This is a genomic window from Flavobacterium sp. 38, assembly GCF_057799715.1.
In genome coordinates, this window is sequence record NZ_JBYNWZ010000001.1 from 519,043 (window position 1) to 749,728 (window position 230,686).

Annotated in this window: 205 protein-coding genes and 4 tRNA genes (2 of these 209 running past the window's edge); 112 read left to right on the plus strand and 97 right to left on the minus strand. The window is 33.7% G+C overall.

Annotated features, from left to right (window positions below):
* The 6 genes from AC3E9W_RS02205 to AC3E9W_RS02230 form a co-directional block, all read right to left on the minus strand.
* Window positions 1-6,593, minus strand: partial view of a T9SS type B sorting domain-containing protein gene (locus AC3E9W_RS02205; protein ID WP_488766600.1) — the 5' portion only. It extends 9,649 nt beyond the left edge of the window; only the first 6,593 of its 16,242 coding nucleotides appear in the window; its start codon is at window positions 6,591-6,593; its stop codon lies beyond the left edge, outside the window.
* A 116-nt stretch (window positions 6,594-6,709) separates the two neighbouring features.
* The gene (locus AC3E9W_RS02210) at window positions 6,710-11,158 is read right to left on the minus strand and encodes a PorP/SprF family type IX secretion system membrane protein (protein ID WP_488766602.1); all 4,449 of its coding nucleotides are present in this window, start codon (window positions 11,156-11,158) and stop codon (window positions 6,710-6,712) included.
* 1 nt (window position 11,159) lies between these two features.
* Window positions 11,160-12,506, minus strand: coding sequence for a gliding motility protein SprC (sprC, locus tag AC3E9W_RS02215; RefSeq protein WP_488766604.1), 1,347 nt, complete (start codon window positions 12,504-12,506; stop codon window positions 11,160-11,162).
* A gap of 89 nt (window positions 12,507-12,595) precedes the next feature.
* Window positions 12,596-13,000 (minus strand): hypothetical protein, encoded by a 405-nt coding sequence (locus AC3E9W_RS02220; RefSeq protein ID WP_488766605.1) that lies wholly within the window; start codon window positions 12,998-13,000, stop codon window positions 12,596-12,598.
* Between the two features lie 102 nt (window positions 13,001-13,102).
* Window positions 13,103-14,392, minus strand: a complete 1,290-nt coding sequence (locus AC3E9W_RS02225; protein WP_306153957.1) for a hypothetical protein — start codon at window positions 14,390-14,392, stop codon at window positions 13,103-13,105.
* Window positions 14,393-14,583: 191 nt separating this feature from the next.
* Entirely contained in the window at window positions 14,584-15,036 is a 453-nt protein-coding gene (locus AC3E9W_RS02230) for a hypothetical protein (RefSeq protein ID WP_306153959.1), read from the minus strand.
* 413 nt (window positions 15,037-15,449) lie between these two features.
* Here AC3E9W_RS02230 and AC3E9W_RS02235 point away from each other — a divergent pair, with 413 nt between their 5' ends.
* From AC3E9W_RS02235 to recA, 4 genes are all read left to right on the plus strand, one after another.
* On the plus strand, window positions 15,450-16,598 hold the full coding sequence (locus AC3E9W_RS02235; protein WP_456891632.1) for a DNA polymerase III subunit: 1,149 nt from the start codon (window positions 15,450-15,452) through the stop codon (window positions 16,596-16,598).
* A 7-nt stretch (window positions 16,599-16,605) separates the two neighbouring features.
* A complete protein-coding gene (locus tag AC3E9W_RS02240; protein WP_095930182.1) occupies window positions 16,606-16,989 on the plus strand; it encodes a DoxX family protein in 384 nt (127 codons plus the stop codon).
* A gap of 115 nt (window positions 16,990-17,104) precedes the next feature.
* A complete protein-coding gene (locus AC3E9W_RS02245) occupies window positions 17,105-17,614 on the plus strand; it encodes an acyl-CoA thioesterase (RefSeq protein ID WP_111284243.1) in 510 nt (169 codons plus the stop codon).
* 143 nt (window positions 17,615-17,757) lie between these two features.
* Entirely contained in the window at window positions 17,758-18,765 is a 1,008-nt protein-coding gene (gene recA / locus AC3E9W_RS02250; RefSeq protein WP_125718440.1) for a recombinase RecA, read from the plus strand.
* A 555-nt stretch (window positions 18,766-19,320) separates the two neighbouring features.
* Here the strand turns inward: recA and AC3E9W_RS02255 are convergent.
* Both AC3E9W_RS02255 and AC3E9W_RS02260 read right to left on the minus strand, forming a co-directional pair.
* Window positions 19,321-20,061 carry a lysophospholipid acyltransferase family protein gene (locus AC3E9W_RS02255; RefSeq protein ID WP_488766609.1) on the minus strand — a complete coding sequence of 247 codons (741 nt, stop codon included), beginning with the start codon at window positions 20,059-20,061 and terminating at the stop codon, window positions 19,321-19,323.
* 147 nt (window positions 20,062-20,208) lie between these two features.
* Window positions 20,209-20,592: a GxxExxY protein gene (locus AC3E9W_RS02260; RefSeq protein WP_306153968.1), complete on the minus strand. Its 384-nt coding sequence runs from the start codon at window positions 20,590-20,592 to the stop codon at window positions 20,209-20,211.
* Window positions 20,593-20,883: 291 nt separating this feature from the next.
* On the opposite strand from AC3E9W_RS02260, the gene trpS reads away from it, so the two are divergent.
* Entirely contained in the window at window positions 20,884-21,858 is a 975-nt protein-coding gene (gene trpS / locus AC3E9W_RS02265; protein WP_488766610.1) for a tryptophan--tRNA ligase, read from the plus strand.
* A gap of 130 nt (window positions 21,859-21,988) precedes the next feature.
* A complete protein-coding gene (locus AC3E9W_RS02270; protein ID WP_306153972.1) occupies window positions 21,989-22,111 on the plus strand; it encodes a hypothetical protein in 123 nt (40 codons plus the stop codon).
* Between the two features lie 16 nt (window positions 22,112-22,127).
* Here the strand turns inward: AC3E9W_RS02270 and dprA are convergent, their stop codons facing one another.
* Window positions 22,128-23,228: a DNA-processing protein DprA gene (gene dprA / locus AC3E9W_RS02275; RefSeq protein ID WP_488766611.1), complete on the minus strand. Its 1,101-nt coding sequence runs from the start codon at window positions 23,226-23,228 to the stop codon at window positions 22,128-22,130.
* Window positions 23,229-23,466: 238 nt separating this feature from the next.
* Between dprA and AC3E9W_RS02280 the strand changes: the two genes are divergently transcribed.
* Window positions 23,467-24,438 carry an HU domain-containing protein gene (locus AC3E9W_RS02280; RefSeq protein WP_488766612.1) on the plus strand — a complete coding sequence of 324 codons (972 nt, stop codon included), beginning with the start codon at window positions 23,467-23,469 and terminating at the stop codon, window positions 24,436-24,438.
* Window positions 24,439-24,557: 119 nt separating this feature from the next.
* Window positions 24,558-25,001: a hypothetical protein gene (locus AC3E9W_RS02285; RefSeq protein ID WP_488766613.1), complete on the plus strand. Its 444-nt coding sequence runs from the start codon at window positions 24,558-24,560 to the stop codon at window positions 24,999-25,001.
* A gap of 42 nt (window positions 25,002-25,043) precedes the next feature.
* Here AC3E9W_RS02285 and AC3E9W_RS02290 read toward each other — a convergent pair whose 3' ends face one another.
* From AC3E9W_RS02290 to AC3E9W_RS02320, 7 genes are all read right to left on the minus strand, one after another.
* A complete protein-coding gene (locus AC3E9W_RS02290) occupies window positions 25,044-25,805 on the minus strand; it encodes a hypothetical protein (protein ID WP_488766615.1) in 762 nt (253 codons plus the stop codon).
* A gap of 136 nt (window positions 25,806-25,941) precedes the next feature.
* Entirely contained in the window at window positions 25,942-28,221 is a 2,280-nt protein-coding gene (locus AC3E9W_RS02295; RefSeq protein WP_488766616.1) for a helix-turn-helix domain-containing protein, read from the minus strand.
* 102 nt (window positions 28,222-28,323) lie between these two features.
* Window positions 28,324-28,908 (minus strand): OmpH/Skp family outer membrane protein, encoded by a 585-nt coding sequence (locus tag AC3E9W_RS02300; protein ID WP_306153980.1) that lies wholly within the window; start codon window positions 28,906-28,908, stop codon window positions 28,324-28,326.
* Between the two features lie 236 nt (window positions 28,909-29,144).
* Window positions 29,145-29,993: a class I SAM-dependent methyltransferase gene (locus tag AC3E9W_RS02305; RefSeq protein ID WP_488766618.1), complete on the minus strand. Its 849-nt coding sequence runs from the start codon at window positions 29,991-29,993 to the stop codon at window positions 29,145-29,147.
* A gap of 364 nt (window positions 29,994-30,357) precedes the next feature.
* Entirely contained in the window at window positions 30,358-32,229 is a 1,872-nt protein-coding gene (gene mnmG / locus AC3E9W_RS02310; protein ID WP_488766619.1) for a tRNA uridine-5-carboxymethylaminomethyl(34) synthesis enzyme MnmG, read from the minus strand.
* Between the two features lie 738 nt (window positions 32,230-32,967).
* Window positions 32,968-33,387, minus strand: a complete 420-nt coding sequence (gene ybeY, locus AC3E9W_RS02315; RefSeq protein ID WP_456891612.1) for an rRNA maturation RNase YbeY — start codon at window positions 33,385-33,387, stop codon at window positions 32,968-32,970.
* Window positions 33,384-36,773: a hypothetical protein gene (locus AC3E9W_RS02320; RefSeq protein WP_488766621.1), complete on the minus strand. Its 3,390-nt coding sequence runs from the start codon at window positions 36,771-36,773 to the stop codon at window positions 33,384-33,386. The genes ybeY and AC3E9W_RS02320 overlap by 4 nt, the downstream gene beginning before the upstream one ends.
* 163 nt (window positions 36,774-36,936) lie before the next feature.
* Here AC3E9W_RS02320 and gltX point away from each other — a divergent pair, with 163 nt between their 5' ends.
* Entirely contained in the window at window positions 36,937-38,442 is a 1,506-nt protein-coding gene (gene gltX / locus AC3E9W_RS02325) for a glutamate--tRNA ligase (protein WP_488766623.1), read from the plus strand.
* A 33-nt stretch (window positions 38,443-38,475) separates the two neighbouring features.
* On the opposite strand, the gene AC3E9W_RS02330 is transcribed toward gltX, so the two are convergent.
* Window positions 38,476-39,507: a hypothetical protein gene (locus AC3E9W_RS02330; protein WP_488766624.1), complete on the minus strand. Its 1,032-nt coding sequence runs from the start codon at window positions 39,505-39,507 to the stop codon at window positions 38,476-38,478.
* Window positions 39,508-39,597: 90 nt separating this feature from the next.
* On the opposite strand from AC3E9W_RS02330, the gene AC3E9W_RS02335 reads away from it, so the two are divergent.
* Window positions 39,598-40,584, plus strand: coding sequence for an SPFH domain-containing protein (locus tag AC3E9W_RS02335; RefSeq protein WP_488766625.1), 987 nt, complete (start codon window positions 39,598-39,600; stop codon window positions 40,582-40,584).
* Window positions 40,585-40,603: 19 nt separating this feature from the next.
* Here the strand turns inward: AC3E9W_RS02335 and AC3E9W_RS02340 are convergent, their stop codons facing one another.
* The 5 genes from AC3E9W_RS02340 to AC3E9W_RS02360 form a co-directional block, all read right to left on the minus strand.
* Window positions 40,604-40,858, minus strand: coding sequence for a DUF6327 family protein (locus AC3E9W_RS02340; RefSeq protein ID WP_488766626.1), 255 nt, complete (start codon window positions 40,856-40,858; stop codon window positions 40,604-40,606).
* A gap of 3 nt (window positions 40,859-40,861) precedes the next feature.
* Complete coding sequence (locus tag AC3E9W_RS02345; protein ID WP_306153993.1) at window positions 40,862-41,212, minus strand: competence protein; 351 nt, start codon at window positions 41,210-41,212, stop codon at window positions 40,862-40,864.
* Window positions 41,213-41,285: 73 nt separating this feature from the next.
* On the minus strand, window positions 41,286-41,612 hold the full coding sequence (locus tag AC3E9W_RS02350; RefSeq protein WP_306153994.1) for a YtxH domain-containing protein: 327 nt from the start codon (window positions 41,610-41,612) through the stop codon (window positions 41,286-41,288).
* A 93-nt stretch (window positions 41,613-41,705) separates the two neighbouring features.
* On the minus strand, window positions 41,706-42,185 hold the full coding sequence (locus AC3E9W_RS02355) for a hypothetical protein (protein ID WP_488766627.1): 480 nt from the start codon (window positions 42,183-42,185) through the stop codon (window positions 41,706-41,708).
* A gap of 1,091 nt (window positions 42,186-43,276) precedes the next feature.
* Entirely contained in the window at window positions 43,277-45,394 is a 2,118-nt protein-coding gene (locus AC3E9W_RS02360) for a glutamine--tRNA ligase/YqeY domain fusion protein (protein WP_488766628.1), read from the minus strand.
* A gap of 107 nt (window positions 45,395-45,501) precedes the next feature.
* Here AC3E9W_RS02360 and folB point away from each other — a divergent pair, with 107 nt between their 5' ends.
* Together folB and AC3E9W_RS02370 are read left to right on the plus strand one after the other, a co-directional pair.
* Window positions 45,502-45,861 (plus strand): dihydroneopterin aldolase, encoded by a 360-nt coding sequence (folB, locus tag AC3E9W_RS02365; RefSeq protein ID WP_488766629.1) that lies wholly within the window; start codon window positions 45,502-45,504, stop codon window positions 45,859-45,861.
* 94 nt (window positions 45,862-45,955) lie between these two features.
* Window positions 45,956-46,026, plus strand: a tRNA-Cys gene (locus AC3E9W_RS02370).
* Between the two features lie 275 nt (window positions 46,027-46,301).
* On the opposite strand, the gene AC3E9W_RS02375 is transcribed toward AC3E9W_RS02370, so the two are convergent.
* From AC3E9W_RS02375 to rnr, 3 genes are read right to left on the minus strand one after another with little or no spacing between them, the layout of a single operon-like run.
* Complete coding sequence (locus tag AC3E9W_RS02375; RefSeq protein ID WP_306153999.1) at window positions 46,302-46,982, minus strand: LysE family translocator; 681 nt, start codon at window positions 46,980-46,982, stop codon at window positions 46,302-46,304.
* Between the two features lie 14 nt (window positions 46,983-46,996).
* Window positions 46,997-47,665: a head GIN domain-containing protein gene (locus AC3E9W_RS02380; RefSeq protein WP_456891595.1), complete on the minus strand. Its 669-nt coding sequence runs from the start codon at window positions 47,663-47,665 to the stop codon at window positions 46,997-46,999.
* Window positions 47,666-47,687: 22 nt separating this feature from the next.
* Window positions 47,688-49,871: a ribonuclease R gene (gene rnr, locus AC3E9W_RS02385; protein ID WP_456891593.1), complete on the minus strand. Its 2,184-nt coding sequence runs from the start codon at window positions 49,869-49,871 to the stop codon at window positions 47,688-47,690.
* Between the two features lie 110 nt (window positions 49,872-49,981).
* On the opposite strand from rnr, the gene AC3E9W_RS02390 reads away from it, so the two are divergent.
* Entirely contained in the window at window positions 49,982-50,215 is a 234-nt protein-coding gene (locus tag AC3E9W_RS02390) for a putative signal transducing protein (RefSeq protein WP_306154004.1), read from the plus strand.
* Window positions 50,216-51,027: 812 nt separating this feature from the next.
* Window positions 51,028-51,459 carry a ribose 5-phosphate isomerase B gene (gene rpiB, locus AC3E9W_RS02395; protein ID WP_306154006.1) on the plus strand — a complete coding sequence of 144 codons (432 nt, stop codon included), beginning with the start codon at window positions 51,028-51,030 and terminating at the stop codon, window positions 51,457-51,459.
* A gap of 144 nt (window positions 51,460-51,603) precedes the next feature.
* On the opposite strand, the gene AC3E9W_RS02400 is transcribed toward rpiB, so the two are convergent.
* On the minus strand, window positions 51,604-51,873 hold the full coding sequence (locus AC3E9W_RS02400; protein WP_488766630.1) for a DUF1294 domain-containing protein: 270 nt from the start codon (window positions 51,871-51,873) through the stop codon (window positions 51,604-51,606).
* Window positions 51,874-51,987: 114 nt separating this feature from the next.
* Here AC3E9W_RS02400 and AC3E9W_RS02405 point away from each other — a divergent pair, with 114 nt between their 5' ends.
* Window positions 51,988-54,111, plus strand: coding sequence for a Tex family protein (locus tag AC3E9W_RS02405; protein ID WP_488766631.1), 2,124 nt, complete (start codon window positions 51,988-51,990; stop codon window positions 54,109-54,111).
* 161 nt (window positions 54,112-54,272) lie between these two features.
* Here AC3E9W_RS02405 and AC3E9W_RS02410 read toward each other — a convergent pair whose 3' ends face one another.
* On the minus strand, window positions 54,273-54,452 hold the full coding sequence (locus tag AC3E9W_RS02410) for a Sec-independent protein translocase subunit TatA/TatB (protein WP_008465789.1): 180 nt from the start codon (window positions 54,450-54,452) through the stop codon (window positions 54,273-54,275).
* 213 nt (window positions 54,453-54,665) lie between these two features.
* Here AC3E9W_RS02410 and AC3E9W_RS02415 point away from each other — a divergent pair, with 213 nt between their 5' ends.
* From AC3E9W_RS02415 to AC3E9W_RS02475, 13 genes are all read left to right on the plus strand, one after another.
* On the plus strand, window positions 54,666-55,172 hold the full coding sequence (locus AC3E9W_RS02415) for a peptidase (RefSeq protein ID WP_306154013.1): 507 nt from the start codon (window positions 54,666-54,668) through the stop codon (window positions 55,170-55,172).
* A gap of 11 nt (window positions 55,173-55,183) precedes the next feature.
* On the plus strand, window positions 55,184-56,671 hold the full coding sequence (locus AC3E9W_RS02420) for a GH3 auxin-responsive promoter family protein (RefSeq protein ID WP_488766633.1): 1,488 nt from the start codon (window positions 55,184-55,186) through the stop codon (window positions 56,669-56,671).
* A 68-nt stretch (window positions 56,672-56,739) separates the two neighbouring features.
* Complete coding sequence (locus AC3E9W_RS02425; RefSeq protein WP_488766634.1) at window positions 56,740-57,366, plus strand: transposase; 627 nt, start codon at window positions 56,740-56,742, stop codon at window positions 57,364-57,366.
* Between the two features lie 80 nt (window positions 57,367-57,446).
* Window positions 57,447-59,126, plus strand: coding sequence for a DUF6909 family protein (locus AC3E9W_RS02430; protein WP_488766635.1), 1,680 nt, complete (start codon window positions 57,447-57,449; stop codon window positions 59,124-59,126).
* Window positions 59,127-59,133: 7 nt separating this feature from the next.
* Window positions 59,134-60,108 (plus strand): hypothetical protein, encoded by a 975-nt coding sequence (locus AC3E9W_RS02435; protein WP_488766636.1) that lies wholly within the window; start codon window positions 59,134-59,136, stop codon window positions 60,106-60,108.
* A 9-nt stretch (window positions 60,109-60,117) separates the two neighbouring features.
* Window positions 60,118-60,633, plus strand: coding sequence for a hypothetical protein (locus AC3E9W_RS02440; RefSeq protein ID WP_488766637.1), 516 nt, complete (start codon window positions 60,118-60,120; stop codon window positions 60,631-60,633).
* Between the two features lie 58 nt (window positions 60,634-60,691).
* Complete coding sequence (locus AC3E9W_RS02445) at window positions 60,692-61,963, plus strand: oligosaccharide flippase family protein (protein ID WP_488766639.1); 1,272 nt, start codon at window positions 60,692-60,694, stop codon at window positions 61,961-61,963.
* Between the two features lie 9 nt (window positions 61,964-61,972).
* A complete protein-coding gene (locus tag AC3E9W_RS02450) occupies window positions 61,973-62,770 on the plus strand; it encodes a glycosyltransferase family 2 protein (protein ID WP_488766640.1) in 798 nt (265 codons plus the stop codon).
* Window positions 62,770-63,990 carry an O-antigen ligase family protein gene (locus AC3E9W_RS02455; protein ID WP_488766642.1) on the plus strand — a complete coding sequence of 407 codons (1,221 nt, stop codon included), beginning with the start codon at window positions 62,770-62,772 and terminating at the stop codon, window positions 63,988-63,990. Before AC3E9W_RS02450 ends, AC3E9W_RS02455 begins: the two co-directional genes overlap by 1 nt.
* On the plus strand, window positions 63,987-65,087 hold the full coding sequence (locus AC3E9W_RS02460) for a glycosyltransferase family 4 protein (RefSeq protein ID WP_488766643.1): 1,101 nt from the start codon (window positions 63,987-63,989) through the stop codon (window positions 65,085-65,087). Before AC3E9W_RS02455 ends, AC3E9W_RS02460 begins: the two co-directional genes overlap by 4 nt.
* On the plus strand, window positions 65,084-66,172 hold the full coding sequence (locus AC3E9W_RS02465; RefSeq protein WP_488766645.1) for a DUF1972 domain-containing protein: 1,089 nt from the start codon (window positions 65,084-65,086) through the stop codon (window positions 66,170-66,172). Before AC3E9W_RS02460 ends, AC3E9W_RS02465 begins: the two co-directional genes overlap by 4 nt.
* Complete coding sequence (locus tag AC3E9W_RS02470; protein WP_488766647.1) at window positions 66,132-67,436, plus strand: O-antigen ligase family protein; 1,305 nt, start codon at window positions 66,132-66,134, stop codon at window positions 67,434-67,436. Before AC3E9W_RS02465 ends, AC3E9W_RS02470 begins: the two co-directional genes overlap by 41 nt.
* Complete coding sequence (locus AC3E9W_RS02475; RefSeq protein WP_488766648.1) at window positions 67,433-68,416, plus strand: UDP-glucuronic acid decarboxylase family protein; 984 nt, start codon at window positions 67,433-67,435, stop codon at window positions 68,414-68,416. Before AC3E9W_RS02470 ends, AC3E9W_RS02475 begins: the two co-directional genes overlap by 4 nt.
* A 55-nt stretch (window positions 68,417-68,471) precedes the next feature.
* On the opposite strand, the gene AC3E9W_RS02480 is transcribed toward AC3E9W_RS02475, so the two are convergent.
* The 6 genes from AC3E9W_RS02480 to AC3E9W_RS02505 all read right to left on the minus strand — a co-directional run bounded on the left by AC3E9W_RS02480 (window position 68,472) and on the right by AC3E9W_RS02505 (window position 73,403).
* The gene (locus tag AC3E9W_RS02480) at window positions 68,472-69,659 is read right to left on the minus strand and encodes a glycosyltransferase family 4 protein (RefSeq protein WP_488766650.1); all 1,188 of its coding nucleotides are present in this window, start codon (window positions 69,657-69,659) and stop codon (window positions 68,472-68,474) included.
* Complete coding sequence (wecB, locus tag AC3E9W_RS02485; RefSeq protein ID WP_488766652.1) at window positions 69,659-70,747, minus strand: non-hydrolyzing UDP-N-acetylglucosamine 2-epimerase; 1,089 nt, start codon at window positions 70,745-70,747, stop codon at window positions 69,659-69,661. The genes AC3E9W_RS02480 and wecB overlap by 1 nt, the downstream gene beginning before the upstream one ends.
* 184 nt (window positions 70,748-70,931) lie before the next feature.
* Window positions 70,932-71,453 (minus strand): ORF6N domain-containing protein, encoded by a 522-nt coding sequence (locus AC3E9W_RS02490; RefSeq protein ID WP_488766654.1) that lies wholly within the window; start codon window positions 71,451-71,453, stop codon window positions 70,932-70,934.
* 31 nt (window positions 71,454-71,484) lie between these two features.
* Window positions 71,485-72,804, minus strand: a complete 1,320-nt coding sequence (locus AC3E9W_RS02495) for a phenylacetate--CoA ligase family protein (protein ID WP_488766656.1) — start codon at window positions 72,802-72,804, stop codon at window positions 71,485-71,487.
* Complete coding sequence (locus AC3E9W_RS02500) at window positions 72,804-73,109, minus strand: HigA family addiction module antitoxin (protein WP_306154039.1); 306 nt, start codon at window positions 73,107-73,109, stop codon at window positions 72,804-72,806. The genes AC3E9W_RS02495 and AC3E9W_RS02500 overlap by 1 nt, the downstream gene beginning before the upstream one ends.
* Window positions 73,110-73,121: 12 nt before the next feature.
* Window positions 73,122-73,403 carry a type II toxin-antitoxin system RelE/ParE family toxin gene (locus AC3E9W_RS02505; RefSeq protein ID WP_306154040.1) on the minus strand — a complete coding sequence of 94 codons (282 nt, stop codon included), beginning with the start codon at window positions 73,401-73,403 and terminating at the stop codon, window positions 73,122-73,124.
* A gap of 96 nt (window positions 73,404-73,499) precedes the next feature.
* Between AC3E9W_RS02505 and purD the strand changes: the two genes are divergently transcribed.
* Window positions 73,500-74,774, plus strand: coding sequence for a phosphoribosylamine--glycine ligase (gene purD / locus AC3E9W_RS02510; RefSeq protein WP_488766658.1), 1,275 nt, complete (start codon window positions 73,500-73,502; stop codon window positions 74,772-74,774).
* Window positions 74,775-74,814: 40 nt separating this feature from the next.
* On the opposite strand, the gene AC3E9W_RS02515 is transcribed toward purD, so the two are convergent.
* Window positions 74,815-75,045 carry a DUF6341 family protein gene (locus AC3E9W_RS02515; RefSeq protein ID WP_110308163.1) on the minus strand — a complete coding sequence of 77 codons (231 nt, stop codon included), beginning with the start codon at window positions 75,043-75,045 and terminating at the stop codon, window positions 74,815-74,817.
* Window positions 75,046-75,186: 141 nt separating this feature from the next.
* Here AC3E9W_RS02515 and AC3E9W_RS02520 point away from each other — a divergent pair, with 141 nt between their 5' ends.
* Window positions 75,187-76,116: a DUF6427 family protein gene (locus tag AC3E9W_RS02520; RefSeq protein WP_488766660.1), complete on the plus strand. Its 930-nt coding sequence runs from the start codon at window positions 75,187-75,189 to the stop codon at window positions 76,114-76,116.
* Here the strand turns inward: AC3E9W_RS02520 and upp are convergent.
* On the minus strand, window positions 76,111-76,764 hold the full coding sequence (gene upp / locus AC3E9W_RS02525) for a uracil phosphoribosyltransferase (RefSeq protein ID WP_306154046.1): 654 nt from the start codon (window positions 76,762-76,764) through the stop codon (window positions 76,111-76,113). The two genes, AC3E9W_RS02520 and upp, sit on opposite strands and share 6 nt — an antisense overlap.
* A 111-nt stretch (window positions 76,765-76,875) precedes the next feature.
* Between upp and AC3E9W_RS02530 the strand changes: the two genes are divergently transcribed.
* Window positions 76,876-77,481, plus strand: coding sequence for a DUF4254 domain-containing protein (locus AC3E9W_RS02530; protein WP_125718547.1), 606 nt, complete (start codon window positions 76,876-76,878; stop codon window positions 77,479-77,481).
* A gap of 40 nt (window positions 77,482-77,521) precedes the next feature.
* Entirely contained in the window at window positions 77,522-78,550 is a 1,029-nt protein-coding gene (locus tag AC3E9W_RS02535) for a glycosyltransferase family 9 protein (RefSeq protein ID WP_488766662.1), read from the plus strand.
* 110 nt (window positions 78,551-78,660) lie between these two features.
* On the opposite strand, the gene AC3E9W_RS02540 is transcribed toward AC3E9W_RS02535, so the two are convergent.
* Both AC3E9W_RS02540 and AC3E9W_RS02545 read right to left on the minus strand, forming a co-directional pair.
* Window positions 78,661-78,969 carry a hypothetical protein gene (locus AC3E9W_RS02540; RefSeq protein WP_488766663.1) on the minus strand — a complete coding sequence of 103 codons (309 nt, stop codon included), beginning with the start codon at window positions 78,967-78,969 and terminating at the stop codon, window positions 78,661-78,663.
* A gap of 151 nt (window positions 78,970-79,120) precedes the next feature.
* The gene (locus AC3E9W_RS02545) at window positions 79,121-80,173 is read right to left on the minus strand and encodes a 2Fe-2S iron-sulfur cluster-binding protein (RefSeq protein ID WP_488766664.1); all 1,053 of its coding nucleotides are present in this window, start codon (window positions 80,171-80,173) and stop codon (window positions 79,121-79,123) included.
* Between the two features lie 128 nt (window positions 80,174-80,301).
* Here AC3E9W_RS02545 and AC3E9W_RS02550 point away from each other — a divergent pair, with 128 nt between their 5' ends.
* The 19 genes from AC3E9W_RS02550 (at window position 80,302) to AC3E9W_RS02640 (ending at window position 99,270) form a co-directional block, all read left to right on the plus strand.
* The gene (locus AC3E9W_RS02550) at window positions 80,302-81,762 is read left to right on the plus strand and encodes a DUF5687 family protein (protein WP_488766666.1); all 1,461 of its coding nucleotides are present in this window, start codon (window positions 80,302-80,304) and stop codon (window positions 81,760-81,762) included.
* A 77-nt stretch (window positions 81,763-81,839) separates the two neighbouring features.
* A complete protein-coding gene (locus tag AC3E9W_RS02555) occupies window positions 81,840-82,535 on the plus strand; it encodes an ABC transporter ATP-binding protein (protein WP_488766668.1) in 696 nt (231 codons plus the stop codon).
* A 90-nt stretch (window positions 82,536-82,625) separates the two neighbouring features.
* On the plus strand, window positions 82,626-85,238 hold the full coding sequence (porW, locus tag AC3E9W_RS02560; protein ID WP_488766670.1) for a type IX secretion system periplasmic lipoprotein PorW/SprE: 2,613 nt from the start codon (window positions 82,626-82,628) through the stop codon (window positions 85,236-85,238).
* A 13-nt stretch (window positions 85,239-85,251) separates the two neighbouring features.
* Window positions 85,252-85,653: a bactofilin family protein gene (locus AC3E9W_RS02565; protein WP_456891541.1), complete on the plus strand. Its 402-nt coding sequence runs from the start codon at window positions 85,252-85,254 to the stop codon at window positions 85,651-85,653.
* Complete coding sequence (locus AC3E9W_RS02570) at window positions 85,631-85,858, plus strand: AtpZ/AtpI family protein (RefSeq protein ID WP_095930601.1); 228 nt, start codon at window positions 85,631-85,633, stop codon at window positions 85,856-85,858. Before AC3E9W_RS02565 ends, AC3E9W_RS02570 begins: the two co-directional genes overlap by 23 nt.
* A gap of 57 nt (window positions 85,859-85,915) precedes the next feature.
* On the plus strand, window positions 85,916-86,308 hold the full coding sequence (locus AC3E9W_RS02575) for a hypothetical protein (protein WP_306154063.1): 393 nt from the start codon (window positions 85,916-85,918) through the stop codon (window positions 86,306-86,308).
* Window positions 86,309-86,426: 118 nt separating this feature from the next.
* Window positions 86,427-87,611 (plus strand): F0F1 ATP synthase subunit A, encoded by a 1,185-nt coding sequence (gene atpB / locus AC3E9W_RS02580; RefSeq protein WP_306154065.1) that lies wholly within the window; start codon window positions 86,427-86,429, stop codon window positions 87,609-87,611.
* Window positions 87,612-87,643: 32 nt separating this feature from the next.
* The gene (atpE, locus tag AC3E9W_RS02585; protein ID WP_026727281.1) at window positions 87,644-87,844 is read left to right on the plus strand and encodes an ATP synthase F0 subunit C; all 201 of its coding nucleotides are present in this window, start codon (window positions 87,644-87,646) and stop codon (window positions 87,842-87,844) included.
* Window positions 87,845-87,933: 89 nt separating this feature from the next.
* On the plus strand, window positions 87,934-88,434 hold the full coding sequence (locus AC3E9W_RS02590) for a F0F1 ATP synthase subunit B (protein WP_012023142.1): 501 nt from the start codon (window positions 87,934-87,936) through the stop codon (window positions 88,432-88,434).
* A gap of 4 nt (window positions 88,435-88,438) precedes the next feature.
* On the plus strand, window positions 88,439-88,972 hold the full coding sequence (atpH, locus tag AC3E9W_RS02595; RefSeq protein WP_488766674.1) for an ATP synthase F1 subunit delta: 534 nt from the start codon (window positions 88,439-88,441) through the stop codon (window positions 88,970-88,972).
* Between the two features lie 37 nt (window positions 88,973-89,009).
* On the plus strand, window positions 89,010-90,587 hold the full coding sequence (gene atpA / locus AC3E9W_RS02600; protein WP_306154073.1) for a F0F1 ATP synthase subunit alpha: 1,578 nt from the start codon (window positions 89,010-89,012) through the stop codon (window positions 90,585-90,587).
* Between the two features lie 90 nt (window positions 90,588-90,677).
* A complete protein-coding gene (gene atpG, locus AC3E9W_RS02605; protein WP_306154075.1) occupies window positions 90,678-91,538 on the plus strand; it encodes an ATP synthase F1 subunit gamma in 861 nt (286 codons plus the stop codon).
* A gap of 729 nt (window positions 91,539-92,267) precedes the next feature.
* A complete protein-coding gene (locus tag AC3E9W_RS02610) occupies window positions 92,268-92,708 on the plus strand; it encodes a GNAT family N-acetyltransferase (RefSeq protein ID WP_488766676.1) in 441 nt (146 codons plus the stop codon).
* 95 nt (window positions 92,709-92,803) lie between these two features.
* Window positions 92,804-94,264 carry a lipopolysaccharide biosynthesis protein gene (locus AC3E9W_RS02615; protein WP_306154079.1) on the plus strand — a complete coding sequence of 487 codons (1,461 nt, stop codon included), beginning with the start codon at window positions 92,804-92,806 and terminating at the stop codon, window positions 94,262-94,264.
* 27 nt (window positions 94,265-94,291) lie between these two features.
* Window positions 94,292-94,726 (plus strand): dUTP diphosphatase, encoded by a 435-nt coding sequence (gene dut / locus AC3E9W_RS02620; RefSeq protein ID WP_008465845.1) that lies wholly within the window; start codon window positions 94,292-94,294, stop codon window positions 94,724-94,726.
* 60 nt (window positions 94,727-94,786) lie between these two features.
* Window positions 94,787-95,803, plus strand: a complete 1,017-nt coding sequence (locus AC3E9W_RS02625) for a sugar phosphate nucleotidyltransferase (protein WP_306154081.1) — start codon at window positions 94,787-94,789, stop codon at window positions 95,801-95,803.
* A gap of 49 nt (window positions 95,804-95,852) precedes the next feature.
* Entirely contained in the window at window positions 95,853-97,202 is a 1,350-nt protein-coding gene (locus AC3E9W_RS02630; protein ID WP_488766679.1) for a tetratricopeptide repeat protein, read from the plus strand.
* A gap of 14 nt (window positions 97,203-97,216) precedes the next feature.
* Window positions 97,217-97,996: a lipoprotein insertase outer membrane protein LolB1 gene (gene lolB1 / locus AC3E9W_RS02635; RefSeq protein ID WP_488766680.1), complete on the plus strand. Its 780-nt coding sequence runs from the start codon at window positions 97,217-97,219 to the stop codon at window positions 97,994-97,996.
* 23 nt (window positions 97,997-98,019) lie between these two features.
* Window positions 98,020-99,270 (plus strand): murein hydrolase activator EnvC family protein, encoded by a 1,251-nt coding sequence (locus AC3E9W_RS02640; RefSeq protein ID WP_456891525.1) that lies wholly within the window; start codon window positions 98,020-98,022, stop codon window positions 99,268-99,270.
* A 36-nt stretch (window positions 99,271-99,306) separates the two neighbouring features.
* Here AC3E9W_RS02640 and AC3E9W_RS02645 read toward each other — a convergent pair whose 3' ends face one another.
* Window positions 99,307-99,726, minus strand: a complete 420-nt coding sequence (locus AC3E9W_RS02645; protein WP_306154089.1) for a CBS domain-containing protein — start codon at window positions 99,724-99,726, stop codon at window positions 99,307-99,309.
* Window positions 99,727-99,956: 230 nt separating this feature from the next.
* Between AC3E9W_RS02645 and rbfA the strand changes: the two genes are divergently transcribed.
* The 3 genes from rbfA to AC3E9W_RS02660 all read left to right on the plus strand — a co-directional run bounded on the left by rbfA (window position 99,957) and on the right by AC3E9W_RS02660 (window position 103,145).
* Window positions 99,957-100,349 carry a 30S ribosome-binding factor RbfA gene (gene rbfA / locus AC3E9W_RS02650; protein WP_095930618.1) on the plus strand — a complete coding sequence of 131 codons (393 nt, stop codon included), beginning with the start codon at window positions 99,957-99,959 and terminating at the stop codon, window positions 100,347-100,349.
* A gap of 1 nt (window position 100,350) precedes the next feature.
* The gene (locus AC3E9W_RS02655) at window positions 100,351-101,550 is read left to right on the plus strand and encodes an ABC transporter permease (RefSeq protein WP_488766683.1); all 1,200 of its coding nucleotides are present in this window, start codon (window positions 100,351-100,353) and stop codon (window positions 101,548-101,550) included.
* 167 nt (window positions 101,551-101,717) lie between these two features.
* On the plus strand, window positions 101,718-103,145 hold the full coding sequence (locus tag AC3E9W_RS02660; protein ID WP_488766685.1) for an MATE family efflux transporter: 1,428 nt from the start codon (window positions 101,718-101,720) through the stop codon (window positions 103,143-103,145).
* 98 nt (window positions 103,146-103,243) lie between these two features.
* On the opposite strand, the gene dusB is transcribed toward AC3E9W_RS02660, so the two are convergent.
* The 18 genes from dusB to AC3E9W_RS02750 form a co-directional block, all read right to left on the minus strand.
* The gene (gene dusB / locus AC3E9W_RS02665) at window positions 103,244-104,236 is read right to left on the minus strand and encodes a tRNA dihydrouridine synthase DusB (protein WP_306154850.1); all 993 of its coding nucleotides are present in this window, start codon (window positions 104,234-104,236) and stop codon (window positions 103,244-103,246) included.
* 238 nt (window positions 104,237-104,474) lie between these two features.
* Window positions 104,475-105,761: a flexirubin biosynthesis putative acyl-CoA ligase FlxY gene (flxY, locus tag AC3E9W_RS02670; RefSeq protein ID WP_488766687.1), complete on the minus strand. Its 1,287-nt coding sequence runs from the start codon at window positions 105,759-105,761 to the stop codon at window positions 104,475-104,477.
* Window positions 105,758-107,422, minus strand: coding sequence for a C45 family autoproteolytic acyltransferase/hydrolase (locus AC3E9W_RS02675; RefSeq protein ID WP_488766689.1), 1,665 nt, complete (start codon window positions 107,420-107,422; stop codon window positions 105,758-105,760). The genes flxY and AC3E9W_RS02675 overlap by 4 nt, the downstream gene beginning before the upstream one ends.
* 57 nt (window positions 107,423-107,479) lie before the next feature.
* Window positions 107,480-108,997 (minus strand): phytoene desaturase family protein, encoded by a 1,518-nt coding sequence (locus AC3E9W_RS02680; protein ID WP_488766691.1) that lies wholly within the window; start codon window positions 108,995-108,997, stop codon window positions 107,480-107,482.
* Complete coding sequence (locus tag AC3E9W_RS02685) at window positions 108,994-112,671, minus strand: MMPL family transporter (RefSeq protein WP_488766693.1); 3,678 nt, start codon at window positions 112,669-112,671, stop codon at window positions 108,994-108,996. The genes AC3E9W_RS02680 and AC3E9W_RS02685 overlap by 4 nt, the downstream gene beginning before the upstream one ends.
* Window positions 112,672-112,847: 176 nt before the next feature.
* Window positions 112,848-114,011, minus strand: a complete 1,164-nt coding sequence (locus tag AC3E9W_RS02690) for a DUF2062 domain-containing protein (protein ID WP_488766695.1) — start codon at window positions 114,009-114,011, stop codon at window positions 112,848-112,850.
* Between the two features lie 16 nt (window positions 114,012-114,027).
* Window positions 114,028-114,513 (minus strand): hypothetical protein, encoded by a 486-nt coding sequence (locus tag AC3E9W_RS02695; RefSeq protein ID WP_456891506.1) that lies wholly within the window; start codon window positions 114,511-114,513, stop codon window positions 114,028-114,030.
* 2 nt (window positions 114,514-114,515) lie between these two features.
* On the minus strand, window positions 114,516-114,887 hold the full coding sequence (locus tag AC3E9W_RS02700) for an ApeI family dehydratase (protein ID WP_306154107.1): 372 nt from the start codon (window positions 114,885-114,887) through the stop codon (window positions 114,516-114,518).
* A gap of 5 nt (window positions 114,888-114,892) precedes the next feature.
* A complete protein-coding gene (locus AC3E9W_RS02705) occupies window positions 114,893-115,531 on the minus strand; it encodes an outer membrane beta-barrel protein (protein WP_488766697.1) in 639 nt (212 codons plus the stop codon).
* Window positions 115,532-115,548: 17 nt separating this feature from the next.
* Window positions 115,549-116,136 carry a porin family protein gene (locus AC3E9W_RS02710; protein WP_488766699.1) on the minus strand — a complete coding sequence of 196 codons (588 nt, stop codon included), beginning with the start codon at window positions 116,134-116,136 and terminating at the stop codon, window positions 115,549-115,551.
* 37 nt (window positions 116,137-116,173) lie between these two features.
* A complete protein-coding gene (gene lolB2, locus AC3E9W_RS02715) occupies window positions 116,174-116,809 on the minus strand; it encodes a flexirubin biosynthesis protein LolB2 (RefSeq protein ID WP_488766701.1) in 636 nt (211 codons plus the stop codon).
* Window positions 116,775-117,401 carry a flexirubin biosynthesis/transport protein LolA2 gene (gene lolA2 / locus AC3E9W_RS02720; protein ID WP_488766702.1) on the minus strand — a complete coding sequence of 209 codons (627 nt, stop codon included), beginning with the start codon at window positions 117,399-117,401 and terminating at the stop codon, window positions 116,775-116,777. Before lolA2 ends, lolB2 begins: the two co-directional genes overlap by 35 nt.
* Before the next feature lie 143 nt (window positions 117,402-117,544).
* Window positions 117,545-118,321: a polysaccharide deacetylase family protein gene (locus AC3E9W_RS02725; RefSeq protein WP_488766705.1), complete on the minus strand. Its 777-nt coding sequence runs from the start codon at window positions 118,319-118,321 to the stop codon at window positions 117,545-117,547.
* Entirely contained in the window at window positions 118,318-119,382 is a 1,065-nt protein-coding gene (locus AC3E9W_RS02730; protein WP_488766706.1) for a beta-ketoacyl synthase N-terminal-like domain-containing protein, read from the minus strand. Before AC3E9W_RS02730 ends, AC3E9W_RS02725 begins: the two co-directional genes overlap by 4 nt.
* A complete protein-coding gene (locus AC3E9W_RS02735) occupies window positions 119,382-120,581 on the minus strand; it encodes a beta-ketoacyl-[acyl-carrier-protein] synthase family protein (RefSeq protein ID WP_488766707.1) in 1,200 nt (399 codons plus the stop codon). Before AC3E9W_RS02735 ends, AC3E9W_RS02730 begins: the two co-directional genes overlap by 1 nt.
* A gap of 140 nt (window positions 120,582-120,721) precedes the next feature.
* Window positions 120,722-120,979 carry a phosphopantetheine-binding protein gene (locus tag AC3E9W_RS02740; protein WP_306154122.1) on the minus strand — a complete coding sequence of 86 codons (258 nt, stop codon included), beginning with the start codon at window positions 120,977-120,979 and terminating at the stop codon, window positions 120,722-120,724.
* Window positions 120,980-120,981: 2 nt separating this feature from the next.
* Window positions 120,982-121,596, minus strand: a complete 615-nt coding sequence (locus AC3E9W_RS02745; protein WP_488766709.1) for a 3-oxoacyl-ACP synthase — start codon at window positions 121,594-121,596, stop codon at window positions 120,982-120,984.
* A gap of 20 nt (window positions 121,597-121,616) precedes the next feature.
* Window positions 121,617-122,300, minus strand: coding sequence for a hypothetical protein (locus AC3E9W_RS02750; protein WP_488766710.1), 684 nt, complete (start codon window positions 122,298-122,300; stop codon window positions 121,617-121,619).
* Window positions 122,301-122,358: 58 nt separating this feature from the next.
* Between AC3E9W_RS02750 and AC3E9W_RS02755 the strand changes: the two genes are divergently transcribed.
* Complete coding sequence (locus AC3E9W_RS02755; RefSeq protein WP_488766711.1) at window positions 122,359-122,544, plus strand: hypothetical protein; 186 nt, start codon at window positions 122,359-122,361, stop codon at window positions 122,542-122,544.
* On the opposite strand, the gene AC3E9W_RS02760 is transcribed toward AC3E9W_RS02755, so the two are convergent.
* From AC3E9W_RS02760 to flxA, 17 genes are all read right to left on the minus strand, one after another.
* The gene (locus tag AC3E9W_RS02760; RefSeq protein ID WP_488766713.1) at window positions 122,515-123,096 is read right to left on the minus strand and encodes a Fic/DOC family protein; all 582 of its coding nucleotides are present in this window, start codon (window positions 123,094-123,096) and stop codon (window positions 122,515-122,517) included. The two genes, AC3E9W_RS02755 and AC3E9W_RS02760, sit on opposite strands and share 30 nt — an antisense overlap.
* 1 nt (window position 123,097) lies before the next feature.
* Entirely contained in the window at window positions 123,098-124,237 is a 1,140-nt protein-coding gene (locus AC3E9W_RS02765; RefSeq protein WP_488766714.1) for a beta-ketoacyl synthase N-terminal-like domain-containing protein, read from the minus strand.
* Between the two features lie 256 nt (window positions 124,238-124,493).
* Complete coding sequence (locus AC3E9W_RS02770) at window positions 124,494-124,943, minus strand: acyl-CoA thioesterase (RefSeq protein ID WP_488766716.1); 450 nt, start codon at window positions 124,941-124,943, stop codon at window positions 124,494-124,496.
* Window positions 124,918-126,201, minus strand: a complete 1,284-nt coding sequence (locus tag AC3E9W_RS02775; protein ID WP_488766718.1) for an ABC transporter permease — start codon at window positions 126,199-126,201, stop codon at window positions 124,918-124,920. Before AC3E9W_RS02775 ends, AC3E9W_RS02770 begins: the two co-directional genes overlap by 26 nt.
* Window positions 126,191-126,889: an ABC transporter ATP-binding protein gene (locus AC3E9W_RS02780; RefSeq protein WP_488766720.1), complete on the minus strand. Its 699-nt coding sequence runs from the start codon at window positions 126,887-126,889 to the stop codon at window positions 126,191-126,193. Before AC3E9W_RS02780 ends, AC3E9W_RS02775 begins: the two co-directional genes overlap by 11 nt.
* Window positions 126,890-126,949: 60 nt before the next feature.
* Window positions 126,950-127,948 carry a BtrH-related acyltransferase DarH gene (darH, locus tag AC3E9W_RS02785; protein WP_488766722.1) on the minus strand — a complete coding sequence of 333 codons (999 nt, stop codon included), beginning with the start codon at window positions 127,946-127,948 and terminating at the stop codon, window positions 126,950-126,952.
* The gene (gene DarG, locus AC3E9W_RS02790) at window positions 127,948-128,352 is read right to left on the minus strand and encodes a flexirubin biosynthesis protein DarG (RefSeq protein ID WP_306154138.1); all 405 of its coding nucleotides are present in this window, start codon (window positions 128,350-128,352) and stop codon (window positions 127,948-127,950) included. The genes darH and DarG overlap by 1 nt, the downstream gene beginning before the upstream one ends.
* A 29-nt stretch (window positions 128,353-128,381) precedes the next feature.
* Window positions 128,382-128,849, minus strand: a complete 468-nt coding sequence (locus AC3E9W_RS02795) for a hotdog family protein (protein ID WP_488766724.1) — start codon at window positions 128,847-128,849, stop codon at window positions 128,382-128,384.
* A gap of 8 nt (window positions 128,850-128,857) precedes the next feature.
* Window positions 128,858-129,289, minus strand: a complete 432-nt coding sequence (locus tag AC3E9W_RS02800) for a hotdog family protein (protein WP_488766726.1) — start codon at window positions 129,287-129,289, stop codon at window positions 128,858-128,860.
* Window positions 129,289-130,422 (minus strand): dialkylresorcinol biosynthesis protein DarB, encoded by a 1,134-nt coding sequence (darB, locus tag AC3E9W_RS02805; protein WP_488766728.1) that lies wholly within the window; start codon window positions 130,420-130,422, stop codon window positions 129,289-129,291. Before darB ends, AC3E9W_RS02800 begins: the two co-directional genes overlap by 1 nt.
* 17 nt (window positions 130,423-130,439) lie before the next feature.
* Window positions 130,440-131,342 carry an NADPH-dependent FMN reductase family protein gene (locus tag AC3E9W_RS02810; protein WP_488766730.1) on the minus strand — a complete coding sequence of 301 codons (903 nt, stop codon included), beginning with the start codon at window positions 131,340-131,342 and terminating at the stop codon, window positions 130,440-130,442.
* 379 nt (window positions 131,343-131,721) lie between these two features.
* Window positions 131,722-132,600, minus strand: coding sequence for a lysophospholipid acyltransferase family protein (locus AC3E9W_RS02815; protein WP_488766732.1), 879 nt, complete (start codon window positions 132,598-132,600; stop codon window positions 131,722-131,724).
* A complete protein-coding gene (locus AC3E9W_RS02820) occupies window positions 132,601-132,855 on the minus strand; it encodes an acyl carrier protein (protein WP_306154150.1) in 255 nt (84 codons plus the stop codon). It lies immediately after the preceding gene.
* Window positions 132,848-134,083 carry a beta-ketoacyl-[acyl-carrier-protein] synthase family protein gene (locus AC3E9W_RS02825; RefSeq protein ID WP_488766734.1) on the minus strand — a complete coding sequence of 412 codons (1,236 nt, stop codon included), beginning with the start codon at window positions 134,081-134,083 and terminating at the stop codon, window positions 132,848-132,850. Before AC3E9W_RS02825 ends, AC3E9W_RS02820 begins: the two co-directional genes overlap by 8 nt.
* 149 nt (window positions 134,084-134,232) lie before the next feature.
* Window positions 134,233-134,964: a flexirubin biosynthesis SDR family reductase FlxB gene (gene flxB, locus AC3E9W_RS02830; RefSeq protein WP_488766736.1), complete on the minus strand. Its 732-nt coding sequence runs from the start codon at window positions 134,962-134,964 to the stop codon at window positions 134,233-134,235.
* Between the two features lie 87 nt (window positions 134,965-135,051).
* Window positions 135,052-136,275 (minus strand): WG repeat-containing protein, encoded by a 1,224-nt coding sequence (locus AC3E9W_RS02835; protein WP_488766738.1) that lies wholly within the window; start codon window positions 136,273-136,275, stop codon window positions 135,052-135,054.
* Window positions 136,276-136,357: 82 nt separating this feature from the next.
* A complete protein-coding gene (gene flxA / locus AC3E9W_RS02840) occupies window positions 136,358-137,878 on the minus strand; it encodes a flexirubin biosynthesis tyrosine ammonia-lyase FlxA (protein ID WP_488766740.1) in 1,521 nt (506 codons plus the stop codon).
* Between the two features lie 101 nt (window positions 137,879-137,979).
* On the opposite strand from flxA, the gene AC3E9W_RS02845 reads away from it, so the two are divergent.
* Entirely contained in the window at window positions 137,980-139,230 is a 1,251-nt protein-coding gene (locus AC3E9W_RS02845) for an NAD(P)/FAD-dependent oxidoreductase (protein WP_488766742.1), read from the plus strand.
* Between the two features lie 200 nt (window positions 139,231-139,430).
* Here the strand turns inward: AC3E9W_RS02845 and AC3E9W_RS02850 are convergent, their stop codons facing one another.
* The 4 genes from AC3E9W_RS02850 to AC3E9W_RS02865 form a co-directional block, all read right to left on the minus strand.
* On the minus strand, window positions 139,431-139,766 hold the full coding sequence (locus AC3E9W_RS02850; RefSeq protein WP_306154162.1) for an L-rhamnose mutarotase: 336 nt from the start codon (window positions 139,764-139,766) through the stop codon (window positions 139,431-139,433).
* A 12-nt stretch (window positions 139,767-139,778) separates the two neighbouring features.
* The gene (locus AC3E9W_RS02855; protein ID WP_488766745.1) at window positions 139,779-140,633 is read right to left on the minus strand and encodes a fumarylacetoacetate hydrolase family protein; all 855 of its coding nucleotides are present in this window, start codon (window positions 140,631-140,633) and stop codon (window positions 139,779-139,781) included.
* A gap of 338 nt (window positions 140,634-140,971) precedes the next feature.
* A complete protein-coding gene (locus AC3E9W_RS02860; RefSeq protein WP_306154164.1) occupies window positions 140,972-141,736 on the minus strand; it encodes an SDR family NAD(P)-dependent oxidoreductase in 765 nt (254 codons plus the stop codon).
* 212 nt (window positions 141,737-141,948) lie between these two features.
* Window positions 141,949-143,637, minus strand: a complete 1,689-nt coding sequence (locus AC3E9W_RS02865; RefSeq protein WP_488766747.1) for a UxaA family hydrolase — start codon at window positions 143,635-143,637, stop codon at window positions 141,949-141,951.
* A 139-nt stretch (window positions 143,638-143,776) separates the two neighbouring features.
* Between AC3E9W_RS02865 and AC3E9W_RS02870 the strand changes: the two genes are divergently transcribed.
* Window positions 143,777-144,643: an AraC family transcriptional regulator gene (locus AC3E9W_RS02870; RefSeq protein ID WP_488766749.1), complete on the plus strand. Its 867-nt coding sequence runs from the start codon at window positions 143,777-143,779 to the stop codon at window positions 144,641-144,643.
* A 280-nt stretch (window positions 144,644-144,923) separates the two neighbouring features.
* Here AC3E9W_RS02870 and AC3E9W_RS02875 read toward each other — a convergent pair whose 3' ends face one another.
* The 5 genes from AC3E9W_RS02875 to AC3E9W_RS02895 form a co-directional block, all read right to left on the minus strand.
* A complete protein-coding gene (locus AC3E9W_RS02875; RefSeq protein ID WP_184158626.1) occupies window positions 144,924-145,703 on the minus strand; it encodes an L-fucose dehydrogenase in 780 nt (259 codons plus the stop codon).
* Between the two features lie 439 nt (window positions 145,704-146,142).
* A complete protein-coding gene (locus AC3E9W_RS02880; protein WP_306154172.1) occupies window positions 146,143-147,828 on the minus strand; it encodes a sodium/sugar symporter in 1,686 nt (561 codons plus the stop codon).
* 250 nt (window positions 147,829-148,078) lie between these two features.
* Entirely contained in the window at window positions 148,079-149,137 is a 1,059-nt protein-coding gene (locus tag AC3E9W_RS02885) for a UDP-glucose--hexose-1-phosphate uridylyltransferase (protein ID WP_456891445.1), read from the minus strand.
* 18 nt (window positions 149,138-149,155) lie between these two features.
* Window positions 149,156-150,316, minus strand: a complete 1,161-nt coding sequence (galK, locus tag AC3E9W_RS02890) for a galactokinase (protein ID WP_488766753.1) — start codon at window positions 150,314-150,316, stop codon at window positions 149,156-149,158.
* A gap of 225 nt (window positions 150,317-150,541) precedes the next feature.
* On the minus strand, window positions 150,542-151,594 hold the full coding sequence (locus tag AC3E9W_RS02895; RefSeq protein ID WP_488766755.1) for an aldose epimerase family protein: 1,053 nt from the start codon (window positions 151,592-151,594) through the stop codon (window positions 150,542-150,544).
* Window positions 151,595-151,695: 101 nt separating this feature from the next.
* Here AC3E9W_RS02895 and AC3E9W_RS02900 point away from each other — a divergent pair, with 101 nt between their 5' ends.
* On the plus strand, window positions 151,696-152,694 hold the full coding sequence (locus tag AC3E9W_RS02900; protein ID WP_488766757.1) for a GntR family transcriptional regulator: 999 nt from the start codon (window positions 151,696-151,698) through the stop codon (window positions 152,692-152,694).
* A 276-nt stretch (window positions 152,695-152,970) separates the two neighbouring features.
* On the opposite strand, the gene AC3E9W_RS02905 is transcribed toward AC3E9W_RS02900, so the two are convergent.
* Entirely contained in the window at window positions 152,971-153,660 is a 690-nt protein-coding gene (locus AC3E9W_RS02905; protein WP_306154181.1) for an NUDIX hydrolase, read from the minus strand.
* A gap of 573 nt (window positions 153,661-154,233) precedes the next feature.
* Between AC3E9W_RS02905 and AC3E9W_RS02910 the strand changes: the two genes are divergently transcribed.
* From AC3E9W_RS02910 to AC3E9W_RS02995, 18 genes are all read left to right on the plus strand, one after another.
* A complete protein-coding gene (locus AC3E9W_RS02910) occupies window positions 154,234-157,290 on the plus strand; it encodes a SusC/RagA family TonB-linked outer membrane protein (protein ID WP_488766760.1) in 3,057 nt (1,018 codons plus the stop codon).
* A 29-nt stretch (window positions 157,291-157,319) separates the two neighbouring features.
* Window positions 157,320-158,882 (plus strand): RagB/SusD family nutrient uptake outer membrane protein, encoded by a 1,563-nt coding sequence (locus tag AC3E9W_RS02915; RefSeq protein ID WP_488766762.1) that lies wholly within the window; start codon window positions 157,320-157,322, stop codon window positions 158,880-158,882.
* A 121-nt stretch (window positions 158,883-159,003) separates the two neighbouring features.
* Window positions 159,004-160,008: an arabinan endo-1,5-alpha-L-arabinosidase gene (locus AC3E9W_RS02920; RefSeq protein WP_488766763.1), complete on the plus strand. Its 1,005-nt coding sequence runs from the start codon at window positions 159,004-159,006 to the stop codon at window positions 160,006-160,008.
* A gap of 54 nt (window positions 160,009-160,062) precedes the next feature.
* Window positions 160,063-161,601 (plus strand): alpha-N-arabinofuranosidase, encoded by a 1,539-nt coding sequence (locus tag AC3E9W_RS02925; RefSeq protein ID WP_488766765.1) that lies wholly within the window; start codon window positions 160,063-160,065, stop codon window positions 161,599-161,601.
* Between the two features lie 10 nt (window positions 161,602-161,611).
* On the plus strand, window positions 161,612-163,234 hold the full coding sequence (locus tag AC3E9W_RS02930; protein WP_488766767.1) for an arabinan endo-1,5-alpha-L-arabinosidase: 1,623 nt from the start codon (window positions 161,612-161,614) through the stop codon (window positions 163,232-163,234).
* A 267-nt stretch (window positions 163,235-163,501) separates the two neighbouring features.
* Complete coding sequence (locus AC3E9W_RS02935) at window positions 163,502-164,443, plus strand: glycoside hydrolase family 43 protein (RefSeq protein WP_488766769.1); 942 nt, start codon at window positions 163,502-163,504, stop codon at window positions 164,441-164,443.
* Between the two features lie 263 nt (window positions 164,444-164,706).
* On the plus strand, window positions 164,707-165,687 hold the full coding sequence (locus tag AC3E9W_RS02940) for an arabinan endo-1,5-alpha-L-arabinosidase (protein ID WP_488766771.1): 981 nt from the start codon (window positions 164,707-164,709) through the stop codon (window positions 165,685-165,687).
* Window positions 165,688-165,910: 223 nt separating this feature from the next.
* Entirely contained in the window at window positions 165,911-167,893 is a 1,983-nt protein-coding gene (locus tag AC3E9W_RS02945) for a glycoside hydrolase family 127 protein (protein WP_488766773.1), read from the plus strand.
* Between the two features lie 40 nt (window positions 167,894-167,933).
* Window positions 167,934-169,046, plus strand: coding sequence for a glycoside hydrolase family 43 protein (locus tag AC3E9W_RS02950; RefSeq protein WP_488766775.1), 1,113 nt, complete (start codon window positions 167,934-167,936; stop codon window positions 169,044-169,046).
* Window positions 169,047-169,287: 241 nt separating this feature from the next.
* Window positions 169,288-170,979, plus strand: coding sequence for a ribulokinase (locus AC3E9W_RS02955; protein ID WP_488766777.1), 1,692 nt, complete (start codon window positions 169,288-169,290; stop codon window positions 170,977-170,979).
* On the plus strand, window positions 170,963-171,664 hold the full coding sequence (locus AC3E9W_RS02960; protein ID WP_111284502.1) for an L-ribulose-5-phosphate 4-epimerase: 702 nt from the start codon (window positions 170,963-170,965) through the stop codon (window positions 171,662-171,664). Before AC3E9W_RS02955 ends, AC3E9W_RS02960 begins: the two co-directional genes overlap by 17 nt.
* A gap of 152 nt (window positions 171,665-171,816) precedes the next feature.
* Entirely contained in the window at window positions 171,817-173,325 is a 1,509-nt protein-coding gene (gene araA, locus AC3E9W_RS02965; RefSeq protein ID WP_488766779.1) for an L-arabinose isomerase, read from the plus strand.
* Window positions 173,326-173,430: 105 nt separating this feature from the next.
* Window positions 173,431-174,618 (plus strand): aldose epimerase family protein, encoded by a 1,188-nt coding sequence (locus AC3E9W_RS02970; protein ID WP_488766781.1) that lies wholly within the window; start codon window positions 173,431-173,433, stop codon window positions 174,616-174,618.
* Between the two features lie 119 nt (window positions 174,619-174,737).
* Window positions 174,738-175,763, plus strand: a complete 1,026-nt coding sequence (locus AC3E9W_RS02975; RefSeq protein ID WP_488766783.1) for an AlbA family DNA-binding domain-containing protein — start codon at window positions 174,738-174,740, stop codon at window positions 175,761-175,763.
* A 189-nt stretch (window positions 175,764-175,952) separates the two neighbouring features.
* Window positions 175,953-176,825, plus strand: a complete 873-nt coding sequence (locus tag AC3E9W_RS02980) for an alpha/beta fold hydrolase (RefSeq protein ID WP_488766785.1) — start codon at window positions 175,953-175,955, stop codon at window positions 176,823-176,825.
* Window positions 176,826-177,025: 200 nt separating this feature from the next.
* Entirely contained in the window at window positions 177,026-177,496 is a 471-nt protein-coding gene (locus AC3E9W_RS02985; protein ID WP_488766787.1) for an OsmC family protein, read from the plus strand.
* 43 nt (window positions 177,497-177,539) lie between these two features.
* On the plus strand, window positions 177,540-177,809 hold the full coding sequence (locus tag AC3E9W_RS02990; RefSeq protein WP_488766789.1) for a type II toxin-antitoxin system Phd/YefM family antitoxin: 270 nt from the start codon (window positions 177,540-177,542) through the stop codon (window positions 177,807-177,809).
* Between the two features lie 3 nt (window positions 177,810-177,812).
* On the plus strand, window positions 177,813-178,106 hold the full coding sequence (locus AC3E9W_RS02995; protein WP_488766791.1) for a type II toxin-antitoxin system RelE/ParE family toxin: 294 nt from the start codon (window positions 177,813-177,815) through the stop codon (window positions 178,104-178,106).
* Window positions 178,107-178,153: 47 nt separating this feature from the next.
* On the opposite strand, the gene AC3E9W_RS03000 is transcribed toward AC3E9W_RS02995, so the two are convergent.
* Window positions 178,154-178,233, minus strand: a tRNA-Leu gene (locus tag AC3E9W_RS03000).
* A 286-nt stretch (window positions 178,234-178,519) separates the two neighbouring features.
* Between AC3E9W_RS03000 and AC3E9W_RS03005 the strand changes: the two genes are divergently transcribed.
* The 4 genes from AC3E9W_RS03005 (at window position 178,520) to AC3E9W_RS03020 (ending at window position 182,187) form a co-directional block, all read left to right on the plus strand.
* The gene (locus AC3E9W_RS03005) at window positions 178,520-179,461 is read left to right on the plus strand and encodes a ribose-phosphate pyrophosphokinase (RefSeq protein WP_008465976.1); all 942 of its coding nucleotides are present in this window, start codon (window positions 178,520-178,522) and stop codon (window positions 179,459-179,461) included.
* Between the two features lie 121 nt (window positions 179,462-179,582).
* The gene (locus AC3E9W_RS03010) at window positions 179,583-180,194 is read left to right on the plus strand and encodes a 50S ribosomal protein L25/general stress protein Ctc (RefSeq protein WP_306154212.1); all 612 of its coding nucleotides are present in this window, start codon (window positions 179,583-179,585) and stop codon (window positions 180,192-180,194) included.
* Window positions 180,195-180,810: 616 nt separating this feature from the next.
* Window positions 180,811-181,437, plus strand: coding sequence for an aminoacyl-tRNA hydrolase (gene pth, locus AC3E9W_RS03015; protein WP_488766794.1), 627 nt, complete (start codon window positions 180,811-180,813; stop codon window positions 181,435-181,437).
* Window positions 181,438-181,575: 138 nt separating this feature from the next.
* Window positions 181,576-182,187 (plus strand): superoxide dismutase, encoded by a 612-nt coding sequence (locus AC3E9W_RS03020; RefSeq protein ID WP_095930681.1) that lies wholly within the window; start codon window positions 181,576-181,578, stop codon window positions 182,185-182,187.
* 849 nt (window positions 182,188-183,036) lie between these two features.
* On the opposite strand, the gene AC3E9W_RS03025 is transcribed toward AC3E9W_RS03020, so the two are convergent.
* Window positions 183,037-184,935: an amidophosphoribosyltransferase gene (locus AC3E9W_RS03025; RefSeq protein ID WP_488766797.1), complete on the minus strand. Its 1,899-nt coding sequence runs from the start codon at window positions 184,933-184,935 to the stop codon at window positions 183,037-183,039.
* A gap of 83 nt (window positions 184,936-185,018) precedes the next feature.
* Window positions 185,019-185,942: a PfkB family carbohydrate kinase gene (locus tag AC3E9W_RS03030; protein ID WP_223706767.1), complete on the minus strand. Its 924-nt coding sequence runs from the start codon at window positions 185,940-185,942 to the stop codon at window positions 185,019-185,021.
* 234 nt (window positions 185,943-186,176) lie between these two features.
* Between AC3E9W_RS03030 and AC3E9W_RS03035 the strand changes: the two genes are divergently transcribed.
* Window positions 186,177-186,758, plus strand: coding sequence for a hypothetical protein (locus AC3E9W_RS03035; RefSeq protein ID WP_488766799.1), 582 nt, complete (start codon window positions 186,177-186,179; stop codon window positions 186,756-186,758).
* Here AC3E9W_RS03035 and AC3E9W_RS03040 read toward each other — a convergent pair.
* Genes AC3E9W_RS03040 through AC3E9W_RS03050 form a run of 3 tightly spaced genes read right to left on the minus strand, consistent with a single transcriptional unit; the run spans window position 186,744 to window position 187,958 of the window.
* Window positions 186,744-186,899 carry a hypothetical protein gene (locus tag AC3E9W_RS03040; RefSeq protein WP_488766800.1) on the minus strand — a complete coding sequence of 52 codons (156 nt, stop codon included), beginning with the start codon at window positions 186,897-186,899 and terminating at the stop codon, window positions 186,744-186,746. The genes AC3E9W_RS03035 and AC3E9W_RS03040 overlap by 15 nt on opposite strands.
* Complete coding sequence (locus AC3E9W_RS03045; protein WP_488766802.1) at window positions 186,899-187,354, minus strand: hypothetical protein; 456 nt, start codon at window positions 187,352-187,354, stop codon at window positions 186,899-186,901. Before AC3E9W_RS03045 ends, AC3E9W_RS03040 begins: the two co-directional genes overlap by 1 nt.
* Window positions 187,338-187,958 carry an RNA polymerase sigma factor gene (locus AC3E9W_RS03050; protein WP_488766804.1) on the minus strand — a complete coding sequence of 207 codons (621 nt, stop codon included), beginning with the start codon at window positions 187,956-187,958 and terminating at the stop codon, window positions 187,338-187,340. Before AC3E9W_RS03050 ends, AC3E9W_RS03045 begins: the two co-directional genes overlap by 17 nt.
* Window positions 187,959-188,249: 291 nt before the next feature.
* On the opposite strand from AC3E9W_RS03050, the gene AC3E9W_RS03055 reads away from it, so the two are divergent.
* A complete protein-coding gene (locus tag AC3E9W_RS03055; protein WP_488766805.1) occupies window positions 188,250-188,597 on the plus strand; it encodes a DUF6249 domain-containing protein in 348 nt (115 codons plus the stop codon).
* Window positions 188,598-188,653: 56 nt separating this feature from the next.
* Here AC3E9W_RS03055 and rnhA read toward each other — a convergent pair whose 3' ends face one another.
* Together rnhA and purN are read right to left on the minus strand one after the other, a co-directional pair.
* Window positions 188,654-189,130, minus strand: coding sequence for a ribonuclease HI (gene rnhA / locus AC3E9W_RS03060; protein WP_306154225.1), 477 nt, complete (start codon window positions 189,128-189,130; stop codon window positions 188,654-188,656).
* A gap of 500 nt (window positions 189,131-189,630) precedes the next feature.
* Entirely contained in the window at window positions 189,631-190,194 is a 564-nt protein-coding gene (gene purN, locus AC3E9W_RS03065) for a phosphoribosylglycinamide formyltransferase (RefSeq protein WP_488766807.1), read from the minus strand.
* A gap of 175 nt (window positions 190,195-190,369) precedes the next feature.
* Here purN and AC3E9W_RS03070 point away from each other — a divergent pair, with 175 nt between their 5' ends.
* The 15 genes from AC3E9W_RS03070 to AC3E9W_RS03140 all read left to right on the plus strand — a co-directional run bounded on the left by AC3E9W_RS03070 (window position 190,370) and on the right by AC3E9W_RS03140 (window position 207,941).
* Window positions 190,370-190,606 carry an acyl carrier protein gene (locus AC3E9W_RS03070; protein WP_007137004.1) on the plus strand — a complete coding sequence of 79 codons (237 nt, stop codon included), beginning with the start codon at window positions 190,370-190,372 and terminating at the stop codon, window positions 190,604-190,606.
* Window positions 190,607-190,842: 236 nt separating this feature from the next.
* On the plus strand, window positions 190,843-192,096 hold the full coding sequence (gene fabF, locus AC3E9W_RS03075) for a beta-ketoacyl-ACP synthase II (protein ID WP_488766809.1): 1,254 nt from the start codon (window positions 190,843-190,845) through the stop codon (window positions 192,094-192,096).
* A gap of 9 nt (window positions 192,097-192,105) precedes the next feature.
* Window positions 192,106-192,846: a ribonuclease III gene (gene rnc, locus AC3E9W_RS03080; RefSeq protein ID WP_306154426.1), complete on the plus strand. Its 741-nt coding sequence runs from the start codon at window positions 192,106-192,108 to the stop codon at window positions 192,844-192,846.
* Window positions 192,847-192,971: 125 nt separating this feature from the next.
* The gene (locus AC3E9W_RS03085) at window positions 192,972-193,460 is read left to right on the plus strand and encodes an IPExxxVDY family protein (RefSeq protein WP_198854955.1); all 489 of its coding nucleotides are present in this window, start codon (window positions 192,972-192,974) and stop codon (window positions 193,458-193,460) included.
* A gap of 5 nt (window positions 193,461-193,465) precedes the next feature.
* Window positions 193,466-194,899: a pyruvate kinase gene (gene pyk, locus AC3E9W_RS03090; RefSeq protein WP_306154428.1), complete on the plus strand. Its 1,434-nt coding sequence runs from the start codon at window positions 193,466-193,468 to the stop codon at window positions 194,897-194,899.
* 577 nt (window positions 194,900-195,476) lie between these two features.
* Window positions 195,477-197,159, plus strand: coding sequence for an arylsulfatase (locus AC3E9W_RS03095; protein ID WP_488766812.1), 1,683 nt, complete (start codon window positions 195,477-195,479; stop codon window positions 197,157-197,159).
* Between the two features lie 68 nt (window positions 197,160-197,227).
* Window positions 197,228-198,250: an HAD family hydrolase gene (locus AC3E9W_RS03100; protein ID WP_488766814.1), complete on the plus strand. Its 1,023-nt coding sequence runs from the start codon at window positions 197,228-197,230 to the stop codon at window positions 198,248-198,250.
* Between the two features lie 108 nt (window positions 198,251-198,358).
* Window positions 198,359-199,177, plus strand: a complete 819-nt coding sequence (locus AC3E9W_RS03105; protein ID WP_306154434.1) for a hypothetical protein — start codon at window positions 198,359-198,361, stop codon at window positions 199,175-199,177.
* 42 nt (window positions 199,178-199,219) lie between these two features.
* On the plus strand, window positions 199,220-200,692 hold the full coding sequence (locus AC3E9W_RS03110; protein ID WP_488766816.1) for a DUF1254 domain-containing protein: 1,473 nt from the start codon (window positions 199,220-199,222) through the stop codon (window positions 200,690-200,692).
* Window positions 200,693-200,709: 17 nt separating this feature from the next.
* Window positions 200,710-202,110 carry a DUF2252 domain-containing protein gene (locus AC3E9W_RS03115; RefSeq protein ID WP_488766818.1) on the plus strand — a complete coding sequence of 467 codons (1,401 nt, stop codon included), beginning with the start codon at window positions 200,710-200,712 and terminating at the stop codon, window positions 202,108-202,110.
* A gap of 290 nt (window positions 202,111-202,400) precedes the next feature.
* Window positions 202,401-202,979, plus strand: a complete 579-nt coding sequence (locus tag AC3E9W_RS03120) for a DUF4136 domain-containing protein (RefSeq protein WP_306154440.1) — start codon at window positions 202,401-202,403, stop codon at window positions 202,977-202,979.
* 114 nt (window positions 202,980-203,093) lie between these two features.
* Window positions 203,094-204,269: a helix-turn-helix domain-containing protein gene (locus AC3E9W_RS03125; protein WP_306154442.1), complete on the plus strand. Its 1,176-nt coding sequence runs from the start codon at window positions 203,094-203,096 to the stop codon at window positions 204,267-204,269.
* A 58-nt stretch (window positions 204,270-204,327) separates the two neighbouring features.
* Window positions 204,328-205,296 carry a SphA family protein gene (locus AC3E9W_RS03130; RefSeq protein ID WP_488766819.1) on the plus strand — a complete coding sequence of 323 codons (969 nt, stop codon included), beginning with the start codon at window positions 204,328-204,330 and terminating at the stop codon, window positions 205,294-205,296.
* Between the two features lie 66 nt (window positions 205,297-205,362).
* Window positions 205,363-206,523 carry a BamA/TamA family outer membrane protein gene (locus AC3E9W_RS03135; RefSeq protein ID WP_488766821.1) on the plus strand — a complete coding sequence of 387 codons (1,161 nt, stop codon included), beginning with the start codon at window positions 205,363-205,365 and terminating at the stop codon, window positions 206,521-206,523.
* Between the two features lie 221 nt (window positions 206,524-206,744).
* A complete protein-coding gene (locus AC3E9W_RS03140; protein WP_488766822.1) occupies window positions 206,745-207,941 on the plus strand; it encodes a C1 family peptidase in 1,197 nt (398 codons plus the stop codon).
* Between the two features lie 105 nt (window positions 207,942-208,046).
* On the opposite strand, the gene AC3E9W_RS03145 is transcribed toward AC3E9W_RS03140, so the two are convergent.
* Together AC3E9W_RS03145 and AC3E9W_RS03150 are read right to left on the minus strand one after the other, a co-directional pair.
* On the minus strand, window positions 208,047-209,027 hold the full coding sequence (locus tag AC3E9W_RS03145) for a hypothetical protein (protein WP_488766823.1): 981 nt from the start codon (window positions 209,025-209,027) through the stop codon (window positions 208,047-208,049).
* Window positions 209,024-209,617, minus strand: a complete 594-nt coding sequence (locus tag AC3E9W_RS03150) for a hypothetical protein (protein WP_488766824.1) — start codon at window positions 209,615-209,617, stop codon at window positions 209,024-209,026. Before AC3E9W_RS03150 ends, AC3E9W_RS03145 begins: the two co-directional genes overlap by 4 nt.
* Window positions 209,618-209,672: 55 nt before the next feature.
* Between AC3E9W_RS03150 and AC3E9W_RS03155 the strand changes: the two genes are divergently transcribed.
* A complete protein-coding gene (locus AC3E9W_RS03155) occupies window positions 209,673-210,212 on the plus strand; it encodes an alpha-ketoglutarate-dependent dioxygenase AlkB (protein WP_488766826.1) in 540 nt (179 codons plus the stop codon).
* A gap of 67 nt (window positions 210,213-210,279) precedes the next feature.
* On the opposite strand, the gene AC3E9W_RS03160 is transcribed toward AC3E9W_RS03155, so the two are convergent.
* The gene (locus AC3E9W_RS03160; RefSeq protein ID WP_488766828.1) at window positions 210,280-210,687 is read right to left on the minus strand and encodes a helix-turn-helix domain-containing protein; all 408 of its coding nucleotides are present in this window, start codon (window positions 210,685-210,687) and stop codon (window positions 210,280-210,282) included.
* A 160-nt stretch (window positions 210,688-210,847) separates the two neighbouring features.
* On the opposite strand from AC3E9W_RS03160, the gene AC3E9W_RS03165 reads away from it, so the two are divergent.
* Window positions 210,848-211,126 carry a hypothetical protein gene (locus AC3E9W_RS03165; protein ID WP_488766831.1) on the plus strand — a complete coding sequence of 93 codons (279 nt, stop codon included), beginning with the start codon at window positions 210,848-210,850 and terminating at the stop codon, window positions 211,124-211,126.
* A 116-nt stretch (window positions 211,127-211,242) separates the two neighbouring features.
* Window positions 211,243-211,926, plus strand: coding sequence for a hypothetical protein (locus tag AC3E9W_RS03170; protein WP_488766832.1), 684 nt, complete (start codon window positions 211,243-211,245; stop codon window positions 211,924-211,926).
* A 546-nt stretch (window positions 211,927-212,472) separates the two neighbouring features.
* On the opposite strand, the gene AC3E9W_RS03175 is transcribed toward AC3E9W_RS03170, so the two are convergent.
* From AC3E9W_RS03175 to rseP, 3 genes are all read right to left on the minus strand, one after another.
* Window positions 212,473-212,546: transfer RNA gene (locus AC3E9W_RS03175), tRNA-Asn, on the minus strand.
* Window positions 212,547-212,584: 38 nt separating this feature from the next.
* Window positions 212,585-212,658, minus strand: a tRNA-Asn gene (locus AC3E9W_RS03180).
* 83 nt (window positions 212,659-212,741) lie between these two features.
* Window positions 212,742-214,085 (minus strand): RIP metalloprotease RseP, encoded by a 1,344-nt coding sequence (rseP, locus tag AC3E9W_RS03185; RefSeq protein WP_488766833.1) that lies wholly within the window; start codon window positions 214,083-214,085, stop codon window positions 212,742-212,744.
* Window positions 214,086-214,285: 200 nt separating this feature from the next.
* Between rseP and AC3E9W_RS03190 the strand changes: the two genes are divergently transcribed.
* The 12 genes from AC3E9W_RS03190 to AC3E9W_RS03245 all read left to right on the plus strand — a co-directional run.
* Complete coding sequence (locus AC3E9W_RS03190; protein WP_488766834.1) at window positions 214,286-215,356, plus strand: NADH:flavin oxidoreductase/NADH oxidase; 1,071 nt, start codon at window positions 214,286-214,288, stop codon at window positions 215,354-215,356.
* 77 nt (window positions 215,357-215,433) lie between these two features.
* Entirely contained in the window at window positions 215,434-216,477 is a 1,044-nt protein-coding gene (locus tag AC3E9W_RS03195) for a Gfo/Idh/MocA family oxidoreductase (protein ID WP_488766835.1), read from the plus strand.
* A gap of 345 nt (window positions 216,478-216,822) precedes the next feature.
* A complete protein-coding gene (locus AC3E9W_RS03200; RefSeq protein WP_488766836.1) occupies window positions 216,823-218,037 on the plus strand; it encodes an MFS transporter in 1,215 nt (404 codons plus the stop codon).
* Between the two features lie 178 nt (window positions 218,038-218,215).
* Window positions 218,216-221,035: a carboxypeptidase-like regulatory domain-containing protein gene (locus AC3E9W_RS03205; RefSeq protein WP_488766837.1), complete on the plus strand. Its 2,820-nt coding sequence runs from the start codon at window positions 218,216-218,218 to the stop codon at window positions 221,033-221,035.
* A gap of 17 nt (window positions 221,036-221,052) precedes the next feature.
* Window positions 221,053-222,390, plus strand: a complete 1,338-nt coding sequence (locus AC3E9W_RS03210) for a DUF5689 domain-containing protein (RefSeq protein ID WP_488766839.1) — start codon at window positions 221,053-221,055, stop codon at window positions 222,388-222,390.
* A gap of 54 nt (window positions 222,391-222,444) precedes the next feature.
* On the plus strand, window positions 222,445-223,683 hold the full coding sequence (locus AC3E9W_RS03215) for a hypothetical protein (protein ID WP_488766841.1): 1,239 nt from the start codon (window positions 222,445-222,447) through the stop codon (window positions 223,681-223,683).
* A gap of 7 nt (window positions 223,684-223,690) precedes the next feature.
* Window positions 223,691-224,185 (plus strand): DUF4280 domain-containing protein, encoded by a 495-nt coding sequence (locus tag AC3E9W_RS03220; RefSeq protein ID WP_488766843.1) that lies wholly within the window; start codon window positions 223,691-223,693, stop codon window positions 224,183-224,185.
* Between the two features lie 2 nt (window positions 224,186-224,187).
* A complete protein-coding gene (locus AC3E9W_RS03225) occupies window positions 224,188-227,016 on the plus strand; it encodes an OmpA family protein (RefSeq protein ID WP_488766845.1) in 2,829 nt (942 codons plus the stop codon).
* Between the two features lie 6 nt (window positions 227,017-227,022).
* Complete coding sequence (locus tag AC3E9W_RS03230; protein ID WP_488766847.1) at window positions 227,023-228,015, plus strand: hypothetical protein; 993 nt, start codon at window positions 227,023-227,025, stop codon at window positions 228,013-228,015.
* Window positions 228,016-228,044: 29 nt separating this feature from the next.
* The gene (locus AC3E9W_RS03235; RefSeq protein ID WP_488766848.1) at window positions 228,045-229,070 is read left to right on the plus strand and encodes a hypothetical protein; all 1,026 of its coding nucleotides are present in this window, start codon (window positions 228,045-228,047) and stop codon (window positions 229,068-229,070) included.
* Window positions 229,071-229,093: 23 nt separating this feature from the next.
* Window positions 229,094-230,134, plus strand: a complete 1,041-nt coding sequence (locus tag AC3E9W_RS03240) for a hypothetical protein (RefSeq protein WP_488766849.1) — start codon at window positions 229,094-229,096, stop codon at window positions 230,132-230,134.
* A 13-nt stretch (window positions 230,135-230,147) separates the two neighbouring features.
* Window positions 230,148-230,686, plus strand: the start of a protein-coding gene (locus tag AC3E9W_RS03245; RefSeq protein ID WP_488766850.1) for an SPFH domain-containing protein. It continues 553 nt past the right edge of the window; 539 of the gene's 1,092 nt are visible here — the first part of the coding sequence; its start codon is at window positions 230,148-230,150; the stop codon falls past the right edge of the window.

Here is a 230,686-nt window from a genome sequence, read left to right on the forward strand (position 1 = left end):
ATCTTATAATTTCCATCCGCTAAATTAGGTATAGTGATTGTTGACGCGGATACACCTAATGTCTCTACACCATTAACACTGTATTTATAAGTAGTATTAAATTTAGTAACTTCTAATAGAATTACCGCGCTATTATCATCTTTACAATATACTTGTTTAGAGATAGAAGCATTAAGGTCAATTTTTACAGCTGGCTTAACTTCGTAAGTACCTACTGCAAAACATCCGTTATTATCTGTTACTTTAAATTTATATGTTCCTACTGGTAAATCTTTAAATTCTCCAGTCGTTAGACCTGTAGTATTTCCTATGTGAGCAGCAGGCTCAATAATAGCATAAGTAACAGGATCTACACCTGTATTAGTAACTTTTGTAACGGTAACTGTACTTAATAATCTTGTACTAGGCTCACAGAAAATAGGAGTTCCTTTAATTTCAAGAATTTTAGGCGCATTCAATGCTTTTAAAACTCCACTACCAGAAACAGAACATCCGTTTGCATCTGTAACAGTATAAGTATAAGACTGATCTACTCCTGTGTCATTTAAAGTTAATATGTTAGCTCCAAGAGATGAACTTAAACCTCCGCCATTAAAGCTATATTTATATGGTGCAGTTCCACCAGAAGTAACATCTAGTGTAACTGTTCCTTTTACTTTGTCGTTATTTGTATCACAAGAAAATGGTACTTCATCAACTGAAACTATTAATTCATTTGGTGCAGTTAAAGTAATAGATCCGCTGTGTTTACATCCTTTTCCATCAATAACTTCGTATGAATAAGTTCCAGCACCTAAATTTGAGTAATACGTTGTATCAGTAAATCCGCTTCCGTCAAAACTAAATTGATATCCACTTCCTGAACCACCTGTAGCTTGTAATTCTACAGCACCATCAGAATAGCCATCACAAGATGGATTAGCAGAAGATTTTACAGAAACCACAGGATCTGTGATTGTTAAAACTGTAGCGTCTACTATTACATTACATCCGTTAGCGTCTGTAATATCAAACACGTAAATATCAGCATTAGCTTTTGTCACTGGCAGAACTATTGGTCCTGCATTAATTGTATTTACAGATCCAGCTGCTGCTGTTCCTTTTTTGATCGTGTAATTGTATGGTCCTTTACCGCCTTCAATCTCAACAGTAATTTCAGCATCTGGTGTAGTACTACAATCTAGTCCTTTAGTTACACTTGCTAAAGCTTTCAATTCTTTACTTATCTCTACATCTGCAGGAGCAGTAGCTCTACAGCCATTTTTGTCTTCTACAGTTACTGTATATTTACCTGCTGGAACATTAAATGTATTACCTGTTTTAAATGTTGTTCCATCGATACTATATTTTAATGGAGCTAAACCGTTACCCGTAGCAGTAATAGTAAAAATATTACCTGTACCTGTTGGAGTACATTGGCTATCTAAAGAAGCTGTTACTGTAGGCGTTTCTTCGCTTTCAATATCAACCGTAAAACTTCCTTCGCAACCATTAGCATCTTTTACATAAACAGTCCATTTTACATTTGCTCCCAAATTAGTATCAACTGTAAGAACTGCATTTGTACCAAATGCTGTCGGCTTAGGATCTGTGCTTCTAGCTACAGCATATGAATAATTTTTAGTTCCACCAGTAACTGTTACTGTAATATCAGATTTTCCGTTTTTACAAGTAATCTTAGTTGCAGTCGCACTTACATTTAATGCTGCAGCTGGTTGAGATATTGTAACAGAATAAGTAGCTTCACACTTCGTTTTTCTATCTGTTGCTTTAATCGTATAAACTCCTGCTGGTAATGCAGAAGTAACAGTTATGGTTGTTGTTGTTTCTGATACATTATTCGCTTGTTGGATAATAGTACCTAATCCGTTTGTGATTACATAATCATACCCTCTGTCTTTTGCACCATTTACAGTAAATTCAATATTTCCTGTTCCTCCAAAGCAATTGATAGAGGTAACAACAGATCCACCTGCTTTAATGTCTGGAATTCCTTTTACAGTGTATTGTTTATCAAAAGAACAGCCTGTTTTAGTATCAGTAGCTCTGAAAGTGTATTCACCTGGCACTAATCCTTTAAATTCACCATCAGAGTTTTGTGCCGTGTCATATCCGACAGGACCCGAAACAATTTGGTAACGAATAGGTGCTGAAACACCCGCTTTTACCGCAGCGATATTTACATGTCCACCTGCTGGTGTTGTAGAACAATCGTATCCATTATCAGTTATTGTAATGTCTGTGATTCGGTTCAAAGTTGCAATAGTAACTTTAAGCGGTCCGATTTCACAACCATTTTCATCTTTAATATAGGCTGTTACATCTCCAGCAATAGATGTGCTATAAGTGTTTTTGTCTGAATAACTTGTGTTGTTATTAAAACTATATTGATATTTAGGGCCTGTACCATTACTTGCTGTAACCGTAACTACTGCATCTACAGTATTACTGCCATTACATCCTAGCTCAGTTGCCTTAATTTCACCTTTTAATTCGGTTGGCTGTGATAAAGTGAATGTTTTTACATCAGATACACATCCGTTATCATCTCTAACTTGGTAGCTATAGATTACATTAGCACTTAAGCCTGTATATGTTGATTTTGTTTTAAATCCTTCATTATTAAAATTATATTCATAACCGCTTCCCGATCCTAAAGAGCCTGAAAGTACAACAGATCCTGTTGCTGCATCGTAACACTTAGGATTTGTAGGATCAGCTGATGCTACTGGTTTTGTAGGAGCTTTAATTTCTGCTTCTACCGTTGTTTTACAAACAAACTTTTGTGAATCTGAAATTTCAAAAGTGTAAATACCTGGTACCGTTGCTGTAAATGTAAATGTATCAGAAGTTGGGTAATTGAATGTTCCTGTACCAGGACCTGAAACAAGCGTTACACCAAATGGTGATTTACCTCCTTTAATTTCACCTGTAATAACCGCAGAAGCAGTTGCTGGAGGTGTTACACATTTTAAAGTCTGAGTTACAGATGCCTCTACAGTAAGTTCTTCTTCAATTACAATTGCCTCTGTATCATCTGTACAACCATTTCCATCTGTTACCGTGATTACATAAGAACCTGGTATCAAATCTTTAAAAGTGTTAGAGTTTACAGCTGCTGCTCCGTTTAAACTATAGGTAAAAGGAGCCGTACCTCCTTTAATCGTAACAACAATAGTAGCTTTTTTACTATCAGTATAACAAAGATCTGAGCTAGTTGCTAAAACTGCCTCAATTGGATCCGGTGTATTAACAGTGATTGTTACATCAACATTATTTTTACAGCCATTTTTATCATATGCTTTTACTTTGTATGTTCCTTTACCAACATTCGTAAAGTCTGAAGTCATAGCAACATCATCTGTAACTGGCTGTCTTGGTTTTACAATAGCGCCAGTTACTGCATCAATAAGTTCAAACTCGTAAGCTGGTGTACCTCCTTCTGCTTTAGCAGTAATTGTAGCTCCTTCTGTACATGTTGCTTGTTTAGTAATACTTGCTTTTACAGTTAAAATAGCCGGTGCTTTAATATCTTGAGTAAGTGGTACTAAACAACTTCCTGCCTTATCTTCATAACGCACTTGAATTTGATAATTTTTACCTTCCAAGTTTTTAATCGTAACACTTCCTGTAGATGCCGCTGGAACAGGTTTTACTGTTGTCCAGTTTGTACCATCCAAAGAATATTGAAACCCTTTGTTAGGATCAAAATTTACTGCGCTTATAGTAAGTTCTCCATTTTTATCTCCAAAACAAAGTACATCTTTTACACCTGTTACAGATGCAGTGAAAACTTTTGATGGATCAATGTTGATATCAAAATCCTGAACAGTACCACACGCTCTTGGTATCTGACGAACCCAGATATCATCCATAACCAAGTCATTTCCTCCGTATTCAATACTTCCTGAACGAATCTTGAATGTTAGTTTTGTGTTATTACCAGGATTTAATGCTAGTGATTTTAGCAACCACTTGTTTCTTTCTGAACCATTTTTATCTTCGGCAATTTTACCAATTCTATCTGTAGCAACAACATTACCAGCCTCATCTACTAATTCGAAGATAAGACTTGGTGAATCTCCATCTTTACCTAGTTTAAGCAAGTTACCAACATACAAGTCAATTAAAACGGGCTGATCAGGAATTACATCAACAATTGGCTTACTATATAAAACTCCATAGTCTCCCGCTGCCTTACCAATATTAATCAATAAATATCTTCCTTCTGCATCTGGTGTAGCATTACCAGCTGTTGTATGGTCTTTAAAGTGATACCATGCTCCGTTTCCTGTAAAAGTACCATTTCTGTAATCATCACTTCTCCAAAAGAAATTCGTAACAGAATATTGGTTATCCTCAACCGAACGGGTCGGCGTTCCATTTAGAGAACAAGTATAAGGAGCATCTTCTCTTTGGTCGTTAAAACAATATGTACCCGCAATACCTGGTGTAGTAGTAGTTCCTCCACTACCAAAATTTTCAACCAATAAGTTACTATAAGTTGTTACACTTGTTACAGTGTATTCTACCGTAATAGTATGAAGACCTTGAGGAACATTTAAAAATACATTTGATGGAGTATTTGGATTAAGGAAACCATCAATATAATATTTATAACTGTATTTTGCATCTGGCACGCCACCATTTACTTGAACCGTACTGGTAGCCGAACCATCACAATTGAATACAGGGTCTAAAATTTTTATAGTTGGCGGTGCTGGCTTTGGATCTAAATAAATACCTGTCATATCGAATTTACATCCTGCCGCATCCATCACACTAAATGTATATGGTCCTCCTGGATTAATATACATTTCGTTTGAATCCTGCCAAGGAGATCCCATAAAACTATATTTATAAGGATTTGCACCAGGGAATGGAATACCTCCTTGCGGGTTAACAATACGAGCAAGACCTTTCAATTCTTCACCTGCAGGACCACAACCCGACAAAGCAGCGATACCTGCAGAAGCCGTTAATGGGTTTGCTGCTCCAACTGTAATCATTACAGGTGCATCAACGCAATAAGAGCCCCTGTTTCCAGTAATTCCATTTTTTCTATATCGTACTACTACATAATAAATTCCAGATGGTAGATTAGTAAATGTATTTGAAGTTACAAAACTATTACTAGCACCATTTTTAATACTATATTCTATATCTGTAAACCCCTTTGCATCTACTATATTTACCGTAATGCTTCCTTTTTTTCCTGTACAATTTCCATCTTCCTTTTGAACCATGTAAGAAGGTTTTTCAACAGCCCCAATGGTAATTGTTTTATCTGCTGTACAGCCATTACCATCTTCCACACGTACTACATAAGTTCCTGATTGGGCTACAGTAATCTCACCATCAACATTTGCAACATTTACAAATCCAGCGTTATTAATGTTAACAGAATAACGGTATGGTGTTTTTCCTCCACTTGCCGAACCCGTAATGATTCCTGTTTCACAAGGGCTTAAATTTCTTGTTCTACTTGATGTATTCGTTAAGGTACTTGGACTTGCTACTATAATAAGATCTCTTTTGGTATCTTTCATACAAGCTGGCGCACCAACAATAGTCGTTTCTAACGTATATGTACCAGATGCTAAACCATCAAAAATCTTATTAGGTACAGTTGAAGCAGGAGTTTCAATGTTAGTAGGACCAGTAAGTTTGTATATGTATTGCAAATTGACATCTGTATTAGATACTCTAATACTTCCTAATCCTCCACTACACTTAGGCGAATTTATTTGAGTTGAAACTGAAAAATCTTTTGGCTCAATTACAATATTTGGAACTTTAAAATCACAAGAACCTGATACTCCTTTTAATCGGATAAATACGTTATAACTTCCAGCTGTAGTAACGGTAAAAATGTTACTCTCCTGCCATGTTGATGGTGGAGAGGTATTGGTAGTTAATCCATACTCGTAACCGCTACCAAAACCATTAACTGTAATTTTTCCATCAATTCTACAATTAGTACCATATCTGATGATGTCGTTTTTAGCAATAGCACCTGGATCAAGCGTGTTTTGGTACACATTAAAATAAAATGTATAGGGTACACCTGCATTGTCTACTATTCGAACTCTAAATTGTCCTGCTTGGTTTGCTATATAGTCAACTGTAGTTCCAACAGATGTCCAGCATGACGCTGCTGCCGTTTCATTAGCACAATTGGTATTTAAAACGTTTAAACAAGAACCTCCTGCATTAAATTTTTCCCAAACAATTGATTGCGGATTTATTAATCCTGTTTCAATTTTTCTGGTTTCGTTGCTTCCGCAAAGAAATAATTTTGGGAGCTCTTTACCATCATTTGGACAGATGGAAACTGTTCCCAAATAAGGAGATTGAGCATACTTAATTGCTGGATTGACCATTGCAAAAACAGGTTTCCCTGGTTCACTAACAGAATTGGTCTCAAGACCAAATTGACCGTTAAACTGATTATTTGCTTTTAAGAATAAGTTCTCATTCGAGCTTGAATTAAGCTTTGAATTAAACGCAACCCAATTTTGCGAGTAGGAGGCAAAATTGAATAGCAGAGCTAAAACAAAAATCAGCGTTCTTAAAGTAGTAGGTTTTTTCATAATCATTTTTTGTTACTTCTGTTTATCCTCTAAGGGGCATTAGTTGATAAAAATTTGTTTTTGATAACATTTATTTCAATGTCTCTCTTAGCTTTTAAGAGAGACGACTGTTTTTACTAATTCTCCACTTTTACAATGGCCATTCTTCCGTTGTATGGTTTATTTCCTTTAGCTTCTAAAGCTTTTGTTGCCTCTTGTAAACCATCAAACTTCTCGTAATAGATGTAATATTTACTTGTTGTCACATTGTAAAAGAAATTGATGTCTGAGCGTCCCGCAGCAACTGCTTTTGTAAGGAACTCATCGCGTTTCTCTACGCTGTTATGAACTGCAACAATTAAATAATAGCCGCTATCAGAGTTTTTAATATTCTTAATAATCTGCATATTCGACTGCTCTTCACCAAAATCAAAATCACTTGATGTTAATGGTGTGCTGCTCAATTTTGTCGTCTCTTTTATTCGTTTAAGAGCGGCAACGTCCTGCGCATATCTTCCTTCATCATTCTCATAAGCGGCACGTTTAATTCTACGTTTACGCTCGATTTCAGTCTCTGTTTTAATACGCTCTAAATCGGCAATTAAAGCAGCGCCTTCTGCTTGCATTTTTAACTGAGCTGCTTTCAATTCGTTTATCTTTTCAAGATAAGCTTTATTCAAAGGATCATCTTTAGGGAACTTTTTACTCCTTTCGTTATAAAGATTAGTCAATTTTGCAATCTCATTTTTCATGCTATTATTGGCATCCGCAATCTGAACTTTCAATGATTCAATCAGACTGTTTTCTGCCGCTACACTCTTAAATGGTTTTGGCTCTTTATAAATACCTTTTTCACTTAAATCATTCTCCTCTTTTAAATCATTCAAGTCTTTTTGCTTGTTCGCAACAGTTGCTTTAAACTGATCTAATAAATCATTCTGTAGTTTACGTGTGCTTTCAACAGACTGAGTCAAGTTTTCAATCGCTTTTCCTGTATCATCTTGCGCTTTTGCCGCTAGAGCTGCTGCTTCAGCATCTGCCTTAGCTTTTTCTGCTGCTAATCTTGCTTGGCGCTCTTCCTCTTCTTTTAATCTTCTAGTCTCTTCTTCAGCTTTTAATTTCTCCGTAGCTTCTGCATCTGCTTTCGCTTTAGCATCTGCTAAAAGTTTAGCTTGAAGGGCAACCATATCTGCTTTGGCTTTTGCATCTGCTGCAAGTTTTGCTTCAAGCGCTTCAGCATCGGCTTTAGCTTTTGCATCGGCCGCTAATTTTGCCTGACGAGCTTCTTCATCCAATCTCGCTTTTTCGTCAGCCGCTTGTTTTGCTTTTAATGCCTCTGCGTCTGCTTTTGCTTTGGCATCTGCCGCTAATTTAGCTTGGCGGGCTTCTTCTTCCACTCTAGCCTTTTCTTCAGCAGCCTGCTTCGCTTGTAATGCTTCTGCATCGGCTTTTGCTTTAGCTTCCGCTGCTAATCTTGCTTTTTCTGCTTCCGCATCGGCTTTCGCTTTTGCATCTGCTGCTAATTTCGCTTGACGAGCATCTTCCTCTTCTTGTAATTTTTTAGCTTCTGCTTCTGCCTTCGCTTTGGCTGTTGCTTCTGCATCCGCTTTTACTTTTGCATCAGCTAGTAATTTTGCTTGTAAAGCTTCCATATCTGCTTTTGCTTTAGCATCTGCCGCAAGTTTCGCTTGAAGTGCCTCTGCGTCCGCTTTTGCTTTAGCATCAGCTGCCAATTTCGCTTGACGAGCTTCTTCTTCTACTCTAGCTTTTTCTTCAGCAGCCTGTTTCGCTTGTAAGGCTTCTGCATCTGCTTTGGCTTTAGCATCTGCCGCAAGTTTCGCTTGAAGTGCTTCAGCGTCGGCTTTTGCTTTAGCATCTGCTGCTAATTTCGCTTGGCGAGCTTCTTCTTCAACTCTTGCTTTTTCTTCAGCAGCCTGTTTTGCTTGTAAAGCTTCTGCATCGGCTTTGGCTTTTGCTTCAGCTGCTAATCTTGCTGTTTCTGCTTCTGCATCTGCTTTGGCTTTCGCATCTGCTGCCAATTTCGCTTGACGAGCATCCTCTGCTTCTTGTAATTTTTTAGCTTCTGCTTCTGCTTTCGCTTTTGCCGTAGCTTCAGCATCTGCTTTCACTCTTGCATCAGCAATTAGTTTAGCCTGTAATGCTTCCATATCTGCTTTGGCTTTGGCTTCAGCAGCTAATCTTGCTGTTTCTGCTTCTGCATCTGCCTTCGCTTTTGCTTCTGCTGCTAATCTTATTTTCTCTGCTTCAGCATCAGCTTTTGCTTTTGCATCGGCTTCTAGTTTTGCTTTAGCTGCAGCTTCTGCGTCGGCTTTCGCTTTAGCATCTGCTACCAATTTAGCTTGAAGTGCTTCCGCATCTGCTTTGGCTTTTGCTTCAGCTGCTAATTGTGCCTGACGTGCTTCTTCTGCTTGTCTTATTTTTAATGCTTCTGCATCTGCTTTGGCTTTGGCTTCTGCAGCGATAAGCGCTTGCCTTGCTTCTTCATCTGCTTTTGCTTTAGCTTCTGCCGCTGCTTTTTCTTTAAGTGCTGCTTCTTCTGCTGCTTTTGCTTTTAAGTCTGCAGCCACTTTTGCTTTGTTAGCCGCATCTATAGAAGCTTTTGTTTTCGCTTCTGCGGCTGCTTTTGCTTTTGCTTCTGCAGCTAATCTTGCCTGCAATGCATCTGAATCAGCTTTTGCTTTAGCATCTGCTGCTAATATGGACTGCATATCTGCAGCTTCAGCTTTTGCTTTTGCATCTGCTTTGCGTTTTGCTTCTGCTGCATCTGCTTTTGCTTTATTGTCAGCAATTAATTTTAATCTTGCTGCCTCTGCATCTGCTTTTGCTTTTTCTGCAGCCGCCAATCTAGCTTGTCTTGCTGCTTCCGCATCGGCTTTTACTTTTTCTGCTGCCGCTAATCTAGCTTTTGCTGCAGCTTCAGCGTCTGCCTTAGCTTTGTCAGCTGCTAATTGTGCAGCCGTTTTCTGTGGAGCCGGAGCTGGAGCTGCTGGTTTATTTGCCGCTTCTGCTTTTGCTTTAGCCGCTGCTTCTGCATCCGCTTTTGCTTTTGCATCCGCAGCTAGTTTCAATTTCATTGCTTCCGCATCGGCTTTTGCCTTATCGGCTGCCAATTGCGCTTGTGTTTTCTGCGGAGCTGGAGTAGCCGCTGTTTTGTTTGCTGCTGCTTGTGCTCTCGCCGCCGCCGCTGCATCTACTCTAGCTTTATTGTCAGCCGCTAATTTTATTCTGCGCTCTTCTGCATCTGCTCTTGCTTTGTCAGCTGCCAATTGCGCTTGTGTTTTTTGTGTCGCTGCAACAGCTCTGTTTGCTGTTGCTGTTTGTGCTCTCGCAGCCGCTGCGGCATCTGCTTTTGCTTTTGCATCCGCAGCTAATCTTATCTTAACAGCTTCAGCATCTGCTTTAGCTTTATTATCTGCTTCTAATTTTGCTTTGGCTGCAGCCTCAGCGTCAGCTCTAACTTTTTCTGCCGCTGCCAATCTAGCTTGTTTCGCTTCCGCGTCGGCTTTTGCTTTTGCTTCTGCAGCTAACCTATTCTTTTCAGTAATTTCAGTTCTGTTAACTTGAGTTGCTTGCGATTTTGGCTTAGCAGGTACTGGTTTTGGTTTTGACGGATCAATTAAAGATCCTTCCTCATCATCTCCGTAATAGTAATTTCTATTTTTGAATTTATAGGCAATAGCAAATTCGTGAGAACCGCCCAAATTAGAGAAATTGCCCATTCCTCTTTCGTAATTGTATTCAATAGCAATACTTGGAGAAATATTAACTCCAAGTCCTGCAGAAACACCATATAATGTGTTATAACCTGCTTGCGCCCAAACTCCTTGCTGAAGTGCAAGCATTCCAAGACCCGAAATAACGGTTTTATCTTTTTTAATTTCTGTTCTAACAATTCCAGAAAATTTACTTCTGTCAAAAAAGCCATAACTGTCAATGTATCCTGTGTACATTGCATGCAGTTGAATCGCTCTTTCTGGATCTTCTTTTACCATTCCTGACCCTAAATTATAAAGTACTAGATTGTTAATAGACAATCCGAAATCTAAGAAAGCAGTTCCATAATTAATACCAGGATTAATTGTGAGAAGCGTGCTTTTTGGAAAATCTCCATTCAAAATAGTGGTATCATCCGATATAATTTTTCCAGTGTTTATACCACTTTGATAAAAGCCTGCATTTAAACCAAATGTCAAATTACTGTCTTCTTCAAGAACAATATTGTGAGCAAAATTGGCTACTCCACCAAAAACGGTCATTAAACCATAATTCTGTTGAAACAAACTAACTGCAAAAGCTTCGTTTTCTCTAAAACGTCCAGAATAACCAAAAACATAGGTATTAGGAGCATTTTCAAACTGTGTCCATTGTCTTTTGTTATAAAAACTGATATATGGATTTGATTCACGAACAAAACTAAATGTCGGGTTAATTAAATATCTATTGAATTTCAAAGAATTTCTTATGGGTAACGAAAACGAAACAACTCCATCCTCAGAAGCTTCTTGAGAATAGAGTACATTAGATAAACCGTAAAATAACGTGATGAATAGTAAAAGTTTCTTCATATTATTTAATCACGGTTATTGATCCTTTTTTTTCACCTGCATCGCCTTGAATAACATAGTAATAAACTGGATTTACATTCTTAAAATCTATATTGTTTTGAGGCCAATCGCCTTGGTAATTCACCACGTCCAAAACCATATCTCCGTTTGAACTAATGATCATTACTTTTGTATTTGCATTCTTATATTCATCTGGAATATTCCAATATGGATTCATCCCGCTTAATTTAATAATGTTCGGAATAACACTCGATGGACCAGATTCTCCGTTTATTCTAAATGAAAATTCTCTGGTAGCAATACATCCAGATGCTTGAGAAACTTTTGCTTTATAATTACCTTTTACAGCTACTACATAAGAGTTTGAAGTTTCGTTAGGAATTAAGTTGTCATTCAAATACCACTCATAAGTAGGATCTACAGCATCTGTTGTTATGCTAACCGTTACAGTTTCTCCTTCACTTAATTTGTATCCGTCCTCAGCATCTATACTTGCATTGAAACCATTGCTTTGAAGATTAATGCTTCCTATAGCGGTACATCCTCCAAAATCGACTTCTACAGAATAAACTCCTGATTCATTCGTTGAATAGGTTCTATTAGTAGCGCCATTGATATTATTACCGTCTTTTTTCCATTGATACTTGTTTCCTGATGTTGCAGTTAAAACAGTTCCTGTACCGCTTGCACAAAATGGATTTCCTAGACTAGAAGTAATAGTAACAGCAGATCCTGAAGATGTAGTTGCAACACTCACATGATTTGAACTAAAATTGACATCTGTACAAGAGCCATAGTCAATAACCACATAATAATCTCCAACTGCATTTACTGTTAACGTTTTACCGCTTTGTCCCGCAATAGCTACGTTATCTTTATACCACGTATATTTAAGGTTTGGATAATTTACAGGAGACGAAGTTGGTACAGCTGGCGTTGCATTGTCTATTGAAAGCGTTAAGCTTCCTCCAGCACAAATGGTTGCATTTGTATCCTTATTATTAATAGAAAATGTAGCTTCATAATCTTTAAAATAAGCTGGAAAAGAAGTGTTGCCTAGAGAATTTCTAAATCTTGGACTATTTGTAGAGGTAGAACTTTTAACTCTTAAGCCGTATGTTTCAGAACCAACTAAAGTTGTCGGCACAGCAAACTTTATAGTTTTTTGCGTAGCAGAAACATCTATTGTTTGTAATAATGTTGTAGCAATCGGATTGTTTGAACTATCTAAAAGTTCAACGGCAAATGTTGTTCCCTCAGGAAAATTAACATAACTAAAAGTTGCATAGAATTCATTGAACGAATTCCCAGCACAAAGCTTTTCTAGTCCATCTAATTGTAGAGGCACTATAGTTTGAGCATAGGAATTCGATCTAGCAAACAGTAGTATGCTAAAGAATATTAAAACTTTAAAAAAAGATAAAGTAATTTTTTGAATCATATAGTGCGTGTTCTTGCTAGATCTATACGCTCAAAAAACAGAATATCTATAAATGTTTCTGAGAAATCATACTTGTAGTTTTCAATTACTTCTTTTGCAATAATTGAAGTTGCAGCAAATGATGAATTCTCTTCGCAATTATTAGATACAGTATTTGACTCAGCCGCTATAGTAAGGCCATCCTTGGGGGTGGACATCCCTACTATAGACTGATTTAAATTACTTGTTTTGCTGTTTTCAATAACAGCAATATTGTTGTTTTGGTTATTGCAAGCCGTTAAACCACACTCAGAAACAGCAGCCTTAGTAGGATTTTCTGCTGTATTCTGTGCATATAGAGTTAACGATATAGGCGAAACCAAAAATATTATATATAAAAAATATTTTTTCGTAGATACCATTATGTCTTGATCTTTATTTGGGCCCGTAAGACGATACATAAATTGTGTCTGGGGACTTAATTAATAAAATTTACGCGAGGGAAATAAAAATCGAAACTATGTCTATTTGCCGCTAGAAGCTGTGATTTTTCCTAATTGTAATCTGAAATCAGGTTTCTTAGGATTGAAGATGTCAATGAATGTTTCTTTGTTATCACTTTGAGAGTAAACATTAAAGAAAACACTGTTTCCATACCAGCTTTCTAAATCTTCATTGTTAGAATTGTACTCTGTAAAGATGTTTCCATTACATAGGTTAAAGTACATTTCTTCAAATTTGATTTTTTTAAGGTTGGCATCATTGATCTCAGTTTTGCTGTCCAATAAAACTGCAGGGTTAAATCCAGAGATTACACTTCTTTTCATTTCAAGAGAAGCGCCTTCTGCAACATATACAGCTTCTTTTACTAAACCTGCTTGAATATCAGCTTTAATATTTTCACTGTCGTTAACCATAGTAATATTGCTAGCAACAACTAGCGTTTGTTTTTTAGTAAAGTCTGTTTCACTTTTCTTCTCAAAAGATCTTACCTCCATACAACGAGATCCATCTTTAGTACTTGAGAAGTAAGAAGATCTAACTGCTAGAGAGTTGAAGAAACGGCATTGCGCGCCTTGAGAAAATTTAAAGTCATCGTTAACTGATTTATAAGAAACGAATTTTGTAGCATTTAAGTCACCACCCAAGATTCCGAAAGAATCTCCTCCTGCGTAGCTCACCATAACGTTTTCAAGTACAGTTTTGTTTCCAACTGCAGCAAGAGTCAAAGCATTGAAAGTATCTAAACCTTTTACTTTTTTTCCAGCAAACTCAATTCTTACGAATCTTAAAATTCCAGAGTTTGAAGCTACGTTGTCTCCACCGTAAGTAGTCATTGTTGGATCAAGATCTAGGTTATAAGAACCTACATTTCCAAATTTATTAATAGGTGCATCACCAAGGATTACGATTCCACCCCAATCTCCAGCTTTTTTCATGCTGCGGTTTGAAGTAAATACAATTGGATCTGTTTCTAAACCGTCAGCCACTAATTGTGCTCCTTTAGTAATTACTAATGTTCCTTTAGTTTCGAAATCACCAATAATTACAGTTCCTGGCTCAATAGTTAAAACTGCATTGTTTGTAACATATACGTTTCCTTGCAAAACGTAAATATTTCTTTTAAGCAATTTAGTATTAACAGAAATATTTCCTGCCAAAATTTGGTTTGCTTCTCCATAGTCAACTTTATTAGGCTTAAACTCGGTCCAGTTGTTTAACCAATTGGTGTAGCCCATAATTCCTTTCTCTTGTTGAGCATTCATACTCGCCACTGTCAAAAGAACGCAGATTAATTGAGTAATTTTTTTCATGATAAGGGGGTATTACGGTTAATAATAAATTTGGGTATGCGTAAATGAAAAAACTCCTCTCGAGTTTTCCGAAATTTCTCAGAATACTCGAGAATGAGTTCTTTTTTTATTATGTTTCTCAAAAGTGTCCGAATAAATTTTATCCATTTACGTAAACACTTTCAAAAAGGTTTTAAAAAGATAAAACTTTATTACATTTCGTTCAAGTCGTTGAACTCGTGTAATGATTTCAATGTACTTTCGTAGAACAAAATTGCAGCGATTAGATTTCCTTTATCAGAGTAAGGCATCATTTTTCTTTGGAATTCTACAGTTGTATCCAAGAATGTTGATGTACCTACTGCCTGAGCATCTAATATTTTTTTGTGATCACTATCGTCTGGAATACCAAGGTCAGCCATAGTAACCCCAGGTTTTGTAACCAAAGCAATGTAAGGGAGAGTTTTAACTAATACTTTAATACGCTCGATGTATAATTCCAAAAGTTCTCCCTTTTGCATACCACTCAATTCTTTTTGATCATGGTATTTACGGATAAGAGCAGTTGTACTGATAATACTTCTCGGTGCGTTTTTAGCTTGTGCCGAAACAGCCGCAGTAGTTAAGATAAAAAAAGCACTAAATAGAATAATTTTCCCTTTCATAGATTCTTATTTTATAATTGGTTGTTGATAAAAACAAAAATATATAAATTAACTTAATTAACAACTCGAATGGATTTTTTTTTCAAAAAAAAACCTTAAAAAAACCTTAAAAACCAGCGTTATGTCGAGAAAATGTGCGTTTTAACGCGCTTTTTGTTAAAATTGTTAATATTAAAACGGTAAGATATTGACTATAAAAAATAAAAAATTAACTCTTTAAATAATCAAAAAATAGCTCCTTTTACCGATTTTCGAAAAAAAATATTAACAAAAACATCTTGATATTTACTCACTTGGACATATTTATTAACAAAATTCTGTCGAAACTGATCTAAAAAAAATCAAAATTACAGTCCATAAATAATCTTACTTCCGAAAATTTTTGACTACACATTTTCTTCTATCTTTGCCCTATGCAATTTTCTCAAATTTTAGGTCAAGATTACATCAAAAGCCACTTGATAAAAAGTGCTGCTTCTGGTAGAATTCCTCACGCACAATTATTCGTTGGTCCAGAAGGAAGCGGTACATTAATAACTGCCATTGCGTACGCTCAATATATTTTGTGCGGCAATACCGGCGATGAAAATTCAAACGGAAACGATTCCTGCAATCTAAAGTTTGATAACATCTCACATCCCGATCTGCATTTTATTTACCCGACTGTCACCACCGAAGATGTAAAAACAAAACCGAAAAGTTTAGATTTTATTCAAGACTGGCGCAGTTTTATCCAAGAAATGCCATACGGAGGATTATTCGATTGGTACAAAATTCTAGGTGTTCAAAACAAACAAGGAGAAATTCGTGTTGAAGATGCTCAAGAAGTTTTAAAATCGCTTTCGCTAAAATCTTATGAAGGCGGTTACAAAATCATGATTATTTGGATGGCCGATAAAATGAATATTGCTGCTTCCAATAAACTCCTGAAACTTTTAGAAGAACCATCAGACAAAACCATGTTTATTCTGATTTCTGAAAACGAAGAAGATATTATCCAAACCATTCGTTCACGCTGCCAAGTAATCCACTTTAGCGGACTTCCAGAAAAAGTGATAGCTGAAGCTTTGGTCGCTCAAGAAAGTATAGATCCCAATTTAGCTAAGAAAATTGCGCATCAAGCTCAAGGAAATTTTAATAAGGCCTTGCATTTGCTAAAAGAAGACGATGACGATCTTCCTTTTGAGCAATGGTTTGTCAATTGGGTTCGTGCTGCTTTTAGAGCAAAAGGAAATGCCGCTGCGATTCAAGATTTGATTTCGTGGAGCGAGCAGATTGCTACGCTCGGCCGCGAAAGCCAGAAAAAATTTATTCAATATTGCATCGAAATGTTCCGTCAAGCCCTTATGCTCAATTATCAGGCTCAGAGTTTGGTTTATATCGAACCAAAAGTGGATAAATTTAAACTGGAAAATTTTGCTCCGTTTGTCAACGGAAATAATATTCACGAAATATTCAAAGAACTTTCAGATGCGATGTATCATATTGAAAGAAACGGAAATGCAAAAATAATCCTTACCGATTTATCGATCAAATTGACTCGTTTAATTCATAAAAAATAATTCATCAATGAACAATGTTGCCTCAATTTTACTTTTAGCTTTTCTAGCTTTAACTTTTTTGCAATCGGGTTACGAAAAAATTTTTTACTGGAAAGATAATGTCGCTTGGCTTAAAGAACACTTTGCCAAAACTCCATTAAAAAATCAAGTTCCGTTAGCGCTATTGCATTTACTAATTTTAGAATTAATTTCTGGAATTTTATGCGTTGTTGGAGGAATTCAATTATTCACAAACAACGGAAGAGAATTTGGTTTTTACGGAGCCATCTTTTCATGTATTTGTTTGCTAATGATGCTTTTCGGACAAAGACTTGCAAAAGATTACGATGGTGCGAGAACCATTGTCATTTATTTTATACCAGCTGTAATGGCTGTTTATTGGTTGAATTAATCAATATAGATTTTTAAAAATTAGCTTCAGATTTTTTAATCATTTTAATGTGTGAAATCTGTGGAGAAAAAGCTCATTCATTTGAGCATCAAAAACAATTTATTATTCAAAAGAAATGAATCCAAAACATCCTTCAGAATCCTTAACTATTTTAACTGATTTAGTTTTACCGAGCGAAACAAATCCTTTAAACAATCTTTTTGGCGGTGAGTTATTAGCCAGAATGGATCGCGCTGCAAGTATTGCTGCCCGCAGACATTCGCGCCGAATTGTTGTAACGGCTTCTGTAAATCACGTAGCTTTTAACAGAGCTATTTCGCTTGGAAGCGTTGTAACCGTAGAAGCAAAAGTTTCAAGATCTTTCAAAAGTTCGATGGAAGTTTTTATAGATGTCTGGGTAGAAGACCGCGAGTCTGGAAACAGAACCAAAGCCAACGAAGCTATTTATACTTTTGTTGCTGTAGACGACACCGGAAGACCAGTTGAAGTTCCTGCAATTGTACCAGAAACCGAACTAGAAATCCAGCGTTTTGATGCGGCGTTGCGTCGTAAGCAGTTGAGTTTATTACTTGCTGGTAAAATAAAGCCATCAGATGCTACAGAATTGAAAGCTTTATTTTTATAGTCCAATTTTGATACAAATTGGAACAATCAAACTTCTAAAAAAGAAGTAATTTTACAAACTGTAAAAATAAAAACCAGAATTAAGAAAGAATTTTCTTAATTTTATCCAATAAGACAAAACTAATAATTTAGATATTTTAGAAAATGAGTTCAGACAAAGAAGCCAAATTAAAAGCACTGCAATTAACGCTTGACAAACTTGACAAAACCTACGGAAAAGGAACCGTAATGAAAATGGGCGACAGAGCCATTGTAGAAGTAGAAACGATTTCTTCTGGCTCATTAGGGGTTGACTTAGCACTTGGTGTAAACGGATATCCTAAAGGAAGAATTATCGAAATTTATGGTCCAGAATCTTCTGGAAAAACTACTTTGACGCTTCACGCGATTGCAGAAGCTCAAAAAGCTGGTGGTATTGCCGCTTTTATCGATGCCGAGCACGCATTTGATAGAAATTATGCTGAAAAATTAAATGTTGATATTGAGAATTTAATTATTTCTCAGCCAGACAACGGAGAGCAAGCTTTAGAAATTGCCGAAAATCTTATCCGTTCTGGAGCTATAGACATTGTTGTAATTGACTCTGTTGCAGCTTTAACTCCAAAAAGTGAAATTGAAGGCGAAATGGGAGATTCTAAAATGGGTCTTCACGCACGTTTGATGTCTCAGGCTTTGAGAAAACTTACTGGAACTATCAGCAAAACAAACTGTACGGTTTTCTTTATCAACCAGCTTCGTGAGAAAATTGGTGTAATGTTCGGAAATCCTGAAACTACAACTGGAGGTAACGCACTTAAATTTTATGCTTCTGTTCGTTTAGATATTCGTCGTTCTGCTCAAATTAAAGATGGTGAAAACGTAATCGGAAACAGAACGAAAGTTAAAATCGTTAAAAATAAAGTGGCACCGCCATTCAAAACTGCCGAATTTGACATTATGTACGGAGAAGGTGTTTCTAAAACTGGTGAAATCTTAGATTTAGCGGTAGAATTTGATATCGTTAAAAAAGCAGGATCTTGGTTTAGCTATGGTGATACAAAATTAGGACAAGGTCGTGATGCTGTTAAAACTTTAATTAAAGATAATCCAGAACTTGCTGAAGAACTGGAAATTAAAATTAAAGAACACATAAAAGAATTGGCAAATGCCTAAAAAATAAGTCTAAGAAAGACGTTTTTAAAAGCCGAGTGATGATACAAAAATCGCTCGGCTTTTTTTATTTTGAAATAAAAATGAAATTTTCACGCAACCTTTTCATTAATCTTCCATCTGTATAAAAAAAGCAGTTTATGATTGGTACTGCCATATATCAATTTACGGTTTTTTTTAGAATTTACGTTGGTTGGTTATTTGAGTAAAAAATCCGTTGGTTTTCAAACTGACGGATTTTTGTTAAATTTTAAAATTCCGACGCAACCTTTTAAATTTTTCTGCATCTATAATAATGTGACATTAACTTGAGTTATTAACTAAACTCTTTATTATCAACCATTAATATTTTTAACCATGAAAGAAAAAATAGAATTGTTGTACAGTAAAAACCGAAGAAAAACCAAATTGAAATTTAAAAAAGTATTGCGTTTTATTTCAGAAAAGATAATTCACAGATAATAACTTTTGAATAAAAATAGGGGGTTTTTAATTCAAAAAAAAGCCGGTAGATTAATCAATCTACCGGCTTTTTGTATTTTACATAATGTTTTACGGTTATTTCTGAAAATCGATCAAACCATTGTAAATGATATTCCTAACTTGTTCTTTTAATTCTTTTCTGTTCTCAATCGTTAAACCTTCTGTTTCTACGAAAGGCAAAATTCGAGCGCGCATTTTTCCTGGACTTCCGCTCATAAACGTATAAGAAAAGCGTTCTTTATTGTCAGGAAAAACAATCGGCACAATCGGAATCTGATGTTCAATCGCCAATCGGAATGCACCATCTTTAAATTCATCAAGCAAAATGCTTTCATCGTCTGGCACTCCTCCTTCTGGAAAAATGCAAATGCTTAAACCTTGATTTAATCTATTTTGAGCTCTTTTAAAAACTTCATTTTTGCTTTTAGATGAGCTTCTATCAACTAAAATACAAGTTCGTTTATAGAAAAATCCAAAAAGCGGAATCTTCACAAGTTCCTTTTTTCCAACAAAAACAAAGGGGTTTTTAATTAAAGCCAGCATAAGCATAATATCGGTCATCGAAGTGTGGTTGGCCACAATCATGTAACTTTTACCTTTAATGAGCTTCTGTTCGCGTTTTACGGTATAGTAAAAGCCCATTCCGAAAAGGATAAATTTGGACCAGATTCGAGCCATTTTAAAGAAATACGGATATCCCTTTTCTGAGATAATAGAAATTAATAAAAATGGCAGCATAATTAATATCGGAACCGCCATCAAAACGTAGAACCAAATACGCCAAAGAATCCAAAAAGCAATTTTAAATATTTTCATAGATTCAAATGTAAGAAACCGAAATGAATTTTATAAAGATTTTTTATTCAAGTGCGCTAGATATTGTAACGCAAAGAACGCTAAGGATTTTCGCAAAGTTTTTAAAGCGATTTTTTTAGCCGTTGCTTCGCAATAAGTTCGCAAAGCTTAATCAATAAAGTTGTTTGCTACTCTTCTGATACCATTTTTTAAAAGACTTTCATTGAAATTTACCAATAAGCCAAGTTTAAAATTTCCTAGTTTTAAGTAGGTTAATGTTTGTGCCAAATGGTTAACGGTAAGTGATTCCACACTTTTTATCTCAATTAGAAATTTGCTTTCCACAAGCAAATCTATACGGTATCCGCAATCAAACTTAATTTCTTCAAAAATAAATGGCAAAGATCTTTCTTTTTCAACAAGAAGTCCTCGCTGCTTAATTTTATAAAACAAACATTCTTTGTAGACATTCTCTAATAATCCGGGCCCTAGTTTTTTGTGAATTTCAATTGCTAGTCCAATTACAATATTTGATATTTCGTTTTCTGTCATAATTTAAAAAAGTAAATTTATAAATATTTTCTTATAATTAAAACATTATAATCAAGCGATAAGAATTCTTAACAGGATTTACATTGTAGATAAAGCTTTGCGAACTTATTGCGAAGCAACATTTAAAAGAAATATAGCTTCTTTTTCTTTGCGAAAATCCTTTGTGTCCTTTGCGTTAAAAATCACATCAATATAAAAACCTATCAAAAAATCTTACCAGCAGCTCTGCGCTATAAAAAATTTGCCGTTCAAAAAAACATTCCGACATTTGCATTTCAGAAAAAAACGAGAATGGCAAAAATACTTACTGGTGTTCAAAGTACAGGAACACCGCATTTAGGAAATTTATTAGGGGCAATTATTCCGGCAATCGAATTATCAAATGATCCAGCAAATGAATCTTATTTGTTTATTGCCGATTTACATTCCATCACTCAAATTAAAGACGGAAAAACTTTAAGAGAAAACACCTATAGCACAGCTGCGGCTTGGCTTGCATGTGGTTTAAATCCTGAAAAAGTTACTTTTTACAGACAGTCTGATGTGGTGCAAACGACAGAATTGACTTGGTATTTGAGCTGTTTTTTTCCATTTCAAAGATTGACATTAGCACATTCTTTCAAAGATAAAGCAGATCGTTTAGACGATGTTAATGCTGGACTTTTTACTTATCCGATGTTAATGGCGGCCGATATTTTATTGTACGATGCTGAATTTGTTCCTGTTGGAAAAGACCAATTGCAACATTTAGAAATTACTCGTGATGTTGCTGCCCGTTTCAACCATCAAATGGGCGAAACATTTGTTCTTCCTGAAGCAAAAATTCAAGAAAACATTATGTTGATTCCTGGAACAAACGGAGGAAAAATGAGTAAATCTGCCAACAACATTATCAATATTTTCTTAGATGATAAGACTTTACGCAAACAAGTTATGAGTATTGAAACGGATAGTACTCCGCTTGAAGATCCAAAAAATCCAGATACTTGTAATGCATTTGCTATTTATTCTTTGTTAGGAACAGAAGAGCAGATCGCAGAAATGAGAGCTAATTATTTAGGCGGAAATTACGGTTACGGTCACGCGAAACAAGCTTTGTTTGAATTGATTACAGAAAAATTCAAAACAGAAAGAGAAAAATACAATTACTACATCAACAACCTTGAAGAAGTAGACGCTTTATTGAAAAAAGGCGCTTCTAAAGCTTCTGTAATTGCTGATGGACTTTTAGCGAAAGTTAGAGAAGTTCTTGGATTTCAGAAATAAAAAAGTTCTACAAATCGACATATTTAAAAACGCTGATCAAATCTGATCAGCGTTTTTTTTGATTTATAATTATTCTATTCCTAATTAAATTTTGTAACTTCAAGTATATTAATCATTTAAAAATAAAAAGATGAATAAGTACATTGAAGATTATAACGTTCCACCCTATTTATTTCAAGTTCTGAATATCATTTTCGGTTTATTGGCAATTTATATTTTATACCGATTGTATAAACATTTCAGAAATAAATAAAATAAGATTTTCTGCGTTAAATTGATTCAAAAAGTTTTCCTGGCAATGGACGAATAACGCCTTTAAGTTCCATTCCGATCAGAATTCCTGAGAGTTTATAAATTGGAATGTCGCATTCGATTGCAATAATATCCAATAATTCCTTGCCTCTCTTTTGGAGAAAATCATATATCTTTTGCTCATCGGGTTCCAATTCTACAAAAAGCTGTTTCTGAATATGTTTCGGTTTTTGTTTAATGTCCCAATTCAGCATATAAATCAAATCGGCGGCACTTGTCAATAGATTTGCTTTCTGCGTTTTTATCAAATTATTACAGCCTTGACTGTACTTATCGGTCACTCTTCCAGGTACTGCAAATACATCTCGATTGTAATCGTTAGCCATATTTGCCGTTATTAAAGAACCGCCTTTGTCGGCCGATTCAATGACAATTGTAGCTTCTGTCATTCCGGCTACTATTCGATTTCGACGAACAAATTTCTCTTTATCAGGATTCGAATCGCTCCAGAATTCCGTAATAAATCCGCCGTTTTCTTCCATTTTGGCCATGTACTTTTTATGCGTGCGCGGATAAATCTGATTCAACCCATGAGCTAGAACTCCAACGGTCTGCAGGTTATAATCCATCGCGGCCTGATGCGCCACAATATCAACACCGTAGGCAAATCCGCTGACAATAACGGGATCCAACGGAGCTAAATCTTCTATCAGTTTTCTACAGAAATCGGTACCGTAAGAAGTAATCTGTCTAGTGCCCACAATACTGATTAATTTTTTGTTTTTAAAATCCAGATTTCCCGCAGTAAAAATTAGAATCGGCGCATCAAAACAGTGTTTTAGCCGTTCAGGATAACTTTCGTCCTGAAAAAAAGAAACGTCGATAGAATTGTTTTTAATGAAAGAAAGTTCGCGATCTGCCTTTTCAAAAATGGTCTTGTCTTTTAAATTCTTCAATAAAGCAGCTCCAATTCCGTCAACTGCGGCCAACTGAGAACTTTTTGCTTTAAAAATCTCTGAAGCCGACCCAAAAGTATGAAGCAGTTTTTTGCCTAAAATATGTCCCACTCCATCAACTTTCAATAAGGCTAGTAAACTAAATAATTCCTGATCGGTCATTTCTTTAAAACATTATGTAAAATAGAAAAAATAATTTCACTCATTTGAAGTGGCAAATATCATTAAAACAAAGTAATTTCTTAATAAATTTAAGATTTAATTTTTCCGATTTCGTCAGATCTTCAATAAAAATGAACTTAAATAATTGAAAACGAATTGTCTAAAAATAAATCTCAATTGTTAATAAAAATTGTGAATAAAATTTTGATAACTATAAGCGTTGCATAACTTTGTTGATATGAAAATCGAAGTATATATCTCACAGTTATTGTATCGTTATCAGTGTGTAACGGTTCCAGGATTTGGTGCATTTTTAACAGAAACGCATTCGGCTCAGCTGAATGAAAGCACTAATTCGTTTTTTCCTCCAAAAAAGACTATTTCTTTCAACAGCCGAATCAAAAATAATGATGGACTGTTGGCAAATCATATTGCACAAGCCGAAAAAACATCTTACGGTTTTGCAGTAAGTGCTATTGCGTTTGAAATTTTAAACTGGAAAAAAACACTGGAAGAAGAAGGTGTGATTCTTCTAAAAAATATTGGAGAACTGCGTTTAAACTCTGAAAGCAACATTGTTTTCAAACCAAACGATCATACCAATTACTTGGCAACTTCTTTTGGGTTAAGCCCTTTTGTTTCTCCGATGGTGAAAAAAGAGGTTTTCGAGAAAAAAATCGAAAAAATCGCGGCCAAAGAAAAAGATGCTGTTTTATTGCATGAAAATGATGAAGAAACCAAATCTTCAAATCCGTTTTTGCGATATGCTGCCATTCTTGTTTTAGGACTTGGAATTACAGGAAGCATTGGATATCCTTTATATCAAAATCAAATTGACAATCAGACACTTGTTGTAGAACAGGCGGTTCAGAAAAAAGTACAGAACAAAATTCAAGAAGCTACTTTTTTTATCAAAAGTCCGCTTCCTGCTGTAACACTTTCTGTAGATTCTGCTGCAGTTGAAACTGTTGAACCAACAATGCCTTATCATATTATGGCAGGTGCTTTTAGAAGTGAGCAAAATGCAAGAAAGGCTTATAACCAACTGATAAAAGATGGTTTCAAAGCTAGAATGCTAAAAGAAAACAAACACGGACTGTTTCCTGTTTTGTACGGAAGTTATGCTACAATGAAAGAAGCGGAACAAGCACAAAAAGAAATACAAAAAGGCGAAAATCCTCAAGCTTGGATTCTGGTCGAAAACCTATAAATCTTAAAATATCCCGTTCTTCTGAATGGGATTTTTTTTGGCTTATTCTATTCATAAAATGACTTTATGCTCTCTTTTGTGCAAAATTCCACTTCTATTTTTGCTCAAAAATTTAAATCATGAAGTACATTTTAAAACTTGCTTTACTCATAGCAATTGCTCTAAATTCTAATACGTTCTTTGCTCAACAAAATACTACTGAACAAGAGCAGCAATATGCGATCAAAAAAACAACCGACGAGTCAAAAAGAACGATCAATGATCGCAACAGAAAACTTGAAGACGAACAGAATAAACTCAAAAAAGAGCAGAAAAAATTAGACAAACAGCAGAAGGAACTTCAAAATTCCCAAAAAGATCTTCAGAATACCAATAAAAAAATTGAGAAGTTAGAAGCAGACAATCAAAAACTTAGAAATAAAATAAATACGACTTCGGTTTCTGATGAAGCTTTGCAAAAACAAGAAGTAAAAATAAAACAGCAAGAATTAGAAATTCAAAAATTAAAATTGAAGAAAATTCAACAGCAAAAGAAGTTAGAAGAACTTAATGCTTCGGTATAATTCAAAATAAAAAGCCAGATTCAAAAGAATCTGGCTTTTTGTTTATCGTGAAACAATTTTTGCATTCTGTTCCAAAATTGCTTTATCATTTTGAGTTATAATCAATTGAGCTGGAGGCGAGTTATCTTCTCCCAAAACAATAAAATGGCATTCATAAACATAATTACCTTTTTTAAATTCGTAATGATGATTTCCTCCTGTTCCGTCTGCGAAGAAAACTCCATTTTCAATTATTAAATCTGGAATATCGGTCATTTTCTTTTTGATTGACCATGAAGCGTAACGATAATTATCATTTCCCAAATCATCAATTCTGATTCTGAACTTTGAGGTTTCGAGAATAGCAACAGGTTTTTTGAAATTTGAAATCGAAGAATTGACATTTTTTTTCTGTGTTGCAATCAAAGAATTCTTCTGTTTCTTCTCTGCCTCTGACTGATAATTGATACTGATAATTTTACCGTTAGTATCAATCCAAAGATCGCCTTGGTATAGCATAATTCCGCGCCATCCCACTTCTGACCAGTCTTTTGCCGGATTAGATTTGACGATTTTGTCAATCAAAGTCTTATCAAAAATTTCGTTATATCTTTTTAAAAATTCCGTTTTATTCCTAACCGACGGAATTGGATTTTCGCGATTTAGCGGAAAAGTGATTCGTGCCGCAACCGCATTTTTATTATTATTTTTTACTTCAGAAATAAACGTTGAAATAAACTTTTGATATTCTGGTTTCAGTTCCTGACTTTGTACAAACTGTGAACAGATCATCAGAAAAAAGAAAAAAAGTGCTTTACATTTCATAGCTAAATTTTTAAGAATCAAAATCATACATCAAATTTACTAAAAATGCAATCACAAAATTTTACAAAATTATGGTTTCCAATTATCACATTTACGCTTGTTCCACGTAGGGCTGAGAAAGACCGTTCTCAAAAAATTAATTAATACTTGCCTTGAACATTTTCAGTTCATCCCAAGTAAATTCATCTCCATGCTTTTCTTTCAAAGGACTCAAAGATTCTTCTTGATAAAATTCAAATGCCTCGCGAAGGGCCAAAATTTTATCATACGGCAAAACATCGTTAATATCCACTTTTTTTACCTGAATCAATTTTATCAAATGCGTTTCGATAGTCTGCACTGTCAGTTTACGCATTCTGGCAATATCTTCAATTGAATGTTTCTCGAGCCACAAATCATGCGTTTCTTCAACTGTCGTTTTTTTAGCCGTTTTAAGCTCACTTTTTTCCGCTTTAGCTGATTTATATCGCACAACGGGTTCTTCTGCTCTAAAAATGTCTGTATTTGTCGTCTGAAGCTCTCCGCGAATTCTTTCCGCTTTGTTGATTTTATAATTTTTAATATTTGGCGACGACAGCTTTTCTTTGCTGATCGCTTCACCAGCAACCACAACTTCGATCAATAATTTCGCTTTCATCAATCGTAAAACTGCTTTCGTCTGAAGATCTTCCAGAAAATTCAATTCTTCGTAAAACTCTTTTACTTTTTTAAATTTTTGAATTTCAGCCATTTTATAAATTAAATCATCGACCAATTTGTCCATTGGCTTGAAAAAATAATCGTAGGCCGCTTCTACCCTTTCTTTCACAAAAAGTAGATCGACCGTTTCTTTGCTGAAAATTTTGTTGAGCTGAATGATGAATTTCTGCGAAGGTTCGGCAAGCTGCTCAATCGTGTCCAAACGTTTGTGCGCCCAAACTGCGTGTTTTGTTTTTTCAGAACCAGCCGCATTTTCGTTGTAACTAAAACGATGATTGCGCCATTCTTGTGCTAAATCATTCCAATTAAAACTGTTTATCAAATAGTTATGAATAAAATTTTTAGTTTCGAAGTGAAGCGAATTTTTTAAAGTTTCTTCCGTTGCTCGGTTCAAAGCGTAATCCATCACATCTTGATCGTTGGAAATGCCATTCATCTGCATCGGAGAAAGCAAAATAAGCCCATTTAACGAACGTAAACGTGAAAGTGCTACATAGGCCTGCCCAGGCAGAAAAACTTGCGATACGTCGAGCGCTGCTTTGTCAAAAGTTAACCCTTGGCTTTTGTGCACTGTAATTGCCCAAGCCAGCTTGATCGGATAATGGGCAAAAGTTCCCAAAACTTCTTCTTCGATATCTTTCGTCTGTTCGTTGACTTTGTAGCGAATATTTTTCCATTCGTACTTTTCCACTTCAAGCGTCATGTTCTCTTCTGGAAAATGAACAAAGATTTCTTCGTCAGACAAAGATTTGATTACGCCCATTTTTCCGTTGAAATATCTTTTTTCAAAAGACAAATCATTTTTAACAAACATAATCTGCGCGCCGACTTTCAATTTCAGTTCTTCTTCAACAGGAAAGATCTTTTCTGGAAAATCTCCAACCACAAATGGTGTATAAACGTATTCTTTACCATCTAAATCATTGATTGACTGTGAGTTGATAGAGTCTGCTTTGGCATTATGTGTTGTCAGCGTGATGTAGCCTTTGTTCTCTTTGAAGTCAAAATCTGGCTTAACATACTGATTTAGAACAGCTATGTCTTCTGGAGTAATCTGATTATTTCGCAAATTGTTCAAAACAGAAATAAAAGCATCGTCGGTCTGGCGATAGATTTTTGACAATTCGATATAAATCGGCGGATAGGTTTGCAAAACGTGAGAATGAAAAAAGAATTTTCCGCGGTAATAGTTTTTCAGCGTTCGCCATTCTTCATCTCGAATAACTGGCGGCAATTGCAATAAATCTCCAATAAACAAAACCTGAACTCCACCAAAAGGCTGCGTGTTTCTCCGAACCGTCTGCATCATAAAATCGACAGCATCTAGCAAGTCGGCGCGCATCATACTCACTTCATCAATAACCAGAAGCTCCATGTTTTTGATCACATTTCGCTTGACGTTATTCATTTTGAAATGACGGCGCAGTGTCTCTTTGTTTTCAAACTTTACCGTTTCTGTAAATTGCGCGCTCGCATCGTACGACGGAATAAACGCAGAAAACGGAAGCTGGAACATGGAATGAATCGTTACTCCGCCCGCATTCAAAGCCGCGATACCAGTTGGCGCAACAACTACAGTATTTTTGTGGGTCGTCGCAATAATTTCGCGCAAAAGCGTAGTTTTTCCTGTTCCTGCTTTTCCGGTTAGAAAAATAGATTTTTGAGTCTGATTGATGAATTGTAAAGTGTAAGCTGCCGCTTCTGAAACGTTCTGCATTTTGCCTGTATTGAAAAATAAAATTACCGCATTTTTATAAAAAGAAAAAACCTAAATCTTTAGTGGATTTAGGTTTTCAGTAATTTAGTTAGTTTGGTAGTGTTATTTTTTAGCTTCGCCTTCTTTTGTTTCAGCTGCTGGTTTTGCATCTGCTTTTGGTGACGCTTTGTATTTGTCGTTTAATTCTTTGATGATTTCTTTTGTGATATCATATTTGTCTTCAGCATACAAAACTGTTGCAGCATCTCCTGTTCCGTAGATGTAAGAGTAACCGTTTTTCTTTCCGTACTCTTTGATGAATTTTTTAACTCCACTAACAAGAGAATCCATTTCGACACCACTTTCTTGTTGCAATTGTTGTGCTAATGCTTGTTGTGCATAACCTAATTGCTGCTCTCTTTTTTGCAACTCAGCACCTCTTTGCTGTGCCCAAGCTTGACCGTTTGCTTGTGCCTGGCTTTGAAAATTAGCAGCGTCTTGTTTAAAACGTGAAATCTCAGCTTGTAATTGTCTACCTTTTTCTTCCGCTTGAGCTTTGTACTTTGCCTCTAAATCTTTTGCCTCAGTGTATTCTTTCATCAAAACCGAAGTATCCACGTAAGCTGTTTTTACTTCCTTTACCTCTGCTGTTTTGTTACAAGAAACTGCGAAAACTGAAAGTGCGATAATAACTAATGCTTTTTTCATTTTTTTTAAATTCTATTTTTTAAGTATTGAAGACAAAAATATAAAAAAATCAATAGCATCAGCATAAAGTTTAAAAAATGCGCAAATTTTATGATATTGTTTTTATTTATAGAAAAAATAATAGCAATAATTCAACTTTATAGCATAAATACGGCCGTTTTTTTGACTTTTTTTAAAATAAAAAAGCTATTTCTCCAGTATTTTGAAGAAATAGCTTTTTGCTGATTTTTTAGGTTTTATTTATTCTTTAAAACATAAATATGCGATGAATATTCTTGTGTGCTTTTGGCTCTCCAATTTGATTTTAAACCAACGAAAAAAGCTTTGATATAATTCATTTTCCCCGTTTTGTATTTTTCGGATAAAAGACTCACATAAAACGAATCGAACTTCATTGGAAGAATCTTTTCTAATTTCATGTCTACTCTTTCAAAAAGCAATTGAATCGATTTTTTTGAAAAATGCCAAAAGTGAATTGGCACATCATAAGCGGCCCAAAAAGTTCCGTAATGTTGCGCATCAAAAGATTTATGATTTGGAACCGCAACAATTAAAGTTCCAGTTGGTTTTAATAAACGCTTTAATTCTGCAATTTGTAATTCCAAATTTGGAACGTGTTCTAATACGTGCCACATTGTAATTACATCAAAAGAATTATTTTCTAAAGTGCTTGTTTCTTCTACAAAAGAAATTCCTTTTTGCTTTGCAATATCTTTTGCCCGATCGCTTGGTTCTACCCCAACGGTTTGCCAACCATCATTTTTTGCTGTCAAAAGAAAATCTCCTGTTCCAGCACCAATATCCAAAATTTTGCCTTTTTGTGGTTGCTGAATATTGATTAAATTCAATTTATTTTGAAGTGCAATATTTTTAACAAAATGATACGCTTTTTCAAATAATGACCGTTTGTTGTCTGTATGCGAAATATAATCTTCGCTTTCGTAATATCTTCCTAAATTTTGAAGTTCAGGTTGTGGAGAAGTAATCAGCATATCTAATTCTTCATCTTGATATAATTCAAAAATTTCTTTTGAAACAGAATGGTCTTTTACTGTAAGAAAGTGTTTTTTATTTAAAACGTTCATTTTTTAAATTTATAGATATTGGATTTAATTTATAGCAAATCCTAAAAGCGAAATTCTATCGCTTTTAGGATTTTTATTTAAGTTTATTTTTTAATCTTTTTCAAAAATATGATAACTCAACTTTATTGCAATCTTCTGATAGCTTTCAAAAACAGTTTTATTTGCTTTAAAATTTCAGTTTATCAAATTTAAAAAACAATTAAAATGATATTTATTTTTATAAAATCATTTCAATTTTAAGAAAAGGTTTCACGTGGAACACTAGTAATTTTAGATTTTAGAATTCAGATTTTTAGATTTTATAGTTTCACGTGGAACACTTCCACCTTAATTCTAAAATCTTAACTCAGAAATCTAAAATAAATTACCTTCCCATATAAATCAAAAGCACGGAAATATCACTTGGTGATACTCCGCTTATTCTTGAAGCTTGCGAAATAGTTACAGGACGAATCTTGCTTAATTTCTGTTTTGCTTCTATCGACATAGATTTTATTTTATCGTAATCGAAATTTTCTGGAATCTTTACTTCTTCTAAACGATTTAGTTTATCAGCATTATTTCTTTCCTTCTCGATATATCCAGAATATTTTACCTGGATTACGGCTTGTTCTACAATTTCTTCGTCCAAATCATTTTCTTTGATATATTCTGAAACCTTTTCAAATTTCAACATATCTTCCAATTCAATTTGTGGACGAGAAAAAATCTTGAACATTTTATCTCCTTGCGAAATCGGCGCAGATTCTTTTGATTCCAAAATTGGATTGGTTTCTGCAACACTTACACTCGTCTCTCTGAAGAACGAAACCATCTTTTCAGATTCGTTCAGTTTTCTTTCCATTCTGCGTAAACGATCTTCAGAAGCTAAACCAATTTCGTATGACATTGGCGTCAATCTAAAATCGGCATTATCCTGTCGCAACAAAGTTCTGTATTCTGCTCTTGATGTAAACATACGATAAGGTTCTTCTGTTCCTTTTGTAATTAAATCATCAATTAAAACTCCAATGTATGCTTCGTCACGTTTTAAAATCAGTGGCTCTTTTTCGTGCACTTTCAAGTGTGCATTTATTCCGGCCATCAAACCTTGAGATGCTGCTTCTTCGTATCCAGTCGTTCCGTTAATTTGTCCAGCAAAATATAAACCTTCTACTAACTTCGTTTCCAAAGTATGTTTCAATTGTGTTGGAGGAAAAAAATCATATTCGATTGCATAACCTGGACGGAAGAATTTCACTTTCTCAAATCCAGCGACAGAACTCAAAGCTTTAAATTGAATATCTTCTGGAAGCGAAGTTGAAAATCCGTTTACGTAAACTTCGCAAGTATTCCATCCTTCTGGCTCAACAAATAATTGATGACGTTCTTTATCTGCAAAACGATTAATCTTATCTTCGATCGAAGGGCAATATCTCGGACCTAAACTTTTGATTCTTCCGTTGAACATTGGAGAGCGATCAAAACCTTCTCGCAAAATATCATGAACATCTAACGAAGTATACGTCATGAAACAAGAACGCTGATGCGTTAATGGAGTTGTCAAATCTGAATATGAAAACTTATCTGGTTTTGCATCTCCTTTTTCTTCGTTCATTTTCGAATAATCCAAAGAACGTCCATCTACACGAGGAGGCGTTCCTGTTTTCATTCTTCCCGCTTCAAAACCTGCTTTAATCAAATCTTCGGTAATTCCAGTTGCAGCACTTTCTCCTGCTCTTCCTCCACCGAATTGTTTTTCTCCGATATGAATCAAACCATTCAAAAAAGTACCATTCGTTAAAACGACAGACTTCGCTTTGATTTCTACACCAAGCGAAGTTCTAATTCCTTTTATTTTTCCATTCTCAATTATCAACCCTTTTACCATTTCTTGATAAAAATCAAGGTTTGGAGTTTTCTCCAACATCATTCTCCATTCTTCAGCGAAACGCATTCTGTCACTTTGAACTCTTGGAGACCACATTGCAGGTCCTTTCGATTTATTCAACATCTTAAATTGAATTGCCGTGCGATCGGATACAATTCCCGAATATCCACCAAGCGCATCAATTTCGCGAACGATCTGTCCTTTTGCAATTCCACCCATTGCAGGATTACAAGACATCTGTGCTATGTTTTGCAAACTCATTGTAACCAATAAAGTTTTTGATCCCAAATTTGCAGCCGCAGCCGCAGCTTCAGAACCAGCATGGCCTGCACCAACCACAATAACATCGTATTCTTCTAAAAACATTTTTGTTTTATTATTCTCCAAAAACCGCTAACGCGGTTTCTAGAATTACATTTATATTTTTTTTTGTTCCACGTGGAACGAAACTCTAACCTTCAATTTTAAAAATTCCAAATTCCAAAAAACTGGAATCTTCAAACTGGAATCTTCAAATTCAAACGTTCCACGTGAAACATTTTTATTTCAAAATCACAACTTCCAAATAGAACTTCCAAATAGAACTTCCAAATAGAACTTCCAAATAGAACTTCCAAATAGAACTTTCAAATAGAACTTTCAAATAGAACTTTCAAATAGAACTTTCAAATAGAACTTTCAAATAGAACTTTCAAATAGAACTTTCAAATAGAACTTCCAAATAGAACTTCCAAACAGAACTTCCAAACAGAACTTCCAAACAGAATCTTTAAACAGAGTCTTTAAAACCAAACGTTCCACGTGAAACATTCTAACCTTCCATTCTAACCTTCCATTCTAACCTTCCATTCTAACCTTCCATTTTAAATTTCCAAACAGAACTTTCAAAATCATGTTCCACGTGAAACACTATTCATCTTTTCTAAATATCAGATTTAAATATCGTTCCACGTGGAACGATTTATCTCAAAGAATCACTTCTCTTTTATAACGTTCCACGTGGAACGTTTGTATATTCATTAACTAAAATATGTTTCACGTGAAACATTTTAAAAGCTAAACCTAAAAACGTTTCACGTGGAACATAATTTCAAAGAAGTTTAATTACTGTTCCACGTGAAACATCTTCATCTTTTCCTCTTCCTTTGCTCTCATTAATTGAGCATCTTTATCAGATTTATCTTTGTACCCGCAGTAGTGAAGTATACCGTGTGAGAGCACTCTCTTAAGCTCTTCAGCAAATGAAACATTAAAGTCTTTTGCATTGTCTGCAACACGCTCTACAGAAACAAAAATATCTCCATTTAACTCGTTACCAACAGTATAATCAAAACTGATAATATCTGTAAGAGTGTCATGATCCAGATACTCTACATTTATTTTATGAAGATATTCATCGTCACAAAATATATAATTGATTTCTCCTTCAGTCTTCTTTTCAGAAACAATTACAGCACTTAGCCAGTCGCTAAAAGCCTGCTCGTCTCCTAAAGTAAAATCTGTTTCGTAATTAAAATTTATCATTTTGTATTAAAGTATTCTTGAACTTTTTGATTAAAATTCGAGCGCAAAGGTAGTGATTGTCTGTTTAATATCTCTACACTGTTTAAATATTCCAATAATGAACTTGGTAAAGCATTAGAACGATTTGTAAAATCTGCCTTATTAGTTTCAGATTGTCTTTGTGTATCCTGTCTTTGTTGCTGAACTGCGTTGTTTAATTTCCATAATTCTTGTTGAATATTTAAAATACGTTGCAAGTTCTCATTCTTAAAACCTTTATTTAAAATCTGTTTTTCAGATTGCTTCATCTGGTCTATTACAGATTTACCTTGAGAGTCCAAACCTTTCTTTGCTAATTCTTTTTGCAATGCTTCACGAAGTTTAACTTGCTCTTTGTAAATCTCCATAATAGCCTCTGCATCTCCTTCCCCATCTTCACCTTCTTTTCCATCTTTTCCATTACCAGAACCTTGGTTACCTTGCCCGCTTTTTCCTTTTCCATCTTTACCATGCCCTTCCTTTCCATTACCATCTTTACCTTGGTTCTGACCCTGCTTACCTTCTCCACTTTGTCCTTGTTGTCCTTCACCAGGTTTACTTCCAGGCTTCATTCCTTCTTTCATTTTATCAGCAAGACCTTTTTGCTTTTGTATAATATCTGGCAATTGCATTCCTTGTCCGTCTCCTGGTTTAGGTTTTCCAGCTCCCGGTTTAGGCATAGACATTTGCATATTATTCAACAAATCACTTAAGAAATCGGCTAACTTATTAGCAGATGAAACCGCATATTGCTGGTGTGAAACTCCTCTTGGAATCTGAACATCGGTTAAGGTTTCGATAGCTTTATCCATATTGTATTGAACGTTTCCGATTTCTTTTGTTACATCTTCAGCAACCTTTGGGTTACGTAATGAAAGTGCAAACAAACTATCGTCAACATGTCTAAACTGTTGTTTTAAATTCTGCTGAATCTTAATGTTTTTTGTGAATGTAGAAGAACCTAATTTCATTGCTTTGAACTGTTTCATCACATCTTCTTGTGACAAAGAATATGCTAAAAGATTATCCAGAATCTGACGAAGCATTGCTACATCTTCTTCCAATTGTTCTTGCTCGCCACCTTCCATTTCGCTCTGCATTTCCTGAGCCATGTTCTTCATTTTCTTGGCAGCACTTTTCTGTTTTGTTTTGGCCGAAGAAGTATTCTTTTTACTTAATTCTTCTGAAGCTTTATTAAGATCATTATCTACATCTTTCTCTTTAGAAGCATCAGAAGGAATATCTAAAGGTTTCTTTAAAGTCTTATTTTCTTCTTTCAAATCTTTTAAATCTTCCTGAATCTTATCAAAAGATTTATTGATTTCATCTTGCTTTTCTTTAGTATTATCTTTCTCTTTATTTGATAACTGTTCCTGTTGTTCTGACAGTTTGTTTAGTTTCGCAGCAACTTGTTCTGCTTTCTTAGAAACATAAAAACGTTTTGTCAGCTCAACTAATTGCTCTAGATTACGAGATTGGTTTTTACTGATTTGTTTGAACTTTTCCATTTTATCAAACAGATCTTCGCTGTTTAATTTATCATTTAAGTTCTTCAATTCATCTAATAATTTCTGATTCTTTTCTAAATCTTTCTGTGCATTATCTAAACGCTTTTGTAAATCTTCAGCGGTTTTATCTTTCTTATCGTCTTTAAATTTATCCAGATTCTGATTCATTTTCTCAGAGAATTGTTTCATCATTTCGTCTTGTTGTTTCTGACGTTTGATAAAATCATTGATCTTCTGCTGATCTTTAAACTCTAGATTATCTTTTTCTTTTCCGGTATTTTGAAGCTTATCCATTTCAGAAATCTGCTTGGTTTGATTCTTCAAAGACTTAGATAAACTATTGATGTTATTATTTTGCTGTTGTAATTCTTGGTCTTGAATTTCATCTGTTGTAGCAACACGATCTGAAAATGTAGAAGACTTTGTACTCTTAAAACCATGTGGTGCATCGTTATCAAAAACCTCAAAATAGTATTCGTAAGATACTCCTTCTTCTACTGGAAGATTACTTGGAAAATTAAAAACAAACTGATCGAATACACCAGACTTCACATTGATATTTCCACGCTTAGCAGACTGTGGTTTGTTACGTTCGTAGTACACAATCTGTAATCTTGAAAGTCCATAATCGTCACCTACTCTTCCTAGAATATAGTTCTTATCTAGCTTCAAACTGTCTGGCGCTGGCCCAACATTGATGGTTGGAAACTGATCTTTGATCACAGAAAGCTGATAATCTAGTTTTTCGTAGTTTTTAACCTTATCATTAGACGTAAGTATTTGATATTCGGTATTTTGACTTATATTTTTAGCTAATTTAAACTCATTTTCTGTCTTATTGAACTTCAAAACTTCATTTTCTCTTTTCCACACTACTTCTTGCGTAGATTTGGTATTCATTCTCCAAGTGACAGTCGTTCCTTCAGGTACAATTGCATTTCCAGTTCCTTGAATTGTCTCTGATTTTTTCTTTAGGTAAGAAGGAAAATTCAAAACCATTTCGAAGTTTGCAATAGACGGAACTGTGATCACTTTCAATTCATAATCTTCTGAAACTACATTATTTCCTTCGAAAGAAAATTGAATATTCTCTGTTGGTTTTTCAACTTTGAATTCAAACTTTCCAGGTTGAGAAGATTCCATAAAATAGCTTTCATCTCCAATATGGATCATCACATTTTCTGGAACAATGTTTCCAACAGATTCCATTTTGATAACGAAATCTTTGTTTTGTTCTGCTTGTAAATTAGAATTTAGAACTACAAATTTGAAAGGTGCTGGCGGTAAAAATGCAGAATTGAAATGCACTACTCTATTCAAACTTTGAGAAATTACATTGCTATTTCCAGAAATATAAAACACTGCAAAAAGTAAAATTGGAACTAAAGCTAACGGCAAATATTTTTTATTTGCTTTAAAATTGATTGCATTTCCAAAAGGAATTGGTTGCAAAGAATTGGCTTTTTGTTCTATCGAAGCCAAAACTAACTCTGAACTTTCAGCATTATTTTCTGAAGACAATTGTAAAAAGTTCGTCAGCTTATCACTCACTTCTTTGAAATGATTTCCAATAATTTTGGAAGCTTGCGTATAATCAATTCCTTTTTGAAGTTTGAATAATTTGAATAATGGAAATACAATTAAACGAATTAAAAGGAAAACTTCAACAGCAATAAATAGCCAAAATAAAAACGTTCTTCCTAATGGTTTTAACCAAAGAAAGTATTCTACAAAAAGCGTAAACAAGAAATACAAAAGTCCGAATCCGGTAAAAAGTAAGATGCCTTTTATCAATTCGTTGGTATAATATTTCTTAATGAAAGCCTCTAGCTTTTGATATATCGCAGATGATGTCTTCAAAATAAATCTGTTTTGATTATAACCTATAAAAGTAGTAATTATTGAGATTCAAATTCCAAAAAATAAACTCCAAATTCCAACTGCAATACAAGCTTGGAATTTGGAATTTTAAAAAATTTGGAATTTAAGTAATGTTGTATCTTTGCATTAAAATATAAACAAAATGTCAAAGCAAGTTCGTGTGCGTTTTGCACCAAGTCCGACTGGACCATTACATATTGGCGGAGTGCGTACTGCCCTATTTAATTATTTATTTGCCAAAAAACATAACGGTGTTTTTTATCTGAGAATTGAAGATACAGATCAGACTCGTTTTGTTCCAGGTGCAGAAGCTTACATTATGGAAGCTTTGGAATGGTTAGGAATTGCTCCTGAAGAAACAGTTGGAAAAAATGAAAAATTTGGTCCGTACAGACAAAGCGAACGTAAAGATTTATACCAACAATATGCCGATCAATTAATCAATTCTGGTTGGGCATATTATGCTTTTGATACTCCAGAAGCTTTGGATGCTCATAGAAAACAGCATGAGGCAGAAGGAAAAACATTTATTTACAATCATCATAATCGTGAAAAACTGGATACCTCTTTAGTAATTTCTGCTGAAGAAACTGCTAAGAGAATTGCAAATGGAGAACATTATGTGATCCGTTTTAAAACTCCGGTTGATGAAACTTTACATTTGAAAGATATCATTCGTGGCGATGTTAAGTTCGAAACGAATCTTTTGGATGATAAAGTTCTTTTCAAAAGTGACGGAATGCCAACTTATCATTTGGCTAATATTGTTGATGATCATTTAATGGAAACTTCACATGTAATTCGTGGAGAAGAATGGTTGCCTTCTATGCCACTTCACGTTTTATTATACAGAGCTTTTAATTGGGAAGCTCCAGAATTTGCACATTTACCTTTGATTTTGAAACCAATTGGAAATGGTAAATTATCAAAAAGAGATGGAGACAAAATGGGATTCCCAGTATTTCCTTTAGAATGGAAAACAGAAGAAGGCATTTCATCTGGTTATAGAGAAAAAGGATTTTTCCCAGAAGCAGTTGTAAACTTCCTTGCTTTACTTGGATGGAATGATGGAACTGATAAAGAAATTTATTCTCTAGAAGAATTGGCTGCATCTTTTGACTTGAGCAGAGTTCACAAAGCTGGAGCAAAATTTGATCCTGAAAAAAATAAATGGTTTAACCACCAATATTTAATAAAACAAAATGATGCAGATTTAGCAAAAGACTTCACTCCTATTTTAGTAAAAAAAGGTGTTGCCATTTCTAAATATGATATTACAAGAATTGTTTCTTTGATTAAAGAAAGAGCCAATTTCGTTTCTGATTTCTGGGATTTAACTGATTTCTTTTTCCAAGCGCCAACAGCTTACGATGAGAAAGCAAGTAAAAACTGGAAGGAAGAAACACCAGCTTTAATGCAAGAATTGATTTCGACTCTTGAATATATTGACGGTTTTGATTCTGCAAATATTGAAGCGATTGTAAAAGACTGGTTAACCAAAAATGAAATCGGAATGGGGAAAGTGATGCAACCTTTCCGTCTTAGTTTGGTTGGAGCTTTGAAAGGTCCTCACCTATTTGACATTGTAGAAATCATTGGAAAAGAAGAAACTATTTCTAGAATTCAAAAAGCGATTTCAACTTTATAAAAACAAAAAGCTCCCAAATTGGGAGCTTTTTTATTAGATAATTTTTGAATCGGCCATTACTTTAAATTCACCTTCAGTTAATTGGTTAGACAAATTTGCTCCCCAATTCATAGCGCCTGGCATATATAACCATAAGATTTCATTTGTTTCACAATCTACTATAATTTTAAAATATACAATTGTTGACATTGAAACAAATGGTGCATTTGACTTAACAATTCCGTAAGGAGCTGTATATAGAACAGCTGTGTTTTTAGATTTATTAACTAGTGCATCGTTTAATTCAGATTCAGATACAAACTTCAAATCTCCACCATAATTTTTTGTTGCTGCTTCTTTTGTTCTGCCCTTTGCCAACATATTATCTTCTACTAATAATGTTTTCCCCTTTAGTTTAGAAACATTTTCTTTAGCCATTTTTTCGGCATACTTATCAAAATTTAAAACTTTATCATTTGCAATAATCCAATCTACATTGGCTTGCAAAATTGTTAAGGCATATTTGTAATCTGACTCAGATAAAGTATTATTATTATTTAAGTTTCTAGATGGCAAATAAATCTTTGAATCTGTTTTAATAATATTGCTTTCAATTCTAGTAAATGCTATTGCTGGAACATTTTGAGTTGTTTTAAATCCCCAGTAACCTTTATCATTCAATTGAACTAATCTTAAAACAGCATATGATTTATTTTTAGCTTTTTGTAAAGCTTCAATTTCACTAGTCGTTTTAAATTCCATTTTATCAGTAAAAGCCCAATACTTTTCAGCATAAATTTTAAAATCTTTATTAAAATCAACAATAAATTTTTTGTAATCAGCTAGCTCATCTGCTTTCTTAGGTTTATCCAATTTTTTTAGAACGTCTTCGTCTTCTTCAAGAACTTCAACCAATAAAGGGCGTGTTTTTAATTGTTTTAATTCATCTGGATCTGCATAAAAACTTACATTAATCTGAGCTTTCGAAGCAAAAGATGTCAACACTAAAAAGTAAAATAGGATTTTTTTCATAAATTTTGTTTTTGAGTTAAAATTTGGAACCAAAAATAGTATAAATTTTAACAAAAAAAATCACCTAAATAAAATATTATTAAGCAAAAATGTTTTTATATAATTCGTATTTTTAGAAAATTATAAAATATAAATTAAATAACCATGGGTACAGGATTAATTATCTTTTTAGTATTGGCATTCTTCATTTTTATGTCGTCTTTCTTTACTGTAAAACAACAAACTTCAGTTGTTATCGAACGATTTGGAAAATTTCAAAGTGTTAGAAATTCAGGATTACAATTAAAAATTCCGGTTGTAGACAGATTGGCCGGACGTGTAAATCTCAAAATTCAACAATTAGATGTTATCATCGAAACCAAAACAAGAGACAACGTTTTTATCAAAATGAAAGTTTCAGTTCAGTTCAAAGTGATTCAAGAAAAAGTATACGAAGCATTTTATAAATTAGAATATCCGCACGATCAGATTACTTCTTATGTATTTGATGTAGTTCGTGCTGAAGTTCCGAAACTAAAATTGGATGATGTTTTTGAAAGAAAAGATGATATTGCAGTTGCGGTAAAACGTGAATTGAACGAAGCAATGTCTACTTACGGGTATGATATCATCAATACTTTGGTTACTGATATTGATCCAGATATCCAGGTAAAAAATGCAATGAACAGAATCAACGCTGCTGATAGAGAAAAAACAGCTGCAGAATTTGAAGCTGAAAGTTCAAGAATTAGAATCGTTGCAAAAGCAAAAGCCGAAGCTGAAAGTAAACGTTTGCAAGGACAAGGTATTGCAGATCAACGTCGTGAAATTGCAAGAGGTCTTGTAGAAAGTGTTGAAGTTTTGAACAATGTGGGTATTAATTCTCAAGAAGCTTCTGCCCTAATTGTAGTAACTCAACATTATGATACTTTACAATCTATTGGATCTGATACAAACTCTAACTTGATTCTTCTTCCAAATTCTCCACAAGCCGGAAGTGATATGCTAAATAATATGGTTGCTTCGTTTACAGCTTCTAACCAAGTTGGAGAAATGATGAAAAAGAATACGCCTAAAAAAATAGAAAAACATAAACCGACTCAACATCAATCTGGATATGAAGATGACACTCAACCAGATGTTCAACAATAATTAAAAATAAAAAAGAGGCTTAATTGCCTCTTTTTTTATTCATAAACCAATTGATAACAAATGGTATAAGTGATTGTAAAATTTCTGGAAATGATTTTTTGACATAACCTGTATAAGATGAAATAAAACCATTTACCATATTTTGCGGTGTGATGCTTTCTTTAGTTTTCTGAAAACTCAAAACCAATTTCTGATAATTGATTTCTTTTTCCAGTTTTAAAATTTCTAGATCTCTTTCAATCTCAGCATACGAAGAGTATTTTTTTCTTTCCATAAATTAATCATTAAAAAAGATTTCTGAAAATTTTTCTAAAATTGGTCCTTCCACCATCTTATCTTTTATAAAGAAAAGTAAAACAGTTATAACCAGATAGATTCCTCCTACTGTTAAAAAACCGAGAGCATTACTTTCAAACAAAGAACCAAAAGCATACGCTGCAGCAAAAGATCCAAATATTAAGACCATACTAAAACACAACAAAATCAAAGTAAACTTAAAAATCAGAGTTGTAGATTTCATTGCAACCTTAAAGCCCCAAAGTTTGTAATACGCTAAATGGCTTTCAATATATTCTTTAGCCTGATCCTGAACTTTTTCAGTGTTTTCTTTTAATTCTTCAAAAGCCATAATTAAAATTTTAAATAAAAAAAAGCACAAACTATCTTATAAAAATAAGCCAGTATTGTGCTTTATAAAAATATTATTTCTGAAGTTTAGCGTTCTGTGCTTTTAATTCAGCAAGTTTAGTTTCTAAAAAAGTAATTACTTCTTCTGTTTTGTGACTAACATTTGATAATAAATCATTTAAAGTTCCATCCAGGTTTTTTGTTGCGCCAGTAAATTTTTCACGCAGAACTTCAGAACTTGCATCAAACGAATCTTTTAGATTATGTTTGGCGTCATCAATTCCTTCTTTTAATTTAGCTCTGGTTTTTGATCCTTTATCTGGAGCAAATAAAATCCCGATCGCTGCTCCTGCCGCTGCCGCTGCTAAAATTGCCGCTGCTGTATTTAAATTTTTAGACATGATAGTTACAATTTAAAATTATTAATAAAGATACTCTTTTTTAAACTGATAAAACTTTGATTAATTGTAATTTACAAAAATTTAACAGTATTATTAATACACATAACCTACAGCTTCGTATTTGCCATCTCCCTTATCAACAATGCTAACAAAAGGATAACCATTTGAAGCCGATTTAGTTTTGATTCTCATTGCAGTCTGGTTCTGATTTGCAATTGGCGGTTCGCCTTTTGTCCTAGTCGAGACTCCAGTAAAACTAGCAACTTGTTTCAGTCCGATTGTTTTTTCTTGTGGCAAAACAGTTACCATTTTGTAATCGTCTTTTGAATCAACTACTATTTTATCAGAAACTTTCTGAGTCTGTTTTGTCTGTTTGTTAGTAATTGATGAAACGGCGTGTTTGCTAATTTTGATTTCTTCAGAACTTCCGTTTAAAGAATAATAAACAAAACCATTTTCGTTTTTAATAAAATTTACATCAAGTTGTTCTCCATTGTGTTTTGTAATTTGATGTGTTTGTGAAATTGCTACGTTTGCAAATAACAATGCTAGTGTGAAATATAAAATTTTCATGATAATTAGATTTAAAATTAAAAATTGTCAGATTTGAAATTTAAAAACTAAACTTTCACACAAATTCAACATTATGGAATTTTGTACATTATGATACAATTTGAAAAATATCTTTTTACGATAGAAATTATCAAAGCTACATCATAATAAAAATGAGAACATAAAATTGTCTTTTTGGGAAATCAGTTTTGAAAATCTATTGATATAAAAATTACGAGTTTCTAAAAACAATAAATTTCAACTTAGATTCTTTACGGCAAATTTTAATTTTTTACAAAAATCATCACTGACTTTTGATATTGAGTTAAAAATAGCAGTTTTATAAACAATTGTGTGTTAACAAGCCGTTAAACTGACTAAAATGACAGTAAAAATTAAAATAAAGACCATAAATAAACAATAATTTAAAAAATGAGTTATCTATCAATTAACTTTTAAAAACGCTTTAAAATCAATTTATGAAGGTTAAAATTAATATATAAAAACTATCATTTATAAATTTATTATCATTTTTATAAATAATAATTAAAAACTAAAATTATAAAAATTTAATAATAAAAATTTATTATTAAAAAAAGGAGGGCAAAAATTAAAAAAATAAGAAAAACCCTCAATTTTAATTATTCGAGAGGAAAATAGAGAATAAAAAGTTAGAAAATTAAAATAAAGAGTTTTAATAAATGAAAATCTAAAAAAGGTCTTCTCTACTCAACTATTTTTTATTTTTGCTTAATATTAATTTATAGAGGTCTATTTTAATCTATAAAATTAATTAAAAATAAAATATTAATAGTTTTTATAAATAATAAATTAAATCGATTAAAAATATAAAATAATATTATTAAAAACTATAATAATAAATTTAACTGCAAAATCTTAAGACAAAAAAGTTAAAAACTAAATTAAAGACTTTTAATAAACTTAAATTTAAAAAATGAATTAGTTATCCAACTGAATTTTATTTTCTATTAAAATCAATTTATGAAAGTCACTTTTTATCTATAAAAATTATAAAATTTTAAATTTTAATAGTAAATCTATATAATAAAAAAAAGCGCTTATAAAAGCGCTTTTCATAAATTTAGTTGATATTACTTCTTTACCATTTCTGAAAGAATTTCAATTTCTCTTTCAGAAGCATTTTTTGGTGGATTTGAATATAATTTCAAAATTTCATCATCATATTGATTTCTCAAACTTTCACTTTCAATATCTCTTAAATTTAAAAGTGCTTTTGCACGAACATAAGTCGATTCACTTTTTAAAGACATAGAATATAATTTTTTGATATCTTCTTCTTCAAAATCTGTAGATTTCCAGTTTGAATATTTTAAAATAAATTGAGAAAACAACAGCGAAGCCTTATTATTGTTGATATTTTTCTTTAATGAATTCTGTATCAAAGAAAAAGTTGAGATATTTTTGATGTTCTCTCCTATTGCACTTTCTATTGCAATTCGTTCTGGCTTACTCTCAACTTTAAAATATTTGTTGATTTCTTTCAAAGAATTATTAATGCTGTTTTCCTCTTTTTTACCTTTTTCTTCCCAAGCATCTTTCAATCCAACAGTTTTGTTAAACACTAATTTTGAAGGAGTTGAGTCTTTATCAACAGTAAAATATCCTAAACGTTGAAATTGGAATTTATCTTCGTTTTGAGCTGTTGATAAACTTGGTTCCACATATCCAGTAACAATTTCTAACGAATTTGGATTCACAAAGTCTAAGAAATTTTTCTCTTTATAACTGTCCGGAGCTTCGTCTGTAAACAAACGATCGTACAAACGAACTTCTGCTTCCAAAGCATGTTTGATAGAAACCCAATGCAATGTTCCAGATACTTTTCTTTGGCTTGCCTCAGTTCCGCTTCCGCTTAAAGAATCGGTATCATAAGTTACATGAATTTCTGTAATATTACCTGCATCATCTTTTACAACTGATTCTCCTTTAATGATATACGCATTTTTAAGACGCACTTCTTTTCCTAAAGTCAAACGGAAATATTTAGCTGGAGCTTCTTCTAAAAAGTCTTCTCTTTCTATGTATAATTCACGAGAAAAAGGCACTTTTCTGAAACCTGCATTTTCATCTTCCTGGTTATTTTCTGCTTCTAACCACTCCTCTTTTCCTTCTGGATAATTGGTAATTACCAGTTTTACAGGATCTAAAACAGCCATTACACGAGGTGCAATTTTGTTCAAATCTTCACGAATACAGAATTCTAAAACCGATACATTGATCAAATTATCACGTTTTGCAATACCAATTGTATTAGCAAAATTACGTAAAGATGCTGCTGTATAACCACGTCTTCTTAATCCAGAAATGGTTGACATTCTTGGATCATCCCAACCGTTAACATGCTTTTCCTTAACCAGTTGCTGTAATTTTCTTTTACTAACAACGGTATGTGATAAATTACGTCTAGCAAATTCTCTTTGTTTTGGACGCAGTTTATTTTCGTCAAAAATCTGATCTAAAAACCAATCATAAAGTTCACGGTGAGGCAAGAATTCTAAAGTACAAAATGAGTGAGAAATCTGCTCTAAATAATCACTCTGTCCGTGTGCCCAATCGTACATTGGATAGATTTTCCAATCGTCTCCCGTTCTATGGTGATGTTTGTGTAAAATTCTATACATGATTGGATCACGCATTAACATGTTTGTTGATTTCATGTCAATTTTAGCACGAAGAATATGTGTACCAGCCTCAAATTCACCATTTTTCATTCTTTCGAAAAGATCTAAATTCTCTTCAACAGAACGATTTCTGTATGGACTATCTGTTCCAACAGTTGTAGGAGTTCCTTTTTGAGCAGCCATTTCTTCAGAAGTCTGACTGTCAACATAGGCTTTATCTTTTTTAATTAATAAAACCGCCCAATCATATAATTGTTGGAAATAATCTGAAGCATAACATTCTTCTGCCCAAGTATATCCTAACCATTCTACATCTTTTTTAATTGCATCAACAAATTCCTGTTCTTCTTTTTCTGGATTGGTATCGTCAAAACGTAAATTTACAGGTGACTGATAATCAATTCCTAAACCAAAATTTAACGCAATAGAACTTGCATGCCCAATGTGTAAATAACCATTAGGTTCTGGTGGAAAACGAAAGCGAAGTTTAGTGTTTGAAAGACCTGATTTTACGTCTTCCTCTATGATTTGTTCAATAAAATTGAGTGATTTCTCTTCTGATGCCATTATTTTATAGTAATTTTAGCAAAGATAAAAAAAAGGTTTCAGGTTTCAGTTTTAAAGTTATCTAACTCGCATAAAACCTGAAACTTTAAACGTGAAACAATAAAAAAATGGGAGTTATAAAACTTAAAAATATCCGTACTTTTTCTTACCACGGATGTTTAATTGAAGAAGGAAAAATTGGTTCTGATTACACAGTTGATTTAAAAATTAAAACTAATTTAAAGAAATCAGCCGAAACAGATCATCTTTTGGACACGGTAGATTATGTTCATTTGAACAAAATTGTTACTGAAGAAATGGCAATTCGTTCGCATTTATTAGAACATGTAGCTAAAAGAATCAATATTCGAGTGCTGGCAGAGATAGAAACTGTAGAAAAAACAACAGTTTGGGTTTCTAAAATTAATCCGCCTATTGGTGGTGATGTTGAGTCAGTTACTATAAAAATGACGGAAATTAGAAAGTAATTTTAAAAATTAAAATCTTAAATTTTTAAAATACTTCATTCGAAACTTTTGAAATTTAAAGATTTTAGTTACTTTTGCCATCCGTTCAAGTAATGGCGTCGTGGCCGAGCGGCTAGGCTGGGCTCTGCAAAAGCTCCTACTCCGGTTCGAATCCGGACGATGCCTCTAAAACCTCTAAAGAAATTTAGAGGTTTTTTTTTATGTTTAATTTTTTCTCTGTTTTACAACATCTATACCCAATATTGTCATTTCGACGAAGGAGAAATCTTCGCCAGAAACTCTACAAAGATTGGCGATTTTTTTTCAGAGCTACTCGCGAAGATTTCTCCTTCGTCGAAATGACAAAAGAACCGTAAAACTAATAGTTAAACAGCACTTATAAATACAAAAAAACCTCTGAAATTCAGAGGTTTGATTTTATAATTTTGAGTTATTAACAACTACTTATTTTCTATTCTTTCAAAGGCATTTTTCACCATTTCCTTTTCTTTTGGAAACCATCCTTGAGTTATTAACACCACTCCAAAAACCATTAAAACAACACTAATTCCTTTCTTAATCTTTAGGATATTATTTGGTGTTAATTTTGATTTTAACTGTTTGGCTAATACTATTTTAATGCAATCAACCAATAAATAAGTAATGATAACTGACGTAAAAAAAGTAAACATTCTTGAATTTACCATTTCTAATTTTGGTCCAACGGAAATAATAACAGCTAACCAAAAACCAAGAACTCCGATGTTGATAACGTTTAAAATAAACCCTTTTATAAACAAACTTCCGTAATTTCTTTTTATAATATCACGATCAATTTCTTCGGCATCCATTTTTTCATCATTCTTTAATCTTACGAAAGAAATAATGCCGTAAGCCAGCATGATAATTCCGCCAAAAATAAACAATGCCGGTTTATCTTTTAAACTCTGAATAAGTCTGTAACTTCCTAAGTATGCGATTCCTATAAAGAAAATATCACCTAAAACAACACCTAAATCAAAAGCCATTGCAGCTCTAAATCCTTTAGTAATACTGGTTTCAATTAGTATAAAAAATACTGGACCCACCATAAAACTTAGAAAAAGTCCCCATGGAAGTCCAGTTAGTATATCATTTATCATTCAAATACAATTAATTACTTTACTTCTTCGATTTTACCGCCAAAAACTGTTTTTTGGTTTATCTGCTTTGGTTTTCCATAAATGTAAATAGAGCCTCCTGCGCTCACTTTTGCATCTACGAGGGTAGAAGCATTAACATCTGCTTTTCCGCCCGCAGAAACGCTTACAGTGGTCTGAGAAGTATTTAATTTACTTGCTAGCAAATATCCGCCAGCTCCTAAACTTGCAACCTGGTTTTCTGCTTTTCCTGTTAAGGTGATCGAACCTCCTGAAACAGAGCTTACTTTAAGCTTATCAACATTTAAATCAACATTTATAATTCCGCCTTCCTGAGCACTTACTTTAAAAGAAGTAGCTTTAATAGTTTCGCTGCTTTTTGCTTCTGCTCCTTCATTCACATCAATCAATTCGATGTGTTTGTAATACAAAGTAATATCAAGATCATTTCCAGAAAGCAATTTTGGAAAAGGCATTCTTAGTTTCAAAATACCATTTTTATTGACTGCTTCTACTTCTGCTTCTCTCGCTCCTTTTATAACAATTTTATTTTCAGATGACTGAACTAATTTTACACTTAATTTATCAAATACTTTTACGGTATCAAAATCTCCCAACTCTTTGGTAACCTGACCAAAAGACATTTGTACAAATAAAATTGCAGCACCAATAATTAGCTTTTTCATACTTTTATTTTTAAATTAATATTTATTCTGCTCTTCTTAAAAAATGAAAATCCAGCTGTTTTTTAACCAAATCGGCATTTTTTACTTTAACATAAATTTCGTCTCCTAATTGCAATAATCGGTTTGAAGTAGCTCCAACCAATGCATATTGCCTTTCGTCAAAAGTATAGTAATCTTCTTTTATCTCTCTGATTCTTACCATTCCTTCGCATTTATTAGAAACAATTTCAACATAAATTCCCCATTCTGTAACTCCAGAAATTACACCAAGGAATTCTTCATCCTGATGATCCTGCATGTATTTAACCTGCATGTATTTAATACTGTCACGTTCAGCATTTGTAGCTAAACTTTCCATATTGGAACAATGCAGACATTTGGTTTCATAGGTTTCTTCATCTACAGAAGCACCACCATCCAGATAAAATTGTAACAAACGATGCACCATTACGTCTGGATAACGTCGAATTGGCGATGTAAAATGGCTGTAATAATCAAAAGCCAGACCATAATGCCCGATATTATCTGTCGAATATTTGGCTTTGCTCATACTTCTAATGGCAAGAGTATCAATAAGATTTTGTTCTTTCTTACCGTTTACTTCTTCCATCAAAGCATTTATCGATTTTGCGATATCGCCTTTTGTTCTAAAATCAATTTTATAACCAAATTTAGCAATAACCTGCTGCATAGCAATCAGTTTATCTTCATTTGGTTCGTCGTGAATACGGTAAACAAAGGTTTTCTTTTGTTTACCAATATATTCAGCCACTTTTCTATTAGCCAAAAGCATAAATTCTTCAATCAGATGATTAGCATCTTTTGAAACTTTAAAATAAACACCTTCAGGTTCACCTTCAGCATTCAAATTGAATTTCACTTCTACTTTATCAAAAGAAATAGCTCCTTGCTGCATTCTTTTCTTTCTTAGAATTTTAGCTAATTCATCTAGTTTTAAAGTAGCTTCAACTATTTCGTCTGAAACAACATACGATTCTCCAGTAATAGAAATATCAACCGGAATGGTATTATTTCCTTTTGTTTCAATAATATGCTGTGCTTCTTCGTAAGCAAAACGCTGATCTGAATAAATTACTGTTCTTCCAAACCATTGGTTAATAACCTGAGCTGTTGGCGAAACTTCAAATATGGCAGAGAATGTATATTTCTCTTCATTCGGACGAAGCGAACAGGCAAAGTTAGACAATACTTCTGGAAGCATTGGCACTACTCTATCTACCAAATAAACTGAAGTTGCTCTTTGATATGCTTCATCATCTAGAATTGTTCCTTCTTCCAAATAATACGAAACATCGGCAATATGAATACCAATTTCAAAATTACCGTTTTCTAACTTTTTGAAAGACAATGCATCATCAAAATCTTTTGCATCTTTTGGATCTATCGTAAACGTAAGTGTATCACGCATATCCCGACGTTTGGCAATCTCAGATTCCTGAATTGAAGTATCTAATTTTTGTGCAAAAACTTCTACTTCTACCGGAAAATCTGCAGGCAAACCATATTCTGCTAAAATAGCATGAATCTCTGTATTATGTTCTCCAGGTTTTCCAAGTACTCGAATTACAGATCCGAACGGGCTGTCAGCTCTTTTTGGCCAGTCTTCAATCTTCACTAAAACAACGTCACCGTTTTCTGCTTCTCCTATTTTATCTTTCGGAATAAAAATATCCGTGTACATCTTAGGGTTTGCAGTAGAAACAAAAGCAAAATTTGGCTGCATATCAATTACACCTACAAATTCTGTTTTGTCTCTTTCGATAACTTCAATTACTTCACCTTCAGGTCTTTTTCCTTTTCTTCTGTTATAAACGTAAACTTTAACTTTATCTTTATCTAAAGCACGATTCAAATTATTGGTCGGAATAAAAACATCTTCTTCAAATTCATCACAAATAAAATATGCCGTTTTTCTGCTCGTCATATCTATTGTTCCTTCGTAGTAATCCTGGCTTACTGCTTTAATCAAGTATTTTCCAGGTTCTGTTTCTATAATCTTCTTTTGAGCTGCAAGAATTTTCAAATCTTTTATAATCTGATTTCTGCTTTTTGTATCGTCTAATTCTAGCTTTGCTCCTATTTGTTTATAATTGAATGGTTTATTAGCATGTTGCGATAAAATCTTAAGTATTTTTCCAGAGAAATCTTTCTCTTTCTTTATCGGCTTTCTAATTTTCTTACTCATATATCTTTTCTAATAAGGCTTAAAATTACAAATAAGATATCAGATAATACTTTTTAACAAATAGAATTATTAAAAATATAACTTTTCGTACATTTACAAAAAGACCTAATATGGAAAGCTTTAAAACGATCGCCGTATTCAATTATCTGCACGAAACCGTGGTTCTCAAACACTTACTGGAACAAGAAGGAATCCCCTATTTTTTCGAAAACGAAATGACGCTTTCTGTTATACCGCTTTACTCCAATGCACTGGGCGGAATCAAACTCAAAGTACATCCAAACGATTTCGAACAAGTTCAGGAAATCTTGGACAATCTCAACAATCCGCTTAAAATCGTCTGAAACAAAAATTCAAAAGAGAATCGATTCAGAAAAATTCAATTCAAAAAATAAAATTTTTCATTTTCAACTTTTTTAGTTTTCAACATATATTAAATACAACAAAAAAGATTTTTAAAAATTTAAAAAAATTTGTTGGTTATTATAGTGTGTTAATATGTCGAATAAATTTTTTTTTGAAGTCATTGAAATCTCGTTTTACTTATTTATTCCGAGTTATCAACATAGTTATTTTTAGTTAAATGATTAATTTATAAGACTTTTTGTATTTTAATTAACAACGGTTGACAACCAAAAATGAATTCATTTTGTAGATAAGTTGATATGTTGATTTCTGTTGAAAATGACATTTTTGGTATTGATAACTTTTCCAAAAATTCACGAAACTTTTCTTGCGTATTTAAAACCGATTTTGGATTAAGCATTTTTCTTAAATAACCAAAAAATAGTTCTAATTTTCTTTTCGAACTTATTAACATTTTCTGTTAACTTAAAGTTAACTGAATATCAACGAATTAGAAATCCATATTAACACCTCAAAATTTTAACAAATATTGTGATTATTATTTATTGATTGTGAGATACTTATGAAGTTATCAAAATTGTTAATAAGTGGTAAGATATTGGTATCAAGTGCTTTATATATTTGGTTTTTATAGCCAAGAATTTTACGAATGTAAACTAATTATAATTTTAGATTTTAATAATGTTTAAAACTCTTGAGAATAAAAGAAATTAGTGAAAATTACTTCAATTCGTGGCAAACCTATATTAATTAAGTAAATTTGCAGAACACAACTTAATAGTATTAAAAAATGAAAATTTCGATAGGAAACGATCACGCAGGACCAGAATATAAAAAAGCAATTGTTGAAATGCTTAAAGCAAAAGGATATGAGGTAACTAACTACGGTACAGATACTGATGCTTCTGTAGATTATCCAGATTTTGGACATCCTGTTGCGAATGATGTATCTGAAGGAAAAGCTGATTTTGGAATCGTAATCTGCGGAAGCGGTAACGGAATTGCGATGACTGTTAATAAACACCCTAAAGTGAGAGCTGGTTTATGCTGGACTAAAGAAATTGCTTATTTAACGCGTTTACATAATGATGCAAACATTGTGAGTATTCCGGCGAGATACACATCTATTGCACAAGCGGTAGAAATTGTTGAAACTTTCCTTGATACAGCTTTTGAAGGTGGAAGACACCAAAATAGAGTAAATAAAATTGCTTGTTCGTAAGAGTTCAGAAAAAAATTCGGTGCTTCGCACCATATAGAAAAAGTAAACCGGGCGGATTTTTTAAATCTTTCCAGTTTTTTGTTTTAATATATTTAAAATTAATTAATTATGTATAAAATTTGTAGTTATTAACAATGTTGATATCTATATTTTATGATTGATTTTCAAATAAATAACGACAATCTGAATCAAAATAATTCCAGTAAACTTCACGATAAAAGAAGTTTTAGACGTTTTATGTCTAAAGAGTAACATTGCTGTTAATAACCCGATTGTTCCGCCGATAAAAGCAATGAGAAATAGCGTATTTTCTGGGATTCGGCGTTTTTGTTTGCGAGCGAGAAATTTGTCGTAACCCGCAATTATAAACTCAAGAACATTTATAATTAAAAAATATAGTAATAAAACTTCCATTGGCTAAAAAATAGAAACAAAGATATTATTTTAGCCATCCGAATGATGTCTGTTTAAGTTTTTAAATAAACAGAAAATGTCATTTTATAAACAAGAAATTATTTCATTAAATCTATGACTAATATTCAATTTATTGCCAAGTCTGTACAGGCGCCGGCTGTTAGTATTCAAAACACGGTAAAACTTTTAGAAGAAGATTGTACAATTCCGTTTATCTCTCGTTACCGAAAAGACGCAACGGGAAATCTTGATGAAACTGTAATTGAATCTATTGCAAAACTGCAGAAAGAATACGATACACTTATTAAACGTAAAGAAGCGGTTTTAAAATCGATTGAAGAGCAAAAAGCGCTTACGCCAGATTTGAAGAAAAAGATTGAAGATAGTTTTGATTTACAGGAAATTGAAGATTTCTATCTTCCGTATAAAAAGAAAAAGAAAACCAAAGCAGATGTTGCCCGCGAATTCGGATTGGAACCTTTGGCAAAATTAATAATGTCTGAAAGTGATTCTGATTTTGATTTTATTTCAACGCAATATCTAAATGAAAATGTGATTAATGAAGAAGCTGCTATTCAGGGAGCAAGAGATATTGTAGCGGAATGGATCAACGAGAATATTTATGTTCGTAAACAGCTTCGTAGATTGTTTCAGCGAAAAGCTACTATTGGAACTAAAGTCGTTAAAAAGAAAGCGGAGGAAGAAGGAGCGCAGAAATTCAGTCAGTATTTTGATTGGGAAGAACCGTTGACAAAAGCGCCAGCGCACCGTTTGTTAGCGATGCTTCGTGCAGAAAATGAAGGTTTTATCAAAATGAAAATAGATGTTGATATCGACGATGCATACGACGTTATTGACGAAATTATCATTAAAAAACAAAACAATTCAACAGCGCATTTACAGCTGGCGATCGAAGATAGTTATAAACGTTTACTGAATCCAGCAATTGGAAACGAAACGTTGCAAGAAGCAAAAGCAAAAGCCGATGCGAATTCTATTCAGGTTTTTGCTAACAATTTAGGGCAGTTATTATTAGCGCCGCCGTTGGGAGAAAAACGAATTTTGGCGATCGATCCAGGTTTTAGAAGCGGTTGTAAAGTTGTTTGTCTGGACGAAAAAGGCGATTTATTATATAATGAAACCATTTATCCGCACGCGCCTCAAAACGAGGAAACTATGGCGATTAAAAAAATCCGTTCGATGGTTAATGCGTATCAAATTGATGCGATTTCTATCGGAAACGGAACTGCTTCAAGAGAAACTGAATTTTTCATCAAAAAAATCGCATTTGACAAGCCGATTCAGGTTTTTGTAGTTTCTGAGGCTGGAGCTTCGGTATATTCGGCTTCAAAAATTGCGAGAGAAGAATTTCCTAATTATGATGTAACCGTTCGTGGTTCGGTTTCGATTGGAAGACGCCTTTCAGATCCGTTGGCCGAATTGGTAAAAATCGATCCAAAAGCGATTGGAGTGGGACAGTACCAGCACGATGTTGACCAAACTAAATTAAAAGAAGAATTAGACAGTACGGTAATTCGTTGTGTGAACTCGGTTGGAATTAACATTAACACAGCGAGTAAACATTTGCTAAGTTATGTGAGTGGAATCGGGGAGAAGCTGGCCGAAAATATCGTACAATACCGTTCTGAAAATGGACCTTTTGAAGATAGAAAACAGCTAAAAAAAGTACCTCGTTTAGGAGATAAAGCCTATCAGCAAGGAGCCGCATTTATTAGAATTACAAATGCTAAAAATCCGCTGGATAATTCTGCGGTGCATCCAGAGGCTTATCCAGTTGTGGAGAAGATGGCGAAAGATTTGAATATTTCTCTAAACGACTTAATTGCAAACAAAGAAAAAACAGCGCTTATTAAGCCAGAAAAGTATGTTACGCCAGAAATTGGTTTATTAACGCTAAAAGATATCATTAAAGAGCTTGAAAAGCCTGGATTGGACCCAAGAAAGTCAGCGAAGGTTTTTGAATTCGACGCCAACGTAAAATCGATTAAAGATTTAAAAACTGGAATGATTTTACCTGGAATTGTGAATAACATTACGAACTTCGGCTGTTTTGTTGACATCGGAATCAAAGAAAGCGGTTTAGTTCACATTTCACAGTTAAAAGCTGGTTTTGTGAGTGACGTAAATGAAGTGGTAAAATTACATCAGCATGTTGATGTGAAAGTTACTGAGGTTGATGAAGATAGAAAAAGAATTCAGTTGACGATGGTTCTTTAACGGAAATTCCAATTTTATAAATTCCAAATTCCAAAAAGTTAGAATCTTTAGATAAAAAAACTCCCAAATTACATTTTAATTTGGGAGTTTTTGTTTTGTATGAAAATAAAAAATCCCAAACTACGATTGCAGTTTGGGATTTAATAAGTTTTTCGAATTTATTATTTCGTTTCTTCCTCTTGTTTTTTAGAAGCAGCAGGTTGATCGTCTTTAGCAGCGTTTTTAAATTCCTTAATTCCGCTTCCTAAACCTTTCATTAATTCTGGAATTTTTTTACCTCCAAAAAGTAAAATCACAATACCTACGATAACAAGGATTTCTGTAAGACCTAATCTTCCCATGACTATTATATTTAATGCCGAAGCAAATTGTTTTTCTTAATTATTCCGCAAAGGTATATAGAAATATACGAAATAGAAGTATTTTTAGTTTAAAATATTTGTATCAGACCACGTTAAATATTTTATAAAATCGTAAATTATAGCTCTTCATAAAATTTTTCGACTAAATATCATGACGATTAATTACTATATTTGCTAGCATAAAGAAGGATAATGACTAAAAAAAAGAAAAAGAATTTTAGGAAAAAACTGTTCATTAAAAACCGTTTAGTTATTTTAAATGAGGAGACTTTTGAAGAGTTATTTTCTTTGAGGCTTACTTTAATGAATGTTTTCGTAACGTTTACTCTTGGCGGAATATTTCTAATTTTGGTTACTACTTTCATTATTGCTTTTACTCCGCTTCGCGAATTTATTCCGGGATATTCTTCTACAGAATTGAAAAGAAATGCTACAAGACTGGCCATTAAATCAGATTCTTTAGAAACGGCTTTAAAACAAAATGAAGCTTATATAAAAGGAATTCAAAGAGTTTTAAAGGGAGAATTAGAATATTCAAAATTTAATAAAGATTCTATATTAGCAGAATCTGTAGAAGATGCTTCAGATGTAAATATGAAAGCTTCGGAGGCTGAGATAAAACTAAGAGAAGACGTTGCCGAAACGGAAAAAGAACTGAAAGCTAAATCTCAAGACAAAAAGAAAAGTGATAAAAAATAATACCACTGAAAATGTCAATTAAGTCAATTGCGGCAAAAATATTTGCTAAAAAAATATACAATAAAACACGTAAATGGGCTAACAAACCAGTTGAAACCCAGCAAAAGGTTTTTGAAAATTTAATTGAAAGTGCCCAAAACACTGAATTTGGAAAAGATCATCATTTCAATGAAATAAAAACTTTCGAAGATTTTCAGAAACGAGTTCCTGTAAGAGATTATGAAGATTTAAAGCCTTATGTTGAAAAGGTTGTAAAAGGAGAATCGGATATTTTATGGAAAGGAAAACCATTGTATTTTGCTAAAACTTCGGGAACTACTTCGGGAGCAAAATATATTCCGCTGACCAAAGAATCAATGCCTTATCATATAGAAGCGGCGCGAAATGCGATCTTGCATTATGTCCATGAAACTGGAAAAGCCGATTTTGTTGACGGAAAAATGATTTTTCTGCAGGGAAGTCCGATTCTAACAGAGAAATACGGAATTAAATTTGGAAGACTTTCTGGAATTGTCGCGCATTTTGTTCCTAAATATCTTCAGAAAAATAGAATGCCTTCGTGGGAAACCAATTGTATTGAAGATTGGGAAACCAAAGTAGATGCGATTGTAGACGAAACGATAAAAGAAGATATGTCTGTTATTTCTGGAATTCCGTCTTGGGTGCAAATGTATTTTGAGCGTTTGGAAAAGAAAAGCGGAGGGAAGAAAATAGGCGAGATATTCAAAAACTTTAATCTGTTTATTTACGGAGGAGTCAATTACGAACCGTATCGCGCCAAATTTGAAAATATGATTGGCCGAAAAGTAGACAGTATAGAGTTATTTCCGGCTTCTGAAGGTTTTTTTGCTTATCAGGATTCGCAGAAAGAAAAAGGTATGTTGCTGTTACTGAATTCAGGTATTTTCTACGAATTTATAAAAGCAGATGAATTCTTTACCGAAAATCCAAAAGTATATACAATCGGTGAGGTTGAGGTGGGAGTAAATTATGTGCTAATTATTTCTACGAATGCGGGACTTTGGCGCTATAATATTGGCGATACTGTTCAGTTTACATCTTTGGCTCCGTATCGAGTTATAGTTTCTGGACGTATCAAACATTACATTTCGGCTTTTGGAGAACACGTAATTGCTAATGAAGTTGAAAATGCAATGAAAGAAGCAGTTGCAGAAACTAATATTGTTATTAACGAATTTACTGTGGCACCGCAAATTACGCCTGCGAGCGGATTGCCTTATCATGAATGGCTGATTGAATTTGAAAGAGAACCAGACAATTTTGACGCTTTCGCGGAAGCGTTAGACAATTCGATGCGAAAACAAAATATTTATTACGACGATTTAATTACAGGAAATGTCCTGCGAAAAGTTGTGATCACAAAGGTCTCCAAAAACGGATTTCAGGAATACATGAAATCGCAAGGAAAATTGGGAGGTCAAAATAAAATACCGAGATTGTCGAACGACAGAAATATTGCGGATAATCTTACAAAATAAAATAATATTTCCAAGATTAAGCAGTTATTTATCCAATGAATTTGAGATGGATAAGTAAATGAAAATTAATGAGTCAAGGAAAGTTTCAAAATAAATATCGTATTTCTTCAATAAGAGCCCAATGGTGGGATTATGGTTGGAACGGAGCGTATTTTATAACAATTTGTACACAGGACAGAAAACATTATTTTGGAGAAATTCAAAATAATAAAATGGTTTTATCAGAAGTTGGCATTATTGCCGATTTATTGTGGCATCAAATTCCGATGCACCATAAAAACGTCGAATTGGGTGATTTTGTGGTGATGCCAAATCATATCCACGGAATTTTGATTATTGATAAACAAAATAATATCGATTTGGATAACGTGAATAATATGAAGGATGCGAACGATGTAGATACAGGGCATGCCCTGTATCTACCACCGCCGTCACCGATCATGACGTTTGAAAAACCAGGTTCGCAACGATTTCAAAACATTGGGAAAAACACCATTTCGTCTATTGTTGGATCCTATAAATCTGCTGTAACCAAACACGCCAATAGATTAGGATATCCGCATCAATGGCAAAAATTGTTTTATGATAATATCATTAGAGACAATAATCAATATCAAAGAATTTCTGATTATATTGTTTCAAATCCCGAAAATTGGACAAAGGACAAATTTAAGAAACAAGACAAATCAAAATAAAAATGATTTTTTAAAAAATAATGTTGTAGATACAAGGTATGCACTGTATTTGCTTACATTTGAGTTATAAATTAAATAGAATGAAAGAAACCAAACATATATCAAGATCAAGAGCGCAGGAATCATCTGCGGCTATTGAAAAAATGTACATTACAATGCGCCATTTATTCAACCGTGGTTTTTACAAACCAATGGGGGTTTCGGGCGATAGTTTAAGAGAATCATTATTGGCATTGCGTCCAGAAATTTACGGAAATATAGCCGAGGAAAAAGTGGAACTTAACGGACTTTTGTATGTTATAGAGCGTCTTCCAATCGGAATTGAGCAGTGCCGTTTTATCAATTTAACATCAGACGAAGGATATTCTAAATCGCATTTTCAGCCAATTGTTCCTCCAAAAAGAAGAAGAAACTGTTACAGAATAGACGAGGAGCAAATGAATGTCGAAATCACGCGTGGGCGTTCAGATATTTATGATATCCTTACACATTTGACTTTTATTTTCATCGAATCTCATAAAATCAAAAATAGAGTTTTAATAGACGATGGAGGTGAGGTTTCTCGCGATTGGCAAAAGCTGGAGCAAGCTGTTATGCAGACCAAAAAGCTTTCTTTGGTAGAAAAAGAAAAAGCTATTTCGCACGTTGCTAATATTTTGGCTAGAACTTTTGAGGAAGTTTTAGATATTTATGACGCTTTCGGTTCTGAAACTGCGCCAGATCGTTTTCTGCATGTTATTTATTGGTTAGGAAAATTAGCGATTGAAGAAATTGTTGAAAACAATAAACGTACAATCACTTTTAGTCCCGTTTTACGTGAGCGTTTGGGACATCACATTCACGGCGAAATCTGGGCAACCAACATAAAAGAAGTTTTAAAAGCAAACGATTTGCTGAAAAGGCCAATTCACGTCATTAGTGCGAACATGCATAGTGTTATGAATTCGATTTTTGCAACGCCATTGTTAAAAACAAAATATAAAGGAAAAACAGATTTCTTTATTTATGAAGAATTAAGCGCTTCGGGTTCAAAAGAAATTAGAACTCAAGTTGAAGAATTGGCGTTAAAAAACGGAATGATTTCGTTACCAGATACTTCTGGAACTAATATCGATGTTCAGATTTTTGATACAGCCAAAGTTGACTGGTCAAAAACAGCATTTTCGCACGCGAATGTGGGCGAAGAAAAACCAGTCATAATCGTAATGGATTATGCTTTTGGCGAACAGGCTTACGAAACCATCGATGAGCTTTTAAAACCTTATAAAAAAGAAACTTTATTAAATGTAAAATCGGTTTCTATTATGGGTAAAGCTGGAATTTTGGAAGGAGGAAAAGGCGATATTATGATTCCGACAGCACATATCAACGAAGGAACAGCTGATAATTATTTCTTTGAAAATGAATTAACTGGCTCGATGTTCGAAGGAAATGAAATTGATATTTATGAAGGAGCAATGGTTACCGTTCTGGGAACTTCGCTGCAAAACAGAGATTTATTGAAATTTTTCCACGAATCGACTTGGGGAGTAATTGGTCTAGAAATGGAAGGATCATATTACCAAAAAGCAATTCAGTCAGCATCAAAAATTAGAAAAAGCGTACCGCACGATATTAAAGTTCGTTATGCGTATTATGCGTCTGATAATCCATTGGAAACAGGGAGTACTTTGGCTTCAGGCGGTTTAGGAACAACAGGTGTAAAACCTACTTATTTGATTACTATTAAAATTTTAGAACAAATTTTCAATATAAAATAAATTGTAAATGAGTACAAAAGTACCGCAGAATTTGGAAGATCAGGAGATTGATTTGACTATGATTTCAAAAAGTATTGGTAGTTTTTTCGATAGAATTAACACCATGATTTTTCAATCAATTCATTTTTTTGTTCGCAATTGGATTATAGTTTTAATTTTAGTTATTGTAGGCTTTGGTATAGGCTGGTATTTAGAATCAAATAAAAAAACATATGAAAATCAAATTATTGTAACTCCAAATTTTGGGAGTGTAGATTATTTATATTCTAAAATAAATTTGATAGAATCTAAAATTATCGCCGGAGATACTGCTTTTTTAAAAGATGAAGTAGGAATTAATAAACCAAAATCGATTAAAAAAGTTGAAATAAAACCAATTGCCGATGTTTATAAGTTTATTGAAGACAAAGAGCAAAATTTTGAATTGATTAAATTAATGGCTGAAGATGGTGAAATTAAAAAAGTTCTTGAAGAAAACGTAACTAGTAAAAATTATCCATATCAGACGATTTTTTTATGGACAAATAGAAAAGTAACTCAAGAAAATATTATTCAGCCCCTTTTAAAATATTTGAATGAATCTGAACATTTCCGCAAAGTACAGAAAGAAGTTTATTCAAATGTTCAATACAAAATGAAGCAAAATGATACCATCATTAAACAGATTGATGGAGTTTTAAATAATTTTTCAAAAGCTGTAAACAGTAGCTCTAAAAGCGATAAGCTAGTTTATTATAATGAAAATACGCAACTTAATGAGATTATTAAGACTAAGAACGACTTAATTATTGAGCAGGGCCACCATAAATTAGAATTAATCAGTTTTGATAAAATTATAAAAGAAAATAGCACAACTCCTAATATTGAGGCTAAGACACCACTTTATTTAAATTATAAGATTTTAATTCCTCTGTTGTTTTTATTTTGTTATATTTTGTGGAGCTTTTGTAGAAATTATTATCAAAAAAGAATACAAAAATAATTGAATTATATGAAAATAAAACTACTTATTCTTTTTACACTTTTTCTATTAGTATTTGTGTCTTGCAACAACTCTGTAAGTACAGATGGCTCTGTTAAAGATAATTATTCGATTGAAATAGAAGGGCTTTTTCAAAAAAATGATAAAATAGAATTATATTATCTGGTTGAAGGAAAAGATTGGAATAATGATAATTCTGTTTCGCAGGCAATTTATGCCTCTAATAGAATGCAAAAAATAGTGTTAGATCTTCCCAAAGATGTTAATCCTAAAAACTTTAGAATAGATTTAGGTGTAAATCCTAGTCAAGGCTATGTCACAATAAAGAATATTTCGATTAGACATAAAGATAAAATTCTTGATGGTTCAAACGAAATTTTTATAGATTGGTTTAGTCCAAATGAATTCGTAAGCTGGGATATGAATTATTACGGATACAAATTAAGTTCGGTAAATGGTTCATATGATCCTTATTTAATGGGAACAGATTTACTTGTAGATAAAATAGCTTTAGAATTTAAATAAGTCTACTTTTAAAGCCTCATTTTTTATTTAAGATAGGTTATTTATAAGTAAAACAACTATGAATTTATTTTATAGACATAAGAGTTTAATTGTTTCTTTTATAAAAAACATTCAATTTAGAATTTTTGGTCTAGGAATTTCTTTTCTTATTGTATTGCTTATAAATAGGTTTTTTGGAGTGGAAGCATTTGGAAAGTATTCCTTAATTCTGACTATTTCTCAAATTTCTACACTATTTGTTTCTTTCGGAATTCCAAACACACTTATTAAAGTTATTGGAAACGGAAATTATGATTATTTTGCTGCCAAAAAATTATTGATTAAAGGCTGTAAAATTACGCTCTTGTTCGCCTTAGTTCCCATGTTACTTTTTTACATAGGATCAGGTTTTTTGTCAGATTCTGTTTTTAAAAATTCAGATTTATATCCGTATTTTTTAATTATTTCGGTATCTATACCTTTATTTGTAGCTCACGAAATTTTTGTCTATTTTTTTATTGCAACAAAAAAGTTTCTCCAGTTTAATCTGTTTATGTTTGTAATTCCAAACATATTGTTAATCGGGTTTTTAAGTTTATTCTATTTCTTAAACAGAGGAGGATATTTTACTTTTTTGGCTTTTTCAATTTCTATACTTTTAACTGTAATAATTGAAATAATTACAATTTTTGAATGGAGTCCGAAAGAAAAATTTAAGGTACAATCTACTAAAGAGCTACTAAAAACATCTTCTCCATTATTTCTCAGCGGTTTTTTGATGTATTTATTAAACGGAACAAGTATTATTATTTTAGGTTTGATAGTGGATGAAAAACAATTAGGGATTTATAATGTTGCATACAAAATAGCAAATTTGGGACTGCTTATAATAGTTTCTATAAGTACTATCATAACTCCAAAAATAGCTCAACTTTATGGAGAGAAAAATTTTAAAGAATTAAAAAAAACTATTCAAAATGCAACAAAACTGATTTCAATATTGACCATTCCGCTAGTTTTAATTGTTATAATATTCAATAAAACTATTTTATCATTTTTTAGTGAAGAGGCTGTGTCTGGAGCAAATGTTCTTATCATATTAGTGCTTGGAGTACTTGTAAATGCAATGGCAGGAAATGGAGATCAGATTTTAAATATGACTAATAATCAAAATGTTTTAAGAAATATTACATTGGTTTGTTTTACTGCAAATGTTGTAATAAATTTTGTATTTATTACATTTTTAGGAATTTTAGGTGCTGCGTGGGCAAGTTTAGTGACAAACCTACTACTCAATACTTTGTGTGTTTATTATATAAAGAAGAAGTTGGGATTTTATACCTTATTTTAAATGGATCAAATGATTTCTGTCATTATTGTAAATTACAATGGATTAAAATATCTTAAAGAATGTTTTAATTCGCTGCATATCCATTTAAATAATTTGCAATATGAAATAATTCTAGTTGACAATAATTCTAATGACAATAGTGTTCGGTTCGTACAAGAAAATTATCCTCAAGTTATTCTTATTCAAAGTACGGAAAATTTAGGTTTTGGTAAAGCAAATAATCTAGGAGCAAATCATGCAAAAGGAGAAATACTGCTTCTGCTCAATAATGATACGATTCTTTTAAACGATCTTAAACCAGCTGTTGAGGTTTTAAATTCAAACGACAATTATGGAATAGTAACAGTAAATATGCTAAGCGAAAAACAAAAATATTTAATAGCAGTGGGGAGATTTCCATCAGTTTTTAGATTACTTAAGGTTTCTTTTATGAATGATAATCGAAAAGAGTTTAGGCAAGGCAAATTCGATTTTACTCAAAATTATATTGTTGATTGGGTTACGGGAGCTTTTATGTTAATTAGAAAAAAAGATTATCTAGAATTTCAAGGCTTCGACTCCGAATTCTTTATGTATGTAGAAGACGTTGATTTATGCAAGAGAATGCATAACGTAGGAAAACGTTGTGTATTTGTTCCACAAGTAAGTTATATTCATTTTGTTGGACATAATACATCAAGAAATAGATTTTTGATGAATGGATATAAAATCTATGTACGTAAACATTTTTTTGGAATCAAAAGGCAATTTGCCTTTTTAATGATTTCGATTAATATTTTAATTAAAAGAATCAAAGACACGATTTAATGAAAATAAAACAAGTCATAATAGGTCTTTTTCTGGTTGTAGTATTTTCACAGCTGTATTTGCCATTTAAAGTAAATATTGCTATTCAGCTATTTGCTTTGTTTATTATAGTGCAAGTAAATAATTTTAAGATAAGCAACACACTTATAAACTTGCTTGTTCCTTTACTTCTAATTTTTGGAATCGGATTTTTGGGTTTTTTAGGAAAAAATTTTAAACTAATTCACTTAATAAAAGATATTACCCATTTTTTGAAACCAATTCTTGGAATCTCTCTAGGATACCTTTTTTTTAGAAAAATTGAGATAAAAGAATTTATCAAAATAATTGTTTTATTAGCTTTTTTAATGGCTATTTCTCACATCATTTTAATTTTGTTTAATGGAAAATTAATTGTAGATGATGTAAATCAGTGGAGGAATATTTTTGGAAAAGATAATTTTATGGAAACCTTTGGTTTGTTATTTTTTTGTTTCTATAATAAATTTTTTAAAGAAAGAATGTTCAAGAATAAATGGCATAACCACATAGTTTTCTTTACAATTATTGTTTCTGGCATATTATATTTTTCGAGAACAATGCTGGTGGTTTTCATTTTAGGATTTTTAACTATTTATGGGTATACTAAAATAAATGCTAAGAACATTAAAATCGTTTTGGGTATTATAACAGCTGTTAGTCTATTGTATATTTACCTTTTTTCAATTAAAATTGATAGGAACGGTAAAGGTTTTGAAGCTTTTTTGTATAAAGTAAAGATCGCTCCTTCAGAAATTTTTAAAACAAAAATTGATAGAGAAAATCATAAAGAACTTTGGGATCACTGGCGTGGTTATGAGGTAAAAAGAGCCTTAGTGCTAATGGATAAATCACCATCGAGTTACATTATAGGGACCGGATTTGGGTCCCTAATTGATCTAAAATTTAAAGCTCCTTTGGATGAAAAAGGAATACGATATATTTCAGAAACCCATAATGGCTATATCTATATTTTTTACAAAACAGGAATTATTGGCTTAATTTTACTATTATATTTTTTATTGAAAATCTATCACTATATTTATTTTAGTTTTCAATTTACACCAGTATTTATAAGTGTTATTGGTGTCTCTTTTTTATTTACAACTTTGACAATTACAGGAATATATAATCCGAGAGATGTTATTATTTTTATTTTAGGAGGACTTATTTCTATTTTTTCACAACAAAAATATCAATGAAAGAGCGGATAAAAATATTTGTGGATTGTCATATTTTTGATAAAAACTATGAAGGAACCAGAACCTATATAACAGGATTATATCAAGAACTTGTAAAAGACAAAAGCAAAGAGTTCTTTTTTGCCGCAAAAAATATCATGCAGATAGAAGAAATTTTCGGAAAGGCTGAAAATATAAATTACCTTCAATTAAGATCTGAAAACAGGTTTTATCGTTTGTTAATAGATATTCCTAGGCTTATTAAAAAAAGCAATATAGATTTTGCACATTTTCAATATATTGTTCCGCCTATAAAGAATTGTAAATACATCAATACTATACATGATTTAATTTTTTTAGAATACCCACAATATTTTCCGTTAATGTACAGAATTAAAAACAAATTTTTATTTGAGTGCAGTGCAAAGCGTTCAAATGTTATATTGACAGTTTCAGAATATTCAAAAAAACAAATCGAGGAGAAATTTGGAAATAAAAATGTTGTGATTACACCAAATGGGGTTAATGATGTTTTTTTTGAATCATATGATAAGCGCGAAATTCAATTAAAAGTTAAAGAAAAATACAAGGCAGAAAATTATTTTATTTATGTGAGTCGATGGGAGCCTAGAAAAAATCATCATTTCTTATTAGAAGTTTTTGCAGAGAATAAATACTATGAAGATTTTTTTCTGATTTTGGTTGGAAAAAGAGATTTACAGAACAAGGAATTTGACAATTTGTTTAATTCATTGACAAAAAATATTCGAGAAAAAATTATCATTCTAGAAAATATTAATTTTGAAGAGCTACAGTTACTAATCAGAGGAGCTCGTATTTCTATTTATCCCTCTATTGCAGAAGGTTTTGGAATTCCACCTTTAGAAGCTGCGTCTGCAGGTGTTGATTCTTTGTGCTCGGACACGACTGCAATGAAGGATTTTAATTTCTTAGAAAACTGCAAATTTGATCCCTTTGATAAAATCGATTTGCATAATAAAATAATGTCAAAATTGAAGCAAACTCACAGCGTTAATTATTCAGAAATAATTAAAGAAAAGTACAATTGGAAAAAATCTGCCAAATTGTTAATGGAAGAAATAAATAAAAACCAATGAAAATAGCAATTCTGGGAACCAGAGGAATTCCAAATAATTATGGAGGTTTCGAGCAGTTTGCTGAAATTTTTGCTGTTTATTTAACGCAGAAAAATCATGATGTGTTTGTATATAATTCTCATAACCATATTTTTAAATATAAAAAATTTAAAAATGTAAATATTATCCATCAATACGATCCAGAATATAAAATAGGAACTGCAGGTCAGTTTATTTATGATTTGAATTGTATTTTAGATTCTAGAAAAAGAAATTTTGATATTATTCTTCAACTAGGATATACAAGTAATTCGGTTTGGTCATTTCTTTTGCCTAAAAAATCGATTATTATTACAAATATGGATGGAATGGAGTGGAAGAGAACCAAGTACTCAAAAAAAACACAAAAGTTTCTACGGTTTGCAGAAAAAAAAGCAGTTCAAAGCAGTAATCATTTAATTGCAGATTCTATAGGAATACAAAAATACCTCAAGGAAAAATATAAAAAAGAAGTTTCATATATTACTTATGGAGCAGAACCATTTATAAATGAAAATGAAGCGATACTTTCTGAATATCAAGTTTCGAAGTATAATTTTAATTTAATAATTGCCAGATTTGAACCTGAAAATAATATTGAAATTATTCTCGATGGTGTAGTAGAAAGTAAAGACGATAAGGTAATTTTGATTATCGGAAATAATGAAAATAAGTTTGGAAAATCTCTGAAAAAAAAATATCAGAATTATAATAATTTAAGATTTTTAGGAGCCATTTATAACCAAGAACATCTGAACAATTTAAGATTTTTCTCTAATATTTATTTTCACGGACATTCTGTTGGAGGAACTAATCCATCTTTGTTAGAAGCAATGGCAGCCAAGACACTTATTGTTGCCCATAAAAATGAATTTAATTACGCAATTTTAAAAGAAAAAGCATTTTATTTTACTACAGCTTCAGAAATAAAAAAAATATTGCAAATAATTAAAAAAGAGAATTTCAAACAGCTAATTGAAGATAATTTTGAAACGATTATCAATGAATTTAATTGGAATAAAATAAATGAATCGTATCTTAAATTATTCGAAAAATTTCTTAAATAATATAGACTGGCAAAATCAAACAGCACTAGTTTATCTTCTTTCTGCTATGTTAATCACACTTCCTTTAAAGTATATTTTTGGAAGTTTGACTTGTTTATTATTTATTTTAATTACATTGCTTAAAGCAAAAAAGAACGATTTTTCAATTTCAGGAATTTTTTTATTACCAATCGCGCTTTATATTTTAATGCTTCTCTCGCTTAATTGGACTATTGACATAAAAGAAACAATTAAAGGATTACAAAAAGAAGTATTACTTTTATTGATTCCGATAATGTTTTTGCTGTTACCACAAATAACAAAAAATACAGTAAATAAAGTACTTAAAATATATAGTTTTACAATGGCAGGTTATGCCTTTTTTTATCTTATAAAAGCAGTAATAAGGTTCCTAAATACAGGAAATAAAAATGTATTCTTTTATCATGAATTGGTTACTTTAAATCTAAATGCTATTTATGTATCTGTTTTTGCTTCTATGGCAATGTTATTTTTTTTAGGAAAAAAAGAAAAGAAAATTTCGGATAATATTGCATTTTTAGTTCTTATAATATTTGTTGTTTTGTTGTCATCAAAAAATATTATTCTAGTCGATTTATTATTGGTAATTCTATATTTTTTATTTTTTTCTGACCTTTCAAAAAAAATAAAAATTGTAACTATTTCATTTTCTATAGTTATAGCAGTTTGTTTTGTATTGTTTGTTGCACCTATAAAAAACCGCTTTATGATAGAATTTGAAACGGTTATGACAGACAGTTCTATAAATAGTACAAATAAATCAATAACTAATATTAGTACCAGAGAAGCCTGGAATAATGATACATTTCAAGAAAATAATTTTTTTTCAGGAACAGCATTAAGAGTTTTTCAGGTTAGAATTTTTATGGAAATGCTTCAAAGAGAAAATATCTTTTTTAAAGGTTTTGGTTTAGATGCATCTCAGGAAAAAATAAAACAAAAAGTAAAGGAACATAATTTACATTCAAGTTATGGTGAATTTAATTTCCATAATGAATATATCCAGATCTTTTCAGAATTAGGAATATTTGGGGTTTTAATACTATTGATTATGCTATTTATTACCATGAGAAAAGGAATTTTAAATAAAGATTTTATTCATATTGCTTTTGCAGTAACAATGATAGTCTTATTTTTGACCGAATCTTTTTTGAGTAGACAAAGAGGAATAATTTTCTTTATAATTTTTTACTGCATTTTCAATGTTGTGGATAATTCTAATGAACAGAAAATACTAAAATGAAAAGAATACTTATTACCGGAGCAGCAGGATTTTTAGGATCACATTTATGTGACAGATTTATCAAAGAAGGTTACTTTGTAATCGGAATGGATAATTTAATTACAGGAGATCTTAAAAATATTGAGCATTTATTCAAATTGGAGAACTTCGAGTTCTATCATCATGATATTACCAAATTTGTTCACGTTCCAGGTGATTTAGATTATATCTTACATTTTGCTTCACCGGCAAGTCCGATAGATTATTTGAAAATTCCGATTCAGACCTTGAAAGTTGGGTCATTAGGAACACATAATTTATTAGGTTTAGCGCGAGTTAAAAAAGCAAGAATTTTGATTGCATCAACTTCTGAAGTTTATGGAGATCCTTTAGTGCATCCGCAGACTGAAGAATATTATGGAAATGTAAATACAATTGGTCCACGTGGAGTTTATGACGAAGCAAAACGTTTTCAGGAATCAATCACGATGGCGTATCATACTTTTCACGGTGTAGAAACCAGAATCGTACGTATTTTTAATACATACGGACCAAGAATGCGATTAAACGATGGGCGTGTAATTCCCGCCTTTATTGGCCAAGCACTTCGTGGCGAAGATTTAACCATTTTTGGTGACGGAATGCAGACGCGTTCTTTTTGTTATGTAGACGATCAGGTTGAAGGGATTTACAGATTACTGCATTCTGATTATGTATATCCTGTAAATATTGGAAATCCTGACGAAATTACAATCAAAGATTTTGCAGAAGAAATTATAAAACTAACAGGAACAAATCAGAAAGTAGTGTATCATCCGCTTCCAATAAACGACCCGTTGCAACGTCAGCCAGATACGACAAAAGCAAAAGAATTATTAGGTTGGGAAGCAAAAGTAAGCCGTTCTGAAGGAATGAAAATCACTTACGATTATTTCAGATCGTTATCGCCAGAAGAACTTTCAAAAGAAGAACATAAAGATTTTTCAAACTACATTAAATAAAAGAAAGGGGAAATATTATCAAATATTTCCCTTTTATTTTTCAATGAAAATGAAATTAAAAAGCATCATTTTCAATTAATTGTTTTATTTGTTCGTCAAGATTGAAATGAGATTTTGCATGAAGAAAAATTGATTTTTTCATGTTTTGAATTTCATCTTTTCCAGCTTCAGAAATTTGTTTTAAAACATTATTTAGGCATTCAAAATCTTCAACGGGAACAACCCAACCTAGATTATTTTCTTCTACAATAAATTCTCCTTCACCGCCACCAAAGTACAGAACAGGGAAACCTAAAGCGGTGTATTCAAATATTTTTGAAGGAACAGATCCATAAATTCTGGTTTTAAGAGGAACAAAAGCAATATCCAAGTTTTGTAAAGTTTCATGAAGGACATTTCGCTCCAGCATTCCATGAAAAACAATTTTATTACTTTGTTTTTTATTTATATAATTTAAGATTTCAGTTTTTTCGGCGCCATCACCAAAAATATGAAGTTCGACATTAAGGTTTTCTAAATCCAATTGCTGAATAATTTCATAAACACCTTGCGCAACTCCTAGTAAACCGGCATAAAACAGTTTTATTGGCTCATCAGAACTCTGCTTTTTATCAACAATATTTTCAATAACATGATCTGGATAATTGCGATATAAAAAACACTTTTTATCTGGAAAAATGGAATGAATATGCGAGATAATTTCATTAGATTGACCAAAAATATGAGTTGCTTTTTTATAAATAAAACGCTCCATAAAGCACAGAAATTTGTGCGAAACACTATTTTTCTTCAAAACGCCGAGTTCAATTGCTGCAATTGGCCACAGATCTGAAACATTTAGGATTATCTTTTTTCTTTTTATCCAAAGAGCTAATACAGCTGTAAAGGATAATAGTAATGGAGGTGATTGTACTATGACTTTTTTTGGAGTTCGGACAAACAATAAATAGAAAAATAAAGTGGTCGAAAACGAAAAAGTAGATATAATTCTTTTAAAAATATTAGAGCTGTTACTCGGATAAATCCAAAGACGTTTTAAAGTAATGTTCTGGATTTTTTCTATAACCGAAAATTTGCCTTTATATTCTGGAAAAAGTTTTCCTTTTGGATAATTGGGCAGAGGGGAAATCACCGAAACAGTATACCCATTTTGGTTTAATTTCAAAGCTAACTGTTCTATTCTATTAGCAGCAGCCCCTTTTTCAGGCGGATAATAATTGGATATTATAAGGATGTCTTTCATTATTTTTTATCCAATAAAATAGAAACAATTCTCTCAGATGCTTTTCCGTCCCATAATTCGGGAATCCCCCTTTTTTCTAGTCCATTTTGTAAAAAAGAACCAAAAACTTTTTTCAGATTTTCTAATGAAGTTCCTACAATTTTATTAGTTCCAATAGTTTCTGTTTCAGGTCTTTCAGTATTATCACGCATGGTAAAACAAGGAATCCCAAGAACAGTCGTTTCTTCAGAAATTCCACCGCTGTCTGTTATAACTGCAAAACTATTTTTAATTAAAAACATAAAATTCAAATAACCCTGAGGTAAAACAAAAATGATGTTCTTAAAGTCATTTTTACTTTCTTTTAAAATTGCCTGCGTTCTCGGATGAATTGGGAAAATGATCTTTTTATCTTTTATAAGAAAGTCAATTCCGTGAAGTAATTCAATAAGAGAAGAAACTTCATCCACATTTGCAGGACGATGCAGCGTCAGAATAATATAATTTTTTTCCAGTAACTGATGCTCGTTCCAAAAAGCAGGAGCCGAAATTCTGTTTATATTTTGATATAAAGTATCGATCATTACATTGCCCACAAAGTGAACATTTTCAGAATCTGAACCTAATTTTAATAAATTTTCTGAAGCCGAAGTTGAGGTTGTAAAAAAGTAATCAGTAATACTGTCTGTAAGCATCCTATTTATTTCTTCTGGCATTGATAAGTCTCCAGAACGAATTCCGGCTTCAACGTGAGCTACCTTTGTATGGCATTTTTTGGCAACAATAGAGCAAGCCATTGTGGAGTTCACATCGCCAACTACCAATACCAAATCAGCAGGATTCTGAATCAGTTCTTTTTCAAAAGCAATCATTATAGCCGCTGTCTGTTCGGCCTGCGAACCGCTTTTTACTTCGAGATTTACATCGGGTTGAGGAATATTTAATTCTTCAAAAAAAGTATCACTTAAATTTTTATCATAATGCTGACCCGTATGCACCAAACGAAATGAGATATCAAAACCTTCATTTTGCTTTTTCTTTATGGCATTAATAATCGGTGCGATTTTAATGAAATTAGGTCTTGCGCCTGCAATTATGGTAATTTTCATAGATTAGCTTCAATAAGTAGAATAAACTTTTTGTATGGCAAAAGTAAAGTTTAAATTGGATTTTAAATAGATTGAAGCGCTTTCTTAATATTTTAAAATTTAAATGAATTAATTACAATCTTGAAGTCAAAAATTGTGACATCAAGTTTAAGGTCGCAATTTGCGACCTTGAAGAATTTGTAATTTACTTTTTATACCCAATTTTCACTCTTTCAGTTTCATTTTCTTTCTTTTCTGTCAATTCATCCAAATAAGAAAAAACCAATTCAATATTTTTATCATGATTCTCTAACTTCTTCTGAATCTGTAAAATATCAACTTTAATTTCTGTTGTGTCCAAAAGCATTTGTCTCACTTTCGTGAAAATTCGCATAATTTGAATATTGGTTTGGATGGCTTTATCGCTTTTTAAAACACTTGAAAGCATTAGGACGCCATGTTCGGTAAAAGCGAAAGGTAATTTTCTGATTCCGCCACGATTTGATGTCGCAATTTGCGACATCAAAGTGTCAAGCTCAGTTTTATGTAGTTGAAACATAAAATCTTCAGGAAATCGTGATAGATTTCTTTTTACTTGTTCATTTAATCTGCGGGTTTCAACATCATAAAGAAAAGCCAAATCAAAATCTAGCATCACTTTTTGCCCACGGATAAAATATATTTTGTCTGAAATTGTTTCTTCAGAAAGTAAAGATTGACCGTCCATAAGTTTTCATTAAAAAAACAAATGTAAGATTTTATTTATATTTAATATAAGATTTAAATTGTTTTAGTTTTCCTCTATTAGTTCTTTCTAAAATCGTTTTTCGGGTAAATGTGAAGTTTAAATTGGGTTCCAAATACAAGAAAATAGCATCTTCGATTTTTTGAATTTGATTTGAGGTCAATTCATTTTCAGAAAGATATTCAATTTCAAAAGAATCTATTTTGGTTTGCTTGATGATAAATTCTTTTACATTTCCGTCGTCTTCAACAATGCTTTTGGTTACATAATAAAAGGTTAATCCAGGAGATTTTTTTCCGCTTGGTAAAATAGCAACGTCATTGGTTCTTCCTATAAGTTTTTTGAGAATTGGTTTTTGAGGAGAGCTTTTTTCGTCTAAAATTCCTATGTCGCCAATTTCATATCTGATAAACGGATTTGCTTTATTGAATAAAGAAGTGATTACAATTTTGCCTTCCGTTCCATGTGGAACAGGATGATTATTTTCGTCTAGAATCTCAACAAAAAGAGTTTCAGCATTTACTTGCCATTCTTCTTGTGGGTTTTCAAAAGCAATTAAATCAAGTTCAGAAGCGCCATATTCATTAATGATTGGAATCCCGAATTGTTTTTCTAAGAGTTTTTTATCTGATTCAAAAAGCATTTCCGAAGTGACAAAACAAGCTTTTAGAGTTGGACAAATTTCTTTTAAAATGATATTTTTTCTTTCTAAATATTTAGCAAACAAAACGATAGAACTGGTATATCCGTTGAGGTAATCGAATTTTTTGGTCTTGAATTTTTCAAGAAATTTTTCAAGAATTTCATCAGATAAATCAAAAACAGGAAAACGATAACGATGCGTTAGAAAATCCTTGAATCGCTCTTTTCGATATCCAATAAAATCCATAGGAATTCCATAAAAACGTGCTTGGTAAGAATGATTAAAATCAATTCCAAACCAGCCAAAACGCATAATATTTGATGCCCAAGTCAGAGCATGTGAATATTTGTCTTTGGCAAAAACAAAAGGAGTTCCACTTGATCCTGAAGTTTTGTTGAGGTAAACATTTTCTATAGTATAGCCTTTAGAAAGCCTTTTTTCAAGTGGTTTTTGAAGATTTTGTTTGTTTAGAATAGGAAGATCTTCCCATTTTTCTACAATTTTATTGCCAATCAATTCGTTATAAAAAGGATTATTTTTTAGATGAAAATCAACAATTTCTTTCTTTTTATTTTCAAGAAAAACTGCAAATTCTTCTTCGGAGAAATGAACAATTTTATCCAACTCAGCTTTGGCTTTCTTTATCGGAAAACCATTTAGTTGTAGTGAAATATCAAAGAGTCGAATCATTAAATGGCTTCTTTAATATCGTCATAGGGCTTGATTGATCTCAATTCCTGACCTTTAATAGTTTCTTCTTCTTCAATATCAAAATCATCTTGAAGACCCAGCCAGAATTTAGCAGAATTTCCAAAATATTGACTTAAACGTAAAGCAGTATCAGCAGTAATTCTGCGATTTCCTTTAATAATTTCTGATATTCTTGTTTGAGGAATTTTTAATTCTTTTGATAAACGATAAGGCGTAATATTTAACGGAGTTAAAAATTCTTCTGATAGAATTTCACCAGGATGTATGTTTTTTAATTTTTCCATTTCTTTAATTTTTTAATGATAATCTACAATTTCTACGTTTGAAGCATTTCCATTTTCCCAACAAAAAATTATTCGCCATTGGCTGTTAATTCTAATACTATAAAATTCTTTAAGATTCCCAGAAAGTTTCTCTAGCCGATTAGAAGGTGGGATTCTCAAATCAGCAATATTCTGCGAGTTATTAAGCATTCTAAGTTTTCTTCTTCCAATCTGTTGTATTTCTATTGAAGGCTTTTTGACAACAATACCGTTCCAAATTTTTTCAGTGTCTTTAGATCCAAATGAAATTATCATACCTTTCGCATTACTAACGCCAAAGGTAGGTAAAATAAATTATTATTTAAGGTTAAAACCCACTATTTTTGCACCACAACTAAATACAACAACACCATGACAATTTTACTATTGGGATCAGGCGGAAGGGAGCATGCATTTGCATGGAAAATGACTCAGAGTCCGCTTTGCGAAAAACTTTTTGTAGTACCTGGAAATGCAGGAACTGCTGCAATTGCTGAAAACGTTGCCATTTCTGCAACAAATTTTGAAGCAGTAAAAGCATTAGTGCTGAAAGAAAATATAAGTTTAGTAGTCGTAGGACCAGAAGATCCGTTGGTAAAAGGTATTTACGATTATTTTAAAAATGACGAAAGTTTAAAACATATTCCAGTTATCGGACCATCAAAATTAGGCGCTCAATTGGAAGGAAGTAAAGAATTTGCTAAAGAATTCTTGATGAAACACAATATTCCGACCGCGGCTTATGATAGTTTTACTGCCGAAACGGTTGAAAAAGGATGTGAATTTCTAGAAACTTTACAGCCTCCATACGTTTTAAAAGCAGACGGATTAGCAGCTGGAAAAGGAGTTTTGATTATTCAAGATCTTGAAGAAGCAAAAACGGAATTAAGAAACATGCTGGTTCACGCAAAATTCGGTACAGCAAGTTCTAAAGTTGTTATCGAAGAATTCTTGGATGGAATCGAATTAAGTTGTTTCGTTTTAACTGATGGTAAAAGCTATAAAATTCTTCCAACAGCAAAAGATTACAAACGAATTGGAGAAGGAGATACAGGATTGAATACAGGTGGAATGGGAGCAGTTTCTCCAGTTCCTTATGTTGATGGAGTTTTAATGGAAAAAATTGAAACTCGTATTGTAAAACCAACAATCGAAGGTTTCCAAAAAGATGGAATCGAGTACAAAGGTTTTGTTTTCATCGGTTTAATCAATGTAAAAGGAGAACCAATCGTTATTGAGTACAACGTAAGAATGGGTGACCCTGAAACCGAAGTTGTGGTTCCGAGATTAAAGTCAGATTTAGTTGAATTGTTTTTATCTGTTGCAGATCAAAAGTTAGGAGATTTTAATCTGGAAGTTGATCCAAGAAGTGCTACAACGGTAATGGTTGTTTCTGGCGGATATCCTGAAGATTTTGAAAAAGGAAAAGTAATTTCTGGTTTAGAAAATGTTACAGATTCTATTGTTTTTCATGCAGGAACAAAATTAGATAATGGAAATGTCGTTACTAATGGAGGACGTGTAATTGCTGTAACTTCTTATGGAGATAATTTCCAGGAGGCCATAAAAAAATCTTACCAAAACATAGATAAACTAAGCTTTGATAAGATGTATTTTAGAAAAGATATTGGCTTCGATCTAATTTAAAAATAAAACAGACCAACCCTTTTAATTAAGGGTTTGGTTTTTATTTTAAAAATGAATGAGCTGTTGTATCTTGGTTTTCTGTTCCAGCATCATCAAAAATGCGTAATTGTTTAATCCAATATACGATTGCTACAGAGCAGATGATCATAAAAATCCAGTTGATAGTGTTTGCACCAAACCATGTAATTAATTCCAAACGACGTAAAAAGTCAAGAGGAGCAAACAAAATGTTAACGAATAGGTATTGAATTCCTTCGAAAAAAGCTGTCATAATTTTAAAAATTATATGTTATTTATTGTTGTGTAATGCCTTGAAGATAAAATTCGGCGAACCAAATCTTTTTTCAACTTGTTAGGTTTTTCCTTTTAAACAAGTAGTATCTTTACAATCACAAAAGTATAAAATATCCTTATGATAACAAGTGTTTTTAAAAAATCTACGCCATTAAATTATTCATTGGTTGTAATTTTAATACTGGTTTTCTTTTTTATGTTCCAAATTAAAGACCCTTCTTGGGTTACTTCTTATTTTTTGGCTTTCCAAAAAGTGAGTTTATTATGCTTTATTTTGGCTTCTTTTTTTATGATTAATTTTATTGTAAAAAAGAACGGACTCAGTAAAGATAATGGTTACGCGATACTTTTCTACTTATTGTTCATTTTATTTTTTCCAACGATATTTAATAACCCAAATATTATATATGCCAATTTTTTCATTTTATTGGCACTTCGACGATTAATTTCGCTTCAATCGTTAAAATCTTCGAAAGAAAAAATATTTGATGCGGCATTTTGGATTTTTGTAGCTTCTTTATTTCAATTTTGGAGTATTCTCTTCCTAATATTGGTTTACATATCTATTGTTTTTCACGTTTCAAGAGATTATAGAAACTGGGTTTTGCCTTTTATAGCACTTTTGGCAGTAGCGATTTTATTTTACATGACATCTTTAATTATAAATCTCGATGCCGTAGCTTTCATTCAAGAAAGAGCTGTTGTCGATTTTAAAATTGATTATTTTAAGAATAATTACGAAAACGCAGCACTTTCAATCTACACTGCAGTTGCTTTATTTTTTGTTACTTCGATGTTAATGACTTTATCAAACAGACCGCAAATTGTACATTCTTCGTATAAGAAAATTGTGGCTTGTTTTTTTATAGCGGCTTTTGTATACATCATTTCGCCAAATAAAAGCAATGATTTATTATTGTTTAGCATTGCCCCATTAACTATTATGGCAACGAGTCATGTAGAATATATGCAGCAAAAACTGAATAACGAGATTGTATATTACACCTTGATTGTGTGTAGTTTATTTACTTTTTTCTCTCAATTATAATTTACTTCCGTAAGCAAGATCGCCAGCGTCGCCAAGTCCAGGAACAATATAATTTTTCTCATTTAGTTTTTCGTCTAAAGAGGCAACCCATAAATGGCAGTTTTCTGGAAGATTTTTTTCTAGATGAGCAATACCTTCAGGAGCAGCAATAACTACAACAATATGAATTTCTGTTGGAGTAGCATTTTCGACTAATTTTTTATGAACTGCCACAATCGATTGACCAGTGGCAAGCATTGGGTCAAGAAGTAAAACCGTTTTGTTGTTTAAATCTGAAATTGCTTGATATTCAACTCGAATTTCAAATTCATCGTCATTGTTGGGATGAAATCTGCAAGCAGAAACAAAACTGTTTTCTGCGTGATCAAAATAATTTAGAAAACCATTATGAAGCGGCAGTCCGGCTCTTAAAATAGGGCATAAAACTAAATCGGCATCAATTTCTGTTGTCTTCTTAATTCCCAGAGGAGTCTGGATTTCAATCTGCTTATAAGGTAAAATTTTGCTCAATTCATAAGCCATAATTTCGCCAATGCGCTCAATATTTCTGCGAAAGCGCATACTGTCGTTTTGAACATCTACATTTCGGATCTGTCCTAAAAAATGATTTAACACACTGTTGTTCTCAGATATATAATGGATTTTCATACTATTTTTTTAGAAGATCAATTGTTTTTTATGAATAATTGAAAAATTAACGCTTTTTTTCAAAGTATAAAAGTATAAAAAGTATCTTTGTTTAGTAAAAAAAATAAAGACATGTTTTCAAAATTAGCATATTCTGTTTTCGAACAAAGCATCAAAGATTATCATCAATTTGATAATGTAGATCAGCCAATCAATAATCCTTATCCAAAAGATAAGTTCGAGCATTTGTTATATCTTAAAAACTGGATTGACACCGTTCAATGGCATTTCGAAGATATTATTCGTGATCCGCAGATTGATCCAGTTGCAGCGTTAACACTAAAAAGAAGAATCGACGCATCAAATCAGGAACGTACTGATATGGTGGAATATATTGATAGTTACTTTTTACAAAAATACAGTAATGTAAAAGTAAAAGACGGAGCAAAAATCAATTCTGAAAGTCCAGCTTGGGCGTTTGACAGATTGTCTATTTTAGCTTTAAAAATTTATCATATGCATGAAGAAGCAACTCGCGCAGAGGCTTCTCAGGAGCACAGAGATAAATGTCAAGAGAAATTAAATATTCTTTTAGAACAAAGAACAGATTTATCTACAGCAATTGAAGAATTACTGACAGATATTGAAAACGGAGATAAATTCATGAAAGTGTACAAACAAATGAAAATGTACAACGACGATGAATTGAACCCAGTTTTATATCAAAACAAAAAATAATTTGGCAGACTTGTCTAGCAAAATTAAGCATATAGCCGTCATGAGACTATCCGCAATGGGAGATGTCGCCATGACGGTTCCTGTTTTACGCGCTTTTGTAAAACAATATCCAAACGTGAAAGTGACGGTTATTTCACGTCCTTTTTTCAAACCATTTTTTGACGGAATTCCCAATCTAGAGTTTTTTGCTTTTGACGAAAAAGAAAGACACAAAGGTTTTTCAGGACTTTTGAAGTTATATTCAGATGTAAAAAAACTCAAAATAGATGCTTTTGCAGATCTTCATAATGTGTTGAGATCTAAGATTGTGAGTTTGCTTTTCGCTTTAAGCGGAAAAAAAAGAGCAACGGTTGATAAGGGAAGAGAAGGAAAAAAAGAATTAACTCGATCTGAAAATAAGATTTTCAAACAACTGCCAACTATGTTTGAAAGACACGCAAAAGTGTTTGAAGAATTGGGTTTTCCATTAGATTTATCTCATCCTGAATTTCCTGAAAAAGCCAAATTAGGCGCAGAAATTTTAGAAATTATCGGAAACGAAAACCAAAAATTAATCGGAATTGCACCTTTTGCTCAATACGGTTCTAAGGTTTATCCTTTGGATTTGATGAAAGAAGTTATTGCAAAATTGGCTAAAAATTCGTCGTACAAAATTTTGCTTTTTGGCGGAGGAAAGAAAGAAATCGAAATTTTAGATTCAATTTCGCAACCCTTTGAAAATGTAATTAATATGGCTGGAAAAATTAAATTTCAGCAGGAATTACAGTTAATCAGTAACCTTGATGTGATGCTTTCTATGGATTCTGGAAACGCTCATATCGCCGCAATGTTGGGTGTAAAAGTAGTGACACTTTGGGGAGCAACACATCCATTTTCGGGATTTTTGCCATTCAATCAAAGCTTAGAAAACGCACTGACTTCAGACCGAAATCAATATCCGAAACTGCCAACTTCAGTTTATGGAAACAAAATTGTGGAAGGTTATGAAGATGCGATGAGAACTATTTTACCAGAAAATGTTGTTTCTAAAATTGAAGCACAAATTCTAAATAAAAGAAAATTCCAATAAAAAAATTTCAATTTTCACTTGAGCTTATCTTTGTCAAAGTCTTAAACTTTGACAAAGATTTACGCAAAGATTTTCAAATTGGAATTTGGATTTTTTTTATTGGAATTTCTTCACAACCAAATCTTCTCCTCACGGCATCGGCTATGAATATATCGCTGTAAATACGAAACGGTTGATTTATAATCTGGCGCATCATAGCCAAACCTTTCGTGCTCCATTTGTTCTTTGTCCAAAGCTTCGCAACCTTTTAAAACTTCTTTAATCATGTCAATTAAAGCAAGTTCCTTATTCTCCGTTTTTTGAAATTTTAATTCTACAATTTCATCTTGCAGTTCTTCACAATAAGAAACAAGTTGTTGTACTTCAGATTCTTCCAGAAGATCTCTATTATTTCTAAATATTTCTCGAATTGATTTCATAACATAAAATAAAATCCCAAATTTTTAAATTCCAAATCCCAAATGGAAAATGAAAACTTTGACAAAGATTATAAATTATCGATAAAAAAAATTCCAAATCTCAATTTTAACATTGGAATTTGGAATTTATATTTTTTTGGAATTTTACAATTTATACGTCGTCGTAATCCACATAAATGGTTTCAGATGTTGGATGTGCTTGGCAAGTTAAAATTAAACCTTCTGCGATTTCGCTGTCAGTTAAAATAGAATTTTTCGTCATTTCTGCGCTTCCTTTTGTTACACGACCTAAACAGCTGCTGCAGATTCCGCCTTGACAAGAATATGGAGCGTCAACACCTTGTTTTAGTGCGGCATCTAGAATAGTTTGTTTTTTAGACATTTCAAAAGTAGTCTCTTCGTCGTCTACCAAAACTGTAATTTTTGTATGACCTTCTTGAGAACCCTGAATTACATTTTCTTCAGAAGAAGAAGTAAAAAGCTCAAATTTAATCGCAGATTCTTTTACATTTTTCTCTTTCAAAACATCAGAAACAGTATTAATCATTTCTTCTGGTCCGCAAAGGAAAAATTTATCAAATTCAAGTTCTTTGTGTTTATTGTTCAAAACAAAATTCACAGTCGATTTTTCAATTCTTCCAAACAATGCGTTTTCAGCTTTCGCTTGGCTGTATACATAATGCACAAAAAGTCTGCCTACGTATTGCAATTGCAAATCGTGAAGTTCTTGATGAAAAATCGTGTTTTCAGGAGTTTTATTTCCGTAAACCAATACAAATGAACTTTTTGGTTCATTTTTTAAAACCGATTTTATAATAGAAAGAACAGGAGTAATTCCGCTACCTGCAACAAATGCTGCGTAGTTTTTTTGTCTTTCAGCATCTGGCTCAAAAGTAAATTTACCTTCTGGCTGTCCTACTTCAAGAACATCTCCAGCTTTTAATTTAGTATTGGCAAACTGAGAAAAAAGACCATTTTTTACCGCTTTTACAGCAATTCTTAGTTCGCCGCTGTCTGGTGCAGAACAAATAGAATAAGCACGTCTAATTTCTTGATTGTCAAGTGTTAATTTTAAATTTATATATTGACCAGCTACAAATTTATAGTCTGGTTTTAGTTCTTCAGGAACATTAAAAAGTATCGAAACAGCCTCTGCAGTTTCGCGTTTAACCTCTTTAATTATAAGTTTTAAGAATGAAGGCATGATAGAATTTTTATGCAAAAGTAGCAAACCACTATTAAAAGTTTGCCACTAAATTATTTTTTTTAACTTTTTTTGTAACGTTTTCCTACATTTGGTCTCTTACTACAAAAATACTAAAACCATAAACCATGTTTAAGAAGTTTATTTATCTCGAATGGAAAGCTTTTATCAGATCGGCATCTTTCGGTAAAAATCTGGCAATGAAAATCATAATGGGCTTTTTGATGGTCTATTTTTCATTAATTTTTATTGGTATGGGAGTTGGAGCATTTTACATGCTTAAAGAAATGAAACTGGAGCCACTACTAACCATTAATAAATTTCTGATTTACTACTTCCTATTTGATTTAGTAATTAGACTCTTATTGCAACCAATCCCAGTCTTGAATATTAAGCCATTACTGGTTCTTCCTTTAAAGAAACCAACGATTGTCCATTTTTCTTTAGGCAAAACGGTTTTGTCTTTCTTTAACTGGATTCATGCTTTATTTTTTATTCCGTTTTCGGTTGTCTTGATTTTAAACGGCTACGATGTTATTGAAATTATTTTCTGGCATTTGGGAGTAATGTCTATCATTTACATCAACAATTTTTTGAATATTATTTTAAGCAATATTGACAAACTGTTCGCCCTGTTTTTAATATTGATTGTAGCTCTAGGAGGTGCGCAGTATTATGAACTATTTGATATTACATTATTTACAACTCCATTTTTTCAAAGTTTTTATGACATCGACGGCTTATTTTTGGTTCCGATTTTAGTGTTGATTGCGTTGCATTTTTTTACTTTTAAATACTTCGAAAAAAACTTATATCTCGATGCAGGACTTTCTGTAAAACAAGATATTGCTTCTACAGAAAATCTTTCGTGGCTCAATCAGTTTGGAACTTTAGGCACTTTTCTTAAAAATGATATTAAACTCATTAAAAGAAATAAAAGGTCAAAAACAACTATTTTAATGAGTGTGATTTTTTTATTCTACGGATTGATTTTTTTCGGAAACACGCACCAACCAGAAGCGATGCATATTTTTGCGGGAATATTTGTTTCGGGAGGATTTCTATTTGTCTTCGGGCAGTTTGTGCCAAGTTGGGATAGTTCGTATTATCAATTAATGATGACACAGAATATTCCGTACAGAGGCTACATTACTTCTAAATGGTGGCTTATTGTTATAGCGACTTTCATTTCGACCATATTGGCATCGTTCTATTTGTTTTTTGGATGGGAAGTTTATTTAACTATTGTTGTAGGAGCCATTTACAATATTGGAGTAAACTCTCATTTGGTTCTTTTAGGCGGGGCATTTACCAAAACTCCAATCGATTTAAGTAATGCTGGCGGAGCTTTTGGAGATAAAAAAGCGTTTAATGTAAGCGCCATGCTTTTGTCGCTGCCAAAAATTTTATTGCCTCTAGGACTGTATGCGTTAGGACTTTATTTCGGAAATAAAATGATTGGATTATCTCTCGTAGCAGGAGCAGGAGTTATCGGATTTATTTTTAAGGAAAAAGTTTTTTCATTAATAGAAAAGAGATACAAAATAGAGAAGTACAGTACGATAAGTGCTTATAAGCAAAAGAGTTAATTAACCAATTAGTTAATTAGAGAATTAGTCAATTAGATAATTATCTAAAAATCTACAATCAAAAATCTAAAATTATCATGATACAAGTAAATCAGCTTTCAAAAAAATATAACCAAACTACAGTCTTAAATATCAGTAATCTAGAAATTCCAAAAGGACAAAGTTTTGGATTGGTGGGAAATAATGGAGCAGGAAAAACCACTTTTTTCAGTCTACTTTTAGACCTTATTCAGCCTTCAACGGGATATATTAAAAGTAATGATATTCAAGTAAATACAAGCGAAAAATGGAAATCTTTTACAGGATCTTTTTTAGATGAAAATTTCCTTATCGGATATTTAACTCCAGAAGAATATTTTTATTTTATTGGCGATTTGCGAAATCAGAACAAAGCAGATGTCGATGCGCTGTTAGGTAAACATGAAGAGTTTTTTAATGGCGAAATTTTGAAGAACAAAAAATACCTTCGAGATCTGTCCAAAGGAAACCAGAAAAAAGTGGGAATCATTGCAACACTTATTGGAAATCCAGAAGTAGTTATTTTAGACGAACCTTTTGCAAATTTAGATCCAACTACAGTAAGCCGATTAAAAAAAATTATCAAAGAATTAGCCGATGATCCAAACGTAACTGTTTTAGTTTCAAGTCATGATTTACAGCATACTGTCGAGGTTTGCAATAGAATTGTGGTTCTTAACAAAGGCGAAATAGTGAAGGACATTCAGACTTCAAAAGAGACCTTACAAGAACTAGAATTGTTTTTTGCTGTGTAAGAATTTCTATATTTAAAAAAGAAGCGTATTTTTACAAATGAATATACTAAAACCAATTTTTAGTAGTTATCTGTTTTAAACTCGTTTCTATTGAAAAAGAATACTCTTAAATATAGTTTTACTCTCGTTTTTTTATTCTTTTTGATAGCTTGTTCTACCAAAAAAAATACTTTTTTGTCTAGAAATTCCCATGCTTTAAGCACAAAATATAACATTTTGTACAATGGCGGAATTGGTTTGGATAAAGGATTAAAATCTATTCAGGCTAATAACGAAGACAATTTCTGGAAACTGCTGCCAATTGAAAAAATGCAGTTTGATGAAAACTTCTCAGAAGGTGAAAAAGCTAAAAACCCAGATTTTGAGCTGGCAGAAACAAAAGCTACAAAAGCCATTCAGAAACACTCAATGAATATTGGCGGTAGAGAAAAAAATTATCAGATTGATGAAGCTTACTTAATGTTGGGAAAAGCAAGATATTACGATCAGCGTTTTATTCCGGCAATTGAAGCATTCAATTATGTTTTATATAAATATCCTGAAAGCGATAATATTAATATTGCAAAAATCTGGCGCGAAAAAACCAATATGCGTTTAGGCAACGATGCAATTGCTCTTAAAAACATCAAAATTTTACTTAAAAAAACAGATTTAGACAAACAAACTTATGCAGATGCAAATGCTCTTTTGGCAGAAGCATATCTAAATTTGGAGGAAAAAGACAGCGCCGTTGCTAAACTTAGAATTGCAGAACAATTTACCAGAAATAACGAAGAACGTGCAAGATATCGTTTTATCCTTGGCCAAATGTATCAGGCAGAAGGCAAAAAGGATAGTGCGGTTTATTTTTACGATCAAGTAATTGATTTAAATAGAAAAGCAGATCGTAAATATATGATGCACGCTTACGCGAAAAAAGCACAAATGTTTGATTATGGAAAAGATAATGATACGATTTTCTTAAAGACATTTAATAAATTGGTAACCGATCGTGAAAATCGCCCTTACTATGATGTTCTTTTTTATGAAATGGGAGTTTATTATGATAAAAAGAAAGATCAGGAAAATGCCTTAGTATACTACAATAAATCTTTAAGAAGAAAATCTAAAGATCCGTATTTGATGGCTTCTGCCTATAGAAATATTGGGAATATGTATTTTAAAGATACAGATTATAGTATGGCAGCAAAATACTATGACAGTACTTTGGTAAAAATGGATCCTAAAACCAGAGAATTTGCTTTTATAGAAAAAAACAGAAAAAATCTTGATGACGTAATTAAGTACGAAGCGATTGCAAAACGCAACGATAGTATTATTAAGGTGTATAATTTGCCGCCAAACGAAAAGAAAGATTATTTCGAAAATTATATAGCCGAGCTTAAAAAGAAAGACGAAGCCAAAAGACTTTTAGAAGAAAAAGAAAAAGAACGATTAGCAAATATCGATCGAAACTCTCAAGCCGAGATTCCTGGAAATGGAGCTGTAAATCCGCAATCATTGGGTAGACCTGCAGAACCAGAAGGAATTGGAATGCCTCCAGGTGGAAACGATAATGCTAGTTCATTTTATTTTTACAATCCGACAACAGTTGCCTACGGAAAACTTCAGTTTAAAAAAATGTGGGGTAACAGAACTTTGGGCGGTAACTGGAGATTGGCAGGAATAAAAGCAGCCAATGATAATGCCATGAATGATACAATTGCTACAAAAGAAGTTGCCAATGCAATGAATGATACAATTGTACCAGAAAAATATACGGTTGCCTATTATGTAAAACAGCTTCCAACTTCGCAAGTGGCGATGGACAGCATTGGTAAAGAACGTAATTTTTCGTACTATCAATTAGGACTTATATATAAGGAGAAGTTTAAAGAATACAATTTGGCGAGCGACAAACTAGAACAATTGCTTCAGAACAATCCTGAAGAAAAACTGGTGTTGCCATCAATGTATAATTTGTACAAAATTTATCAAATTACAAATCCGGCAAAAGCAGAAGCTATAAAAATGGAGATTTCTACGAAATATCCAGATTCAAGATATGCTCACATTATAAATAATAAGGAAGAAGATTCAAATTCTAGTCCCGACAAAGAATATCAAAAATGGTATAAACTTTTTGAAGAAGAACATTTTGATGAAGTCTTAGCCAATATTGACAATTTGATTAACCAATATTCTGGAGATGATATTGTTTCTAAATACGAATTATTGAAAGCCAACACTTTAGGAAAAGTAAATGGTTTAGAAGCCTATAAAAAAGGACTTGAGAATGTGGCAGATAATTATCCAAATAGTGAAGAGGGTAAAAACGCTAGAGAAATTCTAGAAAAACAGGTTCCTGTTTTAGAAAAACTCAATTTTACCACAACCGACACTAAAAACTGGAAAATATTATACCGTGTTGCTAATACCGATACAAAAACGGTTAAAAGAATTGAAGAAGCTATTAGAGTATTTTTATTAGTAGAAAATTACGAAAGATTGACAACATCTCTGGATAAATACAATAAAACAGAAAGTTTTGTAGTTATTCATGGTTTAAAATCTGAAGCTTATGCAAATGATATTGCAGGAGTTTTTAGAGAAGATAAAAAATATAAAATTCCAGATCAGGCAATAATTATATCAAATGATAATTATAAAATTGTTCAGATTAAAAAGAATTTAGACGCATACCTTACCCCGAAAACCCCTTAAAATCTTAACCGCCATGTTTGAAAAAGTAAAAAAAAACGGAACTGAACAATTAGGAAAAACAAACAGAATTGTAGAAGGAACATCAATAGTAGGAGACATCGTTTCTAAAGCCGATTTTAGATTAGACGGCGAATTGATTGGAAATTTTACTTCGCAGGGCAAAATAGTGATTGGGGCCAAAGGAGTTGTTAAAGGAGAAATTATCTGTAACAATGCAGACATTGAAGGAGAATTTCACGGAAAAATAAAAGTTCTAGAAACGCTTAATATTAAATCGACTGCTCAAATACACGGAGAAGTAGCAGTAGGAAAACTTTCGATAGAACCAGGAGCTGACTTCACAGCAACCTGTACGATGCTTGCCCATTCCAATACAGTAATCATGCTAGAAGATGGAAAAGGAACCGAACAATAATAGGAGAAATAAATGGCTGGCATTTATTAATATTCCTTTTCAAATGGGAGTAATCATCTTTGTATTCTCTTATTTCGGAACCTGGCTCGACGAGAAACATCCAAGCCCAAAAGTATATTATAACACCATTTTTGTATTGGCCGGAGTTGGCGTTGCATTATATAATGTAATCCGACAAGTAAATGACATCAATAAAACAAAGTAGTTTGTATATAAAACGCCTTGAGATAAAAGTTGCATCTTTGCACTAAAATTATTTCGAATGCTTTCAAAAAATTACAAACCGCTATTTTATTTGTTATGTCTTGCTTTAGGAACTTATATAGTACATAAAGCCCTTTTTTTCTTTAGCGAAATTAAAACAGAGAACTTTCATTACAGTCTAGAAATACTGTATTTATCGTTCTTCGCAATTTCGTCTTTATTATACCTTATATTATTAGTAGTAAAAAAGAAGAATTTTGAAATCGTCGGAATGGCGTTTTTATTCGGAACTTTTACACAAATGTTATTAGCCTATTTAGCTCTGCAGCCGATCTTAAAAAACAAAACTGGAGAAACCGATGTTGAAAAAGTTAGTTTTTTTATAACATTTGTGCTGTTTTTGTTATTTCAGACGCTTTTAACTGTCCGATTATTAAATGAAAAGCGTTAAAATAACAATTCTTTAAAACAAGGTTTAAAAATAATTTTTCATATCCTTTTGAATATTAATAAAAAATGTACCTTTGCACCAAATTTTAGAAACGTAAAAAAATAAGATTTTCCACGATATGGTGATTTCAAACAAACCACTCAGCTTTATTCTTGCAGCTTTTGTTGCTTCTCTACCTATTATGGGTTTTGCAAATCCAGAGAATGATTCGACGCATGTTCAAACTGAAACTGCTCACGAAGAGAAAGTAGTTTCACATAATGCTCACGAAGAAGGAGAGCATGTTGCTCTTGACCCAAAAGCAAAAGTGGACGCTTTTATTGATCACCACTTACAAGATTCTCATGACTTTGTTTTCTTTTCAGATGAAAAAGAAAATAAGCACTATGGTTTTTCATTACCAGTTATTCTTATTGATGGAGGTTTAAAAGTTTTCTCTTCTTCAAAATTACACCACGGAGAAGAAGTTGCAGAAGTTGACGGTAGCTACTATAAATTAGTTCACGGTAAAATTTACAAAACAGATGCAGCCGGAACAATCAACTTTGATGAGCACGGTCATCCTTCAAATGAAAAACCATTAGATTTTTCAATTACTAAAAATGTTGTTTCAATGCTTTTCGTATCAGTATTATTATTTTTAATGTTTACTGGTTTAGCAAAATCATATAAAAAAGGACCAATCCCAACTGGATTTGGTAGAGTTTTAGAACCACTTATTATTTTCATTAGAGACGAAATCGCAGTTCCTAATATTGGAGAGACAAAATACCGTAAATATATGGGTTACCTGTTAACTGTATTTTTCTTTGTTTGGTTGTTAAACTTATTAGGAATGACTCCACTAGGAATCAACGTAACAGGAAATATTGCAATTACAGTTTGTTTAGCATTATTTACTTTCATTATTACACAATTTAGTGCAAACAAAGATTATTGGGGACACATCTTCTGGATGCCAGGAGTACCGGTTCCAATGAAAATTATCTTAGCTCCAATTGAGGTTTTAGGAACACTAACAAAACCATTCGCATTATTAATTCGTTTGTACGCAAACATTACTGCAGGTCACGTAGTAATTATGAGTTTAATTGCAATGATTTTTGTTGGAAAAAATTTAGCAGCAGATTTACCAATCTCATTAGGATTAACTCTATTCATCTCTGTTATTGAAGTTTTAGTTGCATTTTTACAAGCGTTTATCTTCACAATGTTATCATCATTGTTTATTGGTATGGCTGTTCAAGATCACCATCATGATGATCACGGACATGCACATGAGGAAGAAAACGCAATCATTTAATTAGAAGTTTAATTTTATATATATAAATACTTATGGGAACAATTCCAACTTTAGTAGGTGCTGGTTTAGTAGTAATCGGTGCAGGTTTAGGTTTAGGTAAAATCGGTGGATCTGCTATGGACGCTATTGCTCGTCAGCCAGAAGCTGCTGGTAAAATCCAAACTGCGATGATTATTATCGCTGCTTTATTAGAAGGTTTAGCATTTGCTGCTTTGATCTTAGGAAAAAACTAATAAAGAAAAAACTAACAACATCTTTAACGGTTGGTTAAAGGTGTTGTTACTTTAAAAAAGAAATTAAATATTTAATATAGTTATATAAAATGGATAAGTTAATTAACGATTTTTCATTCGGATTATTCTTCTGGCAGGCTTTAATCTTAGTAATACTAATTTTGCTTTTAGTAAAATTTGCTTGGAAACCAATTATGGAATCTATTACTGCAAGAGAAGAAGGTATTAAAAATGCATTGCTTTCTGCTGAAAACGCAAAGAGAGAAATGGAAAATTTACAAGCTGACAATCAAAGAATTTTGAATGAAGCTCGTGCAGAACGTGACGCGATGTTGAAAGAAGCTCGCGAAATGAAAGAGAAAATGATTGCTGATTCTAAAAACGAAGCACAAGAAGCTGGTCAAAAAATGATTGAGCAAGCTAAAGCGGCTATCGAAAGCGAAAAAAATGCTGCAATGGCAGAATTGAAATCTCAAGTTTCTACACTATCATTGAGTATTGCTGAAAAATTATTGAAAGAAGAATTATCTAACAAAGAATCTCAAACTAAATTGGTGGAGAAAATGTTAGGTGACGTAAAGTTAAACTAAGATTATGGCAAGTACAAGAGCAGCAATTCGTTATGCAAAAGCAATTCTAGACTTAGCAAACTCTAAAGGTGTTGCCGAAGCTGTCAATAACGATATGAAATCAATTGCTAATGCAATTGAAACAAATGAGGAATTGAGTGCATTTATTCAGAACCCAACGACTACAGTTGAAGTTAAAGAAGGTGCTCTTTTAGAAGTTTTTGCAAATGTAAATGGAGTGACAAAAGGATTGTTCCGTTTATTATTCGAAAACAAAAGATTTGAAATTCTACATGCAATTGCATTAGGATACAGTAAATTATTTGATGAAAATAATGGTGTTGAAGTAGCGAAAGTTACAACAGCGATCCCAATGGATGCTGCTTTAGAAGCTAAAGTTTTAGCAAAAGTTGCAACTTTATCAGATAAAAAAATTACAATTGAAAATATAGTAGATCCTTCAATTATCGGTGGATTTATTTTGAGAATAGGAGATAATCAATACAATGCTTCTGTTGCAAACAGATTACAAGTATTAAAAAGAGAGTTAAGTAATTAGTTTTATAACACAAAAAGTGTCTAAATTATAAATTAAGATGGCGGAAATCAAACCTGCTGAAATTTCAGCAATATTAAGAAAGCAAGTAGAAGGTTTTGAATCTGGTGCTACGCTAGAGGAAGTAGGAACAGTACTTCAAGTTGGAGACGGTATTGCTCGTGTTTACGGGCTATCTAATGTACAATATGGTGAGTTAGTAGAATTTGATAACGGTATGGAAGGTATCGTATTGAATCTTGAAGAGGATAATGTTGGGGTTGTATTATTAGGACCATCAACTGGACTTAAAGAAGGATCTACTGCAAAAAGAACTCAACGTATTGCTTCTCTTAAAGTAGGTGAGCAAATGGTAGGACGTGTTGTTAACACTCTTGGTTTTCCAATTGATGGAAAAGGGCCAATCGGTGGTGACTTATACGAAATGCCATTAGAAAGAAAAGCTCCTGGAGTTATCTTCCGTCAGCCAGTTACTGAGCCATTACAAACAGGAGTAAAAGCAGTTGATGCTATGATCCCAGTTGGTCGTGGACAGCGTGAGCTTGTAATCGGTGACCGTCAAACAGGTAAATCTACTGTTTGTATCGATACAATCTTAAATCAAAAAGAATTTTACGATGCAGGAAAACCTGTATTCTGTATATATGTTGCAATCGGACAAAAAGCTTCGACCGTAGCAGGAATCGCAAAAATGTTAGAAGAAAAAGGAGCAATGGCTTATACAGTTATCGTTGCTGCTAATGCTTCTGATCCAGCTCCAATGCAAGTTTACGCTCCATTCGCTGGTGCTGCAATTGGAGAGTACTTCAGAGATTCTGGTCGTCCAGCTCTTATCGTTTATGATGATTTATCTAAACAAGCTGTTGCTTACCGTGAGGTTTCTCTTTTATTAAGAAGACCACCGGGACGTGAGGCTTACCCTGGAGACGTTTTCTACTTACACTCTCGTTTATTAGAGCGTGCTTGTAAAGTAATCGCTGATGATGGTATCGCTAAAAACATGAACGATTTACCAGATTCTATTAAGTCAATCGTAAAAGGTGGTGGTTCATTAACGGCGCTACCAATTATCGAAACTCAAGCTGGTGACGTTTCTGCATATATCCCAACAAACGTAATCTCTATTACAGATGGTCAGATTTTCCTTGATGGAGATTTGTTCAACTCTGGGGTTCGTCCTGCAATTAACGTAGGTATCTCTGTATCTCGTGTTGGAGGTAATGCTCAAATTAAATCAATGAAGAAAGTTTCTGGAACTTTAAAATTAGATCAAGCTCAATTCCGTGAATTAGAAGCTTTCGCTAAATTCGGTTCTGACTTAGATTCTGTTACATTAAATGTAATTGAAAAAGGAAAAAGAAACGTTGAGATCTTGAAACAAGGTTTAAATGATCCTTATCCAGTTGAAAACCAAGTAGCGATTATCTACGCTGGTTCTAAAAACTTGTTAAGAAATGTTCCTGTAAATAAAGTAAAAGAATTCGAAGCAGACTTCTTAGCTTACTTAAACAGCAAACATAAAGATACACTTAATGCTTTGAAAGCTGGAAAATTAGATGACACTATTACAGACGTTATCGAAAAAGCAGCAAAAGAAATCTCAGCAAAATATAACTAATTAGATAATTGGTAAATTAGATAATTAGAAAATGTTCACTCATTATTCTAATTATCTAATTTTCAAATTGTCACATTTTCTAATCAATAGATGGCAAATTTAAAGGAAATCCGTAATAGAATTACTTCCGTTTCATCGACGATGCAAATTACATCGGCTATGAAAATGGTTTCTGCTGCAAAGCTGAAGAAAGCACAAGATGCAATCACTGCAATGCGTCCTTATGCCGAGAAATTAACGGAGTTATTGCAAGATCTTTCAGCTACACTAGAAGGTGAAGTAGGAGGAGATTACACTACACAACGTGAAGTAAAAAAAGTATTGTTAGTAGCAGTAACTTCAAATAGAGGTTTATGCGGTGCTTTCAATTCGAATATTATTAAAGAGATTAAAAACCGTACAGAGTTTTACGCTGGAAAACAAGTTGATATTTTTGCTATTGGTAAAAAAGGAAACGACGCTTTAAGCAAAACGCATAAAGTTCACGGTCATCACAATGCAATTTTTGATCATTTAACTTTTGAAAATGTTGCCGGAATTGCAGATAATTTGACTGAGAAATTTTTATCTGGAGAATACGATAGAATTGAATTAGTTTATAATCAGTTTAAAAATGCTGCGACTCAAATTGTTCAAGTAGAACAGTTTTTACCGTTAGCACCTATCGCTACAGATGCAGCTGCTCCTTCTGGAGATTATATTTTTGAGCCAGGAAAAGAAGAAATTGTATTGGCTTTAATTCCTAAGTCTTTAAAAACACAATTGTACAAAGGTATTCGTGATTCATTTGCTTCTGAGCATGGAGCGCGTATGACTGCAATGCACAAAGCAACAGATAACGCTACAGCTTTAAGAAACCAATTAAAATTAACTTATAACAAAGCTCGTCAGGCTGCGATTACAAGTGAGATTTTGGAAATTGTTGGTGGAGCAGAAGCTTTAAACGGATAATCTATTCCATAATAAAAAAAGAAAGCCAGCATAAAGCTGGCTTTTCTTTTTATTGGAAGTTTTATTCTTTTTTAAAAATAATTTTATAAAATGGTGATTCTCAAATTAAAGTAAGTTGAGAATCACTACCATTTTATAAAAATAGACAGATAACTCTGTGTGCTTTGTCTTTCATGGGAACAAACTAGCTTTATTAGTCCCATTGCTCTGTTTTTTTAAGGGTTACATTTCAGCAGAATCAATCCCTGTGCTTTGTCTTTTATGGGAACAAACAAGCTTTATCAATCCCAATGCTTAGTTTTTTTATAAGGGTTACATTTTAGCTAACTTCAATCCCTTTATGCTTTGTCTTTTATGGGAACAAACAAGCTTTATTAGTCCCAATGCTTCCTTTTTTATAAGGGTTGTATTTAGCTTTCTCAATCCCTGTGAAACAAATTTAAGAAAGGTTTAACGAAAAAATCTTACATAATTTCCATGTGATATTTATATGATTCACATGTTTTGAAAAAAATCTGTAATGAGAAATGAAGTTTTTTAAGAAAAAAGTTCTAAAGAAGTGGTTTTTAATGATATAACGTTGAAGATTTCTTATTATTATATTAACACAAATAAAAACTATTTTTTTGATTCTTACAAATTTCTAAAAAACATGAAATATCGTTTGCTTTAAATTCAGAAGTATTTCGGTCGAAAATAAGTATTTTTGAAGTATAATTTTTTAGTGAAATGAAACTACGAGAACTAACAACCATAAAAGAGATGCTCTCTCAGATTGATACCATACGTTTTCTTTATCCTAATTTGAGTGAAGAGAAATACGAATCGTTTCTTTCAGAAATGGTTCCGCATAATTATACTCAAATTGCCGTTTTTGAAGAAGAAAATTGTATCGGAATTACGGGATGCTGGTCTGCAACAAAATTATGGACGGGCAAATATCTCGAAATTGACAATTTTGTGGTACATCCTGAATATCGATCTAAAGGAATTGGAAAAATGCTTACCGATTATGTAGAGAAAAAAGCAGTAGAATTGAATTGCAGCAGTATAGTTTTGGATGCATTTACAGGAAACTTTGCTGCTCATCGATTTTATTATAATCAAGGTTATGCTCCGAGAGGGTTTCATTTTGTAAAAATTTTAGATGAAAAGAAAATGACTGTTTAAAAACACACATAACTTTTCTTTATTGCATTAACAAAAACACCATTAAACAAAAGAAATGGTTATTTTTGTCTTACAAACATTATTAGAATTATATTTTGGGATTATATAAAAATCTATTCAAACAAACAGCAATTTACGGACTGGCAACAGTTTTACCGCGAATGCTGAGTTTCTTATTGGTGAGATTATATACAGGAATTTTGCCTACAGCAGAGTATGGTGAAGTTTCGATCGTATTGTCTTGGATGGTTTTCTTTAACGTAGTTCTTTCTTACGGTATGGAAACGGCATTTTTTAGATTTTACAGTGCAGAAGAGGATAAGAAAAATGTCATTGCTACTTCGACTATTTCTATATTTTGGACTTCAATAATTTTCCTTTTTGTAGCCCTCATTTTCAGAAACACACTTGCTAATTTAGCCGAAGTCGATGTTCAGTATATTACGTATTCGGTATGGATTTTAGTTTTGGATGCCTTGGTTTTAATACCGTTTTCTAAACTTAGAGCCAACCAAAGACCAATGGTTTATGCCGCAATTAAGATTGGAAATGTTGTTATAAACTTATTATTAAATATATTTTTCTTAATGTATTTGCCAAAACTGGCAGCTTCAAACCCGAATTCTGTTTGGGATAATCTATATATTGAAAACTTCCAGATTGCTTATATTTTCATTGCAAATCTTTTGGCGAGTTTGGCAACATTTGTTGTCCTTTCTCCAAATTATCTTTCGCTTGGGCGAAAATTTGATCCAGTACTTTGGAAAAAAATGATGAAATACGGACTTCCAATTTTGGTAGCCGGACTGGCTTTTGCTGTAAACGAACATTTCGATAAAATTCTTTTAGGTTATTTGCTTCCAGAAAATTTAGCAAAATCTGAAGTTGGAGCTTATTCTGCTTGTTACAAATTAGGATTATTTATGGTTCTTTTTGCAACAGCTTTCAGATTAGGAATTGAGCCTTTCTTTTTTAGTCATGCTAAAAATGAAAACGCACCTCAGACTTATGCCGTTATTACTAAATATTTTGTGATTTTAGGATCCTTGATTTTATTAGGAGTAATTGTTTTTGCAGACGTTTTAAAATATTTGTTATTAGACAATAAATCGTACTGGGAAGCTATGAAAGTGGTGCCGCTAATTATTTTGGCAAATTTCTTTTTAGGAATTTATAACAACTTATCGGTTTGGTATAAACTGACAGATAAAACAAAAATAGGAGCGTACATTTCTATAGTAGGTGCAATTATAACCTTGATTTTAAATTATTTATTAATTCCGAAATACAGTTATTACGGTTCTGCAATTGCAACTATTTCTGCTTATGGAAGCATGATGCTTATTTCTTATATTTTAGGAAATAAATACTATCCGATTCCTTACGATATGAACAAGATTGGTGCTTATTTAGGCGTTTCAATATTATTTTCAATAATTTCATTTTACGGATTTAGAGAAAAATATTATGTTGGAATTCCGTTGCTTTTAGCTTTTATGTACCTCGTTTACCATTTCGAAAAAGATACTATAAAGGGAATAATGAAAAGAAAATAAGACGTTTTAAGAAAATTATATTTAAAAATGAAAATTCAAATTATCAATAAATCACAGCACGATTTACCAAATTACGAAACAATTGCTTCTGCAGGAATGGATTTGCGTGCCAATATTATAGAACCAATTACGTTAAAACCTTTAGAAAGAACTATTGTAAAAACAGGTCTTTTTATAGAATTGCCAATTGGTTATGAAGCTCAGGTAAGACCAAGAAGCGGTCTGGCGGCAAAAAAAGGCGTAACTGTTTTAAATTCACCAGGAACTGTTGACGCAGATTATAGAGGAGAAATCGGAGTAATTTTAGTAAATTTATCTAATGACGATTTTGTAATCGAAAATGGAGAACGAATTGCGCAGCTGATTATTGCAAAACACGAAAGAGCAGAATGGATAGAAGTTGAAACACTTTCTGAAACATCAAGAGGTGAAGGAGGCTTTGGAAGCACTGGCGTGAAATAATAGAAGAGAAAGACCAAACCCAATGAAGATTTTAAATCTTCCCATAAAATCAAATAAAGAATGAAAATAATTGTGCCAATGGCAGGCCGCGGATCAAGATTGAGGCCTCATACTTTAACCGTTCCAAAACCGTTAATTCCAGTTGCGGGAAAATCTATCGTGCACCGTTTAGTTGAAGATATTGCCAAAATATTAAAAGAACCAATTGAAGAAGTTGCGTTTATATTAGGAGATGAAGCTTTCTTTGGAGATGATGTTGTAACAAGTTTAGAAGATTTGGCTAAAGGATTAGGAGCAAAAGCTTCGATCTACCGTCAAGATCAGCCTTTAGGAACTGGACACGCAATTATGTGTGCAAAAGACTCTCTTTCTGGACCAGCTGTAATTGCTTATGCAGATACATTAATTAGAGCAGATTTTGAATTAGATCCATCTGCAGATGCTGTTATTTGGGTAAAACAAGTAGACCAGCCAGAAGCTTTTGGTGTAGTAAAACTAAATCAAAATAATGAAATTATCGAGTTGGTTGAAAAACCAAAAGAGTTCGTAAGTGACTTAGCGGTTATCGGAATTTACTATTTTAAAGAAGTTGGTGTTTTAAGAAACGAGCTTCAGAATGTTTTGGATAATAATATTCAAAACGGAGGCGAATACCAAATCAACGACGGAATTAAAGCCATGATGGCAAACGGAAAAGTTTTTAAAACTGGAAGCGTAGACGAATGGATGGATTGCGGTAACAAAGATGTTACGGTTGAAACGAACACGAGAATGTTAGGTTTCTTGCATAACGATGGAGAACATTTAGTAGATTATGGAGTAACATTAGAAAATTCAACTATTATTCCTCCTTGTTATATTGGCGAAAATGTTGTCTTGAAAAACACCACTGTTGGTCCAAATGTTTCTTTAGGAAAAGGATGTCAGGTAACAAACAGTACTATTAAAAACAGTTTGATCCAGACCAACTCTCAAATTAAAAATGCTGATCTAGACAACGCCATGATCGGAAATCATGTAAGTTACGATGGTAAATTTACAAGTATCAGTATTGGTGATTACGCAGTTTTAGAATAAAATAAAAAATATCAAAATTTCGTTTTGTTTAAAATGTAATTTTAAAATAATGAAAAAGAGAATCTTAACTGTTTTATTTTTTGCCTTCTTCGGAAGCACATTTTCGGTTTTTGCTCAGACAGAACCCGAAGATATTGCTATGGCAACAGATGAATATCAGGATTCTTTTTATGAATCATTAAAACAAAAAGGAATTGAAAATTATGATAAAGCCATTGTATCATTGGAAAAATGTATCAAGCTGAAACCCAATGATGCAGTTGCTTATTTTGAATTAGGGAAAAATTACCTGTTGCTTAAACAATATCAAAATGCACAGGATGCTTTTGAAAAAGCTACGCAATTAGACCCTAAAAATAAATGGTTTTGGCTCGGAATTTACGATGTAAGTTTCGAAACCAAAAACTATCCGCTTGCGATAGAAACGATTCAAAAAATAATTGTTTTTGATGAAGAGTATAAAGACGATCTCATTTCGTTGTACATGATTACCAATCAGTATGACAAGGCATTGACAGCCATTAACGAAATGAATGATAAATTCGGAAAGTCGGCCGATCGCGAAATTTACAAACAGCAGATTTTATCTCAAGGAAAATACCAGAACTCAGAAATAGACAATTTGGTTCAGCAGATTAAAAAAGATCCGAAAGAAGAATCTAATTATCTCAATCTTATTCTTTTATATTCGAAGAATAATGAAAATGAAAAATCGCTGGAAGTGGCCAAACAATTGGCAAAAGAAATTCCAAATTCAGAATGGGCTCAAGTGAGTTTATTTAAAACCTATTTGGATGCCAATCAAGCTGATAAAGCCATTAAATCGATGAATGTGATTTTAGCAAGTTCAAAAATCGATTCAAAAATCAAACACAGAACTTTGAATGAATTTTTGATTTATGTAAATAAAAATCCACAGTATGCAGCCGATTTAGAAAAAGCTATTTCGTATTTCGACAATGACCCAAATGTTGATGTGGCCAAAGAAATAGGAAAATTTTATCATAGCAAAGGACAATTTGAAAATGCTATTAAATATTACGAAAAAGATTTAAAGGCAAATTCAGATACTGATTTGGAGACTAATATGTTATTGTTAGAAGCGTATTCCCAAGCAAAACAATATGACCCAATGACCAAAAGAGCCATGATGCTGATTGAAGTTTATCCGAGTCAGGCTCAGTTTTATTATTATGGAGGTTTAGGAAGCAATCAGCTGAAACAGTTTAAAAATGCAAAAACGGTTTTAGAAATGGGTCTTGATTATGTAGTTGATGACGTAAAATTAGAATCAAATTTTAATATTCAGTTAGGAGAAGCTTATAATGGATTGGGAGATGCAAAGAAAAAAGAGGAATACTTTTTGAAGGCAAATGAATTATTAAAGAAGAAAAAATAAAAAGAAGAATTCAGATGAAAAAATATATATCAATACTAGTATTGTCTATTGCCGTGATTTCATGTAAATCAAAAGCAGTAGCGGTGCAAGGAAATACAAGCCAGACCGTTGCACCAAAAGAGGATAAAAAAGTTATCGAAAAACATTACGACAATAAGTTAGATTTTTCGACACTTTACATAAAAGCAAGTGCAAAATATGCTGATGAAAAACAAAGCCAAAATGTTACTGCCGAAATTAGAATCGAAAAAGACAAACAGATTTTAATAAGCGTACGTTTCTTGGGAATTACAATGGCGAAAGCTTTAATAACACCATCAAAAGTTAGTTATTACGAAAAAATAAACAGCACTTATTACGATGGAGATTTTACAAGTTTAAGCAAATGGCTGGGAACAGATTTAGATTATACAAAAGTTCAAAATCTATTAGTTGGAGAAGCTTTTGATGACTTACGAAAAGGAAAATATACGCAGACTATTGTCGATAACCTATTTAGATTGGACGAAGAAAAAGATGCTAATTTGAAGAAAACCTTTTTCTTAGATGGAGAGAAATATTTGATTCAGAAAGAAGAGATTTCGCAGCCATCAGAAAATAGAACATTGCAAATAGCTTATTCGGACACTAAAAATTTTGATCAGGGAACATTGCCGACAAGTATTGAAATCAATGCGGTTCAGCCAAAAGGAAAAACCAGCATCAATCTGAATTATAATAATATCTCATTCAACGAAGAACTTTCTTTTCCTTACAGTGTCCCAAGCGGATACAAACAAGTTTTAATTAAGTAATTTTGCAAAAAGAAAACATAAACATGCCAAAATTTCTCCTAAGCCTAATTTTAATATGTGCCACTACTTTTGTGTGGGCGCAGGATTCGCAGCAAGAAAAACTGGAGCAGCGTAAAGCACAGATTCAGCAGGAAATCAGAGACAATGAAAAAATGCTTCAATCTGTTCGTAAAAAAGAAAAATCAGCTGTAAACGAATATTTGATTCAGGCCAATAAAATCAAATTAAAAGAGAAATTAATTAATACTACGGCAAAACAAGAAAGACTGCTTAGTAATGACATGTATATTAATCAGGTTCAGGTAAATAAACTTAAAAAAGAATTAAAAGTTCTAAAAGAAGATTATGCCGAAATGATTTTGAAATCATACAAAAGCCGTTCTGAGCAAAGCCGCGCCATGTTTATTTTGTCTTCTGAAAGCTTTTTGCAGGCATACAAAAGAGCACAATATTTGAAACAATACACCGCTTTTAGAAAAAATCAAGGTTTAGAAATTCAATCAAAAACGGCCCAGTTAGTAGATTTTAATGCTAAACTAGATGGTCAGCGCCAAGTAAAAAAGAAAATTATAGTTGAAAATCAGAAAGAAAAAGTTACTCTTGAAGCGGAGAAAAAAGAACAGCAGAAACTAGTAAATGCTCTTAAAAAGGACAAAAATAAAATTGCTGCCGATATTCGATCTAAACAAAGCGAATCTAAAAGAATTGACAGACAGATTGACCGTTTAATTCGTGAAGCTATTGCCGAAGCGAATAGAAAAGCAGCGGCAGAAAGAGCAAAAGCAAATCCAGGAAGTGAAACGAAAGCACCAGTTTCTTCGTCTAAAATTGCTTTAACTCCAGAAGATAAAGTTTTAGCAGCCGATTTTAAAGCTAACCGCGGAAGATTGCCTTGGCCTGTTGAAAAAGGATTTATTTCTCTTGGATACGGAGATCAGCCACACCCGCTGCATCCTTCAATTACAGTACATAATTCTGGTGTAGAGATTACTACCGAAGACGGCGCAAGTGCAAGAGCTGTATTTGCAGGAGAAGTTTCTAAAGTAATCGTTTTGTCTCCAGTAAATAAAGCAGTGGTAATTCAGCATGGAGATTACTTTACGGTTTACCAAAACTTGAGTTCGGTTTCTGTAAGTCAGGGCGATAAAGTATCGATCAAACAAAGTATAGGAAGAGTTAGAACAAGCGGTGATACAGGAAAAACAATCATCAAATTCTTGATTCTTCAAAATACATCAAACAATAATCCGGAAGGATGGCTGCAAAGCAGATAAAATAGAAAGGGAGCAATTAAGCTCCCTTTTTTTATATTAATAACTTTCTTCTAAGAAATATTTTAAAACATCTGTTGTCGTAACAATTCCTTTCAATTCTCCTTGATCCACAACTGGAACAGCGTGAAATTCTTCTGTCACAAAAATCTCTGCCAAATCTCTAATAATAAGATCTGGAGAAACTGTTTTAGGTTTTGAAGTCATAACCTGCGGAATAGTAAGCATTTCTAAAACAGCTTCGTCTGCACCATCTTGTCCGTCAAACAATGCACCAAAAGTCAGTCGGTTAATATCGGTACGGCTTATAATTCCCACAACTTCTTTTCCATTTACAACAGGAAGGTGTCGTATAGCATTGGATTTTAATTTTTGCACTACACTTTTTAAATCATCATTTTGATTGATAGTTATGACGGTTTTGGTCATAATGTGGCTGATTGGTTCTCTCTTTTTCATAATTTGATGGTGTTAGATTTACATCAAATTTGAAGATTATTTGATAGCTAAAAGATGATTTTTGTCACGAGAAAACTGAGAAAGAAAACGTATTTTAGATAGTTATTTTTTTAAATGAAAATAAAATGAGAGGTATTAATTTCAATTTTTTAGGCAGTAAAATGTAAATTGATCTTGAAGTTGATTTGAAATTGCATTTTATTGAATTTAAAAAGTAGTATTTTTGCAGTATGGAAACAAATAGACAGAAAAAAATAGGTGGTGTCATTCAAAAAGACTTGGTTGATATTCTGCAAGGTGAAGTGAGAAAAAACGGAATTACAAATTTGGTAATTTCAGTGTCCAAAGTTAGTGTAACTACAGATCTATCTGTGGCAACAGTATATTTAAGCATTTTTCCGCAAGAAAAAGCCAAAGAAACATTAGAAGCAATTAAAACAAATACAACTTTAATCAAACATGATTTATCACAGCGTGTGCGTCTGCAATTACGCCGTGTTCCCAATTTGGTATTCTTTATTGATGACTCATTAGATTATATTGAGAAAATCGACAATGCACTTGCAGGAAAAGAAAATCCAATAGAAAATCGTGATCTTTTAGAAAAAAGAAGAAAGTCGTAGTTTGAATTTTCCTTTATACATAGCCAAACGATATATTTTTAGCAGCAGCAAAAACAATGCTATCAATATTATCAACCGCATTGCCAGCATGGGAATCATTGTTGGCACGATGGCTTTGTTTGTAGTTTTGTCTGTTTTCAGCGGATTGAAAGTTTTCAGTCTTTCGTTTACAAATGAAATTGACCCAGATTTAAAATTGACCAGTACATACGGAAAATCATTTGTAATCACTCCAGAGCAGCAAGCTCAAATAAAAAAAATAGATGGCGTTGCTTCTTACACCAAAATAATAGAAGAACGTGTTTTGTTTTTATTTAAAGACAAACAGCAAGTTACTTATTTGAAAGGTGTTGACAGCCTTTATCCAGTTGTTAACGATATCAAGAAAAAGCTTTTTAATGGCCAATGGCTTAAACCAGATAGTTTTCAGGTTGTAATTGGTTACGGTTTAGCTCAAAACTTCTCAATGGGAATTCTTGATTTTGAAAATCCTCTGCAGGTTTTTGCACCAAAACCAGGAAAAGGAGCAATCGAAAATCCGGAAGAAGCTTTCAATAAAACAGATGTTCTGCCAGTTGGAATTTATTCTATCAGCGAAGATTTAGATTCAAAATATGTATTTGCAGATTTAGGTTTAGTGCAAGAATTGCTAATGTACAAACCCAATCAAATCTCAGGAATTGAATTTAAATTAAAAGAAAACGCAGATGAAGGAGCCATAAAGGCACAGCTAAATTCTATTTTTAAAAATAAAATTACTTTAAAAAATAGAGCACAGTTGAATGAGTCTTTATACAAAATGCTCAATACAGAAAATATTGCCGTTTACCTGATTTTTACATTAGTGATCATTGTGGCGCTTTTTAATTTGATTGGCGCCTTGATTATGATGATTTTAGAAAAGAAAGGAAATCTAAAAACGCTTTTTAATTTAGGTACAGATATCACAGATCTTCGAAAAATATTTCTGCTTCAAGGAACTTTATTAAGCGTTTTCGGCGGCTTAATCGGACTGGTTTTGGGAATAATCCTCGTGATATTACAGCAGAAATTTGAACTTATCATGATCACGCCGACTTTGGCATATCCCGTTGTTTTTACAATAGAAAATGTTTTAATTGTAATGACAACAATTATTTCACTAGGTTTTGTTGCTTCATTAATTGCCAGCAGCCGAGTGAGTAAAAAACTGCTTGATTAATATTTCTTAAAAAATATTACTTATATTTACCGCCTTATAAATCTACAGCATATGATTGTTTCTGCCTAATCCTATTTTATTTTTAGAATAATTAGGATACTTACGTTTACTTTTTTAGTTCAGATAAGAAACATCTGAACCAATTTTATCATTTATCCTAAAATATCATGACAGAAACAACTATAAAGGAAAGCTTCTTTTCTAAATTTTTCACTACTTTAAAACAAGCCTTAAAAGGCGACGAATCTTTTGACTATACTTCTGGAAGTATAAAAAAAGCTGTAATTCTATTGGCCATTCCGATGGTTTTAGAAATGATGATGGAATCGGTTTTTGCTCTAGTCGATTTATATTTCGTCGGACATTTAGAGCACAGCAGTTTTGCCATTCAAACCGTTGGCTTAACCGAATCGGTATTGACTGTAATTTATTCTCTCGCAATCGGAATGAGTATGGCGGCAACAGCAGTCGTGGCGAGACGTATTGGAGAGAAAGATCCAATCGCTGCTGCAAAAGCTGGAATGCAGGCTATTATTATCGCTTTTGCTGTTAATAGTGTTTTAAGCATTTTCGGAATTATCTATGCAAAAGATATTCTAATTCTAATGGGTTCGTCAGTAGAATCAGCTGAACACGGTTACAGATTTACCCAAATCATGATCGGATCGAGTTTATGTATTATGCTTTTGTTCCTTATAAATGGAATTTTCCGCGGCGCTGGAAACGCAGCAATCGCGATGAAAAGCCTTTGGATTGCTAATATTTGTAACATCATTTTATGTCCGATTTTAATTAATGGTTTTGGACCAATTCCTGCTTTCGGATTAGTTGGAGCCGCTTTGGCAACCACTTTCGGAAGAAGCATTGGAGTTCTCTATCAGGTTTATCATCTGTTTTTTGGAAACGGAATTTTAAAAATAAAAATTCCATATTTTGCTCCAGACTTTGCACAGATAAAAGCTTTAGTAAAAATTGCCGCGCCTGGAATTTTACAATTTGTAATTGCATCTTGCAGTTGGATTTTCTTAGCTCAATTAGTGGCTACAACAGGTGGAGATCATGGTTCGGCGGGTTATCAGACGGCGTTGCGAATTATGATGTTTTTCATTCTTCCAGCTTGGGGATTGAGCAATGCGGCAGCGACTTTGGTCGGGCAGAATTTAGGAGCGAAACAAATCGATCGTGCCGAAAAATCGGTTTATACAACGGCTAGGTATAATGTCATTTTCATGGCAACGATTATGATTATTACTTTGGCTTTTGGACAATATATTATTTCGTTTTTCACGAATGATGAACAAGTAAAAACCATCGCAATTGAAGCTTTGCAGATCATGAGCATCGGTTTTATTTTCTACGGAATCGGAATGGTTCTCATTAATACTTTCAACGGAGCAGGAGATACGTGGACACCAACAGGGATTAATTTCTTTGGATTTTGGTTATTCCAAATTCCGCTGGCTTTTGTATTAGCGAAACATTTTAATATGGGACCAACTGGAGTTTTTATTGCTATTCCAGTTGCTGAAACGGCTATTACTTTAGCAGGAATCTTTTTCTATAAAAGAGGAAAGTGGAAGAGAGTACAGGTATAAGTTTAAAAAGGAAGACCTTCAAATATTTGAAGGTCTTCCTTTTTTATAACTTATTCATCTTTGTCAAAGTTAAAAACTTTGACAAAGTTTATATATTTTTAAACAAACTCATACCCCGCATAAACCTGTTCAATCTCTTTCATAATCGCAAAAAGATTTTCAGGTTCATCAGTAGTAACCAATTTTTGTTTGAATTCTTTAAATGAATGAATTCCTTTGAAATAATTTGTGTAATGACGACGCATTTCTACAATTCCCAAACGCTCGCCTTTCCAATCCATTGACCATTGCAAATGATTTCGGGCAGCTTCAACACGATCGATAACCGTTGGAGCAGGCAAGTGTTCACCCGTTTTAAAGAAATGTTTGATTTCATTAAAAATCCACGGATAACCGATCGCAGCACGACCGATCATGATTCCGTCAATTCCGTATTCGTTTTTATATTTTAGCGCTTTTTCTGGACTGTCGATATCGCCGTTTCCGAAAATTGGCATTGTAATTCTTGGGTTGTTTTTTACGCGAGCAATGTGCGACCAATCTGAATGGCCTTTATACATTTGTGCACGTGTTCTAGCGTGAATGGTCAAAGCCTGAACACCAATATCTTGAAGTCTTTCAGCAACTTCGTCAATATTAATCGAGTTATCATCCCAGCCCAAACGGGTTTTTACAGTAACAGGTAAATCTGTTCCTTTAATAACTGCTTTTGTCAGACGAACCATTAAATCAACATCTTTTAAAACTCCTGCACCAGCACCTCTGCAAACTACTTTTTTTACCGGACATCCAAAATTGATATCTACTAAATCTGGTTTTACAGTAGAAACGATTTTAGATGACATCTCCATTGCTTCTTCATCACCACCAAAAATCTGAATTCCGACCGGACGTTCGTAATCAAAAATATCCAGCTTCATGCGGCTTTTTATCGCATCACGAATTAATCCTTCAGACGAAATAAACTCAGAGTACATCATGTCAGCTCCATGCGTTTTGCACAATCTGCGAAACGGCGGATCACTCACATCTTCCATCGGAGCAAGTAATAAAGGAAATTCGGGTAGTTCTATATTGCCAATCTTAACCATCATCTATATTTTTTGCAAAATTACAACATTTAGTTCAATTCACAGCAAAACATTCAAAGTCAGCGTAAATTGTTAAAATTGAACCATATAAGACATATAAGTTCATTTAAATTGCAAAGCTGTTTTTTAGTACATATAAGTATGGAAAAGTGTTTAACAAATTTAAGGTCATCACATTTTTTTAAGCTCAAAGTTTTTTAAAATGAACTTACATCACTTATATGGTTTCAAAAAAAATCTAACGATAATCAAAAAAGCGAATTGGTTTCCTACTCATTGGGTTAAAAACAATAGGGTTTAGAATTTCTTTTGGAACAAATTCTATTTTTGGAGTCACTCTTAATTTTGCCCTAAAGTGATCTTTTATTTCCTGCAGAAATTCTGGAGACTGATTTTTTACCGCAATTTTGATCAAGATTTCGTCGGTGCCTAAATCATTGGTTGAGATTTCAATTAAGTGATTTTCAATATTATCGAAACTGCTCAAAACATCGTTCATCGCTGGCGGATACAATGTTGTTCCTTTATACTTAATCATTTGTTTTTTACGTCCCACAACTGGTCCAACACGCAACGTATTTCGTCCACAAGCGCAAGGCTCGTCATGAAACTGAACCATATCTCCGGTTTTAAAACGCAATAAAGGCATGGCTTCAATTCCTAAAGTAGTAAAAGTCAGTTCGCCCGTTTCGCCGTTTTTCACAGGCATATTATTTTCGTCTAAAACTTCAACAATGATTAATTCTGGATGATGATGTCCGCCTTTTCCATGTTCACATTCGGTAAAAGCTGTACTCATTTCAGTGGAAGCGTAAGTAGAAAACAACTTAATATTCCATTTATCTGTGATTTTTTTCGATAGAATATTCATCGAAAAATCTTGTTCTCTCAGAGATTCTCCGATACAGATTGCTCCTTTTATACTCGAATTGTTATAATCAATTCCGTGAATTTCAGCGTATTCAATTAATTTTAAAAGGAAAGAAGGAACCGTAATCAAATAACTCGGATTGTATTTTAGAATAGAATCCCATTGCATTTCTGGAATTCCTGCACCAACACGAATAACTCCAACTTTCAGTTTTCGCAAACCTAAAAAGTAGGCAAGACCTGCCATAAATTTTCGGTCGATGGTTGTCATTAACTGCACAACGTCGCCTTCTGCAATTCCAGCGCAGGCAAACGAAATGGCTTCATTATAAGCCAGTCTATCCAAATCAGAATCCGTTAAACCAAAAGTTACAGGATCTCCTAAAGTTCCTGAAGTAGAGGCGTAATCGATAATTTTATGCTGTGGAACACATAAAAAATCATCATTGTATTGCTGTAAATCTTCTTTGGTTGTAATTGGGAGATGCTGTAAATCTTCGAGCGTTTTTATTTTTGAAATATCAATATTCTGTCCTGCAAAAAGCCTTTTGTAAAAAGGAGAGTTCTCGCTGATATAAGCTAAAAGTTCGGCTAGTTTTTTTTCTTGAAAAATTTTAATTTCTTCTAAAGAATCTTTTTCTATTGCTGGAATCATTTTAATTTTCTTTTGATTTTTTTTAAATATTTTTCAATTTCTTCTTTTTGAGGAACTGTGGTGATTTCGTGTCTTAAAGCCTTTTCAAAATTTTGCTTTGCCTGAAGAAATTCCTTTTTTTGGTAAAAGTACAATCCTGTCTTATAATATACAACCCAATAATTGGGGTTTAATGCCTGATAATTTTGAAGAAACTCTGGAGAAACGTTTTCTTTCTTTTCTAGAATCGCATCTAGTTTATGATCTTCAATTTTAAATTTTTTAAAATTCTGAAACGCAACCGTTTCCAAAAATGGATCTTTGGCAATATTCAAATTTTCTTTCTGAAAAGATTTTGTTTCATTACGGTTTTCTCCAAAAATGGAATTTAAATCATAACAAACAAATTCGCCTAACTGAAACGGATTTGCCGAAACCCAAACCAATTTTTCTTTCGGTTTAAAGATAATTCCGTGATGCGCCAAAAGCTGATTTAAAGCTTTTTCGTTTCCGTAACCTAAAGCCAGATCTTGCAAACCTTCTTTATTTCGCAGAATTTCAGAAGCAATTTCAGGATTCACTTTTGGATTTTCAGATAGTAATTCTTGCATTCTTTCATATCGATATTCAGAATGGCTGTTGGCAATTTGTTCCAGATTTCGTTTGTCATTTTTGAAAGCTTCACCTTGAAAATGATTCGAACAAATTAATTGATCGCTGTTCGGAACATCGTAAACATCCATTTTATCTGGCGAAACTTCAATTAAAACGGCTTTGTTATCGTTGGCGCTCCCCACCATAATCGATTCAGAAACAAATACTTTTCTCTTTTTTGCAATGGCAGCGGCTTCGTCAATAGTTTTGGCATGCTGCAAAATTTCTCGTGTCAGAATAGAAATCGGAGTTTTCGCGCTAAGCGGAATTTTAGATTTTGAAGCATTAATCGTTACCGTCAATCCTTCGAAGTTCATTCCAGAAACAGCACCGATCATTCCAGGCCAAGTCACCATCATAAACGGAAATCCTTGTTCGGGTTTTATAAAGGCAATGATTTTATTTTCCGCGAAAGCGTCATTCACATAAAAATCAAAATTACGCCCGAGGATTAAATTTCCATTTTCCGATTTTTCGTTCCAAACTGCAAAAGACGAACAGCCTACTAAAGCCAAATCTTGCAGAGCATGACCAATATCGTGAGCAGCATGCAAGTATAAACTTCGTTGAAATTGTGGTGCTATATTGTCAAACTCTGCCGAAGTATATTGCGAAACACCATAAATCTCAGTCTGATATTCGTTTGGAACATTTAAATATAACTTTCGATTGTACCACTTTAAAAATTGGCGAAGCAGTTTCTGCTGAAATTTTGAAGGAACAAAATCGGTTATTTTAGAGAAAAAAATATGCTGCTGTTTTTCGAGGAGCGAATCGGTTAGCGCGCCTGTTGTCAATCCGATTTCTAGTGGATCGCCTTCGACATACAATTCCCAAAGGCCTTGTTTATTCTTTAAAAGCGAATTGGATCCAGAAATAAAAATGCTGTCTGATATTTTCTGAACAGTTGGTTTTGTAGCATTGAAAGCCGAAATGTCAGGCGTATGTTTTTTTGATTTTGAAGTACCGCAGGAAACAATTATCAACATAAAAAATAGAGAAGATAAAAGTAAACTTGAGTTTTTCATAACGCTAGTAGCTGAGTTGGGATTTGGAATTTTCTGTTTGGAATTTTCCCTTACATTTTATTCAGATGCTTTTTTGATTTTTTCCAGCAGATATTCTTTTCCTACAATTTCTGAGCAAGTTATGACCGCTCCAACTGTAACGCCTAAGACTCCGTGCATGTTAATACTTTGGCCTGTAAGATAAAGATTTTCTAGCTTAGTTTTGGTCGGAATTAAAGTTTTCATCGGATTATTAGAATCTTTAACATATCCGTACATATTTCCGCCGTCTCCACCTATATAATCGCGGTAGGAGAGCGGAGTAGAGGTATGCACCGATTTGATGCAATCTTTTATATCAGGAAATTTTTTTTCGATTTCTTCTAAAAATTTCGCTGCTTTTTTAGCTTTGAATTCGTCGTAACTTTCACCTCTTTCATTTTCTTCAAAAGTCGTATTAAAAGTGTTTTCCCAAGCTTTGACATCTTCATATTTCATGTACGTTAAAAACGTCATTCCATCTGCCCATTCTTCGTCTTTTTTAGACGGATTCATGGAAGCCATAAAAGTCTTTGGCCAAGAGTTTTCGTCGTAATCATGCGCCGTCCAAACATCATTGGCACTTTTGAAATGGTAATAATTATGATTAATGTATTTGAAAGTTTTTGGTTTAAAAACAATATAAAGGCTGAAAGCAGAAAGTACGCTTTCCAGATCTTGGATTCTATTGACAAACGGTTTTCGAAAGTTTTCCTGACCCGCCATTTTCAAAGTCGTTTTGGGTTCGATATTCGAAATAAAAATGTTTCCCGAAACCTCCGTTCCGTCTTTCATTTTAACCGAATTCACTTTCTGATTTTCGACTTCAAATTGTGTTACTTCTTTGTGTTTAAAGAATTCGCCACCGTATTTTTTCAGCTGTTTCAGAAGCTGTTTCGTAATCTGGCTTCCACCGTTTATACATCGCCACGAACTTTCAATATAAGAATTGACGACAAGCGCATGAACATAAAAAGGTGATTTTTCGGCTATGCCCGCATAAAGAAAATTGGATCCAGCCAAAACCGCTTTCAGTTTTTCATTTTGAGTGAAAGAATCGATGGTTTCTTTCGCGTTAAGCGTTAGAATTTCGTCATCATATTTTCCTTGAGATTCTAGATTGTAAAGCGGAAAAGTTTTGCAAACGGCTTTTATTTTCTCGCAGTACTTTTCTAGATTTTCTTTTTCTTCAGGAAAAAAAAGAGTCAGTTGTTTGATGAAATTTTCGAAACCTTGGGCGTGCGGATATTCGGTTTTATCGTCTTCGAAGGAAATTATATCAAAACCATTTTCATCCAATTTTTTCAGATTCAAATGATCCATTATGCCAATATATTTGAAATATTGATGCAGATTTTGGCCTTCGTCCAAACCTCCTATATAATGAATTCCAGTATCAAAAATGGTTTTATCTCGTACGAAAGTTTGGAGATTTCCGCCATATTGATTGTTCTTTTCGAGTACACAAACGCTGTAGCCTTCTTTTGCCAGAATAACGGCAGAAACCAATCCGCCCAAACCGCTGCCAATTATGACTACATCGTACTGTTTTTTCATTGTTTTTTCTTTAAAACGATTAAAGCATTTTCATCAGCAACAATTTCAAAATTCTCCAACTGATTTTTTAAACGAGAACAATTGACTAAAATTATAGAAGAAACGGGTGCAATTATTTTTTCGATTTCTTTTGAGTAATTTTCATCAGAAATTAAAAGGACATCGCAATGATTTTCAATTGCCAATTCTAATTTTTCGAGATAGGTTATTTTTCTCTTTTTAACTAAATAATTGGTTTTGGCAACCAGCAATTTTTCTTCATCATTTATAAAAGAAACTATTTTTCGCTGTGGTTCCTGTAGCGCCAATAAAACATCCAATTGTCCGTAATCGTTTCCTAAATGAAGAATTTTTGCTTTTGGCTGAATGAGTTTATTTAAATTATAATAGGTTTCAAGATTTTGCTTTACATCTTTTTTTACGCTATTTCCAATTTCGATTTCCTTGTAATCGTAACTGTTAATGAGCATGGTTTTGAAATAATCGGGACCTTCCAATTCCTGACGGATTTTTCGATATTCTCCTTTAAAGAAACTACTAATCTGCTTGGCTCTTTCTGTATAATTTGTTCCGAAAGAAAGATTTTCAGGAGTGATTCTTTCTAAAATCGTAACCGTCAATTTTCCGTGATGAATGACAAAATCGCCTTTCGGAATTAGTTCTGAAGCGCCATGAATAACTATCGGAATAATATCGATTTTAAATTCTTCGGCAAGGAAAAAAGCGCCTTTGTGGAATCGTTTTATAACATTATTTTCTGATCGTGTTCCTTCTGGGAAAACCATTAACGAATAGCCTTCATTTACTTTTTTGCGTAAATGTTCGACACCGCCTTCAAGACCTTCAGAAACGGGATAAAAACCTGCTTTTCTCACAACACCACCAAAAATAGGAGAGTTGTAAACCCAGTCGCTTACCAAGAAAATAATTTTTGGACTCAGCATTCCGATAGATAAAATATCTAAGAACGAAGAATGGTTGGCAATAATTACAGCTGGTTTTTCGAAGGTTTCATTGAAATGATTAACTACTTTTTTGCGGATAAACGGATTAGAATACAAGACCGATTTCATGAATTTTGAAATCACATATCGGAAAGCTTTCATTTTTGCTTTTTTGCTAAAAGGCAAAATCGGCATAATGGTAAAACTGAAAATTGACATCACAATTCCGCCCAAACCATAATAGGCAAATGAAATAACACCGTGAATAAAAGTTCGCAATTGAAAAGGCGGATTTCCTTTTTTTGATCGATTTGATATAAATATTTTAAATAGAATCGGATAGAAAATGAAAGTTATAATAAGTGCGGCAAAAACCCCGATTAAAGAAACCAATGAAATAGAAGTCAGTGCAGGATGTTTGGCAAAAATCATGGCGCCGATTCCTAAAATTGTCGTGATTACGGCCAAAATAATTGAGGTTCTGTAAATCGCAATTTCGTTAACGCCGTTGCTGTATTCTTTTTGAAGTGCGCTGGTCATGAAAATGCTAAAATCGACTCCGTGTCCAAAAATTAAAGTGCAGACAATCATACTGAAAATATTCATCTGAATGCCAAAAAGTCCCATAATTCCCGCGGTTACAATTCCTGTTAAAGCAATTGGAATTAAGCTGACAATAACCAATTCGATTCTTCGGAAAAAGAAAAACAGAATTAGAATTACGGCAACAAAAGAATAATTTACTAATGAATTAAAATCGGTTTTTAAAGTGCTGAAAAACGTTTCGTTCATTTGCTGGCGGTCGATTGCAATGATGTTTTCTTTTACTGAAGCCGATTTTACAAAAGCATCACGCTGTTCCGGTGCTACTTTTACTAAAGTCGAAATGGTGTAAAAACCATTTTTTTCGGTAACAAATTCCTGGAATTGTAAAGCCTGAATTTTTAAATATTCATTTGCGGAAATAGGTTTGAAATCAAAATCTAAATGATCAAAAAACAAATTATAAGTTGTTGGTTTAAAACCCAATTTAGAACCTTCGGCAATTAATTCTGATTTTAAAAATTGCTTTTTCTGCGTATTCCAGAACGCATTCCATTTTTCGATTTTCTGAATTTGTGCTGCCTGCGAAAGCATAATGCCTCCGACAGAACTGAAATTTAAGATTTTGTTTTCCTTTTTTTCTTTTGCTAAAGCAGAAAAAAGCTGGGTATTATGTTGCAAAACTTCTTCCATGCTTTTTCCGTAAGAAGCCACATAAATAGTTTTAGAAGTCAGACTCGTGCTTTCTTCCAGTTGTTTTTCGGCAGCTTTTATTTCTTTCGGAATAAAATTCAGTTGTGATAAATCGTTATTAAAACCAACATCATTATAAGTAAAACAGCAAATAATGGTAATAATGACACAAAAACCAATTAAGAATTTATCATTGTGAAAAGAGAAATGCGCCATTTTATCGATCACATTTTTCTTGTATTCTGCCGGATTTTCTTTTGGTTTGTATAAATGAGGAATAATCAAAAGTGAGAAAATTGCCGAAGCCATAACAATTACGGCGGCAAAAATTCCGAGATCATTCAGCGCATCCGATTTTACAAAAAGCAGACATAAAAACGCCACAGCCGTTGTAGAACTGCTCATAATTACGGGCATTGTAATGTCTTTGTACAATGTTTTTACATCGCTGTTGTGTTTGTAATGAGTGAGAATGTGAATGGAATAATCGATCGTAATTCCTAAAAGAATAGAACCAATTCCTAATGAAATTGCCGAAATCTGTTCTCTTACAAAATATAAAAATGCAACCGCAAATAAACCTCCAAAAACCGTCGGAAGAAAAATAATAAGCGGAATCAAGATTTTTCGATAAAACAAAATCAGAATCAGCATCAGAGTAAACATCGCGATGGATGTTGTCAAAATAATGTCGCTCTTAATTTGGGTAGCGTTTGCAACTGCAATAAGCGCAGAACCAAAATAGCTGATGGAAGTTTTGCCTTTAAATTTCTGATTTAGATTTTCTTGAATCGATTTTAGTTTTTCGGCAAAAAGGGTGTTTTTTTCTGTTTCGCTTGACGGAATACTTGAAGTGATAAAAAGCAACAATTTCTTTTTGTCCTTCGTCATTACAAAACCATTTTCTAGCGTAAAATCGTCGCCAATATTTAATTGCTGTAATTTTTTTAAAGCGATAAAAGAAATTCCAAACGGATCTTGCAGAATAAAATCTTTAGTAACAAATCCAGAAGGAGAAATAATCGATTTGTAATTTCCTTCAACGGTTGCTGTGATGCTGTCTTTTTGAAGTTTCTTTTCGATAGCAGCATAATCTTTATCATCTAGAAAAAGAGGAAGATTGTTATAAACAAAATCAATAGTTTCCTGAATATTTTCCTCGTCAATTTTTCCCTGAATTCCTGTGATGTAAGGTTTGCAAGATTTTGAAACGCTGTCTGAAAATACAGTCGCCATTTCTTTCAAATCATCTGCAGAACCATTTTTATCCAAGCTGAAAATTACGGTGGTTTTATCGGCAAAGTTTAATTGTTTTAAAACTTTGGCCGTAACGTCGGTTTTGTCATTTGTGGGAATAAGTTTGGTGATGTCTTCTTCAAACTTCAACCTTGAAGCAAAAAAGCCGAAAACCAAAAGCATCAATAAAGCCAGTAGCACCGAAAGAGATTTTCTTCGATTTACAAACAAATGAATGGCGTAGAAATATTGATGCATGGTTATTTATTAATTTTTTGCCACAGATTAAAAGATTTGCTTTAGTTTGTCACCCTGAGCGAAGTCGAAGGGCGTTCCAATTGGACGTGGGCTTCGACTTCGCTCAGCCTGACAAACTGGATGTAAAAATCATTTAATCATTTTAATCTGTGGCAAACATAACTTAAATATTTATTTTATTTTTTGGAACTGAAAGCGGTTAAAAGCAAATAACTTATTAAGCCAACTGTCAGCGCCGAAACGGATGCTAAAATAAGACTTCCTACGATATATTGAGTAGCATTTTTTTGAATATCGTCGAGTGTAATGGAACTGTCTAAAACCAGCGGCGTACTGCTGGTTACAAAAACACTTCCCACTTGAAGTGAAGCATAAATAATAAACGGAATAAAAGGCGGAAAACTTACGTTTGACGTAAGATAAGCAATGACTTTGTTAAGTCTGAACAAGGCCGCAAAAGTAAAAAGCAGTACAGTTTGAAATCCCCAAAAAGGAGAAAGTCCGATAAAAATACCTAAAGCGATTGCCGCAGATTTTTTAAAATTAGAATCGTTGCTTTCTAAAATATCTTCTAGAAAGAATTTTTTAAAACCTTTTTTTTTTGCTCGCCTAAAGAAATCGCGAGGTTTTATATACAGCAAAGCATTGGTTACCAAAACCGTATTTAAAATACTGATTCGGGTAAAATCTTGAAACGGACGGAAATGCGAAACTCTTTCAGCTGGATCGTACAAAACTTGAATTGGAATATTTTTTACGGTAATTCCTTTCCACGCAGCGCGTACAATAACCTCGATTTCAAATTCAAATTTATTGGTATAAAAACGTTTTGGCAGTAATCGAATCGGGTACAATCTAAATCCAGATTGGGTATCGTCTAGTTTTATTCCGGTTTCAAACTTGAACCAAAAATTAGAAAATTTGTTTCCAAAACTGCTTTTCTTCGGAACATTTTCCTGCGTCATATTGCGGCTTCCAATCAAAAGAGTGTTTGGCTCATTTTGGATGGCTTCTAAGAAAACGGGAATATCTGCTGCAAAATGCTGTCCGTCAGAATCGATTGTAATGGCGTATTCAAAATCCAATTCCAGCGCTTTTCTAAATCCGTTTCTTAACGCGCGTCCTTTTCCTATATTTTGAGGATGGTGAATTTGCGTTAAATGAGAATACGATTTTAAAATTTCGCTCGTAGAATCAGTCGATCCGTCATTGACAATGATGACATTTGTCGTGAAATCTAAAATAGAATCCAGTACTTTTTTTAGTGTTTTCTGGTTATTGTACGTAGGCACAATAACGCAAAAGTTAGTCGAACTAAGTAATTCGTGCTGTGATTTCATGAGGTGTTTTTTGGGCTTACTTCACGAATTGTCTCTCCTTTTCAGAGAAACTTTTAGATTGTAAAACAAAGTCTTTAAGATACTCTTTCAAAGCCGCACTTTGCGATGCATAATACGTCGTAATGAATTTTTTATCTTCTTTAATATTTTTCTTGTAGCCCGTAATTCCAGGAACATCTTCTTGAACGCTCAGTCTGATCATTCGCATTTCGATATTGCTTGGATCGCTTTTTATTGTTGCTTCAAGAAGTTTAGCGCCTTCTTTAAAACGTTCAATTTTTTCGCCTAATTTTTTCTCAAACTTAGAATCTACTAAAATGGAAGCAGCTTTATAAGCGATTAAAATTTTATCATCATTATTGGAAACGCCCGAAAGTTTTGCAACAAAATCTTTGGCGTTGGTTTCTGATTTTGCTACATCAGAATACATTTTGCGGATCGAAGCCAAATCTGGCGTTCCAGCAAAACTAACCCATAAAAGTAATGTCAGTAACAGTTTCATAATTATATTTTTTTATACACTGTGCTCAGTTTAAGAGCAGTCGTGTCGTTAAAGTAAGTCGTGTTTTTCACTTTTACCAAACCGTCTTCAGTAGTTGTAACATCCAGTTCCAATCGTAATTCTGGTGTAGCCTCTGGATTAATCAGGGCCATGAATTTTACATTTGCCAAAGACTGAATCATCAACGGATTTTTTACAATCGATTCTGTAAGTTCCTTAATAATCTGAATCATGCAAACACCTGGCATAATAGGATTTCCAGGAAAATGACCTTTAAAAACCTCATGTTTTTCGTTGACTAAAATTGTAATATTATATTTTGAATCGGATACTTTTTCCTCCGAGAGTATTTTATAAAAATCTTGTAATATCATATTTTTTATTTTCCAAATGAATATGCTGCACCTAACTGAAATACTAAATTATTAGTACTATCGCTATACACATAACGATTAATGTAGGCATCAGTTACTCCTTTTTTCACTCTTGCTTCAATAGCAATATTATTAAAACTATAACCTAAACCACCAACAATACCTAAATCAATATCTTCTCCTTTTGAAAAACTTCCCTCCAAACCTTTAGGATTTGTTTCAAAGTTATCTGAAACTAGTATATCAAAAAAGGGTCCGACCAAAGCGTATATGTTTTCATTAAAATTAAATTTATTAATTGTTATTGCAGAAATATATTGCAACGAAGCATTAACATCGGCACTAACAACAGAATTCGTATACATATTGGTTTGTGGATCATAAGTGCTTTCAGTTCCTACGGCTTGATTTCCTTTTCCACCTTGTCTTGAATACGTTAATTCAGGCTGAAGGGTATAAACTCTTCCAAGTTTTAAAGCTCCAAAAGCTCCAATGTAAAAATCTGTTTTGCTGTTTAAATCTGTGTTTGTCAATTTAGAAATATTTATTCCAGCATGTATTCCAGGTTTAAAGGTCACTTGAGCTTGTGTTGTTACAAATGCAAAAAAAGCGAATAAGATTATAGTTAAACTTTGTCTTCTCATTTTATATTATAATGTTTTTATTTTGTTTTAAATGTATAGCGAACTCCAATTTGGAAAACTTGGTTCAAAATTACATCATCATAATAATAGTCATTGTCATAGTAATCGTAACCATAAATATCAACAAGACCTTGTTTGATTCTCGCTTCAAAAGTCAGTCCGTTTGGTAACGTGTAGCCAACACCTCCAACAATTGCAAGATCGAAATCTTCAGGATTCGAATTAATGTAATTATCATCCACTTTTAAATCTAAAGATGGTCCCGCCAAAACGTGAAAACCGCCACCTTTAAAGTTAAATTTTGCAACAGCTCCAAGTGTTATATAATTTAACTCATATTTTTCAGAATAATAACGGCCATTTTCAAAGTATCTTCCTTCATCACCTTGTCTAGAATAGGTAATCTCTGGCTGAACTGAGAAATATTTATTGAATTTGATATCCACTAATCCGCCAATATAAAAATCTGTTTTCGAACTATTGTCGTCAATATTCGTTAATGTCGATACATTCAAACCTCCTCTAAGTCCAGGACTAACTCTTACCTGCGCTTCTGTCTGGATTCCGATTAATAACATAATTGCAAGTACAGCAAATTTTCTCATTTTGAATTGATTTAAAGTTTATGGTTAGTTTAATTTTCTATTCTGATTTAAAATAATTTAACTCAATTTTCAGCTTTATATTCTGATGAATTATTTGAATTTTCTCAGCAAAAATATTGTTTTCTGAATTGAAAAACAGTGTAAATTTTTCTTTTGTTTTAGACGAATGAACAATCTTTTCTAGTTTTTGATCTTTTTTGGAGATAAAAATATAATTGTCGCGTTTGCCGTTTGCCGATTTATAAATGTCTGCCGATTGGTCTTCAAATTGTTCCTGAATCTGATATTCCTTTTTTAAAAGCAATCTGAAATCTTCTTTCAAAGTATTGATCAATATTTTTCGATCTAGTTCAGACACAATTGAATTGACTTTAAAATCGGTTTCTGAAATTTCAAAATCCATTAATTTATTTCCAAATTCGGTTGTAAAAACAACTCGGTGCGTAGTATCGTTTATTTTTTTGGCAATAAAAATTCCCGACAATTCATTTCCGTAAACACTGATATTAGTTTTGTAAACATAATCGGTTTTTGAATCTGAGAAATAGGGAACCGTGTAAGACGTTTTGTCTAATTTTTTGGGCGTATAGTTTTTTGTGACCGAACCACAAGAAATTAAAACAACTGCCAGAAAGCAATTAATTAGTAAAAACTGAATCGTCGATTTTTGCATTGATCACTTTATTTTTAAGTACAATTCGAGTATAATCTTCAGATGATTCCAACAATTTTACCTGAACCACAGTTGCTTCTTCTTTATCAAAAGTCAGTTCGATTTGTTTGATGTATTTTTTCAGCGTCGCATCTTTCGGAATAAATTTCGCCAGATTCTGACCTTTTAGTTTAAAATACGAAATCGTAAATTCTTTATCGTCAAACATATTCCCGCTCACACTTCCCACAATTAATTTATTGATTCGGGCAAAGATTTTGCTGTTTCCAATATCGACAGCGCTTTTCTTTCCTTCGTCGTTAATCAGGATTTTTCCGTTTTTAAAAGTAATGCTGTAATTGTATGGTTTTTTATATTGCCATTGCAAAAGCGCAGGTTCTTTAAAAATCATTTTTCCTGAAGTCTCAATATCTTTCGACAAAAAATCCAAATGTTTGTACTGAACAAAATCGGTAGTTAAAGTCTTGATTTTTTTTGCCACCACATTTACATCTTCTTTAAACTGAGAGATTTCTGCAGCAGACATTTTTTGTTCCTGAGCAAACAAATTGCCTGAAATAAAAAGAATAAGAAGTGCTATTTTAGTTTTCATATTTTGTTATTTAATTTCCTGCAAGGTTTTCGAAACCTTTTAGGTATTGTTGATTGTAGACCTACAAGGTTTCGAAAACCTTGCAGGACACGTCCGCTGTTTTTATCCGCGTCTTCACGAAAGCGAATCCGTGTCATTCGCGTTCAATCTGCATAAGCCTTAAGATTCAAAAGTTCTTCAATCGAAACGACTTGATAATTATTTTGCTGTAAAAATTGCAAAAACTGTTCCAAGACCAAAACAGAGTGAGATCCCGTATCGTGCAAAAGTACAATTCCACCGGGAGAAACGTGTTTTTTAATTCGCTTCAAAATCAATTCTACATTTGTTGTTCCGCCGTCAAGCGAACGAATATTCCATCCAATAACGTTATGTCCGGTTACTTCTAAAGCTCTCCGAATCGAAGGCGTCGTAACTCCATAAGGCGGACGAAAAAAGTTGATTTTTTTGGAAGTGAATTTTTCGAGAAGTTCATCTGTTTTTTGAAGTTCTTCGATTACTTTTTTTGCATTATAAAAATCAAAAAACTTAGAATGTGAGTACGAATGATTTCCAACTAAATGTCCTTCAGAAATTACTTTTTGAAGAATTTCAGGATGCGTTTCAATATTTTTTCCAATACAGAAAAAAGTTGCTTTGGCATTGTATTTTTTTAGAAGTTCCAAAACTTGCAACGTATAAACGCTCGGGCCATCATCAAAAGTCAAAGCAATCTTTTTTTCTTTTTCTAAAGCATTATTACAAAACGCTTTTACATGATAATTGGAAGAAATTCGGGCAGAACCAAAAGCATTGATTCCTATCCAAACTAGAATTATAAGAACAAACCACAGAAAATGAATTGCATTATAAAGATTCAGAAGAAACAATAAAAGCAATAAAAAGATAAAAAACAGTGATATGTTTTTGTGCGTTATCATTTTGACAGCAGCGTAAAACTATGGTTTTTTCCGTTTAATTGATTGTATAATAAAATCGTTTTGTAAACTGGTTTTGCAACTGAATTTACTTTTATAATTTCTGGAATTTCCTGCGTTTTTAAAATTTTAGTCGCCATCCAAAAAGCAAAAGCCGAAGCCGTATCATATTCGCCGCACAAATGTTTGTAATACAAAACAGGAGTTTGAGCAAATGTATTTTCAGCAATATTTTTATAATAATTTTCGAAATTAGCATTTCCGTCAAAACCTAGAATCAAAGCATCAACATCTGAAATTTCCAAATTATTTGATTTTAGAAAAGATCGGATTGCGGTTTCAACTTCACTTTCTTCCAGAGTATTTACAATAGAAATGTCTAAAAGTTCAGCATACGTATTTTCTTTTCTTTCATTTTCTAAAACAAAAAAACTCGCGCCTTCTCCGTAAACTGCTCCACTTGTATTAGAAGTCAGAACATCGTACGGACCCGAATTGTCTTTTTTAATTCGACCGTTTAGTTTGAAAAGGGCAGTAGTATAATCGCCGTTTTCATCAACTCCACCGACTAAAATAGAACTGGCTTCCTCTTCTTCAATTTGCATTTTCGCATCAATCAAAGCTGATTCAAAAGAAACAGCACCATTCACGTAAGTGAAATTGTAACCTTTACATTGCTGTAAAAGAGCAATCTGAGCACCAACTGTATTGTGAGTCGACTGAATGAAAGAAGTCGGAGTTAAAAATTCTTCATTATTGTCTAAAATACTTTTCAGGAATTTTTCAGAATCTTCAATACAGCCCAAACCAGTTCCGGTAATAATCGCGTCAACGTTTTCTACATTCGCATCTTTCATTGCCAATGCAGAAGCAACGATTCCGTTCTTTACACCTTTTGCCATGCGTCGGCTGGCAGCTGGCGAAATATATTCTTTGTATGCTGGCGGAACAATTGCCAGTACATTTTCGTCATGATTGACAATAGCTTCTTCTAAAAAAACAGTATCAAATGTTTTTTGAGTCGAAATACAGCCTACTCCATTTATATATGTTTTTTTTGTCATTAGCTTTTTGAAAATATAAGAGTGGAACAATTTCCTCCAAATCCGAAAGAGTTAGAGAGAACATGTTCGATAGTTTTATTTTTTAAAGTAGTCTGTGGTTTCAAATCGAATTCTTCCATCGGAACATCAAAATTCAAATTTGGATAAACCACGTTATTTTGAATGGACAAAACGCTGTAAACGGCTTCAATTGCCGCTGCGGCCGCTAAAGTGTGACCCGTAAAAGGTTTTGTAGAACTAAAATCAGGAACGTCGGAGTCTTCGTAAATTCGCTTCAAAGCGCGTCCTTCAGACAAATCGTTGTTTGGCGTTGCCGTTCCGTGCACGTTGATGTAATCAATTTCAGAAGGGTTTAAACCCGAAACTTCAAACGCTTTTTTCATTGCTAAAAATGCCCCGTCTCCATTTTCTGAAGAAGCCGTTTGGTGAAAAGCGTCATTTGCATTTCCGTAACCAGAAACTCTTGCCAGTACTTTTTTATTTTGCTTGGCCACAATTTCATCCGATTCTAAAACTAAAAAAGCCGCCGCTTCACCAAGATTTAATCCTTTTCTAGTATTGTCAAAAGGTTTGTTGTAATCGTCGGATAAAATCATTAAAGTCTTAAATCCGTTGATCGTGAATTTTGCCAAAGCATCGGCACCGCCTACGATTACGCGATCTAATTTTCCCGTTTTGATTAATCTTGCGCCCAGCATAATCGAATTAGCTGCAGAAGAACAAGCCGTACTGATCGTTGTCACCATTCCTTTTAAACCTAATTCTTCGGCAATTTTATCGGCAACATCGCCGCCGTCGTGGCAAGTAATGTATTTAACCAATTCTGGTTTTTCGAAATAATCGTAATAATGTCTTTCCGTCATATCCATTCCGCCCACGCTTGTAGCAGAGATAAGTCCGGTTCTAAATTCATTTATATCGGTAATGCCAGCATTTTCAACAGCTTGTTTTGCTGCTAAAGTGCCAATCATAGCGGTTCTGGAGAAATTGTTATTCTCGTCGAGCTGTAATTCATTGATGAGTTCTTCGTTGGTTTTTTTGATTTCGCCAACTTTGATTACATCTGCGTGAACAGTAGCTATATTTTGAATACGAGAAATACCGATTTTGTTTTCGGTCAGCGAAATGTAATTTTCCTCAACCGAATTACCAATCGCAGAGATAATTCCCATTCCCGTTATTGCAACACCTCTTGTCATTTTAGATTTTAGATTTATGATTTTAGATTTGCTCGAACTTTGTCAAAGTTTAAAACTTTGACAAAGTTGTCGTAGTATCTGAATTAGATTTTAATATTTCTGTTTAAGAAATCTAAAATCTAAAGTCTGAAATCTAAAATTTATTTAGTTCTGTTAGCACTGATATACGCAGCCATAGTTTCGATAGACTGGAAAATAGCTTTTCCTTCTTTCGGATCTACTAATTTGATTCCGTAGTCTTTATCTAAAATCACGATCAATTCAAGTGCATCAATCGAGTCCAAACCTAAACCGTCTCCAAACAATGCATCGTTATCAGCAATATCTTCAACTGCGATATCTTCAAGGTTTAAAGTCGTTATGATTTTATTTTTTAATTCTTCTTTTAATGCTTCCATGATTATTTATTGTATAATGTATTGATAGTTTCGTTTTTATATTCTGTGTTTTCCTCGTTTCCGATTATGCAAAGAAAAGCTTTATAACTTTCATTAAAAAATTCTACCCAACCGCATAAAACGGTATCAGCCTTATTCGTATTCAGCAAAATATTCGAATAATTCGACATAAATTCGGTGTTAAACGTGTCAAATATAAAGAAAGAATTTTCACTTTTCAGCTGATGGCGGATACTTATTTCGCCCAAGCAAATATTTGGGAGTGTATAAACAAAAACCGCCGGACTCGGAAAATAGTTTTCTTTGTCTGAAATAGATTCCTGATATTTTACATCGGTATCCAAACTCGACGATTTATTCGCCAAAACCAAAGCGATATTGTTTTCCTGCTCCGTTGAGGTAATCGGACTCAAAAGCAGTTCTGATCCTAAAAAAGCCAGTTTGCTCAAAGCATCCATTTTGAAAAACTTTGGATATTGGATTTCGAAATGACGTAAAGCTTGTTTAGCAAAATCAGCAAAATCGGTTGGTTCAATTTTGAATATGGATTCGCCGTTGAGAACAATTTCGTTGTTTTCTATTTTGATATAGGATTGTATGTAGGGTTTATTGGTCATTTTTTTAATAACGGATTTGTTTACGAATCCCAAGTATGAATAATTTTATTTACTTTCCATTTACCGTCTTTGTTTTCAATTATGACAAGAAAACCTCTTCCGCATTTTCCACCTCCACATGAAGCGCCAGCTGATAAAATTCCTGATTTTTTTGTTTTATCAAATTGAATTCTGGATATAAAAATAGTTCCAACAGGTATAAAAGAATTGCTATTATCATTTAAGTTCCATTCTTTTTCATGAAGATATTTGGATGTATATTGAAAATTGAACTTTTTATCTTTTTTAAAAGGCTCTAAATTAAATTTAAATTCTTCACCTTCTTTTAAAGTGTCATACGTATAGTTTGAAAGATCAACTTCTTTCGAAATTATTTCTGTTTCCATAGAACTAATTTTTCCAACTTGATCATAAACGCCTAGCAAGATTCTTTTTTTGATGTTTTTTATGCTGTCTTTATACCGTAGATATTTCTTTAATTCGTCAGCATGTCCTGTCGTATCAACTTTGTTTGTTTTAGAATTAAATAGAGGAGGAGGTGGTCCAAGCATCATTCTCCGATCCATATAAATAGAATCCACAATTTCGACGAAAACACTATTTAAAACCTCTTTTTCAAATTCAGATTCAGGTGCTTCCTTCTTTTTACATCCAAAAGATGAAAGAAGAATTAGAGTTACAAACATGAATTTTGATAGTTTCATTTAACGGATTGAATTGTATTATATTAAGTAATCTTTTTTTTTATAACTTTGTCAAGTTATGAAATTCTACGAAAAATATCCACAATTAAAAAATAAGACTTTTTTATCAAAAGTTCTTACTGATACTGTATTTTCTACAATGTCATTAGAAGACCAGCAGGTTCCAAAAGGGAAAGTTGTTAAAATTGTAGATGCCATCCTAAAGGAAAAAGAATTAAAAGGAAATCAGTTCTTCACTAATTAATTGGTTTAATAATTTGTAATCTCCATTATCTGCTAATTTCATAGCATTAATATAAAACTTTCTACTTTCACCTTCTCTGTGATATAATTCTAAAGGCTGATATCCAAATTTTAAAGCAATAAGGTTCATAAGAATCCTTCCTGTCCTTCCATTACCATTGTTAAAAGGATGAATTCTGATAAATTCATAATGAGCGTAAACTAGGCATTCGATATGATCGTTAAGTGTTTTAGAAATTGAAATTTTAAAATTTAAGTTATCCAAAAACTGATACATTGCATGTAAAACCATATTTGGTTTTGGCGGTATAAGCTGTCCAACAGAAACTTCAGTAGTTCTCCATTTTCCAGCCCAGTCATAAAGTTGTTCAAAAGCAATTTTATGAATTTCCAAAATTAGCATTGTGGAAATTTCAACATCAATATCTAATTCAAAAGTATAAAGTTCAGCTTTGGCAATACCAACTGCTTCAAATTCATTAATTTGATTTTTATCTGTTATACCTAATAAATTATCATCAGGAAACGGTGTCCAATTCGTTTGATTTTCCATATTATTTCACTTTCTCAAAAACCACAGCCGTATTACAACCTCCAAAACCAGAAGCTGTTTTCAAAAAGAAATCAATATTGGCTTCTTTGTTTTTCTCAATTACATTAATAGTTTCGCTTACGCCGATTTCATCAAAACCTTTCGATTCAAAAAGTGTATTTTGATTGGCAGATTCTATGGCTATTACCGTTTCCAGTAATCCCGAAGCGCCAAGGGTGTGGCCGTAAAATCCTTTTAAACTATTTATTGGAACGTTTTGTAAATCTAAACGAGTTAGAGCAATTGCTTCCATTTCGTCGTTATAAGGCGTTGCGGTTCCGTGCGCTGAAATATAATCTAATTTGTTCGCTTCAATTTTCGCTTCTTTCAAAGCATTCTGAATACTTCTAAACAAACCTTCACCTGTTCTTGACGGACCAGAAATATGATTCGCATCGTTGATCGAACTGTCGCCAAGCACTTTTATTTTAGCAGTTGCCGGATTCGCCGAAACTAAAACGGCAGCGGTTGCTTCGCCCAAACTTACGCCAGTTCTATTTTTAGAATACGGTTTGCAAGGCGAATCGCTCATCGCTTGAAAAGCATTAAAACCAGACAAAACAAATTCTGAAACTTCATCACCAGCAACGACAAAAACAGTATCATACAATTCAGACTGAATCATTCTTTTGGCAATAGAAACCGCTAAAATTCCAGAAACGCAAGCATTCGAAACTACGATTGGCTGAGTTTGAAATCCGAAGAAATCAGCAACGTTTTTGGCTAAAACATCTAAATGTGCGTTATTAAAACTTTCCGCAGAATTGTCTTTTAAAGCCGTTACATTTCCTTTTGTGGTAGAAAGTATAAATCCAGTTTTTGAATTTAATTCAACTTTCGAATTTTTGATAATTGGTTCTAAAGCCAGTATCATCAATTTCTCTAAACGCGAATATTGATTTTCAGAACTAACTTCCGCGAAAGCGTTATTTATATTTTCATCGCTAATAATCGAAGCATAAAAGGAATTGGGCATCAAAGAAATATCATTATGAAGCTGAATTCCAGAATCGCCGCGAAGAATTGCTTCGATGTTGGATTCAACATCAAAACCAAAAGGCGTGATACAATTTGTTTCTGTAATGTATATTTCTTTTCTCATTTTATGTTTTCCTGCTCCCGAAGCTTCGGGACAAAACCTTTTCGGTATTTATTTTTATGTTGTGTATATTTAATCTCTCGCAGATTTTACAGATTAAGCGGATTTGTTTTTAAAAATGTTTCACGCAGATTTTACAGATTTAAGCAGATTCGCAAAGATTTTTATAATTTGAATTTGTGAAAATTTGTGAAATTTGCGGTTAACTTTTACAATTAGAATTTGTGCTAATTCGTGAAATTCGTGGCTAAAAAAAAAACTATTTCAACAACCCAACTTTCCTTTTCCATTCCTCATAAAAAGGAGGATTCGTCAGCATTAAATTTCCTTCTTTATCTAAAAAAACCTGAACAGTTTCTCCTGTACAGGCAACTTCTCCTTTATCATCAATAATTTTAAAACGGTAAATCATTTTCGCAGCTGGCGTATCGACAACCGTTGTTTCGATTGTTACAACATCACCATAACGCAAAGACAATTTATGTTCGCAAGTCGATTTTACAATTGGAGTTGTGTAACCCGTTTTGGCAATGTCCAAATAAGTCAATCCGTGCTCACGTCCAAATGCTTCTCTTCCATCTTCGAAATAGGTGATATAATTGCCGTGCCAAACGATTCCAAGCGGATCGGTTTCGTTAAAACGAATCCTGATTTCGTGCGTAACGGTTAGATCTGTAGCTTCTTTAAACTGCTCTTTTCTTTTTGTCATAAAATAATGCGATGGAAGTTGTAATAATGAAAAACAAAAATAACAAAGTTATTCTTGGAATGATTTCGACGAAAGAAACGTTTCGAAGCAATACATCGTAAAAAGCTTCTAATCCCCAATTCATTGGAGAAGATTTTGCGATAAACTGCATAATTTTTGGCATCGCAAAGACAGGAACCCAAACGCCCCCAATTGCGGCCAAAATAATCACACTTGTTGCCCCAAAAGGAGCAGATTGTTCTTGCGTGCTGGCAACGGTTCCTAATAAAATTCCGAAGCCGATTGCAGCAAATCCTGAAAATAAGGCGACAACGCTTGTCAAAAAGAAATGTCCTTCAATATTTAAAGAAGGCAGTCCGATTGATGGGAATAAGAAAACGGCAACGGCAACCATCATATAAAACTGAATCATACAAATGATCGAGTAGGTGATGGTTTTGCCAATAATCACAATTAAATTGGAAACAGGATTGGTTCTTAATCGAACGAAAGTTCCCTGTGTTTTTTCTTTTACAATATTGATGGATAACGGAATGACAATAAAAAAGATCGCAAAAAGTGTCCAAGCTGGAACGTTATGCTGAACAGAATTCGGACGAACTTCTTTGTTGTTGATTCGCGGAATTATTTCTTTGAAAGTAATGAAGTTTTTTTGCTCAAAATCGATCGTTTCTTCTCCTAATTGTTTTTGAAAAGTCGAATAAATCGATTTGGTTTCAATCTGCGAAATCATTTTGTCGATCGAACTCATTACGGCATTTTTAAAACTCATTTGAACCGCTGGATCAAAATACAGTTTAACTTCTTTTTCTTTAATGACACGTTGAGGTTCTGCAGTTGCAGTGCTGTCAGTCAAACCTAAATTGCTGACGATTTTCTCTACATTCTGCTCGACTTTAGTCTGTAAATCAGAACTTAGATTTTCTGGAATTACGATTGCCAGTTGAAATTTTCCTTTGTACACATTTTCTTTGGCAACTTCTTCGGTAATCGGTTGATTGTCAATTTGTGTCACAACAGTAAAATAACTGCTTTTTTCTAAATTTTCGAAAACGGTTTTCGAAACAGCTCCTTTGTCTTTGTCGACCAAAAGAATCTGAATTTTAGAATCGGTTACTGCTTTAAAAGTGCTGTCTTGAATTAAGGTTACGGCAATGACCAAAACCAACGGCATGATAAATAAAATAATCAGTCCGCCTAAATCTCTTTTTAGCAAAAGGAATTCTTTTACTACCGACATCCAAATTTTATATACCATCTCGCAACGCTTTACCGGTTAATGAAATAAAAACATCTTCGAGATTTCGAGCATCTTTTGTAGATTCAATTAATGCCGATGGAGTTGCTTGTGCGTAAATCTGTCCTTGATCTAAAATGGCAATATCCGAACAGAAATCTTCGGCTTCAGCCAAATGGTGAGAAGTATAAATAATAGTTGTTCCGTTTTGATTTAAAGCTTTCAAATAATCAATAATCGCAGTTTTAGAATGCACATCGACACCAACTGTCGGTTCATCCAAAAATAAAACCTTTGGATTATGGAGGATTCCCGCAATCAGGTTTACACGGCGTTTCATTCCGCCCGAGAAAGTCTGAACTTGTTTATCGGCAAATTTCAACAAACCTAAAAGATCCAAAGCTTCGATCACTTTATCTTTTAAATCAGAACCTTTTAAACCGTACATGCTTCCAAAATAAAGCAGATTTTCTCTTGCCGTTAAAGTCGGATACAAAGCATATTCTTGAGGAACAACGCCAATGATTTTTTTAATTTTTGAAGCATGATGCTGATAGTCTAAACCATCAATTGTAAAATGCCCAGAAGTTGGTTTTACCAATCCGCAGAGCATAGAAATTAAGGTTGTTTTTCCAGCGCCGTTTGGTCCTAATAAGCCAAAAATCTGACCTTCATTTATGTTTAACGAAACGTTATTCAAAGAATACATTTCTGCATTTTTGTACTGTTTCGAAAGGGATTCTATTTGAATGATAGACTGCAAAATATTTTAGCTGATTGCTTTTTTTAGTTTTTTGAAAAAGATTTCTTCTCTGTTGGCAATGTCCAAAAGTTCATCGGCAATGGTGTTGTAAGCATCTTCTTTGGCACTTCTGTTTTTGTAAATACGCGAAGCTTCAACAGCAAAATCGCGCCAAGAATCGCCAATTTTTGTCATTTCTTTAGAAAGTTCTTTTAATTCTTCATTTTCTAAAACAACTGAAGCTTCTTGCAAAAATGCCGCATAAATAAAACGGAATCCGCCGCCGCCTGTTCCAATTTCTTCCTGCATACGAACCATTTGTGCCAAGTAATGGTTGGCTTTTCGAACACCGTGTTTAGCCGGCCATTTTCTAATTCTTTTAGAAACAAATTTGATTCCGCGAACACCCACAATTGGCATTGGCGCCAGCATATCACGACAGGTATTTTTGATTCCTTTTATAATGGCACTTTTTAAATCGACATTTGACGGAATCTGAATCGGATAATACATTTGTCCGCGCGGAGCGAATGCGCCTTTCGCAAAACGAACTTTATCTAATTCGTCGTGCGTCAAAGTGGTTACGGTTTCCATAACTGGATCGCTGACCAAATAATTGGTTTCGGTTTTTCCGTAAACGACCAAATTGTGTGCATTGAAATGAAAGCGGTATTCATCTGGAAAATAACTCAAATGATACACGCCAACTTGTAATCCAGTTGGAATGTTATTTTTTAAATTTTCGTCTAAAGCCTTATTGGCATTCGAAACAGAAGAAAATTTTTGTCTTTTTATTTTTAAATTTAAACGGGTCGCTACTTTATTGAAAATCTGTCCTGGCAAAGTTCTGTAACTGATTGCCGGTGCGTGATTGACCTTTATAAAAGGCAAATAGACAAAAAACAAACCCGAACCAATACCAAAAACCATCGGTTCGCTAATATTTAGTCCGTTGTTTTTTAACAGATTTGACGCTACTCCATTCTCGCAATGAGCAGACTGATGATGTGTAAAAGTTAACTCCATTATTTGGTAATGCTGTTTTTCAATTCTTCGACAGAAATCTCAAAAGTATCAGCGTATTTTTTTAAAGTATTATCATTTAGTTTGGCAAAAACACTTGGTTTAAAATGTCTTTTTACGCGCCATTTCCACAAACCAACATAACTGGAAAGAATAGTCAAATCCATTTTATTTAATTCCATAAAATATAGAATCGGACTTGCTTCACCGTCTAAAACTTGCTGTCTGGCGTCGGCAATTCTTTCGTTTATTTCGTCAATAGAATTAGAAAGTGCAATCGCTTTTGGTTCCCAGCCCGTACTTAATGTCGTGGTATATTCTCCATTTTCGTCTGTTGCATACAAAAGTTCCTTAACGTTGTTTTTCGTTAAATTGCTTTGATCCTGAGGTACTTTGTCTTTTTCCATTACCTAGTTATTATTTTCAAGTGGAATTGTTACGAAACTGAAATTGTCTTTTGAATAAACAAATTAATTTCGCATTCTAATAGAATCTGATCCTCGACTAAGCTTTTACAGCTCATCGTGCATAAAGTATAATCGTCGCCTGTAAATTTAGAAACCAAGTCGGCTTTGGTCATAACAGTATCGCCAACTTTTGGCAGTGCGTGAATTTTTACATTTTTTAAAGCACTGATAAATCCAATTACATTTACGTTCTCATTTTCTAGTCCGTTGTCGTCAAAAAAGTATTTTTTTCCAACAATCGCCGAACAAGTCTGTGCTGTATTTTCGATTAAACCGGCTTCTATAAAAACATTATTTTGAATAAAAATATTGTCACCTTTAATAAGAAAAACAGTTTCTACCGAATTCGAATCGATATTCAAAATCAAATCCACCATAAGCATTGGTGCTCGGTGTGGTAAATAATTTTGTATGTCAACGGCAGAACTAGTTTTCATTTTTGATTTTATTTTGCCAAAACGGTTTTCATTTGTCCTCTGGCAATTTCTTCGTTATTTAAGGTCGTCACAATATCAACCAAAGTGATTCCAGCAAATTCTTGCAGAATCGTTATTTCAGATTGAATATTGTCGTTTACGTTCGGAAGCTTTTTAATTTCAATTTCTTTAATAGAACCTATGTAGCCTGTAGGAGCAATTTCGTTTTTCAAAAAATATTGATATCCCGTATGCAATGCCACAGATTGTGCCATGTGTTCTATTAAACCTGCTTCGAGAAAAATACCATCGGAAACAAAAATATTACTGCTCTGAATTTCCAAACCAGAAACCAAAGAAGTTTCAGAATAAGAATGCATAGCATCTACCATCACAAAAGGAAATTTTTGTGGCAATAAATTTTCTACCATTTCTTTTTCTAGAAGTGCCATTGTTTCCATTAGCAAACAGTTAAATACGCATACGCGAAAGAGAATCTTCCGCTTTCTGGAACAGATAATAAAATTTTATCTCCTTTTTTCAAGTTTCCTGAATTCATCAATTCTTCAAGAGCCAGGTAAATAGAGGCAGAGCCAACATTTCCAACTCTAGAAAGATTCATGAACCATTTGTCATCGGTCATTCCGATACCTCTTTCATTTAAGCCTTTCTTTAATCCTTCAACAAAAAAGTTAGAAGAAACATGAGGAATAAAATACGTAATATCGTCTGATTTAATATTGTTTTTATCCATCGCATTTTTCATGCTTTCTGCACCTTTTGATAGGATAAATTCGTCTAATAATTTAACGTCTTGTTTGATAGAAAAAACAGATTCATTCAGCCATTGTTCTGGCGCGTAATCGCTCCAAGATTTAATTTCGCCATTTTCTAGTTTATCACCTCCAGCATACATGCAGGTTTCTAATTCGTACGCATACGAAAAAGCCTCCATCCATTCTATTTTTAGAGAAATTGGTCCTCTTGGTTTATTTTCTAATAAAAAAGCTCCCGCACCGTCTGATAACATCCAACGAAGGAAATCTTTTTTGAAAGCAATAATTGGCTGTTCTTCAAGAGTTTTTAAATTGTCAGCCTCGTGATTGTATTTTTGGGCATTCAGCCAAGTCGAAACTTTTTCAGATCCTGTGCAGATTGCATTTTTTGAATTTCCTGATCTTACTGAAAGAAAACCGAATTTTAGAGAATTCATCCCAGCGCAGCAAACTCCGGTTGAAGAGTTTAATTCTACCGATTTGTTTTTAAGCAGACCATGAACCATCGCAGCGTGCGAAGGCAGAAAAATATCTGGAGTTGAAGTTCCGCATGAAAGTACTTCTAAATCCTGAGGTGTAAAATTTTCGTCGAATAACGGTAAAATGGCATTTTTTGTTAATTCGGCATTGCTGTGCGTGCTTTTTCCTTCTTTGTCAACAGCGTAATATCGGCTTGTAATTTTATTGTTGCGCAAAATAATGCGTCTTGCTTTAGAAGCAGTATCGTTGATAAGGCCTAAGTAGGCTTCCATTTCGTCATTTGAAACGGCTTCGTTTGGCAAATATTTTGCAGCTTTTGTAATATATACTTCAAACATAATATAAATTTCCTCTTCTAAACTCCTTGATAATATTGAGTTTCCTTTTTAATTTTCTTTAATTTTAGCGGATAGGTAATAAGGTGCAATATATACACTATTGGTGAAATTAACCATATCGCAAGGAATAAATAAACATTAAATACTTTAAGCAGCTGTTTTCGGTTTTTTTGATTTTTATAAATGATATTTGACCATTTATTGAAAATTTTATTGGCCGTTTTGTCAACAGTCACTAAATATGAACTTATTTTTACAGCGCCAGCATTTACTAATTTTGGCTGTAATTGCGCTAAATTATTTTTTTGTAAAGTATCAAGCATGATTTCTCCAAACTGACTTGACTCTTGTATGTCTTTTTCTGAAACACCCGGAAGCGGAAAAATACCTAAATATTTTTTCTTCACTCCAGAAAACATCCATTCTACAATAGTAATTACGCTGATTAAATTTCCAACGCGGTCTACCAAAGCAACATTTCCAACCAGATTTGCATTGGCTTTTCGCAATAAAACTTTGATTTTTTCCTGAGCCATAATCCACATATTTCGGGATCCGCTGATGGTTATTACGGGAGTATTGTTCAAAATTTTCTTGGCGTCGTCGCTTTTCAAAAATGAATTAATTGGAATTGAAGGTGACAAATACCAAACTTGATAATGAAATAATACCAAATCGTATGTTGTATTTAAAATTTCCTCTGGAACTGGTTTTAATGCGGTCGGAATCTGTAAAAAAGATTCTGGAAAGGCATCAAAAAAAGATTCTTTATTCCACGGAAATGGAAATGGTTTTTCTAGTTGTATTTCGTGAAAAGTAAGATTTATTTCTTCTGAATTTAGAAATGGTTTTGCAATATTTTGTGCAATCGATTCCAATTGTCCAGACTGTGTGTAATATATTACGAGTACGTTTTTCATTTAGGGTCTTTTGGCTTTGGTGGTGAGCAAAAATAAGTAAATTTATTTAAACGAATTTTCTTATTTGGTGGGTGAAGTTTTGATAGCCACGAATTCACGAATTTTTACTGTTTTTTTGCCGCAAAGTCGCTAAGACGCAAAGTTTTTTTAGCCACGAATTCACGAATTTTCTCTAATTATTTGGACGAATGCTTTTGTCGCTAATTTCACTAATTCTTTTTCTTAAAATAATATCCTTTGCATAAACCATAATTCGTGAAATTAATTGTAGTTATAATTTTAGAAAAATCATCGTTACTGTATTTAAAATAATTCGTGAATTCGTGGCAAATAAAATTTATAGGCAACGAACTTTGTGCCTTTGCGCCTTTGTGGCAAATCATTTAAGCGAACTCCAGAAATCAAAGTAATTGAACCACTGTAAAGGGTATTTCTGCAAAATGCTTTCGACGCTTTTTATATATTCTTTCAAAAGTGCTTTTTCGTCGCGGTGTTTTACTTCGGCTTCTCTGGCGTATAAGTGATAATGAAGATTTGGTTCTTTCATTACATAAACGAAAACGACAGGAACTTTTAATCTTGAAGCAATTAAAAACGGACCTGCAGGAAAATGGGCTTCTTTACCCAGAAACTCTGCTGAAAGTGATTTTGTTCCTTCAAAATATCGATCGCCGGTAAAGCAGATTAGCTCATTATTAGCCAAAGCGGCGTTGATCTCAAATATATGAGAGAGATCTTCTTTAATGATAATAAATTTTACGGTAGGTTTTTGAGAAACGCTTTCTAGATAATTCTTAATGGCTGAATGCTCTAAATCTGTAGTAACAAGATTAATTTGGAAATTGATGTCAATATCTCCTAAAAAATGTTCTGCGATTTCAAAGTTGCCGACATGAGCGCTAATAAGCACACCACCTTTTTTCTCGGCGAGTAATTTTTTCAGGGTTTCTATTCCGTCAAATTCGTAGGTAAATTTGTTTCGCATTCCTGCGGAAATAGAAACTTTATCAATAATAGTCTGTCCAAAAGTGTAATAACTCTTGAAAACCATTTTTTTAGATTTGAAATAGGAATACTGAAGCCTTTCTTTAAAATAGTAGAAAATGGCTTTGTTGCTTTTTCTTAGAAATAAAAAATAATAAGAAGCAACAAAATAAAGTAGGGCATAAGCAGCTTTGACACCCGCTTTCTGAATTAAAAAAACGAATATTCTATACCCTAAAACAGTTCCTTTGGATTTGCCATCCCATTGACTCATTTAAGCAGATTTGGCCTTGATTTTATTTTCGATTAAATCGTAAAAACTTTGAAAATCAGAGATTCCAACAAAATCTGCTTCAACTAGTTTTACACCAAAGTTTGCCTCTATTGAAACGACCAAGTCAACATAATCCAGACTGTCTAACCCAAGTGTATCTTTTAAATTAGCATTTGGTTCAATGTCGTCATTGTCTACTTCAAATTCATCAACTAAAAAACCGTTAATTCTTGCTATAATCTCTTCTTTATTCATTGTCCAATTTAAACTTTTTAACCACCAACGCAGAGTTGGTTCCTCCGAACCCGAAAGAATTGGACAAAAATATGTCAAATTTTTTGTTTAACGTAGTTTTAACTAAATTTAATTTTGACGCATCTTCATCTGGATTTTCCAAATTGATGTTTGGCGCGATAAAATCGTGCTGCATCATTAAGATAGAATAAATAATTTCGCTTGCTCCCGCCATCCAGCATTCGTGTCCTGTCATTGACTTTGTAGAACTAACAGGCGGATTTTTTTCGCCAAAAACTTCGAAAATAGCTTTTGCTTCATTGGCATCTCCAACAGGTGTTGAGGTGGCGTGAGCATTTATATAGTCAATATCAGATGCTTGTAATTTTGCTTCTTCAAGTGCACGTTTCATCGCTGTTGCAGGACCATCAACGTTTGGAGTTGAAATATGTCCGCCATTTGAAGAAAATCCGTAACCGCCGATTTCAGCGATAATGTTGGCGCCGCGGGCTACGGCAGATTCGTAACTTTCAAGAATTAAAGTCGCCCCGCCGCCACTCGGAATTAATCCGTCACGGTCAGAATCAAAAGGTCTTGAAGCTTTTGTCGGATCGCCTTCTCGGTTAGAAAAAACGCCTAATCCGTCAAAACTGCTCATTGCATATTTATTGATTTCCTGAGCTCCGCCAGTGATAACAATGTCTTGAAAACCACTTTTAATTAAAAAATATGCCAAACCAATAGAATGAGACCCGCTCGCGCAGGCTGCACTTACAGTTAAGTTAATTCCACGAAGTTTAAAAATCGTTGAAAGATTCATGGTAACGGTAGAATTCATCGATTTAAAAATCGCACCAGAACCAATTAGAGCGGTGTCTTTTTTCTCGCGAACAATATCTGTAGCGTCAATAATGGCTTTAGAAACACTGTCGTTTCCATACATAATTCCAACTTCATGATCATCAAAAAAAGCATCGTCTATTCCTGCATTTTTCAAAGCTTCTATAGTGGCCATATACGCATACTCGGTTTCCTCACCGATGCTCATGCGTTGTCTGCGTGTCAAAAGATTTTTTAAATCGGTTTTCGGAACCATCCCTGTCAAGGCCGATTGAAAACCAAATTCTTTTCGTTCAGAATCAAACTGAATACCAGATTTTCCTTCGTACAAAGAATCTTTTACTTCGTCTAAAGAAGTTCCGATACAAGAATAAATTCCCATTCCAGTAATTACAACTCTTCTATTCATCGTCTTTCAAAGTAATTTTTTAATCTATAAAGTGTAATTTTTTTTGCATAGAAAACAGAGTAACAAAGTAACAAAGTGGCAAAGTAACAAAGTTTTTTTAATAGAACTTTGCGACTTTGTGTCTTTGTGGCAATTTTAGGCTTTAAATTCTAAGAATATATTCCGCCATTTATATTAATAATTTCTCCTGTGATATAGCTAGCTTTTTTAGAAATCAAAAAGCTTACCAAATCTGCCACTTCTTCGGCTTCGCCAAAACGATTTACAGGAATTAGTTTCAATAATTCTTTTTCGTCCAGCTGGCTTGTCATGTCGGTTCTAATAAAACCTGGAGCGACAGCATTAACCGTAATGTTTCTTTTGGCAACTTCTTGAGCCAAGGCTTTGGTCGCTGCTACAACAGCACCTTTTGCGGCCGAATAATTGGCTTGTCCTGCAGTTCCTTTAACGCCAGAAACTGAAACCATATTTACAATACGCCCGTATTTGTTGCGTAACATTTTTTGAATGAAAAACTGAGTTACATTAAAGAAACCGTTTACACTAGTATTCAAAACACCGTTCCAGTCTTCGGGAGTCATCCACATAAAAAGGCCATCTTTTGTAATTCCGGCATTGTTTACAATTGCTTCAACCAATTTTTCAGGATTTTCTTCCTGCCATTTGTTTAAAACGTTTTGAACTTCTTCAAAATTAGAAACATCAAAACCTAAGATTTCTCCCGTCGCGCCTAATTTTTGCACTTCTTGTAATGTTTCTTCGGCAGCTGTTTTATTCGAATGATAATTAATCAGAATATGATAATCGGATTCTACGGCAAGTTTTTTGCAAATCGCACTTCCAATTCCTCTCGAACCGCCTGTTACTAATACACATTTCATTTAATGTAGGTTTTATTTATCATGAAATCGCTTTTGTAATAAGAGCGATTTCATGATGCAAATTTTATAATTTATTGGAGATAAATACTATTTTTTCTTTTTCGGTGCTGGTTTTGCAGCAGGTTTTTTTGCAGTAGGTTTAGTTTCCTCTTTTGGTTTTTCGGCAGGAGCTGCAGCTGGTTGAGGTTTTTCTGCACTTTTAGAAAACAATTCAGCATTTTCAAACCATTGGTTGGCAAGAACAGTTCCGTCTGGTTTTAGAAATCCCCATTTTCCTTCATTTTTTACTCTCGCAACACCGCCAATAAATCCCTTATCTTGTTGTGTAAACATCGCGATAATAGCATTTGTAGTGATGCCATATTGAGTTGGAATTACCAATTTTCCAGATTCATTAATAAATCCCCAATTGCTTTCTTTTACTGGAGCTAAACCATTGGTGCTGAAAACTTCTGCATCGCTATACGTTGGTTCAATAACAAATTTTCCTTCTGGATTAATGAAACCCCATTTTTTTCCAACTAAAACTGGAGCTAAATTTTTAGAAAATGCTTTTCCTTTATCATAAATAGGAAGAATGGCCCAATTTCCTTTTAAATCGATGTACCCGATTTTTCCATTCTTTTTGGCGAAAGTCAAATCTTGAGTTTCAAAATCCCAGATTTTTTCTGCGCCATCAACTGGAATAAATTTTCCGCCGCTTACCAATCCGAAAGTTTTATCTTTTCTTGCCCAAGTTGTGCCTTTAAAATAATTTCCAATTTCAGCATAAACAGGTTCTACTAATTCTTTTCCATTAGTATCAATAATTCCCCAGTTTTTGTTTAGTTCCACTCTTGCATAACCATTTTCAAAAGGTTTGATCTGATCGTATTTTGGTTCTAGAACAACTGCCATTTTGTTATTGATCAGTCCAACTTTATTGTTTTGTCTGATGAAAGCAACGCCGTCATTAAAATCAAATACTTTTTCTGTTGCAGGAGCTTTTTGAATTTCTCCTTTTGTATTGATATAAACCCAGTCTTTATCTTTTTGTACAACAGCAATTCCGCTGTTAAACTCTTTGGCATCTTTAAAATCTGCGGGAATTACAAAGGTTCCTTTTGAATCAATAAATCCCCATTTTCCGCCATTTTCTACAGCGGCTAAACCTTCAGAAAAACTTTTAGCAGATTTGTATTGAGGTTCTATTTTAAAAGATCCGTCTTTGGTAATATATCCAATTTTCGAATTTTTCTTAACTAATGCCAGTTCTTGACTATTAACAACTTGAATAAATACTAGCAGTAAAAAAATAAATGTCTTTTTCATGATTTTTAAAATTCAATTTTAATGATTAAAAAGTTAAAACTCTTTTTGGGGCATTATTTTTTAAAACACAAATCGTTTTAGATTAACTGTTGATTAGATAATCTTTTACTTTTTGTACGAAAGGATACATTACCTGATCTTCCTTAAATGTTGGAATTATAGTTCTAATATCATCGTACCATTTTTTTGTAACCGATGAAATTTTATTTTTTTGATCTAAATAATCGATTGCCTGAACGATTGTAATCAATTCAATAGCTAAAACTTCAAATGAGTTTTCGATCACTTTAGAGGTAATAACAGCTGAATTAGTTCCCATACTCACAATGTCTTGATTGTCATTGTTGTTGGGAATACTGTGTACGTACATCGGGTTTGAAAGCATCTGACTTTCGGCAGTTGTTGAAGTCGCTACGAACTGAACGCCCTGCATTCCGAAATTGAAACCTAAAGTTCCTAAGTTTACGAATGGAGGAAGGATTTCGTTGATTTTTGAATTCAATAAATAATTCAATTGACGTTCTGCCAGCATCGTTAATTTGGTAATAACGATTTTCAGTTTGTCCATTTCAAGAGAAATATAATCTCCGTGGAAATTTCCGCCGTGATAAACGTGTTTGTTTTTTACGTCTATAATTGGATTGTCGTTTGCCGAATTAAATTCGTCTTCTAAAATAGAAGCAACATTATTGATCGTTTCTAAAACTGGCCCCAAAATTTGAGGAACACATCTTAGTGAATAATATTCCTGAACTTTTTCTTTGAAGATTTCTTCGGTGTTTTCACCAGAATATAAATGGTCTTCTCTTTTACGGATCAAAGTACTGTCAGCAAGATTTTTTCTCATCTTTTCAGCCACTTCCTGCTGTCCTTTATGACGTTTGGTCTGGTTTAATTCTGCCGAAAAGTGATCGTCATACGCCTGAACCAATTCATTAATCGCACAAGAAGCTTTTAACGACCAGTCTAATAATTTATTCGCATAATGCACATTTACAACTCCGATTCCTGTCATTACAGAAGTTCCGTTGATCAATGCCAAACCTTCTCTAATTTCTACCTGAATTGGCTGTAAACCTTCAATTTCAAAAACTTCTGCAGTTGAACGTCTTTCACCTTTATAAAAAACTTCGCCTTCGCCAATTAAAACCAAAGCCAAGTGAGATAATTGGACTAAATCTCCACTTGCACCTACACCGCCATGTTCGAAAATTAAAGGCGTGATATCTCTATTGATTAATTCTGCCATTAAATGAATAACAGAAGGATGAACACCAGAATTTCCTAAAGAAAGCGTATTCATACGAGCCAAAATAGCCGCTTTTGCACATTCCGCATTCAACGGTTTTCCCGTTCCAGAAGAGTGGCTTCTAATTAAATTATATTGCAGCTGAATTTGATCTGACTCTTTAATTCTATATTGAGCCATTGGACCAAAGCCAGTATTTACGCCGTAGATTACTTTATTTCCTGAGAATTCTTTTAAGAAATTAAAACTTTCGTTTACTCGATTTAGAACCACATCACTTATCGCAACTTTGTTTTTTCCAAAGATTATGGCTTCAAATTCAGCTAAACTTAAATATTCATTTATTGTATTCATCAAATCGATTTTGGTTGTGCTAATTTAATTTTATTTATCAAAATAAATGTAGTTATTTTGATGATGGCAAATGTAGGTTAATTAATGATAATAATTCTAATATGACAAAGGAGTTTGTTGATGTTTTAGTGATTGGTGCAGGACCATCAGGATGTGTTTCGGCATCTTATCTTTTTAAGAACAATGTTAAGGTTAAAGTTGTTGAGAAAACAAAGTTTCCGAGACTTGTTGTTGGTGAAAGCCTTATTCCGCGTGTAATGGACCATTTTGCTGAGGCAGAATTGTTTGATGCGCTTGATGCAATGAATTTTGAAAAGAAATTAGGAGCTCGTTTTATTAGAGGCGAAGAGATTTGCAATTTTGATTTCAGCAAAAAATTTGGCGAAGGCTGGGATTGGACTTGGCAGGTTCCAAGAGCTGATTTTGACAATACGATGGCGCAGGAAATTGTGCGCAAAGGAATTGATCTAGAATTTGAAACTGAAGTTTTGGAAGTTTCTTTTGAAGGAAAAAATTCTAAAACGATTGTAAAAGACAAAGACGGAAATCTAAAAGAAATTCACGCTAAATTTATTATCGATTCTAGCGGATACGGACGTGTTTTGCCAAGACTTTTAGATTTGGATACGCCATCTAAATTAGATCCACATTCTTCTATATTCACACACGTAAAAGACATTAACAGGCCAGAAGGCGAGGAGGGAACTCAGATTTCTTTTGATATTTTGGAAACTCAAGTATGGCTTTGGGTAATTCCGTTTTCTAATGGAAATACAAGTTTGGGAGTTGTTGGTCCAACAGAATTTATCAATTCGCTTTCAACCAATAAAGACAATGCTGAGGCTTTAAAAAATGCGATTCAGAAATCGGATTATTATATTAAAAGATTTGCTGGAACAGAGTTTTTGTTTGAGCCGGTGAAACTTGAAAATTACTCTAGAGCGGTAAAAAGAATGTACGGTGATGGATTTGCTCTAACAGGAAACAGTTCAGAGTTTTTAGATCCTGTTTTCTCTTCTGGAGTCGCTTTTGCAACCGAATCTGGAATGCTGGCCGCCAAATTATATTTGAAAGAATCACAAGGAATTGAAGTAAATTGGGAAACTGAATTTACAGAATATATGAAAAAAGGGATTGCTGTTTTCACCACGTATGTGCAAGAATGGTATACTGGAAATCTACAGACACTATTCTTCCATCAGCCAGAAAACCCAGATGTGAAAGAAAAAATATGTGCGGTTTTGGCAGGTTATGTTTGGAATGAGGAAAATCCGTTTGTAAAAAAACACGATCACGTAATAGCGAATATGGCGTATTTATTAAATATGCAAAAAGAACAAAGCCCTGAATAATCAGGGCTTTTTTTTATTCATTCCGCTAGGAATGTTTCATCGGTAGAAGAAATTGAAATCGCAATTACACGTTCCATAGGAACGTTTGATTTATTGACGAATGGATTTACATAAAATCAGATGTCCCTACAGGACATAATTCACCGTGGCAATATTTTTTTCTACCGACGAGATATTCCTAGCGGAATATTTCTGGTGAATTATAACTGAAATATTTTATCCATCAAAATCCATTTTTGACCCGGTTTAGCCCAAGGTAAAGCTTGTTGGAATTTCCACATTAAAGTTTCCCATTCCTGAACTTTTTCGTTGGCTGCATCGGCGGCGTCTTTTTTCTCGAAAGAGAAATTTTCATCACCTTCAATAATCATAAACAAACGATTTCCCGTGCAGTAAATGTCCAAAACTTCTATTCCAGAATCTTGAATGCTTTTCTTGATTTCTGGCCAAACATTTTCATGCAGTTCTTTGTACTCTGCAATTAAATTTTGATCGTCTTTTAAATCTAAGGCCAAACAGAATTTTTGTGCTGCCATATTATTTTTTATTTATGAATAAGCTACAGCAGTTTGTTTACTTGTGCCTAAACCTTCAATTCCTAATTCGATTACGTCACCCGCTTTAATGTAAATCGGGTCTGGTTTAATTCCAAGTCCAACTCCCGGAGGCGTTCCTGTACTGATCACGTCGCCAGGAAGTAAAGTCATAAATTGGCTTAAATAATGCACTAAAAACGGAATTTTGAAAATTAAGTTTGAAGTGTTACTGTTTTGGAAAGTTTTTCCGTTAACCGTCAGCCACATTTTAAGATTGTTTACATCTCCAGCTTCGTCTGGCGTAACCATTGTTGGTCCAAGAGGAGCGAAAGTATCAGAGCCTTTTCCTTTTGCCCATTGTCCGCCACGCTCAATTTGAAAAGCTCTTTCGCTATAATCATTCAAAAGGCAATATCCAGCGATATAATTTGGCGCATCTTCTTCAGAAACATAGCTTGCTTTTTTACCAACAACAAATGCCAATTCTACTTCCCAGTCTGTTTTTTCACTGTTTTTTGGAATGATCAAATTATCGTTTGGTCCGCAAAGAGAAGTTGTAGATTTGAAGAAAATAATTGGCTCTTCTGGAATTGCGGCACCTGTTTCTTCACAGTGATCTACATAGTTTAATCCGATGCAGATAATTTTTGAAGGCCTTGCAACTGCCGAACCTAAACGAACTGAATCGCTTACTTCTGGTAAAGTTGGATTGCTTTTTAAAGCTTCTTCTAATTTTTTTAATCCGTCATTTTCAAAAAACGCTTCGTTGTAATCTGTTGTTACGATAGACGAAACGTCGTATCTTTTATCATTTAGAAGAATTCCAGGTTTTTCTTTTCCTTCTTCTCCGAATCTAATAAGTTTCATATTTTTTTATTTTTGAGTTTTTTTTGCCACAGATTTAGAGGATTAAAATGATTTATGAATTAGATTGTCACCCTGAGCGGAGTCGAAGGGCGCTCCAATTGGAATCGGGCTTCTCCCGAAACTTCGGGACGCTCAGCCTGACAAAACAGTGTATATCTGTTTAATCCTTTAAATCTGTGGCTTTATATTTTTTTCGCCACGAATTCACGAATTTTTATTTCAATTATTCGTGAGATCTTCGTGAAATAAAATCACCTAGAATTTCACGAATCATAATATGTATAAATTCGTGACCCGAGCGATAGCGAACAGGCGAAGCAATTCGTGGCTATTTCTTTTTAGTTATTCAATTTTATAAATCCTCCATCAATTGGGTAGTCAGAACCAGTGATGAAAGAAGATTCGTCGCTGCAAAGGAATAATGCCAAAGTCGCGATTTCGTCTGGTTTACCCATTCTTCCGATTGGCTGTGATTGAGATAATTTTTCAAAGATTTCTTCTTCTTTTCCAGGATAATTTTTAGCGATAAATCCGTCTACGAAAGGCGTGTGAACGCGCGCAGGAGAAATCGAATTACATCTGATTTTATCGTTCAAATAATCTTTAGCCACAGATAAAGTCATGGCCATAACTGCACCTTTTGCAGTAGAATAAGCAAAACGATCTGGAATTCCAACCCAGCAAGCGATTGAAGCTAAGTTCAAAATTACTCCACCTCCAGAAGCTCTCAATGCAGGAATCGAAGCGTGAAGACAGTTGTAAACACCTTTCACGTTTACGTTCATAATTCTGTCAAAATCAGATTCGGAAGTAGTGTCTACTTTTCCAACGTGAGCAATTCCAGCGTTGTTTACCAGAATATTGATGTTTCCGATTTTCTCGAAAGTTGCTTTTACTTGTTCGTGGTTTGAAACGTCGCAAGCGTGAGCAAAAACATTTCCGCCAGCCGATTTTATTTCTTCAACCGTTTCTTTTGCGCTTTCTTCTGTTAATTCTAAAACGTGAACTTCAGCTCCTTGTTTTGCAAAAAGAACCGAAATTGCTCTTCCGATTCCGCTTCCTCCACCTGTGATTATGGCTTTTTTATTTTGTAATGAAAACATATTATATGTGTTTAATAATTTATTTTTTAATCTGTCGAGTGCAATTTTTAACACATAGAAACATAGCTTTTTTGAGTTTAAAAAGGCGTTTCACTTTATTAAAATTCACATAGTCTATGTGTGTAAACTAGTTTACTTTAATTTCCTTTTGTAGATAAGAAAATCTATGTCTCTATGTGTTGAAATTTATGCTTTTTTAATTGAAATTTAGCTTATAAAGATACGCCTCGTTTCCAAGGAATAAAATCGTCCTGATTTAATTGAACCGCTTTCGGAATAATTTCGCCACTTGCCGCTTTGATGCAATATTCTAAAATTTCCTCGCCCATTTCTTCAATAGATTTTTCACCGCTGATAATTGGTCCGCAGTCAATATCGATAATGTCTTTCATTCGAGTCGCTAAAACAGAATTGGTCGCAACCTTAATTACAGGACAAACAGGATTTCCTGTCGGAGTTCCTAAACCTGTTGTAAACAAAATAAGTGTTGCTCCAGAAGCTGCTTTTCCAGTTGTTGCTTCGACATCATTTCCTGGTGTACAAACCAAACTTAAACCAGGTTTTGTAACCAATTCGGTATAATCTAAAACGTCAATTACAGGAGAAGTTCCGCCTTTTTTGGCTGCTCCAGCACTTTTAATAGCATCAGTAATTAAGCCGTCTTTGATGTTTCCCGGCGAAGGATTCATGTGAAATCCTGAACCCACTTTATGTGCCAGTTCATCGTAAGATTCCATCAAATCGATAAATTTTCTGGCTTTGTCTTCGGTAACGCAACGGTCAATTAAATTCTGCTCGGCGCCACATAATTCTGGGAATTCAGCCAAAAGAATTTTTCCACCTAAAGCGACAACTAAATCAGAAGTATAACCCACAGCTGGATTTGCAGAAACACCGCTGAAACCGTCGCTTCCTCCACATTTTACACCAATGCATAAATCGCTTAAAGGCGCATCGGTTCTTTCGTATTTATTGATTTCGATTAAACCTTCAAATGTTTTTTTGATGGCATTGGTAATCAGAACTTCTTCACTTTCGGTTTGCTGCTGTTCAAAAATAAACAACGGTTTATCAAACTCCGGATTTTGTCTTTTTACATCATTCACAAAATCCTGAACTTGTAAATGCTGGCATCCCAAACTCAAAAGCGTAATTCCGCCAACGTTTGGATGATTCGCGTAAGAAGCTAATAATGCACTCAAAGTGGAAGCATCTTGACGTGTTCCGCCACAGCCGCCTTGGTGATTTAAGAATTTGATTCCGTCCACATTTTCAAAAACACGTTTGTTTTTCGGCGTCGGATTCAATTCGATATTAATGTCGTTAATGTCATTTCCGTTCAAATAACCTTCCAATAGTTCATGCGTAAACTGATTGTATTTGTCCGTTACCGCATAACCCAATTGTTTGTGTAATGCTTCTTTGATCACGTCAAGATTACGGTTTTCACAAAAAACAGTTGGTATAAAAAGCCAGTAATTGGCAGTTCCAACGCGTCCGTCTTTTCTTTTGTAACCTTTAAAAGTTCGGTTTTCAAATTTAGAAACATCTGGTGCGGTCCATTCGTAAGAAGCATTTCTGTACGCGTAAGGATCTGCCGCATGTTTTAGGTTTTCGGTTGTCATTAAACTTCCCTGCGGTACATCAAACTGTACTTTTCCGACCAAAACGCCGTACATATTTACCTCTTCTCCCTGCTTCATATCCTGCATGTAGAATTTATGTTTCGCTTTGATGAGGTCTTTTAAAAGGTAAGATTCATTTTCAAAATGAATGGTTTCTCCCTTTTGAAGATCGGTCAGGGCAACCAAAACATTATCATCCGGATGTAGTTTTACAACCAGTTTTTTTGTATTATTCTCAGACATTGCTTGTTGTTTTTTTTCTTTTTTTGATGCCATTTCTCGTGATTTTAAATCAATTCAAAAGCCTGATTTTCTTTAAAAAAATGAGAGATAAGCGAAAAATAAAAGTAGTTTTTTTAAGGATTGGTTATTAGCCTAATATTATCCTTGTGTAATCTTTTATTATCTTTGCAATATGAAATTAGAGCAAACCAAAATAACGTCGTATCTCAACTCCAAAGTTTCAGTTTTGAATCGGATTGAACCCTTTTTTCAATCGCCTTTTCATTCGCATCCAGAATTGGAATTAGTGTATGTAAAAGAGAGTTTTGGAAAGCGAATTATCGGGAATTCTGTTATGCCGTTTGAGCCAGGAGATATGGTTTTTCTAGGTTCAGATATTCCGCACGTATGGCTGAATGACGAGAAATATTATCAAGGAATTGAAGAATTAAAAGCCAATTCGATTGTGGTTTATTTCAACAAAGATATTTTCGGATCTGCTTTTTATGAATTACAGGAAACCCAAAAAATAAATGAGCTTTTTGTGCAGGCTGGAAAAGGGATTTCGATTATCGGAAAAACAAATAAACAGATTGCCAAAAAACTGGAAAAATTAGTCGCTAAAAAAGACTTCGAAGTTATTGTCGGACTTTTCGAAATTCTATCGATTCTTTCGGATAGTCCAGATAAGATTTACATTAACGACGAAATTTATTCTTTAATGCAAAAGGATTCTAAAACGGATCGTATTTCGGAGGTTTTTCAATACGTTAATAAAAATTACAAAAAGAATATTTCCTTAGAAGAAATTGCCGCTGTCGCAAATATGACACGGACGTCTTTCTGCAGAATGTTCAAACTCAAAACCAAGAAAAATTTCATGGATTATCTGCATGAAATTAGGATTTCGAATGCTTGTAAATTGTTGTTGGAAACGGATAAAAGTATGTCTGAGATTGGGTATGCGTGCGGTTACAAAACGGCTTCTAATTTTAATAAACTTTTTAAAAAGTGCAAAGGGATTACACCTACGGAGTTTAAGAGTAATGCTTTGGATTGAGAAAGGCTGCCACGAATTACACGAATTTCCACAAATTTTTAATTTTAGTTGTGTCAGGCTGAGCGGAGTCGAAGCCCACGTCCAATTGGAGCGCCCTTCGACTTCGCTCAGGGTGACAATCGGAAAAAAAGTTGCCACGAATTCACGAATTTTAAATAAATCCGTAAGGACTGCTTGAAAAAAAATGTGAATTTCACGAATTAGATCATTAAGTAAATCTGCTCAATCTGCGTGAAAAAAAATTCGTGAATTCGTGGCGAAAAAAATTTGCGAAAAAAAATTAAATCGATCGATCCAAATGCGTATAACCACCATCAACATAAATAATCTGTCCAGTAGTGTGGCTTGATTTTTCAGACAATAAGAAAACCACCATGTTTGCGATTTCTTCTGCGGTTGTCATTCTGTTTTCTAATGGAATATTTTTAGTAATTGCCGCCAGTTTTTCTTCTTTATTTTCAAAAGTATTGATCCACGTTTCGTAAAGTGGTGTATAACATTCAGCTACAATTACAGCGTTTACGCGAATGCTGTATTTTAATAATTCAACCGCCCATTCTCTTGTTAAAGCATTTCTTCCTCCGTTTGAAGCAGCGTAAGCTGAAGTTCCACCTTGTCCCGTTTCAGCAGTTTTAGAACCAATGTTTACAATAGCGCCTTTCGATTCTTTTAAATACGGAAGTGCGTGCTGTGCCATTAAATAATAATGCACTAAATTTTTGTGAAGCGAAGCAGCGAAATCCTCATAATTTCCGCTTTCTAATCCAACGCCGTCATTAACTCCGGCATTGTTTACCAATCCGTCAATTCTTCCGAATTTGGCGATTACGGCTTCAACGGCTTTTTTGCAGTCTTCTGGTTTGGTTAAGTCGGCAGCAACTTGATGTGCTTCTTTTCCAATGGCTTTTAATTCTTCTACGGCTTTGATGTTGTCATTTTCGTTACGTCCTACGATAAACGGAATGGCATTTTCTTCGGCTAGAACTTTAACGATTCCTAAACCGATTCCTTTCGCACCGCCCGTAACGATAATGATTTTTTGGGTTAATGATAACTGCATGATTTTTATTTTAATTTAAATACTGTTTGTTTTCTGTTGTGCTATTTTTTTAACACATAGAGGCATAGCTCTACTTTGTGTAGAAAAGGCATTTCATTTGTTTCAATTCACATAGCTATGTGTGCAAATCTAGATTTGTTCTTTGCTCTTTTCAACGCATTTCAAAATCTATGATTCTATGTGTTTAATTTTTTTGCCACAGATTGTAAGGATTAAAATGATTTTACACTCTGTTTTGTCACCCTGAGCGGAGTCGAAGGGCGTTCCAATTGGACGTGGGCTTCGACTCCGCTCAGGGTGACAATTTAATTCATAAATAATCCTTTTAATCTTTTAATCTGTGGCAATATATCATTTAATAAACTCTTTTAAAAATTTACAGCTGTTGTTCATGACAAACAACAGCTGTAAAAATAGAGAGAATTAGAACTGATATTTATTACCAGAACTTAACATAAAGCGCGATAATGATCAGCATCGTGATTACGATTAAGACCGTTGTCTGCGGTTTAACTTTGAACATTCCAGGCTCAGTCTCGAATGCTTTAGGGTTTACTTTTGGTCCAGCGAAACTGATTAGAATCATCGCAATCATTGTAAATAAAAATGATAATCCCATACAGATGTGGAACGGAATTTCGAAAGCTCCTTTTCCGTTCGGGTAGGCTGTATATAAAAGTGTGTCGTTTCCAAATAATGCAGGAGCGTATTCGTTGAATAAAACCGATAATACGAATCCTAAAATTACACCCACGATAGCTGCTGCTCCAGTAGTTCTTTTCCAGAACATACCTAAGAAGAACATAGCAAAAACTCCAGGGCTAATGAATCCTGTGTATTTTTGGATGTATGTAAATCCACCAACACCACCGATTCCTAAGATGTCATTCCATGTAAATAATACAGCTAAAAGCATTGCAGCAAATACAGCAAGTCTACCAATGTTTACCTGTTGTTTTTCGCCAGCATCTTTTTGAATGTATTTTTTATGAATATCTAATGTATAAATTGTCGAAATACTGTTTACTTTTCCAGCCAAAGAAGCAACGATCGCCGCAGTTAAAGCCGCAACAGAAAGTCCTTTTAAACCTGTCGGAAGGAATGTTAGAATGGCAGAATAAGCTCCATCTTTTCCTCCAACCAATTGAGGCAATTGTCCGTTTGTGTAGAGAACGTAAGCAGCGATTCCAGGAAGCATTACGATAAGCGGCATTAATAATTTTAATAAACCAGCAAATAAAATTCCTGTACGAGCTGTTTGCAAATCTGCTCCAAGTGCTCTTTGTGTAATGTATTGGTTACATCCCCAGTAGTTTAAGTTGATGATCCAGATACCAGCAGCGTAAGATAACAATCCTGGGAAAGTTAAATATTTATCGATTTCTAACTGAGAAGAAGTTGCAGTCGGTTTTGGAATAATCATTTTGAAATGCTCAGGCGCTTCTTTCATTAACACTTTGAAACCAGCAATGGCATTTTCGCCAACTCCAAAAGCACTTCCAACAGTTGTAAGAGCGATATAAGAAGTTACCAAACCTCCGATAATTAAAACGGCAACCTGAATAACGTCTGTGTAAGCCACAACTTTCATTCCTCCAAGAGAAATAAATAAAGCAAAAATGGCTAATCCTAACATGATTACGTGCAGATATTCTCCACCAGCAAGACCGTTAATGGCAACTGCTCCCAAATAAAGAATAGAAGTTAAGTTTACAAAAACGTATAAAAACAACCAGAAAACTGCCATAATCAAAGCAGTAGATTCGTTGTAACGTGTTTTTAAGAATTGAGGCATTGTGTAGATCTTATTTTTAAGATATACAGGAATAAACCATACCGCTACGATGATAAGAGCAACGGCAGCAAGCCATTCGTAAGCAGCAACAGCGATTCCTAAAAAGAAACCTTCACCACTCATTCCGATGAATTGTTCTGCAGAGATGTTAGATGCAATAAGAGAAGCACCAATTGCCCACCAAGTTAAATTTCCTTCAGCCAAAAAGTAAGCCTTAGCATCTTGTTCGTCCTGTTTACGTTTGCGGTAAACCGTGTAACCGTAGACCGAAACTACGATAAAATAAATAATAAAAACCGCATAATCTGCGACAGCAAGGTTTTGGTTCATTGTTAGTAGTATTTTAAATAATTATTATAGGGTTGTTTGTTTATGTGGTTCTAAATTGTTTTTATGTTGTTAAATCTTGTTAAAAATGCAAGATGTGTTTTATTTCTGTTATTTTTTTGCGAAAATAAAAGCAGAAGCCAAATGTAAAATAAAAATTTAGAAATCCGCCATTAGTAAATGTATTTTTTACATTTATAAATAACAAATTGTGTTAAATTTTTGATTTTCGACTAAATTCCAACACTTACTCTTACGCTTTTACCAGACTTTTGTAATGTACATCTGAAAGCTGTCTCAAGATTTCGGCACTTTTTTCTGGAGTAATGTCTCGTTGAGATTCGCCCATCATTTCGTACCCAACCATAAATTTCTTTACAGTTGCCGACCTTAACAACGGTGGGTAGAAGTGCATGTGAAAGTGCCATTCTGGATGAAGCAACCCATCTGTTGGCGATTGGTGAATTCCTGAAGAATATGGAAAAGAAGTATTAAATAAATTGTCGTACTTCGTGGTAAGCTGCTTTAAGATTTTCGCGAAAGCGGTACTTTCTTCAGCAGTAAAATCGGTGATTTTATTTACGGCTCTTTTGCTTACAATCATCGTTTCGTATGGCCAAATTGCCCAGAAAGGAACTAATGCTACAAAATGATCATTTTCGATTACAATACGATCGCCCACTTTTAATTCGGCTTTGACATAATCTTCCAATAATGTTCTGTCGTTTTTATCGAAATATGATTTTAAGCTATTTTGCGTTTTTTCAACCTGAGTTGGCAATGAAGATTGTGCCCAAATTTGGCCATGCGGGTGCGGGTTGCTGCAACCCATTACGCTTCCTTTATTTTCGAAAATCTGAACGTGGTTGATGAATTTAATATTTCCTAAATCGGTATATTCTTTCTGCCAAGTTTTGATGATGTTTTCGATATCTGCAATTTCCATTTCTGGCAATGTTAGATCGTGTCGTGGCGAAAAGCAAACTACTCTCGAAATTCCCTGTTCTGGTTTTGCTTTAAAAAAAGTATGTTTAATGTCGTCTTCAAAAATAATTTCGTCCTGCTTCATTGCCGCAAAATCATTTTCAAAAACAAAACTGTTTTCGTAAGCAGGATTATGCGCTCCGTTGGCGCGAACATTTCCTGGACATAAATAACAGGTTGGATCGTATTGAGGAAGTTCTTCTGTAGAAATAACTTCGTTTTGTCCCTGCCAAGGGCGTTTTGAACGGTGAGGAGAAACCAAGACCCATTCGTTAATTAGTGGGTTGAAGCGTCTGTGCGGATCTTCGTTAATGTCAAAATTTTTCATTGTAGTGTGTTGTGGTTTTTAAAGTAGCGTTGTTCCGTTTGAGATTTTTACATCATAGAATTTTAATTCAATTCCAAATGTATCTAAATAAAGCTTAGAGAACTTACGTTTTACCTCATTTTCGTGTCCTTTTTTAACTAAATTGATGGTACAGCCGCCAAAACCTCCGCCCATTAGTCTGGCACCAACGATGGCTTCGTCTTCTTTTGCGGTATCAACCAACATGTCCAATTCTTCGCAGCTTACCTCATATTCTTGCGATAAACCATAATGCGTTTCAAAAAGCAATTCGCCCAAAAGTTCGATATTACCAGCGTCCAAAGCTTTGCAAGCCTTGATCACACGATTGATTTCTTTTACTACGAAATGAACTCTGCTGAAAACTTTTCCAGAAAATTTGTCTTTCAGACTTACAACCTGTTCTTCGGTTGCGTCTCTAAAACTTTTTACTTCTGGAAAATGGCTTTTTATGATTGATAAACCTTCTTCACATTCAATTCTTCTCGTATTATATTCTGATGTAAAAAGTGAATGTTTTACATTAGAATCAAATAAAGTAAGTGAATAATCTTTGAAGTCGGCGTTGTGATATTCAAAATCTAAAGTATTGCAGTCTAACTGAATAACTTTATTTTCAAGTCCGTGAACACTAGAAAACTGATCCATAATACCGCAGTTGATTCCAACCCAGTGCTCTGCTTTCTGACCTAATAATGCGATATCTTTTTTCTCCAATTTTAAATCGAAAAGAGATTTGATTCCGAAAATCATTCCGCATTCTAAAGCTGCCGAAGAAGACAATCCAGAGCCAACCGGAATATTACTGCTGAAAACGCAATTAAAACCTTCAAAAGAAAAACCGTTATCTTGAAGTTGTTTGATAACGCCACGAATATAATTCGTCCAAACGACATCACTCAGTTTTACTTCCTCAGTCAGATCGATTTCAAATTCTTCATTTAAATCAATCGCGATTACTTTTGAAGTTTTGGTATTGTTTTTAGAAAAAGCAAAACAGATTATTTTGTCAATCGCAGCAGGCAAAACATAGCCATCATTGTAGTCAATATGTTCTCCAATGATGTTGATTCTACCTGGAGAAAGTACCATTTTTTCTGGAGAAGTTCCGAAAGATTTCTCAAAAAAAGCAGTGGTATTCTGTATTAAAATATCATTCATTATATAGTTAGTTGTATTGTGGTTTTTTGGTATTAATTAATTGTGTGAATTTTTAACACATAGAAACATAGTTATGTAAACTTAAAAAAGGCGTTTCACTTGTTTAAAAGCACATAGTATACTATGTGAAAGAAATATTTTTCTCTTTGCCTTCTTTTTGGAGCGCCCTTCGACTTCGCTCAGGGTGACAAACTGAATCTCGATGTATTTAAATTTAATTTTGTTTTAATTTAAACTTTCAAATTTGTAAAGCGTTTTCTGAGTGTATTCTTCTCCTTTTTTCAAAACAGCATTCGGAAAATGAGCATGATTTGGAGCGTCTGGGAAATTTTGTGTTTCAAAACAAATTCCGCTTTGTGCATTATAATCTACATTTTCTTTTCCTTTTAGTTTTCCGAAACAATTTCCGCCTACATATATATGTACACTTGGCTGATCGGTGTAAACATTCATTCTCAGGTTATTTTTAAGACTGATTAACTGCGCCACAATTTCTGTTTTAGAATTGACTACGAAAGAATTGTCAATAGGAAACGGACAGTTTTTTGGTGTTCTGAAATCAAAATCATGATTCGTTAAATCGGTATAATTTCCAGTTGGAATGTTATCTGGATTTGTTTCCAGCATTTTAGCCGATTTGATAAACATTTGCTGTTCCAGAACATTTGCATCGTGTCCGTCAAGGTTAAAATAGCTGTGATGTGTTAAGTTAATAACGGTATCTTCTGTTGAGGTTGCATTATATTCTAGCTTTAATTCGTTTTCTTCAGTTAATGTATACGTCAAGAAAACGGTCATTTCTCCTGGAAAGCCTTCGTCTAAATGTTCGCTTAGGAGACTAAAAGTAACAGATGAATTTTCTCCCGAAATAACATTCGCTACATTCCAGATTCTTCTTCCAAATCCCATGTCTCCGCCGTGAAGTGTATTTCCGTTATTGTTTTCATCAAGTTTGAATTCGATGTCATTAAGGTTAAAAGCACCTTTATGAATGCGTCCTGCATAACGCCCCACTGTAGTGCCGAAATAAGGAGCACTTGGCAAATTATAAGATTCTAAATACGCTTCTATATTATCGAAACCTAAAACCACATCTATCAGTTTTCCGTTTAACGGAATTTGGATCGAAGTTACCGTTGCACCATAATTGATGATCTGAACTTTCATTCCGTTTTTGTTAACGAGATCAATTGAATAAATTTCATCCTTATTCGGCATTAAACCAAACAATTTACAATTAGGATTCTCCTTTAAATGCGATATGTGTTTTATTTCCATAAAAATTTTACCAAAAGTGAAATCCAAAAATAGAAACATTTATTATTTTTGCATACCAGTACCTACCAGTTTTTAATATTTATAGTCAAAATGACTTTATTGTGAACATCATTTCAATTCAAAATAATATCGGTCTGCCAAAATATAAGCAGATTATTCTTTCAATAGAAAAAGCTATTGAAGAGGGGAATTTAGTTAAAGGTGACAGGCTTCCGTCGGTCAATAAAGTCTGTTTGGTTTTTTCTTTGTCTCGAGATACAGTCTTGCTGGCGTATGACGAATTGAAAAAAAGGGGAATTATTTATGCCATTCCTGGGAAAGGATATTACGTTAAAAGTGTTGAAATCACTATAACTCAGAAGGTTTTTTTGCTTTTTGATGAATTGAATATTTTCAAAGAAGACATTTATAATTCGTTTTTAAAAAACATCGGAAAAAATGTTCAGGTAGATATTTTCTTTCACCATTTTAATGTTCAGGTTTTCAAAAAACTGCTAAATGACAGCAATGGGAATTATACCAAATATATTATCATGCCGACGAACTTAAACGATATCGTCGATTCGATAAAAACCCTACCAGTAGGCGACGTAATTATTTTGGATCAGACCAATTCGGAATTGAAAATGTTCCCAGCGATTTACCAGAATCATCAAAAAGATATTTATGAAGGTTTGATGAAAGGCAAATTTCGATTGTCAAAATACAAGAAATTGATTTTGATTTTTTCTGGTTTTAGAGAGCCTCTGGGAATGAAACAAGGTTTTGAATCGTTTTGCCAGACGTATGGTTTTGAACATGAAATTATTTCAGATTTCAGCAACCAATCTATTGCTTTGGGAGATTTGTATATTATTCCGCACGACCGCGATCTGCTTTTGGTTATAGAAAATGCCATTAATCGAAATTTAAAGCTCGGAGAAGACTTCGGAATTATATCTTATAATGAAACGCCATTGAAGAAAATTGCGGCAAATGGCATTACGACGATCTCGACCAATTTTGAATTGATGGGAAAAATTCTAGCCGATATGATTCTAAAAGGAACAAAAGAGCAGATCGAAAATAGATCTGCTCTTATTATGCGGAATTCTTTGTGATGTTTTTTTTTGCCACGAATAGAAATTTAGTTTGTCACCCTGAGCGAAGTCGAAGGGCGCTCCAATAGGAACCGGGCTTCGACTCCGCTCAGCCTGACAATCGGGAGTGTTGAAAAAAATTGAACACATAGAAACATAGATTTTTTGAACTTTAAAAGGAATACAAAAGAAACTAGTTTCCACACATAGCTATGTGAATTTAAAAAAGTGAAACGCCTCTCTCCACAAAGAAAAGCTATGTTTCTATGTGTTTAAATAATATGCGTTACAGTTTATTTACAAATTCAGAACAAAATCGTTAAGTAATTTTTCTTCATATTTCTCTTTATTAAAAGTATATAAATAAGAACCTTTACGAGACGACTGCATGTCTTTTTCGTCTAGTTTATTTAAGATTTCCAGAGAATTTATTTTACTGATGAAATTTCTTTTGTCCAATTCTTTGCTCAAAATCGCTTCGTATAATTCTAAAAGCTGACGCATGGTGAATTTTTCAGGAAGCAGTTCAAAACCAATTGGTTTTATAGAAGTTTTGTATCGAAGTCTTTTAATTGCATTCTGCACCATTTCGTTGTGGTCAAAAATCAAATTTGGTGCATCATTAATTGGGAACCATTCTGCATGATAATTCTGGATCAGTTCTGCATTGTGGTTTTCTATATTAATTAAAGCAAAATAAGAAACCGAAATGGTTCTTTCTACCGGGTCACGATCAATTTCACTGTAAGCATATAACTGCTCCATATAAATATCGTTAAGACCTGTATATGTATTTAATATTCTGGTTGCGGCAGCGTCTAAAACTTCATCGCGTTTTAGAAATCCTCCAATCAAAGACCATTTTCCTTTTTCAGGCTCAAAATCTCTTTGAATAAGAAGTATTTTCAGACCGTCATTGTCGAATCCGAAAATGATGCAGTCTACTGCCAGTAAAACTTTATCAGCAGAGCTATAACTATTTAGCATATATATTAATTTGGTGTGGTAAATATATGAACTTCTTAAAAGCTATCATAATTTATTAATGTAGATTTTACACTTACATAAATAACTGCTCAAATGTAAAGTTAAAAAAGTTAGATTTTACACAAAAATAACATACAAATCTCCATTTTAAGATTTTTTTAAGAAAAAAACAGGACAGTCAAGGATAGTTTTTTGCAAAAAAAGGTTCTGTTTAGTCAAAAACGATCGAAAATAAACAATCCTTTACCTACAAAATTATCATTTTTTTCCATTCAAAACATTAAAAAACAGAATATTTCTTCAATTTTTTATTGGAGCCGTTTTTTGATTAAAAAACGACTTTTTCATAAAAAGTGTATTTTTTACACAATTAAAACTTAAAAAACGACTGCTTTTTTGAAAAAACTATGAATTTTTAAATGTTAATTCAACACTTAATTTGCGATATGTGTTTTTTTTCGGCGGTTTTTTTGTGATATTAATTTGTTTACGTGATTTTTTTTTAGTTAAATTTACAAATGTAAGATTAACACTTATTAACTAAAACCACTAACCAATCTTAACTAAACCATTATGATTACAAAACAAAAATTACTTTTGTATTGCAATTTTCTATTGCCAAAAACGAACTGGATTTTAGCAATATTAATGCTATTATTTTCTGTAAATCAGTTGTCTGCTCAAGGCAAAACGATTACAGGGGTTGTAACATCGGCGCAAGACAATCTTCCTTTGCCGGGTGTAAACATTATTATAAAAGGAACCAAAACAGTTGCTGCAACTGGATTTGACGGAGAGTATTCGATTAAAGCATCGCCAAATGATGTTTTAGTTTTTTCATTTATAGGATTTCAGAACAAAGAGATAGTCGTAGGAAGCCAGTCTAAAATTGATGTGGCTTTGGGGGAAGACACCAACAAACTTAATGAGGTAGTTGTTATTGGTTACGGAACTCAAAAGAAATCGGACTTAACAGGTTCTGTAAGTGTTGTTAATCTAGAATCGGCTAAAAAAGTAGTGACGTATGATGCTGCCAAAATGCTCCAAGGACAAGTGCCAGGTGTTACGGTTCAATCTTCGGGAGAACCAGGAGGTTTTGTCAATGTAAAAATTAGAGGGATAACTTCATTTAGTAACAATAATCCGCTGTTTGTTATTGACGGGATCATGGTCGATTCTCCATACGACTTTGCTCCAGGCGAAATAGAATCGATGCAGGTTTTAAAAGATGCTTCATCTGCTGCTATTTACGGTGTTCGCGGTGCGAATGGTGTTGTAATTATTACAACTAAAAAAGGTAGACAAGGCAAGATGGATATTAAATTCAAGTCGATTGTAGGTCTTCAAAATGTGGCTAAAAAATGGGATGTTACAGATCGCGTAGGATATCAGAAAATCACTAGTGAAGCTGAAAGAAACAGAGATATTAGAGCAGGAGTTCCTGTAAGTATTGCGCCAGGGAATGACCCAAATAGCCCTTCGTATATTTCAAATGTAAACACAGATTGGCAGAAAGAATCTTTTCAGACTGGTGTAGTTCAAAATCAAGCTCTTACGTTTACTGGTGGTGCAGAAAGTATTGCCTATAGTTTTAATGTGGATTATTTTAAAAATACAAGTTATATCAAAACGCCTCAGGACTATGAGAGATTATCGACCAATTTAAATTTGAATGGTAAAAAAGGAAGATTTAAATACGGTGCAAAAATCGCATATACGCAATCTGATAAAGAAATTTTTAATGAATACAATGCTGGACAAACTGTTGTTAGTGACATTTTAGGAGCTATTCCGACAATGCCAGTTTACGATGCCAACAGACTTGGAGGTTACGGCGGTACAGACAACTTGACGCAAAGAGCTATTTCGATGAACCCAATTGGGTACAATAATTTAATTGACAATAACGGAAAAAGAAACCGTTTCATTGGAGACGTTTGGGGAGAAGTTGAAATTGTAAAAGGTCTTAAATACAAATTAGACGTAAGCTATGATAGAACAGACTGGGAAACTAGAAAGTTTATGCCGCCAAGTGATTTAGGTTGGTATTATATTACAACAAATGATGAAGCTTCTCTAGATGTTGAAAAAGGAAATGAGTTAAGAACATTCTTAAATAACATTTTAACTTATGAAGTTACATTAGGCAAACATAAAATTGATGCTCTTGCAGGTTGGATTCAAGAAAAAAGAGATTATCATAGATATAATATGAGAGGTGTAGGTTTTACTCCAAACGACATTCCGATGCTTCAATATGCAGATGCTAGAAATGCATCAGAGTATAAATTTACGATAACAGGAGTGTCTTACATCAGCAGATTGAATTATGCTTATGATGACCGTTATTTATTGCAGGCTAATTTTAGACAAGATAAAACATCGCTTTTCAGCGAAAAAAATAATTCGGCAAACTTTTACTCTTTTTCAGGAGGATGGAAACTTAGCAATGAGAAATTCTGGACTCTGCCTGAATGGATTAGCAATATTAAACTTAGAGGAGGTTACGGAACATTAGGAAATAATACTATTTTGCAATATTTCTTTGCTTCCACAGTAAACAGTTTTGCAGGATACGATTTTAATAATGAGCTTGCTCCAGGAACAACGGTAGTTGCAGCGCTTGACCCGAATGTAAAATGGGAAAAATCGATCAACTCCAATGTGGGAATCGAGTTAGGATTCTTAAATAATGATTTACAGTTCACGGCTGAATATTTCATGAAAAAATCAGACGATTTATTATTGGGAGTTCCTCTTCCGTTTTCTACAGGAGCATTTCCGGCAAGTGTGACAACAAACGCTGGATCGATGAAAAACTCAGGAGTAGAATTTACAGCGTCTTACAGTAATCATCATCATAAATTTAAATATGATATTTCGGCCAACTTTGGAACACTTAAAAATGAAGTGACTAAAATCGGCGTAAATGGAAACCCTATTTATGGAGCAGTTTCTAAAACAGAAGTAGGAAGATCAGTAGGAGAAATGTTTGCTTGGGAAGCGATCGGAATTTTCCAAAATGCGGCTGAGGTTGCATCTTCTCCAACACAAACAGGCGCAGCTCCTGGAGATGTGAAATTTAGAGATGTAAACGGTGACGGAGCTATAACTGATGCAGATAGAACGTTTCAAGGTGTAACGATTCCTAAATATGGTTTCGGATTTAATTTCAGTGCTTCTTATTCCAACTTCGATTTCTCCATGTTTTGGCAGGGAGCTGGTGGAAATAAAGTATTTAATGCCATGTACCGCAATTTGATGATTGGACAATACACCAACCATCATACAGACGAATTAAATTATTGGACTCCAACAAACACCAATACAAATATTCCAGCTCCAGTTATTGGAGATCCAAATGGAAATGCTAGAGATTCAAACAGGTTTATTGAAAGCGGTGATTATTTGAAACTGCAGACAATGGAAATCGGTTATAACATTCCGCTTAAGGATAAATTTATTGAAAAAGCTAAGGTTTACCTAAATGGTCAAAACTTGTTGATTATCTCTAAATATAAAGGATACGATCCAGACTTTAACAGTGACGGATTGCTTTCAAGAGGATATGATGCGGGATCTTTTCCAAATCCGAGAACAATTTCTTTAGGAGTAGAAGTGAGCTTCTAAACCAGGTCTAACCATTAAAACGTATTAAAATGAAATCTAAAATTTTTAGCTATATAACCGTTTTCCTTTCATTAGCCTTGGTAACAACAAGCTGTGTGGACAACGAAGATTTGACTCAACTGGACCCAAATAATGATTCTGTAGATAATTTTTGGAAAACAGATGAAGATGCACTGCAAGGTGTAAATGCAACTTACGGAAGTTTATTGACAGACGGAACTTACATGAGAAGTACACCATTATTGCTGGACGTAAAAGCAGATGATTCTCGTACAAACAGCCCTTGGGGTTCTATGTACAATGTTGGACATTTCAATTCTAATGTGGCAGACCCTGCTATTTATGGTTGGGCTTACGAAACGTATTATCAAGGTATTTACCGTGCCAATCAGGTATTGACAAATGTTCCAGGAATTGAATTTGAAGATGAAGCTCTAAAAAACAGAATTATAGGACAGGCTTATTTCTTAAGAGGATTGTATTTATTTCACGCAGTAAATTTATTTAAGAATGTGCCGCTTCCAACAGAATTAGCGGTTTACTATCCTCAAAAAACACAAGAAGAAGGTTGGGCACAAGTTATTGCAGACTTTAAAGCAGCTGCAGAATTGCTTCCAACGACTTATGTTGGTATTTCAGGATTAGACGCAGGACAAAAAGGACGCGCGACTAAAGGTGCCGCATTAGGATATTTAGGAAAAGCCTATTTGTTTACCAAAGATTTTACTAATGCAAAAAGTACTTTTAAACAAGTAATAGATTTAGGAGTTTATTCTTTAGTAAATAGTTATAGAGACAATTTCACAACAGCAAACGAAAACAATTCAGAATCTCTTTTTGAAGTGCAGTTTAGCAGAGATGCCGGCGGAGTTGATTTAGGTTGGGGAGGCGCTCCTGCTTCTGGTTGGGGAAAAACTTCTGCGCGTGCAATTACATACGCACCACGTGCTTTCGGATGGACAGACGTACAACCGACGTGGGCATTGTTTAATGAATTTAAAGAAGAAAAAACAGTATCTGGCGCAGATGATCCACGTTTAGAAGCTACTATTTTCTACAACAAACCAGGCGGAATGCAATTGTACGGAAAAGATTTTGCTACATTTTATGCTTCAAGCCCAGCCGATTTAAATGATTTATTCTGTAGAAAATACCAAAACTCTGACGGACAATTTGCAGACGAATACGATTGGCGTTCAGGAATCAATGAGCGTTTATTAAGATATGCAGATATTCTTTTAATGTATGCCGAATGTTTAAACGAAACAGGAGATACTCCTGGAGCTTATACTTACATTCAAATGGTAAGAAACAGAGTCAATCTTCCTGATTTGGCAACGACAAAACCAGGAATGAGCCAAGCACAGATGAGAGAGCAGATTGGCCACGAAAGATTTTTAGAATTTCCTCTTGAAGGACACCGTTTTGATGATATCCGCCGTTGGGGATGGCTTCAAGATCCAGCTAAATTAGCTTGGCTGAAAGCAAGAGATGCCGAATTTAATTCTTATACAGCAGGAAGAGAATATTTCCCGATTCCGCAATTAGAAATGGATAATAACCCGGGAACTATCCAAAACGACAGTTATTAATATTTATTTGAGTTAGTTAGATACCTAATATCATGTGAAGAATTGCCGCTTCACATGATATTATGCCTTAGAATTTGGAATACAAGAGAAGTAATTTTTAACCGTAACTAAAATTAGAACAATGAAAACAATTACAAGTTTGGTTTTATTAGCAGTATTATTTTGGGGTTGTCAAAATGAAGATATTGTCCCAACAGAGGAAACAGCAACAGCTGCAAATGCTCAGGATTCACAGGTTACCAATTCAACCGCTAAAACAGTCAGCGGAAATGTGCCATCGCACGATCCGAGTACGATTGTAAAAAGCGGCGTTAATTATTATGTATTTACCACTGGAGATAATATTCCAGTTACTTATTCAAGAGATTTAATCAACTGGTCTTGGGGAACATCAGTATTTTCATCAACGCCAAGTTGGATTACGGGTTATGTTCCAGGATTTACAAAAACATTTTGGGCGCCAGATGTGGCTTGGTTCAATAACAGATGGAATATGTATTATTCTTGCTCGACATTTGGCTCTGCAACTTCAGCAATCGGATTGGTTACATCACCGTCCATTTCGCAAAGCGCAGGAACAACTTGGACAGACAGAGGAGTCGTAGTTTCGTCTTCATCAGCCTCAGATGTAAATGCTATCGATCCGTCTATTTTAGTTGATGGTTCAAATGTATACATGGCTTACGGTTCTTGGCATGCCGGAATCGGAGTTATTCAAATTAATCCTTCAACAGGAAAAACAACTGGAAGTAGAACTATTGTTGCAGGCGGAAACGGCGCATCTTGGGAAGCTCCTTGTTTGATTAAAGAAGGAAGTTATTACTATATGTTTGTTAACCGCGGCACTTGCTGCAATGGTGTAAACAGCACCTATTACATTGTTGTCGGACGTTCAACAAGTCCGTTTGGGCCTTTTGTAGATAAAAATGGAGTTTCTTTAAAAAGCGGAGGCGGAACAACAGTTTTAGCTTCACAAGGCAATTACATTGGTCCAGGGCATTTGTCTAGAATTACAGGAACCCAAAAAGGAGCTGTTCATTATTACAATGCAGCCGATAACGGAAACCCAAAACTTGAAATCGTATATTTTAAATGGTCATCTGGATGGCCAACACTTTCTTATTAAAAAACTAAAATTCAGAGGAAAGTTTTCGGACTTTCCTCTACAACAAAAACCACTATGAAAAAAGCACTTTTAATCTCATTTCTTATTACGTTTTGTAGTCAGTTAAATTTCGCGCAGACGACAATAACCATTAAAAATTCTGCTGATGCACCAACAATTGACAAAAATATTTACGGTCATTTTGCAGAACATTTAGGCCGCTGTATTTACGGAGGTTTTTTTGTGGGAGATACTTCGAAAATTCCAAATACAAACGGAGTAAGAAATGATATTATTGCTGCTTTAAAAGAGTTGAAAATTCCAAATTTAAGATGGCCGGGCGGATGTTTTGCTGATACATACCATTGGAAAGACGGAATTGGACCTCAAAACGAAAGACCAACTATTGTAAACAAATGGTGGGGAGGTACAACAGAAGACAACAGTTTTGGAACACATGATTTCTTGAACATGTGCGAACTTCTAGGCGCAGAACCGTATTTGTCTGGAAACGTAGGAAGCGGAACGGTTCAGGAATTAGCAGACTGGGTTCAGTACACCAATTTTGGAGGCAAAAGTCCGATGAGTGATTTGCGTGTAAAGAATGGAAGAAAAGAACCTTGGAAAGTAAAATATTGGGGAATTGGTAATGAAGCTTGGGGATGCGGAGGAAATATGACTGCAGAATACTACGCTGGCGAATACCGCAAATACGCGACTTTCATGTCAGACTGGGAAAATACGGGCGGAATTACAAGAATTGCTTCTGGATCGAATAGTTCTGATTACAATTGGACAGAAGTTTTAATGAAAGGAATTCCGTTAAATATGTTAGGCGGAGTTGGCGTTCACCATTATGCTGTAATTGACTGGGGCAAAAAAGGAAGCGACAGAGAATTTACAGAAGAAGGTTATTTTAAAACCATGCAGTCTGCTTTAAAAATGGAAGAATTGGTTACCAAACATTCGGCTATTATGGACAAATACGATCCAGAGAAAAAAGTAGCCATGATTGTAGACGAATGGGGAGGATGGTACGAAGTAGAAAAAGGAACAAATCCTGGATTTTTATACCAACAAAATACCATGCGTGATGCTGTTTTAGCGGGAGCAACATTAAACATTTTCAACAATCACGCAGAACGTGTTCGTATGGCCAACTTAGCACAATGTGTGAACGTTTTACAAGCCGTAATTCTTACCGATAAAGCTAAGATGATTACAACACCAACCTATTCTGTAATGAAAATGTATGCCGTGCATCAGGATGCAAAACTATTGCCAGTAAGTTTTCAATCGCCTTTATATACGTATAATGGAGAAAAACTTCCTGCAGTTTCAGCATCGGCATCAAAAGATAAAAATGGAGCTGTTCATATTTCTTTAGTGAATGTGGATGCCAAAAACAAAAACAAAATCGAAATTGATGTTAAGGATTTGGGTGTAAAAAACTTCACAGGAACGATTATTACTTCTGCCAAATTACAAGATTACAATTCATTCGAAAACCCAAATAAAATTGTTCCAACAGCTTTTAAAGGTTTCGAAAACAAAAAAGGAAAACTTGAAATCACGATTCCTCCTTTCTCAGTAGTTGTTTTAGAAGGAAAATAAATTTATAAAGATGAAAAAATCCAATTTCATTCTCCAAACAGTTTCGTACATCGGACTCTTTTTTGTGGCGCTTATTGCGGTAAGCTGTTCCAAAGACGATCCTGCGACAGAGACGCCAGATCCAGATCCTGTAGTGAATCCTCCAGTGGTTACGCCAACATTTAACGGGCCAACGTATGCTGACAATTATACGGCATTTGCAAGCTGGGCAAGCAGATCGCAATGGAATTTAGCCAACGTTCATGATCCTTCAGTTGAAAAATCGGGAGAGTACTATTATATGTATCAGACCGATGCTTCATACGGAAATGCGCATGAAGGAAACGGACATTTTTTCTACAGAAGATCAAAAGATTTAATCAATTGGGAATTTATGGGATCTTCTATGACCACAGCTCCGGCTTGGGTAAAAGATTCGTTGAATAATAAAAGAGCGAGAATGAATCCGGCGCTTCCTCCAATCGAAAATCCGAATTACGGGTATTGGGCGCCGTGTGTTCGAAAAGTGGGGAATAAATTTAGAATGTACTACAGCATTGTAGTTACAAATCCAATTGTCGGAACAGACACCAATACGTCTTGGTCAGAGCGCGCTTTTATTGGCTTAGCCGAAACAGATGATTTGGCATCTAATAATTGGACAGACAAAGGAATGGTAGTTTGTTCTGAACCTGACGGTGTAAAAAGTTATGTTAGAAATGGAGGAAACGATTGGGATGCTTATTTTAAATTCAATGCCATCGATCCGAGTTTTATCGAAACTCCCGAAGGAGAACAGTATTTAATTTACGGTTCTTGGCATTCTGGAATTGCAGCTTTAAAACTAAATCCAACAACAGGAAAACCAGACAAATTAAAAACAATTGACGATTACGGAGTTCGAATTGCAGGCCGCGGAAATGTAAACACAAACCGTTGGCAGGCGCTTGAAGGTCCAGAAATTATCTATAATCCAGATACCCAATATTACTATTTGTTTTTGGCTTATGACGAATTATCGGTGGCGTACAATACACGTGTTGCAAGATCAAAAAGCATTCTTGGGCCTTATGTGACTAATACAGGAATGAGTATTACCAACGGAGCAGAATGTTTTCCGTTAGTAACACATCCGTATCAATTTAAAAATCATACAGGCTGGGTTGGATTTGCGCATTGTGCTGTTTTTCAAAATCCTACAACTAAACAATGGTTTTATGCTTCTCAAGCGCGTTTGCCTGAAGGTGTTGCTGGAATCGCAGTTTCAAATGCGGTCATGATGGGTCATGTTCACGGCATTCAATGGACAGAAGATGGCTGGCCAGTTATTGAGCCAGAACGTTATGCGGGAGTGCCAACAACGACTTTCGCAGAAGGAAATCTGGTAGGAACTTGGGAACAAATCACGATGAATTACCAATACAAAACCATGCAGAAAGCAGTTACGATTTTTCTAACAGCTGATAAAAAAGTAAGCGGAGACGTAACAGGAACTTGGTCATACGATGCAGCTAAAAAAATCGCCACCATAAACGGAGTAAAATGCAACGTAGTCGATGCCTGGGATTGGGAATCGGCCACCAGAAAAGTGACTTTAACCTACACCGGAATCAACAGCGCAGGATTAGCGGTTTGGGGTAAGAAAGTGAACTAAAAATTCCAATTTTTTTAAATCCCAAATTCCAAAGGTATAAGAGCTTAAAAATAAATCGGCAGAATCTGCGAGAGAACCATTTTAGCAGGTAGAAAAAAATCAAATAAATCTGCTCTAATCTGTAAAATCTGCGTGAAACAAAAAAATAAGCCACGAATTCACGAATTAAAATGACTAAAAATTTGTGTAATAAAAATAACCGCAAATTTCCCGAATTATAATTTGGTAAAATTCGGGAATTCGTGGCGAAAAAAAATAAAAGCAATAATGAAAAACCTATTTACAAGCCTGTCCATTTTGTTCTTATCGATAGCCACTGCGCAATCGGTAAAAACAAACAATCCCGTTATCACCGATAAATATACAGGAGATCCAGCGGCATTGGTTTATAAAGACAAAGTGTATTTGTATGCGGGTCACGACGAAGCGCCAAACGATTTCAATTTTTATAAAATGAACGAATGGCTGGTGTATTCTTCTTCTGATATGAAAAAATGGGAATCGCATCCAGTGCCTTTAAAAGTAACCGATTTTAAATGGGCGAAAAGTGACGCTTGGGCTTCGCAGGTAATAGAAAGAAACGGAAAATTTTATTGGTACGTAACGGTTGAACACGGTACTATTCCAGGAAAATCGATTGGGGTTGCCGTTGCAGACAATCCGCTTGGACCTTTTAAAGATGCATTGGGAAAAGCTTTAATCACTAACGATATGACCAAATTTAGCGATATAAGCTGGGACGATATCGATCCGACAGTTTATATCGATGATGACGGACAAGCTTATTTATTTTGGGGAAATACCGCTTGCCATTATGCCAAATTAAAAGAAAATATGACGGAAATCGACGGAGAAATTCATCACATAAAACTGCCAAATTTCACTGAAGCACCATGGATTCACAAACATAAGGGCTGGTATTATCTGTCGTACGCCTATGAATTTCCAGAGAAAATTGCCTACGCGATGAGCAAATCCATTACTGGACCTTGGGAGTTTAAAGGAATTCTAAACGAATTAGCTGGAAACTGCAATACGAACCATCAATCGATAATTGATTTTAAAGGACAATCGTATTTCATTTATCACAACGGAGCATCACAGCCACATGGAGGAAGTTTTAGAAGGTCAGTCTGCGTTGATAAATTATTTTACAACAAAGACGGAACGATGAAACGTGTGGTCATGACATCTGAGGGAATTCAGTAAGGTTGTCAGCCTGAGCGGAGTCGAAGGCCATTTCAAATTTCAGTTTTTAAAACTTAAATGTTCTTAATTAGAAAAGTAACCACAATCTTGTCATCCCGAGGAACGAGGGATCTCCGCAAGTAACTCCATATAGAGAATCGTCAATCTTTGTCGAGCTACTAACAGAGATCCTTCCTTCGTCAGGATGACAAAAATGAGAATTTCATATACCTACAAGGTTTTGAAAACCTTGCAGGAAAACTAAAAAAACTTACATCACTTATATGGTTTACAAAAACATAAAACAGGCAATTACAACTCTAATGTTGCTGATAACTTCAGCTTCGTTTGCGCAGGATATTGTCGTTCATGATCCCGTTGTCATCAAACAAAAAGACACTTATTATTTGTATTGCACAGGTAACGGAATAAGTGTTTTTAGTTCGAAAGATTTAAAAAATTGGAACAAAGAACAACAGGTTTTCAAAGAGAAACCCGTTTGGGCAGATGGCGTTGCAGCCGATTTTAAAAACCATATTTGGGCACCAGATATTTCATTCCATAACAATCAATATTATCTGTATTATTCGGTTTCCGCTTTCGCGAAAAATACGTCGGCAATTGGTGTCGCGACAAATATAACATTAGACCCAAAAGATAAAAATTACAAATGGATCGATCAGGGAATTGTGATTCATTCACATCCAAATCGCGATATGTGGAATGCCATAGATCCGAATTTGGTTTTTGATGAAAACAACACGCCTTGGCTTTCATTCGGTTCTTTTTGGGAAGGATTGAAATTAGTAAAACTAAATCCAGATTTAAAATCAATTGCAGAACCGCAGGAATGGCATACGATTTCGAAACGAAAAAGAAGTTTTGAGTTAGCTGATTCAGATCCAGGTGACGGCGCGCTCGAAGCTCCATTTATTTTCAAGAAAAATGGTTATTACTATCAATTTCTTTCTTGGGATTTATGCTGTCGCGGAGAAAAAAGCACTTATAAAGTAGTCGTTGGAAGATCAAAAAACGTGACCGGACCTTATTTGGATAAAGAAGGAAAACAGCTCGATCAAGGCGGAGGAAGTTTAGTTGTTCAAGGCGATGAAAATTACTTTGGCGTAGGCCATAACAGCGCCTACACTTTCGACGGAAAAGATTATATGTTTTACCATGCTTACGAAAAGAAAACCAACGGAACACCAAAATTAGTAGTCAAAGAAATGCAATGGGACGCCGATTTATGGCCGATTTTAAAATAAAAAGAAGTTCCGTAGGAACGAAACATATTGTAGCAACGGATTTTAATCCGTTGAACAGGATTAAAAAGATTAAAATAAATCAGCTCAATCTGCGGGAAATAAAATTTAAACACATAGCTATGTTTTTTCTATAAAATGAAATGCCTTTTACAGACAAAGAAAAACTATGATTCTATGTGTTTAAAAAATAATTACACAGAATAAGTCAGTATAAAACAATACAATGAAGAAATACAACTTACCAATTTTAACGATTTTCATCTCGCTTCTGGCTCTAGTTTCCTGTAAAGAAACCAAAAACGATGTGGTACAATCTAGTAAAACTTCAGCCTTAAAAGCAGGTTACGAAATTGAACCCGTTAACATTCAAAATGTAAAATTAACCGATTCTTTTTGGTTGCCAATAATCAAAAGAGTGCAAGAAATTACAATAGAATATGCCATTCAGAAATGTAATGAAGAAGGCCGTTTTGAGAATTTTTTAATTGCTGGAAAACAAAAAACAGGAACCGTTCGCGGAGAAATGCCTTTTGATGATACCGATGTTTACAAAATTATCGAAGGCGCATCAAATACTTTGATTTCAGCACCAAATCCGAAATTGGAAAAAGTTCTAGATTCTTTAATTGCCATTGTAAAAATCGGTCAGGAAAAAGACGGTTATTTAACGACTTGGAGAACTATAAATCCTGCAAAACCGCCAGCCACTTGGGTTCCGGTTATAGAAGGAAAGCGTTGGGAATCTTTACAAATTAGCCACGAATGCTACAATGCAGGACATTTAATCGAAGCGGCTATTGTACATTATGAAGCAACAGGAAAAAGAAATTTCTTGGACATCGCCATCAAAAATGCCGATTTGCTAGTAAAGACTTTTGGAGAAAAACCAGATCAGATAAGAGGTGTTCCAGGACATCAAATTGTCGAAACGGGTTTGTTGAAATTGTATCAGATTACGGGTAAAGAAGATTATTTGAAACTGGCAAAATACTATTTGGACAATCGCGGCAATCCAAACGATCATAAATTATATGGAGAATATGCACAAGATCATATTCCTGTAATTCAGCAAAATGAAGTGGTTGGGCATGCCGTAAGAGCGGTTTATATGTATGCGGGAATGACCGATATTGTAGCTTTAACTAAAGATAAAAGTTATGAAAATGCCGTAAATAATTTATGGGAAAATATGGTCAATAAAAAAATGTACATCACTGGCGGCATCGGTTCCAGACATGACGGTGAAGCTTTTGGCGTAAATTACGAATTGCCAAATCTAACTGCTTACAATGAAACCTGCGCCGCAATCGGCGATGTATATTGGAATCACAGACTGCATAGTTTATACGGAAAATCGAAATATTTTGATGTCATCGAAAGAACGATGTACAACGGATTAATTTCGGGTATTTCGCTTGACGGAAAACAATTTTTCTATCCCAATGCTTTAGAATCTGATGGAGTTTATAAGTCAAATAGAGGTTCTTGCACACGTCAGGCTTGGTTTGACTGTTCTTGCTGTCCGACAAATCTGATTCGTTTTATTCCGTCAATTCCAGGATTGATTTATTCAAAAACAAAGAATGATTTATATGTGAATTTATATGCTTCAAACGACGCTTCTTTCACTTTAGGAAAAACCGATTTACAGATTTCACAGCAGACTTCTTATCCTTGGAACGGAAAAGTGGGTATTTCAGTAAATCCTAAAAAAGAAAGTAAATTCACGATTAAACTTAGAGTTCCGGGTTGGGCAAGAAATGAAGTTTTACCAGGCGATTTATATACGTATAAAAAAGCTTCGACTCAAAAACCAACGATTACGATAAACGGAGAAATAATAGCAATTCAGCCTGAAAACGGTTATTTCAACGTAACCAGAAATTGGAAAAAAGGAGACAAAATTGCGCTTAATTTTCCAATGGAAGTTCAGGAAGTTGAAACCAATTCGAAAGTTGAAACCAACAAAAACAAAGTTTCTTTAGAATACGGACCAATTGTTTATGCGTTTGAAGAAGTGGATAATAATAGCAATTTCGATAAAATAAATATCAGCGCCAACGATACTTTCCAAGTAAGAAAAGAAGCCAATTTATTGAATGGAGTGAATGTAATTGAAACTGATAAATTCAAAGCCATTCCATACTATTCTTGGTCAAACCGAGGCGTAAATAAAATGAAAGTCTGGATTGATTTTAAAGACTGAATTCCTCACAAATAAATTTAATTCAACAAACCAATATAACATGCAAATAAACCTATTAAAAAATCTGGCACTTTCAGCCGTTGTTTTTGTAAGTATCTCTTCTTGTACAGATAAGAAAGCGGAAAAAGAGCTGTCTAAAAAAGAAGTGACTACAAAAACAACTTTGACTAACAAACCTATTGTGTTGCAAAGAGCAGATCCTTTTATTTACAAGCATACAGATGGATATTACTATTTTACAGGGTCGGTACCAACCTACGACGCTATAGAGTTAAGACGCGCAAAGTCTATTGATGAACTTCAAAATGCGGAAACTTTTAGAGTATGGGAAAAACACAAAAGCGGACCAATGAGCCGTCATGTTTGGGCTCCAGAAATTCATTATTTGGATGGAAAATGGTATGTGTATTTTGCGGCAAGCCAAGAAGACGATATTTGGAGATTAAGACCTTATGTTTTGCAGTGTACAGGTCAGGATCCTTTGCATGACAAGTGGATTGAGCTTGGGCAAATGCAGGCAGCCGACGCAGATCCAAAAAGCTTTACCGATTTTTCTCTAGATGGGACTGTGTTTGAGCATAAAAATAAACGCTATTTCTGTTGGGCAGAAAAAACAGGAGGGCAGTTCGCTGCTTCTAATTTGTATTTAGCCGAAATGGAATCACCCATAAAACTAAAAACAGTTCAATTCATGCTAACGACTCCAGATTATGATTGGGAACGCATAGGTTTTTGGGTAAATGAAGGGCCTGCATTTCTTAAAAACAATGGCAAAATTTACATTACTTTTTCAGCAAGCGCTACAGGTTCTTGTTATAGTATGGGAATGATGGAAGCAGATGAAAATGCTGATTTACTAGACAGAAATTCTTGGAAAAAATCCAGATATCCAGTATTAAAAACCAATGAAGCAAAAAAGATTTATGGACCAGGGCATAACTCTTTCACAGTAGATGAAAACGGAGAACCTTTAGTAATTTATCATGCAAGGGATTATGAAAAAGCTGTTGGTGATCCAAAAGTGGTACCTGCGACAGATAAAAGACCGTTGAAAGAAATTATTGCAGATCCGTTATACGATCCTAATCGTCATGCGAGAATGATGAAATTAAAATTTGATAAAAACGGTAGGCCAATATTTGAATATAATTAAAAATTCAAAATAAAGTCAGTGCTATTTCCAACTTGTTTTCTAATTGTTTTGAAGATTAAGATGAAATAATCGCAAAAGAATAAATGTAATGTTGACATTTATCTTTGGTTTTAAGCTTAAAGCCTTGTTTTGATGCATTTTTTATAAAAATTAAATAGCAAAATCATATTAAGTGTTTTTTGTACACTTATAAAATTATAATCTTTATATTTGTCAATTATTTAACCAATTAAATTTAGAAATGAAAAATTACGTAATAGGATTGGACTACGGAACAGATTCTGTTCGAGCGGTGCTTATTGACGCAGAAAATGGACAGGAGCTGGCATCAAATGTTTCTCATTATAAAAGATGGAAAAACAAACAATATTGTGACGCTTCTATAAATCAGTTTCGCCAGCATCCTTTGGATCATATTGAAGGATTGGAAATCACGATTCAAACCGTTATTAAAGAAAGTAAAGTTGATCCTTCGTTAGTAAAAGGAATTTGTATAGATACAACGGGATCTTCTCCAGTTCCAGTTACCAAAGACGGAACGCCATTGGCATTGACAAAAGGATTTGAAGAAAATCCGAATGCGATGATGGTTTTATGGAAAGACCATACTTCAATCAATGAAGCAAACGAAATCAACGAACTGGCGGTAAGCTGGGGCGGAGAAGACGTTACAAAATACGTTGGAGGAATTTACTCGTCTGAATGGTTTTGGGCAAAAATCCTTCACATTGCAAGACAAGACGAAGCGGTTCGAAATGCAGCGCACACTTGGATGGAGCATTGCGATTTAATGACGTATTTATTAATTGAAGATAAAGATTTAAAAAGCTTCAAAAGAAGCCGTTGCGCGGCGGGTCACAAAGCGATGTGGCACACCGACTGGAACGGATTACCGCCAGCTGAATTCTTAGAAAAACTACATCCGTATTTAGCGCAGCTTCGTGGCAATTTATACGATGAGACTTATACTTCAGATTTAGCAGCTGGAAAATTAAGCAAAGAATGGGCAGACCGTTTAGGACTTTCAACAGAAACCATTATTGCTGTTGGAACTTTCGACGCGCATTCTGGAGCAGTTGGAGCCAAAATCGAAGAGAATACTTTGGTTCGTGTTATGGGAACTTCAACTTGCGATATTCTGGTTGGTTCTTATGATGAGGTAGGAACAAAAACCGTACGCGGAATCTGCGGACAAGTGGACGGATCTGTAATTCCGGGATTTATCGGTTTGGAAGCGGGACAATCTGCTTTTGGTGATTTATTGGCTTGGTACAAAGAATTATTGATGTGGCCGACAGAACATTTATTGGGTTCATCTTCTGTTTTAAACGATGCTCAAAAAGAACAATTAAGAGAAGAATTCAGCGATAAATTGATTGTTGAATTAACGAAAGAAGCAGAGAAAATTCCAGTTTCAGAAAGTCTTCCAATTGCTTTAGACTGGATTAATGGACGTAGAACTCCAGATGCCAATCAAGAAGTGAAAAGCGCGATTTCAAACCTTTCTTTAGGAACAAAAGCACCACATATTTTTAAAGCTTTGGTAAACGCAATTTGTTTTGGAGCGAAGAAAATCGTAGACCGTTTTGAAGAAGAAGGTGTAAAAATCGACAGCGTTATCGGAATTGGCGGTGTTGCCCGTAAATCTCCTTTTATCATGCAGACTTTGGCTAACGTTTTAAACAAGCCAATTAAAATTGCAGCTTCAGACCAAACTCCTGCTTTAGGAGCGGCAATTTATGCAGCGGTTGCAGCAGGAATTTATCCAAACGTAATCGAAGCAAGCCAGAAAATAGGAAGTGATTTTGATGGAGAATATTTCCCTCAAACAGATAAAGTAGAAGCATACCACAAACTGCTTTTAGCTTACGAACAATTAAGTGCTTTCGCTGATCCAACAATTAAAATTTCTCAAAATGAGTTCTCTTTATAAAGATTTAAAACAAGAATGCTACGAGGCAAATATGCAGTTGAATGCATTGAATCTTGTAGTGTATACTTTCGGAAATGTGAGCGCTGTGGACAGAAAAAATGGTGTTTTTGCCATTAAACCAAGCGGTGTTCCCTACGAAGATTTAAAACCGGAAGATATCGTAATTGTCGATTTTGATAATAATGTTATCGAAGGAACAATGCGTCCGTCTTCAGACACCAAAACGCATGCTTATTTGTACAAACATTGGCCAAATATAGGCGGAGTTGCGCATACACACGCAACATATTCGGTTGCTTGGGCGCAGTCACAGCAGGATATTCCGATTTTCGGAACCACTCACGCCGATCATTTAACAGCAGATATTCCTTGCGCGCCACCAATGGCAGATCATTTGATTGAAGGAAACTACGAGCACAATACCGGAATACAGATTTTGGATTGTTTTAAAGAAAAAAATCTTTCGTACGAAGAAGTAGAAATGATTTTGATCGGAAATCACGGTCCGTTTGCGTGGGGGAAAAATGCGGCAAAAGCGGTTTATAACAGTAAGGTTTTAGAAGTTGTAGCAGAAATGGCTTATCTGACTTTACAAATAAATCCGAATGCACCAAGATTAAAAGATTCATTAATAAAAAAACATTACAACCGTAAACACGGAAAAGACTCGTATTACGGACAATAGTGATTTTAGATTTTTGAATTCAGATTTTAGATTTAGAAAAAAGAACATAGAATATAGAACATAGATTTTCTGCGATTCGAACTTGACTCGAGAGCTCTGCTCGAACAGGCGAAGCAAACTTGAAACAAAGAAAACCTGAAACAAAAAATAAAATGATTGATATATCTCAAAAAGAAGTTTGGTTTGTAGTAGGAAGCCAGGAATTATACGGTGAAGAAACGCTTAGAAAAGTAGCAGAACATTCACAGATTATTGCAAAAGGATTAGACGCTTCGTCTTCAATTCCAGTAAAAGTGGTTTATAAAGATGTAGTAAAATCTCCTTCGCAGATTTTAGATGTTTGTTTGGCTGCAAACTCTGCTAAAAACTGTATCGGAATTATTGCCTGGATGCATACTTTCTCTCCTGCAAAAATGTGGATTGGCGGATTGAATATTCTTAAAAAACCATTATGTCATTTACATACACAATACAATGCTGAAATTCCGTGGGGAAGCATCGATATGGATTTCATGAACTTGAACCAATCGGCTCATGGAGATCGTGAATTCGGTTTTATCATGTCAAGATTGCGTAAAAAACGTAAAGTGGTTGTGGGACACTGGGAAGACCAAAGAGTTCAAAAACAATTAGGAATCTGGTCAAGAGTCGTTTTAGGATGGGACGAATTGCAAAATCTAAAAGTAGCTCGTATAGGAGATAATATGCGTGAAGTTGCTGTAACAGAAGGTGATAAAGTAGAAGCTCAAATTCGTTTTGGAATGTCGGTAAACGGATACGATTCTTCAGACGTTACAAAACATATTGAAAAAGTAACAGACAAACAATTAGCTGATTTATTAGCAGTTTATGAGTCTTCTTATAATTTAACCGATTCTTTAAAAGAAGGCGGAGCACAAAGAAGTTCATTAGTAGAAGCAGCAAAAATCGAATTAGGTTTAAGAGCTTTCTTAGAAGAAGGTGGATTCGGAGCTTTTACAGATACATTTGAAAACCTTGGAGTTTGGAAACAATTACCAGGAATCGCAACACAAAGATTAATGGCCGATGGTTATGGTTTTGGTGGAGAAGGAGACTGGAAAACGGCTGCAATGGTTAGAGCATTAAAAGTAATGTGTATCGGTTTAGAAGGCGGAACTTCTTTCATGGAAGATTACACGTACCATTTTACACCACAAAAATCATATGTTTTAGGATCGCACATGTTGGAAATCTGTCCATCAATTGCGGATGGAAAACCTTCTTGCGAAGTTCATCCATTAGGAATTGGAGGCAAAGAAGATCCGGCTCGTTTGGTATTCAATTCGCCTGCAGGTGACGCAATCAATGTTTCTTTGGTAGATATGGGAACTCGTTTCCGTTTAATCGTGAACGAAGTTACAGCGGTTAAGCCAATGGCGGAATTACCAAAATTACCAGTTGCACGTGTACTTTGGGATTGTAAACCAAACTTAGAAGTAGCAGCAACGGCATGGATTCTTGCTGGAGGAGCGCATCACACGGTTTACAGTCAGTCGATTACAACAGAATTTATGGAAGATTTCGCAGATATCGCTGGAATCGAATTGTTGGTTATTGATGAAAGAACAACGGTAAGAGAGTTTAAAGATAAAATCAATGCCAACGAAGCTTATTTCCATTTGTTTCAACACGGATTGTAATCTAAGCCGCTAAGGTTCTAAGCTTCTGAGTTTCTAAGTTTTTTATTACTTTTAGCTTTTAACATCTAATATTTTACTTTTTACAAAAATTTAAAAATATCATTTATGAATGTATTAAAACGTAGTGTCTTCATTTTAACTCTGTTGAGTACGGCAATAGTATTAGTTGAATGTAAAGGCGAGAAAAAAGCCGATACAGAAAAAACAGAAACTGCTGATGCAAAAGCTTCGGTTACGATTGTAAAATCGGAATACGGAACAACGGCTAAAGGTGAAAAGGTGGAAAGCTATAAACTGAAAAACCAAAATGGGATGGAAGTAGATATCATCACTTTTGGAGGAAGAATTACAGATTTGAAAGTGCCAAATAAAGAAGGTGTTTCAGAAAATGTAGTAATCGGTTTTAATTCTTTGGCACAATACGAAAAAGAGAATCCATTTTTTGGAGCTTTAATAGGAAGATACGGAAACAGAATCGCTAAAGGAAAATTTTCGCTTGACGGAAAAGAATATCAGCTAGCAATTAATAACGCTCCAAATGCTTTACACGGTGGTCCGCAAGGATATTTCAACGTGGTTTGGAAAGCTGATGAGGTTAAATCTGGTGATACTGCAGTTTTAAAATTGTCATATTTAAGTAAAGATATGGAAGAAGGTTATCCTGGAAATCTTCAGGTTTTTGTAACGTACACTTTAACAAATGACAATCAGTTAGAAGTTTTGTATGAAGCTACAACAGACAAGAAAACGGTTGTGAACTTGACGCAGCATTCTTATTTCAATTTATCAGGAGATTTTACGAAAACAATCTTAGATCACGAATTGACTTTAAATGCAGATAAATTAGTTCCAGTAGACGCAACTTTAATTCCGACAGGAAAATTAGAAGATATTGCCGGTACGCCTTTCGATTTTAGAAAACCAAAATTAATTGGAAAAGATATCGAAGCTAAAAATGACCAGTTAGCAAAAGGAAAAGGTTACGACCACTGTTGGGTATTGAACAATCCAGAAAAAGGAAAAACAATCATTGCAAAAGTATACCACGCAGCAAGCGGAAGAGTTCTTGAAATGACAACAGACGAACCTGGAATTCAGTTCTATTCTGGAAATTTCCTTGACGGAACTTTGCCAATGCCAAACGGAGGAACATTTGCACACAGAACAGGATTATGTTTAGAAACAGAACATTATCCAGATTCTCCAAATCAGAAAAACTTCCCAACAACGGTTTTGAACCCGGGAGAAAATTATAAAACGAAAACGACTTTTAAATTCTCTGTAAAGAAGTAATTTTTAAAATCTGTTAATTAGTTTAGTAATTCTAAAACCTCGAAAGTGATTTGCTTTCGAGGTTTTTTTATTGGTTAAATTATTCTTTATATTTGATTAGTTATAAAAACTTTAATAAAATGACTGTTGAGGAATTTGAGATATTAATAACAAAAAATGAAAGTTCAATATTGGATTTTAAAATGGATTTTTATGATTTTAGAAATGATAAGGATAAATCTAATACAGCAAAATTTGTTAAAGATGTAATTGCTTTTTCTAATACTATTAGAACTGAAACGTCATTTATAATTTTTGGAATTGGAGAGTCTGAATCTGGACTAGAATTAAACGGAATATCTTATACAATTGATGATGCGATTCTTCAAGATAAAATTAAAGACAAAGTAATTCCAAGACCAGTTTTTTTGTTTTCCACATTATCTTACCAAGATAAACAATTTGCTGTACTAGAATTTCCCGTTGTAAAATATGAAATGCCAATTGTTCCTTCAGTAAGCATTTTAAAAGGACTTCAGTTAGGAAGTGTATATTATAGAAATGGTACCTCAAACACTGAAGCAACCGCATATGATGTAATCAGAATTAATGATTGGTTAAAATCACTACCAGCAAAATCATCTATAAATTCATTACAAGACTTGATTTCATCTTATTTAAAAGAACTTACAAAAGGAGAACAAAAACTATCAACATTGTTCTCGGATATACTTTTAACAGCTAAGAAATATGAGTTGGAAGAACTTGCTCAGTTTTGTATAGACGAAATTAAAGGTATCAAATCAAATGACAATAAATACTCTTATAGGCTTCAATCTGTAATTTTATCATGGAATAAGATTGCTATAAATCCATATTCATATTTAAAACCGACCGCTCAATCTGTTAGAAATGAAATGGAAAATGATAAAGAGTTCTTTGATTGTAAAATTATAATGCATCATCCAATTATAGAAATTGAAAGTTATTTGGAAAAAATACAATATGAACCAGAATCTAATTATGCAACCTTAAAAACTGATTCTCAGAGTTTATTAGGGATGCCTAAAAAGCATGATTTATATCTTTATTTGTTTGCGGATAATTTTTCAAATCTTTATAGAAATATAAGGCAAAAGGCTATTGATCTTTTAATGAAAATATAACTTTCCCTATAGATCAGAATTATCTTTATGAAATCAATATTTAATTCTTTGAAAAACCTCGAAAGCGATTTGCTTTCGAGGTTTTTTTATAGGTAAAGATTAAGATAAAAAAACATTCTAAAAGAATAATATTTTGTATGTTCTTTCTTATATTTGGAAAATAACTATCCTAAAAAAAACTTTTTATTTATGAAAAAACCGATTAAACTATTATTGTTATTGTTAATTTTTTCAGTATTTGAAACAACAAATGCTCAGATTGAAATGAATTTCAAATTTGATACCCCATACGGTAAAAATGAAACCGTTGGAAAATTTGTTGTACTTAATGGTGCTAAAATCTATTACGAAGAATATGGAAAAGGAGAGCCATTATTGCTGATTCATGGAAATAACGGTAGTATTGAATCGATGGGAAATCAGATTGATTATTTTAAAACAAAATATAGAGTTATTATCGCCGATAACAGAGGTCAAGGTAAATCGGAGTTGAAAACAGATTCTTTAACTTATACTCAAATTACAAAAGATTGGGAAGGATTAGTAAATCATTTAAAATTAGATTCTATCAGCATTGTAGGATGGAGTGATGGCGGAATTGTTGCTTTGCAAATGGGAATTTCAGGAAAAACCAAAATAAAGAAAATGGTGGCAATGGGTGCCAATTTGAGACCAGACGGTGTTAATTCTTGGGCGATTAATGATGTTTCGAAAACGAGAGAGATGCTTGAGTCGAAGATTAAAGCGAAAGACACCAGTGAAAATTGGGATTTAGGAAAACAACTTGCGGGGCTTTTGCTAAACCAACCAAATATTCCAGCAAAAGACTTATCAAAAATAAAGGCAAAAGTTCTTGTAATAGCAGGAGACAGAGATATAATTAGAAACGAGCATACGGTTGAAATATTCGAAAACATACCTAAAGCACAGTTATGTATTATGCCTGGAGAAACGCATTTTGCACCGGCTTCAAATCCGGAACTTTTTAATGCAATAGTGAATAAATTTTTATCAGAACCATTTAAAAGACCAGATTCTGACTGGACTAAATGGGGAAAATAATTTTTTGGAATTTGTTAATTTATTCTAATTTCTAAAACCTCTAAAGTAATTGCTTTCGAGGTTTTTTAGTTTTAATAGCCACGAATTCACGAATTTTTTCTAAAAAATTCCAAGTTGTGAAATTGAAATTTGTGAAATTAGATTTTTACATGCATTTCAATTTGCATAAATTCGTGAATTCGTGGCGAAAAAAATCAGTTATGGCATTCAAACATTTATTCAAAACCCAATTAAACTGGACTTCCAAGAAAAATGAAACAGAATCAACAAAAAGATTCTACAGTAAAACCCATCAAATAAAAATTGAAGGAAAATCGGTTTTAGACGTTTCAGCAGCAAAAGCATTCAAAGGCGATCCAGAATTATACAATCCCGAGGATTTATTGTTGAGCAGTTTGGTTTCTTGCCACATGATGTCTTATTTATATGTCTGTTCCCAAAACGGAATTCAAGTTTTAGAATATTCTGATAATGCGGAGGGAATTTTAGAAGTAAATCCAGACGGAAGCGGTCGTTTTACAGAAGTTCGGTTAAATCCAAAAGTTACAATTGTAAACTCTGATAAAGTAGGGTTGGCTTTAGAATTACATACAAAAGCAAATCAATTGTGTTTTATTGCTAATTCGTGCAATTTTCCAGTTTTGCATAATGCGAGTTGTGAGGTTTTTTAATTTTAACGTACAGAAAAGCGTACATTTGTAAAAATTGGTAATTATGAAAACAGTTAGCGTAACAGAATTTAGAGGAAATATTAAAAAATATTTGGATATAGCAGAGTCTGAAAAATTAATAATTCACAGAGGGAAAGGTCGTTCATTTGTTGTGATTCCATTAGATGAAGAAAATGATGATTCTTTGTTGAGTAATGCCCAAAAAGTTGCAATCGATGAAGCTTTGGAAGATGTGGCAAAAGGAAGGGTTCAATCTCATCAAGATGTCATGGATGAAACTAAAAAACGTTTTCCACATTTATTCAATAGATAATCTATGATAAGAGTAATTTGGACAAATACTGCAAAAAATGATTATTGGCAAAATATTGAATATTTAGAAAGAGAATGGACTTTGCAAGATGTTTATAATTTTATAGATAAAACAGATACTCTCATTGAGTTACTGACAAGGCAAAACGTGATTTTTAAATCTTCAAATTATAAAAATGTTTTTCAGATTCCCGTTACAAAGCAAATTACATTGTACTATACAATTGTAGATAATGATAATATTGAGCTTTTAAGATTTTGGAATACATATCAAAATCCTGAAAAATTTAAATTATAGGAAAATCTATAAAACAAAAAAACCTCTTCCGTTAAGAAGAGGTTTTGTACCCGGAGCCGGAGTCGAACCGGCACGGTTTCCCACAGGTGTTTGAGACCAGCGCGTCTACCAATTCCGCCATCCGGGCTTAGCAGACGAAAAAACAATCTAAAGTGATTATTTTAACGCAATAGAATGAATTCATTTCTGTGCCCATTCCTTTAACACGGTGCAAATGTAAAAAATAAAATTAAAAATTCTAATAAAAAATCTCAAAATTTTACTTTCAGTGTTCGATTAATTTTATAAATTTGCAGCTCGTTAAAACGAAGCACACACAACTAACTACATCCGAGACATTTAAGCGTATCGAGCTTTGCAGAAATGATAAAGTAAAATTTTATTAAATGTAACGGAATAAAACAACACATATAATGTCGCACCTAGAACCAGAAGCTAAAATTTTTGCTTGTTCACAAAGTGTTTATCTTGCAGAAAAAATTGCAAAAGACTACGGGATTCCGTTAGGAAAAGTAACGATGTCAACGTATAGCGATGGAGAATTTCAGCCATCTTACGAAGAGTCAATAAGAGGATTGCGAGTATTCATCGTATGTTCAACTTTTCCAAGTGCAGATAATCTGATGGAATTGTTGTTAATGATTGATGCGGCAAAACGTGCATCAGCAAGACATATTACAGCGGTTATGCCTTATTTTGGTTGGGCAAGACAAGATAGAAAAGACAAACCAAGAGTTCCGATTGGAGCAAAGTTAGTAGCAAACCTATTAACAGCTGCAGGAGCAACAAGAATCATGACAATGGATTTGCATGCAGACCAGATTCAAGGATTCTTTGAAAAACCAGTAGATCATTTATTTGCATCTACAATCTTTTTACCATACGTAGAAAGTTTAAATTTAGAAAATCTAACAATTGCATCTCCAGATATGGGAGGTTCAAAAAGAGCATATGCTTACTCTAAGTTTTTAGAATCAGATGTAGTAATCTGTTACAAACAAAGAAAAGCAGCCAACGTTATCGACACTATGGAGCTAATTGGTGAAGTAAAAGGACGTAACGTAATCTTAGTAGACGACATGATCGATACAGGAGGAACTTTAGCGAAAGCTGCCGACCTAATGATCGAAAAAGGAGCGCTAAGCGTAAGAGCAATTTGTACACACGCTATTTTATCTGGTGGTGCGTACGAAAAAATTGAAAACTCAAAACTAACAGAATTAATCGTAACAGATTCTATTCCGTTAAAGAGAGAATCAAAGAAAATAAAAGTGGTAAGCTGCGCGCCTCTATTTGCTGAGGTAATGCAAATGGTTCACCATAACAATTCCATCAGTGGAAAATTCATTATGTAAAAGCAGTAAGCTTTAAGCCTTAGGCTGTAAGCATCGTTATGCATTTTGAAAAAGCCTAAAGCTTATTGCTTAAAGCTTACAACAAATAAGAATATTTATTTAATAACTATATTTTTTTACAATGAAATCGATTACAATTAAAGGATCAGAAAGAGAAAGCGTGGGCAAAGTGTCAACTAAAGCCTTACGTAATGCTGGACAGGTACCTTGCGTTTTATACGGAGGAAACCAAGCAGTACATTTCTCAGCAGACGTTACTGCATTCAAAAACTTGGTTTACACTCCAAACGCTCACACAGTTGTGATCGAACTTGGAAAAGGAAAATCATTCAATGCAATTTTGCAAGATATCCAAGTTCACCCAGTATCTGACAAAATTTTACACATTGACTTCTTCCAATTATTTGATGACAAAGAAATCACTATGGAAGTTCCTGTAAAAATCGTTGGTACATCTAAAGGTGTTCTTGCGGGAGGTGTTTTACGTTTAAACCAACGTAAATTGAAAGTTAAAGCTATTCCAGCAAATCTTCCTGATTTTGTTGAAGCTGACATCACTCCACTTGAAATGGGTAACAAATTATACGTTACTAAAGTTGGAAAACCAGAGTACAAAATTATGCACCCAGACAACACAGTTGTAGCTCAAGTAAGAATCTCTCGTGCTGCTATGAAAGCTGCTCAAGAAGCTGCAAAAGCTGCAAAAGCTCCTGCAAAAGGAAAGAAAAAATAATTTTTTTTCAAACTATACAAAAGCCTCAATCTTACGATTGGGGCTTTTTTTTTAAGCTTCTAAGTTTCTAAGGTACTGAGCTTCTAAGTTTGAAAAATCGTATTTTTTTGTCAGGCTGAGCGGAGTCGAAGCCCAACACAGTAATTCACGTATTCCAAATTATCTAATTGCTACATTCCCCTAATTATCTAATTATTTTTTAGAAGCACAAACCTCCGTTTTCATCAGAAGTAACATTCCTGCCATCCGCTAAATCTTTTCCTGGTCTCGTCAAAAAAAACGAGACCAGAAAAAGGATATCGCTCCTGTCAGGGCTAGCGAGAAATATCGTTTTTATAAGTTGGAATGAGGTTTGAAAAAAAATCTTGTTTCAATCTTTTGTCAAGCTGAGCGGAGTCGAAGCCACGCAAAGTATTTCATGTTAGATTGTCAAGCTTTGAGCTAAGGCTTTGACTCAAAACGAAAAAAAAAATTGCGCGACAATTCTTCGCGTTCTTCGCGTAAATCCTTCACAAACTTTGCGGTTAAAAAAACACAGCTAACAGGAAATTATCTAATTGACAAATTATCTAATTAACACATTTCCTAATTCCCCAATTAACCTTATTTTTGCTAAATGATAAAATGGATAACAAAACTGTTTTCATCAACACCCAAAGAAGAGAACACAGGTAATATGAAGAAATATTTAATCGTCGGATTAGGAAATATCGGAGCCGAATACGTAAACACCAGACATAACATTGGATTTAAAATACTTGATTTCTTAGCCAAAAAAGAAGGTCTTTCGTTTGAAACCGTAAAATTAGGTTCGTTGGCGGAATATAAATTTAAAGGGAGAACTTTTTTTCTTTTAAAGCCTAATACTTATATGAACTTAAGCGGAAAAGCAGTAAAATACTGGATGGATAAAGAAAATATTCCTCTTGAAAATATATTAGTTATTACAGACGATTTAAACCTTTCTTTTGGAACCATCAGAATCAAGCCAAAAGGAAGTGATGGCGGTCATAACGGACTTAAAAACATCAATCTGGTTTTAAATACCCAAAACTATACCCGTTATAGATTTGGTATTAGCGACCAGTTTAAAAAAGGCCAGCAGGTAGATTATGTTTTAGGAGAATGGACTGCAGAAGAAGAAGCAAAACTACCAGAACGCTACGAAATTTCTGCGGAGATAATTAGAACTTTTGGAACTGCAGGTTTAGAAAATACAATGACGACTTTTAATGGAAAATAAAGATTTTCAGTTGTTTATGTGATAAAAATGTAAATTATCAGTTAATTAAATTCAATTATAACGAAATAGTATTTTCAATTCCAAAGTTAAATGTTTAAATTTGGAATAAATTATTATAAACCATAAAATCATTTTACCATGGCTTTTGAATTACCACAATTACCTTATGCATACGATGCATTAGAACCACATATTGATGCACGTACAATGGAAATCCATCATACAAAGCACCACAATGCATACACTACAAATCTTAACGCAGCAATCGCTGGAACAGATTTAGAAGGAAAAACAATCGAAAATATCTTAATCAACTTAGATAAATCTAACGCTGCAGTTCGTAACAATGGTGGAGGTTTCTACAACCACAATTTGTTCTGGACAGTTATGTCTCCAAACGGAGGAGGATTGCCGACAGGTGATTTATTAGCTGCAATTGAAGCTTCTTTCGGATCATTCGAAGAATTTAAAGCAAAATTTGCTAAAGCTGGAGCTACACAATTCGGTTCAGGATGGGCTTGGTTGACAGTGCAAAAAGGTGGAAAATTAGAAGTTGTAGGTACTCCAAATCAAGATAATCCATTAATGCCAGAAGTTGCTGGTAATGGTGGAACTCCAATCTTAGGAATGGACGTTTGGGAGCACGCTTACTACTTAAACTACCAAAACAGAAGACCAGATTATATTGAAGCTTTCTTCAGTGTAATTAACTGGACAGAAGTTGCTAGAAGATTTGCTTTAGACAAATAAGAAAATAGAGTAAAGAAAATAGAAGAAAGACGAATGGCGAAAGCTGTTCGTCTTTTTTTTATTTATAAGTTTTAAGTTTAAGTCTTTGTTCTATTTTCTTTTATCTATTCTCTAAAAAAAATAAAATAAAAAAGGTGGAATCACTTCCACCTTTTTTGCCCCAAATCTACCATAAACTTAACCTACTAATGTTATGGTCTTGTAAAGGTAGCTCAGATATATTTTTGAATGAAACTTTATAGATGAAAGGCAACAATATCCGATTAAAAACCTATATGGGCTATTTTGGAAAATTTATAGATTTATTGCAATAAAAAAGGCGGATGTTACTCCGCCTTTTTTGCCCCAAATCTACCATAAACTAACCTACTAATGTTATGGTTCAGTAAATGTATGGCAGACATTTTTATAATGAAAATTTTTTAGATGAAAGGCAATTATACTCGATGAAAACCATATAACTAATTGTTTTTCAATAATTTAAGTTGTGAAAATAAAAAAGGCGGATATTACTCCGCCTTTTTTGCCCCAAATTTACCATAAACTAACCTACTAATGTTATGGTATAGTAAATGTAGGACAGTTATTTTTGTGAAGAAAAAATTTTAGATGAAAGGTAAGTAAATCCGATTAAGAGATATAATCGGCTGTTTATAAATTATTTGAGTTTATTCCAATAAAAAAGGTGGAATTTCTTCCACCCTTTTTGCCCCAAATCTACCATAAACTTAACCTACTAATGTTATGGTATTCCAAAAGTATCATAGCTTTTCAATTTCACCAAAGAAATAGGATGAACGGCAAAAAAAACCGATGAAATGCACAATTTAACCTTTTGTTAGTATTTTATTAATAAGCTCTAGCGTCTTTTCCTTCGTAAAAATTCATAAATGCACGATTTACAACTCTATTTCCACCAGGAGTTGGGTAGTCTCCAGTAAAATACCAGTCGCCTAAATTTTTAGGACATGCTTTATGTAAATCATCTACAGTTTGGAAGATGATTTTTACTTCAGCATTGATTTCTGGTGAGCTTAACATTTCTGCAATTTTATCTGAAATTTCTTCATCTGTAAACTGATCGTAAATTGCAGTTACATAATTCACAACATCCTTATCAAGGAAATTTTCTTGTGCTTTACATTTAGCATAAACTTCATCTACAATATGGTATAGGTTTCTTTCTTTTAATAAAGCAAGCGCTGCTCTAAAAGCAACTAGACCTTCTAGTTTTGCCATATCGATTCCGTAACAGTCTGGATAACGAATTTGCGGTGCAGAAGAAACAATTACGATACGTTTTGGTTTCAAACGATCCATCATTTTAATGATACTCATTTTTAATGTAGTACCACGAACAATACTGTCGTCAATAATTACCAAATTATCTTCTGGCTTGATTACACCATACGTAACATCGTACACGTGAGCAACTAAATCGTCACGGCTGCTATCTTCAGTAATAAAAGTTCTAAGTTTAGCATCTTTTATGGCTACTTTCTCTGTACGTATTTTTACAGATAAAAGCTCCTGAAGCGTTTCAGCAGTTAATGTATTTCTATTTTCTAGAATATAATTGTTTTTTCTCTGGTTTAAGAAATCCTGAGCGGCTTCTACTAAACCATAAAATGAAGTTTCTGCTGTGTTTGGAATATAAGAGAAAACAGTGTTATCTGTATCGCTATCAATTGCTTTAAGAACGGCTGGTAAAATTAATTTACCTAAATCTTTACGCTCTTGATAGATTTCAGCATCACTTCCTCTAGAGAAATAAATTCTTTCAAAAGAACAAGCTTTTTTAACGGTTGGTTCCAAGATCTGGTTCATGCTCACTTTACCATTTTTCTTGATAATCAAAGCATTTCCTGGATCAATTTCCTGAACACTTTCAAAAGGAACGTTAAATACAGTTTGAATAACTGGTCTTTCAGAAGCTACTACAACCACTTCGTCATCTTGATAAAAGTACGCTGGGCGAATTCCTGCTGGATCTCTAAAAACAAAAGCATCACCGTGGCCTAATAATCCAGCCATAGCATAACCTCCATCTAAATTTTTAGCAGAACGAGCTAAAATTTTAGCAATATCCAAACGCTCTGCAATTACTGGAGAAGCATCTCTTTTAGAATAACCTTCAGTTTTGCAGTCTTGGTACAATTGCATTACTTCTTTATCTAAGAAGTGACCAATTTTTTCCATTACAGTAACAGTATCAGCCATTTCTTTTGGGTGCTGTCCTAATTCAACTAGATTTTCGAAAAGTTCTTTAACATTCGTCATATTAAAGTTTCCTGCCAAAATCAAGTTACGGTGCATCCAGTTACTTTGACGTAAAAATGGGTGAACACTTTCGATGCTGTTTTTTCCAAAAGTTCCGTAACGAACGTGACCTAAAAACAATTCTCCAACATAAGGGATATTTGCTTTTAGTTCTTTCATATTGTCACCCAATTCTGGATGCTCTTTCAATTCTTCGCTAATGCGTTCGTTAATTTGTTTAAAAACGTCCTGAATTGGCTGTGCATGATTAGAACGAACTCGGCTAATGTAACGCTGTCCTGGATCAACGTCAAATTTAATGCTTGCAAAACCAGCTCCGTCTTGTCCGCGGTTGTGCTGTTTTTCCATCATTAAATACATTTTCTGGATTCCGTAAAAAGCAGTTCCGTATTTTTCTTTATAATATTCAAGCGGTTTTAGTAATCTTACTAAAGCTATACCACATTCGTGTTTTAACGCGTCGCTCATTGTTTTTGTTTTTTTGTGTGTTGTTGTAAGTTGTGTGTATTAACGTAATAAAAAAAGCCCCGTTTTATCGAGGCTCTTAGGCATTATATTTCTATGTCAAACTGAGTTAACGACTTAAATTGCTGTAATCGAATCGCTACTTCTGCTTTGCTTAATGTTTCCATCCTTTCAGTTCCAAATTTCTCTACGCAGAACGAAGCTAGATTTGAACCGTAAATAATTGCATTCTTCATATTGCCAAAAGAAATATTTTCGCTTTGCGCAATAAATCCAGAGAAACCACCTGCAAAAGTGTCTCCTGCTCCAGTTGGATCAAAAACATCTTCTAATGGTAAAGCTGGTGCAAAGAATACTTCTCTATTATGGAATAAAAGTGCTCCGTGTTCTCCTTTTTTGATCACTACATATTTAGGCCCCATATCTTGGATTTTCGCAGCTGCTTTTACTAATGAATATTCACCAGAAAGCTGTCTTGCTTCTTCGTCATTGATTGTAATAACATCTACACGTTTAATAACGTCTAATAATTCTGGAAGAGCACAGTCCATCCAAAAGTTCATAGTGTCTAAAACTACCAATTTTGGTTTTTTCTCTAATTGATCTAAAACGCTGCTTTGTACTAATGGGTGTAAGTTTCCTAACATTACCACGTCAGCATCTTTATAGTTTTGAGGAACTTTCGGCTGAAAATCAGCTAAAACGTTCAATTCAGTAACTAAAGTATCTCTAGAATTTAAATCGTTGTGGTATAAACCGCTCCAGAAGAAAGTTTTCCCTCCTTTTACAATTTCGATACCAGAGATATCAATATTTTTTGAAGTTAAAAGATCTAAATGTTCTTGAGGGAAATCGTCGCCAACTACAGAAACAATGGCCGATTGCAAGTTAAAAAATGACGCTGATAATCCGATGTAGGTTGCAGCACCACCTAATATTTTATCTGTTTTTCCGAAAGGAGTTTCAATCGCGTCGAAAGCAACTGTTCCAACAATCAATAGTTTATTCATTTTATGAATTTCGAATTAGGGTGCAAAGATACTCTATAAGTTACAATCTTGCAATGGTTTAGGTTCTCAAAATTTTCTTAAAATAATGACAACGATTTCGAAGTAAAAAGCTTGTAAATGAATTGGTTAAAATTGATTTTTTGGAATGCTTAAAATATGTTTTTAGGATTTAAAACGCAACTTATATTTTGAAAAATCTTTTGATTAGTTTTGTTGAAATACGAAAATCAATCCATGAAGAAAATTATCTTTTTATTATCGATTTGCGTTTTATTTTCCTGTGAAAAAAAGGAGCTTAATTTTTCTGATAAAATGTTAGAAATGTTAGCTGATCGTGGTGAAACTATAAATGGAACGATAAGATTGCCTCCACCGCCATCATCATTTTCCAATATATACCTTCGTGTAAAAAGTGATGATATTATGTTGACAAATAGTGATGAACTATTTTTCTTTTACAAGAAATATTATTCTAAAGAATTCAGAACTTTTAAATCTTTCTTAAACCAAATTTTAAATAAAGAATTTGTTTTGGATAACAGATTATTGAAAAATCAAAGGCGTCTTCAGTTGTTTAAGATAAATCCTGTAATTGAAAGAGAATATTCTAAATTGGGATTTGATAAGTTTTTAGAAAAATATTCTAAACAATCATTTCGAAAAGGAAAATTAGAGCTTAATAAATCTAATTTAAAAAACGATGAATATCTAACCATCGCATATTTACTATATATAAATAGATATGATATTAGTCAAGATTGTTATCTTGGAAAGGATTATCTCTATAAAAGAGATGACCATTTAAATTATAAGTGATTTGATTTTCAGCTTTTTATTTTCCCATTTTTCATTAAATTCTTCTAAAGAAATTTTTGGAGATTTTTCGGCCGTTTTTATCCATGTTTTGAAATCCTCTTTAGAGATATTAGGCTGAGTTTTTATGTTTACTTTTTTCATTACAAATCGTATTTCTTATCAAAATAATTCTTCAAAACGCCAACCTGAACCAAAATCATAATTGGAACAATTAAAATAGCGTAAAGAATATTTTTCGAAAAATGAATTCCTGAAAATGCTGTTGAAATCTTATCAGAATATAAAGTTCCGATTTCATCAATTTTAAGATTGCTTTCTGAAACTGAAAAAAGCGATAAATAAATAACGAGTATAGCTAAAGCCGCGCCAATAGCAATCCAAACAGGCTTAGATATTAAAGGTTTGTATACTTTTAGTTTTTTCTCTTCCAAGATTAAAACTTCAGACATTATTTTAGAAGTAAAATCAAAAGATGGCGACTGCAGTTTTTCTTCAGCCATCATTTTATCAATAAGTTGTTCTAAGTTTTTATCGCTCTCTTTCATACGAATATAATATTTGTTTTTTAAACGGAATATGTTATCGGCACTCTTCATTTTGTTTTTGTTTTGGAATCTTGCCGATTTCATAACATTCTATTATTTCTGGTTCTAACTGCTGTTTCAAAACTACGGCTAATTTCTGTCGGCTCCTAAACAATTTTACTTTGGCATTATTGGCCGAAATATTCATTATTTTTCCAATTTCTTCCAAATTATGATCCTCAAAATAAAATAAAGTCAGCAAGAAATTTTCGTCACTTGGTAATAAATTTAAGCATTTCTGAATGGTCTGCTTTCGTTCTTTGTCTTCTAAAGCGCTCAAAGCATTGTCCATCGTTTTAATTAAATGAGAAGAAAATTCATCAATTGAAATATTTAAATCTTCTTTTTTGTTTTTCTTTAAACGATCCAGACAGGTATTGTAAGCAATTTTATAAATCCATGTTGAAAATTTAGAATCGCCTTTAAATTTATTTAATGAACTGTAAATCTTTATAAAAGTGTCTTGTGCAACTTCTTCTGCTTCTTCTCTGTTTTTAACCATTTTAAGAGCCAGCGTAAAGATCATATCTTTATAACGATCAACCAGCACGGCAAACGCATTGGTCTCGCCCTGCAGGATTTTATCGATATAATGCTGATCATTAATTGTACTCATATTATATAGGACGACAATGTTTTGAAAAAGGTTACAAGAATCTTGAAAAATAAATTCCAAACTTTTTAAATTCCAAATTCCAATCTTTAATATATAAGGTAGAATTGAACTTTGTCAAAGTTTTAAACTTTGACAAAGTTGGCAACGTAAAAAATAACATCAAAATTAATTGATTATCAGTGACTTTTGTAATTTGGGATTTGTTTTTTGAAATTTATTTTAAAATTCTGTAACCTCATTTCAAAACCTGTCGTCCTATGGGTATATCAATCAATTAAAAACATAACTATCATGGACGACAAAATTTTAATTCCAATCAGCTTTTTTTTAATGGTCTTTGGGATCGTTTATTTAATTTATTCAACAAGAAACAGAGAGCGTCTGGCTCTTATAGAAAAAGGAGTAGATGCCAGTATCTTTTTGCAAGGAAAAGGAAATGGGGTGCCAGCTTGGAAAGTGTTTGTTGTAAATGTAGCTTTCTTATTAATAGGAAGTGGCGTTGGAATTTTTCTAGCGTTGCTAATTACAACTTATACTTCTCTTGACGATGGAGCAGTTTACCCTTCAATTATTTTCATAATGGCAGGTATCGGACTTTTGACAGGATTTAAAACGGCAAAAGATTTAGATAAAGAATAAGCAGTTTGTAAAGATTTAAGTTAGTACAAAAAACGCATCAATATTGATGCGTTTTTTTATTCTTTAGAACCGATGGTTTCGTAATAAACGTCAACCGAAAGTTTGGGCTGCATAGATGCCATAACGGCCAACTGATCGCAACGCTCGTTTTGCGGATGATTATTATGGCCTTTTATCCATTTGAAATCGACTTTGTGTTTTCGGTAAACAATTAAAAAGCGCTTCCATAAATCAGGGTTTTTTTTGCCTGTATAGCCTTTTTTCTCCCATCCGAAAACCCATTTTTTTTCGACAGAGTCAACTACATATTTAGAATCTGAAATAACCAGAACCTTCATGCCTGGATTTTTGAGTTTTTCTAAACCAACAATTACCGCCAGAAGTTCCATTCTGTTATTGGTAGTAAGACGAAAACCTTCGTAGAATTCTTTTTTATATGGAGTACCTACTAGTTCCATGACAACACCATAACCGCCATTTCCTGGATTTCCCTTGGCAGCGCCATCTGTATATATATGTACTTCGTGAGACATTTAATTATTTTAGATTTTAGATTGTTGATTTTAGATTGGAAATGCTTTGTCTGTTTTTTTATTTTTTACCATATAAGTTATATAAGTTCATTTTAAAAATTGGAACGTTATGTTGCTTAATGGATAGGCAAGGGCATTTAAGTTTTGATAGAAAAGGAAATGCTTTGTCTTTTTTTTATTTTTCACCATATAAGTTATATAAGTTCATTTTAAAAATTGGAACGTTATGTTGCTTAATGGATAGGCAAGGGCATTTAAGTTTTGATAAAAAAGTAAATGCTTTGCCTGTTTTTTCTTTTTTTAAACCATTTAAGTTATATAAGGATATTTAAAAAATTGGAATGCAATGTTGTTTAGTGACAAGGACATTTAAGTTTTGTTATTTTATACTTCAGCTTAAAATGAATTCAAATACACTTATAAGATCTTAAATTTTACGTTCCTATAATTTTGCGTCCCCCTTCTAAAATGGACTTATATAACTTATATGGTTTAAAAAATTACGCGTGCAGTAATCTCTCGATAATCTCCGGGAAATGTTTTTGTTCTAGTTCATGAATTTTCTCTGCAACGGTTTCTGGAGTATCTTCGTCTGTTAGCGCAACGTTTGCTTGGAAAATGATACCGCCTTCATCATAATGTTCGTTTACATAATGAATAGAGATTCCTGTTTCTTTTTCCTTATTATTTACAATAGCTCTATGTATGTGCATTCCGTACATTCCTTTACCTCCGTAATTCGGTAAAAGTGCAGGATGGATATTTATTATTTTGTTTGGATATAGTTCGATTATGTTTTCGGGAAACTTCAATAGAAAACCAGCCAGCACGATCAAATCTGGGTCGATTTCCTGTACTTTTTGTAGTAGGTTTCTCTCTAAAAGTTCGTTTTTTGAGAAGATTTCAACTGGAATTTGATGATTTTTTGCTCTTTCAATCACTTTTGCTGAAGCATTATTTGTAAAGACCGAAACGACCTTCGCGATTTCGGTGTTCGCAAAATATTTTATAATGTTCTCTGCGTTAGTTCCTGATCCTGAGGCAAAAACGATAATTTTTTTCATAAAGCTGTGTGTTTTGAGAATGCAAAAAACGGAATAAAAAACGAAAATAAATAGCTTTGAAAGACCTTTCTTGAAATTAATTTTATAAATTAGTGTCACATTTATAAACTAAATAGTTGTTTTAAAATAAAGTTTTTTATTTTTGCCAACAAATTAAATTCTAAAATTAAAGATTATGTCAGACATTGCATCAAGAGTAAAAGCGATTATCGTAGACAAATTAGGTGTTGACGAAAACGAAGTTGTAACAGAAGCAAGCTTCACTAATGATTTAGGAGCTGACTCATTAGACACTGTTGAGCTTATTATGGAATTCGAAAAAGAATTTGATATTCAAATTCCAGACGATCAAGCAGAAAACATTGCTACTGTTGGTCAAGCTATTTCTTATATCGAAGAAGCAAAAAAATAATAATACCACACCCGATTTCTAAAAATCCCAATTTTTGAAATTCCAAATTCCAATTGGAATTTGATTTTTGATTTTTGAAATTTTTAAGAGTCGGGTGTTATTATTTTTTTAAAATTTAAATTTCGATTGATTCTCAATCAAAAAGATATATTTATATTGTAATTCCCATGGCTCTTAAGTAACTATAAGTTAAGAAAGCGTGGGTTTTATTTGTTTAAAGTACAAAATACATATTTATGGCATTAAGGCGAGTTGTTGTAACAGGATTAGGTGCACTTACTCCTATCGGGAATAATATCCAAGAATATTGGAATGCACTTGTGAATGGAGTTAGCGGAGCCGCTCCAATCACATATTATGATACCGAGAAACACAAAACGAAATTTGCCTGCGAAGTAAAAAACTTCAATATTGAAGATTACATGGATCGCAAGGAATCTCGTAGATTAGATAAATTTGCACAGTATGCAATTGCTGCCAGTGATGAAGCTATCAAAGATGCCGGAATCACAAATGATAACGTAAACAAACAAAGAGTTGGTGTTATCTGGGGAGCAGGAATTGGAGGTTTAGAAACTTTCCAAGATGAAGTATTGTATTATGCAAAAGGTGATGGAACTCCAAAGTTCAATCCTTTCTTTATTCCTAAAATGATTGCTGATATTGCTCCTGCGCATATCTCTATGCGTAACGGGTATATGGGGCCAAATTATACTACAGTTTCTGCTTGTGCATCTTCTGCAAACGCATTAATTGATGCTTTCAATTACATTCGTTTAGGAATGTGTGATGTTATTGTGTCTGGTGGTTCTGAAGCAGCAGTTACAATTGCAGGTATGGGAGGATTTAGCTCAATGCACGCTTTATCTACAAGAAACGAAAGCCCAGAAACAGCTTCTAGACCTTTTGATGCTACCAGAGATGGTTTCGTATTAGGAGAAGGAGCAGGAGCGTTAGTTCTTGAAGATTACGAGCATGCTAAAGCTAGAGGGGCAAAAATCTACTGCGAAATTGGCGGTGGAGGTATGTCTTCTGATGCTTACCACTTAACCGCACCACATCCGGAAGGAATTGGAGTTATTGCAGTGATGGAAAATACATTGAGAGATGCTGGAATGAGCCCTGATCAAGTTGATCACATTAATACCCACGGAACTTCTACTCCATTAGGAGATGTTGCGGAGTTAAAAGCGATTAGCAAAGTTTTTGGAGATCATGCTAAAAACATCAATATCAACTCTACAAAATCTATGACAGGACACTTACTTGGTGCTGCTGGAGCTATTGAAGCTATTGCTTCTATTCTGGCAATGCAACACGGAATTGTTCCTCCAACGATTAACCATACAGTTGTTGACCAAAACATTGATCCATCTTTAAACCTTACTCTAAACAAACCTCAAAAAAGAGAAGTAAATGTTGCTATGAGTAATACATTTGGTTTTGGTGGACATAATGCTTGCGTATTGTTTAAAAAACTAGCTGACTAATTTCTGTATATGAATATTATCAAAAAAATATTTTCTAAATCCCGTTCTCTAGAAGACGGGATTTTTTTTGACACTATTCAGAAAATTCTTGGTTTTCAGCCTACAAATATTGATTTTTATAGAAGAGCTTTTACGCATCGCTCTTCAAATAAATTAGATGAAAAAGGCCATCCTATAAATTATGAACGCCTAGAATTTTTAGGAGATGCTATGTTAAGTGCGGTTATTGCTGCACATTTGTTTAACAAAGCTCCGAATGGAGACGAAGGCTATTTGACCAAAATGCGTTCCAAAATAGTGAGTCGTGAACATTTGAATGAATTGGGTAAAGATTTAAATTTAGTACAGTTTGTAGAAAGCAAAGTGCCGATTCAGCATTTTGGAGAAAACATTCACGGTAATATTTTTGAATCACTTATCGGAGCAATTTATTTAGATAAAGGCTATTCTTTTTGCGAAAAATTTATTCAAAAAAAGGTAGTGACACCTTATGTCGATATTGCTCGATTAGAAGGAAAAGTTATAAGTTATAAAAGCCTTGTTATCGAATGGTGCCAGAAAGAAAAAAGAGTTTTTCATTATGACATTTTTGAAGACAATGGCATAGACGGCCAGCGTTTATTTGGTGTTAAATTGAGTATCGACGATAAAGTTGTTGCAAGAGCGAGAGCAACTTCAAAAAAGAAAGCAGAAGAAAAAGCATCGCAAAGAGCGTATTTTGCATTTCAAGAGAAAATTGACAAGAAATAGCTGCAAAAATGTTGTAACTATCACAAGGCTACAACGTTTTCGTTTATAATTTAACAAAACAAGCATGTCATAACTGTTGATGCTCCGTTTAGAAATAGTATATTTACAACTTGATTTTTCAAGACATGGCTATTCATAAATTGGATTTAGACGAATTTGACGAAATTGATTATTATTTAATGGCAATTCATACTTCATTAGAAGATTATAGACTGGCCTATTTTATCAATAAAATCCTTCCGATTAACTTAAGTAAGAGCAAACACGAGATCCATGCTCAGACTAAGGAAGGTGAAGCAAATTTTTCTAGATTCTATTATTATGATGAAGAAAAAGCTGTTTCCTGGAATTTAATTCAGAATAAAAATGAAATCATTTCTGTGAGTACAAATGATTTTCAGAATTTGTTTTCTAATGAAACAAGTGAGGTTTCGACAACAATTCATTTACTTCCTGAATTTAAAAAAGTCGATTTTTTCCTGAAAATTGATAATAGCGAAGAGGCGCTTAATTTTTCAGAAATTCAACAAAAATTAAACACAATAGAAAGTATTGCGGCTATTTATGCCGTTGATACAGACAAGATAAAATCAAAAAACAATCTAATTTTTTAAAAAAAATGCTAACAAACAAGAAAACCAAAATTGTTGCTACACTTGGCCCCGCTTGTAGTACAAGAGAGATCATTAAAGATATGATCGACGCAGGTGTTAATGTGTTTAGAATCAATTTTTCGCATGCAGATTACGAAGGAGTAAAAGAAAAAATAGACATTATTAGAGGCTTAAACGAAGAGTTTGGTTACACGACAGCAATCTTAGGAGATTTGCAAGGACCAAAACTTAGAGTAGGTGTAATGGAAGAAGGTACTGTTGTAAACGATGGTGATGAAATCACTTTTACAACTGCTGAAGATATTATCGGAACTTCAAAAAGAGCGTTCATGAAATATCAGAATTTCCCAAATGATGTTAACGTTGGAGAGCGTATCTTGCTTGATGATGGTAAATTGATTTTCGAAATTGTTTCTACAGATAAAAAAACGGAGGTTGTTGCTAAAGTTATCCAAGGTGGAGAATTGAAGTCTAAAAAAGGAGTTAACCTTCCAAATACAAAAATTTCTTTACCAGCTTTAACAGAAAAAGATATTGCAGATGCAATTTTCGCTATCGAGCAAAAAGTAGACTGGATCGCACTTTCATTCGTAAAGACTCCTCGCGATTTACAAGACTTACAAGAATTAATTGCTAAGCATTCTGAAGTTAAAATTCCAATCATTGCTAAAATTGAAATGCCAGAAGCTCTTGAGAACATGGATAAAATTGTAGCATATTGCGATGGTTTAATGGTTGCTCGTGGAGATCTTGGTGTTGAGCTTCCTGCTCACGAAGTTCCGTTGGTACAAAAAGATTTGATCAGAAGAGCTAAAACGGCTAGAATTCCAGTTATCGTTGCTACACAAATGATGGAAACAATGATTACAAGTTTAACTCCAACAAGAGCAGAAGTAAATGACGTTGCAAACTCTGTAATGGATGGTGCAGATGCTGTTATGTTGTCTGGAGAAACGGCTACAGGAAACTACCCTGTACAAGTAATTCAGAGAATGGCACAAATTTGTGAGGCTGTTGAGAATTCACCATTAATTCAAGTTCCACAAAATACACCACAGATTAAAACAAAACGTTTTGTTACTAAAACAGTTTGTCACCAAGCGGCTTTATTAGCAAATGAAATCGAAGCTAAAGCGATCTGTACTTTAACAAACAGCGGTTACACGGCATTCCAAATTTCGGCTTGGAGACCATCAACTGCTCATATTTTAGTATTTACTTCAAACAGAAGAATCTTAACACAATTGAATTTATTATGGGGAGTTAAATCTTTCTACTATGATAATGAAGAAAGTACAGATGATACTGTAACAGATGTAAATCAAATTGCAATCGAGAAAGGTTATGCCAAAAAAGGAGATTATTTAATCAACCTTGCTGCAATGCCAATTAAAGATAGAGGAATGGTTAACACGATGAGAGTTTCTGAAATCGAGTAATTATTTCTTCAAAACATATTTTAAAAAAGCCGCTTATTCTTTAAGCGGCTTTTTTGTTTTTTGAGACTTTTTCAAAAATAGTTTACTTTCCTTGATTTGCTATTCTGGCAATCTTATACACTTTTGGTCAAAAAAGAGTTTTTATGTTTCATTTGACTCAATTTTTACAAATTAACTACACAAAAAAACGGAACAAACTTGCATTTCCTTCTTTTTCGAACTTTTGGTAACAAAAATGTAACTAGTTAATTTTCTGACGTTTTGATGTGTTTCATTTTATAAGATGAAACATTTTGGTGCAAATTTTTAACTTTTCTTGTTTCATATTATAAAATGAAACAAGCTCGTTCCGAATAAATACAATTGTTCGCTCATTTATTAGTTAATTTTGAGAGACTTAAGAAAAAGTTAAAATTTTTTTGTTTCAGATTTTAAAATAAAATGAATTTGAAACACATCAAAAAAATGAAACCTCGTTTAGATTGTTTTTTTGAAAGCTTACCATTTCCCATTTGATTTTTTTGCATTTATCAAACTCATATAATAATAACAAGATCTATTAACGAATTTTTTAATCATGAAACAAATTAAATTAAAATGCGGATTTATAAATACCTTTCAGGTATTAGCGTTACTATTTTTTTCTGGGGTTTCTATTATGGCGCAAAGCAAAAAGCCAAATATTCTTATTATTTGGGGGGATGATATTGGGACAACTAATATTAGTGCTTACAGCGATGGATTAATGGGGTATACAACACCAAATATTGATAGAATTGCAAATGAAGGACAACGTTTTCTCCAATATTATGGAGAGCAAAGCTGTACTGCAGGACGTGCGGCATTCTTAACTGGGCAGCACGGTATTCGTACTGGATTGACAAAAGTAGGATATCCAGGGGCTCCAATGGGAATGAGCCAGTTAGATCCTTCTATTGGAGGGATTATGAAAAATCTAGGTTACGCAACAGGGCAATTTGGTAAAAACCACGTGGGTGACCGTAACGAAAACCTTCCGACAGTAAATGGTTTTGACGAATTTTTCGGGAATCTTTATCACCTTAATGCCGAAGAAGAACCAGAATTGCCGGATTATCCAAAAGATCCAGAATATTTGAAAAAATTTGGACCTAGAGGAGTTTTAAAATGTTCTGCAACTAGTGCAGATGATGGTACAGTTGATCCTCGTTTTGGAAAAGTGGGCAAACAAAAAATCGAAGATACAGGAGCTCTTACTAAAAAAAGAATGGAAACTATCGATGACGAAACATCTGCAGCAGCAATCGATTTTATCAAAAGACAGCATGCAGCTGGAAAACCATTTTTTGTATGGTGGAACGGAACACGTATGCACCTTCGTACACACGTAAGACCTGAGCACAGAGGAAGATACACACACGGAGATAGTGAGTACATTGACGGTATGATCGAACATGATATGACTGTTGGAGATCTTCTAAAAGCATTAGACGATTTAGGAATTGCAGACAATACAATTGTAGTGTATTCTACAGATAATGGTCCGCACATGAATACTTGGCCTGACGGAGCAATGACACCATTCCGTTCTGAGAAAAACACAAACTGGGAAGGAGCTTTTAGAGTTCCATGTATGATTCGTTGGCCAGGAGTTGTTAAACCAGGTGTAGTGAGTAACGAAATTATGTCGCATAACGACTGGATGCCAACATTAGCATCTATTGCTGGAGAAAAAGATTTGATTAAAAAACTTTTAACTGGATATACAGCTAATGGTAAAAATTATAAAGTGCACTTGGATGGATACAATCAAGAAGACTTTTTAAGAGGAAAATCTCAAAAAAGCGCAAGAAACAGATTTATATATTCTGATGATGACGGTCTGCTTGTAGGCTGGCGTGAAGGAGATTATAAATTTGTATATGCAGAACAGCGAAGAGAAGGAACTTTGGAAGTTTGGGCAGAACCTTTTACTAAATTAAGGCTTCAAAAAATCTTCAACTTAATGCAGGATCCGTTTGAAAGAGCAGATATTACTTCGAATACGTTTTATGACTGGCAGTTGAATCATGTTCCTTTGATTTACGGAAATACAAATGATGTAGTAGAATTTGCGATGACGTTCAAAGATTTTCCACCGCGTTCTATTCCGCCAAGTTTCTCTGCATATACGATTATGGAAGAAATGCTGCAAAGTATTAAGGCGCAAAAGTTTATAGAGAAAAATGTATTGCCAAAAATGGAAGGTGATAAAGCGGCTTCTGATTCGAAGAAAAAATAAATAGTAACCAGTTCTAAAAAGATTCAGGCGTAAGTGTCTGGATCTTTTTGACTACAATTCAAAATGTCATGAACAAGATAAAACTATCCATTTTAACGCTGACACTGTTTGTGTTTGTTTCTTGCAAAAAATCTGATAATCCAGCTGCAGTAAATACTTCAGCTTCTGACAGCACGAATATAGCGACGAGTTCTGACCCGTTGCCAAGCTGGAATGATACGCCTTTAAAGAAAGAAATTATCGATTATGTTACGAAAGTAACCAAAGAAGGAAGCGCTGATTTTATACCTGAAGGAGATAGAATTGCCACTTTTGATAATGACGGAACTTTGTGGGCTGAGAAACCTTATGTACAAGAACTATTTGCTTTTTACCGTGTGAAAAAAATGGTCGAAGCAAATCCGGAGTTGGCAAAAAAACAGCCTTTTAAAGCTGTCGTAGAAAAAGATAAAGCCTTTTTTGAAAAAGGAGGAGATAAAGCATTAATTGAACTCGTTGCAGCGACTCATACCGGTATGACTGAAGCGGAGTTTGAAGCTTCGGCTAAGGAGTTTTTTGCAGGAGCTAAATATCCTGGTAAAAATGTGCCGATAAAGCAAATTAGATACCAGCCTCAATTAGAATTGCTAAATTATCTGAGAGCCAATGGTTTTAAAACCTTTATTGTAACAGGGGGAACTGTAGAATTGGTACGTACTATTTCTGAAGATTTCTACGGAATTCCAAAATATCAGGTTGTGGGAACTTCTTTCAAATATAAATTTGATGATGCTACCAATAATATTGTAAGAGAACCTGCCTTAGACCTTTTGGACGATAAAGTAGGCAAACCAGTTGGAATACAATTGCATATTGGTCAAAGACCTGTTTTTGCCTGCGGAAATGAAGGCGGAGCAGGAGACCTTGCCATGTTGCGATATTCTCAAGGAAGCAAATATCCTTCATTTCAAATGATTGTAAACCACAATGATTCTATCAGAGAATACAGTTACCAAGAAAAAGATAATCTTTCATTAAGTACTGCTGGTAAATACAAATATCATGTAATCAGTATGAAAGACGATTGGAAAACGATATTTCCAGACAAATAATTCCGAATTAGTAAAAATCAAAAAGAAACAGTTTTTACAAAGTTGAGGCTGTTTCTTTTTTGACTAAAAAGATGATTGATAATCTTTAAGTATACGATTATGAAAATTATGAGATCACAAAACGCCCTAAAGTTATTTCTAAGCATAACTTTTTTACTTTCAAGTTTAGTCGTATCGGCACAAGAAGAGCCTAAAGCTGGAACAAGTGCACAAGAACTTGCCGATAAAATGGCAAATCCTGTAGCGAGCTTAATTAGTGTGCCGCTGCAAAACAATCTTACTTATGGAATTGGTCCGTATAATGGAATAAAATATCAGATCAATATACAGCCAGTTGTTCCTTTTAAATTAAGTGAGAATCTAAATTTAATTACTCGTTATATTCTTCCAGTTGTAGATCAGCAAGATGTTACGGGAGAAAACACACATGAGTTTGGTTTAAGTGACGCAACAGTAACTGCTTTTTTTGCTCCTAAAACAAAGGGAATTATTTTAGGAGTTGGTCCTGCTTTTTTAGTGCCAACCGCGACAGAAAAATTTTTAGGAACAGAAAAATTTGGAATTGGACCTAGTGTTTTGGTCATGCACCAAGGCAAAGGACTTTCTATAGGTTTTCTGGCCAATCAAATTTGGTCTGTTGCAGGAGCTAATGATCGGGCCGATTTTAATCAGTTTTACACACAATTATTTCTAACACATAGTTATAAAAGTGGTGCGAGTTTAGGTATTACTTCAGAGATTACGCAAAACTGGCAAGGCAATTCGACGCTAATTACCGTTAGTCCAAATGTTGGAGCCATTACCAAATTAGGAAATCAGACGATGCAATTTGCTGTTATGCCTTTAATACCAGTTGTAGGGCATTCAAGCATAAGACCAGATTGGGGACTTAGAGCGGTGGTAGCCTTCATATTTCCTGGTTCTTAAAACGAACTTCATATTGTTTTTAAATCAAAATCTATTAGATATATGAAAAAAGCTATAGCACTGTTATTACTTTTAGTACTAATAATTTCATGTAAATCAGATAAAAAAGAAAATACAGTTTCGATTAATGAAACGGTAAAAGATACCGTAAAATCTGTTGTTCCAGGACCAGTTCCCGATGTTGTAATGACAAAAGAATATGTTTATCAGCTTGGAAAACAAATGTATTTCTGGGGATGGCCATTGGTAAATATGCACAATCGCGTATTGGTAATGCGAAAAGTGCCTATGCCGGGACTTAATGGCGGAGCAGTTCCTGTTGCGCCAGTAAATAATTTGTGCATGACATCAGATTATATTACGCCATTTGAACGCTATGTTGCCTGTCCAAATCAGGATGTAGTTTACGGATTCGGAATTATGATGCTGAATGAAAGTCCTGTTGTAGTTCAGGTTCCAGATTTTGGAGATCGTTTTTGGGTGGTTCAATTAGGAAACCAGCGTACAGACGGAATTGCAAAATTGGGCGCCATGTATGGCAGTAAAAAAGGGTTTTATTTAATCGTAGGACCAGGATGGAATGGAAAAGTGCCTGACGGCATTACAGAAGTTTTTCATAGCGATACAAACTTAGCTTTTGTAATTCCGAGAGCGTTTTTGAATAATACTGAAGAAGACAGAAAAGCGATTCAGCCTGTTATCAATCAATTGATGGCATATCCTTTAAGTGAATACGATGGAAAAGTAAAAACAAAAGAATGGGCAAAAATACCATCATTTCCTGATCCAAATAAAAGTGAAGGCGGAAAAGAAGTTGCTTTTGTAATTCCAGAGAAATTTTTCCAAGAATTTCCAAGTATTCTAAAAGAAGTTCCGCCATTAAGAGGAGAAGAAGCCCTTTATGCGCAGTTTAATTCAGTACTAGATGCAACTAAAAAAGACAGTACTCTAATGCCTATTTTAACAAAAGCAGCTATAGATGCTGAGCGCGAATTAATAGAGCCACTTCGTCAATTCAAAAACGTAGGCGTACCGGTAGGAAACTATTGGAATACGACAAAAAATGGAGCAAACTTTGGTACCGATTATCTCAGCAGAACAAGTGCTGCGAGAGCAAATATATTTGTAAACCAGCCGCAGGAAACCATTTATTACAATCAGGATTTAGATAATAAAGGTGTTGAATTGAATGGAAAATCAAACTACACCATCACTTTTACGAAAGATTTAATTCCGAAAGTAAAAGGTTTCTGGTCACTTACCGTTTATGATCACAATCATTTCTTTTTTATAAATGATGCCAAAATTTATTCGTTAGGAACGAAAAATAAAGATTTGAAATATAATACAGATGGCTCGCTAACCCTATATTTCCAAAACACGAAACCATCTGCAGACAAAGTCAGCAATTGGCTTCCTGTTCCAAAAGATAAGTTTGGGCTTTTATTACGTTCTTATTGGCCAGAAGAAAGCATGATAAAAGGCTATACGCCGCCATCTTTGGTAAAAGGATAAAACGCTAATTAAAAGTTATGCCTGAAAAATCTAAAGATATCGAAGAAACCATATTTGATCCATTGGCATCAAAGGCAGAACGTTATGAAAAAGGCGCTTTGATCAGAAAAAAAGTGCCTTTGTCAAAACATCAGGAATGGAATTCTTTTAAGAATCGAAAAGATCCTGTAGACATTTTGATTCAGACCAGTATAGGAAGAGTTGAAAGTTTATTGCCTATTCGATACAGAAGAATGATGGAATCGCCTTTTTCATTTTACAGAGGAGCTGCCGCGATTATGGCTGCAGATTTGGCCCATACGCCTGTATCGGGAATAAACCTTCAGCTTTGCGGTGATTGCCATTTAATGAATTTCGGCGGATTTGCAACTCCTGAACGCAAATTGGTTTTTGATATTAATGATTTTGACGAAACATTTCCAGGTCCTTGGGAATGGGATGTAAAAAGATTGGCAGCCAGTTTTATCATTGCGGGACAATGGCGAAAATTCTCCAACAAAAACGGTAAACAATTTGCGTGGAATGTTGCAGATAGCTACAAACGGCACATGTTGGATTACAGTAAATTATCTGCCCTTCAGATTTGGTATGCCGATATTGATTTTGCAGAAATGATTGAGTTAGGAAAAGACAAAGAGCTCAAAGAATTTCATCATAAAAGAATAAAAAAAGCTTCAGAATATACCGCTCATGAAAAAGAGTTTGCAAAGATGACTTATTTTGATGGAGCCAGAGCCCGCATAAAAGATGATCAGCCTTTGATATTTCATCCTAGCGGAGATCTTGAAAAGCAAATTAATAAAGAAGGCGAGATTATTCATAAAAGATATGTCGAATCGCTATCAGAAGATAAACAGATTTTGTTAAGCCGATATAGAATTCATGATATAGCCATAAAAGTAGTGGGTGTAGGAAGTGTTGGAACGCTTTGCGGCATCAGCTTATTAATGTCTGCTACGGGAGAACCTATTTTTTTGCAATTTAAAGAAGCCAGAAAAAGCGTATTAGAAGAAAATGTAAAAATTAAAGGAAAATATAAGCATCAGGGCGAACGTATTGTTATGGGGCAAAAACTGATGCAATCGGCGTCTGATATGTTTCTAGGCTGGACAAATGACAGCACAGGTAAGTTCTTCTACATTCGACAGCTTAGAGATGCCAAAATAAAACCAATTCTCGAAATTATGAAGCCCAAAAATATGGCAGATTACGCCAAAGCTTGCGGTTGGGCACTGGCAAGAGCTCATGCGCGTTCGGGAGATCCGTCTTTAATTTCGGGTTATATTGGAGATACAGACGAATTTGCTGATGCAATTGCTGAGTTTTCGATGCTGTATGCCCATCAAAACGAATTGGATTACCAAAAAATGCTGGAAGCAATAAAACACGGAAAATTGCCTGTAGCGCCAGAAATTTAGTTTTTTTTCTTAATAGAAAAAAGTATTGTAGCCGTACAGGGTAAATAGAATAAAAAAACAAAATCTTGAAGCCAAAAAGCCGCGAAAACAAAGGCGTAAGATTTTATTTATTTAATAGTGTTAATTAAATAAAATAATTTATCTTTGAGAGTGATCTAAGTAATTGTTTAATAGTGGTTTGTGCTATTTGAAACAATTATTACGATTAAGCCCCCTCCGTTCAAGATTTTTACGATTTTAATAGATTCGAGTTAAACTGATTTAATTATTAATTTAATAAATACCACAACATGAATATTAAAAGAACAAATCTTCGCATAATCCCAATTCTATTCTTGGGCTTGTTTTACAGCTGTTCTCCAACTGTAAAAGTGACAACTGATTATGATCATGGTGCTAATTTTAGTGAATACAAAACATTTGCCGTTTACGATTTAAAAGCACAGCAAGGTCAGGTTAATCAGCTGAATGTTGACCGTGTTACCAAAGCAATTAGAAACGAAATGCTGGCAAAAGGATTTACAGAATCCAGCACTCCAGATTTAAAGGTTAATGCCGTTTCTATCTTAAAAAACAAAACTTCTGTTAGTGCCAATACCGATTTTTACGGATACGGAGGAATGTACCGCCCTTACGGTTATTGGGGAGGCGGTGCTATGATGGGTGGTGCCAATACAACATTTAATACCTACGATTATGTTGATGGCTCGCTGGTAATAGACATTGTCTCTACAAAAACAGATAAGTTGGTTTGGCAGGGAATCGGAAATGCTGAAATAGACAGCAAACCAGATAATCCAGAAGAATTTATTAATAGTTCTATCCAAAAAATACTAGCTGGTTTCCCTCCGGGAGCCGTTAAAAAATAATGAAACAAATAAAGTTTTGTACTTGCCATTTTCGGCAAGTACAGGCTTTACTCTTGTAGCCCCTTTTCGCATTCTATTTTTAAGATAATAATACCACACTAATAAACTTAAAAAATGATCGATATACTACTCTCCCTTTTCTTTTTCGTAGCCACAATTGCTGGACTCGCAACCTCAATTATGGTTTTATTTTCCAGAAAAAACTATTCTAAAAGCTTCTTTTTAGGCATGTTTTTACTGAGCCTGGCGGTAGTAAGTATCTACAATTTTTATTTGTCGGCCAATTTATTTAAAAATTTCCCAGATCTCTTTACTATCACAAAAGCGTTTATATTTTTAACCGCTCCATGCTCATTTTTGTATGTTAGAAACATTTTATCATTAAATAAAAGTTTCAGAAAATACGATTGGCTTCACTTTATGCCATTCATTATTTATTTCTTTTTAACGCTGATTGTTTATGTTGGAAGTTACACCGATATAAAAGCGGTCGATTATATTGCAGGACTAATCAAAAATCCATTTTCTGTTTTAACGTTGACGATTTGGCTTTTCTATGTATTTTTTCAAACCATGTTGATTTTAAACTATGATCTGAAAAAATTTAAAGGAAACCAATTTCATCACAATAAAGTAATCAATTGGATTAGAGTGTACAATCTCATGATTTTGTTCTTGTTTTCGGCGCTTTTTGTTCATCATTTTTTACTTCAAAAAGTAGACGCATCAGATCTTTCCTGTTATGTGCTAATTTCTTCTGTATTGTTTTTTACAGTTGGCTGGCTTTATTTCAGACCGCAGATTTTTCATGATGAAGAAGAAACATTCGATTTTGTGGTTGATAATACATTAGTAGTAAAAACCAAAGAAATCAAGACTACGATTCCAATAGTAAACGAATTGCCTCTAGAGAAAAGAGAAGAATACCTTTTGAAACTAGATTATGTTTTAAATTCTAAAAACCTATTCTTAAAAAAGGATTTCGTAATCAGAGATTTGTCTGACGAGACGGGAATATCAGTGCACCATTTGTCCAATTTGATTAATTCTGAATTTGGTCTTCATTTTCAAGACTATGTAAATCTTAAACGAATTGAATATTTTAAAGATAAAATAAACGATCCCGAGTGGAAAGATTTATCATTAGAAGGCATGGCGTGGGGTTCTGGTTTTAAATCCCGAACAACTTGTTTCAGAGCGTTTATAAAACACACCGGAAAATCTCCTTCAGAATATTTTAAAACGATTAGAATTAATCCTGATCGTTCAGAAGCTTATTATTTTAAGTAAAGTTCTTTCCTCATAAATTAAAAAGTTCAGAGCCTTAATTCATTCAAAATATTCCATCATGAAAGCAAAAATTAATGATTCGGAAAAAATAGTGCAATCGGTTTTAACCATTATGCTGCTATTGATTTCTTTTTATAGTAATGCACAATTAAAAGGAGCTCACATTTTGGGTTCTATGGGACTTCAGTCTGGAACACAAGCTCCAGAAAATACTTTGAGCGTGTACATTCCAGGCTATATTTACAGCGCATCATCTTTGCGAAATAGCGACGGAGACAAAGTCGGAGATCCAAATCTTACCATGTTTCTTACTGGTGTTGGTGCCAATTTTGTCAGCGATTTCAAAATTTTGGGAGCCAATTATGGAGCTACGCTTTTAATAGCAGGAGCTTCAAACACTATTCAAGGCAGTTATATTGACTCCAAAAGCGATTTTGCTTTTACAGACATGTACATACAGCCAATCCAGTTAGGCTGGCACAACAAAAGAGCCGATTTTGTCTTTAGCTACCAAATGTTTCTTCCAACAGGAAAATATGAAGCAGGAGGCAGTGATAATAGCGGTTTAGGAATGTTTGTAAACGAATTCTCCGGAGGAACAACATTGTTTTTTAATGACAAAAAAACATTTCATTTCTCGGCATTGGCCTCTTATGAAATCAATGGAAAGAAAAAAGATACCGACATCAAAACTGGAGATATCTTAAGCATTGAAGGCGGTTTAGGAAAAACATTTTATTGCATGAATGCCGAAAAAACAGCTCCGAAAGGAATATTAAATGCTGGTTTAATTTATTATCTGCAATACAAACTGTCAGATGATGAAATTCCGGTAGGGAATATTTTTGTAATTGAGCCAGACAAAGATCATGTCAATGCCCTAGGAGCAGAGGTTAACTATCTGCATATTGGCAGTATGACGAATGTTGGTTTTAGATGGCTTGGAGAAATAAATGCAGAAAATAGATTTCAGGGAAATACTTTTTTTATCACGCTGGCACACGTTTTCAGTCTGAAGAAAAAATAATTTACAGACTTGCATTTTTGAAGGCTTAGAGTTTTAAGAATGAATTACAAACGATTTAGATTCTTTATGAAAAACAGAAAACCATCACAAAAAATCATTCTTTTTTTACTTCTATCTCTTTGGTCGTTTAACTTTACAAACGCACAAAAATATCATATAAGTGTAAAAGACTCTCTAGATGGCGCTTTCGATTTAAGCGATTATATTATTTATGCACACGGTTTTATTGTCGTTCCAACCATTATTACAGAACCCGCTTTAGGAGGAATTGGAGGCGCAGTAGTTCCGATTTTCTTAAAAAAACACGCGCCGGTTGTAGACGAAAACGGTAAAAAACGCTTTATAAATCCCGACATAACAGGAGGAATGGGAATGTACACCGGAAACAAAAGCTGGATGACAGGAGCTTTTCGGTCTGCAACACTTATAAAACCTAGAATTTTATACCGAGTTATGGCAGGTTACGGCGATGTAAACTTATCGTTTTATGCCAACAATATTCCCAAAGCAAACGATCAGGAATTTAAACTCAATTTTAGATCAACCATTTTTTATACCCAATGGCTCAAACAGTTCAGAAATGCAAAATGGAGCGCAGGACCGCAATATTTGTTTTTAAATTCTAAAATAAATCTGCCCGATGTAAGCCTTCCGCCGCCTTTTGTAAATCCAAAAGACATTAAAAGCACCATAAGTCAATTTGGTGGCGCCATTCAGTTTGACGGACGCGATAATATATTTACGCCAGATAAAGGAATAAGGATTCAGTCCGACTTTTTCTGGTCAGATAATGTACTTGGAAGCGATTATGATGCTTGGCGAATAAACTTATCGGCAATTGGATATTATCCGTTGGCGAAAACATTAATTGGCGGACTTAGGATAGAAGGAGAGCAGGCGTTGGGGAGTCCGCCTTTTTATCTAAAACCAGGAATCAATTTACGAGGAATTCCTGCGGCACGATATATGGGAAACACCAGTATTGTGACCGAAGCCGAATTGCGCTGGGATTTCTACCGTCGATGGAGTATTATGGGATTTGGAGGACTTGCAAGCGCGTTTAACGATTGGGACAAAGCTTTTGCAAAACCCGTTGTGTACAGCTACGGAACAGGTTTTAGATACCTAGTTGCCCGAAAGTTTAAACTCCGAATGGGGGTAGACGTTGCCCGCGGACCAGAAGACTGGGCGTACTATATCGTTTTTGGAAGCAACTGGCTGCGATAACTAAAAAAGGAAAAAACTTGTAAGAAGTTAATTTATAAAAAATTATGCTCAAAAAGCCTCTGTAAAGAATTACCGAGGCTTTTTGTATTAAATGTCCTAATAATCAGAGTCATTAAGAAAACATTAACAACTAAACATAACACAAATTGTATAATATTTAATTGTTTTGTAACAAATTGGAAACATTGGCGACTAATTTTGTTAAATCTTAAACATAAATTATGAATACATTTTCATTCAAATCAGTGTTTGCCGCTTCAGTATTTTTAGCTGGAACTGCAGGCTGTTTTGCGCAAGACGTATTAGTAAATTCACTAAAACTAAACGCAAGCGACAAAAGTAAAGAGAACTTCAAATTTACAGAAGTAATTAACTTAGGAACAACATCGGTAAAAAACCAAGGTTCATCTGGAACTTGCTGGAGTTATGCTTCAAACTCATTCTTAGAGTCAGAAATGATTCGTTTAGGAAAACAGCCGGTAGAGCTATCTCAGATTTATTCTGCAAGAAATGTGTATGTTGACAAAGGAGAAAACTACGTTCGTATGCACGGCGCGATTACACTTGGAGACGGAGGAGCTTTGCACGATGTAATCAATATGTACAAAAAATACGGAACTGTGCCGAGAGAAGTTTACACTGGTTTGAACTATGGAACAGACAAAAATAAATTTGCTGAAATGGGCGCTTTAATCGAAGGATTTTTGACGGCTGTTGTAAAGAATCCGAACGGAGAATTGACTCCAACTTGGAAAAAAGCTTACGCAGCAATGATCGATTCTTATTTAGGAAAAGCACCAGAAAACTTTACATACAAAGGGAAAAACTATACGCCACAATCTTTTGCAAAAGAAATGGTTGGAATTAACCCAGACGAATATGTAGAAATGTCTTCTTATAACAATGTGCCTTACTACCAAAAAACAACGATGATGGTGCCAGACAACTGGTCACTAGATCAGGTTTACAACGTAAAAATAAATGACATGACTGATGTTATCGACAATGCGTTGAAAAAAGGATACACTGTGGCGTGGGCAACAGATGTGAGCGAGAAAACGTTCAGCTGGAAAAACGGTGTGGCGTATGTAGCGACTAAAAAATTCGATGATATGACTGCAGAAGAAAAAGCAGACTTATTTAACGGACCAAAAGCTGAACCAGAAATTACTCCAGAAATGCGTCAAGCAGCGTTTGATAACTACACTACAACAGACGACCACGGAATGCACATTATTGGTCTTGCAAAAGATCAAACGGGTAAAGAATATTATATCGTAAAAAACTCTTGGGGAGAAACAAACGACTACAAAGGTTTCTTGTTTGTAACTAAGAATTTCGTAAAATATAAAACGACTGCTCTTCTAGTAAACAAAGGAGGAATTCCTGCAGAAATTGCTAAGAAATTAGGGGTTTAATAATTTAAAATAAATATTTAAAGTAAAAAAAGCAACATTTTGAGTAATGTTGCTTTTTACTTATAAGCAATTATTAGTTTTGTTAATCTTTTAAAAATGTGATCACTAACTATTGAAAATATCAAGATGCTTGTCAAAAAAATTATTTGAACAAGTGAATTTTTGAGACATGTTTTTATGTTTTTCCAGTGTTCTATAATACCCTTTGAAATTTTCATAATGACTCTTGTAGGAAGCAAGCAGATCTTCACAATCTTTTATTACAAAAAAGCCATCTTTATTTGAACCAATTCGATTACTTCTTTTTAAAGGAGATATTAACCAATTTAAAATATTGCTGTTTGATAGTTCAACCTCACTAATTCCAATTTTTCTAATTTCTAATATAATATCATTAGTTTTTATTGGGTTACTGCTTTTGTGGCCAGCATCATCTAAAACATTATACAAAGTATTTCTTAATGATACCAAATCTCTTATAAAACTAGTTGAGTAACCTTTTTTATGACCTTTTCCTAGAATTCCAATTTTATTATACTTTGTTATTTCACTCTCTTTTTTATTTAATTTAAGACCAAATTCCTCAAAGTCTTTTACATTATGTGAAAATGTATGCAAAACACAGTTGTCAAATAATATATTTTTAGCATCTTCCCAAGGGTTCTTATATTTATTGGCTTCTGAAAAATAATGAAATTTAACATACATTAATGCATTATGTACGCTTATATCAATCATCTTATTTTGAATGGAAGATTTATCATAATAACTCCCTAAGTCATCAATAATCTTATTATGAAGTAAATCTTCTAAATTATCTAATTCAGTTAAAATATGATTATCATTTACATCATCTAATTCTTCCAAAATATGGGCTTCAGTTTGCCAGTATAATGAGTTTGTTAGAGCAATATTACTTCTTTTAAAAACAGATTTGTCTTCTCCAGTTATTTCAATAGATGTCTCAATCAAAGTGTCTAAGTGAGAATTAAAATTCCTTGTTAGACCTTTGCTCCTATAATTATCAGTTAGAACAATATTCTCTATTTGATTTTTTGTTATGTCTAATATACTATTTGCATTCATGATGCTAACTTTTGTATAATAATTTTTTCATTTGGGATAGTTTCTATTTCAATATCACATCGATTATACTTGTGGTTCCTTATATAATCATGTGTTGAATCTAAAGGCTCAATATTTATTATCTGCATTTTATAATCAAGCTCATTATCTGAAGTTAATTTGTCCAGATACTTTTTTATTTTTTGTGATTTTGACCAAGGATTTTTTGTATGTCCCAATATTAATATTTGTCCATTTTCATTTAACAGGGTACCAGCTCTATTTAAAAAATCTTTCGCATGACCAGGACCTAAAAAACCGAATTCATTAGGATTACAAAAGATTAAATTATCAAAAGTTCGTCCTTCTAAATCATGCTCAAAATAATTACATCCTGCATCTAAATAATGACAATCGTGATTCTCATAATCTATTATACTTTTAAAATGTGGCAGATTTGGTATGTTTAAGTCAGTCATATAACATTTTGGAAATTCTTTTTTTCCAAAGTGGCTTTTACTGGCTCCAAATTCAATGTTATTTACTTCTAAATCATTTGGAAAATTATTATAATTTTCTAGTTCATTATCATTAATATCATTTATTGGCATAATAAGTTTTTTCTTGTAAATATATTATTTTTTTCATACTTTGTAGAAAAAAATAATGGATGTAAAGCAATTATTATCAGACATAAAAATAGAAGAAAACTTTCTTCTTGATGACATTTCATTGTTTGAAAATTTGAAATATAATTGTAAATGGAATAACGAGATAAGATCAAGAAAAACTGCGAGTTACGGTATTCCTTACAACTATTCTAATATTTCATATCAATTTATTCCTTTTCCAGATGAAATTTTAAAAATTGCATTAAAGATAGAAGAAAAACTTGGTTTTTCACCTAATAATTGTCTTATAAATTATTATGATAAAGGTGATTCAAAAATGGGTTTTCATTCTGATCAAGTTAATATTTTATCTGAAAATACGGGTATTGCAATAGTTTCTCTTGGTAACAAAAGAATTATGAGATTTAAAAATAAGAATGATTATAATATTGTTTTTGATATTTCAATTTATCCGAATAGTTTATTTTATATGAGTCAGATTATTCAAGAGTTTTGGCTTCATTCTATTTTGTCAGAAATAGAAAATGATAATTCGGAAAGAATAAGTTTGACTTTTAGAAAGTTAAAGATGTAATGATTTTCAAAGAAATTCATTTCTATATTATTAATTGGTAATGAGATTAATTAATAATGAGGCATGGCTACTTCCCCTTCAACAACCTCTCCAAATACTCCACTTTCTCTTTCTCAGCCAAAACCAAACGCTCATAAAGTTCCGCAATTTTATCAATTGGGTTGAAAGTTGGGTGATAATTCATTGAACTGGAAATCAATGTAGAATTGTCACTACTTGTATTGTGATAAGTGTTTCCAATAATATTAAATATTGCTTCATCACTAAAATTTTTAATAGTGTCGACAGAAACATCTAAAACTTCCGCAATTTTCGCCAATTTTTCATCATCAACCGTTTCGCTTCCTTCAATAGAAGAAACATATTGTTGGCTTACGCCAATAGCAATAGCAAGTGCTTCTTGTTTCATTCCTCTAAGCTCTCTAATTCGGCTTATGTTTCTGCCAATATGTTTTGGTTTTGCTGTTGTAGTCATAGCTCAAAGATATTTAAAATTTCTCTAAAAAATATTAGTGTTGTTAAATACAATAGGATTAGCTGTTAAGAACAACTTTTTGTTTTTGGTAAATACTGCTTTATTGTTTAATCTAGCCGAAACAAAAATACAATTTTTCGTACAATAAAAATTAAACGCCATGAAAACAGAAAACCAAAACAACGCAAATCAAAAGAAAGTAATAGAATCGGTAGCCAGATTGGTATCAGACATTTGTTTCGACGGAGAATTTAAAAACCATCCCGAATACTTAACTGAAATTTTTGAATATCTTTTAGAAGCAGAATCGGGAAACAACCGTGAGTTGCGACTTAAAATGTTAAGCTGTATTAGAACTGCCAAAATGCTAGCCAAAACTCTAGAGCCGTTTTCAGACGAAGAAATACAAAAAGCCTGCGTTCAGATGGTAAATTCGTAAAAAGAAGCATTTAATCGTTTTTCTGTGTCATTTGCAGTGAGAATAAAGCTAAGTAGAAGAAAATCAGTAACTTTAATGTGAGTTTTTTATTGGAGCATTAATTTTATTCAAAAATCATGAAAAAGTATGAAGCAGTTATGGTTACACTTGCGTTCGTATTTTCTCTCGGCTGTTTGGCCCAGCGCACAAACAATGCCTCTGCGTCTCCAGCAACAGGAAAAACGACACTATTGACGGATAATCTTGCTACGAATAGTGATTATGTTATACAATCTTATTATGTAGAGGAGAGAATAAATAAACTTTTTGGAGGTAGAATTATTACCTACCAAGTTTCAAAATTGGACATGGTCGATACTTACGATCTTGGTCCTAATAACACGAGAACAGTAATTCCGAATTACGTAAAAAGAAAACCAAAAGTAGCTCCAAATACAATAGAAGCCAAAGCAACCGTAGCCAATTTGCACGCTGCTGTAGAACCTGTTAAGGTCGAAATCACGGCTCCTGCTCCTACAACTTCAAAATATGTAACGGTTAATATGGTAGACACCTACGAAAAAGTAATTGACAAAGGCTACAAATCTGTCGATATGCTGAAAAAAGTGGCAGACCGCTTTTATTTTGAAGGGAATCTAACCGCAGCAGTTGGCTATTACGAGAAGTTATTTGCTGAAGCCAAAGATCTGGATGTTATTTACTATTACAGATACGCACAGTCCTTAAAATCAATAAATGAAAATGAAAAAGCAGATGCTTTGATGAAAAGGTTCAAAAGTGAGACTTTGAGTATGAAGTAAGTTGCTGTTATTTTTTTACCGCAGAGTACGCAGAGATTTTACGCAAAGATCGCTAAGTTATTTTTTAAGCGATATCTAAATATTAAGTTCGCAAAGCTTTGTGTATAGAGTTTTGTGAGCTTTTTTGTTTGCGAGAAGATTTTTAACGCAGAGGACGCTAAGATTTTACGCAGAGAGCGCTGAGGTTTTTTGAAGTTAAATCTAAAGATTAAGTTCGCAAAGCTTTGTGGGCTTTTTTTATAGAGATAGTTTGTCATTTCGACGAAGGAGAAATCTTCGCGAGAAACTCGCCAAAGATTTGACATACTTTACGGAGCTACTTGTGAAGATTTCTCCTTCGTCGAAATGACAAAATTGAAGCTTTGTGGCTAAAAAGGAGGAATGATTAGTTTAGACAAAGCTTTGCGAACTCTTCGGCTTCTATTGAGTTAAGTATAAAAAACTCTTAGCGAACTTTGCGTAAAATCTTAGCGCCCTCTGCGGTAAAAAAAACATTTGGGATTACTGCAAAAAAAAAGACGATCAATTTGATCGTCTTTTTTTAAGCTCCCCCTCTTGGGCTCGAACCAAGGACCCTCTGATTAACAGTCAGATGCTCTAACCAACTGAGCTAAGGAGGAATCACCTTAAAGGTAAATATGTTTGCTAAAAAAAGTTGCTCCCCCTCTTGGGCTCGAACCAAGGACCCTCTGATTAACAGTCAGATGCTCTAACCAACTGAGCTAAGGAGGAAGTTGTTGCTCTTTTTAGCGAGTGCAAATATAAAACTATTTTTAGTTTCTCAAAAACATTTTCGCTCTTTTTTTGACTTTTTTTTACTTGCCTACAATGGCTTTGTAAATGTCGTTACCGTTAGCAAACAGTAGTAGTGAAATAAGTAAAACAAAACCAACCATTTGCGCATTCTCTAGGAATTTATCGCTTGGTTTTTTGCCACTAATTATTTCATACAATAAAAACATAACGTGTCCGCCATCAAGAGCCGGAATTGGCAATAAATTCATAACTCCAAGCATAATTGACAATAAAGCCGTGATTGACCAGAAAACTTCCCAGCTCCAAGAACTTGGAAAAATATTGTAAATCGCAGCAAAACCACCTACTTGTTTGTACGCTTTTGTTTCTGGATTAAAAATCATTTTCAATTGTTTTCCGTAACCTACTAATTGATCTTTTCCTTTTTGAAGACCAACCGGAATAGATTCGAAGAAACCATATTCTTTTTTGCTTATTTTATAGTAGCCTAGTTTTTCTAAAGATTTCATGTCTAAACCACCAGAAAAAACGCCTAAAGTTCCTTCTGCAGAAACTTTCACATTAAGAGGTGTTTCTTTTAAATCACGTAATACAACTGCAGAAATCTCTTTTCCTTTATTTGCAGCTAAGATTGATTTTGCTTCGTCAAAATATTTAACTTTTTGTCCGTTAAGAGAAAGAATCAAATCTTTTGCTTTTAAATTCTGATTAGGAGATTCTTCTGGAACTTTTCCAATAGCAAAAGGATAACGAATACCTACAAGAAGTCCTTTTTCTGTTTTAGAAAGTTGATCAACAAAATCTGTTGGCATTGTAATAGTCTGCTGTTGCCCGTTTCTTTCAATTAAAACGTGTTTTGCCATGATGATATTCATGTTCATATCACTGTCATAAGCGTCTACTGTTTTTCCGTCAATAGAAACAATTTTATCTCCCGTTTTAAAACCAGCTTTAAGCATAGCAGGATTTTCAATAGCAACACCATCTTTTAAGTCAGCATTGGCGATGTAAGTATCTCCGTAAGCAAATGCCATTCCGATATAGATAATAAAAGCTAAGATAAAGTTTACGGTAACCCCGCCAAGCATAATAATTAAACGCTGCCAAGCTGGTTTGGTACGAAACTCCCAAGGTTGAGGAGGCAGAGCCATTTGCTCTTTGTCCATACTTTCGTCAATCATTCCAGAAATTTTCACATAACCACCAAGCGGCAACCATCCGATACCGTATTCTGTTTCTCCGATTTTCTTTTTGAAAAGTGAATATTTAACATCAAAAAACAAGTAAAATTTTTCGACTCTAGTTTTAAACAATTTAGCAGGGATAAAATGCCCTAATTCATGAAGAATAATAAGTAAAGATAAACTCAATAGAAATTGAGAGAGTTTGATAACTATATCCATTTGTTGTTTTTAATTCGTATTTAACGCACAAAAGTAGCGTTTTCTAATTTAATATAAAGGTGCAAGATAGTGTTTAAGATTTTAAATGTTTGTTAATTAATAAACATTTCGATTTCTCGTTTTAGCAAGATGCCGTAACTTTACTTTTCAAACACTGCCTTATTCAATTGGTAGTAAAAATTCATAAAAAGTTACAGTATATGGCAACGAAATTATTTTCTCCTCTCACCATAAAAAAAATCACTTTAAAAAATAGAATCGCTATTTCGCCAATGTGCCAGTATTCGGCAATAGACGGATTTGCAAACGATTGGCATCTCGTTCATTTGGGCAGCCGTGCTACTGGAGGTGCTGGATTGATTATTCAGGAAGCCACGGCAGTTTCTCCAGAAGCCAGAATTTCTCCTTCTGATCTTGGAATTTGGAAAGACGAACATATCGAGAAACTAAAACAAATCAACGCATTTATTGTTTCTCAAAACTCCATTCCCGGAATTCAATTAGCACACGCTGGCCGTAAAGCAAGTGTTTCGGCTCCTTGGCTTGGGAATAAAAAATTAGATTTCGCTCAAGGCGGATGGCAGACTGTTGCACCAAGTGAGATTCCGTATCATGATGATGAGCCGTTTTTGCCTGAAGCTTTAGATCAAAACGGAATTCAAAAAGTAATTTCAGATTTCAAAACTGCCACAAAAAGAGTGGTAGAAGCGGGTTATCAAGTGCTAGAAATTCATGCGGCTCATGGTTATTTGCTACATCAGTTTTTATCGCCTCTAACAAACGCACGAATGGATGAATACGGAGGAAGTTTTGAAAATAGAATTCGTTTTACTTTAGAAATTGTTGAAGCCGTGCAATCAGAATGGCCTTCAGATTTGCCGTTATTGGTGCGAATTTCGGCAACCGATTGGGCACAAAACGGATGGAATCCAGAAGAATCTGTACAGCTTTCTAAAATATTAAAAGAAAAAGGAGTAGATTTAATCGATGTTTCGTCAGGCGGATTGGTTTCGCATCAAAAAATTACATTAGGATCAGGATATCAGGTTCCTTTTGCAGAAAAAGTGAAGCAAGAAGCCAGCATTGCAACAGGCGCTGTCGGATTAATTACAGAAGCAAGTCAGGCAGAAGAAATCTTAAATAAGAATCAGGCCGATTTGATTTTATTCGCCAGAGAATCTCTGAGAAACCCGAATCTGCCTTTGGACTTTGCTAAGGATTTAGGAGACGATATTCAATGGCCAAAACAATACGAAAGAGCTAAACTTTAATATTTTATTAGCCACGAATTCACGAATTTATTTTAAAATTATAATTCGTGAATTCGTGGCGGAAAAAACAGATTCAGATGCAGAAAATTAAAACAGCATTATTATCATACGGAATGTCGGGAAAAGTTTTTCACGCTCCATTTTTAGATCTTCACGAAGGATTTGAATTATTAGGTTCTTGGGAAAGAAGCAAAAAATTAATCCAAGAAGATTATCCATACGTAAAAAGTTACGCTTCGCTAGACGAATTATTAAACGATGATGTCGATTTGGTAATTGTAAACACTCCAGTAGGAACGCATTACGAATATGCTAAAAAAGTACTTTTGGCAGGAAAACATGCAGTGGTCGAAAAAGCTTTTACAACAACGGCCGCAGAAGCAAAAGAATTGGCGGCAATTGCCAAAGAAAAAGGTTTGAAATTGGCTGTTTTTCAGAATAGAAGATGGGACAGCGATTTTAAAACCATTAAAAAAGTAATCGATGACGGCGTTTTAGGAGATTTAGTCGAAGCAGAATTTCATTTCGACAGATATAATCCGCTGTTAAGTCCGAAAGCGCATAAAGAAACCGCCAATGATGGAGCAGGAGTCTTAAAAGATTTAGGTCCTCATATTATCGATCAGGCTATAAGTCTTTTTGGATGCCCGAAAGCTGTTTTTGGAGACATTCGCGTAACAAGAGAAAATTCTGTTGTAGACGATTGGATAGATTTATCTTTGTTTTATTCTAATTTCAGAGTCCGCCTAAAAGCTGGTTTTTTTGTGCGCGAAGCCCATCCAGCGTACACAATTCACGGTAGAAAAGGTTCTTTCTTAAAACCGCGTGGAGATGTTCAGGAAGACGATTTAAAAGTAGGTAAAAAACCAAACCGAGAATCTTGGGGAACAGAAGACGAAAGCCTTCAAGGACTTTTGCATACCGAAATTGACGGTAAAATTGTGAGAGAAAAAATTCCAACGCTTCAAGGCAATTATTTCAGTTTCTTCGATGGCGTTTATGATTCGATTGTAAACGATAAAAAAGAGCCCGTTACCGCAGACGAAGGCGTAAAAGTAATGCAGGTTATAGAAGCCGCAATTGCAAGTAATGCACAGCAGAAAGTAATAAGCATATCATAGAGATGCGCATCTAAAAAGGTTAGTTTTTATTTTGTAAGCTTCGGAGAAGCGAAATATTTATAGTAGAGAATAAGATTACCATATAAAGCTCCAGCGGAGCGATATATTTTTATAATCTATAATATATGTCGCTCCGCTGGAGCTTTTTTCATTTGTTTATTTGCTTAGAAACTTAGTAGCTTAGAGGCTTAGCATCTTAAAAAATTGTAATTTTAATAAACAGAATTCAACTGAAAATCTTTGAATTTATAAACAATAACGTTGTATATTGTGCATAACCTTAGGCTTTATGCACTTTAACGAGCGTTTTTAGTATTTTTGAACACATTCCAATACAAATTCAATATGCTGTTAAATTTTAACCCATTAGCGCTTTTTCAGACCAAAGCAAAAATCAAGAAAGTATTTAGAGAGGCTAAAGCTTCGTATTTAAATCGTATTCGTTTTGCTGTCGGAATGTTTTATTTCGGAATGGGTTTGAGTTTTGCCACATGGGCCAGCCGAATTCCAGATATCAAAACCACTTTGCATTTAACAGAAGGAGACTTGGGATCCATTTTGTTTGCGCTTCCGGTTGGACAGCTGATCGTGATGCCGTTTTCGGGAAAAATGGTAACCAAATTTGGCAGCCATCGTATTCTGATTTTCTCTTTAGTAATGTACGTTTTGTGCTTAATCAATTTAGGATTGGCAACAACATCATTACAATTATCCTTAGGATTATTTTTGTTTGGAGTTTTCGGAAATCTGGCCAATATTGCCGTAAACACACAAGGCGTTTATACCGAAGTTTTATTCAAAAAAACAATCATGTCTTCTTTTCATGGCATGTGGAGTTTTGCTGGATTTACTGGTGCGCTGGTAGGTTTAGGAATGCTGGCTTTGAAATTAAGTCCGCTGCATCATTTTATGATTGTAGCCGGAATTGTTTTATTGATGGTGGCTTTTAACTTCAAATTTTTAGTTAGAGCCAAAGAAAAAAAGAAACCAAAAGAAGAAGGGAAAAAACTATTTGTAAAGCCAGATACGGCTTTGCTTTGGCTTGGAGTAATCGGATTTTGCAGTATGGCAAGCGAAGGTGTTATGTTTGACTGGAGCGGTGTCTACTTTAAAGATATCGTAAAAGCGCCTGGACCATTGGTGGTTTTGGGCTACACTTCTTTTATGATTATGATGGCCAGCGGCAGATTTTTGGGCGACGGCTTAATCAATAAATTTGGGCGCGAACGCGTTATGCAGATTAGCGGTGTCATGATTTCGGCAGGACTTTTTACGGCAGTTTTTCTTCCTTATATAATTCCGTGTACAATTGCCTTTATGTTTGTAGGTTTGGGCGTTGCAACCATTGTTCCTACCGTATATAGTATTGCAGGGAAAAATCCAACAGTGCCAGCGGGCGAAGCGTTAACGATTGTTTCGAGTGTAAGTTTCTTAGGTTTCTTAATGGGGCCTCCAGTAATTGGACATATTGCACAAAGTTTCGGATTGCAGTTTTCTTTTGCCTTTATCGGAATTTTTGGGGTTCTGATTGCTTTTATGGTTTCTAAAATTAGAAGTTAATCCTAATTAAAAATTACTAGAATTTAATAAAATTCAAATAAATTTGTAGGAATTTATTTGTTTTTAAATATTTTTGCTACATTTGAATTCAAGAAAGGCCTGAATTCTAAGCGTTCTTTTTTTTCCAAAAACCAATTTTATCTTTTGAAGAATTATTTCAAAATAAATTGGATTTTTAATGGTAAAAAAATACGCAGTCTTCTTTATTGTATCGTTTTTCAATTTTGCTTTTTCGCAAAAAGAAATAACGGTGTACGGAATTGTTATCGATTCCCGAACACAAAATCCGCTAGAAAATGTAGTGGTTACGATACAAAATACCGCAGTGATGCAGCTCACGTCAAAAACGGGTAAATTTGAACTTCATATATTTCCTAAAAAAGAGCAATTGCTTTTATTGAGAAATCAAGGATATAAAGATTTCCTTTTAAAAGTGCTTTCCAATTCAGGACAAAATATAGATCTCGGAATTTTACAATTAGAAGATACGTATTCAGATGAAGTTCCAGCTGCATTGATTACGCTGTCAGATAATGATTTTTCAGATGACAACAGTTCGTCTGAAATGACCTCTGGACTTTTACAGTCTTCCAAAGATGCTTTCATGCAGGCATCGGCTTTCAATTGGGGACAGGCTCGATTTCGTGTTCGCGGTTTAGATAGTGAAAACGCCGTCACAATGCTCAACGGAATGTCTATGAATAAAATCTACGACGGCAGACCGCAATGGGGGAATTGGGGAGGCTTAAATAATGTGCTCCGAAATCAGGAATTCTCGGTCGGGACAGCAGTTTCGAATTATACTTTTGGAGGCATCTTAGGCACGCAACAGATTTATACCCGCGCTTCTCTGTATCGAAAAGGAGCTTCACTAACTTTTTCTGGAAGCAACACCACTTATTTATGGAGAGCAATTGGCACTTATGCTTCTGGAATGAATGCTGATGGATGGGCTTTTGCGATTTCGGCTGGAAAACGTTGGACGGATGAAGGTTATTTTGAAGGCACAAATTTCGATGCAGATTCTTTTTTTCTTAGTGTAGAAAAGAAATTAAACAAAAAACATTCTATCAATTTTACAGGATTTTATACGCCAAATTCACGCGGAAAAAATTCCGCCAATACCACTGAGGTTACTGATTTAATGGGCGAAAAATACAATTCGTATTGGGGATTTCAGAATGGAGAAAAACGAAATGCTAGAGTAAAAAACGTCGAAGAGCCACTATTTATGCTCAATCATTATTATAAAATTGATGATAAAAACAATCTGAATTCGGCTGTAATGTATCAGTTTGGAAAAGTAGGCAATAGCAATATTGATTATCAAAATGCAGATAGTCCAGATCCTGTTTATTACAGAAAAATGCCAAGCTATTTTAGTTCGCTTTACGCGAAAGATCAAGGCGAATTTTCGGGCGCGTTTACTCCAGATTATGAAAATGCCGAAAAAAACAAAATAGCTTTTTTAGCAAATCCGCAGATTGATTGGGGCGAAATGTATTTTGCGAATCAAAAGCTCGGTACAGACGGTTATATACCTACGCAAAGCCATTATGTACTTTATGAAGACCGAACAGATGATCGTACTTTTGCAGCAAATTCAAATCTAAATTCACAAATCACGCCTAATATTTCTTTTGATGGAGGATTTACTTTTAAGAAATTAAAATCACATAATTTTCAATATTTATTAGATCTTCTTGGCGGAGCATATTTCGAAGATATTGATCCATTTTACAAAGGAAATCTTTCGCAGTCCGATTTGCAGCATCCAAATCGACAAGTCGGGAAAGGAGATGTTTACGGATATAATTATAATTTATTGGCCAGTACTTTAGATGTTTTTGCTCAGTTTAAATTTAATTACAACAAAACCGAATTCTTTTTGGCGCAATCTTATTCAATGTCAGATTATCAAAGAGAAGGATTATATCAAAACGGACTTTATCCGACTACTTCATTAGGAAAAAGCGAAAAGGTAAATTTTGAAAATTTTGGTTTCAAAGGCGGTTTCACTTATAAAATTTCAGGAAAACAATTGCTGTTTTTTAATGCTGCACATTTCACTAGAGCGCCTTCACTAAGAAATACATTCTCGAATGCACGTTTAAATAATACTATTGTTGACGGAATCGAAAGTGAAAATATCACTAGTGCCGAGGCCAATTATGTATACCGTTCGGCAAAACTTAAATTACGTTTAACAGCTTATTATTCGGCAATTAGGAATGCTTCAAAAACTTCTTATTTCTATGCCGAAGGAATTTTTGACAATGGTTCTGGTTACGATCCAACAAACGCATTTGTCAGTCAGACTTTGACAAAATTGGATAAGAAAAATACTGGAGCCGAATTGAGTTTAGAGTATCAGATTTCATCAACATTAAAAACCACTTTATCTGCTGCATTTGGGAATTATATTTATAGCAGCAATCCTTATGTGACAATTACAAACGATGCCAACAGAGCAAAAGAAGGCGCGCAAACCAACTTTGATTTCGGCCCAGCTTTTTTAAAGAATTACAAACAGCCAGGCACTCCGCAACAAGCCTATTCTTTTGGACTGGAATATCGTGATCCGAAGTTTTGGTGGCTTGGCGCTAATGTCAATTATTTGGCCGAAAGCTATATTGATGTTTCGCCGATTTCTAGAACGTCTCAATTTTATATTAATCCAGCCAATGGTTTTCCGTTTCCTGAAGCGACTTCCGAAAGAGGAAATGAATTATTGAAACAAGAAAAATTTAAGCCAATTACATTGCTGAATTTCAGCGGTGGTAAATCTTGGCGTATTCATAAAAAATACGTCGGACTTTTTGCTAGCGTCAATAATGCTTTGGATTTAATGTATAAAACTGGCGGTTTTGAACAAGCAAGAAATGCCAATTTTAGAGCCCTAAATCAAGATATGTCTAGCGGAACACCATCGTTTGGATCAAGATATTATTATGGATATGGTCGAACTTATTTTCTAAATCTTACTGTTGGTTTATAAACTGAAAACTTATTCTTATGAAAAAACTAATTTTATTTTTTGCATTATCATTATTATACAGCTGCAGTCAAGAAGTGGAAGTTCCGCAATTAGCTTGCAATCAGCCCAATCTAGAGGTCAATAAAACGGTAGAAAAAGTTTATGAACTTTCGGGAACGACAGCGAAGCAGTATTTGTACGATGATGTAATAGAAGCTTATGTCGTTTCTAGCGATGAAGGGGGGAATTTTTTTAAAACAATCTCATTACAGACAAAAGCAACCCAAAAAGACCCTGCAATAGGTTTTAGTGTTCCTATTGATGCAACCAATACTTATATCGATTATCGTATAGGAAATAAAGTGTTTGTAAAACTTAAAAATCAATTTACAGATTTGTATTACGGCGGTTTGAGAATTGGGAGTTTGTATGTGAGCAATGCCGGAGATCCAACAATTGGAAGAATTTCTCAAAACGAATACAAAAATGTTTTAAACGCTTCGTGCACCAATATCGACGAAAATGAATTGGTAAAATCACTTTCTATAGAAGAAGCACTTTCAGATTCTAAACTCAATACTTTGATTGAATTAAATGATGTTGAGTTTACCGAAGCAGCATTGGGGCGTCATTATTTTGAAGAATCGAATAATATTGGAGGTTCGACTAATTGGTATTTAAGAGATAAAACAGGAAATCAGGTTATTTTTAGAACTAGCTCTTATGCGAAATTTGCAGATCATTCTGTGCCAGAAGGAAGCGGAAAAGTGCGAGGGATTTTAACCAAATTTAGTTCAGATTATCAGTTTATGGTTCGCTATGAAAGTGATATCGTGATGAACGGAAAAAGAAATACGCCATTTTTTTCAGAAGATTTTCAATCGGTTAAAAACAATGTGAATTTTTCGCTTCCAGGCTGGAGCAATATTGTAGAGAAAGCGACAAAATTGTGGAAAAGCATGGTGTATTCTGGAAATGGATATGCAGAATTTAACACCACAAGCACAACTGCAGCCGAGAATATTGCATGGCTTGTTTCTCCTAAAATTAATCTGACAGGATATAAAAATGCTGTTCTTTCGTTTAGAAGTGCACAACATGACTTAAAAATAGACTCGCCTTTAAATACTTTGGAAGTATATGTTTCAACCAATTTTGACGGGGCAAGTGTCACCAAAGCAAAATGGACAAAATTAGAAGCAAAAGTGCCAACACTTGCAACGCCTTCTCGCGAGTTTATCAGTTCTGGCGGAATCGATCTTTCTGCTTATTCTGGAAACATACATATTGCATTTAAATACATCGGATCTGGAAAAGACAAAACATTAAATGGCGCTTTTATGGTAGATGATGTTAAAATATTTGGAGAAAAGTAAAAAGATGTTATGTTGTAAAATAATTCTTATATTTGATTTAATAAAATATAAGATATGCTTTACTTAAATACATTTTCTTATAATAACTATCTGACTTATGAAATACTTTCAGGAGATACTCTAGAAAGTGTTTCAAAGAAGTTGGGTATTGAAGTATCAGAATTACGAAGCTATCATAATAGATATTGTCCAGAGGAAGATTCTATACGTAAAGATTTTCCAAGACATCTTAAATATATAATTCTACAATCTCAAGAAGAAAAGCAGGCTAAAGAAGCCCAACGCGAGCCCATACATTTTTCTAGTAAAGACTATAAATTACCGTTTCAACCTCAATTACTAAATAAAAAGTATTTAGCAAAATATACTATTAGCAATGGCGATATAAAGTATTCTTTAAAAGAAGAATTCACTATAAAATGGTTATCTACTGATCAAAATCAATATTTCTTTTTTGAGATAGATAGAAAATCATTGTATGTTGATGAAGAAATAGAAAAAACAATGGCAGATAAATTAGCAGAAATGACTGCTAAGGTTTTTTATCCGCTCCAAGTTGTTGTTGATTCTAACGGAAGCTACACAGTAATACATAATTTTAATCAAATTAGAAAACGCTGGCCAGAAACTAAAACAGAAGTCCTTAAAGAATTTGAAGGAGAAGCTGTTGAGGAACGGTTAAAAGTGTTTGAAAAAAATATAGCTGATGATGATGCTATAGCACAATCTTTTTCTAAAGATTGGTTTTTGCGATCTTTTTTTCCAGGAATACATATTGAATATAAAGAAGATTTAACGATTCAAAATAAAATCCAATTTCCAGTCTCACAAAGAATTGGTGAAGTAGTCTTTGATGTCAAGCAATCTATTCTCCCAGCGGTAGATAAATATAATTTGGTAAATGTAACGCAAACAGGAGTTCTTTTTGATGATAGAAGTAAGGATGATTTTGAAAATAATTTAGATTTTCCTAATACAGATTTAGAAGAAGGATCTGAAAAAATGGAAGGAAATTTTGAAGCTTTTTATTTTTTAGATCCCAACACAAACATCATTGATAGTCTTTTTCTGGAATGTGAAATGAAACTTAATGTACCGCAAAAAATTACAATTGAATTATCCGACAGTAAGGAGGAAGTCAAATTAGCCATTAATTCTCGAGTTAAATTATATGTACCAACAGATAGAAAGAAAGAAAAAATGGAACGTGAAACAAGATGGCTAACTGTAATAGTTGTTATAATAATAGCTATTGCTGTTTACGGCATTTTTAAATTCTTTTTTAAAAAATAAAATAAGTATGAGTGAGAAACATAAAGTAGTTCAAGGAGCGGTTTGCAGGTGTATTTTGAGTGTACAGCCTAATACGGATATTTTATTAGTAAAATCACAATCGAAACATTTTGGGAATGATAAAGCGGGCAAGAAAAAGTTGTATGCTTCTACCAAAGATATTGGACAAACATTTCAGCAAAATACTTTTGGGAAATGTACAAAACAGCCTATTGGCGCCGATTTTTTGCCGTGTATAATTCAAATTACGGAGTGGAAAAAATTTTATGAAAAGATAACCTTGAGCAATGGCGGAAAAATATTATTAGAAGACAGTAAAGCCACTTGCCTTATGGGAACGCCAGAAAGTATTGAAATTGTTAATCACGGTCAAATTGCAGAGCCGATCGCACAAAACTTTCAGGAAGCAAATCCAGATATACAGAACAGAATCAACCCGTTATTAAACTTAGGCGAAATAGGAAAACCAGAATTGGATTGTAATGGAATAGAACATTGTTAGTCATGAAAGGAATAAAAAAAATTGAATGGAGCGGTGAAGGAAAAATAGTAAGTAGACCTTCTAAATCAAATGCGTTAACGGTAATAGAAGCAAATCAATTTGTGTATTTTAAAATTGCAGATTGGCATAATGGAACTACGGCTGAGGAAAAAAATAAGGAAATATTATGGCGTCTTCAGCATTATAATCCGAGACAGACTATTCTGAAAATGAATAAAAAGGCATCGGACACTTACGGAATAAAACTTCCTAAAAAGTTATGTGGTCCTTTTGCCTATTATGTTGAAGCAAGTTTGCCTATCGAATATTCTAAAGCCGCCGGTATGGTTATTAATGGATGGTGTGAACCTAAAATTATCTCTAGCGCATGGTCTACAGAAACGAAAGGCGAGGATGTAAGGAAGTCACACAATTTTTGCTACGGAAACCCAATCTATCTCAGGTTAGAAACAGAAGGGTTAAATGGGTATTGTAATCTAATTGTCGAGGTTTACCGTCGGGTAAGAGGAGGTAAAGGTATTGATGATGATGAACTAATAATTGTATATAAGCAAACTCCCGTAATAAATGGAGAAATAAACATCATATTAAGAGACACGATAAGCTGGAAAATAAAAAATAAAAAAGAAATAGAAGATTTTTATATTAAAGTCAAAAATCCATCTACCGATCAATATATTGTAGATAATAAAAACCAAATCTATCATGCGCGTTATCTGCGTATCAAAAACAAAACGCAATTAATTTTGCCAAAAGTAGAAACAGGAACCAGTAAATCAAAAGTTGGTCAGAACGAGCCATTTAAAAAAAATCCTGGAAGCTGTAAGTTTACCAAAATTAGAATAAATTATTTAGAAGATGATCTGATTTTTGATGAAGGTAAGTTTATTCGACGCACAAATCCAAATGATAATTTTGAAACTCTCGACAAAATTCATTACGATTATGACAAATGGGAAATTCGTAAAGATGCAAAACCAATACTTGATGAGGTAGCAAAATATTTAATTGAACCGCCTTTATTACCTGTAGAAATAGGTGCTCACACTGATATTAGAGGAACAGATGAATACAATTTAGAACTGTCAAGCAAAAGAGCAGATTCTGTAGTAAAGTACTTAATATCTAAAGGCGTAGATGCTAAATTAATTACTGCAAAAGGGTACGGAAAAACAAAGTTAATATATAAAGGAGAAAATATATCTGAAGAACAACATCAGGAAAATAGAAGAACGACCTTAAAGTTTAAACTTTTTGAAAATGATGCGCAAACTCTTGTGCATGATGTGGTTGTTCCAAGTTATAATAAACCAGTAGAGGCTACAATTTTTATTGAAGGTCTTAGCAGAAAAGGATGCCACAAAACAAAAGAGCATTTAAATAAATTGGAATCTTATCAAAGTTATGTAAAGTTAGATCCTCACGATTTAATAGAAAATAAAACCAACGAAATAAAAGTTAAACTTAATTCATTGCTTCCAGATGTGCCAAAAATAAAAGACGTATTTTCTTTTGGAGAGAAGTATAGAAGTAAATACCACTATTATTTACATTCCTGCGCTTATTACTCCATTACAGATCACCCTACTTTTACTATAAATGCATATCCTGATGTGGTCTGGATAGCACATTTTCAATATAACTATACACATACAACAAAAGGTGTAGAATCTAAAACGCCATATTTTTTCCATAATAAATCTTTCGAACTAAAAAATGGTATAAAAGAAGAAATTACAGAATTATCAAATTCTATAATAGGCAAAATAATGGGTTTTTTCCCCACAGGCTGGATTTTAAGAGAAGTGCTGCTGCCTTACATACAAAAAAATTCTATGATTTACGATGTAGGGTTGCATGCAATATATGATCGCAAAATTGAGAAAAGAGAAGAATTGTTGAGTTTGCAAGGCGAGGAAGAAGATTTCATAAAAACAGACTCAACAACAAGATATATTGTCGCTTTTGTAATTTATGAAATGGTTGCTCTTGGGATAGTTGTTGATTTGCTTATGATTTATCTCACTAGAGGGAGAAACTTAGTAGGCAAGCTAGGTAAAATTGCTGAAAAGGTAAAAAAAATAACAAAATATCTAGACGATGCAGGAGCAGAATTAGTGCCTTCATCTATTGCTATAAACGCTGGGATGTATTACAAAATTCTCGCAGACAAAAGAATGGCATTAATTGTTGAAGCAAACATAAAAGCAGATCCTTTAGTAGCAATAAATTTTGAGAGAAAGTATGATTTAAAAAAAATGTTTTCGGATAGTAATAATGGAATTTTGATCGTAATAAATGAAAAAATAAATCAAATAGCCGATAAAATGGGAGTAAAAAGCTTGATTATTACTTTGACGATGAGGGGTGAAATAGAATTAGAACAAAATATTCAATACAACATATTAACCGAGCAATACAGCTTAAAAGATAAGTTTAGCGAATTGATAGAGAACAATACAACTGCCTATAGTAGAAAAATATCAGGTAGTGTTTCATTTGAGACTGGATATTATAAAGAGTTTTTTAAATTTTCTCCGATAGAAACAAAGGTAAATGGCAAAATTATGTTGCAAATGGCATGTGAAGCTATTCTTATAACCACCTTCGGATATGACAAAAAAAATGGAAAAGGCTTATTTATGGAACAAAAACTTAAGTTTTCAGGGCTAAAAGGTACTTTCAGTGCAAACGGAAATTTGCAAGTTAAAGATAGAGAAGTTGTAGAATATTCATCAAATGAAGGAAAGCCAATAGATTTTACTGTTTTGGAAGGTCATACGATTATTTTGAATACTATCTACCTTTTTAACACTAAATCACAAAAATAAAAACCTATGAAAAATGCGGTCTTAATTTTAACATCTCTTTTAATATTCTTATCATGTAAGGAAAGTAATAACACAAATACAAAAAAAATGAGCAATTTAACGAGTAAAAATTATATCGAAATAATTTTGAATAATACCAAGCGTTACTCTTACGAACCAATGTATTATTTAACCTATGAGCAAAATGTTTGTTATTCAGAAATATTGGTAAATGATATTCCAGTTAATAAAAATTTTAAAGAAATAGTTGATGGAGGAACAATATCAATTAATCGTTATATTTTTAAAAGTGGTATACAAAAAGTAACATTCCGATTATATTCTATTGGTAAAAATAAAGATTTTGAATTTTCAACATTCACAGATGATACTGATATGAAAATAGCAATAGAAGAATCAGATAATACCAAAAGAGATTTAAAAGGGAAAGATATAACTACTTACATTACTCCGCTTGTTACTTATATAAATGCTGATGGCTATGAAAGAACCAAGTTTGAAGGTTCTGGGAAAGACTATTATGAGGCAAGTTTTACATTTAATGCTACAGTACCATACGAATTTAATAATTTGGATAAGGCCCGTGATTTAAGCCAATGGAAAAAAGAAATATTAGAAGAAAAAGTTGTTAACTTTTATAAAAACCAATGGAATATAATCAACGAAAAAAGAGAAGATGATTATTTTTCGTATTTAGAATTGAAAGAAAAAGAATCTTGCCAAAGTATGTTTAATAATAAAAGCGAATTACAAGATATTTTAGAATCTTATCAAGAAGCATTCACTATTAAAGATTACAATCTTCAGGCATTAGAGGATTATGAACTTAAATTCTATGGTGATGGAAAATTGGTTTGCTTGGAATTGACAAGTTTGGAACCTAAAATGAGGGGTAAATCTGCTTTATGGGCAAAATTTGATGAAAATAAAACAGCAGATTTTTTAAAGTATTATTTATACATACCAGAAGGAGAAACAGAGCTTAAAATTTTAAGATAGATAATCAATAATGAGCGTAGGAAATGATTATGAAAAAGGGATTAAGGCTTCATTTTATAGATATTATTACATTAGAAATGAAAATATTAAAAATTATAATTTTTGTATTTGTGGCATGCTTTTCAGCTTGTTCTCAGAACAATAAAATGAGCAATTTAACGAGCAAAAATTATATTGAAACTATGATTAATAGTACTAAGCGTTATGACTATGAACCCATGTATTTTTTAACATTTGTACAAAATTCGTGTTTTTCAGAGATTTTGGTAAACGATATTCCAGTACATAAAAATTTTGAAAAAAATTCCCAAGGCTTAACACTCGATATTAATCATTTTATTTTTAAGAGTGGCATTCAAAAAGTAACTATAAGATTATACCCAGTAGGTAAAATTGGCATTTTGGATCTTCCGACTTTGGTTAATAATACTGAAATGAAAATTGATATTACAGAAGCAGATAATAAAAAAAGGGATTTGAAAGGGAAGGAAATTGCCACTTACATAACGCCATTAGCTACGTATGAAGCTGACGGATATGAAAAAACAAGGTTTATAGCTACTGGAAAAGACTATTATGAAGCAATTTTTACATTTAATGCTATTGTACCATACGAATTTAATAATTTGGATAAGGCCCGTGATTTAAGCCAATGGAAAAAAGAAGTATTAGAAGAAAAAGTGGTTAACTTCTATAAAAACCAATGGAAGATAATCAATGAAAAAAGAGAAGATGATTATTTTTCTTATTTAGAATTAAAAGAGAAACAAATTAGCCAGAGCTTATTCTACAATAAAACAGAATTACAAGAGACTTTAGATTCCTATTTGGAAGCTTTTACCATTGAAGATTATAATCTTCAACCATTAGAAAACTATACACTCAAATTGTATGCTGATGGTAAAATAGTATGCTTAGAACTCAAAAGTGAGGATAAAAATTTAAAAGGAGAATCTGCCTTATGGGCAAAATATGATAAAGATAGAATGGCAGATTTTTTAAAATATTATTTATACATACCAGAAGGAGACACAGAGCTTAAAATTTTAAGGTAGATAATCAATAATAAGCGTAGGAAATGATTATGAAAAAGGGGCTAAAGCTTCATTTTATAGATATTATTACATTAGAAATGAAAATATTAAAAATTATAATTTTTGGGTTTTTATCATGTTTTACAGCTTGTTCTCAAAATAATAAAATGAGCAATTTAACGAGCAAAAATTATATTGAAACAATGATGAATAATACAAAAAGATATACATATGAGCCAATGTATTATTTACATTATGAACAAAATATATGTTATTCAGAAATATTGGTAAATGATATTCCTATTAATAAAAATTTTACGGAACTAGTAGATGGTAGAACACTCAATATTAATCGATATATTTTTAAAAGTGGAATTCAAAAAGTTACTGTAAGAATGTATTCTGCGGGGAAGAACAAAGATTTTGATTTTTCAACATTTACAGATGAAACTAACATGAAAATTGAAATAACAGAATCTGACAATAGAAAACGAGATTTAAAAGGTAAAGAAATAATATCTTATTTAACACCTCTTAGCACATATAAAAATGCTGATGGTTATGAAAGAACAAAATTTGTAGGTTCAGGAAAGAAGTACTATGAGACAAGTTTTACTTTTAATGCTACTGTACCTTATGAGTTTCATAGTTTGGAAAAAGCTCGTGATTTAAGTAAATGGGACATAGATATGTTAGAAGAAAAAATTTTTAAGTTCTATAAAAATCAGTGGATGATTATTGATGAGAAAAGAGTAGATGATTACTTTTCGTATTTGGATTTGAAAGAAAAAGAAACTTGCCAAAGTGAGTTTAATAATAAAACAGAATTGGAAGAAAATTTGGAAGCTTATTTAATGCCTTTTACAGATACAACTTTTAAACTTGAACCTTTAGAAAATTATGTTGTGAAGTATTATGGCAATGGCAAACTAGTATGCTTAGAACTCAAAAGTTTAGAAAAAATTATGAGAGGGAAATCAGCTTTATGGGGTAAATATAAGGATGAAGAATCTGTAAGAGCAAAATACAGAAAATACTTTTTATACATCCCAGAAGGAGAAACAGAGCTTAAAATTTTGAGATAAAAAAAATGAAAATATGGGATTATTTGAAAAGATTAAAAATGAATTCATTGATATTATTGAATTTATAGACAATAGTAATGATACAATTGTAGCCAGATTTGAGAGGTATCAAAACGAAATAAAAAATGAAGCAAAGCTAGTTGTTCGCGAAGGGCAACAGGCGGTTTTTATTAGTGAAGGAGTAATTGCAGATATTTTTAATGCAGGTACATACACTTTAAATACTCAAAACCTACCTGTTTTGACTACTTTAAAAGGATGGAAATATGGTTTTAACAGTCCTTTTAAAGCTGAAGTTTATTTTGTCAATACAAGAAATTTTTTGGATCAGAAGTGGGGGACAAAAAATGCTGTAACACTAAACGATAATCGTTTTGGAATGTTAGAACTTCGTGCTTTCGGAACCTATACTTTTAAAATTATCGATTCAGGAAAATTTATAAATGAAGTTGTAGGTACTAATGGCCAGTTTACAACAGAACAGATACAAGAACAATTAAAAAGTGCTATCGTAACACGTTTTACAGATGCTATAGGAGAAGCTAATCTTCC

Coding starts and splice junctions, on each gene's coding strand:
- AC3E9W_RS02230 (WP_306153959.1), bottom strand. CDS start 15,036: ATGAAAGGGAAAATTATTCTATTTAGTGCTTTTTTTATCTTAACTACT.
- dut (WP_008465845.1), top strand. CDS start 94,292: ATGAAAATTCAAATTATCAATAAATCACAGCACGATTTACCAAATTAC.
- AC3E9W_RS02950 (WP_488766775.1), top strand. CDS start 167,934: ATGCAAATAAACCTATTAAAAAATCTGGCACTTTCAGCCGTTGTTTTT.
- AC3E9W_RS03005 (WP_008465976.1), top strand. CDS start 178,520: ATGTCGCACCTAGAACCAGAAGCTAAAATTTTTGCTTGTTCACAAAGT.
- AC3E9W_RS02940 (WP_488766771.1), top strand. CDS start 164,707: ATGGTTTACAAAAACATAAAACAGGCAATTACAACTCTAATGTTGCTG.
- AC3E9W_RS03025 (WP_488766797.1), bottom strand. CDS start 184,935: ATGAGCGACGCGTTAAAACACGAATGTGGTATAGCTTTAGTAAGATTA.
- AC3E9W_RS03230 (WP_488766847.1), top strand. CDS start 227,023: ATGAAAAATGCGGTCTTAATTTTAACATCTCTTTTAATATTCTTATCA.
- AC3E9W_RS02400 (WP_488766630.1), bottom strand. CDS start 51,873: ATGGAAGTTTTATTACTATATTTTTTAATTATAAATGTTCTTGAGTTT.
- atpG (WP_306154075.1), top strand. CDS start 90,678: ATGGCAAATTTAAAGGAAATCCGTAATAGAATTACTTCCGTTTCATCG.
- AC3E9W_RS02705 (WP_488766697.1), bottom strand. CDS start 115,531: ATGAGAAGACAAAGTTTAACTATAATCTTATTCGCTTTTTTTGCATTT.
- AC3E9W_RS02625 (WP_306154081.1), top strand. CDS start 94,787: ATGAAAATAATTGTGCCAATGGCAGGCCGCGGATCAAGATTGAGGCCT.
- AC3E9W_RS02335 (WP_488766625.1), top strand. CDS start 39,598: ATGGGTACAGGATTAATTATCTTTTTAGTATTGGCATTCTTCATTTTT.
- dprA (WP_488766611.1), bottom strand. CDS start 23,228: ATGACCGATCAGGAATTATTTAGTTTACTAGCCTTATTGAAAGTTGAT.
- AC3E9W_RS02780 (WP_488766720.1), bottom strand. CDS start 126,889: ATGTATTCTTTGAATAACGTTTCGTTAAACATAAATGAAGGTCAGATT.
- AC3E9W_RS02960 (WP_111284502.1), top strand. CDS start 170,963: ATGAGTTCTCTTTATAAAGATTTAAAACAAGAATGCTACGAGGCAAAT.
- AC3E9W_RS03210 (WP_488766839.1), top strand. CDS start 221,053: ATGAAAAAACTAATTTTATTTTTTGCATTATCATTATTATACAGCTGC.
- rseP (WP_488766833.1), bottom strand. CDS start 214,085: ATGGATATAGTTATCAAACTCTCTCAATTTCTATTGAGTTTATCTTTA.
- AC3E9W_RS02825 (WP_488766734.1), bottom strand. CDS start 134,083: ATGAATAGAAGAGTTGTAATTACTGGAATGGGAATTTATTCTTGTATC.
- AC3E9W_RS02390 (WP_306154004.1), top strand. CDS start 49,982: ATGGAAAGCTTTAAAACGATCGCCGTATTCAATTATCTGCACGAAACC.
- AC3E9W_RS02775 (WP_488766718.1), bottom strand. CDS start 126,201: ATGGTATATAAAATTTGGATGTCGGTAGTAAAAGAATTCCTTTTGCTA.
- AC3E9W_RS03035 (WP_488766799.1), top strand. CDS start 186,177: ATGAAGAAAATTATCTTTTTATTATCGATTTGCGTTTTATTTTCCTGT.
- AC3E9W_RS03200 (WP_488766836.1), top strand. CDS start 216,823: ATGCTGTTAAATTTTAACCCATTAGCGCTTTTTCAGACCAAAGCAAAA.
- AC3E9W_RS02575 (WP_306154063.1), top strand. CDS start 85,916: ATGCTTTCAAAAAATTACAAACCGCTATTTTATTTGTTATGTCTTGCT.
- AC3E9W_RS02710 (WP_488766699.1), bottom strand. CDS start 116,136: ATGAGAAAATTTGCTGTACTTGCAATTATGTTATTAATCGGAATCCAG.
- rnhA (WP_306154225.1), bottom strand. CDS start 189,130: ATGTCTCACGAAGTACATATATATACAGATGGCGCTGCCAAGGGAAAT.
- AC3E9W_RS02300 (WP_306153980.1), bottom strand. CDS start 28,908: ATGAAAAAAGCATTAGTTATTATCGCACTTTCAGTTTTCGCAGTTTCT.
- folB (WP_488766629.1), top strand. CDS start 45,502: ATGGGAGTTATAAAACTTAAAAATATCCGTACTTTTTCTTACCACGGA.
- AC3E9W_RS02810 (WP_488766730.1), bottom strand. CDS start 131,342: ATGAAAAACGTACTCGTAATATATTACACACAGTCTGGACAATTGGAA.
- AC3E9W_RS02565 (WP_456891541.1), top strand. CDS start 85,252: ATGTTTGAAAAAGTAAAAAAAAACGGAACTGAACAATTAGGAAAAACA.
- AC3E9W_RS02450 (WP_488766640.1), top strand. CDS start 61,973: ATGATTTCTGTCATTATTGTAAATTACAATGGATTAAAATATCTTAAA.
- AC3E9W_RS02260 (WP_306153968.1), bottom strand. CDS start 20,592: ATGACAGAAAACGAAATATCAAATATTGTAATTGGACTAGCAATTGAA.
- AC3E9W_RS03155 (WP_488766826.1), top strand. CDS start 209,673: ATGGATGTAAAGCAATTATTATCAGACATAAAAATAGAAGAAAACTTT.
- AC3E9W_RS02915 (WP_488766762.1), top strand. CDS start 157,320: ATGAAATCTAAAATTTTTAGCTATATAACCGTTTTCCTTTCATTAGCC.
- AC3E9W_RS02820 (WP_306154150.1), bottom strand. CDS start 132,855: ATGAATAAAGAAGAGATTATAGCAAGAATTAACGGTTTTTTAGTTGAT.
- AC3E9W_RS03125 (WP_306154442.1), top strand. CDS start 203,094: ATGATCGATATACTACTCTCCCTTTTCTTTTTCGTAGCCACAATTGCT.
- AC3E9W_RS02380 (WP_456891595.1), bottom strand. CDS start 47,665: ATGAAAAAGCTAATTATTGGTGCTGCAATTTTATTTGTACAAATGTCT.
- araA (WP_488766779.1), top strand. CDS start 171,817: ATGATTGATATATCTCAAAAAGAAGTTTGGTTTGTAGTAGGAAGCCAG.
- AC3E9W_RS02750 (WP_488766710.1), bottom strand. CDS start 122,300: ATGAAACTATCAAAATTCATGTTTGTAACTCTAATTCTTCTTTCATCT.
- AC3E9W_RS02995 (WP_488766791.1), top strand. CDS start 177,813: ATGATAAGAGTAATTTGGACAAATACTGCAAAAAATGATTATTGGCAA.
- AC3E9W_RS03160 (WP_488766828.1), bottom strand. CDS start 210,687: ATGACTACAACAGCAAAACCAAAACATATTGGCAGAAACATAAGCCGA.
- purD (WP_488766658.1), top strand. CDS start 73,500: ATGACAATTTTACTATTGGGATCAGGCGGAAGGGAGCATGCATTTGCA.
- AC3E9W_RS02905 (WP_306154181.1), bottom strand. CDS start 153,660: ATGCTAAATAGTTATAGCTCTGCTGATAAAGTTTTACTGGCAGTAGAC.
- AC3E9W_RS02765 (WP_488766714.1), bottom strand. CDS start 124,237: ATGAGAAAAGAAATATACATTACAGAAACAAATTGTATCACGCCTTTT.
- AC3E9W_RS02290 (WP_488766615.1), bottom strand. CDS start 25,805: ATGAAATGTAAAGCACTTTTTTTCTTTTTTCTGATGATCTGTTCACAG.
- mnmG (WP_488766619.1), bottom strand. CDS start 32,229: ATGTTTTTAGAAGAATACGATGTTATTGTGGTTGGTGCAGGCCATGCT.
- AC3E9W_RS02745 (WP_488766709.1), bottom strand. CDS start 121,596: ATGACCAATAAACCCTACATACAATCCTATATCAAAATAGAAAACAAC.
- AC3E9W_RS03010 (WP_306154212.1), top strand. CDS start 179,583: ATGAAATCGATTACAATTAAAGGATCAGAAAGAGAAAGCGTGGGCAAA.
- AC3E9W_RS02850 (WP_306154162.1), bottom strand. CDS start 139,766: ATGGCAGCACAAAAATTCTGTTTGGCCTTAGATTTAAAAGACGATCAA.
- AC3E9W_RS03215 (WP_488766841.1), top strand. CDS start 222,445: ATGCTTTACTTAAATACATTTTCTTATAATAACTATCTGACTTATGAA.
- AC3E9W_RS02630 (WP_488766679.1), top strand. CDS start 95,853: ATGAAAAAGAGAATCTTAACTGTTTTATTTTTTGCCTTCTTCGGAAGC.
- flxY (WP_488766687.1), bottom strand. CDS start 105,761: ATGATTCCAGCAATAGAAAAAGATTCTTTAGAAGAAATTAAAATTTTT.
- AC3E9W_RS03085 (WP_198854955.1), top strand. CDS start 192,972: ATGGCTATTCATAAATTGGATTTAGACGAATTTGACGAAATTGATTAT.
- AC3E9W_RS02520 (WP_488766660.1), top strand. CDS start 75,187: ATGATAACAAGTGTTTTTAAAAAATCTACGCCATTAAATTATTCATTG.
- AC3E9W_RS03070 (WP_007137004.1), top strand. CDS start 190,370: ATGTCAGACATTGCATCAAGAGTAAAAGCGATTATCGTAGACAAATTA.
- recA (WP_125718440.1), top strand. CDS start 17,758: ATGAGTTCAGACAAAGAAGCCAAATTAAAAGCACTGCAATTAACGCTT.
- darH (WP_488766722.1), bottom strand. CDS start 127,948: ATGGAGTTAACTTTTACACATCATCAGTCTGCTCATTGCGAGAATGGA.
- AC3E9W_RS02225 (WP_306153957.1), bottom strand. CDS start 14,392: ATGAAAAAAATTACTCAATTAATCTGCGTTCTTTTGACAGTGGCGAGT.
- AC3E9W_RS02350 (WP_306153994.1), bottom strand. CDS start 41,612: ATGTCTAAAAATTTAAATACAGCAGCGGCAATTTTAGCAGCGGCAGCG.
- AC3E9W_RS02545 (WP_488766664.1), bottom strand. CDS start 80,173: ATGCCTTCATTCTTAAAACTTATAATTAAAGAGGTTAAACGCGAAACT.
- AC3E9W_RS03030 (WP_223706767.1), bottom strand. CDS start 185,942: ATGAATAAACTATTGATTGTTGGAACAGTTGCTTTCGACGCGATTGAA.
- AC3E9W_RS02435 (WP_488766636.1), top strand. CDS start 59,134: ATGAGTACAAAAGTACCGCAGAATTTGGAAGATCAGGAGATTGATTTG.
- AC3E9W_RS02920 (WP_488766763.1), top strand. CDS start 159,004: ATGAAAACAATTACAAGTTTGGTTTTATTAGCAGTATTATTTTGGGGT.
- AC3E9W_RS02970 (WP_488766781.1), top strand. CDS start 173,431: ATGAATGTATTAAAACGTAGTGTCTTCATTTTAACTCTGTTGAGTACG.
- AC3E9W_RS02210 (WP_488766602.1), bottom strand. CDS start 11,158: ATGAAGAAACTTTTACTATTCATCACGTTATTTTACGGTTTATCTAAT.
- AC3E9W_RS03040 (WP_488766800.1), bottom strand. CDS start 186,899: ATGAAAAAAGTAAACATAAAAACTCAGCCTAATATCTCTAAAGAGGAT.
- AC3E9W_RS02975 (WP_488766783.1), top strand. CDS start 174,738: ATGACTGTTGAGGAATTTGAGATATTAATAACAAAAAATGAAAGTTCA.
- AC3E9W_RS03120 (WP_306154440.1), top strand. CDS start 202,401: ATGAATATTAAAAGAACAAATCTTCGCATAATCCCAATTCTATTCTTG.
- AC3E9W_RS02540 (WP_488766663.1), bottom strand. CDS start 78,969: ATGAAATCAATTCGAGAAATATTTAGAAATAATAGAGATCTTCTGGAA.
- AC3E9W_RS02980 (WP_488766785.1), top strand. CDS start 175,953: ATGAAAAAACCGATTAAACTATTATTGTTATTGTTAATTTTTTCAGTA.
- AC3E9W_RS03220 (WP_488766843.1), top strand. CDS start 223,691: ATGAGTGAGAAACATAAAGTAGTTCAAGGAGCGGTTTGCAGGTGTATT.
- AC3E9W_RS02340 (WP_488766626.1), bottom strand. CDS start 40,858: ATGGAAAGAAAAAAATACTCTTCGTATGCTGAGATTGAAAGAGATCTA.
- AC3E9W_RS02495 (WP_488766656.1), bottom strand. CDS start 72,804: ATGATTCGACTCTTTGATATTTCACTACAACTAAATGGTTTTCCGATA.
- rnc (WP_306154426.1), top strand. CDS start 192,106: ATGAATATTATCAAAAAAATATTTTCTAAATCCCGTTCTCTAGAAGAC.
- AC3E9W_RS02375 (WP_306153999.1), bottom strand. CDS start 46,982: ATGATAAATGATATACTAACTGGACTTCCATGGGGACTTTTTCTAAGT.
- AC3E9W_RS02535 (WP_488766662.1), top strand. CDS start 77,522: ATGAGACTATCCGCAATGGGAGATGTCGCCATGACGGTTCCTGTTTTA.
- AC3E9W_RS02685 (WP_488766693.1), bottom strand. CDS start 112,671: ATGCATCAATATTTCTACGCCATTCATTTGTTTGTAAATCGAAGAAAA.
- AC3E9W_RS02245 (WP_111284243.1), top strand. CDS start 17,105: ATGAATCCAAAACATCCTTCAGAATCCTTAACTATTTTAACTGATTTA.
- AC3E9W_RS02795 (WP_488766724.1), bottom strand. CDS start 128,849: ATGAAAACTAGTTCTGCCGTTGACATACAAAATTATTTACCACACCGA.
- AC3E9W_RS02590 (WP_012023142.1), top strand. CDS start 87,934: ATGGATAAGTTAATTAACGATTTTTCATTCGGATTATTCTTCTGGCAG.
- AC3E9W_RS02865 (WP_488766747.1), bottom strand. CDS start 143,637: ATGGCATCAAAAAAAGAAAAAAAACAACAAGCAATGTCTGAGAATAAT.
- AC3E9W_RS02440 (WP_488766637.1), top strand. CDS start 60,118: ATGAAAATAAAACTACTTATTCTTTTTACACTTTTTCTATTAGTATTT.
- AC3E9W_RS02355 (WP_488766627.1), bottom strand. CDS start 42,185: ATGAAAATTTTATATTTCACACTAGCATTGTTATTTGCAAACGTAGCA.
- rbfA (WP_095930618.1), top strand. CDS start 99,957: ATGGAAACAAATAGACAGAAAAAAATAGGTGGTGTCATTCAAAAAGAC.
- AC3E9W_RS02910 (WP_488766760.1), top strand. CDS start 154,234: ATGATTACAAAACAAAAATTACTTTTGTATTGCAATTTTCTATTGCCA.
- ybeY (WP_456891612.1), bottom strand. CDS start 33,387: ATGATAAATTTTAATTACGAAACAGATTTTACTTTAGGAGACGAGCAG.
- atpB (WP_306154065.1), top strand. CDS start 86,427: ATGGTGATTTCAAACAAACCACTCAGCTTTATTCTTGCAGCTTTTGTT.
- AC3E9W_RS02470 (WP_488766647.1), top strand. CDS start 66,132: ATGAATCGTATCTTAAATTATTCGAAAAATTTCTTAAATAATATAGAC.
- AC3E9W_RS02345 (WP_306153993.1), bottom strand. CDS start 41,212: ATGGCTTTTGAAGAATTAAAAGAAAACACTGAAAAAGTTCAGGATCAG.
- AC3E9W_RS03190 (WP_488766834.1), top strand. CDS start 214,286: ATGGCAACGAAATTATTTTCTCCTCTCACCATAAAAAAAATCACTTTA.
- AC3E9W_RS02845 (WP_488766742.1), top strand. CDS start 137,980: ATGACAAAGGAGTTTGTTGATGTTTTAGTGATTGGTGCAGGACCATCA.
- AC3E9W_RS03105 (WP_306154434.1), top strand. CDS start 198,359: ATGAGATCACAAAACGCCCTAAAGTTATTTCTAAGCATAACTTTTTTA.
- AC3E9W_RS02405 (WP_488766631.1), top strand. CDS start 51,988: ATGACTAATATTCAATTTATTGCCAAGTCTGTACAGGCGCCGGCTGTT.
- AC3E9W_RS02925 (WP_488766765.1), top strand. CDS start 160,063: ATGAAAAAAGCACTTTTAATCTCATTTCTTATTACGTTTTGTAGTCAG.
- AC3E9W_RS03045 (WP_488766802.1), bottom strand. CDS start 187,354: ATGAAGAGTGCCGATAACATATTCCGTTTAAAAAACAAATATTATATT.
- AC3E9W_RS03170 (WP_488766832.1), top strand. CDS start 211,243: ATGAAAAAGTATGAAGCAGTTATGGTTACACTTGCGTTCGTATTTTCT.
- AC3E9W_RS03205 (WP_488766837.1), top strand. CDS start 218,216: ATGGTAAAAAAATACGCAGTCTTCTTTATTGTATCGTTTTTCAATTTT.
- AC3E9W_RS03150 (WP_488766824.1), bottom strand. CDS start 209,617: ATGCCAATAAATGATATTAATGATAATGAACTAGAAAATTATAATAAT.
- AC3E9W_RS03235 (WP_488766848.1), top strand. CDS start 228,045: ATGAAAAAGGGATTAAGGCTTCATTTTATAGATATTATTACATTAGAA.
- AC3E9W_RS03115 (WP_488766818.1), top strand. CDS start 200,710: ATGCCTGAAAAATCTAAAGATATCGAAGAAACCATATTTGATCCATTG.
- AC3E9W_RS02800 (WP_488766726.1), bottom strand. CDS start 129,289: ATGGAAACAATGGCACTTCTAGAAAAAGAAATGGTAGAAAATTTATTG.
- flxA (WP_488766740.1), bottom strand. CDS start 137,878: ATGAATACAATAAATGAATATTTAAGTTTAGCTGAATTTGAAGCCATA.
- lolA2 (WP_488766702.1), bottom strand. CDS start 117,401: ATGAAAACTAAAATAGCACTTCTTATTCTTTTTATTTCAGGCAATTTG.
- AC3E9W_RS02295 (WP_488766616.1), bottom strand. CDS start 28,221: ATGCAGAACGTTTCAGAAGCGGCAGCTTACACTTTACAATTCATCAAT.
- AC3E9W_RS02885 (WP_456891445.1), bottom strand. CDS start 149,137: ATGAAAAATTTTGACATTAACGAAGATCCGCACAGACGCTTCAACCCA.
- AC3E9W_RS03130 (WP_488766819.1), top strand. CDS start 204,328: ATGAAAGCAAAAATTAATGATTCGGAAAAAATAGTGCAATCGGTTTTA.
- AC3E9W_RS02730 (WP_488766706.1), bottom strand. CDS start 119,382: ATGACAAAAAAAACATATATAAATGGAGTAGGCTGTATTTCGACTCAA.
- lolB2 (WP_488766701.1), bottom strand. CDS start 116,809: ATGCAAAAATCGACGATTCAGTTTTTACTAATTAATTGCTTTCTGGCA.
- AC3E9W_RS02690 (WP_488766695.1), bottom strand. CDS start 114,011: ATGAAATCACAGCACGAATTACTTAGTTCGACTAACTTTTGCGTTATT.
- AC3E9W_RS02725 (WP_488766705.1), bottom strand. CDS start 118,321: ATGATAACGCACAAAAACATATCACTGTTTTTTATCTTTTTATTGCTT.
- AC3E9W_RS02425 (WP_488766634.1), top strand. CDS start 56,740: ATGAGTCAAGGAAAGTTTCAAAATAAATATCGTATTTCTTCAATAAGA.
- dusB (WP_306154850.1), bottom strand. CDS start 104,236: ATGGTTAAGATTGGCAATATAGAACTACCCGAATTTCCTTTATTACTT.
- AC3E9W_RS02955 (WP_488766777.1), top strand. CDS start 169,288: ATGAAAAATTACGTAATAGGATTGGACTACGGAACAGATTCTGTTCGA.
- atpA (WP_306154073.1), top strand. CDS start 89,010: ATGGCGGAAATCAAACCTGCTGAAATTTCAGCAATATTAAGAAAGCAA.
- AC3E9W_RS02680 (WP_488766691.1), bottom strand. CDS start 108,997: ATGAAAAAACAGTACGATGTAGTCATAATTGGCAGCGGTTTGGGCGGA.
- rpiB (WP_306154006.1), top strand. CDS start 51,028: ATGAAAATTTCGATAGGAAACGATCACGCAGGACCAGAATATAAAAAA.
- AC3E9W_RS02695 (WP_456891506.1), bottom strand. CDS start 114,513: ATGAAACTGTTACTGACATTACTTTTATGGGTTAGTTTTGCTGGAACG.
- pth (WP_488766794.1), top strand. CDS start 180,811: ATGATAAAATGGATAACAAAACTGTTTTCATCAACACCCAAAGAAGAG.
- AC3E9W_RS02760 (WP_488766713.1), bottom strand. CDS start 123,096: ATGGAAAATCAAACGAATTGGACACCGTTTCCTGATGATAATTTATTA.
- gltX (WP_488766623.1), top strand. CDS start 36,937: ATGTCAAAGCAAGTTCGTGTGCGTTTTGCACCAAGTCCGACTGGACCA.
- AC3E9W_RS02465 (WP_488766645.1), top strand. CDS start 65,084: ATGAAAATAGCAATTCTGGGAACCAGAGGAATTCCAAATAATTATGGA.
- AC3E9W_RS02305 (WP_488766618.1), bottom strand. CDS start 29,993: ATGAACGTTTTAAATAAAAAACACTTTCTTACAGTAAAAGACCATTCT.
- purN (WP_488766807.1), bottom strand. CDS start 190,194: ATGAAAAAAATTATCGTTTTTGCCTCAGGATCAGGAACTAACGCAGAG.
- AC3E9W_RS02240 (WP_095930182.1), top strand. CDS start 16,606: ATGAACAATGTTGCCTCAATTTTACTTTTAGCTTTTCTAGCTTTAACT.
- AC3E9W_RS02550 (WP_488766666.1), top strand. CDS start 80,302: ATGTTTAAGAAGTTTATTTATCTCGAATGGAAAGCTTTTATCAGATCG.
- AC3E9W_RS02740 (WP_306154122.1), bottom strand. CDS start 120,979: ATGGAAGCATTAAAAGAAGAATTAAAAAATAAAATCATAACGACTTTA.
- AC3E9W_RS02430 (WP_488766635.1), top strand. CDS start 57,447: ATGAAAGAAACCAAACATATATCAAGATCAAGAGCGCAGGAATCATCT.
- AC3E9W_RS02220 (WP_488766605.1), bottom strand. CDS start 13,000: ATGGTATCTACGAAAAAATATTTTTTATATATAATATTTTTGGTTTCG.
- AC3E9W_RS03100 (WP_488766814.1), top strand. CDS start 197,228: ATGAACAAGATAAAACTATCCATTTTAACGCTGACACTGTTTGTGTTT.
- darB (WP_488766728.1), bottom strand. CDS start 130,422: ATGTTTGAAGTATATATTACAAAAGCTGCAAAATATTTGCCAAACGAA.
- AC3E9W_RS02640 (WP_456891525.1), top strand. CDS start 98,020: ATGCCAAAATTTCTCCTAAGCCTAATTTTAATATGTGCCACTACTTTT.
- AC3E9W_RS02475 (WP_488766648.1), top strand. CDS start 67,433: ATGAAAAGAATACTTATTACCGGAGCAGCAGGATTTTTAGGATCACAT.
- atpE (WP_026727281.1), top strand. CDS start 87,644: ATGGGAACAATTCCAACTTTAGTAGGTGCTGGTTTAGTAGTAATCGGT.
- AC3E9W_RS02660 (WP_488766685.1), top strand. CDS start 101,718: ATGACAGAAACAACTATAAAGGAAAGCTTCTTTTCTAAATTTTTCACT.
- AC3E9W_RS02530 (WP_125718547.1), top strand. CDS start 76,876: ATGTTTTCAAAATTAGCATATTCTGTTTTCGAACAAAGCATCAAAGAT.
- AC3E9W_RS02870 (WP_488766749.1), top strand. CDS start 143,777: ATGAAATTAGAGCAAACCAAAATAACGTCGTATCTCAACTCCAAAGTT.
- AC3E9W_RS02990 (WP_488766789.1), top strand. CDS start 177,540: ATGAAAACAGTTAGCGTAACAGAATTTAGAGGAAATATTAAAAAATAT.
- AC3E9W_RS02855 (WP_488766745.1), bottom strand. CDS start 140,633: ATGAAACTTATTAGATTCGGAGAAGAAGGAAAAGAAAAACCTGGAATT.
- AC3E9W_RS03165 (WP_488766831.1), top strand. CDS start 210,848: ATGAAAACAGAAAACCAAAACAACGCAAATCAAAAGAAAGTAATAGAA.
- AC3E9W_RS03140 (WP_488766822.1), top strand. CDS start 206,745: ATGAATACATTTTCATTCAAATCAGTGTTTGCCGCTTCAGTATTTTTA.
- AC3E9W_RS02500 (WP_306154039.1), bottom strand. CDS start 73,109: ATGGAAAAATTAAAAAACATACATCCTGGTGAAATTCTATCAGAAGAA.
- AC3E9W_RS03145 (WP_488766823.1), bottom strand. CDS start 209,027: ATGAATGCAAATAGTATATTAGACATAACAAAAAATCAAATAGAGAAT.
- AC3E9W_RS03135 (WP_488766821.1), top strand. CDS start 205,363: ATGAAAAACAGAAAACCATCACAAAAAATCATTCTTTTTTTACTTCTA.
- AC3E9W_RS02645 (WP_306154089.1), bottom strand. CDS start 99,726: ATGAAAAAGAGAGAACCAATCAGCCACATTATGACCAAAACCGTCATA.
- AC3E9W_RS02505 (WP_306154040.1), bottom strand. CDS start 73,403: ATGATAATTTCATTTGGATCTAAAGACACTGAAAAAATTTGGAACGGT.
- AC3E9W_RS02515 (WP_110308163.1), bottom strand. CDS start 75,045: ATGACAGCTTTTTTCGAAGGAATTCAATACCTATTCGTTAACATTTTG.
- AC3E9W_RS02675 (WP_488766689.1), bottom strand. CDS start 107,422: ATGAAAAACTCAAGTTTACTTTTATCTTCTCTATTTTTTATGTTGATA.
- AC3E9W_RS02835 (WP_488766738.1), bottom strand. CDS start 136,275: ATGAAAAAGACATTTATTTTTTTACTGCTAGTATTTATTCAAGTTGTT.
- AC3E9W_RS02445 (WP_488766639.1), top strand. CDS start 60,692: ATGAATTTATTTTATAGACATAAGAGTTTAATTGTTTCTTTTATAAAA.
- trpS (WP_488766610.1), top strand. CDS start 20,884: ATGGCAAAAATACTTACTGGTGTTCAAAGTACAGGAACACCGCATTTA.
- fabF (WP_488766809.1), top strand. CDS start 190,843: ATGGCATTAAGGCGAGTTGTTGTAACAGGATTAGGTGCACTTACTCCT.
- AC3E9W_RS02455 (WP_488766642.1), top strand. CDS start 62,770: ATGAAAATAAAACAAGTCATAATAGGTCTTTTTCTGGTTGTAGTATTT.
- AC3E9W_RS02285 (WP_488766613.1), top strand. CDS start 24,558: ATGAAGTACATTTTAAAACTTGCTTTACTCATAGCAATTGCTCTAAAT.
- AC3E9W_RS03095 (WP_488766812.1), top strand. CDS start 195,477: ATGAAACAAATTAAATTAAAATGCGGATTTATAAATACCTTTCAGGTA.
- lolB1 (WP_488766680.1), top strand. CDS start 97,217: ATGAAAAAATATATATCAATACTAGTATTGTCTATTGCCGTGATTTCA.
- AC3E9W_RS02235 (WP_456891632.1), top strand. CDS start 15,450: ATGCAATTTTCTCAAATTTTAGGTCAAGATTACATCAAAAGCCACTTG.
- AC3E9W_RS02255 (WP_488766609.1), bottom strand. CDS start 20,061: ATGAAAATATTTAAAATTGCTTTTTGGATTCTTTGGCGTATTTGGTTC.
- AC3E9W_RS02610 (WP_488766676.1), top strand. CDS start 92,268: ATGAAACTACGAGAACTAACAACCATAAAAGAGATGCTCTCTCAGATT.
- pyk (WP_306154428.1), top strand. CDS start 193,466: ATGCTAACAAACAAGAAAACCAAAATTGTTGCTACACTTGGCCCCGCT.
- AC3E9W_RS02860 (WP_306154164.1), bottom strand. CDS start 141,736: ATGTTTTCATTACAAAATAAAAAAGCCATAATCACAGGTGGAGGAAGC.
- AC3E9W_RS02895 (WP_488766755.1), bottom strand. CDS start 151,594: ATGGAAATAAAACACATATCGCATTTAAAGGAGAATCCTAATTGTAAA.
- AC3E9W_RS02875 (WP_184158626.1), bottom strand. CDS start 145,703: ATGCAGTTATCATTAACCCAAAAAATCATTATCGTTACGGGCGGTGCG.
- AC3E9W_RS02270 (WP_306153972.1), top strand. CDS start 21,989: ATGAATAAGTACATTGAAGATTATAACGTTCCACCCTATTTATTTCAA.
- AC3E9W_RS02700 (WP_306154107.1), bottom strand. CDS start 114,887: ATGATATTACAAGATTTTTATAAAATACTCTCGGAGGAAAAAGTATCC.
- AC3E9W_RS02815 (WP_488766732.1), bottom strand. CDS start 132,600: ATGAGTCAATGGGATGGCAAATCCAAAGGAACTGTTTTAGGGTATAGA.
- AC3E9W_RS02735 (WP_488766707.1), bottom strand. CDS start 120,581: ATGACAAGAGGTGTTGCAATAACGGGAATGGGAATTATCTCTGCGATT.
- AC3E9W_RS03110 (WP_488766816.1), top strand. CDS start 199,220: ATGAAAAAAGCTATAGCACTGTTATTACTTTTAGTACTAATAATTTCA.
- AC3E9W_RS03240 (WP_488766849.1), top strand. CDS start 229,094: ATGATTATGAAAAAGGGGCTAAAGCTTCATTTTATAGATATTATTACA.
- AC3E9W_RS02360 (WP_488766628.1), bottom strand. CDS start 45,394: ATGGCATCAGAAGAGAAATCACTCAATTTTATTGAACAAATCATAGAG.
- AC3E9W_RS02410 (WP_008465789.1), bottom strand. CDS start 54,452: ATGGGAAGATTAGGTCTTACAGAAATCCTTGTTATCGTAGGTATTGTG.
- AC3E9W_RS03020 (WP_095930681.1), top strand. CDS start 181,576: ATGGCTTTTGAATTACCACAATTACCTTATGCATACGATGCATTAGAA.
- AC3E9W_RS03225 (WP_488766845.1), top strand. CDS start 224,188: ATGAAAGGAATAAAAAAAATTGAATGGAGCGGTGAAGGAAAAATAGTA.
- AC3E9W_RS02935 (WP_488766769.1), top strand. CDS start 163,502: ATGAAAAACCTATTTACAAGCCTGTCCATTTTGTTCTTATCGATAGCC.
- rnr (WP_456891593.1), bottom strand. CDS start 49,871: ATGAGTAAGAAAATTAGAAAGCCGATAAAGAAAGAGAAAGATTTCTCT.
- upp (WP_306154046.1), bottom strand. CDS start 76,764: ATGAAAATCCATTATATATCTGAGAACAACAGTGTGTTAAATCATTTT.
- wecB (WP_488766652.1), bottom strand. CDS start 70,747: ATGAAAATTACCATAATTGCAGGCGCAAGACCTAATTTCATTAAAATC.
- AC3E9W_RS02770 (WP_488766716.1), bottom strand. CDS start 124,943: ATGACAAAAAGAAAAGAGCAGTTTAAAGAAGCTACAGATCTAACCGTT.
- AC3E9W_RS02280 (WP_488766612.1), top strand. CDS start 23,467: ATGAAAATCGAAGTATATATCTCACAGTTATTGTATCGTTATCAGTGT.
- galK (WP_488766753.1), bottom strand. CDS start 150,316: ATGAATGATATTTTAATACAGAATACCACTGCTTTTTTTGAGAAATCT.
- DarG (WP_306154138.1), bottom strand. CDS start 128,352: ATGGAAAAAGACAAAGTACCTCAGGATCAAAGCAATTTAACGAAAAAC.
- AC3E9W_RS02490 (WP_488766654.1), bottom strand. CDS start 71,453: ATGGACGGTCAATCTTTACTTTCTGAAGAAACAATTTCAGACAAAATA.
- AC3E9W_RS02555 (WP_488766668.1), top strand. CDS start 81,840: ATGATACAAGTAAATCAGCTTTCAAAAAAATATAACCAAACTACAGTC.
- AC3E9W_RS02420 (WP_488766633.1), top strand. CDS start 55,184: ATGTCAATTAAGTCAATTGCGGCAAAAATATTTGCTAAAAAAATATAC.
- flxB (WP_488766736.1), bottom strand. CDS start 134,964: ATGAAATGTGTATTAGTAACAGGCGGTTCGAGAGGAATTGGAAGTGCG.
- AC3E9W_RS03050 (WP_488766804.1), bottom strand. CDS start 187,958: ATGAGTACAATTAATGATCAGCATTATATCGATAAAATCCTGCAGGGC.
- AC3E9W_RS02480 (WP_488766650.1), bottom strand. CDS start 69,659: ATGAAAGACATCCTTATAATATCCAATTATTATCCGCCTGAAAAAGGG.
- AC3E9W_RS02460 (WP_488766643.1), top strand. CDS start 63,987: ATGAAAGAGCGGATAAAAATATTTGTGGATTGTCATATTTTTGATAAA.
- AC3E9W_RS03055 (WP_488766805.1), top strand. CDS start 188,250: ATGGACGACAAAATTTTAATTCCAATCAGCTTTTTTTTAATGGTCTTT.
- AC3E9W_RS03195 (WP_488766835.1), top strand. CDS start 215,434: ATGCAGAAAATTAAAACAGCATTATTATCATACGGAATGTCGGGAAAA.
- AC3E9W_RS02415 (WP_306154013.1), top strand. CDS start 54,666: ATGACTAAAAAAAAGAAAAAGAATTTTAGGAAAAAACTGTTCATTAAA.
- AC3E9W_RS02945 (WP_488766773.1), top strand. CDS start 165,911: ATGAAGAAATACAACTTACCAATTTTAACGATTTTCATCTCGCTTCTG.
- AC3E9W_RS02985 (WP_488766787.1), top strand. CDS start 177,026: ATGGCATTCAAACATTTATTCAAAACCCAATTAAACTGGACTTCCAAG.
- AC3E9W_RS02880 (WP_306154172.1), bottom strand. CDS start 147,828: ATGAACCAAAACCTTGCTGTCGCAGATTATGCGGTTTTTATTATTTAT.
- AC3E9W_RS02570 (WP_095930601.1), top strand. CDS start 85,631: ATGGAAAAGGAACCGAACAATAATAGGAGAAATAAATGGCTGGCATTT.
- AC3E9W_RS02930 (WP_488766767.1), top strand. CDS start 161,612: ATGAAAAAATCCAATTTCATTCTCCAAACAGTTTCGTACATCGGACTC.
- AC3E9W_RS02755 (WP_488766711.1), top strand. CDS start 122,359: ATGAAATTCTACGAAAAATATCCACAATTAAAAAATAAGACTTTTTTA.
- atpH (WP_488766674.1), top strand. CDS start 88,439: ATGGCAAGTACAAGAGCAGCAATTCGTTATGCAAAAGCAATTCTAGAC.